The organism is Actinoplanes sp. NPDC048967 (genome assembly GCF_040649415.1).
GTDB lineage: Bacteria > Actinomycetota > Actinomycetes > Mycobacteriales > Micromonosporaceae > Actinoplanes.
The window spans coordinates 281,396-461,657 of sequence record NZ_JBEZFL010000005.1 but is presented as its reverse complement, the minus strand read 5'-3'; the positions used below and the strand labels follow the sequence as shown (position 1 = coordinate 461,657).

The 180,262-nt window shown below is 71.2% G+C and carries 163 protein-coding genes, 2 pseudogenes and 3 riboswitches (1 of these 168 only partly in view); of the genes and pseudogenes, 75 read left to right on the top strand and 90 right to left on the bottom strand.

The genetic code is table 11. From position 1 onward, the window contains the following. Positions 1 to 605: 605 nt before the first annotated feature. Positions 606 to 1,142, bottom strand: coding sequence for a peptide deformylase (def, locus tag AB0C12_RS23890; RefSeq protein WP_360551380.1), 537 nt, complete (start codon positions 1,140 to 1,142; stop codon positions 606 to 608). 78 nt (positions 1,143 to 1,220) lie between these two features. Beyond that, entirely contained in the window at positions 1,221 to 2,336 is a 1,116-nt protein-coding gene (locus AB0C12_RS23885) for a M48 family metallopeptidase (RefSeq protein ID WP_360551378.1), read from the bottom strand. Positions 2,337 to 2,564: 228 nt separating this feature from the next. On the opposite strand from AB0C12_RS23885, the gene AB0C12_RS23880 reads away from it, so the two are divergent. After that, positions 2,565 to 3,398: a TIM barrel protein gene (locus AB0C12_RS23880; RefSeq protein WP_360551376.1), complete on the top strand. Its 834-nt coding sequence runs from the start codon at positions 2,565 to 2,567 to the stop codon at positions 3,396 to 3,398. Here AB0C12_RS23880 and AB0C12_RS23875 read toward each other — a convergent pair. The 4 genes from AB0C12_RS23875 to AB0C12_RS23860 form a co-directional block, all read right to left on the bottom strand. Beyond that, a complete protein-coding gene (locus AB0C12_RS23875) occupies positions 3,378 to 3,896 on the bottom strand; it encodes a pyridoxamine 5'-phosphate oxidase family protein (RefSeq protein WP_360551374.1) in 519 nt (172 codons plus the stop codon). The two genes, AB0C12_RS23880 and AB0C12_RS23875, sit on opposite strands and share 21 nt — an antisense overlap. Then, positions 3,893 to 5,098, bottom strand: a complete 1,206-nt coding sequence (locus AB0C12_RS23870) for a sigma-70 family RNA polymerase sigma factor (protein WP_360551372.1) — start codon at positions 5,096 to 5,098, stop codon at positions 3,893 to 3,895. The genes AB0C12_RS23875 and AB0C12_RS23870 overlap by 4 nt, the downstream gene beginning before the upstream one ends. Beyond that, positions 5,099 to 5,434, bottom strand: coding sequence for a YciI family protein (locus AB0C12_RS23865; protein ID WP_360551370.1), 336 nt, complete (start codon positions 5,432 to 5,434; stop codon positions 5,099 to 5,101). An 81-nt stretch (positions 5,435 to 5,515) separates the two neighbouring features. Then, positions 5,516 to 6,553, bottom strand: coding sequence for a LacI family DNA-binding transcriptional regulator (locus tag AB0C12_RS23860; RefSeq protein ID WP_360551368.1), 1,038 nt, complete (start codon positions 6,551 to 6,553; stop codon positions 5,516 to 5,518). Between the two features lie 73 nt (positions 6,554 to 6,626). On the opposite strand from AB0C12_RS23860, the gene AB0C12_RS23855 reads away from it, so the two are divergent. The 3 genes from AB0C12_RS23855 to AB0C12_RS23845 all read left to right on the top strand — a co-directional run bounded on the left by AB0C12_RS23855 (position 6,627) and on the right by AB0C12_RS23845 (position 11,126). After that, positions 6,627 to 7,742, top strand: coding sequence for a phytanoyl-CoA dioxygenase family protein (locus AB0C12_RS23855; RefSeq protein ID WP_360551366.1), 1,116 nt, complete (start codon positions 6,627 to 6,629; stop codon positions 7,740 to 7,742). 177 nt (positions 7,743 to 7,919) lie between these two features. Beyond that, complete coding sequence (gene ahcY, locus AB0C12_RS23850) at positions 7,920 to 9,380, top strand: adenosylhomocysteinase (RefSeq protein ID WP_360551364.1); 1,461 nt, start codon at positions 7,920 to 7,922, stop codon at positions 9,378 to 9,380. An 84-nt stretch (positions 9,381 to 9,464) separates the two neighbouring features. Next, positions 9,465 to 11,126: a Na+/H+ antiporter gene (locus AB0C12_RS23845; RefSeq protein WP_360551362.1), complete on the top strand. Its 1,662-nt coding sequence runs from the start codon at positions 9,465 to 9,467 to the stop codon at positions 11,124 to 11,126. Between the two features lie 21 nt (positions 11,127 to 11,147). Here the strand turns inward: AB0C12_RS23845 and AB0C12_RS23840 are convergent, their stop codons facing one another. The 11 genes from AB0C12_RS23840 to AB0C12_RS23790 form a co-directional block, all read right to left on the bottom strand. Beyond that, on the bottom strand, positions 11,148 to 12,746 hold the full coding sequence (locus tag AB0C12_RS23840; protein ID WP_360551360.1) for an ABC transporter permease: 1,599 nt from the start codon (positions 12,744 to 12,746) through the stop codon (positions 11,148 to 11,150). Further along, positions 12,743 to 13,633 (bottom strand): ABC transporter ATP-binding protein, encoded by an 891-nt coding sequence (locus tag AB0C12_RS23835; RefSeq protein WP_360551358.1) that lies wholly within the window; start codon positions 13,631 to 13,633, stop codon positions 12,743 to 12,745. Before AB0C12_RS23835 ends, AB0C12_RS23840 begins: the two co-directional genes overlap by 4 nt. A 1-nt stretch (position 13,634) precedes the next feature. Further along, positions 13,635 to 14,255 (bottom strand): TetR family transcriptional regulator, encoded by a 621-nt coding sequence (locus AB0C12_RS23830; RefSeq protein WP_360551356.1) that lies wholly within the window; start codon positions 14,253 to 14,255, stop codon positions 13,635 to 13,637. Positions 14,256 to 14,309: 54 nt separating this feature from the next. Then, positions 14,310 to 15,176, bottom strand: a complete 867-nt coding sequence (locus AB0C12_RS23825) for an NAD(P)H-binding protein (protein ID WP_360551354.1) — start codon at positions 15,174 to 15,176, stop codon at positions 14,310 to 14,312. Between the two features lie 40 nt (positions 15,177 to 15,216). Then, positions 15,217 to 16,617 (bottom strand): L-fucose/L-arabinose isomerase family protein, encoded by a 1,401-nt coding sequence (locus AB0C12_RS23820; protein WP_360551352.1) that lies wholly within the window; start codon positions 16,615 to 16,617, stop codon positions 15,217 to 15,219. Continuing rightward, on the bottom strand, positions 16,614 to 17,207 hold the full coding sequence (locus AB0C12_RS23815; RefSeq protein ID WP_360551350.1) for a lactate utilization protein C: 594 nt from the start codon (positions 17,205 to 17,207) through the stop codon (positions 16,614 to 16,616). The genes AB0C12_RS23820 and AB0C12_RS23815 overlap by 4 nt, the downstream gene beginning before the upstream one ends. Then, on the bottom strand, positions 17,204 to 18,622 hold the full coding sequence (locus tag AB0C12_RS23810) for a lactate utilization protein B (protein WP_360551348.1): 1,419 nt from the start codon (positions 18,620 to 18,622) through the stop codon (positions 17,204 to 17,206). The genes AB0C12_RS23815 and AB0C12_RS23810 overlap by 4 nt, the downstream gene beginning before the upstream one ends. Then, positions 18,619 to 19,353, bottom strand: coding sequence for a (Fe-S)-binding protein (locus AB0C12_RS23805; RefSeq protein WP_360551346.1), 735 nt, complete (start codon positions 19,351 to 19,353; stop codon positions 18,619 to 18,621). The genes AB0C12_RS23810 and AB0C12_RS23805 overlap by 4 nt, the downstream gene beginning before the upstream one ends. 1 nt (position 19,354) lies before the next feature. Continuing rightward, positions 19,355 to 20,764: a rhamnulokinase family protein gene (locus AB0C12_RS23800; protein ID WP_360551344.1), complete on the bottom strand. Its 1,410-nt coding sequence runs from the start codon at positions 20,762 to 20,764 to the stop codon at positions 19,355 to 19,357. Next, complete coding sequence (locus tag AB0C12_RS23795; protein WP_360551342.1) at positions 20,761 to 22,791, bottom strand: bifunctional aldolase/short-chain dehydrogenase; 2,031 nt, start codon at positions 22,789 to 22,791, stop codon at positions 20,761 to 20,763. The genes AB0C12_RS23800 and AB0C12_RS23795 overlap by 4 nt, the downstream gene beginning before the upstream one ends. Before the next feature lie 114 nt (positions 22,792 to 22,905). Next, positions 22,906 to 23,970, bottom strand: a complete 1,065-nt coding sequence (locus AB0C12_RS23790; RefSeq protein ID WP_360551340.1) for a LacI family DNA-binding transcriptional regulator — start codon at positions 23,968 to 23,970, stop codon at positions 22,906 to 22,908. Between the two features lie 127 nt (positions 23,971 to 24,097). On the opposite strand from AB0C12_RS23790, the gene AB0C12_RS23785 reads away from it, so the two are divergent. The 7 genes from AB0C12_RS23785 (at position 24,098) to AB0C12_RS23755 (ending at position 30,946) form a co-directional block, all read left to right on the top strand. Next, positions 24,098 to 25,624, top strand: coding sequence for a sugar ABC transporter ATP-binding protein (locus AB0C12_RS23785; protein ID WP_360551338.1), 1,527 nt, complete (start codon positions 24,098 to 24,100; stop codon positions 25,622 to 25,624). Further along, positions 25,621 to 26,631, top strand: a complete 1,011-nt coding sequence (locus AB0C12_RS23780) for an ABC transporter permease (protein WP_360551336.1) — start codon at positions 25,621 to 25,623, stop codon at positions 26,629 to 26,631. The genes AB0C12_RS23785 and AB0C12_RS23780 overlap by 4 nt, the downstream gene beginning before the upstream one ends. Beyond that, complete coding sequence (locus AB0C12_RS23775; RefSeq protein WP_360551334.1) at positions 26,624 to 27,613, top strand: ABC transporter permease; 990 nt, start codon at positions 26,624 to 26,626, stop codon at positions 27,611 to 27,613. Before AB0C12_RS23780 ends, AB0C12_RS23775 begins: the two co-directional genes overlap by 8 nt. Before the next feature lie 25 nt (positions 27,614 to 27,638). Next, positions 27,639 to 28,712, top strand: coding sequence for a rhamnose ABC transporter substrate-binding protein (gene rhaS, locus AB0C12_RS23770; protein ID WP_360551332.1), 1,074 nt, complete (start codon positions 27,639 to 27,641; stop codon positions 28,710 to 28,712). A gap of 3 nt (positions 28,713 to 28,715) precedes the next feature. After that, complete coding sequence (locus AB0C12_RS23765; protein WP_360551330.1) at positions 28,716 to 29,042, top strand: L-rhamnose mutarotase; 327 nt, start codon at positions 28,716 to 28,718, stop codon at positions 29,040 to 29,042. Positions 29,043 to 29,047: 5 nt separating this feature from the next. Next, positions 29,048 to 30,214 (top strand): L-rhamnose isomerase, encoded by a 1,167-nt coding sequence (gene rhaI / locus AB0C12_RS23760; protein WP_360551328.1) that lies wholly within the window; start codon positions 29,048 to 29,050, stop codon positions 30,212 to 30,214. Between the two features lie 90 nt (positions 30,215 to 30,304). Then, positions 30,305 to 30,946 (top strand): GNAT family protein, encoded by a 642-nt coding sequence (locus AB0C12_RS23755; RefSeq protein WP_360551326.1) that lies wholly within the window; start codon positions 30,305 to 30,307, stop codon positions 30,944 to 30,946. Positions 30,947 to 31,004: 58 nt separating this feature from the next. Here the strand turns inward: AB0C12_RS23755 and AB0C12_RS23750 are convergent, their stop codons facing one another. From AB0C12_RS23750 to AB0C12_RS23735, 4 genes are all read right to left on the bottom strand, one after another. Continuing rightward, a complete protein-coding gene (locus tag AB0C12_RS23750; protein WP_360551324.1) occupies positions 31,005 to 31,544 on the bottom strand; it encodes a DM13 domain-containing protein in 540 nt (179 codons plus the stop codon). Between the two features lie 117 nt (positions 31,545 to 31,661). Next, positions 31,662 to 32,435, bottom strand: coding sequence for an ATP-binding cassette domain-containing protein (locus AB0C12_RS23745; protein ID WP_360551322.1), 774 nt, complete (start codon positions 32,433 to 32,435; stop codon positions 31,662 to 31,664). Then, complete coding sequence (locus tag AB0C12_RS23740; RefSeq protein ID WP_360551320.1) at positions 32,432 to 33,466, bottom strand: ABC transporter permease; 1,035 nt, start codon at positions 33,464 to 33,466, stop codon at positions 32,432 to 32,434. The genes AB0C12_RS23745 and AB0C12_RS23740 overlap by 4 nt, the downstream gene beginning before the upstream one ends. Before the next feature lie 2 nt (positions 33,467 to 33,468). Continuing rightward, positions 33,469 to 34,524, bottom strand: coding sequence for a sugar ABC transporter substrate-binding protein (locus AB0C12_RS23735; RefSeq protein ID WP_360551318.1), 1,056 nt, complete (start codon positions 34,522 to 34,524; stop codon positions 33,469 to 33,471). Between the two features lie 144 nt (positions 34,525 to 34,668). Between AB0C12_RS23735 and AB0C12_RS23730 the strand changes: the two genes are divergently transcribed. Beyond that, complete coding sequence (locus AB0C12_RS23730; protein ID WP_360551316.1) at positions 34,669 to 35,691, top strand: LacI family DNA-binding transcriptional regulator; 1,023 nt, start codon at positions 34,669 to 34,671, stop codon at positions 35,689 to 35,691. Here AB0C12_RS23730 and AB0C12_RS23725 read toward each other — a convergent pair. Further along, positions 35,675 to 37,894: a discoidin domain-containing protein gene (locus tag AB0C12_RS23725; protein ID WP_360551314.1), complete on the bottom strand. Its 2,220-nt coding sequence runs from the start codon at positions 37,892 to 37,894 to the stop codon at positions 35,675 to 35,677. The genes AB0C12_RS23730 and AB0C12_RS23725 overlap by 17 nt on opposite strands. Before the next feature lie 493 nt (positions 37,895 to 38,387). Between AB0C12_RS23725 and AB0C12_RS23720 the strand changes: the two genes are divergently transcribed. Next, on the top strand, positions 38,388 to 38,891 hold the full coding sequence (locus AB0C12_RS23720) for a YfcE family phosphodiesterase (protein WP_360551312.1): 504 nt from the start codon (positions 38,388 to 38,390) through the stop codon (positions 38,889 to 38,891). On the opposite strand, the gene AB0C12_RS23715 is transcribed toward AB0C12_RS23720, so the two are convergent. Beyond that, positions 38,878 to 39,972 carry an L-dopachrome tautomerase-related protein gene (locus AB0C12_RS23715; RefSeq protein WP_360551310.1) on the bottom strand — a complete coding sequence of 365 codons (1,095 nt, stop codon included), beginning with the start codon at positions 39,970 to 39,972 and terminating at the stop codon, positions 38,878 to 38,880. The two genes, AB0C12_RS23720 and AB0C12_RS23715, sit on opposite strands and share 14 nt — an antisense overlap. Positions 39,973 to 40,165: 193 nt before the next feature. Next, the gene (locus tag AB0C12_RS23710) at positions 40,166 to 41,587 is read right to left on the bottom strand and encodes a glycine hydroxymethyltransferase (protein WP_360551308.1); all 1,422 of its coding nucleotides are present in this window, start codon (positions 41,585 to 41,587) and stop codon (positions 40,166 to 40,168) included. Positions 41,588 to 41,606: 19 nt separating this feature from the next. Continuing rightward, a riboswitch (ZMP/ZTP riboswitch) is annotated at positions 41,607 to 41,713 on the bottom strand. 86 nt (positions 41,714 to 41,799) lie between these two features. Between AB0C12_RS23710 and AB0C12_RS23705 the strand changes: the two genes are divergently transcribed. Beyond that, positions 41,800 to 43,329: a sodium:proton antiporter gene (locus tag AB0C12_RS23705; protein ID WP_360551306.1), complete on the top strand. Its 1,530-nt coding sequence runs from the start codon at positions 41,800 to 41,802 to the stop codon at positions 43,327 to 43,329. Here AB0C12_RS23705 and AB0C12_RS23700 read toward each other — a convergent pair. Then, a complete protein-coding gene (locus AB0C12_RS23700) occupies positions 43,314 to 44,045 on the bottom strand; it encodes a class I SAM-dependent methyltransferase (RefSeq protein ID WP_360551304.1) in 732 nt (243 codons plus the stop codon). The genes AB0C12_RS23705 and AB0C12_RS23700 overlap by 16 nt on opposite strands. A 326-nt stretch (positions 44,046 to 44,371) precedes the next feature. Here AB0C12_RS23700 and erm point away from each other — a divergent pair, with 326 nt between their 5' ends. Then, positions 44,372 to 45,169, top strand: coding sequence for an ErmE/ErmH/ErmO/ErmR family 23S rRNA (adenine(2058)-N(6))-methyltransferase (gene erm / locus AB0C12_RS23695; RefSeq protein WP_360551302.1), 798 nt, complete (start codon positions 44,372 to 44,374; stop codon positions 45,167 to 45,169). Positions 45,170 to 45,232: 63 nt separating this feature from the next. Here erm and AB0C12_RS23690 read toward each other — a convergent pair whose 3' ends face one another. Both AB0C12_RS23690 and AB0C12_RS23685 read right to left on the bottom strand, forming a co-directional pair. Continuing rightward, complete coding sequence (locus AB0C12_RS23690) at positions 45,233 to 46,885, bottom strand: methyl-accepting chemotaxis protein (protein WP_360551300.1); 1,653 nt, start codon at positions 46,883 to 46,885, stop codon at positions 45,233 to 45,235. An 84-nt stretch (positions 46,886 to 46,969) separates the two neighbouring features. Beyond that, on the bottom strand, positions 46,970 to 49,930 hold the full coding sequence (locus AB0C12_RS23685; RefSeq protein WP_360551298.1) for a discoidin domain-containing protein: 2,961 nt from the start codon (positions 49,928 to 49,930) through the stop codon (positions 46,970 to 46,972). Between the two features lie 358 nt (positions 49,931 to 50,288). Here AB0C12_RS23685 and AB0C12_RS23680 point away from each other — a divergent pair, with 358 nt between their 5' ends. Beyond that, positions 50,289 to 51,122, top strand: a complete 834-nt coding sequence (locus tag AB0C12_RS23680) for a helix-turn-helix transcriptional regulator (protein ID WP_360551296.1) — start codon at positions 50,289 to 50,291, stop codon at positions 51,120 to 51,122. 39 nt (positions 51,123 to 51,161) lie between these two features. Here AB0C12_RS23680 and AB0C12_RS23675 read toward each other — a convergent pair whose 3' ends face one another. Further along, positions 51,162 to 51,965, bottom strand: coding sequence for an SDR family NAD(P)-dependent oxidoreductase (locus AB0C12_RS23675; protein ID WP_360551294.1), 804 nt, complete (start codon positions 51,963 to 51,965; stop codon positions 51,162 to 51,164). 120 nt (positions 51,966 to 52,085) lie between these two features. Between AB0C12_RS23675 and AB0C12_RS23670 the strand changes: the two genes are divergently transcribed. From AB0C12_RS23670 to AB0C12_RS23655, 4 genes are all read left to right on the top strand, one after another. Further along, complete coding sequence (locus AB0C12_RS23670; protein ID WP_360551292.1) at positions 52,086 to 53,270, top strand: zinc-dependent alcohol dehydrogenase; 1,185 nt, start codon at positions 52,086 to 52,088, stop codon at positions 53,268 to 53,270. Positions 53,271 to 53,331: 61 nt separating this feature from the next. Beyond that, positions 53,332 to 53,853, top strand: coding sequence for an LURP-one-related family protein (locus AB0C12_RS23665; protein ID WP_360551290.1), 522 nt, complete (start codon positions 53,332 to 53,334; stop codon positions 53,851 to 53,853). Positions 53,854 to 54,078: 225 nt separating this feature from the next. Then, the gene (locus tag AB0C12_RS23660; protein ID WP_360551288.1) at positions 54,079 to 54,888 is read left to right on the top strand and encodes an RNA polymerase sigma factor SigF; all 810 of its coding nucleotides are present in this window, start codon (positions 54,079 to 54,081) and stop codon (positions 54,886 to 54,888) included. Positions 54,889 to 54,960: 72 nt separating this feature from the next. Then, the gene (locus AB0C12_RS23655; RefSeq protein WP_360551286.1) at positions 54,961 to 56,274 is read left to right on the top strand and encodes an alpha-amylase family protein; all 1,314 of its coding nucleotides are present in this window, start codon (positions 54,961 to 54,963) and stop codon (positions 56,272 to 56,274) included. A gap of 46 nt (positions 56,275 to 56,320) precedes the next feature. Here the strand turns inward: AB0C12_RS23655 and AB0C12_RS23650 are convergent, their stop codons facing one another. Both AB0C12_RS23650 and AB0C12_RS23645 read right to left on the bottom strand, forming a co-directional pair. Then, a complete protein-coding gene (locus AB0C12_RS23650) occupies positions 56,321 to 56,476 on the bottom strand; it encodes a hypothetical protein (RefSeq protein ID WP_203777291.1) in 156 nt (51 codons plus the stop codon). 84 nt (positions 56,477 to 56,560) lie between these two features. Then, positions 56,561 to 58,348 carry a sulfatase-like hydrolase/transferase gene (locus AB0C12_RS23645; RefSeq protein ID WP_360551284.1) on the bottom strand — a complete coding sequence of 596 codons (1,788 nt, stop codon included), beginning with the start codon at positions 58,346 to 58,348 and terminating at the stop codon, positions 56,561 to 56,563. A gap of 176 nt (positions 58,349 to 58,524) precedes the next feature. On the opposite strand from AB0C12_RS23645, the gene AB0C12_RS23640 reads away from it, so the two are divergent. The 4 genes from AB0C12_RS23640 to AB0C12_RS23625 all read left to right on the top strand — a co-directional run bounded on the left by AB0C12_RS23640 (position 58,525) and on the right by AB0C12_RS23625 (position 63,343). Beyond that, a complete protein-coding gene (locus AB0C12_RS23640; RefSeq protein WP_360551282.1) occupies positions 58,525 to 58,896 on the top strand; it encodes a DNA polymerase ligase N-terminal domain-containing protein in 372 nt (123 codons plus the stop codon). Between the two features lie 147 nt (positions 58,897 to 59,043). Beyond that, positions 59,044 to 61,902 carry a GH92 family glycosyl hydrolase gene (locus tag AB0C12_RS23635; protein ID WP_360551280.1) on the top strand — a complete coding sequence of 953 codons (2,859 nt, stop codon included), beginning with the start codon at positions 59,044 to 59,046 and terminating at the stop codon, positions 61,900 to 61,902. A gap of 141 nt (positions 61,903 to 62,043) precedes the next feature. Next, complete coding sequence (locus AB0C12_RS23630; RefSeq protein ID WP_360551278.1) at positions 62,044 to 62,715, top strand: DedA family protein; 672 nt, start codon at positions 62,044 to 62,046, stop codon at positions 62,713 to 62,715. 43 nt (positions 62,716 to 62,758) lie between these two features. After that, a complete protein-coding gene (locus AB0C12_RS23625) occupies positions 62,759 to 63,343 on the top strand; it encodes a hypothetical protein (RefSeq protein WP_360551276.1) in 585 nt (194 codons plus the stop codon). Positions 63,344 to 63,347: 4 nt separating this feature from the next. On the opposite strand, the gene AB0C12_RS23620 is transcribed toward AB0C12_RS23625, so the two are convergent. After that, complete coding sequence (locus tag AB0C12_RS23620; protein WP_360551274.1) at positions 63,348 to 64,262, bottom strand: Dyp-type peroxidase; 915 nt, start codon at positions 64,260 to 64,262, stop codon at positions 63,348 to 63,350. An 83-nt stretch (positions 64,263 to 64,345) separates the two neighbouring features. Between AB0C12_RS23620 and AB0C12_RS23615 the strand changes: the two genes are divergently transcribed. From AB0C12_RS23615 to AB0C12_RS23600, 4 genes are read left to right on the top strand one after another with little or no spacing between them, the layout of a single operon-like run. Then, the gene (locus AB0C12_RS23615; protein ID WP_360551272.1) at positions 64,346 to 65,776 is read left to right on the top strand and encodes an NAD(P)/FAD-dependent oxidoreductase; all 1,431 of its coding nucleotides are present in this window, start codon (positions 64,346 to 64,348) and stop codon (positions 65,774 to 65,776) included. A gap of 2 nt (positions 65,777 to 65,778) precedes the next feature. After that, a complete protein-coding gene (locus tag AB0C12_RS23610) occupies positions 65,779 to 66,612 on the top strand; it encodes an SDR family NAD(P)-dependent oxidoreductase (RefSeq protein ID WP_360551270.1) in 834 nt (277 codons plus the stop codon). A 46-nt stretch (positions 66,613 to 66,658) separates the two neighbouring features. Continuing rightward, a complete protein-coding gene (locus tag AB0C12_RS23605; RefSeq protein WP_360551268.1) occupies positions 66,659 to 67,648 on the top strand; it encodes an ATP-binding cassette domain-containing protein in 990 nt (329 codons plus the stop codon). Beyond that, positions 67,645 to 68,475: an ABC transporter permease gene (locus AB0C12_RS23600; protein WP_360551266.1), complete on the top strand. Its 831-nt coding sequence runs from the start codon at positions 67,645 to 67,647 to the stop codon at positions 68,473 to 68,475. Before AB0C12_RS23605 ends, AB0C12_RS23600 begins: the two co-directional genes overlap by 4 nt. Here the strand turns inward: AB0C12_RS23600 and AB0C12_RS23595 are convergent. After that, entirely contained in the window at positions 68,472 to 71,606 is a 3,135-nt protein-coding gene (locus AB0C12_RS23595; RefSeq protein WP_360551264.1) for a BTAD domain-containing putative transcriptional regulator, read from the bottom strand. The genes AB0C12_RS23600 and AB0C12_RS23595 overlap by 4 nt on opposite strands. 215 nt (positions 71,607 to 71,821) lie before the next feature. Between AB0C12_RS23595 and AB0C12_RS23590 the strand changes: the two are divergent. From AB0C12_RS23590 to AB0C12_RS23580, 3 genes and pseudogenes are all read left to right on the top strand, one after another. Continuing rightward, positions 71,822 to 71,872 (top strand): annotated as a pseudogene (locus AB0C12_RS23590) (hypothetical protein); the annotation flags it as partial. A gap of 79 nt (positions 71,873 to 71,951) precedes the next feature. Beyond that, a complete protein-coding gene (locus AB0C12_RS23585; protein ID WP_360551262.1) occupies positions 71,952 to 72,092 on the top strand; it encodes a transposase in 141 nt (46 codons plus the stop codon). 166 nt (positions 72,093 to 72,258) lie between these two features. After that, the gene (locus AB0C12_RS23580; RefSeq protein WP_360551260.1) at positions 72,259 to 72,558 is read left to right on the top strand and encodes a hypothetical protein; all 300 of its coding nucleotides are present in this window, start codon (positions 72,259 to 72,261) and stop codon (positions 72,556 to 72,558) included. 36 nt (positions 72,559 to 72,594) lie between these two features. Here the strand turns inward: AB0C12_RS23580 and AB0C12_RS23575 are convergent, their stop codons facing one another. After that, positions 72,595 to 73,758 carry a hypothetical protein gene (locus AB0C12_RS23575; RefSeq protein WP_360551258.1) on the bottom strand — a complete coding sequence of 388 codons (1,164 nt, stop codon included), beginning with the start codon at positions 73,756 to 73,758 and terminating at the stop codon, positions 72,595 to 72,597. Positions 73,759 to 73,764: 6 nt separating this feature from the next. Further along, complete coding sequence (locus AB0C12_RS23570) at positions 73,765 to 75,906, bottom strand: alkaline phosphatase family protein (RefSeq protein ID WP_360551256.1); 2,142 nt, start codon at positions 75,904 to 75,906, stop codon at positions 73,765 to 73,767. 116 nt (positions 75,907 to 76,022) lie between these two features. Between AB0C12_RS23570 and AB0C12_RS23565 the strand changes: the two genes are divergently transcribed. After that, on the top strand, positions 76,023 to 76,511 hold the full coding sequence (locus tag AB0C12_RS23565) for a DUF6174 domain-containing protein (protein WP_360551254.1): 489 nt from the start codon (positions 76,023 to 76,025) through the stop codon (positions 76,509 to 76,511). A gap of 142 nt (positions 76,512 to 76,653) precedes the next feature. Then, positions 76,654 to 77,757, top strand: a pseudogene (locus tag AB0C12_RS23560) (glycosyl hydrolase family 18 protein); the annotation flags it as partial. Here the strand turns inward: AB0C12_RS23560 and AB0C12_RS23555 are convergent. From AB0C12_RS23555 to AB0C12_RS23545, 3 genes are all read right to left on the bottom strand, one after another. Then, on the bottom strand, positions 77,754 to 78,554 hold the full coding sequence (locus tag AB0C12_RS23555; protein ID WP_360551252.1) for a LamG-like jellyroll fold domain-containing protein: 801 nt from the start codon (positions 78,552 to 78,554) through the stop codon (positions 77,754 to 77,756). The pseudogene AB0C12_RS23560 and the gene AB0C12_RS23555 overlap by 4 nt on opposite strands. Positions 78,555 to 78,717: 163 nt before the next feature. After that, positions 78,718 to 80,226, bottom strand: coding sequence for an MFS transporter (locus AB0C12_RS23550; RefSeq protein ID WP_360551250.1), 1,509 nt, complete (start codon positions 80,224 to 80,226; stop codon positions 78,718 to 78,720). 130 nt (positions 80,227 to 80,356) lie between these two features. Next, positions 80,357 to 81,682 (bottom strand): NAD(P)/FAD-dependent oxidoreductase, encoded by a 1,326-nt coding sequence (locus AB0C12_RS23545; protein ID WP_360551248.1) that lies wholly within the window; start codon positions 81,680 to 81,682, stop codon positions 80,357 to 80,359. 84 nt (positions 81,683 to 81,766) lie between these two features. On the opposite strand from AB0C12_RS23545, the gene AB0C12_RS23540 reads away from it, so the two are divergent. Then, on the top strand, positions 81,767 to 83,569 hold the full coding sequence (locus AB0C12_RS23540) for a glycoside hydrolase family 15 protein (RefSeq protein ID WP_360551246.1): 1,803 nt from the start codon (positions 81,767 to 81,769) through the stop codon (positions 83,567 to 83,569). 2 nt (positions 83,570 to 83,571) lie between these two features. Here AB0C12_RS23540 and AB0C12_RS23535 read toward each other — a convergent pair whose 3' ends face one another. After that, on the bottom strand, positions 83,572 to 84,522 hold the full coding sequence (locus tag AB0C12_RS23535; protein WP_360551244.1) for a sporulation protein: 951 nt from the start codon (positions 84,520 to 84,522) through the stop codon (positions 83,572 to 83,574). A gap of 332 nt (positions 84,523 to 84,854) precedes the next feature. On the opposite strand from AB0C12_RS23535, the gene AB0C12_RS23530 reads away from it, so the two are divergent. The 3 genes from AB0C12_RS23530 to AB0C12_RS23520 are packed head-to-tail and all read left to right on the top strand — an operon-like array spanning position 84,855 to position 87,622. Further along, positions 84,855 to 85,385, top strand: a complete 531-nt coding sequence (locus tag AB0C12_RS23530) for a SigE family RNA polymerase sigma factor (protein WP_360551955.1) — start codon at positions 84,855 to 84,857, stop codon at positions 85,383 to 85,385. Then, positions 85,382 to 86,551 (top strand): hypothetical protein, encoded by a 1,170-nt coding sequence (locus tag AB0C12_RS23525; RefSeq protein ID WP_360551242.1) that lies wholly within the window; start codon positions 85,382 to 85,384, stop codon positions 86,549 to 86,551. Before AB0C12_RS23530 ends, AB0C12_RS23525 begins: the two co-directional genes overlap by 4 nt. 42 nt (positions 86,552 to 86,593) lie before the next feature. Next, complete coding sequence (locus tag AB0C12_RS23520; RefSeq protein ID WP_360551240.1) at positions 86,594 to 87,622, top strand: YbhN family protein; 1,029 nt, start codon at positions 86,594 to 86,596, stop codon at positions 87,620 to 87,622. Here the strand turns inward: AB0C12_RS23520 and AB0C12_RS23515 are convergent. From AB0C12_RS23515 to AB0C12_RS23500, 4 genes are read right to left on the bottom strand one after another with little or no spacing between them, the layout of a single operon-like run. Continuing rightward, positions 87,588 to 88,307 carry a tetratricopeptide repeat protein gene (locus tag AB0C12_RS23515; protein ID WP_360551238.1) on the bottom strand — a complete coding sequence of 240 codons (720 nt, stop codon included), beginning with the start codon at positions 88,305 to 88,307 and terminating at the stop codon, positions 87,588 to 87,590. The two genes, AB0C12_RS23520 and AB0C12_RS23515, sit on opposite strands and share 35 nt — an antisense overlap. Before the next feature lie 45 nt (positions 88,308 to 88,352). Further along, on the bottom strand, positions 88,353 to 89,012 hold the full coding sequence (locus AB0C12_RS23510; protein ID WP_360551236.1) for a tetratricopeptide repeat protein: 660 nt from the start codon (positions 89,010 to 89,012) through the stop codon (positions 88,353 to 88,355). Next, positions 88,988 to 89,938, bottom strand: coding sequence for a cyclase family protein (locus AB0C12_RS23505; RefSeq protein ID WP_360551234.1), 951 nt, complete (start codon positions 89,936 to 89,938; stop codon positions 88,988 to 88,990). Before AB0C12_RS23505 ends, AB0C12_RS23510 begins: the two co-directional genes overlap by 25 nt. 12 nt (positions 89,939 to 89,950) lie before the next feature. Then, the gene (locus tag AB0C12_RS23500) at positions 89,951 to 90,538 is read right to left on the bottom strand and encodes a TMEM165/GDT1 family protein (protein WP_360551232.1); all 588 of its coding nucleotides are present in this window, start codon (positions 90,536 to 90,538) and stop codon (positions 89,951 to 89,953) included. 273 nt (positions 90,539 to 90,811) lie between these two features. On the opposite strand from AB0C12_RS23500, the gene AB0C12_RS23495 reads away from it, so the two are divergent. Continuing rightward, the gene (locus AB0C12_RS23495) at positions 90,812 to 91,729 is read left to right on the top strand and encodes an NAD(+)/NADH kinase (protein ID WP_360551953.1); all 918 of its coding nucleotides are present in this window, start codon (positions 90,812 to 90,814) and stop codon (positions 91,727 to 91,729) included. On the opposite strand, the gene AB0C12_RS23490 is transcribed toward AB0C12_RS23495, so the two are convergent. Together AB0C12_RS23490 and AB0C12_RS23485 are read right to left on the bottom strand one after the other, a co-directional pair. Beyond that, a complete protein-coding gene (locus AB0C12_RS23490; RefSeq protein WP_360551230.1) occupies positions 91,726 to 93,327 on the bottom strand; it encodes an alpha/beta hydrolase in 1,602 nt (533 codons plus the stop codon). The two genes, AB0C12_RS23495 and AB0C12_RS23490, sit on opposite strands and share 4 nt — an antisense overlap. Before the next feature lie 97 nt (positions 93,328 to 93,424). Beyond that, positions 93,425 to 94,654 carry an MFS transporter gene (locus AB0C12_RS23485; protein WP_360551228.1) on the bottom strand — a complete coding sequence of 410 codons (1,230 nt, stop codon included), beginning with the start codon at positions 94,652 to 94,654 and terminating at the stop codon, positions 93,425 to 93,427. A gap of 80 nt (positions 94,655 to 94,734) precedes the next feature. Between AB0C12_RS23485 and AB0C12_RS23480 the strand changes: the two genes are divergently transcribed. Both AB0C12_RS23480 and AB0C12_RS23475 read left to right on the top strand, forming a co-directional pair. After that, entirely contained in the window at positions 94,735 to 95,325 is a 591-nt protein-coding gene (locus tag AB0C12_RS23480; RefSeq protein ID WP_360551226.1) for a TetR/AcrR family transcriptional regulator, read from the top strand. 87 nt (positions 95,326 to 95,412) lie between these two features. Continuing rightward, positions 95,413 to 95,916: a hypothetical protein gene (locus AB0C12_RS23475; protein WP_360551224.1), complete on the top strand. Its 504-nt coding sequence runs from the start codon at positions 95,413 to 95,415 to the stop codon at positions 95,914 to 95,916. Positions 95,917 to 95,969: 53 nt separating this feature from the next. On the opposite strand, the gene AB0C12_RS23470 is transcribed toward AB0C12_RS23475, so the two are convergent. The 5 genes from AB0C12_RS23470 to AB0C12_RS23450 form a co-directional block, all read right to left on the bottom strand. Next, complete coding sequence (locus AB0C12_RS23470) at positions 95,970 to 96,959, bottom strand: zinc-dependent alcohol dehydrogenase family protein (protein WP_360551222.1); 990 nt, start codon at positions 96,957 to 96,959, stop codon at positions 95,970 to 95,972. Beyond that, the gene (locus tag AB0C12_RS23465) at positions 96,956 to 97,789 is read right to left on the bottom strand and encodes a carbohydrate ABC transporter permease (protein ID WP_360551220.1); all 834 of its coding nucleotides are present in this window, start codon (positions 97,787 to 97,789) and stop codon (positions 96,956 to 96,958) included. Before AB0C12_RS23465 ends, AB0C12_RS23470 begins: the two co-directional genes overlap by 4 nt. Further along, the gene (locus AB0C12_RS23460) at positions 97,786 to 98,715 is read right to left on the bottom strand and encodes a sugar ABC transporter permease (protein ID WP_360551218.1); all 930 of its coding nucleotides are present in this window, start codon (positions 98,713 to 98,715) and stop codon (positions 97,786 to 97,788) included. The genes AB0C12_RS23465 and AB0C12_RS23460 overlap by 4 nt, the downstream gene beginning before the upstream one ends. Before the next feature lie 54 nt (positions 98,716 to 98,769). Beyond that, positions 98,770 to 100,131: a sugar ABC transporter substrate-binding protein gene (locus tag AB0C12_RS23455; protein WP_360551216.1), complete on the bottom strand. Its 1,362-nt coding sequence runs from the start codon at positions 100,129 to 100,131 to the stop codon at positions 98,770 to 98,772. 84 nt (positions 100,132 to 100,215) lie between these two features. Further along, positions 100,216 to 100,977 (bottom strand): DeoR/GlpR family DNA-binding transcription regulator, encoded by a 762-nt coding sequence (locus tag AB0C12_RS23450; RefSeq protein WP_360551214.1) that lies wholly within the window; start codon positions 100,975 to 100,977, stop codon positions 100,216 to 100,218. Between the two features lie 404 nt (positions 100,978 to 101,381). On the opposite strand from AB0C12_RS23450, the gene AB0C12_RS23445 reads away from it, so the two are divergent. Next, complete coding sequence (locus AB0C12_RS23445) at positions 101,382 to 103,640, top strand: EAL domain-containing protein (protein WP_360551212.1); 2,259 nt, start codon at positions 101,382 to 101,384, stop codon at positions 103,638 to 103,640. A 6-nt stretch (positions 103,641 to 103,646) separates the two neighbouring features. Here AB0C12_RS23445 and AB0C12_RS23440 read toward each other — a convergent pair whose 3' ends face one another. Together AB0C12_RS23440 and AB0C12_RS23435 are read right to left on the bottom strand one after the other, a co-directional pair. Beyond that, complete coding sequence (locus AB0C12_RS23440) at positions 103,647 to 104,732, bottom strand: DUF4190 domain-containing protein (protein ID WP_360551210.1); 1,086 nt, start codon at positions 104,730 to 104,732, stop codon at positions 103,647 to 103,649. Positions 104,733 to 104,857: 125 nt separating this feature from the next. Continuing rightward, positions 104,858 to 105,193 carry a hypothetical protein gene (locus AB0C12_RS23435; RefSeq protein WP_360551208.1) on the bottom strand — a complete coding sequence of 112 codons (336 nt, stop codon included), beginning with the start codon at positions 105,191 to 105,193 and terminating at the stop codon, positions 104,858 to 104,860. A 187-nt stretch (positions 105,194 to 105,380) separates the two neighbouring features. Between AB0C12_RS23435 and AB0C12_RS23430 the strand changes: the two genes are divergently transcribed. Then, complete coding sequence (locus tag AB0C12_RS23430) at positions 105,381 to 108,140, top strand: BTAD domain-containing putative transcriptional regulator (protein WP_360551206.1); 2,760 nt, start codon at positions 105,381 to 105,383, stop codon at positions 108,138 to 108,140. Between the two features lie 12 nt (positions 108,141 to 108,152). Here the strand turns inward: AB0C12_RS23430 and crcB are convergent, their stop codons facing one another. Then, entirely contained in the window at positions 108,153 to 108,512 is a 360-nt protein-coding gene (crcB, locus tag AB0C12_RS23425) for a fluoride efflux transporter CrcB (protein ID WP_360551204.1), read from the bottom strand. Beyond that, positions 108,509 to 108,907, bottom strand: coding sequence for a CrcB family protein (locus AB0C12_RS23420; RefSeq protein WP_360551202.1), 399 nt, complete (start codon positions 108,905 to 108,907; stop codon positions 108,509 to 108,511). Before AB0C12_RS23420 ends, crcB begins: the two co-directional genes overlap by 4 nt. A 234-nt stretch (positions 108,908 to 109,141) precedes the next feature. On the opposite strand from AB0C12_RS23420, the gene AB0C12_RS23415 reads away from it, so the two are divergent. Together AB0C12_RS23415 and AB0C12_RS23410 are read left to right on the top strand one after the other, a co-directional pair. Beyond that, positions 109,142 to 111,451 (top strand): EAL domain-containing protein, encoded by a 2,310-nt coding sequence (locus tag AB0C12_RS23415; RefSeq protein ID WP_360551200.1) that lies wholly within the window; start codon positions 109,142 to 109,144, stop codon positions 111,449 to 111,451. 83 nt (positions 111,452 to 111,534) lie between these two features. After that, positions 111,535 to 111,708: a CsbD family protein gene (locus AB0C12_RS23410; RefSeq protein ID WP_360551198.1), complete on the top strand. Its 174-nt coding sequence runs from the start codon at positions 111,535 to 111,537 to the stop codon at positions 111,706 to 111,708. Between the two features lie 146 nt (positions 111,709 to 111,854). Here AB0C12_RS23410 and AB0C12_RS23405 read toward each other — a convergent pair whose 3' ends face one another. The 4 genes from AB0C12_RS23405 to AB0C12_RS23390 all read right to left on the bottom strand — a co-directional run bounded on the left by AB0C12_RS23405 (position 111,855) and on the right by AB0C12_RS23390 (position 116,706). Continuing rightward, on the bottom strand, positions 111,855 to 114,050 hold the full coding sequence (locus AB0C12_RS23405; RefSeq protein WP_360551196.1) for an MMPL family transporter: 2,196 nt from the start codon (positions 114,048 to 114,050) through the stop codon (positions 111,855 to 111,857). Between the two features lie 78 nt (positions 114,051 to 114,128). Then, a complete protein-coding gene (locus AB0C12_RS23400) occupies positions 114,129 to 114,773 on the bottom strand; it encodes a response regulator transcription factor (protein ID WP_212991387.1) in 645 nt (214 codons plus the stop codon). A gap of 28 nt (positions 114,774 to 114,801) precedes the next feature. Continuing rightward, positions 114,802 to 116,109 carry a sensor histidine kinase gene (locus tag AB0C12_RS23395; RefSeq protein ID WP_360551194.1) on the bottom strand — a complete coding sequence of 436 codons (1,308 nt, stop codon included), beginning with the start codon at positions 116,107 to 116,109 and terminating at the stop codon, positions 114,802 to 114,804. Between the two features lie 105 nt (positions 116,110 to 116,214). After that, the gene (locus AB0C12_RS23390) at positions 116,215 to 116,706 is read right to left on the bottom strand and encodes a MarR family transcriptional regulator (protein ID WP_360551192.1); all 492 of its coding nucleotides are present in this window, start codon (positions 116,704 to 116,706) and stop codon (positions 116,215 to 116,217) included. Positions 116,707 to 116,831: 125 nt separating this feature from the next. On the opposite strand from AB0C12_RS23390, the gene AB0C12_RS23385 reads away from it, so the two are divergent. The 7 genes from AB0C12_RS23385 (at position 116,832) to AB0C12_RS23355 (ending at position 121,998) form a co-directional block, all read left to right on the top strand. Then, complete coding sequence (locus AB0C12_RS23385; RefSeq protein ID WP_360551190.1) at positions 116,832 to 117,269, top strand: helix-turn-helix domain-containing protein; 438 nt, start codon at positions 116,832 to 116,834, stop codon at positions 117,267 to 117,269. Continuing rightward, positions 117,266 to 117,649 (top strand): DUF4180 domain-containing protein, encoded by a 384-nt coding sequence (locus tag AB0C12_RS23380; protein WP_360551188.1) that lies wholly within the window; start codon positions 117,266 to 117,268, stop codon positions 117,647 to 117,649. Before AB0C12_RS23385 ends, AB0C12_RS23380 begins: the two co-directional genes overlap by 4 nt. A gap of 9 nt (positions 117,650 to 117,658) precedes the next feature. Continuing rightward, a complete protein-coding gene (locus AB0C12_RS23375) occupies positions 117,659 to 117,964 on the top strand; it encodes a MazG nucleotide pyrophosphohydrolase domain-containing protein (protein ID WP_360551186.1) in 306 nt (101 codons plus the stop codon). A gap of 110 nt (positions 117,965 to 118,074) precedes the next feature. Continuing rightward, positions 118,075 to 118,557, top strand: a complete 483-nt coding sequence (locus AB0C12_RS23370) for a response regulator (RefSeq protein WP_360551184.1) — start codon at positions 118,075 to 118,077, stop codon at positions 118,555 to 118,557. A gap of 72 nt (positions 118,558 to 118,629) precedes the next feature. Then, the gene (locus tag AB0C12_RS23365; RefSeq protein ID WP_360551182.1) at positions 118,630 to 119,400 is read left to right on the top strand and encodes an oxidoreductase; all 771 of its coding nucleotides are present in this window, start codon (positions 118,630 to 118,632) and stop codon (positions 119,398 to 119,400) included. Next, entirely contained in the window at positions 119,397 to 120,911 is a 1,515-nt protein-coding gene (locus AB0C12_RS23360) for a DHA2 family efflux MFS transporter permease subunit (RefSeq protein WP_360551180.1), read from the top strand. Before AB0C12_RS23365 ends, AB0C12_RS23360 begins: the two co-directional genes overlap by 4 nt. Before the next feature lie 43 nt (positions 120,912 to 120,954). Then, complete coding sequence (locus AB0C12_RS23355) at positions 120,955 to 121,998, top strand: S66 peptidase family protein (protein WP_360551178.1); 1,044 nt, start codon at positions 120,955 to 120,957, stop codon at positions 121,996 to 121,998. Here the strand turns inward: AB0C12_RS23355 and AB0C12_RS23350 are convergent. From AB0C12_RS23350 to AB0C12_RS23335, 4 genes are all read right to left on the bottom strand, one after another. Next, positions 121,982 to 122,611, bottom strand: coding sequence for a TetR/AcrR family transcriptional regulator (locus tag AB0C12_RS23350; RefSeq protein WP_360551176.1), 630 nt, complete (start codon positions 122,609 to 122,611; stop codon positions 121,982 to 121,984). The two genes, AB0C12_RS23355 and AB0C12_RS23350, sit on opposite strands and share 17 nt — an antisense overlap. Before the next feature lie 51 nt (positions 122,612 to 122,662). Further along, entirely contained in the window at positions 122,663 to 122,935 is a 273-nt protein-coding gene (locus tag AB0C12_RS23345; protein WP_360551174.1) for a DUF6582 domain-containing protein, read from the bottom strand. Between the two features lie 38 nt (positions 122,936 to 122,973). Next, positions 122,974 to 123,597 carry a response regulator transcription factor gene (locus AB0C12_RS23340; RefSeq protein ID WP_360551172.1) on the bottom strand — a complete coding sequence of 208 codons (624 nt, stop codon included), beginning with the start codon at positions 123,595 to 123,597 and terminating at the stop codon, positions 122,974 to 122,976. Positions 123,598 to 123,755: 158 nt separating this feature from the next. Continuing rightward, positions 123,756 to 124,088, bottom strand: a complete 333-nt coding sequence (locus AB0C12_RS23335; protein ID WP_360551170.1) for a hypothetical protein — start codon at positions 124,086 to 124,088, stop codon at positions 123,756 to 123,758. A gap of 421 nt (positions 124,089 to 124,509) precedes the next feature. Here AB0C12_RS23335 and AB0C12_RS23330 point away from each other — a divergent pair, with 421 nt between their 5' ends. The 8 genes from AB0C12_RS23330 (at position 124,510) to AB0C12_RS23295 (ending at position 138,467) form a co-directional block, all read left to right on the top strand. Continuing rightward, positions 124,510 to 126,858 carry a BTAD domain-containing putative transcriptional regulator gene (locus tag AB0C12_RS23330; protein ID WP_360551168.1) on the top strand — a complete coding sequence of 783 codons (2,349 nt, stop codon included), beginning with the start codon at positions 124,510 to 124,512 and terminating at the stop codon, positions 126,856 to 126,858. 56 nt (positions 126,859 to 126,914) lie between these two features. After that, positions 126,915 to 130,394 (top strand): BTAD domain-containing putative transcriptional regulator, encoded by a 3,480-nt coding sequence (locus tag AB0C12_RS23325; RefSeq protein ID WP_360551166.1) that lies wholly within the window; start codon positions 126,915 to 126,917, stop codon positions 130,392 to 130,394. A gap of 251 nt (positions 130,395 to 130,645) precedes the next feature. Then, positions 130,646 to 131,743 carry an ABC transporter substrate-binding protein gene (locus tag AB0C12_RS23320; protein ID WP_360551164.1) on the top strand — a complete coding sequence of 366 codons (1,098 nt, stop codon included), beginning with the start codon at positions 130,646 to 130,648 and terminating at the stop codon, positions 131,741 to 131,743. 27 nt (positions 131,744 to 131,770) lie between these two features. Then, complete coding sequence (locus AB0C12_RS23315; RefSeq protein WP_360551162.1) at positions 131,771 to 134,524, top strand: AbfB domain-containing protein; 2,754 nt, start codon at positions 131,771 to 131,773, stop codon at positions 134,522 to 134,524. 19 nt (positions 134,525 to 134,543) lie between these two features. After that, positions 134,544 to 136,079, top strand: a complete 1,536-nt coding sequence (locus AB0C12_RS23310; RefSeq protein WP_360551160.1) for a sugar ABC transporter ATP-binding protein — start codon at positions 134,544 to 134,546, stop codon at positions 136,077 to 136,079. Next, positions 136,069 to 137,037: an ABC transporter permease gene (locus AB0C12_RS23305; RefSeq protein WP_360551158.1), complete on the top strand. Its 969-nt coding sequence runs from the start codon at positions 136,069 to 136,071 to the stop codon at positions 137,035 to 137,037. The genes AB0C12_RS23310 and AB0C12_RS23305 overlap by 11 nt, the downstream gene beginning before the upstream one ends. Continuing rightward, positions 137,034 to 138,053 (top strand): ABC transporter permease, encoded by a 1,020-nt coding sequence (locus AB0C12_RS23300; RefSeq protein WP_360551156.1) that lies wholly within the window; start codon positions 137,034 to 137,036, stop codon positions 138,051 to 138,053. The genes AB0C12_RS23305 and AB0C12_RS23300 overlap by 4 nt, the downstream gene beginning before the upstream one ends. A 9-nt stretch (positions 138,054 to 138,062) precedes the next feature. After that, complete coding sequence (locus AB0C12_RS23295) at positions 138,063 to 138,467, top strand: DUF393 domain-containing protein (RefSeq protein ID WP_360551951.1); 405 nt, start codon at positions 138,063 to 138,065, stop codon at positions 138,465 to 138,467. Here AB0C12_RS23295 and AB0C12_RS23290 read toward each other — a convergent pair. From AB0C12_RS23290 to AB0C12_RS23270, 5 genes are all read right to left on the bottom strand, one after another. Beyond that, entirely contained in the window at positions 138,464 to 138,889 is a 426-nt protein-coding gene (locus AB0C12_RS23290) for a pyridoxamine 5'-phosphate oxidase family protein (protein WP_360551154.1), read from the bottom strand. The two genes, AB0C12_RS23295 and AB0C12_RS23290, sit on opposite strands and share 4 nt — an antisense overlap. A 20-nt stretch (positions 138,890 to 138,909) precedes the next feature. Then, on the bottom strand, positions 138,910 to 139,632 hold the full coding sequence (locus AB0C12_RS23285; RefSeq protein WP_360551152.1) for a zf-HC2 domain-containing protein: 723 nt from the start codon (positions 139,630 to 139,632) through the stop codon (positions 138,910 to 138,912). Continuing rightward, on the bottom strand, positions 139,629 to 140,150 hold the full coding sequence (locus AB0C12_RS23280; RefSeq protein WP_360551150.1) for a sigma-70 family RNA polymerase sigma factor: 522 nt from the start codon (positions 140,148 to 140,150) through the stop codon (positions 139,629 to 139,631). Before AB0C12_RS23280 ends, AB0C12_RS23285 begins: the two co-directional genes overlap by 4 nt. A gap of 126 nt (positions 140,151 to 140,276) precedes the next feature. Continuing rightward, positions 140,277 to 141,575, bottom strand: a complete 1,299-nt coding sequence (locus AB0C12_RS23275) for a neprosin family prolyl endopeptidase (protein ID WP_360551148.1) — start codon at positions 141,573 to 141,575, stop codon at positions 140,277 to 140,279. A 444-nt stretch (positions 141,576 to 142,019) separates the two neighbouring features. Further along, entirely contained in the window at positions 142,020 to 143,249 is a 1,230-nt protein-coding gene (locus AB0C12_RS23270; protein WP_360551146.1) for a glycosyltransferase family 4 protein, read from the bottom strand. Positions 143,250 to 143,320: 71 nt separating this feature from the next. Here AB0C12_RS23270 and AB0C12_RS23265 point away from each other — a divergent pair, with 71 nt between their 5' ends. The 4 genes from AB0C12_RS23265 (at position 143,321) to AB0C12_RS23250 (ending at position 146,349) form a co-directional block, all read left to right on the top strand. Continuing rightward, complete coding sequence (locus tag AB0C12_RS23265; RefSeq protein ID WP_360551144.1) at positions 143,321 to 144,772, top strand: serine/threonine-protein kinase; 1,452 nt, start codon at positions 143,321 to 143,323, stop codon at positions 144,770 to 144,772. Positions 144,773 to 145,156: 384 nt separating this feature from the next. Further along, a complete protein-coding gene (locus AB0C12_RS23260; RefSeq protein ID WP_360551142.1) occupies positions 145,157 to 145,630 on the top strand; it encodes a cysteine dioxygenase family protein in 474 nt (157 codons plus the stop codon). Next, on the top strand, positions 145,627 to 146,052 hold the full coding sequence (locus tag AB0C12_RS23255) for a rhodanese-like domain-containing protein (RefSeq protein WP_360551140.1): 426 nt from the start codon (positions 145,627 to 145,629) through the stop codon (positions 146,050 to 146,052). The genes AB0C12_RS23260 and AB0C12_RS23255 overlap by 4 nt, the downstream gene beginning before the upstream one ends. A 60-nt stretch (positions 146,053 to 146,112) precedes the next feature. Then, positions 146,113 to 146,349 carry a hypothetical protein gene (locus AB0C12_RS23250; protein WP_360551138.1) on the top strand — a complete coding sequence of 79 codons (237 nt, stop codon included), beginning with the start codon at positions 146,113 to 146,115 and terminating at the stop codon, positions 146,347 to 146,349. On the opposite strand, the gene AB0C12_RS23245 is transcribed toward AB0C12_RS23250, so the two are convergent. Then, a complete protein-coding gene (locus AB0C12_RS23245) occupies positions 146,343 to 147,992 on the bottom strand; it encodes an MFS transporter (RefSeq protein ID WP_360551136.1) in 1,650 nt (549 codons plus the stop codon). The genes AB0C12_RS23250 and AB0C12_RS23245 overlap by 7 nt on opposite strands. 83 nt (positions 147,993 to 148,075) lie before the next feature. Between AB0C12_RS23245 and AB0C12_RS23240 the strand changes: the two genes are divergently transcribed. Both AB0C12_RS23240 and AB0C12_RS23235 read left to right on the top strand, forming a co-directional pair. Beyond that, a complete protein-coding gene (locus AB0C12_RS23240; protein ID WP_360551134.1) occupies positions 148,076 to 148,807 on the top strand; it encodes a TetR/AcrR family transcriptional regulator in 732 nt (243 codons plus the stop codon). After that, the gene (locus AB0C12_RS23235; RefSeq protein ID WP_360551132.1) at positions 148,804 to 149,205 is read left to right on the top strand and encodes a PPOX class F420-dependent oxidoreductase; all 402 of its coding nucleotides are present in this window, start codon (positions 148,804 to 148,806) and stop codon (positions 149,203 to 149,205) included. The genes AB0C12_RS23240 and AB0C12_RS23235 overlap by 4 nt, the downstream gene beginning before the upstream one ends. A gap of 11 nt (positions 149,206 to 149,216) precedes the next feature. Here AB0C12_RS23235 and AB0C12_RS23230 read toward each other — a convergent pair whose 3' ends face one another. Together AB0C12_RS23230 and AB0C12_RS23225 are read right to left on the bottom strand one after the other, a co-directional pair. After that, a complete protein-coding gene (locus tag AB0C12_RS23230; RefSeq protein ID WP_360551130.1) occupies positions 149,217 to 149,921 on the bottom strand; it encodes a zf-HC2 domain-containing protein in 705 nt (234 codons plus the stop codon). Next, a complete protein-coding gene (locus tag AB0C12_RS23225) occupies positions 149,918 to 150,469 on the bottom strand; it encodes a sigma-70 family RNA polymerase sigma factor (protein WP_307857958.1) in 552 nt (183 codons plus the stop codon). Before AB0C12_RS23225 ends, AB0C12_RS23230 begins: the two co-directional genes overlap by 4 nt. Before the next feature lie 201 nt (positions 150,470 to 150,670). Here AB0C12_RS23225 and AB0C12_RS23220 point away from each other — a divergent pair, with 201 nt between their 5' ends. Then, the gene (locus AB0C12_RS23220; RefSeq protein WP_360551128.1) at positions 150,671 to 151,432 is read left to right on the top strand and encodes a hypothetical protein; all 762 of its coding nucleotides are present in this window, start codon (positions 150,671 to 150,673) and stop codon (positions 151,430 to 151,432) included. Here the strand turns inward: AB0C12_RS23220 and AB0C12_RS23215 are convergent. Beyond that, a complete protein-coding gene (locus AB0C12_RS23215) occupies positions 151,426 to 152,352 on the bottom strand; it encodes a DUF1996 domain-containing protein (RefSeq protein ID WP_360551126.1) in 927 nt (308 codons plus the stop codon). The genes AB0C12_RS23220 and AB0C12_RS23215 overlap by 7 nt on opposite strands. 153 nt (positions 152,353 to 152,505) lie before the next feature. On the opposite strand from AB0C12_RS23215, the gene AB0C12_RS23210 reads away from it, so the two are divergent. The 4 genes from AB0C12_RS23210 to AB0C12_RS23195 are packed head-to-tail and all read left to right on the top strand — an operon-like array spanning position 152,506 to position 155,333. Beyond that, entirely contained in the window at positions 152,506 to 154,065 is a 1,560-nt protein-coding gene (locus AB0C12_RS23210) for a GGDEF domain-containing protein (protein WP_360551124.1), read from the top strand. 39 nt (positions 154,066 to 154,104) lie between these two features. Continuing rightward, positions 154,105 to 154,467 (top strand): type II toxin-antitoxin system RelE/ParE family toxin, encoded by a 363-nt coding sequence (locus AB0C12_RS23205; RefSeq protein WP_360551122.1) that lies wholly within the window; start codon positions 154,105 to 154,107, stop codon positions 154,465 to 154,467. Next, positions 154,464 to 154,781, top strand: a complete 318-nt coding sequence (locus tag AB0C12_RS23200) for a helix-turn-helix transcriptional regulator (RefSeq protein WP_360551120.1) — start codon at positions 154,464 to 154,466, stop codon at positions 154,779 to 154,781. Before AB0C12_RS23205 ends, AB0C12_RS23200 begins: the two co-directional genes overlap by 4 nt. A 33-nt stretch (positions 154,782 to 154,814) precedes the next feature. Continuing rightward, on the top strand, positions 154,815 to 155,333 hold the full coding sequence (locus AB0C12_RS23195; protein ID WP_360551118.1) for a GNAT family N-acetyltransferase: 519 nt from the start codon (positions 154,815 to 154,817) through the stop codon (positions 155,331 to 155,333). Here the strand turns inward: AB0C12_RS23195 and ygiD are convergent. The 7 genes from ygiD to AB0C12_RS23160 all read right to left on the bottom strand — a co-directional run bounded on the left by ygiD (position 155,330) and on the right by AB0C12_RS23160 (position 160,636). Next, positions 155,330 to 156,184 (bottom strand): 4,5-DOPA dioxygenase extradiol, encoded by an 855-nt coding sequence (gene ygiD, locus AB0C12_RS23190; RefSeq protein WP_360551116.1) that lies wholly within the window; start codon positions 156,182 to 156,184, stop codon positions 155,330 to 155,332. The two genes, AB0C12_RS23195 and ygiD, sit on opposite strands and share 4 nt — an antisense overlap. A gap of 17 nt (positions 156,185 to 156,201) precedes the next feature. Next, positions 156,202 to 156,768: a hypothetical protein gene (locus AB0C12_RS23185; RefSeq protein ID WP_360551114.1), complete on the bottom strand. Its 567-nt coding sequence runs from the start codon at positions 156,766 to 156,768 to the stop codon at positions 156,202 to 156,204. A 20-nt stretch (positions 156,769 to 156,788) separates the two neighbouring features. Further along, positions 156,789 to 157,877 (bottom strand): AAA family ATPase, encoded by a 1,089-nt coding sequence (locus AB0C12_RS23180; protein ID WP_360551112.1) that lies wholly within the window; start codon positions 157,875 to 157,877, stop codon positions 156,789 to 156,791. After that, positions 157,874 to 158,497: a nicotinamide riboside transporter PnuC gene (pnuC, locus tag AB0C12_RS23175; protein ID WP_360551110.1), complete on the bottom strand. Its 624-nt coding sequence runs from the start codon at positions 158,495 to 158,497 to the stop codon at positions 157,874 to 157,876. Before pnuC ends, AB0C12_RS23180 begins: the two co-directional genes overlap by 4 nt. A gap of 31 nt (positions 158,498 to 158,528) precedes the next feature. Further along, positions 158,529 to 158,876 carry an Atu4866 domain-containing protein gene (locus tag AB0C12_RS23170; RefSeq protein WP_360551108.1) on the bottom strand — a complete coding sequence of 116 codons (348 nt, stop codon included), beginning with the start codon at positions 158,874 to 158,876 and terminating at the stop codon, positions 158,529 to 158,531. Positions 158,877 to 158,946: 70 nt separating this feature from the next. Beyond that, complete coding sequence (locus tag AB0C12_RS23165) at positions 158,947 to 159,927, bottom strand: glycerophosphodiester phosphodiesterase family protein (RefSeq protein ID WP_360551106.1); 981 nt, start codon at positions 159,925 to 159,927, stop codon at positions 158,947 to 158,949. A 64-nt stretch (positions 159,928 to 159,991) separates the two neighbouring features. After that, a complete protein-coding gene (locus tag AB0C12_RS23160; protein ID WP_360551104.1) occupies positions 159,992 to 160,636 on the bottom strand; it encodes a response regulator transcription factor in 645 nt (214 codons plus the stop codon). 21 nt (positions 160,637 to 160,657) lie between these two features. Here AB0C12_RS23160 and AB0C12_RS23155 point away from each other — a divergent pair, with 21 nt between their 5' ends. Next, positions 160,658 to 161,797 carry a histidine kinase gene (locus AB0C12_RS23155; RefSeq protein ID WP_360551102.1) on the top strand — a complete coding sequence of 380 codons (1,140 nt, stop codon included), beginning with the start codon at positions 160,658 to 160,660 and terminating at the stop codon, positions 161,795 to 161,797. Positions 161,798 to 161,800: 3 nt separating this feature from the next. On the opposite strand, the gene AB0C12_RS23150 is transcribed toward AB0C12_RS23155, so the two are convergent. After that, positions 161,801 to 162,409 (bottom strand): TetR/AcrR family transcriptional regulator, encoded by a 609-nt coding sequence (locus tag AB0C12_RS23150; RefSeq protein ID WP_360551100.1) that lies wholly within the window; start codon positions 162,407 to 162,409, stop codon positions 161,801 to 161,803. 169 nt (positions 162,410 to 162,578) lie between these two features. On the opposite strand from AB0C12_RS23150, the gene AB0C12_RS23145 reads away from it, so the two are divergent. Further along, positions 162,579 to 163,475: an ABC transporter permease gene (locus tag AB0C12_RS23145; protein ID WP_360551098.1), complete on the top strand. Its 897-nt coding sequence runs from the start codon at positions 162,579 to 162,581 to the stop codon at positions 163,473 to 163,475. A 4-nt stretch (positions 163,476 to 163,479) separates the two neighbouring features. Beyond that, entirely contained in the window at positions 163,480 to 164,256 is a 777-nt protein-coding gene (locus tag AB0C12_RS23140; RefSeq protein WP_360551949.1) for an ABC transporter ATP-binding protein, read from the top strand. Positions 164,257 to 164,273: 17 nt separating this feature from the next. Here AB0C12_RS23140 and AB0C12_RS23135 read toward each other — a convergent pair whose 3' ends face one another. Continuing rightward, on the bottom strand, positions 164,274 to 165,356 hold the full coding sequence (locus tag AB0C12_RS23135; protein WP_360551096.1) for a hypothetical protein: 1,083 nt from the start codon (positions 165,354 to 165,356) through the stop codon (positions 164,274 to 164,276). Beyond that, a riboswitch (cyclic di-AMP (ydaO/yuaA leader) is annotated at positions 165,354 to 165,503 on the bottom strand. Its footprint overlaps the gene before it by 3 nt. 278 nt (positions 165,504 to 165,781) lie before the next feature. Then, positions 165,782 to 165,919: riboswitch (cyclic di-AMP (ydaO/yuaA leader) on the top strand. A 3-nt stretch (positions 165,920 to 165,922) separates the two neighbouring features. Here AB0C12_RS23135 and AB0C12_RS23130 point away from each other — a divergent pair. Next, on the top strand, positions 165,923 to 166,942 hold the full coding sequence (locus AB0C12_RS23130; RefSeq protein WP_360551094.1) for a hypothetical protein: 1,020 nt from the start codon (positions 165,923 to 165,925) through the stop codon (positions 166,940 to 166,942). A 63-nt stretch (positions 166,943 to 167,005) separates the two neighbouring features. On the opposite strand, the gene AB0C12_RS23125 is transcribed toward AB0C12_RS23130, so the two are convergent. From AB0C12_RS23125 to AB0C12_RS23100, 6 genes are all read right to left on the bottom strand, one after another. Then, positions 167,006 to 169,372 (bottom strand): glycoside hydrolase family 65 protein, encoded by a 2,367-nt coding sequence (locus AB0C12_RS23125; protein WP_360551092.1) that lies wholly within the window; start codon positions 169,370 to 169,372, stop codon positions 167,006 to 167,008. A gap of 46 nt (positions 169,373 to 169,418) precedes the next feature. Continuing rightward, positions 169,419 to 170,156: a beta-phosphoglucomutase family hydrolase gene (locus AB0C12_RS23120; protein ID WP_360551090.1), complete on the bottom strand. Its 738-nt coding sequence runs from the start codon at positions 170,154 to 170,156 to the stop codon at positions 169,419 to 169,421. A gap of 78 nt (positions 170,157 to 170,234) precedes the next feature. Then, positions 170,235 to 170,753, bottom strand: a complete 519-nt coding sequence (locus tag AB0C12_RS23115; RefSeq protein WP_360551088.1) for an ATP-binding protein — start codon at positions 170,751 to 170,753, stop codon at positions 170,235 to 170,237. A 70-nt stretch (positions 170,754 to 170,823) separates the two neighbouring features. Further along, complete coding sequence (locus AB0C12_RS23110; protein ID WP_360551086.1) at positions 170,824 to 172,122, bottom strand: ABC transporter ATP-binding protein; 1,299 nt, start codon at positions 172,120 to 172,122, stop codon at positions 170,824 to 170,826. Positions 172,123 to 172,333: 211 nt separating this feature from the next. Next, positions 172,334 to 174,508 (bottom strand): CDP-glycerol glycerophosphotransferase family protein, encoded by a 2,175-nt coding sequence (locus tag AB0C12_RS23105; RefSeq protein WP_360551084.1) that lies wholly within the window; start codon positions 174,506 to 174,508, stop codon positions 172,334 to 172,336. Continuing rightward, the gene (locus tag AB0C12_RS23100; protein WP_360551082.1) at positions 174,505 to 176,526 is read right to left on the bottom strand and encodes a DUF5941 domain-containing protein; all 2,022 of its coding nucleotides are present in this window, start codon (positions 176,524 to 176,526) and stop codon (positions 174,505 to 174,507) included. Before AB0C12_RS23100 ends, AB0C12_RS23105 begins: the two co-directional genes overlap by 4 nt. Positions 176,527 to 176,744: 218 nt before the next feature. Here AB0C12_RS23100 and AB0C12_RS23095 point away from each other — a divergent pair, with 218 nt between their 5' ends. Next, a complete protein-coding gene (locus tag AB0C12_RS23095) occupies positions 176,745 to 176,927 on the top strand; it encodes a PspC domain-containing protein (RefSeq protein ID WP_360551080.1) in 183 nt (60 codons plus the stop codon). Positions 176,928 to 176,987: 60 nt separating this feature from the next. Here the strand turns inward: AB0C12_RS23095 and AB0C12_RS23090 are convergent, their stop codons facing one another. From AB0C12_RS23090 to AB0C12_RS23070, 5 genes are all read right to left on the bottom strand, one after another. Further along, positions 176,988 to 177,770 carry a DUF4230 domain-containing protein gene (locus tag AB0C12_RS23090; protein ID WP_360551078.1) on the bottom strand — a complete coding sequence of 261 codons (783 nt, stop codon included), beginning with the start codon at positions 177,768 to 177,770 and terminating at the stop codon, positions 176,988 to 176,990. A gap of 61 nt (positions 177,771 to 177,831) precedes the next feature. Next, on the bottom strand, positions 177,832 to 179,004 hold the full coding sequence (locus tag AB0C12_RS23085) for an acyl-CoA dehydrogenase family protein (protein ID WP_360551076.1): 1,173 nt from the start codon (positions 179,002 to 179,004) through the stop codon (positions 177,832 to 177,834). 18 nt (positions 179,005 to 179,022) lie between these two features. Next, positions 179,023 to 179,319, bottom strand: coding sequence for a type II toxin-antitoxin system VapB family antitoxin (locus AB0C12_RS23080; RefSeq protein WP_125807223.1), 297 nt, complete (start codon positions 179,317 to 179,319; stop codon positions 179,023 to 179,025). A 121-nt stretch (positions 179,320 to 179,440) separates the two neighbouring features. Next, the gene (locus AB0C12_RS23075) at positions 179,441 to 180,091 is read right to left on the bottom strand and encodes a nitroreductase family protein (RefSeq protein WP_360551074.1); all 651 of its coding nucleotides are present in this window, start codon (positions 180,089 to 180,091) and stop codon (positions 179,441 to 179,443) included. 2 nt (positions 180,092 to 180,093) lie between these two features. Next, positions 180,094 to 180,262, bottom strand: partial view of an aldose 1-epimerase family protein gene (locus AB0C12_RS23070; RefSeq protein ID WP_360551072.1) — the 3' end only. The gene runs 761 nt beyond the window's last position; only the last 169 of its 930 coding nucleotides appear in the window; the start codon falls outside the window, past its right edge; its stop codon occupies positions 180,094 to 180,096.

The window sequence follows — 180,262 nt, the reverse complement described above, 5'->3', positions numbered from 1 at the left end:
GAACCGGCAAGGCCAGGCCACCGAGCCGGGAAGACCCACCGGGCCAGCAACGGGCCGGAGGCCGGGATCAGCGACGGATGCTCGACTCACGCCGCGGAACGAGGAGCAGCTCGCAGCAGAGCAAGGACCGGCGAGGCCCGCCTCACCAGGCCGTGGAAACTCACCGGGCAGCAAGGCCGGGGACCGCAAGGCCGGGGACCGCAAGGCCGGGGACCGCAAGGCCGGGGACCGCAAGGCCGGGGGCCACAAGCCGGGAGGGGACCGAGAGCCGGAGGCCGGGAGAAGGCCGGGAAGAAAACCGACAGGGCCGGAAAATAAGAGCGCCGCTGCGAATTCCACGGGGGAAGAACTCGCAACGGCGTCGTAGGAAAGAGTATCGACCGTGGCGGTTATTGTCCATCCGTACCGTCGATCATCGCCGAATGGCCGAATCTCCGATGGCCCACTCTCCGGTCAGCAGGGCCGGCTCGGCGGAAGCGGCGGCCCGCCGGGCCGTCGCGACGGTCGCCGCCTCCGGTTGGCGGACGCCGCCCCGCCGCCCGGTCCGGACCTGCCCCGGCTCGGGTGAGTACCGGCATTGACGTGCGTAATTAGCCGACCCGCGATTATTCCGTGACGCCCACAGCCGGCGCCTCGGCGCTCTCCGCCAGCAGCCTCTTACGCTTCTTGGCCGGCAGCCGGTCGACGTAGAGCAGCCCGTCAAGGTGATCCGTCTCGTGCTGGAGGCAGCGGGCCAGCAACCCGGTCCCGTCGATGCGTACCGGCTGGCCGAACATGTCGACGCCCGTCACGTAGGCGGTCGCGGGCCGGCCGACCTCGGCGCGGACCCCCGGGACCGACAGGCAGCCTTCGCTGTCGACTTCCAGGTCTCGCGCGTCCGGCACGTGCAGGACCGGGTTCACCACGTGGGCCACGACGTTCGTCTGGGTTGCGTCGGGGCAGTCGACCACGAAGATCCGGGCGTCGACGCCGATCTGGTTCGCCGCCAGGCCCACTCCTTCCGCGGCGGCCATCGACGCGAACATGTCCGCGACGAGCTGTTGCAGCTCCTCGTCGAACACGGTCACGTCGGCGCATCGCCGATGCAGGACGGGGTTCCCGTAGCGGGTGATGGGTCGTGGGTTTCCGGCACGCGTCTGCACAGCCCAATTTTATGCCGAGCACGTGCTGGGGGACCGCCCGCGCCGGGGGTGGGGTACCGAAGGCGCGGGCGGTCCCGGTCAGACCGGCGGGGTGTCGTCGGCCGGCGGGTCGGCGGGCCGGCTCTCGCGGCGCGCCGCCCGGCCGGCCGCGTCCGCCGCCGTGCTGGCCCAGGCCCGGGCCTTGCCGGCCTGGGTGCCGGCCCAGTCGCCCAGGTCCGCCGCTCCGCCGGTCACCCGGCGGGCCAGCGTCACCAGCGGGTCCTGGGAGTTCTCGAACGACTCGCGGTAGTGGCTGGCCGCCGCCTTCACGTCGCCGGTCACCGAGGTGTTGCCGTCCGAGTCCCGGCGCGGGTAGTCGCCGCCGATGATGCGGCTGTACTCGCCGGAGTCGACCCAGCGGCGCAGTTCCGCCGCGCGGGCCACCGGGACCGGGTGGCTGCTCCACGCGGTCATGCTGATCTTGTGGATGCTGTCGCGCAGGTCGCCGCCGCCCTGGTACTCGGCCGCCTGCTCCAGGAACGCCGCCGTGTCGATCTGGGAGAGGTCGCCGCCGCCGGCCAGTTTCATCAGCAGGCGGGTCGACGCGGCCGGATCCTGGCCGGCGAGCAGGCCCGCGCGGTCGGCCGACAGTTCCGCCTTGCGCCACCACTCGTACATGGCGGCGATGATGGCGCGCAGGGCGATCGCGCCGATCGGGAGCCAGCTGACGTTGGTCGCCCACTTGGTCAGGATCATCATGATCGTCTTGTAGACGGCGTGGCCGCTGCGTACGTGGCCGATCTCGTGCCCCAGCAGGGCCCGCAGCTCGTCGTCGTCCAGCTTCTCCACGGCCGCGGTCGTGATCACGATGAACGGCTTGTCCATGCCGATCGCCTGGCCGTGGATCATCGGTGACTGGCTGACGAACAGTTCCGGCAGCTCGGCCACGTCGAGGGTGGTCGCCGCCTCGGTGAAACGCTGGTACACCCGGGGGTACTGGCGGTGGTCGACCCGGATCGAGCCGGCCAGGTACTGCAGGCGGAAACCGCGCTCGTTCCACATGCCGAAGAACGCCTTCACGACGTCGTCGAAGCCGCGCAGTTCACGTAGGGCGGTGAGGGCGCCGCGGTCGGCGGGGTGTTCCCACGCCCGGGAGCTGATGTCGGTCAGCGTGACCCGTTGCCGGGCCGGCCGATTCTCGTCGTCGATCGTCATGGTGGTCCTTCCGCGCCTCGTCTGGAGATCCGAGATGAGCTTGGCCAATGCGGCCACCCGGGCGCATCGGCTCCGAGCGGGACTTCACCGTGCGTGAATCAGACTTTCGGCCGACCCGGAGGTGCCCGCCGCTGAGGTGTTTTTGATGGGCCGGGCCGCTTGTGACCGGTTCGGAGGCCAGCCCATTCTCAGGAGGAGCGAAGTGAGGAGCGAAGTGAGGAGCGCAGCATGAAGATCGCTGGAGCGCCCATCTCCTGGGGTGTCTGTGAGGTGCCGGGCTGGGGACATCAGCTGAGCCCGGAACGGGTCCTGCGGGAGATGCGCGAGGTGGGCCTGACCGCGACGGAGTTCGGCCCGGACGGCTTCCTGCCCTCCGACGAGCTGCTGCGGGAGCTGGGTCTGCGCGCGGTCGGTGGCTTCGTACCGGTGGTCCTGCACGACCCGGCGCACGAGCCGGAGCTGGACCTCGACCGGTTCGTGGCCGCCGGGGCGGACACCGTGGTGCTGGCCGCCGCCACCGGCCAGGCGGGTTACGACGCCCGGCCGGAGCTGGACGCCGCGGGCTGGCAGCGGTTGCTCACCAACCTCGACAAGCTCGACGCCCAGGCCCGGGAGCGCGGCCTCACCGCGGTGCTGCACCCGCACGTCGGCACGATGGTCGAGCAGACCGCCGAGGTGCAGCGGGTCCTGGACGGCAGCGACATCGGGCTCTGCCTGGACACCGGGCACCTGCTGATCGGCGGCACCGATCCGGTGGCGCTGGCCCGGTCCGCCGGCGACCGGATCGCCCACGTGCACGCCAAGGACGTCGACGACAGCATCGCCGCGCAGGTCCGGTCCGGGCACCGCACCTACACCGACGCGGTGGACGCGGGCATGTACCGGCCGATCGGTGCCGGGGACGTGGACTTCGCCGCGGTCGCGGCGGCCCTGCGGCGCCACGACTACGACGGCTGGTGGGTGCTCGAGCAGGACACGATCCTGCGGGCGGAGCCGGGGGGCGAGGGCCCGGTCGCCGACGTACGCCGCAGCGCCGACCGGCTACGCGAGATTCTCGGCTGAGGGAAAGCGGTACCTGGTCTGCGTGTACGGCCCCTTGCCGAAGGAGAGCACCTTCGCCGGCCGGATCCCGTAGACCAGGCCGTTGCGCCCGGCCGGGTCCCGGAACGCGTCCTCGCCCACCTCGAAATCCCAGTCCAGTTCGGACTTCCACAGCGCCGCCAGCTCCCGCAGCCGGTCCGGCTCGGTGACGCGGACGGCGACGCCCTCGACCACCACGTCCAGCCCGCCGTGCAGCGCGCTGGTGCCGGTGGACAGCACGCAGGCCGGGTTGCGGGCCAGGTTCTTCGCCTTCTGCTCCTGGTCGCCGGTGCAGATGTGCAGCACACCGCGGTCCCAGATCGCCGGCAGCGGGGTGACGTGCGGGCGGCCGTCGGCGCGGACGGTCGACAGGAAGAACATCTCTGACGTCGTCAGCACCCGCTCGACGTCGGCCCACGGCACCGCCGGGGCGCCGGGCTCGCTGAAGTCACCGTTGAATTCGACGGTCGGTGTGGTCATGGTTCCTCGTCTCGGGAGAGTTCCTCGGCGCGGGTCAGCAGGGCCCGGCGCACGGGTCCGGCCGGGGCGGCCGCGGCGGCCTGCTCGAAGAGCGTCACGGCCCGGCCGGTGTCCCCGGCCCGGGCGGTCAGGTCGGCCTCCGCGGCCATGGCGTACGGGTACCCGTCCAGCGCCCCACCGACCCCCGCCTCGGCCAGCAGCCGCAGCCCGGCCGCCGGCTCGTACGCGTACCCGTGGGCCACCGCCCGGTTGAGTGCCACCACCGGTGTCGGCAGCAGCGAGAACAACTGGTCGTAGAGGGCGGCGACGGCCGGCCAGTCGGTCGGCGTCGTGACGTGGCAGGCGGCGATCCGGGCCTGCAGCGCGTACGGGCCGGTGGTCGCCGGCAACAGCGCGAGCGCCTCGGCGATGGCGGCGTGGTCCCAGAGTGACCGGTCCTGCTGGTCCAATGTGCGCAGGTTGCCGTCGTCATCGCGGCGCGCGGCCCGCCGGGAGTGCTGGAGCAGGCACAACGCCAGCAGCCCGGTGATCTCCGGCTCCCCCGGCATCAGCTCGGTGAGCAGCCGGGTCAGCCGGATCGCCTCCTGCGCGAACGCCGGCTCCCCGTCGGCGTCGTAACCCCGGGTGAACAGCAGATACAGCACGGCCAGGACGCCGGGCAGCCGCTCGGCCAGCGCCGCCCCGGCCGGCACCCGGTACGGGATACCGGCCGTGGCGATCTTGGCCTTGGCCCGGGTCAGCCGGCGCGTCATGGTCGATTCGGTGACCAGGAAGGCGCTCGCGATGTCCGCGGTCGGCACCCCGGCGATGGTCCGCAGGGTCAGCGCGACCCGGGCCTCCAGCGCCAGCGCGGGATGGCAACAGGTGAAGATCAGCCGCAGCCGGTCGTCCACGACTTCCTCCCCGTCCTCGTCCTCCCGCCCGGCGGGCTCGGTCAGCAGAGCCAGTTCCTGGAGCTTGCGGCGTTCGACGGTCGCGCGCCGCAGCACGTCCAGCGCACGGTTGCGCGCGACCGTCATCAGCCATCCGCCCGGGTTCGCCGGCACCCCGTCCTGCGGCCAGCGTTCGAGGGCCATCGCCAGCGCCTCCTGGGCGCAGTCCTCGGCCAGGGTCCAATCGCCGGTGATCCGGATCAACGCCGCGACGATCCGGGGGTACGAGTCCGCACCCGCGTCGGCGACTGTCTGCCCGAGGTCCGGCATTCAGCCGGCCAGGTCCACGAACGGCCGCAGCTCCAGCCGGCCGTGGTAGGCCATCGGGTGCTTGCGGGCGACCTCGATCGCCTCGTCCAGGTCGGCGCACTCCAGGATGTCGAAGCCCACGATGACCTCCTTGGTCTCGGCGAACGGGCCGTCGGAGACGAGCAGGTCACCGCCGCGTACCCGGACGGTCGTGGCCGCCGCGGGCGAGCCGAGCACGCTGCCCTCGACCCGCCGGCCGGCGGCGTCGTTCTCGGCCACCCAGGCCTCGATGTCGGGCACCAGCGACTCGTCGGTCTCGGGCTCGGTGTCGGTGCAGACGAACATCATGAACTTCATCTCGGGGCTCTCCTCTTCTTCGTGATCTCACCACGGTGACGAACGGGCACCACGGTTCCGGACAGCCGGACGAAGAAAACTTCAGAATTCCGCGGGCGGGGCGTTGTGCGGCGTGATCACCTGGATCGCCGACGGGTTCGAGCGCACCGGCCCGGGCAGCGCGCCCTGCGCCTGCATCACCACCTGGCAGGCCCGGCGCAGGTCCTGGCGCAGGTCGTGGTGCAGCACGGCGGAGAGCCGGCGCTCGCGCAGCAACGCCGTGTTCTCCCCGTCCAGGTCGTGCGCGACGAACACGTCGTAGGGACGTCGCTGCCGGTCGAAGGCGTCGACCACCGCGGCGTTGCCGCCGGCGCCGGCATAGAGCGAATAGACCGCGCGGACCGCCGGGTGCGCGGCGAGGACCTCCCGGGTGCCGACGTGTACGGCGTCAGCCCGGTCCTCCTCGTCCACGACCTCCAGCAGCCGGCGCCCCGCGTTTCGCGCGCGCATCTCGGCCCGGAAGCCCATCTCCCGTTCGTCCTCACCCCGGAACGAACCGTGCCCGCGTACCACCAGCACGTCCCCGGCCCGGTCCGCGAGCCACTGCTGCACCAGATAGGCAGCCGTCGCGCCGGCCGCGCGGTTGTCGATGCCGACGTACGCGGCCCGGGCGCTCGTCGGCAGGTCCGTCACCAGGGTCACGACCGGCGTGCCGCGCCCGGTCAGCCGGGTCACCGCGGCCACCACCTCGGGCACGTCCGGGGCCTTGAGGATGACGCCGTGCGAGCCCTTGCGGATCACCCGGTCCAGCACGCCGACGAGGTCCCCGACCGCCGGGCTGTCCAGGAAGTGGAAACGGGACCGGATGACGGCGGGACGCAGCGTGGGCAGCTCGGCCTCGAGGGCCGCGCGCACGGCGGTGCAGAACCGCTGCGGGGCCTGCACGACGACGTCGACCATGAACGTACGGCCGCCGAGGCGCAGCTGCGACTGCTGCCGGTCCAGGTCGGCGATGGCCTGCTCGACCTCGCGGATCGTGCTCGCCCGGACCCCGCCCCGGGAGTGCAGCACCCGGTCCACCGTGGCGGGGCTCAGCCCGGACTGAGCGGCGATCTCGCGGATCCGGTACGGGTGCTTCACCCCGTACACGATGAGGGTTTTTTGAGGTGTTATCAAGGGTTTCTGAGAGGGCCGGCGGGCCTAGCCTGCCGTTATGACTACCTGGTTCGCGGCGGCCGACTGCCGTCTCGCCGACTTCCGGGCCCTGGTCGAGCAGACGACCGACCGGGCCGACTACCCGCACGCCGCCCAGGTGCGGCAGAACGTGCTGATCTACGAGCCGGACGGGCACGCCGCCGACCGCCGCGAGGTGCAGTCCGAGCTGGCCCGCGCGCTGCTCGACGGCCCGGGCATCGTGGTCTTCCGGGGCGCGTTCGACCCGGCCGTGGTGGACAGCGCCTCCGGGGTCTTCACCGCGATGATCGAGGAGCAGAAGGCAGCCGGGGTGGTCGGTGGCGACCACTTCGCCAAGCCGGGCGCCAACGACCGGGTCTGGGGCGCGCTGGACAAGTTCGCCCTGCGGGATCCGGCGGCGTTCGCCGACTACTACGCCAACGACACCCTCGCACTGGTCTCTTCGGCCTGGCTGGGCCGCGGCTACCAGGTGACCTCGCAGATCAACGTGGTGAACCCGGGTGGTCAGGCCCAGGTGGCGCACCGCGACTACCACCTCGGCTTCATGAGCCAGGAGCAGGCCGAGAGCTATCCGGCGCACATTCATCAGCTGTCCCCCGCGCTGACGTTGCAGGGTGCGGTCGCGCACGTCGACATGCCGGTGGAGACCGGCCCGACGCTGTACCTGCCGCACTCGCAGAAGTACCCGCCCGGCTACGTCGCCTTCCACCTGGCCGAGTTCACCGCCTACTTCGAGGCCAACTACGTGCAGCTGCCGCTGGAGAAGGGCGACGCGGTGTTCTTCAACCCGGCGCTGTTCCACGGCGCGGGCACCAACCGCAGCGCGGACGTGCGCCGGATGGCGAACCTGCTGCAGGTGTCCTCGGCGTTCGGCCGGGCCATGGAGACCGTGGACCGGACCGCCATGTGCCGCGCGCTCTATCCGGTGCTGCGCGGCTTCACCGGGAACGTGGCGAACGTGGTCGCGGCGGCGGCCGAGGGCTACGCGTTTCCCACGAATCTGGACCGTGACCAGCCGATCGGCGGGCTGGCCCCGCAGACCCAGGCGGACCTGCTGCGGCAGGCCCTGACCGAAGAGTGGGACACGCCACAATTTGCCAAAGCCCTGCTTGACCAGCAGGAACGCCGGGTCTGAGGAATCCCGGCCCAGCAGCGATCTTGAGCCTCGGACGCTATGGTGGGACGAGCGCCCGAAAGCGGCGCGAGCCCCGGGTCGAGAGGCGCTGCGACGGAGTCCACGGACATCCGCCACGCTCGGCCCCTCGGGTCACAGACGCAAGGGCGCCTCCCGATGAGGGGGGTGCCCTTCTTCATGAACAATCGTCTCCAGCAGCGCAACGGCCTCGACTTCGCCGTTGCCGACCTGTCGCTGGCCGCCTTCGGCCGCCACCAGATGCGTCTGGCCGAGCACGAGATGCCGGGCCTGATGTCGATCCGCGCCGAGTACGCCGACACCAAGCCGCTGCGCGGCGCGCGCATCGCCGGCTCGCTGCACATGACCATCCAGACGGCCGTGCTGATCGAGACCCTCGTGGCTCTCGGCGCCGACGTCCGCTGGGTCTCCTGCAACATCTTCTCGACCCAGGACGAGGCCGCCGCGGCCGTCGTCGTGGGCCCCGAGGGCACGGTCGAGGCGCCCACCGGCACCCCGGTCTTCGCCTGGAAGGGCGAGACGCTGGAGGAGTACTGGTGGTGCACCGAGCAGCTGTTCACCTTCGGTGACGGCCTCGGCCCCAACATGATCCTCGACGACGGCGGCGACGCCACCCTGCTCGTGCACAAGGGCCGGGAGTTCGAGCTGGCCGGTGCCGTCCCGGCGACCACCGCCGAGGACAGCCACGAATACACGATCATCCTCGACACCCTGCGCCGCAGCCTGGCGTCGGACTCCCAGCGGTTCACCAAGATCGCCGAGGGCATCAAGGGCGTCACCGAGGAGACCACCACCGGCGTCGCCCGGCTCTACAAGTTCGCCAAGACCGGCGAGCTGCTCTTCCCGGCGATCAACGTCAACGACTCGGTCACCAAGAGCAAGTTCGACAACAAGTACGGCATCCGGCACTCGCTGGTCGACGGCCTGAACCGGGCCACCGACGTCATGCTCGGCGGCAAGCTCGCCGTCGTCTGCGGCTACGGCGACGTCGGCAAGGGCTCGGCCGAGACGCTGCGCGGCCAGGGCGCCCGCGTCGTCGTCACCGAGATCGACCCGATCTGCGCGCTGCAGGCGGCCATGGACGGCATGCAGGTCGCCCGGATCGAGGACGTCGTCGCCGAGGCCGACATCTTCATCACCACCACCGGTGGCCAGGACATCATCACGCCCGAGCACATGGCGCAGATGAAGCACAACGCGATCGTCGGCAACGTCGGTCACTTCGACGACGAGATCGACATGGCCGGCCTGGCCAAGGTCCCGGGCATCGAGAAGGTCGAGATCAAGCCGCAGGTCCACGAGTGGCGCTTCCCGGACGGTCACGCGGTGATCGTGCTCTCCGAGGGCCGCCTGATGAACCTGGGCAACGCCACCGGGCACCCGAGCTTCGTGATGTCGAACTCCTTCACCAACCAGGTGATGGCCCAGATCGAGCTCTGGACCAAGCCGGAGGCGTACGACAAGCAGGTCTACGTGCTGCCGAAGCACCTGGACGAGAAGGTCGCGCGGCTGCACCTGGACGCGCTCGGCGTCCGGCTCACCACGCTGACCAAGAAGCAGGCGGAGTACCTCGGCATCGACGTCGAGGGCCCGTACAAGCCGGACCACTACCGGTACTGACCGATCGACGGCCCGGGTCCCCGCTCGCCGGGAGACCCGGGCCACCGTCGATCATGAGCGCGCGATCGGCCGCCGTCCGGGAGAATGTGCCGGGTGAAAGTCGAGACGACGTTGCTGTTCATCCTGGCCGGTGTCGCCGTGGTGGTCGCGATGCGCTGGGTGGCCGGTAAGACCGGCCTGCCCGCCGCCGCCCTCCTGACAGTCACCGGAATCCTCTACGCCGTCCTGCCCGGTCCCAACATCGAGCTGGACCCCCACCTGGTCCTGACTCTCATCCTGCCGCCGCTGCTCTACAACGCGGCGCTGGACTCCTCACTGGTCGACATCCGGCGCAACCTGCGCACCGTGATCAGCCTCTCCGTGGTGCTGGTGTTGCTCACCGCCGTGCTCATCGGCTACGGCTTCAGCCTGTTCGTGGCCGGCGCCACGCTCGCCGCCGGGGTCGCGGTGGGCGCCGCGGTGGCGCCGCCCGATCCGGTGGCCGCGCTCGCGATCGGCAAACGGATCGGCCTGCCCCGCAACATCGTCACCCTGATCCAGGGTGAGGGCCTGCTCAACGACGCCACCGCGCTGACCCTGCTCAGCGTCGCGCTGGCCGCCGCCTCGAACGGCAGCTTCTCCATCACGTCCGCGGTGGGCGAGTTCGTCATCATGGCGGTCGGCGGGGTCATCGCCGGGACCCTGGTCGCCTACGCGGTCCGGGCCGCCCGCCGGCTCATGCAGGACCCGCTGATCGCCAACGCCATCTCGCTCGGCACGCCGTTCGTGGCGTACCTGCTGGCCGAGCGGGTGCACGTCTCCGGTGTGCTGGCCGTGGTGGTGGCCGGGCTGATCGTCGGGCACGACATGCCCAGGATGAGCTCGGGCGCGAGCCGGCTGCAGGTCAGCGCGGTCTGGCGGCTGGTCGACTTCCTGCTGGAGGGACTGGTGTTCCTGATGATCGGCCAGCAGCTGCCGGCCGTGGTCCGGGGCCTGTCGCAGTACGAGACCTCGACGATCGTCATCGCGGTGTCCATCTCCGTCGGCGTGGTGTTGCTGCTGCGCCCACTGTTCCTGGTGCTCACCCAAATGCTGCCGATCTCGCTGCACACCCGCCTCGGCGGCACCAGCGACGAGACCGAACAGCGCGGCAAGGAACGGGAACGCCGGCTCAACGGCAAGGAGATCACGGCGCTGAGCTGGGCCGGCACCCGCGGGGTCATCACCCTGGCGGCGATCTTCACCGTGCCGCTCACGCTGCGCGACGGCTCGCCGTTCCCGGACCGGGACCTGCTGCTGTTCTGCGCCTTCGTCGTGGTGCTGGTGACCCTGGTCGGCCAAGGCGTCACTTTCGCCCCGCTGGTGCGGCTGCTCGGGCTGCGCGCCAACGAGGCCGACAAGGTACGGCTGCGCAACGAGGCCCGCTCGGCGTCGGTGCAGGCGGCCCTGGACCGGCTCGACGAGATCGACCACGAGAAGCACGACGACATCGAGGACCACGCCATCGAGACGGTACGCAAGCAGCTCGGCCACCGGATGGAGCGCTACCGCCGCCGGCTGGACCTGCTCGACCAGTCGGACTCTGACGAGGTGCCGGTGTCCCCGCAGTACGAGGCCGGGCTGCGGGTGCGCCGGGCGGTGATCGACGCCCAGCGGGAGGAACTGCTGCGCTGGCGGGACGCGGACCGGCTCTCCGACGAGGGTCTGCGGGTGCTGGAACGCGAGCTCGACTTCGAGGAACGCCTGCTCCCCGACCGGCCCCGCTGACGGAGCCGGACGGAGAGTGGCTCAGGTGGTGGGCACGTCGCGGCGGCGGAAGCCGGCCAGGCCGGCGGCGCCCACCACCACCGCGATCAGCGTCAGCACCACGAAGGGCGTGGCGGTGGCGTGCCCGCCCGGCAGGTGCGGGATGTGGGTGAACGGCGAGAGATCCAGCACCCACTGCGAGAGCTGCAGGGCGGCACCGACGAGCAGCACGAGCAGGCACGCCGCGACCGCTCCCCAGGCGACCGGCGCGAATCTGGGCAGCAGGCCGAAGAGCCCGACCGCGACGGCGGCCAGCACCCAGACCGCGGGCACCTGGGCGAGCACCCCGCCCAGCACCACGGTGACCTCGCCGCCCACGTCACCGGACGCCAGCCCGTGCACCAGCCCGGCGACCGCGCCGCTCACCGCCAGGGCGAGGACCGGCCCCAGGAAGGCGAACACCAGGTGGGCGGCCAGCCAGCGCAGCCGGCTGGCACCGGTGGTCAGCACCAGCTCCGCGGACCCGGCACCTTCCTCGTCGCGCACCCGGAGCAGAGCCTGCACGGCGTAGGCCGCGGCGATCAGCCCCAGGATGCCGGTGACCCCGGCGAGGTAGCTGTCGACCGCGCCCGAGGCGCCGCCCAGCCGGGCGAAGACATCGGCCAGCTCGGGACTGTCCCCGACCAGGTCGGCGACGCTCTGCGCGACGGCGCCGAAGACGAGCCCGAGCAACGCGAAGCCGGTCACCCAGCCGATCAGCATGCCGCGGTGCAACCGCCAGGCCAGCGCCAGCGGGGAACGCAGCCCGGGGGCAGCGACCGCCGGGCCGGGGCGGTCGGGCAGCACACCGGCACCGACGTCGCGGTGCGCGGCCAGGAACGCGGCGGTCCCCACGAGTACGGCACCGAGCCCGACCGCCGGGACGATCGGCCACCACACGTCCGCCCCGTACGGGAACATGTGCTGGACCCAGCCGATCGGCGAGAGCCAGGACAGCCAGCCGGTCGCGCCGTCGCCGATGTCGCTCACGTCGCCGGCCAGGCGCAGCACGTACGCGATGCCCAGCGCGACCAGCGCGAGCGAGCGCGCCGACCGTGCGCCCCCGGCCAGCTGGGCGCAGACCGCGGCGACGGCGGCGAACATGCAGCCGGCCAGCGCGAATTCGAGCGCCATCAGCACCGAGCCGGTGACCGGCAGCCCCTGCGAGATCATCGCCGGCGCCTGGATCAGGGCCAGCACCGCGTTGGCACCGAAGGCCACGAGCAGCGCCGCGAAGAGGCCGGCGTGCCGCGAGACCGCGGCGGCCCCGATCAGCTCGGTGCGTCCGGCCTCCTCATCCGTACGGGTGTGCCGGATGACCGTGAGTGCGCTGAACAGCGCCACCAGCACCGGGATGAAGCCGCCCCGCCAGGCGACCAGCTCGCCGAGACCGGTGCCGTGCAGCGGACCGTAGAGCGCCACGAAACCGGCGTTGCCCGCGCTGACCCGGGCGTATCCGATGCGTTCGGCGTCGGTCGGGAACAACGCCTCGAAGGACGAGACGTAGAGGGCGGGGATCAGCGCCAGCGGCACCACCCAGAGCGGCAGCAGCACCCGGTCGCGGCGCAGGATCAGCCGGACGAGCCGTCCGGTGCCGGTCATCGCGCCGGCTCCCGGTACTGCCGGAGGAACAGCTCCTCCAGGGTCGGCGGCTGACTGACCAGGCTGCGTACGCCCACCCCGACCAGCTTGCGCAGCGCCGGGTCGAGCGCGTCGGCGTCCACGTCGAAGTGCACCCGGCCCGCCTCGGTGCGCAGGTCGTGCACGCCCGGCAGGGTGGCCAGCCCGTCGACCGGCCCGATCAGCTCCGCCTCGATCGAGGTACGGGTCAGGTGGCGCAGGTCGACCAGCGTGCCCGTCTCCACCGTGCGTCCCTCGCGGATGATGGTGATCCGGTCGCAGAGCGCCTCGACCTCGGACAGGATGTGGCTGGACAGCAGCACGGTCCGGTCGTTGCGGCGTTCGTCGCGGATGACGTCGCGGAACACCTCCTCCATCAGCGGGTCCAGCCCGGAGGTCGGCTCGTCCAGGATGAGCAGCTCCACATCGGAGGCCAGCGCGGCGACCAGGGCGACCTTCTGCCGGTTGCCCTTGGAGTAGGTGCGGCCCTTCTTGCGCGGGTCCAGCTCGAACCGCGTCAGCAGCTCGTCGCGGCGCCGCGGATCGAGACCACCGCGCAGCCGGCCCAGCAGGTCGATGACCTCGCCACCGGACAGGTTGGGCCAGAGCGTGACGTCGCCCGGCACGTACGCGAGCCGCTTGTGCAGGGCGGTCGCGTCGGCCCACGGGTCGCCGCCGAGCAACGAGGCGCTGCCACCGTCGGCGCGCATGAGCCCCAGCAGGATCCGGATGGTGGTGGTCTTGCCGGCGCCGTTGGGCCCGAGGAAGCCGTGCACCTCGCCGGTCCGCACGTGCAGGTCCAGGCCGTTCAGGGCCCGGGTGCGCCCGAAGCTCTTGGTGAGCCCCGCGACGCTGATCGCCTCGGTCATGTCATGACTCCTCAGGGACAGCGAGCCGGTCCAGGGCCGCGTACGCCGCATCGGCCCGTTCGGCATCGAGCAGGGGTTGCGCGAAGATCTCGACGGACGCCCGGAGCAGGCGGGCGTGGTGGGCGGGCTCGTCGACATCAACGCCGAGCACCCGGGAAAGCTGTTCCCGCATGAGGAACATGCCCATCTTCATGGCGACGAGCACGGCCGCGTACGCGCGCGGGTCCTTGCTCTTGATCGGCTGGTCGCCCAGCCACAGCTCGCCGGCCTCCACCATCCGCTCGAACATGACCTCGGCCGCGGGCGAGCCGTCCATCATGGAGCGCACGAGGTAGCGCTGCAGCAGCATCGACTCGGGATGCACCGAGCCGACGAAGGCGGCGTCACCGAAGCCGCCGCGCGCCAGCAGTTGCGCGCGCAGGGTGGCCATCCGCTCGGTCGCGAAGTCGTCGCAGGCGTCGCGCAGGCCCTCCTTGGAACCGAAGTGGTGGCGCAGCAGGCCGGAGGACACCGAGGCGGCCTGGGCGATGTCGCGGATCGTCGCCGGACCGATGCCCTTCTCGGCGAAGAGGCGGATGGCCGCGTCGCGGATGCGGGCTCGCGCCGTCAGATCACTACTCACGTGTGTAGGTTATTACACGTGTGTGTAGCCGCCTAGAGTGATGGCGCAAGATCTTTACGGCAGGCGCAGGTGCTGCGCCGCCCAGGCCGCCAGCGTGGTGGGAGTCGTGCTGACGAAGCTGCGCGACTGCTCCGGGACGAAGTCGTCACGCAGCCCGGCCGTCATGCCGACGATCCCCTCGACCACCCCCGGCGTCAGCCCGGCACCGTGCAGCGCACCCCGCAGCTCGTCATCGGTGATCACCTGCACCGAGAGCTTGCGGCCGAGCGCGGCGCCGACGATCTCGGCGACCTCGAGCCAGCTCAGGTCGGCCGGGCCGTGCACCGCCTGGACGAATGAGGACGACCACTGCTCACTCAGCAACCGGGCAGCCGCCACTTCCCCGACGTCCCGCGGATCGACCCACGGCATCGGCGCGTCCGCCGGCCTGGTGGTGGTGAGCGTGCCGGCCCGCAACTCCTCCAGGCTGCCGAGCAGATTGGTGAAGTAGTAGCCGCAGCGCAGCGTGCACACCGGCCCGGCGCCACCGAGCAGCTCCTCGGCGCGGGCCAGGCCGTCGATCATCCCGGCGCCGTGCCGTCGTTCCGCGCCGACGCTGCTGATCAGCACGGTGCGGCCGATGCCGTTGGCGGCGATCGCGGCGGCACCGTTGGCGGCGATCGCGGTCATCTCCGCGACCGGATCGTCGGCGGTGAAGGACTCGGGCACGACCCACAGCAACGCGTCGGCACCCTTGGTGGCCTCGGTGACGTAGGCGGCGTCGCGCAGGTCGCCCGGGAGCACGTCGACGCGGTCGCGGACCTCGGCGGGCAGCTTGGCGGGATCACGGATCAGCACGGTGGGGCGCACCCCGGCCTGGATCAGCACCTGCACGGCGCGGGAGCCGACATGACCGGTTGCGGCGGTGACAGCAATAGTCATCCCGGCACCATAAGCACCGGGTACGACAGTTTCGCCCCGCTCAGACCTGCCGGAAGTCGATGCCCAGCAGGCTCGCCGCCGCCTTGTAGTCCGCGGCCCGGTGCTCCAGCGACAGCGACCAGTGGTGGCCCACGCCGGACGCACTCCAGTCGTCCACCCATTCGCCCGGGTCCCGGCCGAAGTCGACCCGGCTGGTCGTGTTGCCGATCGCCAGCAGCGGACCCGGCACCACGGTCCCCTCGGCGGCGATGAACGACAGTGAGCCGTCCCGGTCCTGCCCCAGACCCAGCAGCGTGACCGGGCCGGGCCGGACGTCGAACTCCACGCTGACGCCCCAGCCGCGCTTGCCGTGATAGACGCCCAGTCCGCGCAGCAGCGGGTCGCGGGCGCTGACCGCCAGGTGCGCCGGGCCGTCGTGACCCATCTCCACCACGTTGTCCTCGAAATTCAGCGCCTGCAGTTCGCAGAAGGAGCCGCCGGCCCCGACCGCCTGGGTGGCCAGCTGGGCCACGGTCGTCCGCAGCTCGTACTCGCCGGTCGTCGGGATGCCGCGGGCGGTGAGCAGGGACGCGCCCAGGATCATGCCGGCGCCGAGGCGTTCGTGCTGCTCACCGTCGAGGCCGCGGTGGTAGTAGGCGATGCTGTCCAGCTCGAAGTCGTCGACGAGGCGGTCCAGCGCCACCGAGACGGTCGCGCCCCAGGCGAAGTCCTCCTCCCGGACCGTGTCGTCCAGGGTGAAGATCTCCCGGGCCAGGTCCATCCGCTGCTTGGTCTCGGCCTCGGTGACCTTCTCGACGCGCTGGCGCAGGTCGTCGAACTCCAGCACCTCGACGTGCGAGCCGAAGGTCACCGGCAGCAGCGTCAGGTCGGTCGAGACGTCGAGCATGCCGGGGTAGAGGTGGCCCATCAGGCCGTGCCGGGCGTGCCGCAGCGCCGCGCGGACGTGCGCGGCCCGGATCCACTGGCCGATCCGCCGCCAGGCCGACTCCTGCCGCAGCCAGCCGGAGACCGACCGGAACGGGATCCCGGCCCGGCGGAACGTGTTGCCCATCTCGGGCACCGGGCACTGCCCGCAGTACGCCAGCCAGGCCCCGGTGTCGAAGGACGCGTGGTCCATCTTCTCGGTCGGCTGCAGGTCGATGACCAGCACCGGGGTGTTGGCGCGCTGGGCGATCGGCAGCACCATCGAGGCGGTCAGGTACGTCGTCAGAAACAGCACGATCAGGTCGCAGTCAGCGCGGCGCAGCTTCTCCGCGGCAGCCGCCCCCTCCTGAGCGTCCGAGATGAACCCGACGTCGACGACCTCGGTCTCCATCTCCTGGAACCGCTGCGCGACATATCGGGCCGATTCCTGCAGCTGCGGCAACAGCCCCGGGAACTGCGGCCAGTACGTCCCCAGTCCGCCCGCCACCAGGCCGATCCTGGTCTGCCGTTGAGTCACGATGCCTCCAGAAGGATGACGTGCAGGCGGCGCGGGCCGTGGACGCCCTCGACGCGGTTGAGTTCGATGTCGCTGGTGGCCGACGGGCCGCTGATCCAGGTGAGCGGCCGGTGCGGGTCGAGCCGGGTCAGCGCCTCGGGCACCGACGCGACCACCTGGTCCGCGCGTACCACGCAGATGTGCAGGTCCGGCAGCAGGGAGATGATCCGGCGGCCCTGGTCGGGCGAGCCGTCGAGCACGATGGTCCCGGTCTCCGCGACGGCGACCGTGGCCGCGGTCAGCACGCCCCCGGCGACCGCCAGCGCGTCGGCGCTCAGCCCCTCGTCGCGCCGCACGTCGACGCCGTCGGGCAGCCACGCGGGGTCGATGCCGGGCGGCACGATCAGCGGCGCGGGGGCGAGAGCGGCCACGGTCCCGGCGATCGAGACACCGCGGTGCACGACCGCCTTGTAGTCCTCCAGCCGGTGCACCAGCAGGTCGAGGTCGGCGACCCGGTCACCGCGGCGGTAGTCGCGCGGGATCCCGGCCGGCGGCGCGGTGTCGCCGAGCGCGGCCCGGATCCGGCCCAGCATCAGCTCGCGGCTGCTCATCGCTTCGCCCACCAGTCGCGGAAGGTCTCCGGCGGCGGTTCCGGCAGATCCCGGCCGGCGGTCCAGCCGTTGAGGGGCGGCGGCAACCGCCGGCCGGCCAGCTTGCTGAGCTTGGCGGCATGCTGCGCGGCCGCGTAGAGCTTCGGGTGGTCCATCGTGTACGCCGCCGACGCCATCACCGCCCTCTCCGTACGCGGATGGGGCACCTCGTTGCGCAGGTGCACCAGGATCGAGGGAATGTCGATCTTCACCGGGCAGGCGTCGAAACAGGCGCCGCAGAGCGACGACGCGTACGGCAGCGAAGCGTTGTCCTCGACCCCGGTGAGCTGCGGCGACAGCACCGCCCCGATCGGCCCGGGATAGACCGACCCGTACGCGTGCCCGCCGGTCCGCTCGTACACCGGGCACACGTTGAGGCACGCCGAGCAGCGGATGCAGTGCAACGCCTGGCGGCCGACCTCGTCGGCCAGCACCGCGGTGCGCCCGTTGTCGAGCAGCACCAGGTGGAAGTTCTGCGGCCCGTCGCCGGGCGTCACCCCGGTCCACATCGACGTGTACGGGTTCATCCGCTCACCGGTCGACGCCCGTGGCAGCAGTTGCAGGAACACCTCGAGGTCCTGCCAGGTCGGTACGAGCTTCTCGATGCCCATGACCGTGATCAGGGTCTCCGGCAGGGTCAGGCACATCCGGCCGTTGCCCTCGGACTCCAGCACCGCCAGCGTCCCGGTCTCCGCGACGGCGAAGTTGGCCCCCGACACCGCGACCTTGGTGCGCAGGAAGGTCTCGCGCAGGTAGCGCCGGGCAGCTCCGGCCAGGATCACCGGCTCGTCGGTCAGCGCCGGATCGACGCCGGGCATCTCCCGCAGGAAGATCTCGCGGATCTCGGCGCGGTTGCGGTGGATCGCCGGCACCAGGATGTGGCTGGGTCTGTCGTGCCCGAGCTGAACGATGAGCTCGGCCAGGTCGGTCTCCACCGGCTCGATACCGGCCGCCTCCAGCGCCTCGTTGAGGCCGATCTCCTGGGTGGCCATCGACTTGACCTTGATGACCCGGTCCTGGCCGGTGGCCCGGACCAGCTCCGTGACGATCCGGTTGGCCTCGTTCGCATCGGCGGCCCAGTGCACGACGCCACCGGCCGCGGTGACTTTCTCCTCCAGCTGGAGCAGCAGCTCGGGGAGCCGGGCCATGGTGTCGGCCTTGAGTGCCGAGCCGGCCGTGCGCAGCTCCTGCCAGTCGGGCAGCTCGCCGATGACCGAGCCGGACTTGGCCCGGATCGTCGTGGTGGCGTGGCCCAGGTTGCGGCGCAGCTGGGCGTTGCCGAGCGCCTTGCGGGCGGCGGCCGGGAACGGCTCGTCGCCGCGCAGGTTTCCCACTCCGCGCGGGGCGGGCGTGGGCATACCCAGGAAAGTGGTCATGCGGCCTCCGTCGCGGCGAGGATCTCGGCGAGATGCACGGTCCGGACGCCCGCGTCGAGCCGGGACAGGCCGCCGCCGATGTGCATCAGGCAGGACGAGTCGCCGGCCGTGCAGACCTCTGCGCCGGTGTCGAGCACGTGGCGCATCTTGTCGGCCAGCATCGCGGTCGACGTGTCGGCGTTCTTCAGCGCGAAGGTGCCGCCGAAGCCGCAGCACTGGTCGGCCGCGGGCAGCTCGATCAGCTCCAGCCCGCGGACGTGGCGCAGCAGCCGCTGCGGCTTGTCGCCGACCCGGATCATCCGCAGCGAGTGGCAGGTCGGGTGGTACGTGACCCGGTGCGGGTAGTACGCACCGACGTCCTCCACGCCGAGCACGTCCAGCAGCAGCTCGGACAGCTCGTACGTCCGGCCGGCGACGTCCTCGGCCCGCGCGGCCAGCCCTTCGTCGCCCGCCGCCCGGGCCACCATCGCGTGCTGGTGCCGCACCGACCCGACACACGATCCGGAGGGCGCGACCACCACGTCGTACGGCGCGAACGTGCGCACGTGCCGGCGGACCAGCGGCAGCGCGTCCTTCTGGTAGCCGGTGTTGATGTGCATCTGACCGCAGCAGGTCTGCCCCGCGGGGAAGACCACCTCGTGGCCCAGCCGCTCCAGCAACTGCACGGTCGCCTTGGCCGCGGCCGGGAACATGGTGTCGGCCAGGCAGGTCACGAACAAGGCGATGCGCATGTCAGGCCTCCAGCCGGCGCTCGACCGCGTGCCACGCGGCTGCGTCGCCGCGCGGTTCGTAGCGCACGATCTGCTGAGTCTCCCGCAGCAGGGCCCGTAGTGCCGAGAGATCACCGCTGATCGTTCCCGCGGCCCGGGCCTGCACGAGCACATTGCCGAACGCGGTCGCCTCGACCGGGCCGGCCAGCACGGGCAGCCCGCAGGCGTCCGCGGTGAGCTGGCAGAGCAGCTCGTTGCGAGCACCACCGCCGACGATGTGCACCGCGTCGACGTGCCGCCCGGACAGCTCCTGGGCCTGGCGCACCGCACGACGGTGGGCGAGCGCCAGGCTGTCCAGGATGCACCGCACTGTTTCCGCCGGCCCCGGCAGCGAACACCCACTGGCCCGGCTCAGGCGGCCGACCATGTCGCCCGGCGCCAGGAACACGGAATCGTCCAGGTCGACGACGGCCTGGAAGGCGGGCACGGCGGCCGCCTCGCACAGCAGCACGGGTAGGTCGGGCGCACCCCACTCGCGCAGGCACTCCTGCAACGGCCAGAGCCCCATCACGTTGCGCAGATAGCGCACGGTGCCGTCGACGCCGCCCTCGTTGGTGAAGTTCGCCAGCCGGGACGCCTCGGTCAGCACCGGCGCGTCCAGTTCGACGCCGACCAGCGACCACGTCCCGCAGGAGATATAGGCGAAGTTGTCACCGGCGGCCGGGACGCCGACCACGGCCGAGGCGGTGTCGTGCGAGCCGACCGCGATGACGTCCGGGGTGCCCAGGCCCAGCTCGGGCCGCACCGGGCCGATCACCGTGCCGGGCGCGCGCAGCGGCGGGAAGAGAGTGGGCCGGATCCCGAGCGCGGACATCAGTTCTCCGGCCCACCCCCCTGAGCCTAGATCGAGAAGCTGGGTGGTGGAAGCGTTGGTAAATTCCGCTCCCGTTTCGCCGGTCAGCCAGTACGCCAGCAGGTCCGGGATCATGAGCAGCTGCCGGGCCGCGGCCAGCTGCGGGGTGGCGGCCGCGGCCACCAGCTGGTAGATCGTGTTGAACGGCAGCTTCTGCAGGCCGGTCAGCGCGTACAGCCTGTCCTCGCCGACCACCGCGGCGACCTTGGCGGCCGCGCCCTCCGTGCGGGAGTCCCGGTAGTGCACCGGGTTGCCGAGCAGCGTCCCGGTCGCGTCGAGCAGCCCGTAGTCCACCGCCCACGAGTCGATGCCGATGCCGTCGACCGGCCCGGCCAGGCGCAGCCCCTCCAGGACGCCTCGGTACAGCGCGAGGATGTCCCAGTACAGCGTCCCGCCGGCGCGCACCGGCTCGTTGGCGAAACGGTTGACGGCGTCCAGTGACAGCGACCCCGGGCCGACCCGGCCGACCATGACGCGCCCGCTGGAGGCGCCCAGGTCGACCGCCGCGAAGGTGTTCACCGCAGGAAGGCCGCCGCCACCCCGGCGTCCACCGGGATGTGCAGGCCGGTCGTGTGCGACAGCTCGCCGCCGGTCAGCACGAACACCGCGTTGGCCACGTGCTCCGGGAGCACTTCGCGTTTGAGCAGCGTGCGCTGGGCGTAGTAGGCGCCGAGTTCGGATTCCGGTACGCCGTACACGGCGGCCCGCTTGGCGCCCCAGCCGCCGGCGAAGATGCCGGAGCCGCGGACCACGCCGTCGGGGTTGATGCCGTTGACCCGGATGCCGTGCCCGCCCAGCTCGGCGGCGAGCAGCCGGACCTGGTGCGCCTGGTCGGCCTTGGCCGCGCCGTAGGCGACGTTGTTCGGGCCCGCGAACAGCGAGTTCTTGCTGGAGATGTAGACGATGTCGCCACCCAGGCCCTGCCCGATCATGACGCCGGCGGCGGCCTTGGCGACCAGGAACGAGCCCTTGGCCATGACGTCGTGCTGCAGGTCCCAGTCCGCCTCGGTGGTTTCCAGCAGCGGCTTGGAGATGGACAAACCGGCGTTGTTCACCACCAGATCCACCCCGCCGAAGGCCAGCACCGCGTCCCGCAGCGCGGTGCCGACCTGCGCCTCGGAGGTCACGTCGGCGGCCACCGCCACCGCGGCGTCCGGGCCGCCGATCTCGGTCGCCACTGCCGTCGCGGCATCGAAATCCCGGTCCGCCACGACGACGCACGCACCTTCGGCCGCGAGCCGCAGCGCGATGGCCTTGCCGATGCCCGAGCCGCCGCCGGTGACGAACGCGATCCGGGTGGCCAGCGGCTTGGGCTTCGGCATCCGCCGGAGCTTGGCTTCTTCCAGCGCCCAGTACTCGATCCGGAACTTCTCCGACTCGTCGATCGGCGCGTAGGTAGAGACCGACTCGGCGCCGTGCATCACGTTGATCGCGTTGACGTAGAACTCACCGGCCACCCGCGCGGTCTGCTTGTTGGCGCCGAAGCTGAACATGCCGACGCCGGGAACCAGCACGATCGCCGGGTCCGCGCCGCGCATGGCCGGGCTGTCCGGGCCGGCGTGCCGCTCGTAGTACGCGCGGTAGTCCTCGCGGTAGGCGGCGTGCAGCTCCTTGAGCCGGGCCTCGACCTCCTCCGGCGGGGCGTCCGGCGCGGTGTCCAGCACCAGCGGCTTGACCTTGGTACGCAGGAAGTGGTCCGGGCAGGAGGTGCCCAGCGCGGCCAGCTCGGGCATCCGCTCGCGGCGGACGAAGTCGAGCACGACCTCGCTGTCGGTGTAGTGGCCGACCTGCGGACGGTCGGTGGAGGCGAGACCGCGCACGATCGGGAACAGGGCGGCCGCGCGCTCACGGCGTACCTCATCGGGCAGGGGCTCGTGCACCAGCGGGCCGAAGGGCGCCTCGCGGCCGTGCGCGGCGATCCACGCCGCGGCGGTGTTGATGATCTCCAGCGAGTTGGCCTCGCACTCGGCGCTGGTGGCGCCCCACGCGGTGATCCCGTGCCCGCCGAGCACGACGCCGATGGCCTGCGGGTGGGCCCGCTGCACGGCGGCGATGTCGAGGCCGAGCTGGAAGCCGGGCCGGCGCCACGGCACCCACAGCACCCGGTCGCCGAAGATCTCCTTGGTCAGCGCCGGCCCGTCGGCCGCGGTCGCCAGCGCGATGCCGGCGTCCGGGTGCAGGTGATCGACGTGCGGCGCGTCCACCAGGCCGTGCATGGCCGTGTCGATCGACGGGGCGGCGCCACCACGGCCGTGCAGGCAGTAGTCGAACGCGGCCACCATCTCGTCCTCGCGGTCGACGCCGGGGAAGACGCCGGCCAGCGCGCGGAGCCGGTCGAGCCGCAGCACCGCGAGGCCGGACTCCTGCAGCGTGCCGAGGTCGCCGCCCGAGCCCTTGACCCAGACCAGCTCGGTCGGCGCGGCGGTGACGGGGTCGATCTCCGTCCCCTTGGCCGAGGTGTTGCCGCCGGCGTAGTTGGTGTTGCGCGGGTCGGCGCCGAGGCGGTTGCTGCGGGCCAGGAGGTCGCTGACTGCGGGGTTCGACATGAGCATCCTTCGCCGGCAGGGGCATGAAACGTTTCACAGATTGCCAGCAGGTTACGGCCCGGGCGCCGCCGTGGTCAATACCTCGCGCCGGATCCGCCGCCTGATGAATCGTTGTCAGTAGGCGCGGGAACGGACGACCGTGGAAGCACGGGCGACCAGCTCCGGGACGAACAACGGCTGCTGGTGCACGTGCTCGGGATTGGTCGCTTCGTCCAGCACCAGCTGGGCCGCGGCCCGGCCCAGCTCCTGGCGCGGCTGGCGCACCGAGGTCAGCGGCACCGCGGCCGCGGCGGCGAACTCGATGTCGTCGAAGCCCACGATGGCCAGCTCCTCCGGCACTCGCAGGCCCGCGCCGATGCTCTGCTGCAACAGGCCGAGCGCGAGCAGATCGTTGGCGCAGAACGCGGCGGTCGGCCGTCGTCGCGCCGGGATGCCGGCGAGCCGCTCACCGGCCGAGCGGCCCTCGGCGACGGTCAGCCCGGCCGTCGGCAGATAGGTCAGATCCTCCGGCGGCAGGCCGAGCTCGGACCAGATCTGCCGGGCCCCCTCGACGCGCTCGCGGACCTGACCGATCGACTCCGGCCCGCCGACCACGGCCACCCGGGTGTGCCCCTGCTCGGCCAGGTGCTCGACCGCGATCCGGCCGCCCAGCACGTCATCGACGGCGACCGAGCAGAAGAGACCACCCGCACCGACCCGGTCGACGATGACCACCGGAATGCCGCGGCGGCTGATCTCGGCCAGGTGCGGCGCGTCCGGATTGACCGGGGTGATCAGGATGCCCTGCACCCGCTGCTGCATGAGGCGGTCGAGGTGGACCTCCTCGCGCTCGGCCCGGCCGTTGCTGTTGCAGATGAACAGCGAGAGGTCGGCGTCCTCGGCGGCGAGCTCGATGCCCTGCGCGACGTCGTGGAAGAAGGGGTTGCTGCCGTCCAGCATCACGTAGGCCAGGGTGCGGCTGGTGCCGGCCCGCAGCTGCCGGGCCGACTCGTTGCGCACGAAGCCCAGCTCTGCCATGGCCCGCTCGACCCGCTCCCGGGTAGTCGGGCTGACCACCTCGGGGCGGTTCATCACGTTCGAAACCGTGCCCAGGGAGACCCCGGCTGAGCGGGCGACGTCCTTGACGGACGGTGTCCTGCCGTTGACCACGGCTCCCCCTTTGAAACGTTGAAGCGACATCGTACGGCACCGTGGCGCACCTTGTTTCCGCAACGTTTCAGCCAGATGCTTGACACGTGTGATCGGGGCCACCTACGTTCGTCACACGCCGTATGAAACATTTCAAACATCCCTGCGGAGGTGGCCCGTGGCGGCAACGCCCGACGAGTCGCGGCCCGGCCCGGCACTGCTCGAAGTGCGCGAGGTGACCAAGTCCTTCGGCGCCGTCGCGGCCGTGCAGGGCGTCAGCTTCCCCCTGTACGCGGGCGAGGCGCACGCCCTGGTCGGCGAGAACGGCGCGGGCAAGTCCACCATCGTCAAGATGCTCGCCGGCGTGCACCGGCCGGACACCGGCGCGCTGGCCGTCAACGGCACGGAGGTCGAGTTCGCCGGTCCCGGTGACGCCAAGGCGGCCGGCATCGCGGTGATCTACCAGGAGCCGACGCTCTTCCCCGACCTGTCCGTCGCCGAGAACATCGCGATGGGCAATCAGCCGCTGACCCGCCTCCGGCAGATCGACCGCCGGGCGATGCACGGCAACGCGGCCCGGCTCTTCACCCGCCTCGGCGTGCACATCGACCCGGACCGCCCGGCCCGCGGCCTCTCCATCGCCGACCAGCAGCTCGTCGAGATCGCCAAGGCGCTCTCCAGCGAGGCCCGCGTCCTGATCATGGACGAGCCGACCGCCGCGCTCAGCGGTGTCGAGGTCGACCGGCTCTTCGCGGTCACCCGGGCGCTGCGCGACGAGGGCGCCGCGATCATGTTCATCTCGCACCGCTTCGAGGAGATCACCGCGCTCTGCCAGCGGGTCACGATCATGCGCGACGGCAAGCACGTGTGCACCGAGCTGGTCGCCGACCTCAGCGTCGACGACATGATCCGGCGGATGGTCGGTCGCGACCTGAGCACGCTGTTCCCCAAGCAGGACACCGAGATCGGCGAGACCGTGCTCGAAGTGGACGGGCTCGGCCGCGAGGGGGTCTTCCGGGACATCAGCTTCACGGTCCGGGCCGGCGAGATCGTCGCGCTGGCCGGGTTGGTCGGTGCGGGCCGTTCCGAGGTCATGCAGGCGGTGTTCGGCGTCGACCGGTACGACACCGGGTCGGTCCGCTTCCTCGGCAAGCCGCTCAAGGCGGGTTCGCCGCGCGCGGCCATGGCAGCCGGCATGGCGCTGGTCCCCGAGGACCGCCGCCAGCAGGGGCTGATCATGGACCTGTCGGTCGAGCGCAACGTGACCCTGCCGCGCAGCCGCGCGCTGGCCAGGCTCGGCCTGCTCTTCGGCGCGGCCGAACGCCGCGAGGCGACGAGCTGGACGAGCCAGCTGCAGACCAAGCTGGGCCGGCTGTCCGACCCGGTGGGCACGCTGTCCGGTGGCAACCAGCAGAAGGTGGTGCTGGCCAAGTGGCTGGCCACCAACCCCAAGCTGCTGATCGTCGACGAGCCCACCCGCGGCATCGACGTCGGCACCAAGGCCGAGGTGCACCGGCTGATGTCGTCGCTGGCGGCCCGCGGGCTCGCCGTCGTCATGGTCTCGTCCGAACTGCCCGAGGTGCTGGGCATGGCGGACCGGATCATCGTCCTGCGCGAGGGGCACGTGGCCGCCCAGCTCACCCGCGCCGAAGCCACCGAGGAGAACGTCATGTACGCGGCAATGGGCCAGCAGGTGACGACATGACGGCGGCCGTGGCGGCGCCCCGCCGGCTTTTCTCCGGGCTGGTCAAGGTGCGGGAGCTGGGCATCATCCTGGCTCTGGTGGTGCTGGTCGGCTACACCGCCGCGAGCAACCCGCGGTTCCTGTCCGCCCAGAGCATCCGCGACATCCTGCTGAACACCGCGATCCTCGCGGTGATGGCCGCCGGCCAGGCTGTCGTGGTCATCACCCGCAACATCGATCTCTCGGTCGGGTCGGTGCTCGGCCTCAGCGCCTTCACCGTCGCCACCATGATGAGCGACAACCCCGGCCTGCCGATGGTCGTCGCGATCATCGTGGGCCTCGCCGTCGGCGGCGCAGCCGGCCTGCTCAACGGCGTGCTGGTCCGGTACGGCCGGGTGCCCGCACTGGTGGTCACGCTCGGCACGCTCTACATGTTCCGCGGCATCACCTACTCGTGGGCCGGCGGCCAGCAGGTCAACGCCGACGAACTGCCGCGGCACTTCCTGACCTTCGCCAACGACTCGATCCTGGGCATCCCGTGGCTGGTCCTGATCGCGCTGGTCGTCGTCGGCGGCGTCTCCCTGCTGATGCGCAACTACCGGGTGGGCCGCGAGCTGTACGCGATGGGCTCCAGCCCGCAGGCCGCCGAGCTGGCCGGCATCAAGGTGGCCCGCAACCTGCTCGGCGCGTTCATCCTGAGCGGCGCCCTCGCCGGGCTGGCCGGAGTGCTCTTCGCCGCCCGCTTCGGCACGGTCGACGCGGCCGCCGGCACCGGCCTGGAGCTCAACGTCGTCGCGGCCGTGGTCGTGGGCGGGGTGGCCGTCTTCGGCGGCAGCGGCACGGTCTGGGGCGCGGGCCTCGGCGCCCTGCTGCTGACCGTGATCGGCAGCGCCCTGACCGTGCTGGACATCAACCAGTTCTGGCAGCAGGCCATCGTCGGCGCCCTGATCATCCTGGCCATCTGCGCCGACCGCCTGGTCGCGGTGCGGATCGCCCGCTCGCTGCGGAAGAAGGACTCCCATGTCTGAGGTCAAGAGAAGACTGGCTTCCTGGGACAGCATCATCGTGCTGCTGACCGTCTTCGTGCTGGTCGTGGCGTCGTTCTCGGTGACCAACTTCGGCACCAGCCGCAACTTCACCTTCCTGATCCTGGACCTGCTGCCGATCATGCTGGTCGCGCTGCCGATGACCTTCATCATCGTCACCGGCGAGATCGACCTGTCGGTGGCCAGCACGCTCGGGCTGGCCAGCTCGATCATGGGTTACCTGTGGAACCAGGGACTGTCCATCGAGTCGATCATCCCGATCTGCATCATCGCCGGCGCGATCCTCGGGGCCGTCAACGGCTTCCTGGTCACCGGGCTGGGCCTGCCCTCGCTGGCCGTCACGATCGGCACACTCGCCCTCTACCGCGGGCTCGCGCTGGTGGTCCTGGGGGACGGCGCGGTCGCGGACTTCCCGTTCAGCTACACCGGCTGGGTCACCGGCACCATCGGGGACGGCCCGGTGCCCAACGTGCTCATCCTGATCGTGGTCCTGGCCGCGATCTTCGGAGTGATCCTGCACGCGACCCCGTTCGGCCGGTCGCTGTACGCGATCGGCGCGAACGCCCAGGCCGCCCATTTCTCCGGCATCCGGGTGGCTCGCACCAAGTTCTGGCTGTACGTGGTCAGCGGCGCGGTCGCCGGACTGGTCGGGGTGCTCTGGACGCTGCGCTACTCCAGCGCCCGGGCCGACAACGGCGCCGGAATCGAGCTGGCCGTGGTGGCCGCGGTCCTGCTCGGGGGCGTCTCCATCTTCGGCGGCAAGGGCAGCCTCCCCGGCGTCCTGGCCGGCGTGGTCCTGCTCGCCGCTCTGCAGAACGCCCTACGCCTGCAGGACGTGTCGGGCCAGGCGCTGAACATCGTCACCGGTGCCCTGCTCGTGCTCTCCGTGCTGCTGCCCAACATCGCGACCTCCATCCGCACCACCTGGCAAAGGCGGAAACTTCGCCGCGCCGCTGCTGTCTGACCCCTCGCCCTCCAAGGAGTACGCCATGCTTCGTTCCCACCGACGCCTACTCTCCGCAGGCGCCGCCTCACTTCTTGTCCTCGGCATCGCCGCCTGCGGTGGCACCACCAAGGACAGCGCCGACAACTCCGGCCCGGCCGCCGCCCAGTCCGGCGCGGCCGACCCGAACGCGAAGCTCAAGGAAGGCCTCAAGATCGCCTTCCTGCCGAAGCAGCTCAACAACCCGTACACCGACGTCGAGGTGGGCGGCGGCAAGGTCGCCGCAGGCGAGCTCAAGGGCGAGTACAAGCTGGTCGGCCCGAACGACGCCAGCGCCTCCTCGCAGGTCAGCTACATCAACACGCTGATCCAGCAGCAGCAGGACGTGATCGGCATCGCGGCCAACGACCCGAACGCGGTCTGCCCGTCGCTGAACCAGGCCCGCCAGGCCGGCATCAAGATCGTGGCCTTCGACTCGGACGCGTCCAAGGACTGCCGGGACGTCTTCATCAACCAGGCCACCACTCAGGGCATCGGCGAGAGCCTGGTCAAGATGGCCAGCGAGCTGGCCGGTGGCTCCGGTGAGATCGCGATCCTCTCGGCCACCCCGAACGCGACCAACCAGAACGCCTGGATCGAGGTCATGAAGACCGAGCTGGCCAAGCCTGAGAACGCCAAGCTCAAGCTGGTCAAGACCGCGTACGGCAACGACGACGACCAGAAGTCGTTCCAGGAGGCGCAGGGCCTGCTGCAGTCGTACCCGAACCTGAAGGTCATCGTCTCGCCGACCACCGTGGGCATCGCCGCGGCCTCGCGCTACGTCAGCTCCTCGAACTACAAGGGCAAGGTGGCGATCACCGGGCTGGGCCTGCCGAACCAGATGCGCGAGTACGTCAAGGACGGCACCGTGAAGAAGTTCGCGCTGTGGAACCCGGCCGACATCGGCTACCTGGCCGCGTACGCGGGTGCGGCGCTGGCCTCGAACCAGATCACCGGCAAGGAAGGCGAGAAGTTCAAGGCCGGCAAGCTCGGCGAGTACACCGTCGGCGCGGCCGGCGAGATCGTGCTCGGCCCGCCGACCGAGTTCACCGCCGAGAACATCGACCAGTTCAACTTCTGACCGATGCGCTACTGCTTCAACCTCCAGGTCCGCCCCGAGCGGATGGCGGAGTACGTGGAGCGGCACCAGGCCGTGTGGCCCGAGATGCAGGACGCATTGCGGGCCACCGGCTGGCGCAACTACTCCCTGTTCCTGCGTTCCGACGGGCTGCTGGTCGGCTACGTCGAGACCGACGACCTCGCGGCGGCCCAGGCGGCAATGGCGCGGACCGAGGTGAACGCCCGCTGGCAGGCGGAGATGGCCGAGTTCTTCACCGGCATCGACGGCCGCCCGCCGGACGAGAGCTTCGTGCTGCTGACCGAGGTCTTCCACCTATCAGAAGAGAAGTGATCCACATGGCTGATCTGGCCGCCGTCAAGCGGGCCCTCGCCGCCCAGCGGATCGAGACCCCGTCCTGGGCCTTCGGCAACTCCGGCACCCGGTTCAAGGTCTTCGCCCAGGCCGGCGTGCCCCGCAACCCGCGGGAGAAGATCGCCGACGCCGCCACCGTGCACAAGTTCACCGGGGTGGCGCCGACGGTCGCGCTGCACATCCCCTGGGACAAGGTGGACGACTACGCCGAGCTGCGTTCCTACGCCGAGTCGCTCGGGGTGGGGATCGGCGCCATCAACACCAACGTCTTCCAGGACGACGACTACAAGCTGGGCTCGGTCACCAACCCGGACGCCGGCGTACGCCGCAAAGCCACCGATCACCTGCTCGAGGCGATCGCCATCATGGACGCGACCGGATCGCGGGACCTGAAGCTGTGGTTTGCCGACGGCATCAACTACCCCGGCCAGGACGACCTGCGCAACCGCCAGGACCGGCTGGCGGCGGCGCTGCGCGAGACCTACGACCGGCTCGGCGACGACCAGCGCATCCTGCTGGAGTACAAGCTGTTCGAGCCGGCCTTCTACGCCACCGACGTCCCGGACTGGGGCACGTCGTACGCGCACTGCGTCGAGCTGGGCGAGAAAGCGACGGTGTGCATCGACACCGGCCACCACGCCCCGGGCACGAACATCGAGTTCATCGTGGCGTTCCTGCTGCGCCAGAACAAGCTGGGTGCCTTCGACTTCAACAGCCGCTTCTACGCCGACGACGACCTGATGGCCGGGGCGGCGGACCCGTTCCAGCTCTTCCGGATCATGTACGAGATCGTCCGCGGCGGCGCGCTGGACCCGGCCTACGGCATCAACTTCATGCTGGACCAGTGCCACAACATCGAGACGAAGATCCCGGCGATCATCCGCTCGGTGATGAACATCCAGGAAGCGACCGCGAAGGCCTTGCTGGTCGACCAGGACGCGCTGAGCAGGGCCCAGAACGACGGCGACGTGCTGGAGGCCAACGCGGCGCTGATGGACGCCTACAACACCGACGTGCGGCCGCTGCTGGCCGAGGTCCGCGCGGACGCGGGCCTGGACCCGAACCCGGTCGCGGCCTACCGGCGCAGCGGCTACCAGGAGCAGATCGTCCAGGACCGGGTCGGCGGCCGGCAGGCGGGCTGGGGCGCCTGATCCGACCGGATTATTCGGTCGTGCCGGGGAGGTGGCGAACGCCAGGATGGGGCGAGAGCGCCTCCCCCGCTGCCGAAGGAGCACCTCCCGATGGACTTTCCGATGCCGGCTCCGGTGCTGGCGGGCTCTCTGGTGCGGCTGGAACCGCTCGGCCTCCAGCACGCGGCCGATCTGGCGGTGGCGGCCGAGGAGGACCGCGGATCCTTCGGCTACACCTGGGTGCCGCGGGCGGACGAGGTGATCGGGTACGTCGCGGAGCAGCTGGCTCGGGCCCGGTCGGGACAGCTGGCGCCCTACGCGCAGGTCGCCCTGTCGTCCGGGCGTGCCGTCGGCGCCACTGCCTACTGGGATCCGCGGCTGTGGCCGGACGGCAACCGGGTGTGCGCGGTCGAGGTGGGGTTCACCTGGCTGGCCGCTTCGGCGCAGGGCACCGGCATCAACACCGAGGCGAAGTTGCTGCTGTTCGACCACGCCTTCACCACCGTGGGCGTCGCTCGGGTCGATCTGAAGACCGATGCCCGCAACGCCCGGTCGCGGGCGGCGATCGCCGGTGTCGGCGCGCACTTCGAGGGCGTGCTGCGGAACTGGTCCCGCTCCTGGGCGCCGGGCGAGGACGGGTGCCTGCGCGACTCGGCGATGTTCTCGATCATCGCGCCGGAGTGGCCGACCTGCCGGGCCCGGCTCGAGGCCCGGCTCAGGGCCCGCCTCGAGCCCGGCCCGGGGGCCGACTGATCAGCGGCCCGAAGCCGGCCGCCGACAGGCGCTGCTGACTGCAGCCCCTGGGGGCCCGTCACTGCAGGGCGGCGGCTCCGAACGAGACGGCGAAGCGCTTGCACCAGATGCTGATGCTGCGGTAGTCCTCGGGATCGACCTTGCCCGGGACCGGATAGACCTGGTCGCCGCGGTTGCCCTTGAGGCGGCCGAGCTCGGTCCACTTGCCGTCGTCGAAGACCCGCCAGCCCGCGGTGCCTTCGCGGACCGCCTGGTCGGTGAGCCAGACCCGCAGGTCCGGGCCGTCCGAGGTGTCCAGGCCGACCAGCTCGACCTGGTGGCTGCCGTCCGGGTTGCGGACCAGGCGGGCGGTGCCGGCCGTCGCGTGCTCGTGGGTGATGAAGGAACCCGTCCGCACCACGACCGGCCCGGCGGGCTGGGTCGTGGTCGGCACAGCGGCACTGCTCGGCACCTCCGCCACTGTGGACAGCGTCTCGTTGACGGTGGTGTCGGTGACCAGCCGCCAGGGCTGGAACCAGTAGAGGCCGGCGGCAGCCCCGGCCCCCAGCACCAACAGGGCCACCCAGGTCACGGGCTTGGTGAGCAAGCGTTTCAGCACAGTGCCGAGTCAACACGGCGGCCAGGACCACCGGAAGAATCCCGGGCATTACCGCTTCCTTACGGCTGCCGGACAGGACTCCGCCCCCGCTGAGACGCGCGGGGGCGGAGGGACCGGTCAGGCCGCCATCGGTGGTGGCTCCGCCGCGCCGGTCATGATGGCGACGGCCTCGGACATGGAGTGGCTCTTCGGGGTGATCACGGTCGCCCGGCGGCCCAGCCGCTGGATGTGGATGCGGTCCGCCACCTCGAAGACGTGCGGCATGTTGTGGCTGATCAGGATCACCGGCAGCCCCCGGTCGCGGACGTCGCGGATCAGTTGCAGCACCCGGTTGCCCTCCTTGACGCCCAGCGCCGCCGTGGGCTCGTCCAGGATCACGACCTTGCTGCCGAACGCGGCCGACCGGGCCACCGCCACCGCCTGGCGCTGGCCGCCGGACAGCGACTCCACCGCCTGGCCGATGTTCTGCAGCGTGGCCACGCCCAGCTCGTTCATGTGGCGCTTGGCCTCGGTCCTCATGTGCGCCTTGTCGAGCATCCGGAAGACCGAGCCCAGCACTCCCGGCTTGCGTTCCTCGCGGCCCAGGAACAGGTTGTCGGCGATGTCCAGCCCCGGCGCCACTGCCAGGGTCTGGTAGACCGTCTCGATCCCGGCCGCCCGCGCGTCCATCGGGTTGCGGAAGTTGACCCGCTGCCCGTCCAGGTAGATCTCGCCGCTGTCCGGCACCACCGCACCGGACAGCGCCTTGATCAGGCTCGACTTCCCGGCGCCGTTGTCCCCGATGACCGCCAGGATCTCGCCCGGGTAGAGCTCCAGGTCGCCGCTCTCGATCGCGGTGACCCGGCCGTACCGCTTGGTCAGGCCGCGCGCCTGGAGCACCGGCGTGGTCATGTCTTCACCTTCCTGATCCACTGGTCGAGAGAGACGGCCACCAGCACGAGCAGGCCGATGGCGAAGCCCTGCCAGACGACTTCCACGCCGGCCAGCTGCAGGCCGTTGCGGAAGACGCCGACGATGAGGGCGCCGATGAGGGTGCCGAGCACGCCACCGCGCCCGCCGAAGAGGCTGGTGCCGCCGAGCACGACAGCGGTGATCGAGTCGAGGTTGTAGTCGACGCCGACGTTGGGGCTGGCCGAGGCCAGGCGGCCGATCAGGATCCACGCGCCGATGGCGTACAGCAGGCCGGCGACGGTGTAGACGGAGAACAGCACGCGGTTGGTCCGGATGCCGGCCAACCGGGCTGACTCGATGTCGTCGCCGGTCGCGTAGACGTGCTTGCCCCAGGCGGTGGAGCTCAGCGCGTAGAAGAACACCCCGAACAACAGCAGCATGATGATCGATCCGTAGGTCAGCCGGAAGCCGCCGATCGGGATCGTGGTGCCGGTCCAGGTCATCAGGCCGGGCATGTCGGAGCCGCGGATCGTCTCGCTCTTGGACACCACCGAGTTCAGCGAGAAGAAGATGCTGAGCGTGCCGAGGGTGACGATGAACGGTGGCAGTTTGATCCGGGTGACCAGGAAGCCGTTGAGGGCTCCCATCGCCGTACCCGCGACCAGGCCGAGCAGCAGCGCCAGCAGGCCCGGCATGCCCATCTTGGTGGCGAAGGTGGCCATCAGGATCGACGAGAAGACGGCGATGGCGCCGACCGACAGGTCGATGCCGGCGGTCAGGATGATCAGGGTCTGGCCCAGCGCCAGCACCGCGATGACGGTGACCTGGGCCAGCACCAGCGACAGGTTGGGGGCGGAGAAGAACCGCTGGTTCGCGACGGAGAAGGCGAGGATCGCCACGATCAGCACGGCCAGCGGGCCGAGGGTCGGGTTACCGTGCAGCAGATGCTGCAGCCGCAGCCCGAGGGAGTCGTTGCGCCGGACGTCGAAGTCCTGCGGCGGCGAGGGTTCCTTGACGGCAGTGGTCGACATGATCAGCCCCAGCAGTTCTGTTTGCCCCAGGCCGAGTCCTTGGCCTCGATACCGGTCTGCGGCTGGTCGGTGATCAGGGTCGCGCCGGTGTCCACGAAGTCCTTGCCCGCGCTGGCCTGCGGCTTGGTGCCGTCCTTGGCGAAGGCCGAGATCGCTTCGATGCCGAGCGAGGCCATCTTGAGCGGGAACTGCATCGAGGTGGCCCCGATGACTCCGGCCTTGACGTTGTCGACGCCGGGGCAGCCACCGTCGATCGAGACGATGGTGACCGTCTTGTCCTTGCCGGCCGCCTTCAGCGCCTGGTACGCGCCGGCCGCGGCGGGCTCGTTGATCGTGTAGACCAGGTTGATCGACGGGTCTTTCTGCAGCAGGTTCTCCATCGCGGTCCGGCCGCCGTCCTCGGCGCCGTCGGTCACGTCGTGCCCGACGATGCGGGGGTCGGACTCGTCACCGATCTTGTTGGCGTCGCCCACCGGGATACCGAAGCCGTCCAGGAAGCCCTGGTCGCGCTTGACGTCCACGGAGACCTGGTTGGCGTTCAGGTCGAGCATGGCGATCTTCGCCTGCTTGCTCTCCTTGTCGAACTTCGCCTTGGCCCACTGCCCGATCAGCTTGCCGGCCTGGTAGTTGTCGGTGGCGAAGGTCGCGTCGACGGCGTCGGCCGGGTCGGTCGGGGTGTCCAGGGCAATGACCAGCATGCCCGCCTGCTTCGCCTTGTCGATCGCCGGGACGATCGCCTTGGAGTCGCTCGGGGTGATCAGGAAGCCCTTGGCACCGGCCGAGATCAGGCTCTCGATCGCCTGCACCTGCGCCTCGTTGTCCCCGTCCTGTTTGCCGGCGAAGCTCTGCAGCTTCACGCCGGCCTTGTCCGCCGCCTGTTGCGCACCCTCCTTCATCTTGACGAAGAAGGGGTTCGTGTCCGTCTTGGTGATCAGTCCGACGGTTGCCCCGTCCCCGGAGCCCGAGTCGCCACCGCAGGCGGCGGTGCCGAGCACCAGACCCACGGCGAGCAGAGCAGGCCCGAGGCGCCCGCGCTTGATCAGCGTTGATTGGCGCATGTCCCCTCCAAATCGATTTAGCAGAAATCGAGAGACAACGTTGTCTTGCAGTAGACGACTCGGCGCATCAGGTGTCAACAATCAGTTTCGACAATGTTGCGTAGCGTGATCAACATCGGCAGAAGTCGATCAATGGAGGGAACCATGACCCGCGGGCGACCCACCATGAACGACGTCGCCCGCACCGCCGGGGTCAGCCTCAAGACCGTCTCGCGGGTGGTCAACGGCGAGACCACGGTGGATCCCGCGCTGGTCGCCCGGGTCCGCGCGGCGGTGGACTCCCTGCACTACCGGCCGCATCTCGGGGCGAGCATGCTGCGCCGCAACGACCGGCGGACCGCGACCATCGGCCTGCTGCTGGAGGATGTGGGCAACCCGTTCTCGGCGGTCCTGCACCGCGCGGTGGAGGACGAGGCCCGGCCCCGCGGGGTGCACGTGCTCACCGGCAGCCTCGACGAGGACCCCGAGCGGGAACGCGAGTTGACCCGGGCCTTCGCGCGCCGGCACACCGACGGGTTGATCCTCGCGCCGGCCGGCTCCGACCAGGGGTACCTCGCCCTGGAGTTACCGCCGGACATCCCGGTCGTCTTCGTGGACCGGCCCGCCGCCGGCTTCGCCGCCGACACCGTGCTGGCCGGCAACGTGGCCGGGGCGGCGGAGGCGGTGCGGCACCTGATCGGATACGGGCACCGGCACATCGCGTTCCTCGGCGACCTGGCCGGGATCGCCACGGCCCGCCGCCGGTTGCGCGGCTATCTCACGGTGGTCGATGACACCGGGCTGGCGCCGACCGTGGTCGGTGGCCTGCACGACTCGGCGGCGGCCGAGGCGGCCACTCTGGACCTGCTGGACCGGGCCGAGCCGCCGACCGCGCTGTTCACCGGGCAGAATCTGATCACCATCGGCGCGGTCCGGGCGCTGCGCCGGCGCGGCCGGCAGCACACCGTGGCCCTGGTCGGCTTCGACGACTTCCCACTGGCCGATCTGCTCGAGCCGGGGGTCACCGTGATCGCCCAGGATCCGGCGGCCATGGGCCGGGCCGCGGCGCGGGCGCTCTTCGAGCGGATGGACGGGCTCACGGCCGAGCCGCGCGAGATCAGGATTCCGACGACCCTGATCCCGCGCGGCAGCGGTGAGATATCCGGCCGGCCTACGGGAAGTTGGTGACCGTACGCGGCACGACCTGATCGGCCGTGGCCGCCGCCCCGATGTTGTTGACGACGTGGTCGATGGTGCCCGAGGCGAGCGAGATGGTGAAGATGTTGTGCAGCTTCACTCCCCCGTTGACCGGCGCCTGGAAGCCGTTGGCCGAGTGCACCGCCGGGTTGTTCTGGAAGAAGGCGTAGCTGCCCATCGCCCAGGCCTCGTGGGTGGACACGCTGTCGGCCACCTTGTACGCCGGGTAGCCGACACCGTCACTGCGCCAGACGGCGTTCGACGGCGGGTCGTACGGCTGCTCGTTCTGCAGGAAGTACGTCCGGCCGCCGTTGCCGTTCCAGAGGATCTCGGTCTTCTGGTAGTGCTCGACGAACAGGCCGTACGCGGTCACGTTCTGACCGTTGACGATCAGGCCGCTGTCCGCGGTGTTGACCGTCCACCCGTAGGTGCCGGCGTTGCCGTGGTCGGCCCGCCACGCCCAGATGTGATCGATGATCGTGTTGTTGCTGTTGACCAGCAGGCTGTTGGTGGCCTTGCCGGCGATCGAGCCGCCGATCCGGAAGAACACGTCCTGCACGGTCGTCGGGTTCCCGGCGTGGTTGGCCGAGGAGCCGTTCGGGCCGATCACCAGCAGGTTCGCCGAGTTGGTGGTGCCCGCGTCGAAGAACAGGCCGGCCAGCTTGACCCCGTCGACGTCGGCCACCTGCATCGGGGTGACGCCGTTGTCCGGGATGATGGTCGCGTAGCCCAGGCCCATGACCACGGTGTTGGCCCGGGTCACGTTGATGGTCTGGTTGACGTGGTAGATGCCCGGCTGGAACATCAGGTTCAGGCCCTGCGCGAGCGCCTGGTTGATCGTCGCGGCGGAGTCTCCGGGCTTGGCCACGTAGAACTGGCTCAGCGGGATGCTGGTGCCCGCGGTGTTGCCGTTGGCCCAGGTCACGCCGGCCGCGTTGGTCTGCAGGTTGGGCACGAAGACGGCGTACTGGCCGTTGGTCTGGTAGAGGTACGGCTTCTCCCGGATCACCGGGGTCTGGCCGATCACCGTGTACGGCGGGTTGGGGTAGCTGGCCGCCGGTGCGCCCTGCACGCCGACGAACGTCTGGTTCCACACCGCGTTGGAGTTGGAGCCGATCGTGCTGTTACGGGTGAACCACTGCTGCTGCGAGTACTGACCCTCGGTGCCGCTGATCCGCGAGTCGGCGATGTAGCCGCCGGACGCCCAGCCGTAGCCGTTCGGGGCCAGGTTCAGGTCACCGTGGATGTCCATCCGGCGGAACGGCGCGGCCTGCGAGACGGCCCAGCGGTTGGCCCCGGAGACCGGGTAGACCGACATGTTCTCGACCGAGCGCCAGAAGTTCTGGGTCGCGTTGCCCTGGAACCAGCCGGCGTCGACGGTGATGTCACCGTTGATCCGTACGTCCTGCGGGTTCTGGCCGAGGCCGATCACCGAGGTGTTGAAGCCGACCTGGATGTTCAGGCCGTTGTAGGTGCCCGGCTTGAACGCGAGCAGGTTGCGCTGCAGGCCGAACTGGTTGGTCTCCTGCTGCTTGAAGATCGCGTCCGCGGTGCTCTGGATCGACGCCATCGACATGGTCGGGTCGAAGACCGTCACGTTGGCGCCGAGGCTGCCGCCGCCCGGGAGCGTCGGCCCGGTGGGCGGGGTGGTGGTCGGCGGCGTTCCCGTGGTGCCGCCGAAGACCTTGAACTCCCACAGCGAGTAGCCGTACTGGGTGGCGCGCTCGGTGCCGTACATCCGCACGTAGCGGGCGGTGGCGGAGACCGGCAGGCTCTGCACGCCGGCCGCGCCGGCGGTGGCCGCGGTGGCGTCGGCCCAGGTGGTGCCGTTCAGCGAGGTCTGGATCCGGAAGGTCCGGGCGTACGCGGCCTCCCAGTTCAGCTCGACGCGGGTGATGGCCGAGCTGGCGCCGAGGTCGACCTGCAGCCACTGCGGGTCGGCGAACGCGGACGCCCAGCGGGTGCCCGTGTTGCCGTCGACCGCGGCCGTGGCCGGGAAGGCGCCGGGGTTCTCCGAGGACGAGGCGGTCGCGGGCTTGCCCTGGGAGAGCAGCGTCTCGGCGGCTTCGGCACTCAGCGCGGTGACCGCGCCGAAGCCGGCGACGACGGTGGCGACCAGGGCGCCGGTGGCGGCGAGCCGCCATCGGCGGCGCGACCGCCCGGCGGGGGCGACGGAGGGAGCGGGGATGACCATTGCTTCTCCTAGACACAGCGGTACGGGCGCGGGGGTCACGCGTCCGAGGGGCGGGAGCCGGGGAAAGCACCCGATTGGGGATGACAGCCGAGCGATCCGAGGAAGCGCTCCACTGCCTCCTGGACGCTAAGTTCGTTACGGCAATGTGTCAAAGGATCGGCGGACCGGTTTCCTCGCGCGGTTTTGCGACCGGCAACCGTCCTAGCTGCATGAAAGCTCTCCCGCCGGGTCGGCCGGTCGCTTCGCCCGGGAGTTCCGGAACCGGTTCCGACGTGCGCCGATAGGGTCCGGACGTGACCCTGCGGCAGCGGGCTGGACACCCCCTCCCCGACGGGAAAATCGGCCCTGTATAACGCTTCTCCGACCCGGATCGACGCGCCCGAATGGGCCCGCTCTTGCAAGACGCGCGTAAGCCCCTTAATTCCCAAAAGGGACGCGATGGTGAATCTCGCGGGAAGCGCTTCCCGATCTGCCGGGGTTCTAGGGTGGCGTCATGCGGTTGGTACTCATGGCGGACACCCACCTGCCGAAGCGGGCCCGCGACCTCCCGGCCGAGCTGTGGGCGGCGGTCGACGCGGCCGACGTGGTCGTCCATGCCGGCGACTGGGTCGACGTCCCGCTGCTGGACGAGCTCACCGCCCGGTCGAAGCGGCTGATCGCCTGTTACGGCAACAACGACGGTCCCGCACTACGCGCCCGGCTCCCCGAGATCGCCCGGGCCGAGCTGGACGGGCTACGGCTGGCCGTGGTCCACGAGACCGGGCAGGCCACCGGCCGCGAGCAGCGCTGCGCGGCCCGGTTCCCGGACACGGACGTGCTGGTCTTCGGCCACTCCCACATCCCGTGGGACACCACGGCGGAGACCGGCCTGCGCCTGCTCAACCCGGGCTCCCCGACCGACCGGCGCCGCCAGCCGTACGCGACGTACCAGACGGCGACCGTGTCGGACGGGGTCCTCACCGGCGTCGAGCTGCACCGGATCGTCAGACGAGCCTGACCGGGCCGGCGTCGATCGGCACCCGGAACAGTGAGTACGGGTACTGCCGCCGGTCCGTACCGCCCTGGTACTTGGCCTGGCGGTGCAGCTGGTTGGCGGTCACGTAGAGGTGCCGGTCCGCGCCGACCGACATCGTGTCGGGCCAGAGCAGCCGCGGATCGTGCACCACCGTCTCCAGCGTGCCGTCCGGCAGCCGCCGCAGGACCGCGTTGTGCTCGCAGTTGGTGAGATAGAACCGGCCCTGGTCGTCGGTCTCCAGCCCGTCGGAGAGGCCGCCCTTGTCCCCCTCGTCCACCACCGTCGCGGCCACCTCGTCAGCACCGGCCGAGCGGTCCACCAGAGCGTCGGTCGACACGCTGTACCAGTGCCGGGAGGCGAGCGGGCAGTAGTAGAGCCGGCTGCCGTCCGCACTGATGGCGATGCCGTCCGAGCCCATCAGCACCGGCTTGGCCGGGCCGTCGGCCGGACGCTCCAGGAAGGGTGCGCCCTCGACCACGGGCAGGAAGGCCGGCGGCTGCTCAGCCTGGGTGGACGGATGATCATGCAGCTTCCGCCAGGCCGTACCGGAGGCCAGGTCGACCACGATGATGCCGTTGGGGCCCTGGTCGGCGGAGTCGGTGATGTACGCGACGTTGCGCCGCAGGTCGAACCGCACGTCGTTGAGATAGGTCGTGGGCAGCGCCACGTCGGGCTCGAAGACGATCGTCTGCACGACGGTGTCGGTGCTCAGATCGACACAGACCATCTTGGGGCCGCCGGGCTTGGTCGGCTGGAACAACGGACTCCCGGTGTCGAGCACCCACAGCCGATCGGCCGGGTCGACGACAATGCTCTGCACCGACACGAAAGCCTTCGCATCGTCATCCCCGGACGGGCTGTTCCACGCCTGGTCCGGATAGGGAACGGCGGTGCCGTCCCGCAGCTCGGCCACTGTGAACGGCACCTCGTCACCCCACTTCGGATAGTTGACGAAGATCCGTCCACGCGCGGAGACACTGACACCGGTAGGCATCGGCCCGCTGTCGAACGTGTGCACGGTCTCGAGCTCGCCGATCGTCTGATCGCTCGGTTGATCTGTCATCCACGCCGGATACCCGCCGGACAGCCGCAGTAACGGCTGCCCGACGGGCCGGGTGTCACCATGCGATCAGCTGGCAGGGTGAGGGTGGCCGCTCATGAGCCGCCAGGCGATTGGCCGCCCTCGCCCGGTCTCGGCGGGAGCGACGGTCAGCTATCTGCACTCAGGCACGACATGACCTTGATCTTGGCCTTGATCAGGAAATGTCAACCGTCGGGTAGAGGGGGAAGTCGGCCAGCAGTTCGGTGGCCTGCTTCGACACCCGGTCGGACACGGCCGCGTCCAGGTCGAACTTGGCCTTCGACGCTCCCGCCTTGGTGCTGCTCAGCACCGTGTGCATGAGCTCGGCGATCTGGTCCATCTCGGCCGTGCCCAGGCCGCGGGTGGTCAGCGCCGGGGTGCCGATCCGGATGCCGGACGTGTACCAGGCGCCGTTCGGGTCCTGCGGGATCGCGTTGCGGTTGGTGACGATGCCGGAGTCGAGCAGGGCCTGCTCCGCCTGGCGGCCGGTCAGGCCGTACTTGTCGACGTCGATGAGAACCAGGTGGTTGTCGGTGCCGCCGCTGACGACGGTGGCGCCGCGGCTGGTCAGGCCGGCCGCCAGGGCCTGCGAGTTGTCGACGATGCGCTGCGCGTAGTCGGCGAACTCGGGCCGGCGGGCCTCCGCGAAGGCGATCGCCTTGGCCGCCATGACATGGGCGAGCGGGCCGCCGAGGACCATCGGGCAGCCCCGGTCGACCTGGTCGGAGAGCTCGGGCTGGCAGAAGACCGCGCCGCCGCGCGGACCGCGCAGGCTCTTGTGCGTCGTGGTGGTGACGATGTGCGCGTTGGCGATCGGGTCGAAGTCGCCGGTGAAGACCTTGCCCGCGACCAGGCCGGCGAAGTGCGCCATGTCGACCATGAAGGTCGCGCCGACCTCATCGGCGATCTCCCGCATGATGCGGAAGTTCACCTTGCGCGGATACGCCGAGTAGCCGCCCACGATGACCAGCGGCTTGAACTCGCGGGCCGACTCGCGCAGCGCCGCATAGTCGATCTGGCCGGTGGCCGCGTCGACGCCGTAGCTGCGCTGGTCGAACATCTTGCCGGAGATGTTCGGCCGGAAGCCGTGGGTGAGGTGGCCGCCGGCGTCCAGGCTCATGCCGAGCATCCGCTGGTTGCCGAACGCGGCGCGCAGCTCGGCCCACTCGGCGTCGGTCATGTCGTTGACGTTGCGCTTCTGCACCTTGGCCAGCGCCGGCGCCTCGACCCGGTCGGCCAGGATCGCCCAGTACGCGACCAGGTTGGCGTCGATGCCGGAGTGCGGCTGGACGTACGCGTACGGCGCGTTGAACAGGGCCTTGGCGTGCTCGACGGCGACCGACTCGACGGTGTCGACGTTCTGGCAGCCGGCGTAGAAGCGGCGGCCGATGGTGCCCTCGGCGTACTTGTCGGAGAGCCAGTTGCCCATCGCGAGCAGCACGGCCGGGGACGCGTAGTTCTCGGAGGCGATGAGCTTGAGAGACTCACGCTGGTCGGTGAGCTCCTTGGCGATCGCGTCGGCGATGCGGGGCTCGACGGCGCGGACCGCTTCCAGGGCGGAGCGGAACGCGGTCGATTCGGCGTTCAGTGCAGACATCGGACCTCCCTATCACAGGTGAAGAGGCCCAGGCGCACGGCAGGTCGTCTCCGGAGAACGGTCGTCCGGCACGGGGCCGCTCCCCGATGGTTGGCCCATCCGAACGCGCCAGTCACGGCCCGCCGACCAGCATACCGGCGCCGCCTCGGCCACGCGATCGCTCATCCAGGGAGTACGTCACACCGGCGGGCCGGGCCACTAGCCTGGCGATCATGAACGGCGTACAGATCCTGCTCATCGTCGGGGCCGGTATCGCGGTGTCCGCCCTGGCCCACCGGCGCGGCGTCCAGCCCGGGCTGATCATCGTCGCGCTGGCCGCCGGGATCAGTTTTGTGCCCGGGGTGCCGCGGCTGGAGCTGGACAGTGAGCTGATCCTGGCGATCGTGGTGCCCCCGCTGCTCTACTCGGCCACCCGCAACGCCTCGGTCACGGCGTTCGGGCAGAACCTGCGGAGCATCATCGACCTCGGGGTGCTGCTGGTGGTCCTGACCGCGGGCGCGCTCGGGGTGCTGACCTCGTGGCTGCTGCCGTCGATCGGGCTGGCCGCCGCGTTCGTGCTCGGTACGGTGCTGGCCCCACCGGACACCATCACGACCGTGTCGCACGGCAAGGAGCTGGGCCTGCCCCGCCGGGTCACCTCGATCCTCACCGGGGAGAGCCTGGTCAACGACGCCACCGCGCTCACTCTGTTCAGCATCGCGGTGGGCGCGGTCGCCGGGGAACACACCAGCTGGGGCGCTGGGGCCCTGGAGCTGCTGCGCAACGCGGCGCTCGGTGCGGCCATCGGCGGTCTGCTGACGGCGGCCACCTTGCTGCTGCGCAAGCGGCTGGGCGATCCGACCCTGGAGACCACGCTGGTGCTGCTGGTGCCGTTCACCGCGTTCCTGCTGGCCGAGCAGGTCGAGGCCTCCGGCATCATCGCGGTCGTCACCGCGGCCTTCCTGATCAGCGTGAACACGTCCCTGGACCCGCGGCACCAGTATCCGGGCGCCTACCGGACCCGGTTGCAGGAGGACGCCTTCTGGCCGGTCGCCGACTTCCTGCTGGAGACGTTCGTCTTCGCGTACATCGGGTTGCAGCTGAGCTTCGTGCTGGACGACCTGGCCGCCGAGCCCGAGCCGGGGCTCAACCGCACGCTCATCGCGGCGGGGGTGCTGCTGCTCGCCGCCATCCTGCTGCGGCTCGTCGGCGTGTTCCTGCTGTTCGGGCGGTGGCGGATGGGCGATCGCCTCGCTCAGGCGCGGCTCGCCCGGGACCCCGGCCGGGCCGCCCGGGTCGCGCAGCGCCGGTCCCGAGGTCGCCGCCAGGCCGGCGACCGCGACAACCGCCTGGCGGCTCCCGGCGTACGGGAGAGCGTGGTGGTGGGCTGGACCGGCATGCGGGGCATCCTCACCCTGGCCGCGGCGGCCGCGGTCCCGGAGTCCGTCCCGGGCCGCGATGCCATCCAGGCCATCGCGCTGTTCGTCACCCTGGGCACCCTGCTGCTGCAGGGGACCACGATCCGCCTGCTGGTCCGGTGGCTGCGGCTGGACGTCAGCGGCGAGGACGAGCAGGCCCGGATGATGCTGGCCCGGGGCGTGGAGATCGCCACGGCGGCCGGCGACGGCTACGACCAGCAGCGGCTGGCGGTCAGCGAGGCCATGATGCGGCGGGAGCTGGACGAGGAGACCGCTCGCCGGCTGATCGGCGACATCGACCTGCGGCAGGCCGGTGGGAGCACGCTCGGTCAGGGCCGGGCGTAGATCGAGATGTGACTCCCGCTGGTGGCGCGGAACGGCGTACGGTCCCAGTCGGCCCACCGTTCCCGCAGGTGCAGACCAGCGAGCTGGGCCATCAGGTCGAGCTCGGCCGGCCAGCAGTAGCGGTGGGCGGTGGGCAGGAGCCGGACGCCCTTGCCGTCCACCGTCACGTGCTGCATCTGGATCCGCTGGGCGATCCGGTCGTGCACGGTGAGGGTGAAGCCGACCGAGTCCTCCCGTACGTCGTCGGTGCTGAACTGCCGGTCGTAGGCCGCGGGGTCGGGCACGTAGCACTCGAGCACGAACGCCCCGCCGGGCTCGAGCACCCGCGCCACGTTGCGGAACGTGTCCACCTGACGCTGCTGGCTGGTGAGGTTGAACAGGCTGTTCCAGACGACGTACACCAGCGGGAACGGCCCGGCGCTGGGCACATCCGCCATGTCCGCGGTGAGCACGGGCAGGTCCTGGCCGCCCGGCACGGTGCGGAGCTTGTCCACGACGGCCTGGGACGCCTCGATGCCCTCGACCGCGAAGCCCCGGCGGGCCAGCGGGATCGCCACCCGGCCGCCGCCGATGGCCAGTTCGAGGATCCGGGCCCCGGACGGGACCATCCCGGCCAGGAAGTCCACGGCCGCCGCCGGGTCCGGCCCCTGGCTCAGATCGTCGTAGCGACCCGCCCAGCGGTCGCCGAAGAACGCGGGATCATCGAAGTCGGTCATCCCCGGCACGCAACCAGAGCCGCGGCCGGGCCGCCACCGCTTTTCCCCGCGGCGCACCGGGCGAAAACCACGTGACCGGCCCCGGCGGCCGCGGTTAGGGTCACCGGATGCCTACGACGCATGCTCTCCTCGGCCGGGCTCTGATGCCCGTGGCGCGGGGACCGCTGCACTCGTCCCGCCTGCGCTTCCGGCGTCGCGCCCTGCGCCGCCGCACCGCCTAGAGCCGCTTGCTGCGCCAGGGCCCTCCGCGTCCTCTTCCACCGGACGGGCCACGATGACGCCTGTCCGCGTTCGCCGCCGAGAAGGCGGCAGACAGGACCACGGCCATGGCACTACCCCCTTCGAAACCGGCCGGCCGCGAGCACGCCCGCGCGCGCCGGGCGTTCGGCCAGAACTTCCTTTCCGATCCGCGCGCGGTGCGTCAAATGGTCGCCGCGGCCGGCATCCGGCCCGGTGACCTGGTGTACGAGGTGGGCGCCGGCCGCGGCGTCCTCACCGGCGAGCTGGCCCGGCACACCCGCGACCTGGTCAGCTACGAAGTGGACCCGCAGGTGGCGGCCGGGCTGCCGGTGCTGCCCGGCGTCACCGTACGGGTGGCGGACTTCCTGCGGGCCACGCCGCCGGACCGGCCGTTCGCGGTGGTGGGCAACATCCCGTACGCGCTGACGTCGGCGGTTGTGGAGTGGTGCCTGCACGCCGGCACCCTGTCCGCGGCCACCCTGCTCACCCAGCTGGAGTACGCCCGCAAACGGACCGGCGACTACGGGCGGTGGACCCGGCTCACGATCAGCACCTGGCCGCAGGTGAGCTGGACGCTTGCCGGCCGGATCCCCCGATCGGCGTTCCGCCCGGTGCCGCGGGTCGACGGCGGCATCCTGCGCCTGGAGCGGCGGCCGGTGCCGCTGGTCGAACCGGCGGCTCTGCCCGCCTACCGGCGGTTCGTCGAGGTGGGCTTCACCGGCGTCGGCGGGTCGCTGCACGGTTCACTGTCCCGGCGGTACGGCGACCGGCGCGTCTCCGCGGCGTTCCGGGCGGCCCGGCTGGCCACCGGCGTACCCGTGGGTCTGGTCTGGCCGGAGCAGTGGCTGACGCTGTTCCGGCTGGTCGAGGCCCCGCGGCGCTGACCGCGCGAGGGCCTGCCGGCTGCGGCCGGCAGGCCCTCGTCCGTTCCGGTCCGGTCCGGGTGCTCAGACCCGGAAGCGTTCCGCCACCACGCGCAGTTCCTCGGCCACCCCGTTGAGCTGGCTCACCGCGGCGTCCGCCTCCACCAGCGTGCTGCTGGTCTGCTCGGCCGAGTGCGCCACGCCGTTGATGTTGGTCGCGATGGTCGAGCTGCCGCCGGCCGCCTCGCTGATGCTGCGGCTCATCTCGGCCGTGGTCGCCGTCTGCTCCTCGACCGCCGAGGCGATGGTGACCTGGTAGTCGTTGATCCGCTGGATGATCTGCGAGATCTCGCCGATCGCCTCGACCGCGCTGGACGTGTCGGCCTGGATCGTCTCGACCCGCCGGGAGATGTCCTCGGTGGCCCGTGCGGTCTCCTGGGCCAGGTCCTTGACCTCGCTGGCCACCACCGCGAAACCCTTGCCGGCGTCACCGGCCCGGGCCGCCTCGATGGTCGCGTTCAGCGCCAGCAGGTTGGTCTGCTCGGCGATCGCGGTGATCACCTTGACCACGTCGCCGATCTCGGCGGACGAGGTGCCCAGCTTGGCGACGGTGTCGTTGGTGCTCTGGGCGACGCCGACGGCGCTGGAGGCGACCTGCGCGGCGTCGTTGGCGTTCTGGGCGATCTCGCGGATCGAGGCGCCCATCTCGTCGCTGCCGGCCGCGACCGACTGCACCGAGCCGGAGACGTCACCGGCGGCTGCGGCGACCAGACCGGCCTGGGCCGCGGCCTCGCGGGCACTCTCGCCGATCCGGGCCGTCACACCGGTGAGCTGCTGGGTGCTGGCGCCCAGGTTGTGGGCGCCGGTGGTCAGCGAGCCGACCGTGGCGCGCAGCCCGTCGCGGGCCCGGTTGACGGCCATGGCCATCCGGCCCAGCTCGTCGCGGGAGCGCACCTCGGCGGCGATGGTGAGGTCGTTGTCGGCCACCGCGCCCAGTGCTGTCGCCACGGTCGCGAGCTGCTGCCTGATCAGCCGGACGACCAGCATGGCGATGGCGGCGGCCAGCAGGATCCCGACGATCAGGGCGGCGATCATGATGGTGCGGGCCGAGCGGAACTCCTCACCGGCGTCCTGGGCCAGGGCGTCGGCCTCGGTGTCCTCCAGTTTCTGCAGGTCGGCCACCGACGTGTTCATGGCGCCCTCGACGCTGTTGAACTCGTTGACGATCTGGTCCGGGGCCGGCAGCGTGTATCCGCCCGAGATGGGCTCCGCGAAGAGGACGGTGTCGCGCAGCGCCCGATAGTGCTTGAGGGCCTCGGTGAAGGTGGCCAGGCTCTTCTCGCGGGCCTGGGAGTCGGCCGCGATCCCGGAGTAGGCGCCGAGGGCGGAGTCGATCTTGGCGTCCGCGGCGCTGACGGCGTCCCGGCCCTGCTTCTTGCCGGCAGCGTCCGCGCCGAGCTGATAGAGCAGCATGCCGCGGAACATCTCGGCGATGCCCCCGCGCAGCTCGGCCACCTGCTGGAGGCTGTCGACGTGCTCGGCCTTCATCTGGGTGAGGTCGTCGCTCATCTCCGAGATCCGGGAGATGCCGAGCCCGCCGACGACCACGGCGACGATCGCCATCGCGGCCACCGCGACCACGTTCTTCACCGCCAGGCTGCGGTCGGCCAGCAGACCCGCGATCGGGCCGCGTTTCACCGTGACCTGCTGGGCGTCGTTCAGCACTGCATTCGGCATACCCGTCACCTTCCGCTCGCGATGAATCATCGCTCCAGGAGCGGAGAAAGTGGGGCAAAACGCGAAAGCTGATCAAACAGCGGTTCACCGGACGGTGAGATGCACCAGCTCCGCGTCGCCCGGCCGCCAGTCCTCGACCGCGACTGCCACATAACGGGCCGTCCCGCTGAGCGCCGCGTACGTGACGCCGTCCCGCGAGGCCTCGACCCGCACCGGCCGGCGGCGGCCCTTCGACCAGGTCAGCTGCACGTCGGCGACCGCCGTCACGGCACCCAGGTCGACAACCATCCGGCCGGACGGGCCCGGACGCCAGGCCGTGCGCGGATCGCCGTCCACTGCCCGGGCGGGTGGGCTCATGCCGGCCGGCAGCGGCGAGGTGGGGAACGTGGTGCGGCCCCGGGCCAGGTCGGCGGTCGGGGTGACCGGCGCTCCCGGCACCGTGACGCTGCGCGACCGCCCGGCGGACACCCGGATCGTCGACGACCAGGATCCGGCCCGGACGGTGACCACCACCTTGTGCTTGGCGGGCGCGGTGACGGTCAGGTGGTGGGAGTCGGCCACCTCGAATCTCGTGCCGTCGGGCACCCCGTCCTCGACCGTGAAGCGGGGTGGCTCGACCAGAGCGGTGCCACCGGCCAGGCTGACCGTCCAGTCCAGGCCCCGGCGGCGAGCCACCTGGGTGCCGCGATAGAGCCGGCGGGCGGAGGGCACGCGCACCACGGCCCCGGTCACCGGCCGGGCCGCGAGGTTGAAGACGCTGAGATAGCCGTCGGCGTCGCTGATCAGCAGGCCACGAGCGGTGGGCAGCGGGCGGGCGGCGAGCTTGGCCAGGTCGGTGCGGCGGCCCGGATACCCCTCGATGATCGGGGCCGGCGCGACCACCTCGGCCGGGCTCACCACGATCTTGCGCTTGGTGCCGTGGGTGACGAGGCCGGCCCGGCCGTCGATGCCGACCCAGCCCGCGGCCGACCGGGTCTGCGGCACGGCGACCGCGTCGGTCCAGGTCAGGCCGTCGGTCGAGGTCTGGATGACGAACCTCTTGCCGTACGCGGCCTCCCACGCGATCCGCACCCCGGCCACCCGGACGGCGGAACCCAGGTCCACGGCGAGCCAGCTGTCGGCGCGTCCGCGCTCCTCGCGGGCCACGGCCCAGCGGGTGTCCGGGTTGCCGTCGGTGGCGTTGCGGGCCGGGTTCCAGATGTCCTCGGAGGACGCGGTCGGCATCGCGCCCTGGGCCAGGTCGGCACCGCTGGTGTCCAGCACGGCGAAGGTGAAGATCGAGTAGCCGTACTCGGTGCCGGGCTCGCGGCCCAGCATCCGCACCCAGCGGGCGTCCCGCGGGGCGAACGTGATGTCGCCGTCGCCCGGGTCACTGAGCAGCGCCGAGCCGGTGGGCGTGGTGAACAGCCGGCTGCCGGTCAACCCCGGCACACCCGGCATGTACAGATTGAACAGGGAGAGACGACCTTCGCCGGGGAGCCCGGTGCTCGCGTAGACCACCGTGCCGGTCGGCAGCGTGGCGAAGCCGGCCCGGCCGCCGGCGACGGCCAGCACGGTGGCGGTGGCGTCCACCCCGTCGCGGACCTCGCTCCACGCCTTCGTCCACCGGGCGGTCGGCGCGGTGTCCCGGGGCAGGAAGGCCGGCTCCCGGGTGTCGATCAGCCAGTTGTCGTGTCCCGGCTGCCAGAGGAAGTTGACGAAGCCGGGCTTGGTCACGGCGGCCGCGAACGCCTGCTCCGACTGGTGGGCGGTGAGGCCGACGTCGCGGCCGAAGTCCCGGGTGCCGCTCGCCCGGCGGAAGAACTCGGCCGGGCCGACCGGCTGGACCGGGCGGTCGCGCAGGCGGTGGAAGAGGTACGAGATGGCCAGCTCGGCGCGGGCCTCGGGCTCGTACTTGTCCTCGCCGCTGAACTTGGTGAGCTGGTACTTCGGCTCGTACCGCAGGTAGGGCACCAGGCGCTCGGCCAGGTCGGCCTCGGCGCGCGCGGCATCCCGGTCACCCTGGACCTGGGCCAGGAACGCCAGCGGCAGTACGTCGCGGCCGTACAGGTGGTAGCGGTCGGCGACCATCGGCATGACCGGCTCACCGGCGTCGCTGGCCAGCAGGCGCAACGTGGCCCAGAGCTGGGCGCCGTTGGGCTGGTGGGTGAGCACCTCGGGCAGCGGGCGGCCGGCCACCAGGAAGTGGATCGCCGCGCGGCCGGCCGTACGCCAGAGCTCGGCCTGGTAGTGCGGGCTGGCCGACTCGTGGTTCTCCACGATGAAGGTGTCGTGCAGGTTGTGCGCGGTGGCCCGCTGGTCGATCCGTTCCCCGTCCACGACGGCGGGGTTGGCCAGGTCGGCGGCGGGCAGGCCGCTCGCGTTCGTGGCCCAGAGCAGGAAACGCTCCCGCCAGCCCTCGGCGGCCTCGTCGTCGCCGGCCCAGGCGAGGCCGGGCGCGATGGCCTGGGCGTAGACGCCCATCTCCTCGAGCTTGGTGTCGCCGAGCCAGCCGCCGGCCGTGCCGTTGGGTGACCAGTCACCGCTGAGCGGGTCGTCGTCGGAGCCCAGCCCGTACGCGTACGAGGCCTGGCCCACGGCGATCTGCTGCACGTTGCGCCGGGTCTGGGTGTCCAGATCGGCCCAGAGCAGCCGGGCGGCGAGCACGAAGTACAGCTCGAATGTGGAGTCCCAGAAGAGCTGCCGGCCCCACTCGGTGCCGCCGGCGAACCGGTTGGTGGCGGCGAACCGCTGGATCGTGGCGACGGTCTTGGCCTTCAGCGTGCCAGCGTCGACGTCGGCCAGGCGGGCGTCGTAGTCGTCCAGGCCGAGCAGGACGGCATTGCCGAGCACCGCGGTGAAGCGGAAGTCCGCCGCGCGGTAGGCACCGATCTTGGTGTCCCACTGCTCCTCCACCCACCGGGTGTGCATGTGTAACAACTGCCGGTAGATATCGGCGACCGGGTCCGGCGCGGCGGCCGACGCGGGCGCAGGCAGGCTCAGGGCACCACTCATGCCACTGACGCCGGCCAGGGCCAGCAGCCGGCGGCGGGACAGTGCGAACAAGGAACCTCCACGGCGGAACGGGATGCCCTGGACAGCCTTCGCGTCCGCCCCAAAGACTGTCAAATCACCTTTCGGCCACGAGGATGCTCGATGCGAACCGAGCGTCAAGCATGCCCGACCTCAGCGGCCGAAACCCGTACGGGGAGATCCACCTCACCGCGATCACGGTTCCGGAACTCAGATTACTTGCGTGTTAACTAATGCATCGATGAAACTGGCTGGACCGTCCCCACGGAACGTCCCCCGGATCGATGGCGCCGGCTCCACCCGAGGCCGGCGCCTCGGCTTGTCCAGGGACCGGGGATCCGTGGACAGGCAGTTCCTGCCTCCGGTGCCGCCGCGCAGGGACACTGAGCGGGTGGACCGTGCCCAGCTTGCCGACTTCCTCCGTACCCGGCGCGAAGCGTTGCAGCCCGAGGACGTGGGGCTGCCCCGAGGGCCACGCCGGCGCACCGGTGGCCTGCGCCGCGAGGAGGTCGCCGCGCTCTGCGGCATGTCGGCCGACTACTACAGCCGCATCGAGCAGCAGCGCGGCCCGCACCCGTCCGAGCAGATGCTCGCCGCCATCGCCCGCGGCCTGCGGCTGAGCCTGGACGAACGCGACCATCTGTTCCGCATCGCCGGGCACGCCGCACCGCGGCGGGTGCATCGCGCCGACCACATCAACCCGGGAATCATGCGCATCCTGGACCGGCTGGCCGACACCCCGGCCCAGGTCATGGGCAGTCTGGGCGAGACACTGCGGCAGACGCCGCCGGCAGTCGCGCTGCTCGGTGACGACTCCCGCTGGATCGGCCCGGCGCGCAGCGCGGTCTACCGCTGGTACACCGATCCGGAATCACGACGGATCTACCCCGAAGAAGATCACGAGCTGCACGGGCGGATCTACACCGCCCAGCTGCGGCTGGCCTACACCCGCGCGGGCCGCGGCTCGCGCGCGGCGGCTCTGGTCGACGCGCTGCTGGCGGCCAGTCCGGACTTCGCGGCGGCCTGGGGCACGCACGACATCAGCGCCGTGTTCCAGGATCAGAAACGCCTTCTTCATCCCGAGCTGGGGCTGCTGGAGCTGCACTGCCAGACCCTGGTCGACCCGGACCAGTCCCAGACCCTGCTGGTCTTCACCGCCGTACCGGGCTCGGCCAGCTATGAGAAGCTCCAGCTGCTCTCGGTCATCGGCGACCAGCGCCTGTAGGCCCCGGGTGGCGGGGCGCCGCCCCGCCACCCGTCCCGCTCACTCGCCCGAGCCCGGCTCGGCCATCTTGCGGTGCATCTGGGCCTTGGCGCTGTCCGGCATGGCCTTGGACGCCGCGGCCTGCACCTTGGTCTTCACCGACCCGGCCACCACCTTCTCGTCGCCCTTCATCAGGGCCTTGAAGCCCTGCTCGGCCACCACGGCCGGGTCGTCCTTGGCACTGGAGCCGACCCGGGTGTCGTCCATCTCGGCGCGGTGGAAGAAGTTGGTGTCCGTGGGGCCGGGCATCAGGGCGGTGACCGTGACCCCGGTGTCCTTCAGCTCGTTGCGCAGCGCCTCGGCGAAGGACTGCACGAACGACTTCGACGCGTTGTAGACCGCCTGGTACGTGCCCGGCATCATCGACGCGATCGACGACGTGAACAGCACCCGGCCGGCCCCGCGGGCCACCAGGTCCGGCAGCACCCGCTTGGCCAGGTGCACAGTCGACGTGACGTTGACGTCGATGACGTTCAGTTCCTCGCGCAGGTCGGTCTGACTGACGAAGTCGCCGCCGATGCCCCGGCCGGCATTGATGGCGATCGCGTCCACCGGGCGGCCGGACGAGAGGATCGCGGCGTAGAGCTCCTCCACGCCGTCGAAGGTGGCCAGGTCGGCGCGTACGGCGATCACCTCGTGCTGCCCGTCGCGCCGCAGGTCGGCCGCGGCCTGCTCGATGGCGTCGTCCTCGGCGGTCATCAGCACGTCGTAGCCGTTCTCCACGAACTGTTTCGCCAGCTCGTAGCCGATGCCGCTGGACGCACCCGTGACCACCGCGAACTCCCGGCCCGTCGGTCCCGTCATGGTTGTTCCTCTCCTCGTCGGTCTGGATGCGATGCCCGGCCACGAGGCGGCTAATCGTGGAATATCCCGAACTCCAGTGGGCACCTCTTGACGTGACGACACCCATCGGAGGCGCACGGTATGCGAGCACTCACCTGGCAGGGCACGTCCAAGGTTTCGGTGGAGACCGTGCCCGACCCCAAGATCCAAGAACCGACGGACGCGATCGTCCGGATGACCTCGACCGCCATCTGCGGGTCCGACCTGCACCTGTACGACGTCCTGGGCATGTACTTGGACCCGGGCGACGTCCTCGGCCACGAGCCCATGGGCATCGTGGAGGAGGTCGGTCCCGAGGTCACCCACATCAGGCCCGGCGACCGGGTGGTCATCCCGTTCAACATCTCCTGCGGCTCCTGCTGGATGTGCAGCCGGGGCTTCTTCGCGCAGTGCGAGACGACCCAGGTCAAGGAGCACGGCAAGGGCGCGTCGCTGTTCGGCTACACCAAGCTCTACGGCCAGGTGCCGGGCGGCCAGGCGGAGTACCTGCGGGTCCCGCAGGCGCACTTCGGGCCGATCAAGGTGCCGGAGGGCCACCCCGACGAGCGTTACCTGTTCCTGTCCGACGTGCTGACCACGTCCTGGCAGGCGGCGCAGTGGGCCGACATCACCCCCGGCGGCACGGTCTTCGTGACCGGTCTCGGGCCGATCGGCCAGATGACCGCCCGGATCGCCCGGCACCTCGGCGCGGGCCGGGTCATCGCCACCGACAACGTGCCCGAGCGGCTGGCCATGGCCGCCCGGCACGGCATCGAGACGATCAACTTCGACGAGGTCGACGACGTGCCGGCCGCGGTGCTGGAGCTGACCTCGGGACGCGGCGCGGACAGTGTCGTGGAGGCGGTCGGCATGGAGGCCCACGGGACGCCGTTCCAGGAGTTCGCGCAGAAGGCCGCGGGAGTGCTGCCCGACGCGGTCGCCCGCAAAGCGATCGACAAGGCCGGGGTGGACCGGATGGGCGCGCTGCGCACAGCGTTCGCCGCGGTCCGCCGGGCCGGCACGGTGTCGATCATCGGTGTGTACGGCGGCCAGGCCGACCCGTTCCCGATGTTCGACCTCTTCGACAAGGGCGTGACCCTGCGGATGGGCCAGGCGCACGTGAAGCAGTGGGTGGACGACATCCTGCCGCTGCTGACCGGTGACGACGACCCGCTGGGCGTCGACGACCTGACCACGCACCGGGTGCCGCTGGAGCAGGCGCCGCAGGCCTACGACATGTTCAAGAAGAAGGAGGACGGCTGCATCAAGGTCGTCCTGAAGCCGTGAGCCGCGGTGGCACCGGCTCAACGGTGAGCCGGTGCCGCCGCCACGGGGCACAATCGGGCCCATGTATGTGATCAGAGAGAAGTTCTTCTCCATCGGCGACGACTTCGACGTCCTCGACGAGCACGGCACCAAGCTCTTCCACGTCGATGCCAAGGTGCTCAGCGCCCGCGACCGGGTGGTCATCGAGGACACGTCCGGGACCGAGGTGGCCAGCGTGCACCGGCATCTGGTGTCGCTGCGCCCGACCTACGAGATCCGGATCGGCGGGGAGAAGGCTGCCGAGGTCCGCAAGAAGCTCTTCACGCCGTTCCGGGACAAGTTCACCATCGACGTCCCCGGGCCCGAGGATCTGACCATGAAGGGCGACCTGCTCGATCACGAGTACGTGATCGAACGCGACGGCCGAGATGTGGCCGCGGTGTCCAAGCGCTGGCTGACGATCCGCGACACCTACGCCGTGCAGGTGGAGGCGGGCGAGGACCCGCTGTTGATCATCGCCTCGGTCCTGGCTCTCGACCTGGCGCTGACCAGGGACGAGAAGAAGGCCGAGGAAAAGGAGAAGAAGCGCAAAGACGACGAATGATCACCGCGGTCTACTGTGATCATTCGACTACATAAAGTGACTCATACTTTCGGCTAGTCATCTATGGCCCTCTCGGCTAAGGTCGTCATAACCGAACGGCCAAGTGTGCGCGGGCGACGGTGATCATCGATCGCCGTCGGCCACGAACGAATAGCGATACCTTGCCCGACCGGGCCTGGTGCAAACCGGGCCGGCTCTCCGGACAGGTGCCAAGGAAGGACCGAGATGACTGCCACCCAGACAGTTGAGGCTGCGGAGACGAAGCCTGCGATCAGCGAGGCGCCGGCCGACAGTGCCGCCGATCTGCTGAACGCGATGGCTGCCATGCCCGTCGGCCACCCCTCCCGCGTGTCCCTGCGTGACCGGGCCATCGAGGCCTGGCTGCCGCTGGCCCGCCACCTCGCCCACCGCTACTCCGGCCGCGGCGAACCCACCGACGACCTGGTCCAGACCGCCACCGTCGGCCTGATCAAAGCCGTCGACAAGTTCGACCCCGAACGCGGCGTCGACTTCGCCGGCTACGCCATCCCCACCATCATCGGTGAGATCAAGCGCCACTTCCGCGACCGCACCTGGTCGGTCCGCGTGCCCCGCCGCCTGCAGGAACTGCGCCTGGCCATCACCGAGGCCAACGCCACCCTGACCCACACCCTCGGCCGCTCCCCGCAGGTCAGCGACATCGCGGTGCACCTCGGCGTCACCGAGGAAGAAGTCCTGGAAGGCCTCGAAGGCGCCCGCGCCTACAACGCCACCAGCCTGTCCACCCCGATCAGCGCCGACGGCACCACCGAGCTCGGCGACACCCTCGGCGGCGAGGACCACGAGTTCGAACTCGCCGAGACCCGCGTCGCCCTCGGCCCCGCCCTGGCCATGCTCGACGAGCGCGAGCAGAAGATCCTCACCCTGCGCTTCTACGGCAACCTGACCCAGTCGCAGATCGCCGACCAGGTGGGCATCTCCCAGATGCACGTCAGCCGCCTGCTCACCAAGGCCCTGACGAAGCTGCGCACGCAGCTCGCCAGCGAGACCATCTGAGCAACGCAGACTGAACGCCGGCCCGGTTCGGGCCGGCGTTTCTGCGTATCCTCGACCCGAGGGAGTGACGTCGTGAGTGAGCCGGACTGGGTTGAACACGCGGTGTGGTGGCAGGTCTACCCGCTGGGCTTTGTCGGCGCCTATCCCGAGGGCCGCGAGAACGGCCGGCTGGAACGGCTCACCGCCTGGCTGGACTACGCGGTCGAGCTGGGCGCCTCCGGCCTGCTGCTCGGGCCGATCTTCGCCGCCGAGACCCACGGTTACGACACCCTCGACCACTTCCGGATCGACCCGCGCCTCGGCACCGACGCCGACTTCGACGCGCTGATCGCTGCCGCGCACGACCGCGGGCTGCGGGTGCTGCTCGACGGTGTGTTCAACCACGTCGGGCGCGGGCATGCCGCCTTCCAGGCCGTGCTCGCGCAGGGCCGGGAAGCACCGACCGCCTCGTGGTTCCGGCTCACCTGGCCGGCCGGCGGCGGCGAGCCCGGCTACGACAACTTCGAGGGCCACGACGCGCTCGTCGCCCTCAACCACGCCGAACCGGCCGTGGCCGACTACGTGACCGACGTCATGACCCACTGGCTGCGGCGTGGTGCCGACGGCTGGCGGCTCGACGTGGCGTACGGGGTGCCGGCCGACTTCTGGGCCACGGTGCTGCCCCGGGTGCGCGCCGAGTTCCCGGCCGCGTACGTGGTCGGCGAGGTCATCCACGGTGATTACGCGGAGTTCGTCGAGCAGTCCACCATGGACTCGGTAACCCAGTACGAGCTGTGGAAAGCGATCTGGAGCGCGCTGAACGCGGCCAACTTCTTCGAGCTGAGCTGGGCCCTGGAAAGGCACAACACGTTCCTGGACAGCTTCGTGCCGCAGACCTTCGTCGGCAACCACGACGTGACCCGGCTGGCCAGCAAACTCACCGACGAGCGGCACGTGCCGCTCGCCCTGGCCCTGCTGTGCACCGTGGGCGGCACGCCGTCGATCTACGCCGGCGACGAGCAGGGCTTCCGGGGCGTCAAGGAGGACCGCGAGCACGGCGACGACGCGGTCCGGCCCGCCTTCCCCGCCAAGCCGGCCGACCTGGCGCCGTACGGCTGGACGCTCCATCACCTGCACCAGGAGCTGATCGGGTTGCGCCGGCGGCACCCCTGGCTGCATCGCGCCCGGACCACGACGGTGCACCTGACCAACGAGCAGTTCGCCTACGAGGCCTCCGACGGGAGCCGGAAAGTCATCGTGGCCCTGAGTGTCGGTGCTGCTTCTGCCGAGCTGCCCGTGCCGTACGGGAAATCGGTTCTGAATGGCACCGCGGAATTGCGGGGGGCCGGCTCGGCCGACGCCGCGGTGGTCCTGCCGGCCAACGGCTGGGCCGTGCTCGAGGCATGAAAAAGCGCCCGCCGGACGGCGGGCGCTTTCTCCACGATTCAGGCGATCAGAACCATACCTTGCGCCCGCCGACCGGCCGGCCGACGGCGCCCAGGATCCACAGGACGGCGCCCACGACCAGCAGAACAGCACCGATCGTGTAGAGGATCGAGACGTTCAGGAAGATGCCCAGCAGGAGCAGGATGAGACCGAGGATCAACATGGGGGGACTCCGTTCGTCGGCGGCGTTTCCGCCGACCCCCAGATACCCAACGCCCTCGATTTCCAATCACGTGCCAAAACCGGTTCAGCGCTTCGGTGGGGCAAGCACCCGGTTGACGTCACCGGAAGGGCCGAAGGTGGTCAGGAACCGGTCCCGGAATTCGTCCATCGGCCAGACCGGGGCCCCGGGGTCCGGCTTGATCCCGTCGGTCCAGCCCCAGCTCGAGGTCTTGGCCATGACGGCGCGGTCCTTGGCCAGGATCGTGATCGGCACGTCCCGGCTGGCGCCGTCGCCGACGACCATGGCGGACGGCTGGTGGTCGCCGAGGAAGACCATCACGGTGTTCTTGTCGCCGTAGAGCTCGAGCCAGGAGACCAGGGTGGTGAGGGTGTACTGGATCGACCGGGCGTATTCGTGCCGCAGCTTCACCGGGTCCCGCCAGACCTGCTTGACCTTCTTGCCGTCCTGCTGGATCTGCTTGTAGACCGAGCCGTCGCCGACGTCGTCCCAGTCGATGAACTGCGGCAGCGGCGCCCACGGGGTGTGGCTGGAGACCAGCGGCATCTCGACGAACAGCGGATCGTGGGCCGGGCCGTGCACGTTCTTCTCGAACCACGACAGGGTGTACTGGTCCGGCTGCGGCGCCCAGCTGAAGGCCGGCCCCTGGTAGCCGGTGTTCCGGGAGTCGTAGACCCTGTTGTAGCCGTAGAAGTTGCCCTCGGGCCAGGCCCGGGTGGCGCCCGGCATGACGCTCATGGTGTCGAAGCCGGCCTTCTTGAAAGCGCTGGTCAGGGTGAGCCGGTTGCTCGACGTGAGGTTGCGGTAGCGGTTCTGCTTGTCGATCCACAGCCCGGACAGCAGGGTGGAGTGCGCCAGCCAGCTGCCGCCGCCGGCCGTGGGCGAGCCGAGCCAGCCGCTCTTGCTGACGTAGCCGGCCTTCTTCAAGGTCTCGGTGCTCTCGGCCAGCAGCTCCGTCGTGCCCGGGTTGAGCACCGGGTCCTCGATGGCCGAGCGGCCGTAGCTCTCCACGAAGAAGATCATGACGTCCTTGCCGCGCAGGCCGGTGAGGAGCTGGTCACCGGTCTTGCCGGCGAACGCGTCGGTAGCGGCGAGCCGCTCGAACTCCTGCCCGCTGCGGAGGCCGCCCTTGACCATGTGGGCGCGGTCCCAGACGTACATCGCCGAGCTGCGGGCGGCGATCGGCATGTTGTCGAAGGTCTGCACGCCGAGCACGAGCAGGACCACCCAGACGGCCGTACCGGTCAGGGCGGTGCCGGTGGTGGCCCGGCGGTGCCGGGCGGCGACCCGGGTGACGCGCATCGCGGCCAGGCTCATCAGGGCGACGATGGTGATGATCAGCACGATCACGCCGATCAGCGCGCCGGTGGCGCCGGCCTTGCCGGCCGAGTCCTCGAGGAACGCCTGGGCGTCGTCCAGGAGCACCCAGTCGAGCACCGGGTCGAAGGGCCGGGACAGGGTCGCGTAGAAACCCATGTCGGTGATCTTCTCGATGGTGAGCACGGCGAGGCCCGCGCCCAGGACGCCCGCGGCGATCCGCTTCCACCGGCCGGGCAGCAGGATGACCAGGCCGACGGCGATGAAGCCCTCGATGGGCAGGCGCAGGTAGGTACCGGGCCGCTCGAACCGGCTGATGATGTTCGGCATGATCAGCGCGCCGAAGATCAGGACAGTGGCCGAACCGGTCAGGACGTGGCCGGCGATCGTGCGAACCCGGCCACGCTGCGTGGCGGTCGGCGTCTCGCCGCCGGTTTCCGCAGTGGCCACGGGTTCCGCGGCCACCTCGGGATCCGGGGATGCCTCGGGTTCCGCGGTCACCTCGGGTTCCGCGGTCACCTCGGGTTCCGTGGTCACCTGGGGTTCCGTGGTCACTTCGGGTGCCGCGGGTGCCGCGGCCTCGGGTTCCCGCGCCGTGCGACCAAAACGGGAAGCGAGCGCTTCGCGTACCGAACCAGACAAGACTTGGCCCTCCTCCGGGACATCCCGAAGAGGGGAACGGATCTCGGCGCGATGGAGTTCAATCGGAGGGGATGAACAACCCCCCGGCCGTGACCGAACCGGCCTTCGTCCTGCACGACCACCGCAAGCCGCGGCCCCATTTCGACCTGCGCCTGGAGCAGGACGGGGTGCTGCGTTCCTGGGCGTTGCCGCGCGGGCTGCCCACCGATCCGGCGCGCAACCGGCTGGCCATCGCCGTGCCGGATCACGCCCTGGATCACCTCACCTACACCGACGAGCACAAGTTCATCGCGGACATCGGATGGTGGCAGCAGGAGGACAGCAACGACCGCCGGCTGCTGTTCACGCTGCACGGCCGCGGTCCGGCCCGGCGGTACGCACTGATCCACACCGACGGCACGAGCTGGCTGGCCCACCTGACCAAGGACCAGCCGGCGACCTGACCCACCGGACCGGCTCGCACGGTCCGGGCGCTGTCCACACGTTGTCCACAGGGCGGCGACCGACGGCCACGGGTTGACACATCGGACTCGATCAATAGAGGCTGAACCCTGACATGGCCTGACATCGATGTCATCAGGGGGCAGTGGATGTTCGGATCCCGTACCGTCGCCGTGCTCGCGGGGGTGGTCCTCACCGTGCCGATCGGTGCGGCGGCCCAGGCAGCACCCCTGCCGCCGCTGGTCGCCGATCCCGCGGCGTCCGTGAACCCGTTCATCGGCTCCACGAACCTCGGCAACACCTACCCGGGCGCCGTCACCCCGTTCGGGATGCTCGCCTGGAGCCCGCAGACCTCGCGCGGCAATCAGCTCTCGACCCCGGCGCCCGGCGGCTACCAGTACACCGCCACCCGGATCCGCGGATTGAGCCTGACCCACCTCAGCGGGGTCGGCTGCTCCGGCGCGAACGGCGACATCCCGATCATGCCGCACGTCGGGGAGATCACGAGCTCGCCGACCGCGGACGCCACCGACGCGGTCTTCGCCAGCACGTTCTCGCACGCGAACGAGTCCGCCGAGCCGGGCTGGTACCGGGTCGGCCTGGACAGCGGCGCGGGTGCGGAGCTGACGGTGACGCCGCGGACCGGCTTCGGCAAGTTCACGTTCCCGGCCGACAAGCCGGCCGGCCTGCTGTTCCGCACGTCGCTGTCGGAGACCGGCAGCGAGGCGGCGACGGTGCACATCGATCCCGCCACGCGGACGGTCAGTGGTTCGGTGAGCGCCGGCAACTTCTGCGGACCGCAGAGCACCAACAACTCACACGCCTACTACACCCTGCACTTCACCGCGAAGCTCGATCAGCCGTTCGCCGCCACCGGCACCTGGACCGACACGACGTTGCAGCCGGGCAGCACCGACGCCACCGGCGGCAGCGGTTACAGCAGCGCCGGACGGCCCAACCCCGGCCGGGGCTCCGGCGGCTACGTGAGCTTCGCCCCCGGCACGACCAGCGTGGGGATGCGGGTCGCGATCTCGTACGTGAGCCGGGCCGGCGCCGAGGCGAACCTGGCCGCGGAGTCACCCGAGCGCCTCGGCTTCGCGGCGATCCGGGCCGGTGCCCGCAGCGCGTGGACACGACGGCTCAAGAAGATCGGCATCGGCGGCGGCACCGCGGACCAGCGCACCACCTTCTACACCGCGCTCTACCACGCCATGCTGGAACCCACTCTGACCAGCGACGTTGACGGCCGCTACCAGGGCGCCGACGACGCCGTCCACAAGTTGTCCACAGGCCAGAAGGCCCAGTACGGCACCTTCTCCGGCTGGGACGTCTACCGCGCCCAGGTGCAGTTGCTGGCCCTGTTGGATCCGAAGATGGCCAGTGACTACGCGCAGTCGCTCTACAGCTACGCCACCCAGCGCAACGGCGAATGGGACCGCTGGCTGCTGCAACACGGTAAGACCGCGGTGATGTCCGGCGATCCCGCCGCGGCGGCGGTGGCCGGCATGTACGCCTTCGGTGCGCGCGACTTCGACGTGCGGGGCGCGTACGACTCGCTCGTACGGGCGGCGACCGTACCGACCGAGAACGACTCCAGCGACGCCGGCTGCAACGTCGAGTGCGTCGGGCAGCGGCCGTCCCTCGACAAGTACCTGGCCCTGGGTTACGTGCCCGCCGACGACTGCCACTGCTGGGGCGGGGCGGCCGAGACGCTGGAGGACGCCGCCGCCGACTACGGCATCGCCGAGCTGGCCAAGGCGCTGGGCGACACCGACCGGCACCGGGAGTTCCTGGACCGCTCGCACAACTGGCGCAACGTCTTCGACCCGGCCGCGCGGGCCGACCCGGGTCTGGCCCACAACATCCGCGAACGGATCACCGAGATCGCCGCCAGTGCCGACAACCCGCCCGGCGAGGCCAAGGCCCAGGTCTTCGACGGTGACAAGGGCACCAAGTGGCTGACCTTCGCCACGACCGGCTGGGTGCAGGCCCGCACAGCGACCCCGCTGACCGTCGGCACGTACGCGCTGACCTCGGCCAACGACGTCCCCGCACGGGACCCGAAGGACTGGCGGCTGCAGGGCTCGGCCGACGGCGCGACGTGGACGACCCTCGACACGCAGACCGGGCAGAGCTTCTCCGCCCGCGGCCAGACGCGCGAGTTCACCGTCGCGGACCCGCAGCCGTACAGCTACTACCGGCTCCAGGTGGACGCCAACGGTGGCGCCCCGATCGTGCAGCTCGCCGAGCTCGAACTGGCCGACCCGGCCGTGCCCACCCCGGTCCCGGCCGACGGCGCCTTCGTGGGCTGGATGCGCGACCGCTACGCCGACGGCCACTGGGCCGAGGGCTTCAGCCCGTCGACCGGCGCCGGTTTCGTCGAGGGCAGCAGCGCGCAGTACACCTGGATGGTCTACTCCGACGTGGTCGGCCTGGCCGCGGCGATGGGCGGCACCGAGGTGGCGACCGAGCGGCTGGACGCGTTCTTCCGCAACCCGGACGGCACGTTCGACCTGAGCGCTACCAAGGGCACGAAGTTCGACGCCACCAACGAGCCCGACATCCAGACGCCGTACCTCTACAACTACTTCGGGGCCGCGTACAAGACCCAGGAGACCGTCCGGGCGATCATCGACGGCAAATGGAGCAACGGTACGGGTGGCATCCCCGGCAACGACGATGCCGGCACGATGAGCGCCTGGTACGTGTTCTCCGCGCTCGGCCTCTACCCGACGGTTCCGACCCGGGCCGAACTCGCTCTCACCAGCCCGCTCTTCCCGCGCGCGGTGATCCACCTGCCGAACGGGCGCGACCTGACCATCAAGGCCCCGCGCACGGATGACAAGTCGGTCTACGTACACGATCTGACGGTCAACGGGAAAACGACCACCAGGGGATGGTTGTCCGCGTCCGCCCTCGTCCGGGGCGCGACGCTGACCTACACCCTCGCCCCGACACCCAGTCTGACCTGGGGAAGTAAGCCTGGAGACGGCCCACCGCAGAACTAGCCCCGGTGCCGGCGGGAACCCGGCGAGGGTGCCCGGGCGAGGGATCGTCCGGGCACCGGAAGGTTTGTGATCCGCGCGGGTGGATACGGTTGGGGCCGGGGGCGCGAACCCCGACACCGACGACGGGAGACCGCTCAACCCATGCCCCCCGCCGACGATCTGCCCAGCTTCCTGCACAGCGTGGCCCCCATCCTCGACCGATGGGGCTATCTGGCCGTGGCCGGCGTGATCGGTGTCGAGAGCTTCGGGGTCCCCGCGCCGGGGCAGACGATCATGGTCGCCGCGGCGATCTACTCCAGCTGGGGCCGGCTGGACATCTTCGCCGTCGCCGCCATCTCGTTCATCGCCGCCGTGCTGGGCGACAACGTCGGCTACTGGATCGGTGTCCGCGGCGGGCGCAAGGCCGTGCACCGCTTCGGCAAGTACATCTTCATCACGCCGGCCCGCCTGGAACGCGCGGAGAAGTTCTTCGCCCGCCGCGGCAACCGGGTCGTGGTGGTGGCCCGCTTCATCGACGGCCTGCGCCAGCTCAACGGCGTCATCGCGGGCATCACGGCGATGCCCTGGCGCACCTTCCTGATCTACAACGCGATCGGCGCCGCGCTCTGGGTGGGCTGGTGGTGCACGATCTCGTACCTGCTGGGCACCCACCTGGTGGAGATCATCGACCATCTGCACAAATACATGTTCTGGGCGATCGGGGTGGGCGTGATCGCCGTCGGCACGTACATCTGGCTGCACATGCGGCACGTCCGCCGGCGCCGCGCCCGCGAGGCCGCCGAGCCGGTCACCGCCGAAGACGCCCCGGCCTGACGGTTGCCGGACACCCGTCCGGGTAGAACCAGGGTGAGACCGGATGGGAGTGATGGACGTGACCACGACCGCCCGACCGCTGGACCGTCGCCGCGACAAGGCCGGCACCGCGAGTGCCGCGGCCGACGCCGCCGACGCCGCGGTGACCGACATCGACCGGCAGCTCGAGACCCTCACGAGCCTGACCGAGCAGCAGCAACAGGCGCTGCGGCGTGCCGCCGAGGAAGGCGAACGGCTCAAGCGGAGCCTCAAGGCCGCGGGCAGACGCCGCGCCGAGCTGGCCAAGGAACGCAAGAAGGCCGTCGCCAAGGCGGAACGGGCCCGGGCCAAGGCCGACCTCGCCGAGGCGAAGTACGACAAGGAAGTGCTGGCCGAGCTGGTCCGCCGGGAGAAGGAGAAGGACCGGGCCGCAGCCGCACCGGTTGCCCCCAAGGAGCTCGAGGCCGCGCCGGAACGTGCTCCCGCCGTAGCGTCGTCGTCCCGCCCGGCCGCGGACGCCCCGCCGGTCCGGTCACAGCGGCGTGGGGCGGCCGCGGACCCGCCGCCGGAGAAGCCCGATGAGGCCACGCAGACCGCGCGGCGCACGGCCGCCCGCAAGACCGCGAAAGCGGCCCGGCTGATCCGCTGACGCGTCAGCCCCGGTCCGGGGCGGGCGGCAGGTCGTCGAGGAAGTCGCCGGTCGGGGCGAAGAACAACGAGCCGGTACGGGCCGTCGAGAAGTCCAGGATGCGGTCGTGGCTGCCGTACGGGTCGCCGAGGAACATCCGGCGCAGCATCAGCTCGGGCACGTCCGGGGTGGCCGCGTACGCGATGTAGTAGGTGCCGAACTCACCGGCCGCGACCGAACCGAACGGCATGTTGTCCCGCAGGATCTTCAGCTCGGTGCCGTCCGGCGCCTCGACGGTGTTGAGCGCGACGTGCGAGTTCGCCGGCTTGTCGGCGAGCTCGATGTTGTCGAGCTTGGTCCGCCCGATCACCGCCTCCTGCTGCTCGACCGTCAGCGCGTTCCATGCCGTCATGTCGTGCACGTACTTCTGCACCATGACGTAGCTGCCGCCGGCGAACGCCGAATCCTCGTCGCCGACCAGCACCGCGGCGGACGCGGCCGGACCGACCGGATTCTCCGTGCCGTCCACGAACCCGAGCAGGTCCCGCTCGTCGAAATACTTGAACCCGTGCGTCTCGTCGACGATGTCAGCGGCGCCGCGCAGCCGCTCGCCGATCTTGGCAGCCAGCTCGAAACAGACGTCGACCTGCCCGGCCCGCAGATGGAAGAGCAGGTCACCGGGGGTGGCCGGCGCGGTGTGCCGGGCGCCCTTCCACTGCCGGAACGGATGCAGCTGCGCGGGCCGCGGCCCGGCGAAAAGCCGGTCCCACAGCTGCGAGCCGATCCCGGCGACACACGAGAGCTGGGCCGCGGGCACCCGGAAGCCGACCGACCGCTGCAGGCCGCTGAGATCTTCGAGCAGGTCACGCACGACGGATTCGCCGCCCTCGCGCACGGTCGCGACGAGGAAGATCGCGGCATCGGTCAGCGGGCTGAGCACCGCCTGATGGTTGACGGTCGGACCAACTGATCGAGGCGCAGTCACAGAGCGCAGCCTAGGGCCTGCGCGCCGATAATCGACAGATGAGTGAGCACAGGGAGGTCCTCGTCATAGGCGCGGGGCTGTCCGGCATCGGCGCGGCCTACCGGCTGCAGACCGAGTGCCCGGGCCGCAGCTACGCGATCCTCGAGGCCCGGGAGGCCAGCGGCGGGACGTGGGATCTGTTCCGCTATCCGGGGGTACGGTCGGACTCCGACATGTTCACCCTGGGCTACCCGTTCCGGCCCTGGCGGCAGCCGAAGGCCATCGCGGCCGGCGGCACCATCCTGGAGTACCTGCGCGACACCGCCGCCGAGTACGGCATCGACAAGCACATCCACTACGGCCGCCGGGTCGTCGCCGCGTCCTGGTCGACCGCCGATGCCCGCTGGACCGTCCGGACCGGCTCCGGCGAGGAATGGACCTGTTCCTTCCTGTACGTCTGCACCGGTTACTACCGTTACGAGGCCGGCTACGAGGCCGACTTCCCCGGCCGGGACAGTTTCACCGGCGCGGTCGTGCACCCGCAGCACTGGCCCGAGGATCTGGACTACGCCGGCAAACGGGTGGTGATCATCGGCAGCGGGGCGACCGCGGTGACGCTGGTGCCGGCGATGGCGGAGCAGGCCGCGCACGTGACGATGGTGCAGCGCTCCCCCAGTTATCTGCTCTCCCTGCCGGCCAAGGAGGGCGGCGCGCGGCTGGTGGGCCCGCAGGTGGTCCGCGCCCGCAACGTCCTGCTGACCTGGGCGCTGTTCCAGGCGTCGCGGCGCTGGCCCGCCCGGGTGGCGAAGTCGTTGCGGGCGGGTGTGGCCAGGCAGCTGCCGGCGGACGTACCGGTGGATCCGCATTTTGCCCCTCGCTATGACCCGTGGGATCAGCGGCTCTGCGTCGTGCCGGACGGCGATCTGTTCGCGGCGATGCGGGCCGGGCGGGCCTCGGTGGTGACCGCGACGATCGACTCCTTCACCCCGGACGGGATCCGGCTGACCGGCGGTGAGCACCTGGCGGCCGACGTGATCGTCACCGCCACCGGGCTGACCATGGTCGCGTTCGGCGAGATCGCGCTGAGTGTCGACGGCCGGCCGGTCGACGCCCACGAGCTGCACGTCTACAAGGCGATGATGTTCGACGGCGTACCGAATCTCGCCTGGTGTGTCGGCTACACCAACGCCTCCTGGACGCTGCGGGCCGACCTGACCTCCCGGTACGTCTGCCGCCTGCTCAACTACCTGGACCGGCACCGGATCGACATCGCCACCCCGCGGCTGCCCGCCGGCGCCCACGACACCGGCGAGCCACTGATGAACCTCTCCTCCGGCTACGTCCGGCGCGCCGCCGCTGTGCTGCCGCGGCAGAGCGACCGCCGGGCCTGGCGGATGCTCAACAACTATCTGCTCGATATGCCGCGCATGCGACTGAGCCGGATCGACGACGGTGACATGATGTTCGCCCGGACCAGGACGGGAGAATGACCGTGGAACGCTTCGCATTCGCCGGGCGCACGTGTGTCATCACGGGCGCGGCCAGCGGCATCGGCGCCGCGCTCACCCTCGACCTGGCCCGGCGCCGGGCTGAGCTGGCCCTGGTCGACCGGGACGCCGAAGGGCTGGAGCGGGTCGCCGCGCTGGCCCGCGAGCTGGGCGCACCGGAGGTCAGCACCCACGTGGTGGACCTGTCCGACGGCGGCGACCGCCTCGACCTGGCCGCCACGGTCGCCGAGCGCCACGGCGGCGCCGACCTGCTGGTCAACAACGCCGGGGTGGCTCTGAGCGGCACGTTCGAGCAGGTCAGCATGAAGGACTTCGACTGGTTGATGGAGATCAACCTGCACGCCGTGGTCCGCACGACCAAGGCGTTCCTGCCGCAGCTGCTCAGCCGCCCGGGCGCCCACGTGGTCAACATCTCCAGCCTGTTCGGCCTCATCGCACCCCCGACCCAGGTCGCCTACGTGACCAGCAAGTACGGCGTACGCGGGTTCTCCGAGGCGCTGCGGCACGAGCTGGCCGGCCAGGTCGGCGTCACGGTGGTGCACCCCGGCGGCATCAGGACCAACATCGCCACCAGCGCCCGGCTCAGCGGCCCGGACGTGGACGGCAAGCAGGCCGCGCAGGCCGCCGAGTTCACCCGCAGGGCGCTGACGCTGCCGCCCGAGGAGGCGGCCAAGCTGATCGTGGCGGCCGTCCAGGCCCGCAAGCCGCGCCTGGTGATCACGCGGGCGGCCAAGCTGGCCGACGTGCTGGCCCGGGTCGCGCCCGGCCGCTACTGGAACGTCATCCAGCGCCAGCTCGACAAGCGGAACCTCATGTAGGCGCCGTGTCGGTGCCGTGTCAGCGGGCCCGCGCACCCTGGAGAGCATGACAGCTGATCTCGTGATCGAGGCCGAGGGTCTCGTCAAGCACTTCGGGTCGACGAAAGCCCTGCAGGGCGTCGACCTCGCCGTGCCCCGGGGGACCGTGCTCGGCGTCCTGGGGCCCAACGGCGCGGGCAAGACCACCGCCGTCCGCATCCTCTCCACCCTGCTCACGCCCGATGCCGGCCGCGCCCGGATCAGCGGCTTCGACGTCGTCCGCGACGCCGAGCGGGTCCGTCAGGTGATCGGCCTGACCGGCCAGTACGCCTCGGTCGACGAGGACCTGACCGGCCGGCAGAACCTCGAGCTCTTCGGCACGCTGCTCGACCTGGGCCGGGCCGGTGCCCGCCGGCGGGCCGCCGAGCTGCTCGACTGGTTCGACCTGACCGACGCGGCCGGCCGCCAGGCCAAGACCTACTCCGGTGGCATGCGGCGGCGCCTCGACCTGGCCGCGAGCCTGGTCGGCTCCCCCGACGTGATCTTCCTGGACGAGCCCACCACCGGCCTGGACCCGGCCAAGCGCGAGGACATGTGGGACGTGGTCCGCTCGCTGGTGGCAGCGGGTTCCACAGTGCTGCTCACCACGCAGTACCTGGAGGAGGCGGACGCACTGGCCGACGCGATCACGGTGATCGACCACGGCCGGGTCATCGCGCACGACACCCCCGAGGGACTCAAGCGGGTGGTCGGCGGCCAGACCCTGGAGGTACGCCCGTCCGACGCGACGCAACTCGACCTGACCGCCGCGATCCTGTCCGAGGTGTCCTCGGGAGCGCCGGCCGACGAGATCCGCAAGGGCATGCTCGCCGTACCGGTCACCGACGACAGCGCGCTGACCGAAGCGGTGGCCCGGCTCGCCGCCGCGGGCGTCGCGGTCACCGAGCTCTCGCTGCACCTGCCCAGCCTCGACGAGGTCTTCTTCACCCTCACCGGGCGCACCGCCTCTGACGACGACACCACGACCACCACGATCAAGGAAGAGGTGGCGGCATGACCACGACCCTCAACGCACCCCGGACCAGCCGGCCGGTCATGCCCGCGGCCGTGCAGCCGCATCCACGACCGTTCCGGCTCGCGCGGCACTCCTTCGCGCTCGCCAAACGCAGCCTGATCAAGACGGCCCGGACGCCCGAGGCGCTCATCGACGTGACGTTGCAGCCGGTGCTGTTCCTGATCATCTTCGTGTACGTCTTCGGCGGCGCGGTCGCCGGTTCCACCCACGACTACCTGCAGTTCCTGCTGCCCGGCATCCTGGCCCAGACGATCGCGACCGGCTGCATCGCGATCGGCGTCAACCTCAACACCGACATCGCCAAGGGCATCTTCGACCGCTTCCGGTCACTGCCGGTGCCCCGCTCGGCGCCGCTGCTGGGCGCGGTCCTCGGCGACATCGTCCGGTACGTGATCGTCACGCTCTCCACGCTGGCGATCGGTTACGTGATGGGCTTCCGGATCACCACCGACCCGCTGAGCGCCGTCGCGGGTTGCGCGCTGGCCGTGCTCTTCGCGCTGTGCCTGAGCTGGCTGCCGGTGTTCGTGTCGATGAAGGTCCGTACCCCGGGTGCGGTCCAGGGCCTGATGTTCGCGCTGATCATGCCGCTGAGCTTCGCGTCCAACGTGTTCGTCGGGACCAGTACGCTGCCGGGCTGGATGCAGAGCTTCGTCGACGTGAACCCGCTGACCCACCTGGTCGGCGCGGTCCGGGGCCTGTTCCTCGGTTCGCCGATCGGCAACCACGTGTGGTGGACCCTCGCCTGGTGCGCCGGCTTCGTGGTGGTGTTCATGCCGCTGGCGCTGCGGGCGTACCGGAAGAAGGTTTAGAGCAGGTCGGCCATGAGCTCGCGGATTCTCGAGCTCATGGCCGTCGCCGCTCGCGGCGCGAGCGCGGCCAGCAGCTTCCGGCGGTCGTCCTCGCCGCCGAGGACGGCGTCCAGGCGACCGTCCTCCCCCGGCGGGAACAGGCTCCCGACGTTGGCGCCGATCCGCATCCCGAGGGTCCACAGATCACGCGCGGTCGCGTCGGCGCCGCGGAAGGCCGCGAGCTCGGCCCCGCCCAGCGCCCATATCCCGAGCAGCGGATTGTCGTGGGCGGGCAGGGCCTCGTCCCGGGCGAGCCGCAACAGTGCCACCGCTCCGGCGTCGGCGTCCGGGTCCGGCTGGGCCTGCGCCACCCGCAGGCGCAGCACCGCCACCGCGACGCGGCAGACGACCCGGGTCTGCGGCGACCGGTCGGCAGAGGCCTCGACGGTACGGCTGACCGCGTCGCCGTAGGCCAGTGCCTCGTCGTAGCGGCCCCGCCGGCAGGCCAGGTGGGCCAGACCCAGGTACGCCTGGGCGGCGTCGTTGTCGTCGGCCTGGCCGGAGGTCGCCAGCACCCGCAGGCGGTGCGCGGCGTCCGGGTCACCGGCCAGCGCCTGCTGCACGTCCAGCAGCACCCGGATCGACCGGGCGTCCTGCGTCGCGCCCACCAGTTCCATGTGCCGCACGCTGCGGCTCAGCCACCCGGCGGCGCGCTCTTCGCCGCGGGAGCTGATCCAGTGACCGGCGGCCTGGGAGGCCATCGCCATCCCCCAGTGGTCGCCGGCCACCTCGAACCGCTGGTACGCCAGTTCGGCGTCCTCGGCCGAGGCCTCGGCCATGCCGCCGTTCTCCCGCATCGCCGCCCGGATGAAGAACCCCAGTCCCTGCACGTACGGGTCGGGATGGTCGATCAGCTCGACGGCCCCCAGCATGGTGCGTTCCGGGTCGTAGGAGTCGAAGGCTGGGAGCGCCGACGCCAGTGCCCGCTCCCGGGAGGACACCTCGCCGGGCCGTTCGGCCAGCAGTTGCTTGAGGACGCGGCGGGCCAGCGCGATGAGCCGGGGCGGACCGGTGATGCCGGCGTTGAGCCCGGCGATCAGGCACATCCAGGCCAGCCGGTCGGCGTCGGGCAGCGGCAGACCGGCGGACCGGCCGTGCAGCAGCGCCGAACGACGGCGGGCCACCGGGTCGTCCAGTTGCAGCAGGTCGCCGGCCCAGGTGCTGACCTCGACGTGCAGCCCGCGGACGGTCCACACGTGGAAGAGCGCGGTGGCGATGTCGACGGCCGCCGGCTGATCGTCGTGAGCCAGGGCGAAGCGCAGACCGGCCAGCAGGTTCTCCTGCTCGGCGGCGCACTCGGCGAAGGCGTCGAGCTGCCCGGGACCGAGATAACGCGAGGTCAGGCCGACCGCCTGGGCCCGGGCCCACCGGGTCAGCCCGGCCGAGGCGGCCGGTGCGCCGGCGCCGAGCCGGGCCTCGCCGTACTCGCGGACCGTCTCGAGCATCCGGTAGCGCGGGCCGCTGCTCTCCGCGTCCAGGCTCACCAGCGACTGCTCGACGAGATCGGCCAGCGTCCGCCGGACATCCGGTCGCCCGGCCACCGCGGCGGCGAGCTCGGCGGTGAACGCGGCCGGGATGACCGCGAGGCGTTGCAGCAGTTCACGGGCGTCGGGATCGAGCAGCTCCCGGCTCCAGTCGACCATCGCCCACAGGCTCGCGTGCCGCTCCGGCAGGCCGCGCAGGGCGTCGTCGAGCAGCGCGAACCGGTCACTTAGCCCGGCGAGGACGTCGTCGATGGGCATGTGCCGCAGTCGGGCCGCCGCCAGCTCCAGGGCCAGCGGCAGGTTGTCCAGGTGGTGGCAGAGGGCGAGCGCGCGATCCCGGTCCCAGGCCGGTACGGCCCCGGCCGCCCGCGCCCGGGTCTCCAGCAGCCGCAGCGCCTCCTGGTCCGGCAACGCCGCCAGCCGGTGCACCACCTCACCCACGAGCGCGAGCGGCGCCCGGCTCGTGGCCAGCACCGCGACCTCCGGCCCGGTGGCCGCGAGCAGATCGGCGACGACTGCCGCCGCGGCGTCCAGCACGTGCTCGCAGTTGTCCAGCACGATCAGCCCGTCGAGATCCGCGGCGACGGCGCGCAGGCGGTCCTGCGGGCTCAGCACCCGCCGCTCCAGCGTGATGCCGGGCGCGGCCGTGGTGTCCGCCCCGCCGAGCACGGCCAGCACGGCCGGCAGCACCTCGTCCGGGGCGCGCAGGCCGGCCAGTTCGACCACCCGGACCGGCCCGGCCGAGCGCCGGGCGACCTCGGCGGCGAGCCTGGTCTTGCCCGCCCCGCCGGTCGCCACGATCGTGACCAGCGGCGCCTCGGCCAGCGCGGCGGTCACCGTCAGCACATCGGACTCCCGCCCGACCAGCGCGGTCGCCGAACGCCGCCAGCCCCGCGGCAGCACGCTCACCGGCCGGTGTGGCGTCCCGGGCGGCTTCAGCTCACCGCGCAACAGAGCGAGATGGGCCTCGGCGAGCACCGGGGACGGGTCCGCGCCGTACCGGTCGGCCAGCTCCGCGCGAAGCCGCTCGAACACCTCCAGTGCCTCGGCGTCCCGGCCCTGAGCGGCGAGCACCCTGATCAGCAGGGCGGCGGCCGGTTCGTCGGGCGGGGTGTGTGCGGCCAACCGGCGCAGATCCGCCTCGTCGAACGCACCGGCGCCGGCCAGCGCGGCCTCGGCCCGCACCGCGGCCAGCTCGGCGAAAAGCCGCAGGTCCGCGGCCGGGGCCAGCTCGGGAACCTCGGGAAACCGCGCCCGGGCCTCGTCGGCCGCGGCCCGCGCGACCGTCGGATCGGTCGCGGCGCGTGCTTTGTCGATCAGCATCCGTACGGCGACCGCATCGACCTCGACCCGGTCCGCCGGCACCCGATAACCACCCGCGACCGCGTCAACGGGCACCCCGAGCCGCCGCACCCGGGAGATCAGGGCCTGCAACGCTCCGGCCGCATCGTCGGGCGGATCGCCCTGCCAGACCGCCTCGGCCAGCGCCACAGTGGAGACAATCCGCCCGCGGGCGCCGATAAGCTCCCGGAGCAGCGCAGCAAGCCGCTCACCCCGCACCGGCCGCCCGTCAACAGCCAGCGTCCCCAGCGTCGTGATCGCCAGCACACCTACCCCAGCCCCGGATTGCGCCGTCGTTGTCGAGGGCGCCAAAACAGACTAGGGGGTGTCTCGTAGATCATGGCGTCGCCGAGGCGAGGTTCAGGTCCCGCACCGCGAGGCGGAGGCTGGGCCCGCCGCAGGCCGTCATGATCTACGAGACACGTGTCGTTGGGTGAAGCCCGTGGGACGTGACACCGGTGCGTCGGCGGCTGGCCGAACGCATGAGTGGGGCGTTGCCGGGCCCGGCGTGGGCGATCGATGACACTGGCCTGCTCGAATACGGCACAGCGTCGCCGTGCGTGGCCCGCCGATACACCGGCACCGCCGCCCGGCTGGGGCTTGCGTCCGAGCGTGTTGGTGGCCGACGCGGGTTACGGCGACGCCGGCGAATTCCGGCAGTGCCTCGCCGCGCGCGGCATCGGCTACGCCGTGCAGGTCGCGCACACGGTCACCGCCTACCCGCTGAGCGCCGGACGCACGACGGTGCCTTGATGCGGCGATGGCCCTTACCCGAGGAAGATCTACCGGTCGCCCGCCGGCCCGGTCCGCGACCTGCTCTTGGCGGCCGGGCCCGGCGCGGCCCGGCGGGTGACCTGCAACGCCTGGACCCGAAATCCCTGCGCCCGGACCATGACAACGCCCAGCTAGGGGGTGAACCATGCCGGACCGACCGGAGATCGTCTGCATCTGTGGCTCCGTTCGATTTGCGGAGGAGATGCGTACGGCGAACCTTGAGCTGACCCTCGCCGGTGTCATCGTCGTCGCGCCGGGCGAAGCGGGCGAGTCGATCACCAACGAGCAGAAGAAGGCGCTGGACGCCCTTCACCTGCGCAAGATCGACCTGGCTGACCGGGTTCTGGTCGTCAATCCCGGCGGGTACATCGGCGAGTCCACGAGCCGGGAGATCGCCTACGCCCGCGCCATCGGCAAGCCGGTCTCGTTCACCGATACCGTCTGAAAGAAACTTCGCCTGCCCGCCCAGAAGCCCACCCGCCTAGAAGAACGTGAGGCGTTTGCGGTTCTGGCCGTTGATCGTCGTGAAGTCGCCGCCGGCGGCGATTCTGCTCTGGGGGCGGTCCACCGCCAGCGCGCGGACGCCGATCACCCCGTTCGCCTGCGGGGCCCACGGGGTCAGACCGCCCCGGCTGTCGATCGCCGCGAGTTTGACCCGGCTCACCGCGCCGTCGGTGCAGGCGCCCTGGTTGCCGTTGCGGTTGGTGAGGCAGGCCCGGTCGAAGTGGCCGCCCACGTAGACGATGCCGCCCAGCGTCGCGATCGCCACGGTGTCGCCGTCGAAGGTACGGGTCCAGCGGACCGTGCCGCCGGCCGAGTACGCGAGCACCTTCCCGCCCTGCCCGCCGGTGGCCGCGTAGACGCCGTTCGCGTCGGTGGCCAGCGCGTTGACCTGGGCCGGCGCGTTGGGCCGGAAGGCGCTGAACACGCCGCCGCTGGTGGCCGAGAGCGCGGCGATCCGCAGCGTCCCGCTCACTCCGTTGATCTTGTGGAAGGCGCCGCCGGCGTAGAGCCGGGAGCCGGCCAGGGTCAGGGTGTGGACGGAGTCGTCGGCGCCGGCCCGCCAGCCGCGGTCGAGGCCGCCGCCGGTCAGCGAGAACGCCGCCAGGTTGGACCGGGTGACGCCGTCGATCGAGGTGAAGCTGCCGCCGACGTACAGCCGGCCGTTGCCGGCCGCGAGGGCGTACGGCGCCCCGGCCACCGAGTGCGAGAACGTGCCCACGTCGCCCGAGGTCGCGTCGATCCGGGCCAGTGCGTCGCGCCGCCAGCCGGAGACCCGGTGGAAGTCGCCGCCGGCGTACACCGAGGTGCCGATGACCGCCAGGGCCCGGACGGTGGCGTCGGCGGCCGGTGACCAGTTCAGCAACGCGCCGGAGGACGCGTCGAACGCGGCCAGCCGTTGCCGGTCGTAGGTGCGTCCGCCCCAGCCGACGCTGGTGAAGGAGCCGCCGACGTAGACGGTGCTGCCGCGGTACGCGACCGCGTACACGGAGCCGTTGAACAGCGGGGCCTTGCCGGGGCTGGCGCTGACCGCTCGCACCGGGGCCGCCCCGGAGGCGATGACGACGGCGGTAGCCGCGCCGACGGTCAGCAGACGACGGGAGGTGGTACGCAGCGAACTACGTACGAACTGGAAGAAACGCACACAGGCTTAACCGTCGCGGCTGGGCGAAAGTCGCGCCGCCGCGCCGTCATGCTGCGCGCCACGCGGGGCCAGGTCGGCCAGCTGGAGCTTTTCGCCGGTGACGAGCTCGTCCTGGGCCGCCGGCAGGGTGCGCAGTCCGAGCATCGCCAGCCACTCGACGAGCTGCCGGTGCAGGGCGTCGGGGCCGGTCAGGTCGCCCTGGGTGATCGGCCACTCGGCCGGGTGCACCAGCATCGCCTCGGTCTGCCAGCCGCCCAGCCCGCCGTGCGAGCCGACGAGCTCCTCGAAGGCCGCCACCTCGTCGGTGACGGGGTCGACCGAGCTGATCAGCACCAGGTCACCGATGTGCTCGGCCTTCTGGTGCCGCAGCAGATCGGCCCGGGCATGCGGCCCGTACGGCAGCAGCGGGTCGACGCCCTCCACCGTCCCGTCGGCGAGCCGGTGGCTGCCGGCAGCCCCGACGGCCACCGGCCCGCCGTCGTCCACGATCACCAGGCCGACCCCGGGATGCCCGGTCAGCCCGGGAATGAGCTGCGGATACTCCCGGTCGATGGTGGCCCGGTCGACCCGCCGCGGGAACCGGGTCAGGTAGATCAGCGCCAGGTTGCCGGACGAGACGACGAGCAGCGGCGCGATCGGCGACGGCGGGAAGCCGGGCTCCGCGGTGGCCTCGGACTCCGCCGGGGTCGAGGGGGCGTCGGCCGGGCACGCGGAGAAGCGTTCGACCGCCTGCTCCAGCGTCTCCCCGTGCCGCTGGCGGAAGGTGGCGCCCTGGCTCTGGCCGTGGTCGGAGAGCACGACGATCTGATACTTGCGGGCCGCCTCGGGCTCCAGGCGTTCGATCACGCCGAGCATCCGGTCCAGGCTCTCCAGCTGCCGCATCGACTCGGGGCGGGCCGGGCCGGCGTGGTGGGCCACCTCGTCGTAGTCGACCAGGTCGCAGTAGACGGCCGGGGCGCCGCGGGCCATCTGCTCGGCGATCAGCGACACGTTGACGTCGCGCAGCAGCATCGAGGCAGGCCGCAGCGCCAGGAACGCGCCGGAGCGGCTCACCCGGGGCTGCAGATTGCGGCGGCGCTGGAGGCGGGCCTGGTGCAGCTCGGTGAAGACCTCACCGACGCCGAGCACCAGGGCCCGGGTGAAGCCGAACGGGCTGGCCATGAACGCGGCCCAGCCCCGGGCCGAGCGGCCGGGCAGGGCGGCGTGGCTGACGGTGAGCAGGCTGATCGCGGCGTCGCCGGAGAACGCGTTGCCGATGCTGACGCCGCCGTCGCGGAGCAGCCCCCGGCCGTCGGAGAGCCGCGGTTCGATCATCGCCGCGTCGCGGGGGCGGTTGGACACCATCAGCCGGCCGGTCGCCTTCTCGTACCAGCGGAAGGCCGGGATCTGCCGGGAGGCGCCGTGCAGGATGCCGGCCTGCGCGGCGGGCGTGGTCGACGGCAGGCCGGTGTGCCAGCCGCGCATGGCGTGGGTGCCGCTGCGCAGCCAGCGCCCGATGGTGGGCAGGTTGCCGGCGCGTACGGCCCAGCGCAGCACCGGCTCGCTCACCCCGTCGAGCTGCACCATCAGCAGGCCGGGCTCGGTGCCCGGCTGCGGCCGGCGCAGGGTGAGCAGCCGGCCGCCGCCCTGCCGGGCCTGGCGCCGCCGGATGCCGCGCATGAGCCGGCGGGCCTCCTTGACGAACGTGTCCTCGGTGCCGCTGTCGGCCATCCAGTCCAGGATCGCCGCGCAGACCACCGCCAGCAGCGCCGCGACCCCCACCGTGGGCCAGCCGCTGAGCCGCTTGGACGGGTCCAGCTCCAGGGCCACCGCCATCACGATGACCTGGGCGGTGACGCCGAGCAGCATGGCTCCCCAGCCGCCCAGCGCGACGACGCCGGCGAGCAGCAGCGGGCGCAGCACCGCACCGACCGCGGCGACCAGCAGCACCAGGCCGAGGGTGTCGACCACGTCCGTGCTGCGGACCCCGGGCATCAGCCACAGAGTGAAGGTGAGCACGACGAAGGTGGTGAGCGCGCTGCGGAAGACGGCCCGGGCCCGGTTGACGACCCGGGGCCAGGCGAACAGGGCACGCAGTTCCGCCCGGCGGTTCCGGGCACCGGGAACCGGCACGGGATCCCGCGGGCTGCCCCCTGTGCTTACGGCCACCCGAAAACGATCGCACAAGGCGTGCGGCTGCGGTTCCCCGCGTAGCGAACGCCACTCGCAGGGCGGGCGGAACCGGTCACCCGGCCGGCCCGTCGTACCGGACAGCGTCGACTTCCGTGGAGGACTCTGTGCGCGTCAAGACGGTTCTGCCCACCCTGCTGCTGCTCACCCTCGCCGGCGGTTGCGCCGGTCAGCAGGCCGGCGGCGCGCCGGAGCCGGCCGCCGCCACCTGGACCCCGCCGGCCAAGTACGGCTTCGTCCTCGACTCCCAGTGCGGCGAGCGGGCGCTCATCGGCCGGTTCCGGGTGACCGTGCAGGACGACAAGGTGGTCCGCACCGAGGGCCTCGACGACAGCGCGCGGCGGGCGCTCATGCTGCGCCTCGCCGATCTGGTCCCGACGCTGCGGCAGCTGGAGGAAGAGGCGGAGACCGCGCGGCGGGACGGCGCCGACGTGGTGGAGGTCGAGCGGGACAGCACTGATGCCCATCCCACCCGGATCAAGATCGACCCGTCGCGTGACGCCGTGGACGACGAGGCCTGCTACACGATCGAGGAGTACACGATCGGGTTAATGAGCGGCCCGTCGCCGTCGCCGTCGCGATAGGTTCGGGGCTCGGCGAGGGACTGGGGAGGCCCGCATGCGGGTCGGACCCGTCGTCCTGGCGGCAGCACTGCTGCTGACCGGCGCCTGCGACTCATCTGCGCCGGAGCAGCCGGCGCCCGCGCCGGCTGCTCCGGCCGGGCAGCGCGTCGTCGGCTACTTCACCGACTGGGGCGTCTACGGCCGCAACTTCCAGGTGCGCAACGTCGAGGCCAGCGGTGCGGCCGCCGGGCTCACCCATCTGGTGTACGCGTTCGGCAAAGTCACCGACGGCGGTTGCCGCACCAGCGACAAGTGGGCCGACTACGAGAAGCCGATCGCCGCGCCGGACAGCGTCGACGGGGTGGCCGACACCCCGGGCCAGGGTCTGCGCGGCAACTTCGGTCAGCTCCGCAAGCTCAAGGCCCGCCATCCCGGGCTCCGGGTGATCTGGTCGTTCGGCGGCTGGACCGGCTCGAAGGGTTTCACCGCGGCGGCCGGTGATCCCCGCGCGTTCGCCGGGTCCTGCCGTGCGCTGCTGAGGGACTCCCGCTGGGCGGATGTCTTCGACGGGATCGACATCGACTGGGAATACCCGAACGCCTGCGGACTGGTCTGCGACAAGAGCGGGCCGGGAGCGCTGGCCGGGCTGATCGGGGCCCTACGCGCCGAGCTGGGCCCGAAGGCGCTGGTCACCGCGGCGGTGCCGGGTGACCCGGGCAAGCTGGCGGCCGCCGATTACGCCACCGCGGCGCGCGATGCCGACTGGCTCAGCGCCATGACCTACGACTTCTTCGGCACCGGTGGCGGGCCGGGACCGACGGCGCCGCATTCGCCGCTCACCGCGTACCCGGGCATCCCACGCGCCACCGCGACCACCGACGCCGCGATCAGCAAGCTGATCTCGATGGGTATCCCGGCGCCGAAGGTGCTGCTGGGCGTGGGTTTCTACGGCCGCGGGTGGGCCGGGGTCAGCGCCGCGGCGCCGGGCGGCCGGGCGACCGGGCCGGCGCCGGGCAGCACCGAGAAGGGCATCGAGGACTACGCGGTGCTGCGCCGGACGTGCCCGCCGACCGGCACGGCCGGCGGGACGGCCTACGCACTGTGCCGTGGCCAGTGGTGGAGCTACGACACCCCGGAGACCATCAGGACCAAGATGGCGTACGCCCGCAGCCGCGGTCTCGGTGGCGCGTTCGCCTGGGAGCTCTCCGGCGACACCACGGACGCCCAGCTGGTCGGCGCGATGGCCGCCGGCCTGCGGGACAGCTAGCCGATCCGCACCCAGACGTCGTCCAGGGTGCCCTGGAACTGGTCGTTGTCGGAGTAGGCGCCCTTGCCGCCGATGCTGAGCGGGCGGTCGTTGGCCACCGACAGGCCGGCCGCGATGGCCCGGTTGCCCCGCACCGCACCGTCCACGAGCACGGTCAGAGCGGTCGCCGTACGCCGGCACTCCACCGCGTGCCAGGTGCCGTCGGCAACCGAAACCGTGCTGGTGACGAGCTTGATGCCGGGGCGGGCGCCGACCAGCACACAGCTCGCCCGGCCGGCGGCCCCGTCCACCTGCAACTTGTACTGGCTGCTGGTGGCCGAGTAGCCCTTCTGCACGACGTTCTGGCCCTTGCTGGTCTGGCTGCGCGACAGCAGCACCCTGGCGCCGTACGAGATCGCTCTGGTGCCCGGGTTGAGGTTCGCCGCGCTGGGGCTCTGCAGTGCGGCGTGCGGGCACCGCTTCTTGCCGGTGCACTTGCCCGGGAAGCGCAGCGCGTGGCCCTGGCCGCGCCGGACCATGCTCACGGTGCCACCGTTGCCGGTGATCAACCGGAGCGTGTGGCCGTTGCCGGATTCGTCGGTGATCGAGGTGGCCCGGCCGCCGTCGAAGCCGTACCGCGCGACCAGGGTCCCCCCGGTGGCCGCCCTGCTCACCTGCGCGGCGTCCGCCGCGGTACGGGTCGCCGTCACCGTGGCGGAGGGCGTGCCGACCTGCTCATGGGCCGAGGCCGCGTCCGGCACGGAGCCGGCGAGCAGGCCGGCGAGAACCGCGGGGACGACAAGAGAACGAGATCGCATGTCCGAATTATTACTTGTGAACCATTTGGTAGGTCAGTCAACCGCCTACGACGGTCGGCCGATCATGGTGACTTTTCGGACTAATTACCGCCCGTAACCACGAACGCGCCCCGGCCGCGATCGGCCGGGGCGCGTCCTGGGCCGGGATCCGGCCGAACGGTCCTCAGCCGACGTGGACCGCGGCCTCGCCGGTCGGCAGGTCTTCCTTGCCGACCTTGATGAACACCGCGGTGATGATGCCGGCGAGCAGGATCAGCCCGGCCGCCCAGGTGAACGCGTCGGCGTAACCGTCGACCTGCGCCTCCAGCTGCACCCGCGGCGAGGGCGGCTGGCCGGCGGTGAGGTGACTCGCGATGTACGCCGTGATGGCACTGGTGGCGATCGTGTTCAGCAGGGCGGTGCCGAGCGAGCCGCCGACCTGCTGGGTGGCGTTCAGCGCCGCGCTGGCCGCACCGGCGTCGTGATCGGGCACGCCGACCAGGGCCAGGCTGGACAGCGGCACGAACGTGAAGCCCAGGCCCAGGCCGAGCAGCAGCTGCGCCGGCATCAGGTGGGCCCAGAAGGAGGTGTCCAGGTCGATGAAGCGCAGCGAGATCATGCCGGCCGCGGCGAGCACCGGGCCGATCAGCATCAGGATCTTCGGGCCGATCCGGGGCAGCAGGTTCGACGCCACGGTGGCCGAGATCAGCACGCCGACCGTGGTCGGCAGCGAGGCGAAGCCGGCCTCCAGCGGGGTGTAGCCGAGCACGTTCTGCAGGAACAGCGTCAGGAACAGGAACGCGCCGAACAGGCCCGCGCCGACCAGCATCGAGGTCAGATAGGCGCCACCGCGGTTGCGGTCGAGCACGATCCGCAGCGGGAGCAGCGGGTTCCGGCTGGACCGCTCGATCAGCACGAAGATCACCAGCAGCAGCAGACCGGCACCGAGGAAGGCCCACGTGGTGCCCGAGTCCCAGCCCTTGTCCGGCTTGGCCGCCTGGGTGAAGCCGTAGACCAGCGAGGTCAGGCCCAGCGTGACGACGATCGCGCCGGGCACGTCGTACGAGGTGTCACCGTCGGACCTGCTCTCCGGCACCAGCGGGATCGCCAGGAACAGGGCCAGCAGGGCGATCGGGATGTTGACCAGCAGGCACCAGCGCCAGCTCGCGTACTCGGTCAGCACGCCACCGAGCAGCAGGCCGACCGCCGAGCCACCGCCGGCGATGGCGCCGTAGACCGCGAAGGCCTTGGCCCGCTCCCGGGCCTCGGTGAACAGCACGGTGAGCAGCGCCAGCGAGGCCGGGGCGAGCAGCGCGCCGAAAGCGCCTTGCAGGGCCCGGGCGCCGAACAGCAGTGGTCCCGTGGTGGCGAGACCGCCGATCGCGGACGCGACCGCGAAGCCGACGGCACCGACCATGAACGTGCGCTTACGCCCCCAGTAGTCGGCGATCCGGCCACCGAGCAGCAACAACCCGCCGAAGGCCAGCGTGTACGCCGTGATGACCCACTGCTGGTCGGCCACGGTGATGCCCAGGTCGAGCCGGGCGCTGGGCAGGGCGATGTTCACGATGGTGGCGTCGAGCACAACCATGAGCTGGGAGATGGCGATCACGCCGAGGGCGGCCCAGCGCCGGGGGTGCAGCTGGGGAGCGTGCTCCGGCCGCACTTCTGACGCTTCTGCGGCAGCGGACATCAGTCGTTCCTCTCGATATGCGGAGCCGGCCAGGACACCGTCCCGGACCGGCCCGCGCACCGAAGACTACTGAGATCCACTCCCGTAACCGGCCGCTGAGCTGGGAAATGAGACGCGGCTCGCACCTGGCTCAGGAGGGTGTCGGCTCCGCGGTGACCCCCGTGTCCGGCATCGCCTGCGGGAACGCACTGTCCAGGGGGACCGCTCCGGCCGCCACGAGTCCGAGCTGGACACCCTGCTTGGGCAGCACCGCGTCGAGCAGCCAGTCCGCGGCCACGCGCACCCTGTTCCCCGGCATCGACAGGAGGTGATAACCCCGGGTGACGACCTTGGCCGGGAAACCGGACAGCGGCACGCCGAGCGGGTTGGCCGCCGAGTCCAGCCCGCCGAGGTCCACCACGAAGCCGAGGTCGTGGTGCTTGTACGCGCGCCGCCGGCCCCGCCCGTACGAGGCGGCGATGTTCTTCGCGACCATGGTGCCCTGCCGGGTGGCGTGCTGGGCGGTCATCCCGGTGATCTCCCCCGGCCGGGTCAGGTCGGGCACCGCCGCCGCGTCCCCGCAGGCGTACACCTCCGGATGCCCCGGCACGTTGAGGAACTCGTCGACCACCAGCCGGCCGTGCGCGGTCGGCAGGCCGATGTCGGCGACCAGCGGGTCCGGGCGTACGCCGACACACCAGATCAGCGAGCGGGTCGGAACGAACGAGCCGTCGCTGAGCCGTACGCCGTGCTCGGTCGCCTGCTGGACCGAGCTCTTGAGCAGTACCTCGACGCCCCGCTCGCGCAGCACCCGGTCGGCGGCGGTGGCCAGGCGGGTGTCGAGGCTGGGCAGCACCCGCTCGGCCGTGTCGATCAACAGCCAGCGCGGCCGGCCCCGGAGGCTGTCGCGGTGCCTGGTCAGCGCCTCGGTGAACAGCACACCCTGGGCCGCCACCTCCGTACCGGTGTAGCCGGCGCCGACCACGACGAAGGTGGACCGGGCCGCGCGCTCGGCCTCGTCGGTGCTGGTGTCGGCCATCTCGATCTGCCGGGTGATGTGGTCGCGCAGGTACAGCGCCTCCGGGATGCCGCGGAAACCGTGCGCGTATTCGGTGACGCCGGGCACCGGGAGCAGCTTGTTGACGCTGCCGGCGGCGATGACCAGGCGGTGGTAGCCGAGACTGCCCTTGCCGCCCTCGGGGTCGGCGTAGGAGACCGTGCGCGCGTCGAAGTCGAAGCCGTCGACCTCGCCGAGGACGACCTTGACCCCGGGCAGGGTGGCGGCCAGCGAGACGGAGACCCGCCGCGGCTCCAGGATCCCGGCGGCCACCTCGGGCAGCAGCGGCAGGTAGAGGAAGTAGTCGGTGGGGTTGACGATGACGATCTCAGCCGCGCCGCGGGAGAGCCTGGACAGCGTGCGGGCGGCCTGGAAACCGGCGAAGCCGGCTCCCACGATGACGATCCGGGGGCGAGCCATTACGAGTCCTTCCGTCGTGACCGGTGCCCGGTCCACGCTACTTCCGCTGGGTAGAGACGCTGTCACTTCGGGTAAGAGCACCCCATGGCCCTGCCGATCGAGGACTACGCGATCATCGCCGACACCCAGACCGCCGCGCTGGTCGGCCGCAACGGCTCGATCGACTGGCTGTGCGTGCCCCGGTTCGACTCCGGGGCCATCTTCGCCGCGCTGCTGGGCAACGACGAGAACGGGCACTGGACGATCGCCCCGGCCGGCGAGATCCGTTCGGTGCGGCGCCGCTACCGCAGCGAGACGCTGGTGCTGGAGACCGAGTTCGAGACCGACGAGGGTGTGGTCCGGCTCGTCGACTTCATGCCGCCGCGCGGCGAGGCGCCGGACGTCATCCGCATCGTCGAGGGAGTCCGCGGGCGGGTCCCGATGACCATGCAGTTGCGGCTGCGCTTCGACTACGGGCACGTGGTGCCCTGGGTCTACCGGGAACAGGGTGACCTGGTCGCGGTGGCCGGGCCGGACGCGGTCTGGCTGCGGACGCCGGTCGAGACCCACGGTGAGAACCTGGCCACCCGCGCCGACTTCACCGTGGCGGCCGGTGACCGTACCCCGTTCGTGCTGACCTGGCGGCCCTCGCACCTGCCGCCGCCCGACCCGGTCGATCCGGTCGAGGAGCTCGGCGCCACCGAGGGTTACTGGCGCGGCTGGATCTCCGCCTGCACCTACGAGGGCGAGTGGCGCGACGCGGTGGTCCGCTCCCTGCTCACCCTCAAGGCACTGACCTACGCGCCGACCGGTGGCATCGTCGCCGCCGCGACCACCTCGCTGCCCGAGAAGCTCGGCGGCGTCCGCAACTGGGACTACCGCTTCTGCTGGCTGCGCGACGCGACCATCACCCTGCAGTCGCTGCTCTACTCCGGCTTCCAGAGCGAGGCCAAGGCCTGGCGCAAATGGCTGCTGCGGGCGATCGCGGGCGATCCGGCCGAGCTCCAGATCATGTACGGCGTGGCCGGCGAGCGCCGCCTCGACGAGTACCGCGCGGACTGGCTGACCGGCTACGACGGCAACCCGGTGCGAATCGGCAACGCGGCCGCCGAGCAGTTCCAGCTCGACGTGTACGGCGAGGTCATGGACGCGCTGCACCAGGGCCGGCGGGCCGGGCTCAAGGCCGACGACCCGGCCTGGGGACTCCAGGTCAAGCTGATGGATTTCGTACGGCGGCACTGGACCGAGCCGGACGAGGGCATCTGGGAGGTACGCGGCGGCCCCAAGCAGTTCGTGCACTCCAAGCTGATGGCCTGGGTGGCCGCCGACCGGGCGGTGAAGGCGGTCGAGGAGTTCGACCTGGACGGCCCGGTGCGGGAGTGGACCGAGCTGCGCGACGCCATCCGCGCTGACATCCTGGAGAAGGGCTACGACCGCGAGCGCCGCACGTTCACGCAGTTCTACGGCTCCGAGGAGCTGGACGCCGCCCTGCTCATGGTCCCGTTGGTCGGTTTCCTGCCGTCGGACGACGAGCGGGTCACCGGCACAGTCGCGGCGATCGAGGAGCACCTGCTCAAGGACGGTTTCGTGCAGCGGTACACCCAGCACCCGGACACCGATGTGGACGGCCTGCCGCCGGGCGAGGGCGCGTTCCTGGCCTGCACGTTCTGGCTCGCCGACAACTACGCACTGATGGGCCGGCACGACGAGGCGCGCGCGGTCTTCGAGCGGTTGCTGGCCCTGCGCAACGACGTCGGGCTGCTCTCCGAGGAGTACGACACCGAGGCCGGGCGGCTGGTCGGCAACTTCCCGCAGGCGTTCAGCCACGTGCCGCTGATCGACACCGCACGGACCCTCACGGACGCGGTCGCGGCCACCGAGGCCCGCGCCCGCGAGGGCCGCCGGTAGGACTACTCCTCGCCGCCGCCGTCGTCCTCGAAGACCTCGTCGATGACCTCGCCGGCCAGGTAGCCCGCGGCCATGCCACCCGCGACGCCGGCCACCATGCCGCCCATCCCGGAGCCGTGACCGCGGCCGTGGCCGCCGTGACCGTGGCCGCCGCCGTACGCGGGAACGCCGTAGCTCTGGTGCTGAGTGACGGCCTCGCGGACCCAGCCGTCGACGACCTGCACCCAGTCGGCGGTGTCCGCGTCGGAGTGCGGGACGGTGTAACGGCCGTACGCGTCGTGCCCGCCGCTGAACATGCCGCCGCGCTTGTCGAACTCCAGCACCACCTCGACGGTGTGCGGGTTGGTCACGAAGGTGAGCTCGACCTCGTTGACGCCGTGCGCGTACTGGGCCGGCGGGTAGTACTCGATCTCCTGGTAGAACGGCAGGCTCTGCTGCACGCCGGCGATCCGGCCGTACTCCAGGTCGGCGTGCTTGAACTGGAAGCCGAGCCGGGCGAACGCGTCCAGGATGCGTTCCTGCAGCGGCAGCGGGTGCACGGCGATCGGGTCCAGGTCGCCCTTGTCGACGGCCCGGGCGATGGCCACCTCGGTGCGTACGCCCATCGTCATGCCGCGCAGGTGCTGACCGTAGACGGCGGTGATCGGCGTCTCCCACGGCAGCACGAGCTGGAACGGCAGCGACAGTTCCTGCTTCTCGGCCAGGCGCAGCGGCCCGCTCACCCCGAGGCGGTGGAACTCGCCGGTGGCGCCGTACTCGCCCTGGCCGCCCTCGACCTCGACCCGGGTGACCAACCCCAGGGTGATGTGTTCGATCTCGACGTCATGGCTGCCACCGACCAGGTTGACCGTTCCGGTGAGCGTGCCGCCGGGACGCCCGGACGGCTCGGCCAGCACGGTGTCGACACTCGGCCCGCCCACACCGAAGGCACCCAGCATCTTCTTGAAGCCCACGAACACCCCTTAACCACCGACGACAGGTCGGGCAGAAGCTAACAACTCCGGCTGAATGCTTCCTGAGAAGGCGATACCACCGGAACTCGCTGACCGTTCGTACCAGAACGAATCGGCCGAACGTACTGTCACCCGTAGATCCACATCCGCGCGTCTTCCTGGCGTACGCGCGTGAGCCGGTGCTGGGTGGTAACGGGGGGCATCGGCTGGCGCGACCATCGAGGCACAGCGCGAGAAACCGGGTTCGGAGACGAGAAGTGAGCACTGACGCGGCGATTGACCGCCCGCTGTACGCTCACGACTCCTTCCGGACGCCGATCGGACAGCTGGGGATGGACGACGCTCGCGACTGTGCCTATGCGGATTTCGTTCGTGAGCGTTCCCATGCCCTGCTGCGCTCGGCCTTCCTGTTGACCGGCGACCAGCACCTCGCCGAGGACCTCGTGCAGGAGGCGCTGGCCCGCACCCACCGCGCCTGGTCCCGGCTGGAGAAGCCCAGCAACGCCGAGGCGTACGCCCGCAAGGTCATGTATCACGCCCAGGTCTCCCTCTGGCGGCGGCCGAAGGTCGCCGAGTCCCTGCCCGGCGACGACCTGGAACGCCACGGCGGCAGCACCGACGACCCCGCCGAGGCCGCCGTCCGCCGGGTCACCCTGCACCGGGCGCTGCTCTCGTTGAGCCCGAAACAGCGCGCGGTGATCGTGCTGCGCTACTTCGAGGACCACACCGAGGTCGAGGCGGCGCAGATGCTCGGCGTCTCGGTCAGCACGGTCAAGACCCAGTGCGGCCGCGCGCTGGACAAGCTCCGCACGCTGGTGCCCGATCTGCGGGTCCTGGCCGACGTGCACGAGGCCGGCCGATGACCGGGCCCGATCCGTTGCGCGACGAGCTGCGCGAGCTGGCCGACAACGTCGCGCCCGCCGACCTGTACGAGCGCTCGCTGGCCCGCTCGCGCCGGCTGGGCCGCCGCGAGGCCGCGGTGGGCACGACGGCCGCCGTGGTCGCCCTGGCGTTGCTGGGCAGTGGCCTGTGGCAGCTGCCCCGCTCCGGTCCGCGGCCGGCGGCGCCGGTGGCCGGTCCACCCCTCGCCCCCTCGGCCTCGGCCCCGGTCGCCACTGAGGACCGGAGCACCGCAACGGGCAGCCAGGCGGCGGCACCTCCGCGCAAGAGCCGGTCCGACCGGCCGCGGCCGGCCGCCACCACGAGCAGCCCGCGCTCGACGTCCATCGCGGACCTGCCGGGCCACATCTTCTACGCGGACCGCGGCGACGAGGGCCGCCTGGTCCGACTGACTCCGGGGGACCAGCTGGAGACGGTGCTCTCGAAGCCGTACGCGACGGTCGGCGTCTCCCCCGACGGAGCCCGGGTCGCCTACGTGGCCGACGGCAGTCTCATGGTGGTGGACACCGGCGGCGGCGAGCCCCAGCAGGCGTACGCGGGGACGACATCGGCGAGCCAGGCCCCGGCATGGTCCCCGGACGGTGCCCAGCTGCTCATCGACACCACCGAGCCGGCCGTGCTGGACGTGGCCTCGGGCGCCCTGACCCCGCTGCCCAGCGGCCTCGACGGCCAGCATTTCCGCTGGTCCGGTGACGGCTCCACGCTGGTCTACGGCACCGCCGGCTGCGGGCTGAAGGTCGCGGAGACGAACGCGCAGTCCGGCACGCCCGTGCCCGAGAGCGGCGACACAGGCGGGCGCGCCGCCTGCCGCCCGGTCAGCGTCGACGCCACCGGTGACCTCGTGACCGTGCACCTCGAGCAGAACACCGCGGACCCGGCCGGGACGGCGGACCCGGCCGCGGCGCCCGCCGACGCGGTGCTGGACACGGTGACCGGCGACATCGTCGACCTGCCGGTCTCCGGCCGCGTCATCGGCGCCGTCTTCGACCCGGACGGCAACCTGCTGGTCCGGACGTACCAGGACGGCAAGCGCAAGCTGTCCCTGTTCGCCCCGGACTTCACCCTGCTCCTGCGGGCCCGCGAGCCGGCCTATCTGCGGAGCCTGGCGCTGGTGGCCTACACCCGCTGAACGCCCTGCCGACCGGCGCGGATGGTGCGACGATGAGCGGCGATGGCCGTTTCGCAGGAGACCGTACCGCCGGCCTGGTGGCGCCGCACGCCGGCCGTCGTGGGCGTCATCGTGCTCATTCTCGGCACCGAACTGGTGATCGGGTGGTCGTCGCTGGCCGAGGCGGTGCATCAGCTGCGGACCCCGGCCTGGAACTGGGTCGCCGGCGCGGTCGTGGCCGAGATCGCCTCGATGGGCACCTACGCCCGGATGCAGCAGGCCCTGCTGCGCGGCGCCGGCACCAGCGTCCCGGTACGCCGGCACGTGGCGCTGGCGTACGCGGCCCACTCGCTGAGCGCGACCCTGCCCGGCGGCCCGGTCTTCTCCACCGCCTTCAACTTCCGCACCCTGCGCCGCTACGGTGCCTCCTCCGCGGTCGCCTCCTGGTGCATAGCGCTCAGCGGGGTGCTGTCGGCGGGCGCCCTGGTCGTGATCGGGGCGGTCTTCGGCATCCTGACCCGCAGCACCGGCAGCTGGCGGACGTTGCTCTGCTACATGGGCGGCGCGCTGGCCGTCGCGTTCCTGGTGCGCCTGGTCGCCCAGCACCCGGAGTGGCTGATCGGCCCGGCCCGGCGGCTGCTCAGCGGCGTCAACAAGGTGCGCCGCCGGCCCGGGGACTCCGGGCAGGCGCGGCTGGTGAACTTCGTCGACCAGCTGCGCTCGGTGCGGGTCCGCCCGGCCGATTTCACCCTCGCGGTGGTGCTGGCCGTGGCTAACTGGCTGCTGGACGCGCTGTGCCTGTGGATGTGCTGCATCGCGGTCGGCGCCACCGGCATCCATCCGGCCCAGCTGGTGATCGCGTATTGCGCCGGGATGGCCGCGGCCAGCGTGCCGATCGTGCCCGGCGGGCTCGGCGTGGTCGACGGCGCGCTGGTGCTGGGTCTGGTGGCGGGCGGGCTGACCAGCGCTTCCGCGGTGGCCGCGGTGGTGCTCTACCGGCTGATCAGCTTCGGCTTCATCATCGGTACGGGCTGGCTGGTCTGGCTGATCATGCGGGCTAGGGCAGGTACTCCTCGGGGCGTACCGGCATAGCCGCCCCACCCCCGCGCTTGCCGAAGAGCTTCCAGCCCCGCTTCTTCTTCTCCGGCGCCCGGACGTTCTCGCCGTTGAGCACCGCGAGCCGGTGCTGGGCGACCGGGTTCTCCGGCTCCAGCTTCAGCGAGATCAGGAACGCCTGGCGGGCCTGGTCGGCGTGCCCGAGCGCGTCCAGCGTCACGCCGTGGGTGAAGTAGTAGTGCGCCTCGTCGGGAGCCAGCCCGATGGCCGTGCGGGCGGCCTGCTCGGCGTCGGCGTACTGCCGATCGGCGGCCAGCAGCGACCAGGCGACCCGGTCGTGCCACAGCGGGTTCTTCGGCTCGACGATGACGGCCCGGTAGGCCATCGTCACCGCCTCCTCGTGCCGGCCCAGCAGCGTGAGCGCGCGGCTGGCGATGGCCAGCGGCCGGGGATCCTCCGGAACCAGCGCGATCGCCCGGTTCGCCGCGTCCAGGGCCTTGTCCACCTCGTCCAGCACGAGCCGGATGCGGGCCAGCAGGATCCAGCCGGGGGCGGACTGCGGGTCGGCGGCCAGCACCGGCTCGAGATGCGCCGCCGCGGCCGCCGGGTCCACCCGCTCGAAGAGGGCGGCGGCCCGCGCGACCCCGATCTCCGTGGGCGTGCTCAGCCCGGGCGCGCCGGGCTGCTGCACCCGCGCCCGCGCCGCGTCCAGGTCGGTCATCGCCTTGCTCCGGAGTTAAAGCTCACACCGCCATCATCGGCACCGTCAGGGCTGTTCTGAGCGGTTTCCGGGAAACCCACCCAGCAGGAGCACTGCCGCCAGCACCAGGCAGGCCACCGCGGCCGCGGTCGCCTGACGCACCAGCAGCACGGTTCCGACCAGCACCATAACCAGCGCGGGGACCAGCATGGCGCGGTTGCCGGATCTGGCCCGGGCTTTTCGCGGGGCCGGCGCCTCCAGTCCGGCGAGCTGTTTCTTCGCCGCCGCGTGCCGCGGATCCAGCTCCAGCACCGCGAGCAGCGTGCGCCGCGCCTGGTGGCGGTGGCCGAGCCCGGCCTGCGCGGCGGCGAGGATGAGCAGCCGGTCCGGGCTGCCCGGCTCGAGTGTGGCGGCGGTCCGGACGGCCTCCTCGGCGTCCGCGAACCGCCCGGCGCCGAGCAGCACGCGGGCCAGCCGGTCGTAGCCGGCGGCTCGGCGCGGATCGGCGTGCACGGCCCGCCCGGCGAGACGTATCGCCTCGTCGTGCCGGCCGGCCGCGGTGAGATCGGCACAGAGGGCGTCGGCCGCGGTGGCGTCCGCGGGGAGGACGTCGGCCGCGGTGGCGTCCGCGGGGCGGTCGGCGCAGCGGGCGTCGGGGGCGGTGTCGTCGTGCGCGCCGAGCGGGGCGTCCGGGTCGGGGGTCACCCGCCTGACGTCGGCAGCCACCCTCCGGACCTGAGGTGGTCGTGCGGCTCGATGGCCGGCACCGACGCGTACGCCCGGACCGGGAACGTGCCGAACGCAGACACCCGGGGTGGTGCGGCCGTGAACCGGGCACCGGTCGGCGGCAGGTCCCCGAGCCCGGTGAGGTGCTCGACGATCGGGATGCCGGCGGCCAGCAGCAGCGTGTGCGCGGGTCGTTCGCCACTCGGGGTCATGGCGTCGATGTTCGCCGCGTCGATGCCGACCAGCGCCGCGCCGTGGTCGACCAGCCACTGCGCCCCGGCCTCGCCGAGGTGGGGCGCGTCGATGACGTACTCCGGGGTGGCCCAGTGGGCGTCGCCGCCGGTGTGCAGCAGCACCGCCCGGCCCGCGACCTCCAGGCCCTCCAGCGCTTCGACGCCGACCGTGCGGACCCCGCTGCCCGCGGTGCGCACGACGACCGCCGGCAGGTCGGCCAGCCGTTCCAGGGGCAGCCCGGCCAGGTCGGTGCCGTCCGGGTAGCGGTGGAACGGGCTGTCCAGGTACGTGCCCGTGTTGCCGACCATGGTGATCAGGTCGATGGCGAACTCGGTGCCCGGCGCGTACACGTCGCGGGAGGCCTCGCGGGTCAGGTGCGGGGTGAACGTCGGGGCCGGCAGGCCGGGCAGGGTGACCAGGCCCTCGGCGATGACGTGGCTCAGCTCGACCCAGCGCCGGGCCGGGTCCGCCGGGCCGGCCGGGGTGCCCAGGTGCGGCTCGGCGAAGATCCGGACATTGCGCAGCTCGACCCGTTCCACGTCGCGCAGCCGGCACGCCGCCACGAAGAGCGCGCCGATCTGCGCCTCGGTGGCGTCGGCGTGCGGCACGTCGACCTTGAAACTCTGCGCGTGCAGGCCCCCGCCGGTGCTGAACATGACGGTGGCGTCGAACTCGGCCCGGTACTGCAGCACGGCGTCCCCTTGCTAGTTGAGCTCGATGAGGGCTTCCACGAGCAGCCAGATGCCGAAGATAGCGAAGAGCGCCGCGGCGCCGTACTTGATGACCTTCTCTGGCAGGTGCCGGCCGAGCAGCCGGCCGACCAGGATGGCCAGCGCGTCGGCGGCGACCATGCCCAGCGTGGAGCCGAGCCAGGTGCCGAACCAGCCGTGCTGGGTGGCCAGCGTGATGGTGGCGAGCATCGTCTTGTCGCCCAGTTCGGCCAGGAAGAACGCGCCGCCGACGGCCAGGATCGCCGAGCCGGTCGAGCGCTCGGCCTTGGTCTTCTCCTCGTCGGTGAGCTTGTCGCCGCGCAGCGTCCACGCGCCGAACGCGAGGAAGGCGATGCCCGCGACCAGGGAGATCCAGCCGGTCGGCAGGGTGGCGCCGAGGCCGTAGCCGATGCCGACGGAGACGGCGTGCACCACGGCGGTGGCCACGGTGATGCCGATCAGCACCGGCACGGGTTTGAAGCGGGTGGCGAACGTGAGCGCCATGAGCTGCGATTTGTCGCCCAGCTCGGCGACGAAGATGACCGCGAAGCTGAGCGCGGTGGCGACGAGGAACCCGTCCATGAGAACTCCCGGTGGGTAGCGGACCGGGGTTCGGGCGCAGGGCGACCTCGACCCGGCCGTGAAGAAACGCGGCCAAGTCGAAGGTCTCGCTCGCCTCACGGATCCGGAACTGCAGATCCGAGGGTGTGAATCCGAGGCTGTGTGGCCGGGCTCTCGAACCGCAGAGCCAGTATGTCGACCACGACATTGGGAGCTACTCCCCTTCGCGCCCCGAAGCCTACCGGGCGTGGCGGTGGATCTGACTAGGGTTGGCCTGTGAGCCTGGAAACAGCGGTGGACACGGTCGGTCTGGTCCTGCACCCCACCAAGCCGGTCGCCGATTCGGTGGCCACGCTGGCGGCCTGGGCGCGTACCCATCGGGGCCGGGTGCTGGCCCGTACGGCCGACGCGGGCCGGGTGCCCGCGGACGTCGAGACCGTTCCGGAGCAGGAGTTCCTCCAGCGGGTCGGTGGCCTGGTGGCGCTGGGCGGCGACGGCACGATGCTGGGCGCGATGCGGCTGGTGGCCGAACGGCCGGTGCCCGTGCTCGGGGTCAACCACGGCAACCTGGGTTTCCTGGTCGAGGTGACCCCGGCGACGCTGGGCGAGGCGTTGGAGCAGCTGCACCGCGGGGACTTCACGGTCGAGTCGCACGGCTGCCTGGTGGCCGACGCCGGCCCGGTCCCCCTGACCAACCGCTACGGCTTCAACGACGTGGTGCTGGCCCGGCTCGGTCGCACCGGCGCGGTCTCGGTGGACCTGACGGTCAACGGCCGGCAGTACGGCTACTACCGGTGCGACGGCGTGGTCATCTCGACGCCGAACGGCTCGACGGCGTACAACTACGCGGCCGGCGGCCCGGTGCTGTCCCCCTCGGCCGCCGCCGTGGTGATCACCCCGGTCGCGCCGATGGCGGGCATCGGCCGGTCGGTGGTGCTGGGCGCGGGTGACCGGGTGGCGCTGACCGTGGCCGCCGACAGTGCGCCGGTCGCGGTGGACGTCGACGGTACGGCGGCCGGCGAGCTCACCGGCGGCGACGTCCTGGCGGCCGGGTTGCGGGAGAAGGCCGCCGAGGTGGTCCGCCTGTCCCCCGACCGGCACCAGAACCGCAGCCAGGTCAAGCTGAGCCTGCTGGACCTGCCGTTGCGCCGGGACCAGCTGCTGGAGCTGATCCCGGCCGAGCTGCGGCACAAGGTCGTGCCGGAGGACTAACGGATGAGCTTCTGCAGTTCCAGCCGGGTCCGCACAGCCGCGCTCTCGGTGCGCTCCGTCGTGGTCGTGGCCGCTGCCGGTGTCGGGTCCGGCGGCGCGATGGGCTTGCACTGCTTGTCCGACCGGTCCGCCTTGACCCGCCGGGGCAGGGCGCCCGTCGCGAGGTAGTCGGCGACCGCGTGGTCCACGCACCGATTGCCGAAGAGTGAGCCCGCGTGGGTCGTGCCGCCGACGCCCTCGATCAGCGCCGAGCGCGGGAAGCGCTTGCGGACCTCGAGGCTGCCCGAGAACGGGGTGGCCGCGTCCAGCGTCTCGCTGATCAGCAGGAGCGGCGGGGCCTTGCTCCCGTCGACCGCGACCGGCTGGCCGGGCTCGCCGGCCCAGTCCCGGCAGGGCGCGTTGTACCAGGCATTGCCCCAGGTCTCGAAGGGCGCGCGCCGGTGCACCCGCCAGTTGTCGGTCTGCCAGCGCTGCCAGGACGCCAGCCACCGGGCGTCGGTGCACTGCACCCCGAGGTAGATCGCGTAGCCGTTGTCGGAGCCGGGCTCCTGGGTGTTGTTGTCGTCGTAGAGCTTGCGCAGCTCCGCCGGATCGTCGTCGTTGACCCAGCTCGCGAACGCCGACGCGACCGTCTCCCAGCCGAAGACGTAGTACCCGGCCTGGAGGAAGACATCGGTCAGCTCGTCCGGGCCGAGCACCCCACCGGCCGGCTTGCGGGCCAGCTTCGCCTGCTCGGCGTAGAACAGCTTCTCGACCTTCCGGGCGCTCCGACCGAGGTGGTAGACGTCGTCGTGGTCGGCCAGCCAGCGGAAGTAGATCTTTATGTTGCGGTCGAACGCGAGGTCCTGGTCGAGGTTGGCGTCGTACCAGACCCGGCCGGGGTCGACGTTGCCGTCGAGCACCATCCGGCGGACCCGGTCGGGGTGGCGGGTGGCGTACACCTGACCGAGGTATGTGCCGTACGAGAAGCCGTAGAAATTGATCTGCTCCACGCCCAGCGCGATCCGCAGCCGTTCCAGGTCCCGCACGGTGTCGGTGGTCCTCAGGTGGTCGAGCAACGCGCCACCGTTCCGGGCACAGGCCGCGGCGTAGCCCTTGGCCCGGGCCAGCCAGGCCTTCTCGATCGCGCGGGTGCTGGGCACGTACGGCGGCCGGTTGTAGCCGGCGTACTTCGGATCGCAGGTCAGCGCCGGCTTGCTGGCCCCGACGCCGCGCGGGTCGAAACCGATCCAGTCGTACGCTGCGCCGGCCTGGTCCGGCACCAGGTCACCGAGCACCGGCAGCGGCAGTCCGGAGCCGCCGGGACCACCGGGGTTCACCAGCATGACGCCCTGGTAGTCGCGGTCCGGGACCGAGTGCTTGATCCGGGAGACGGCGAGCTGAATCTTGCGGCCGGCGGGCGCCGCGTGGTCCAGCGGGACGGCCAGGAAGCCGCACTCCGCCTTGCGCGTCTTGAGGGCGGCGTTCTCGCACTCGCCCCAGGTGATCGTGGGGTACCCGGGAGCGCCACGCGGCGGCTCCGCGTGCGCGCCGGACGCGACGGCCGCGCCGCCCAGTGCCAGCGCGAACGTGGCGGCAGTCGCCAGAAGTCTTGTCATGCCCAGCCCTTCGTGTGGTTTCGCCCCATATGCTCCGGCGCGAACGACTGTTCAACAGCCGTCCACGCCGGGGGGTTACCACGAAAGAGCCGGTCGCTCAGGCCCGCCGCACCCGCTGAGCAGCCAGCGCGGCCAGCCCCAGCGCGACCACCACCAGCCCGTAGACCACCGTGGTGGGGTGCAGGCCGGCGGAGGTGGCGGCGAGCCCGGCGATCACCGCCGGCAGGCTGAAGGCGACGTACGCGATGGTCAGCGCGACCGCGAACAGCTCGCCGCGCTCGTGCGGAGCGGCCAGCAGGGCGAGGGTGCCGAAGCTCGCCAGCGCGGAGGCGCCGAAGCCGATCCCGGCCAGCGCCGTGCCGACCGCGCCGAACACCACGTTGCCGGTCTGCACGCCGACCAGGGTCACCGCGGTGCCCACGGTGAGCAGGGCTCCGGCGATGGTGAGCACCCGCGGCGTCGGCCAGGTCCGCAGCGCGAACGCGGTCACCGCGCCGGTGCCGCAGAGCAGGGTCACGACCAGGCCGCCGATCAGGTGGTTGGCCAGCCCGAAGACGCCGACCGCGACGGACGGGCCGAGCGAGAGGTAGAGACCACCCAGGGCCCAGCTCGCCACGATGATCGGCACGAGAGCGAACACCGCGCCGCGCAGCCGGGCCGGCACGCCGAGCCGGGGGATCAGGGACGCGACACCACCGGGACGCCGGCCGGAGGTCTCCGGCATCACCAGCACGACCAGAGCGGCGACGGCCATCCCGGCGAGCAGCAGGGCGTAGACGAAGTGGGTGGGGCCGGGAGCGAACTGCACCAGCGCGCCGGTGCCGAGGGAGCCGATCGCCAGGCCGGCCGGCGGCACCACGCTGTTGACCAGCCCGGCCCGGCCGGGCGCGTGCGGCGGATTGAGATCGACCAGGGCGGCGCCGAGGGTGGTGAGGGCGGCGCCGGTCGCGATGCCCTGCAGGAAGCGGGCGGCGAGCAGCACCGGGACGTCACCGGCGGCGAGGAAGAGAACGAGGGCGACGATCTCCAGGCCGATCGCGGCGGCGAGCACCGGCGGGCGGCCGACGTGGTCGGACAGGGCGCCGAGCACCAGCAGGGCGCCGATCAGGCCGACGACGTAGACGGCGAAGACGACGGTCAGCGTGACCGCCGAGAAGCCCCACAGCTGCTGGTAGACCACGTAGAGCGGCGACGGCGCGCTGGACGCGGCCGTGAAGGTCACGAAGATCGCCGCGATCGCGGCGAAGGCCACCGGACGGGACAGGCGTTTGCGGCGGACGGCCGGATCACCGGTACGGGCGGTCGTGCGGTTAGCGGTGGTGGTCATGGCACTTCCTCGCCTTCCGAACAGACAGGTCTGTCTGACGTTCCCGACACTAGACAGATCTGTCTGCTATCGTCAATCGCATGTCCGCTGCGTCACCCCCGAACCCCGTCGCCCCCCGGCCGTCCGCCCGTGACCGGCTCCTCGCCGCCGCCGACGAGCTCTTCTACGCGCAGGGCGTGCACACGGTCGGCATCGACCGGGTCATCGAGCATGCCGGCGTCGCCAAGGCCACGCTGTACAGCGCGTTCGGCAGTAAGGACGGGCTGATCCGGGCCTACCTGGAGGACCGGCACCGGCGCCGCAGGGCACGCATCCTGACTGCGTTGGAACGCTTCGACACCCCGCGCGACCGTCTGCTGGGCGTCTTCGACGTCCTGGCCGAGCTGGCCGCCTCGCCGTCGTTCCGCGGGTGCCCCTTCTACAACGCCAGCGCGGAGTCGCCGCCGGACGGGGTGGTCCAGCAGGTGTGCGACGAGAACCGCGCCTGGACCCGTGGGCTGTTCACCGACCTGGCCCGCGAGGCCGGCGCCCGGGACCCCGAGGCGCTGGCCGCACAGCTGGTCGTCCTCTACGACGGCACCTCGGTCGGCGCCCGGATGGACCGCTCGGCCGCGGCGGCCACCGCGGCCCGCGCGGTGGCGGCCGCTCTGCTGGACGCCGCCACGGCCTGACGAGCCACCCGTACGCGCGGGGCCGGAATGCACCGTGCACTATGACCGGAATGTAACGATGCGGTGATGGACTGGCTCCATCCCCTCATGGGGACCACCACCGTGGACGGCCGGGCACCACAGGCGTACATGGTCGCGTTGCAGCACGTCGTGATGACTCTCGACGGCGACCCGGCCTGGCAACGCTGGTGGGACGCGGCGGGCGTACCGGAGTGCGAGCTCGGGATCGTCGCCGAGGGCCCACTCGACCACCTGCGGCCCAGCGCCGACATCTGCAAGGTCAGCGGCAAGCTGCGGGCCAACTTCACCTGTGCCGCTCCGGCGCCCGGCAGCCGGCGTCCGGCGGAACTGTTCCCGCTGGCGGTGCACGAGGTGACCGGCATGTTCGAGGTGATCCGCGAGGCGATGGGCCTGGGTGCGCTGCCGCCGGTGCCGCCGCTGCCCGACCTGCCGGAGCACGCCCGCGAGCTGGAGGTCACCTGCCGGGCCGTGGTGCCGGAGACCGGCGAGGTGGACGCGCAGGGCTATCTGACCCTCACCCAGATCCGGGAGTTCTTCGGCGACGAGGATCCACAGTCCGTCAGCCGGTGAGCTGCTCGCTGCTCACCGGCGGCCGGTGGGCGCGGTGGGGGCACCGCCTCTCGTCAGGGTTCGATGAGGATCTTCCGTCCCACCCCGGCCCGGAACTGGTCGAGCGCCTGCGCATAGCTGTCCAGCGGGAACCGGTGACTGACGAAGATCTCCGGCGCCAGCACCCCGGCCGCCATCAGCTCCCCGGCCCGGTCGAAGCTGTGCAGCACTGCCATCGAGCCGGTGATGGTGATCTCGCGCCGGTAGATCTCGTACGGCTCGATCTCCACCCGGGCGTCGTAGCCGGACACCCCGAACTGCAGGAACGTGCCGCCCCGGCCGACCCGGGCCAGCCCGTCGCGGATCGCCGGCGCCGCACCGGTGCAGTCGATCACGACGTCCCAGCCGCGCGGCGCGTCGAGCTCGTCGGCGCTGGTCACGGCCGCGCTGCAGCCGAGCCGCCGGGCCGTCTCCAGGCGCTCGGGATTGAGATCCACCATGGACACCGTGGCCGCGCCGGCCCGCTTGGCCAGCTCCAGCATCATCAGCCCCATCGTGCCGGAGCCGTAGATCAGGAACGTGTCGGCCATCCGGCGGGGCAGCACGTCGAAGCCGCGGACCGCGCAGGACAGCGGTTCGATCAGCGCGGCGTCCCGGGCGGCCAGGTGCGCCGGCAGCTTGAACAGGTTGGCCATCGGGGCGGCCACGAACTCGGCCGCACCACCGCTGCGGGTCACCCCGATCGCGTTCCAGTTCTCGCACTGGTTGCCCCGCGCCCGCTTGCAGTAGTAGCAGTAACCGCAGTACAGCGACGGGTCGACCGCGACCTGGTCGCCGACCGAGTACCCGGTGACCTGCGCGCCGAGCTCCACGATCTCGCCGGCGAACTCGTGACCCGGCACGATCGGGAAGGCCGGCGCGAACTCGCCGTCCATGATGTGCAGGTCGGTGCCGCAGATGCCGACCGCGGCCGGCCGGACCACCACGTCGTACGGGCCCGGGGTGGGATCCGGCACGGTCTGCACCGCGATCGTGCCGGGGGTGACGACGACGGCTGCCTTCACTTGACCGCTCCCATCGAGAGTCCACGGACCAGCTTGTTCTGCGCGACCCAGCCGGCCAGCAGCACCGGCAGCGAGAGCAGGACGGCGGCGGCGGACAGGTCGGCCAGGAACGGGCCCCGGCCGGAGATGAAGCCGAGCAGGAAGATCGGCGCCGTGCTGGCGTTCGTGTCGGTCAGGTTCACCGCCAGGAAGAACTCGTTCCAGGTGAAGATGAAGCAGATCAGCGCCGTGGCGGCCAGGCCGGGCGACACCATCGGCAGGATGATCCGCCGGATCGAGGTGATCAGGCCCGCGCCGTCGACCTCGCCGGCCTCCAGCACCTCCCGCGGCACCTCGAGCAGGAACGACCGCATCATCCAGATGGCCAGCGGCAGGTTCATCGAGGTGTAGAGAATGACCATCGTCCAGATGTTGTCCTTCATGCCGATCTTCACCGTCAGCAGGTACACCGGCAGTACGGCGGCGACCACCGGCATCATCTTGGTGGAGATGAAGAAGAACAACGCGTCGCTCCACTTGGCCACCGGGCGCAGGGACAACGCGTACGCCGCCGGGGTCGCCAGCATCACCACGATCAGCGTGGAGAACACGCTGGCCATCAGCGAGTTCAGCAGGAACGGCGTGATGTTGCTGTCGAACACGTTCGAGAAGTGCTCGAAGGTCGGCGTGAAGAACCACACGGGTGGGTTGGTGGTGACGTCCTTGGACTGCTTGAGGCTGGTCAGCAGCATCCAGATGACCGGGAAGACGAAGATGATCCCGGCGACCCAGGCCACCACGCCCCAGGCCGCGTTCTGGACCCGGCGCCCACCGGCGGTAGTGGTGCTCATCGGCCCTCCTCCACCTTGAACAGACCCGAGATGACCCGCAGCGCGAACGTCGCCACGATGATCGTCAGGATGACCACGACGACGCCGGCCGCGGAGGCCTCGCCGTACTCGAACTTGCTGAAGATGGTCTGGTAGATCTCGTACGGCAGGTTGGTGGTCGCCGTGCCGGGACCGCCCTGGGTGATCGTGTAGATCGCGTCGAACGTGTTCACCAGGTAGATCGAGCCCAGCAGCGCGCCCAGCTCCAGGTACTGGCGCAGGTGCGGCAGGGTCATCCGGGTGAAGATGCGCCAGGCGCCGGCGCCGTCCATCCGGGCCGCCTCCAGCACGTCGTTGCTCTGCGACTGCAGACCGGCCAGCAGGATCAGCATCATGAAGGGCGTCCACTGCCACACCAGCGTGGTGATGATGGCGGTCTTGGGATACGACGTCGCCCAGGCGGTGCTGCCCCCGAAGATGCCGTTGATCAGGCCGTAGTCCGGGTTGTAGATGCCGTGCTTCCACAGCAGCGCGGCCGCCACCGGCATGATCAGGAACGGCGTGATGAGCATGGTCCGCACGATGGACCGGCCGAAGAACTTACGGTCGAGCAGGATGGCCAGGGCCAGGCCCAGGATCATCGAGAAGATCACCGCACCGGCGGTCAGCACCACCGTGTTGAGCAGCGCGGAGCGCAACCGGTTGTCGGTGAGCACGGTGACGTAGTTGTCGATGCCGACGAACTTCTTCGAACCCGGGCGCAGCGCGTTCCAGCTGAGCGTGGAGAAGTAGATCGTGACCAGGAACGGGACCTGGGTCACGATGATGGCGAAGATCAGTGCGGGCAGCAGGGGCGCCCGCCGTACCCAGCGCTCCTTGGCGCCTCCGCGGGAGACGGGCGGCGGGGCCTCGGTCTGCGCGTCCGCCCGGGTGATGACGTCGGTCATTGCTAACCTTCCGGTCGGTGCGGGGGTGCCGTCACGACGGCACCCCCGCGGGCACTACTTGTAGTTCTTCGCCACTTCTTCGGCGAGTTTCTGTCCGTCGTTCAGTGCCGCGTCGACCGTCTTGCTCCCGGCCAGGGAGGCGCTGAGCTCCTGCGAGAGCTTGGTGCCGAGGTCCGCGAACTCGGGGATGCCGACGAACTGCACACCCAGCGCGGGCCGGGGCTGCAGACCCGGGTTGGTCGGGTTGGCGTTCTCGATCGAACCGAGCGTGATGTCCGCGAAGGCCTTGGCCGACTCCTTGTACTCCGGGATCGAGTACGTCGAGGTGCGCTTGCCGGACGGCACCCGCGACCAGCCGAGCTTCTCGCCGACCAGCTTCTCGTAGTCCTTGCTGGTCGCCCACGAGATGAACTTCCAGGCGTTGTCGGCCTTCTTGGTGGTCTTGGGCATCGCGAACGCCCAGGTCCACAGCCAGCCGGAGTACTCGGTCTTGTTGACCGGGGCGTACGCGTAACCGACCTTGCCGGCCACCTTGGACGAGTTCGGGTCCTCGAGCGTGCCGGCCGCGGACGTGGCGTCGTACCACATGGCTGCCTTGCCCTGACCGAACGTGTTCAGGCACTCGGTGAAGCCGGCCTGCGGTGCGCCGGCCTCGCCGTGCTGCTTGACCAGGTTGACGTAGAAGTTGGCGGCTTCCTTGAACTCGGGGGCGTTGACCTTCGGCGTCCAGTCCTTCTCGAACCAGGTGCCGCCGTACGTGTTGACGACCGTGGTCAGCGGGGCGAACATCTCGCCCCAGCCGGGCAGGCCGCGCAGGCAGATGCCGGCCACGCCCTTGCCCTTGTCGTCCAGCTTGGCGGCGAAGTCGGCGACCTGCGCCCAGGTCGGCTTCTCCGGCATCTTGAGGCCCTTGGCCTCGAACATGTCCTTGTTGTACATGAGGAACGACGACTCGCCGTAGAACGGCGCCGCGTACATCTTGCCGTCGTCGCCGGTCAGCGACTGCACCATCGGCTTGATCAGGTCGGCCTGGTCGTACGCCGAGTCGGCCGCCGCCTGCGTGGAGACCTCGTGCAGCCAGCCGTTCTTGGCCCAGATCGGCACCTCGTACGCGCCGACCGTCACGGCGTCGTACTGCCCGCCCTGGTTGGCGACGTCCTGGGTGACCTTGTCGCGCAGTTCGTTCTCGGGAAGGATCGTGAACTTCACCGTGACGCCGGACTGCTTGGTGAAGTTGTCGGCGGTCAGCTTCTGGATGTCCTCCATCTGCGGGTTGCCGACCATGAGCACGGTGATGGTGTTGTCGGCGGTGTCGCCACCGCCGGTGGAGCCGGCGCCGGAACACCCGGAGAGCACGAGGGCGCCCGCGGTCGCCCCCGCGATCAGCAGAGAGAGCTTCTTACCTGGTTTCTGCACAGCAGATCCTCCGTTTGCAGACATGCGCGAACCGTGCCGGCGATCGAAAAATGGCCGGCAGTCAAGTGCGAAAATGTTTTCCGGTCAGACCCGGATGACCTGGGGCCCGAGCCGGGAATAGCGGTGCGCCTCGGACGCCGGCAGCCCGGTGTCCGTGACCAGTGATTCGAAATCCGATATCTCGGCGAAGCGGCAGAACGTCCGCACACCGAACTTTGTGTGAATGCCGGCGAATATCCGTCGGCGGGCGGCCCGGACGGCGTGCGCCTTGACGTCGGCGACGGCCGGGTCCGGGGTGGTGAGACCCACCTCGCGGGAGATGCCGTTGGCGCCGACGAAGGCGAGATCGATGACGAAGCCGGCCAGCATGCCGCTGGCCCAGTGGTCGACCGTGGCCAGCGTGCGGCCCCGGACCCGGCCGCCGAGCAGCAGAACGGTCGCCGGGCTGGAGGTGGACAGCCAGGCCGCTGTGTTCAGCGAGGCGGTGACGACGGTGAGCGGCCGGTCGGTCGGCAGGGCCTCGGCGATGAGCTGCGGGGTGAACCCCTCGTCGATGAAGATGGTCTCCGCGTCCCCGAGCAGGCCGACCGCCGCGGCGGCGATCCGCCGCTTCTCGGGCACGCCCCGGGTGGTGCGCATGGCCAGATCGGTCTCGAATTTCGCGGTCTCCACCGGATACGCACCGCCATGCGTACGCCGCAGCAGTCCGTGCTTTTCGAGCAGGCGCAGATCGCGCCGAATGGTCTCGGCGGAAACTGTCAGTTCGGCAGCCAGTTTGGCGACGTCCACCTCACCCTGCCGGCGGGCCAGGGCGACGATCTGATGCTGTCTTTCTTCCGCGTTCACATTCCCACCTCCGGCCGCCCACCCAGGCATTCGCTCATCCGCGGCTGCCGTGGACCATTTGTAACACCGGGGAAACGTGTGGCCCCCATCACAGACCAGGCTGATTCGGTGTGTCTCTGCCCGCTTCGGTACTGCGGCTACCCGGTGGATATCATCCCATTCGCCAGCGAAAGCGGACGAAGGTCATGCCCGAATGATCGAAAATTCTGCCCGGTCGCTGCCCGGTGGTGTGAACTCGGTAGACCGGAACGGGCCCGAGCGGGCGTACGGGCACCGCGAAGCCCGCCGACGGGTTGTTACCGGAGCTTTATCAAGGTCGCTGTGTGGGAACGGCAACGCGCGCGGCCGAAAACGGTCACGCTGAAGACCTCAGCTCCACGTCCGGCGAACCGACAGACTGGGTCATGGGCATGCTTGCAACTCAGCAGCTGACGGAGTTCCTCTCCGTGGTCGCTGACCGGCCGGACGGACCGGCGGCGCAGTACGCGGCCGTCGAATGCGCGGTGCGCGCCCTCGACGCCGAGGTTGCTGTGCTGGTCATCGAGGGACGCGTGGCCGCCACCATCGGCGTACCGGCCGATCAGGTGCGGCCGGCCGTGCTCACCGAGGTGGCCGCCGGACGTCGCAGCGTACTGAATCTCGGTGGCACCGCGTACGCGGTCACCGGCGCGGCCCTGGCCGGCCAGGCACCCGGCGCGCTGGTCGTCGGCCGCACCGGCCCGGATTTCACCGACGAGGACGTCTGCCTGCTCCGCGGCATGGCCCTGGTCCTCGAGCTGAGCCTGCAGGCCCTGCACGTCATCGAGTCGGAACGCCGGCAGGCCCGGGAGAACGGCCGGCTGGCCGACTCGCTGCAGGAACGCCAGCGCCTGTTCGAGCACCTGACCCGGATCCAGCGGCTGATCGCCCGCCGGGCCCCGCTGCAGCAGATCCTGGACGCGATCACCGCGGGCGCCGCCGAGCTGCTCGACCTGGAGATGGCCTCGCTCAACCTGCTGGAGAAGGACGATCCGTCGGTCGGCTCGATGGTCTCCAGCATCGGCTTCGCCCCCGAAGTGCTGGCCAAGATGAAGCGCATCCCGCTGCCGTCGGCGGGCGTCGCCGGCCTGGCCGTGCTGGGCGACGAGCTGATCATGGTGGAGGACTACGCCAACTCGCCGATCGCCATCCCCGAGGTGGTGCGCTCCAGCCTCAAGGCCGTGATGGCCATCCCCGTGCACGAGAACGGCGCGGTGGTCGGCTGCCTGACCGTCGGCACGTACACCGGCCCCCGGGAATGGGACAAGCCCGCGCAGGAAATACTGCGTGCGTTCGCCGAGCACGTCAGCCTGGCGCTGACCGACGCCCGCACCCTCGAGGCGATGAACGAGGCGTTCCACGACTCGCTGACCGGACTGGCCAGCCGGGCGCTGTTCCAGGCCCGGATGGACCGCGCGTTCGCCACGGCCGAGCAGGAGAACGCCGGCGTCGCCATGCTCTTCGTCGACCTGGACCGCTTCAAGGTCGTCAACGACTCGCTCGGGCACGCGGCCGGCGACCAGCTCCTCGTCCTGGCCGCCGAACGGATCAAGAAGTGCCTGCGGTCGGCCGACATGGCGGCACGCCTCGGCGGCGACGAGTTCGCGGTGCTGTTGCCGCTGGTGCATGGCCTGGACGAGGCCGTACCGGTGGCGCGGCGCATCCTCGAAGCCATGCGTGAGCCGTTCGAGCTCAACGGCAAGGAGACCTTCGTCAGCTGCAGCGTCGGCGTGGCGTACAGCGTGGCCGGCGGGCACGACGGCCAGGAGCTGATGGTCAGCGCGGACCTGGCCATGTACCAGGCCAAGAAGCAGGGCAAGGACCGCTACGAGATCTTCGAGCCGGCCATGCAGGCGGTGTTCCAGGCCGGCCTGCAGATGGAGGCGGACCTGCGCCGGGCCGTGGTGCGGCACGAGTTCGAGCTGCGCTACCAGCCGATCGTGCACCTGAAGACCGGGGAGATCACCGGGCTGGAGGCGCTGGTCCGCTGGCAGCACCCGGAGCGCGGGATCATCCCGCCGCTGGACTTCATCCCGCTCGCCGAGGAGACCGGGATGATCGTCCCGATCGGCGAATGGGTGCTGCGCGAAGCGTGCCGGCAGGCGGCCCGGTGGAACGAGCGCCGTGTGGGCAAGCGCCCGCTGAGCGTCAGCGTCAACATGTCGGCGGTCCAGCTGGAGCAGGCGGACCTGCCGGAGGTGGTGGCGTCGGCGCTGAGCAACAGCGGCCTGCCGGCCACCAGCCTGGTGATCGAACTGACCGAGTCACTGCTGGTCGACCACCGCCCGTCGACCCTGCGCCAGCTCGAGCAGATCAAGAGCCTGGGGGTACGGCTGGCCATCGACGACTTCGGCACCGGGTATTCGAGCCTGGCGTACCTGCGCCGGTTCCCGATCGACATCATCAAGATCGACAAGTCGTTCGTCGACGACGTCGGTGACGTGCCGGCCGCGGCGGCGCTGACGCTGGGCATCATCCAGCTGGGCCAGGCGCTGCACCTGTCCACGATCGCGGAGGGCATCGAGGACGCGGGGCAGCTGAGCGAGCTGACCGACGGCAACTGCGAGCTGGGGCAGGGCTACTACTTCGCCGAGCCGCTCAACGACGAGGACATGGGCGAGCTGCTGTTTCCCCCCTCGTCCTGAAAAGAATCAGTCGCGTACCGAGCCGGTGGTCGTGCCGCGTTCGTCGGTGGCCACGCAGGTCACGCCCCGGTCCCGGGACCAGGACTGCTGCAACGGGTGCAGGTAGAGCACCTCGACGGTCTCGGCCGGGCTGGCCGCGTACGCCTTGAGCTCGGCCTCGCAGAGCTTCTCGGCCTGCTTCTGCACCTCGGCGTCACCCGGCCACGGGCCGGCCGGCAGGTTGAAGTTGGCGTAGACCTCACCCTCGTGCGGCAGGGCGCAGGAGATGACGGGAAGGTCCTCGACGCTGCCGACGGTCTGGATGCCGTTGATGCAGTCACCCGGCTTCAGCTGGGTGACCGAGACGGAGCCGCTGTTGGCCCCACCGGCGGTGCTGCTCGACGAGTTGCCGGAGTCGCTGAGGATGGCGGCCGTCACGCCGATGATGATCAGCAGCACCCAGCAGCCCGAGAGGGTGAGGCCGGCGATGGCCATACCTCGGCCCGTCTGCCCGCGCTTACGGATCTGCACGAGCGCGACGATGCCGAAGATGACGCTGAGCAGGATGCCGCCGAGGATGCCGAAGATCAGGGAGGCGATGGCGAAACCGCTGGTGCCGCCGCTGCCGGGCGGCGGGTAGGGGGATGCGCCGGGGGCCGGGAAGCCGGGGTAGCCGTCGGGCTGCGGGGCGCCATAGGGCGCTCCGGGCTGGCCGCCGTAAGGCGCACCCGGCTGGGCGCCGTAAGGCGCTCCGGACTGGCCGCCGTAAGGCGCGCCCTGCTGATTACCGTCGAAGCCGCCCGGCTGAGCGCCGTAGGGAGTGCCGGGCTGAGCGCCAGGAGGCTGGCCGCCTTCGAAGCCGCCCGGCTGAGCGCCGTACGGCGCGGGCGGGGCCGCACCCCAGCCCTGCTCGGCCGGCCATTCCGTGTTGCCCGGCTGGGTCACCGGCGGCTGGACCGCGGTGGGCTCCGGCATGGTGGGGGCAGGCTGGGCCGCGGTCGGGTCCCAGGCCGCGGGAGCCGGGGCGGCGGGGGCCGGAGCCGGAGCCGCGGTGGGATCGGCCGCCGGGTTCGGTGCGGCCGGCGAGGTGGGGCGCGAGGGCTGGTCGTTCACCTGTCGGACGCTAACAACATGCAAGATCGTCTGCTGTCCCGAAACAGTTTCAACTCCGTATCGGCGAAAGGTCTCCGGCCGGGCGGCACGGCCTCCGCCCGGGGACGGGGGCCGTGCGCCGGGCGTTACTGGACGCGGACGGTGTCGCCGCAGCCTTCCTGGTTCTCGCAGACGTAGAAGCTGGCGATCGCGCCCGTGGTGCGGAAACCGGTGTTCCCGCTGCACCCGTCCGGGTCACTGACGCTCGTGCTGCCGCCCCCGCTGAGGTTCACGACCGCGAAAACGCCGTGGTTGTCGCATTCTTTGTCCTGCACCGTGATCGATCGGTGGTCGCTGGAGATCCACGCCTTGTCCAGGCCCTGATAGCCGGTCATGACGTGAGCCTGCGCGGGTGCTCCCCACGCGCCCAGGGCCAGTACGAATACTCCGGCCGCCACCAGCGACCTGCTCGAGAAGCGCATCGATCCTCCTGTGTTCTGCCGTGCGGACCCTTGCCGGGACTTGACCTCCATGAAGCTAGGCACCGCCCCTTGAGAAGTCCTCAGCGCGAACCTTGAACGAGGGCCGCCACCAGCGACGACGGGGCCACCGGCGGCACCATGACACTGATACCGTTCGATGGTGGATGCGCTCCACGGGGGAAGCGTCATGGAGTTCCGGCTGCTCGGACCGGTCGAGCTGTGGCACCGCGGCGAGCGGGTCGAGCTCGGGCCCGCGCGGCAGCGCTGCGTGCTCGTCGCGCTGTTGCTGGACGGGCAGCGCCCGGTGCCGACCGCCACCCTCATCAGCCGGGTCTGGGGCGACGATCCGCCCGCCCGCGCCCGCGATGTCCTCTACACCTACGTGGCGCGCCTGCGGTCGACGTTGCGGGGCGTCGGGGTGCAGCTGCACCACCGGGCCGGCGCCTACACCGTCGAGGTGCCCGCCGACGCGATCGACGTGCTCCGCTTCACCGCCACGGTCGAGCAGGCCCGTCAGGCGCCGGCGCTTTCCACCCGGCTCGACCTGTTACGGGAGGCGCTGTGCCTGTGGCGCGGCGTGGCGTTCGACGGGTTGTCGAGCGGCTGGATCGAGCGCTGCCGCGAGCGGCTCGAACGACGGTGGCTCGGTGCGCTCGTCGACCGCTTCGAGCTCGAGCTGGCGCTCGGCCGTCACGCGGCCGTCATCGACGAGCTGTCCGAGCTGGTGTCGCGTCAGCCCACCGCGGAGCCGCTGGCCGGTCAGCTCATGCTGGCCCTGCACCGGGCCGGTCGCAAGACCGAGGCGCTGGAGGTGTTCCGGACGGCCCGGGCCCGGCTGATCGCCGATTTCGGCCTGGAGCCGGGTGCCGACCTTCAGCACCTCGAGCAGGCGATCCTCCGCGACGATCCCGCCGTCGCCGCGCCGGCCCGGCCGCCGCCGTCGGCTCCGGTCCGGCTCCGGGCGGTTGCGGCTCGCCCGGTGCCGAAGCAGTTGCCGGCCGCCCCGAAGGACTTCGTCGGCCGCGACGACGAGCTGCGGGCGTTGGAGCGGTCCTGGCGTACCGACGCCGCCGCGGCGTCTCCCGTCATCATCACCGGCCCCGCGGGCGTGGGCAAGACGGCCTTGGCCCTGCGCTGGTGCTGGTCCGTGCAGGACCAGTTCCCGGACGGCCACATCTATGTCGACCTGCACGGGTTCGGCGACGAGCCGCCGATGACGGTGACCGCGGTGATCGACCGCGTCCTGCGGGCCCTGGATGTGCCGGCCGCGCAGGCCGCCCACGACCCGGAGGAGGCGGCCGCCGACCTCCGGTCCCAGCTGGCCGGCCGCAAGGTTCTGCTGCTGTTCGACAACGCGGCCACCGCGCAGCAGATCCGCCCGCTCATGCCGGGAGGCGGCAGCTGCATGGTGGTCGTCACGAGCCGCAGCCGGCTCGACGGGCTGGTGGCCGTGCAGCACGCCTTCCGGCTCGTGCTGGCGCCCCTGGATCATCGCGACGCGAAGGCGCTCGTCGAGTCGATCAGCGGGCCCGTGGCGGCCGACCGGGCCACGCTCGATCGGCTCGTCGACCTGTGCGATCGCCTTCCCCTGGCCCTGCGGGTCGTCGCCGCCCGGCTGGGTGACGCCATCGGGGCGGACGCTCTCGTCCGTGAGCTCGAGGACGAGGAGGTTCGTCTCGGTGTCCTCGCGATCGACGACGTGTCCATCCGCCGGGCGCTCGCCGCCTCGATCCGTTCCCTGGACGCCCCCACCGGCCGCATGCTGGCGCTGCTCGGTGTTCATCCCGGACGCCTCCCGGCCGTCGACTCGTGCGCGGCGCTGGCGGATCTGAGTGCCGCCGAGGTGCGGGCCTCGCTCGACGGTCTGACGGCGGTGCACCTGGTGCACCGCACCGAGGAGGGCCGCTACCGCATGCACGACCTGGTTCGCCTGGTGGCGCGTGACCTGGCCACGCGCCTGCCGGAGGCGCCGGAGGCGGCGATGCGGCGCCTGCTCCGCTGGTACCGGGACATGGCGAATGCCGCCGACCGCGTCCTGCGTCCGGCCGAGCGTCCCAATTTCGTGTCGCCGCCCGAGCCGGTCCGGTTCGCCGACGCCGACACCGCGATGGAGTGGCTCGACGGCGAGGCGGACAACCTCCTGGCCGCGGCCGAGCGGGCCTGTGCGGCGCAGCCGGATCTCGGCTGGCAGATCGCCGCGGCGCTGTACGGCTGGCTGGTCCGGCGCCGGCACGTGCGACGCTGGATCACGCTCTACACAGCGGCGGCGCGGGCGGCGTCGCGAGCCGGCGACCGGCCCGGCGAGGCGATGATCACCAGCCGGCTGGCCATTCCGTTCAGCCTGCTCGATCAGCACGACGACGCGGCTGCCTGCTGTCGCCGCGCGTACGAGCTGCGCCTCGACCTCGGTGACCGGCTGGGAGCCGCGACAGCGCTGGTCAATCTCGGCGCGGTGCACAACAACGCGGGACGACCCGCGGACGCGATCGGGCCGCTCGGGGAAGCGGGCCAGCTGGCCGAGTCCCTGCCGGCGGCCAACCATCTGCGCGCCCTGATCCAGAGCAATCTCGGCGAGGCTCAGGAGCTCGCCGGTCGCTACGAAGCCGCCGTCGAGCACTACCGCCGCGCCCTGGCCATCGCCCGGGACCACTGCGCCGCTCGGGACGTCGCCGAGATCCTGCTCCGGCTCGCCGGGGCACACCGGTCCGGCAACCGGCCCGCGGAGGCGCTCGGACCGGCCGAGGACGCCGTCGCGACGGCTGAGCAGGCCCGCGACGACCTGCTGGAGATCGAGGCGCTGGGGGCGTCGGCCTGGGCCCGTACCGCTCTCGGTGACCTCGAGGCGGCGGCCGGGCACCTGCGCCGGCAGCTGGCCCTCTGCGACGCGGTGGATCATCAAGGCACCGATCAGGTACGGGAGGCCCTCGCCGCCCTCGACGCCAGGTGAGCCGTGGTCGGGTCAGCTCGCCGCTTGGGCCAGCAGTAATCCGACATAAGCCGCACCCAGCCCGGCGAGCACACTGCCGATCGCGTACGCCCCAGCCAGCACCCGGTCCCCCTCCCGCACCAACCGCAACGTCTCGAAGCTGAACGTCGAGTACGTGGTCAGCGCCCCACAGAACCCCGTCCCCAGCAGGGCCGACAGCCAAGCCGCCACCGGCAGACCGATCAGGTAGCCCAGCAGCAGCGATCCCGCCACGTTGACCGTGAACGTGCCCCACGGGAACGTCGACGGGTGCCGGGCCTGGACCGCCCGGTCCGTGAGGTACCGCAGCGGCGCCCCGATCGCCGCGCCCAGGGCCACCAGCAGCACTGTCATCGCCGCAGCACCGCTTCCGTCGCTGCGGTGCCGGCCCAGACCGCGAGCAGGGCGCCGATCAGCGTCAGGCCCAGGTAGATCAGCCCGGTGCCCGGCGCCGCGCGCAGCACGTCGACGCTCGCCGTGGAGAAAGTCGTGTAACCGCCGAGCACCCCCACGCCCCAGAACGGGCGGATCAGGCGTTGTTGCGGGCGCAGGCCGGCGATCAGCACCATCAGGACCCCGATCAGCAGGCAGCCGGTCACGTTGACGATCCAGGTGGACCAGGGGAAGCCGCGCGGGTCGGGTGGCCAGGCCACGCTGATGCCGTACCGGGACACCGCGCCCAGCACGCCGCCCGCTGAGATCGCTGCGAGGACCGGGAGCGGCGGTCTCGGGTCAGGGTCCTGCGCCACGCGTTCACGCTAGTCCAGACGTCCGGGAGGCCGGGAGCGGACGTGGCGGCGTCCACCCCCGGCCTCGTTCCGGGGAGAGCGACACGCTCCCACGCGAGTTCTCGGGCTTCCAGTGATCCACTGTAGGCGATGATCTTGAAGGCGGAAACCTGGGGCGTCCGGGCCCCAATCGCTCACGAACCTGCTGGGACTACCGATCAGGACGATAGGCGGACGAGGTGAGGGAGCTGACGGATGGGCGGTTCTGAGGTGGCAGCCACGCCTCGTGACCGGCTGGTGCCGGCCTCGGGCGCCATCGCCGCCCTGGCCGTTCTCGGCGTGCTGGCCGACTACCTGCACCCGTTCGAGCCCAAGGCCGTGCTGTGGCTTCCGTCCGTTCTCGGCCCGATCGTCACGTTTCTGGCCTTCCTGCGCACCGCCCGCACCACGACGCTGCCCGAGCCGACCCGGCGCTTCTGGCGACACCTCTCCGTCGCACTCGCCCTGGTCGGCATCGGCATCACCGTTCAGGCCTTCGAGGTGCTGACCAGCGACGACCCGGCCGACAACCACACCGGGCCGGTCATGCTGGCGTTCTGCACCGCCGGCGTCGGCGCCATCATGTACGCCCTCTTCCGGCTCCCGCTGGGCCGCCAGTCGCGGGGCGAGTTGCTGCGGGTCTTCCTGGACGCGGGCACCGTCATGATCGCCGCCGCGGTGTTCATCTGGCACTACGCCACCCGCGACGCCCTGGGTGACAGCGACCGCACCGCCGTCTACACCTCGCTGTTCGTCACCGTGATCGCGCTGCTCGCGGTGTTCGCCGTGGCCAAGTTCGTGCTCTCCAGCCACCTCTACGTCAACAACGGTGCGCTGCGGCTGATTGCCGCCGCCATGTTGATCGGGGCCGTGGGACCGCTGTTCCGGGGACCGTTCGAAGCCGCGGACCCGTACCTGTTCCCGGACATGGCCTGCACACCGATCGTCTACTTCTTCGCCACCATGGCCGCGATGCGGCAGCGGGCCGCCGGGCTCGGCGCGCGCCGCGACATCGTCGCCCCGCCGCGGCGCTCGTTCAGTCTGCTGCCGTACCTGGCGGTCGCCGCGGTCGACGGTCTGCTGCTGGCGGTCACCCTGCGCCGGGACGCCGACGAGCTGGCCGTGGTCGTCGCCGCCGTACTGACCACGGCGCTGGTGGTCCTGCGTCAGCTCATCGCGTTCCGGGACAACAACCGGCTGCTGAGCGAGCTGGACCACGGCGCCACCCACGACGCGCTCACCCAGCTGCCGAACCGGGCGCTCTTCCACACCCGGCTGCAGCAGGCGCTGACCGGCGCGACCGACCGCCCGGTGGCGGTGGCCCTGATCGACCTGGACGATTTCAAGGAGGTCAACGACACCCTCGGGCACGAGGTCGGTGACCTGCTGCTGGTCGGCGTGGCCCGGCGGCTCGCGGACTGCGTACGGGCCGGCGACACCGTGGCCCGCCTGGGCGGCGACGAGTTCGTGGTGGTCCTGGACGACGCCGATCCCGCGGCCGCCGACCTGGCCGCCGAGCGGATGATGAACGCGCTGCGCCAGCCGGTCTACGCCGACGGTCACGAGCTGCCGATCCGGGCCAGCATCGGCATCGCCGACGGGCGTACCGGCGACGAGCCGTCGGTGCTGCTGCGGCACGCGGACATCGCCATGTACGCGGCCAAGAAGCTGGCCGGCACGGCGTACCTGCACTACGAGCCGAGCATGGCGGCGCACGGCACCGAGCACGCCCACCTCGGCGCCGAGCTGCGTGCGGCGATCACCGGTGGTCAGCTCTTCCTGCTCTACCAGCCGATCGTCTCGCTCGACGACGGCCGGGTGCTGGGCTGCGAGGCGCTGGTCCGGTGGGCCCATCCGGCCCGCGGCACGCTGGCCCCGGACGCGTTCATCCCGGTCGCCGAGCGCACCGGCCTGATCGTGCCGCTCGGGCGCTGGGTCATGCGCACGGCGTTCGCCCAGCTCGCGGAGTGGATCGCCGCCTACGGCGAGCCGGCCCCGGGCGTGCTGAACGTCAACGTGTCGGCCCGGGACCTGCGCGAACCCGGCTTCGCCGACGAGGTGGGGGCGCTGTTGCGCGGGTACGGCCTGGCCCCTGACCGGATCGTGCTGGAGATCACCGAGACCATGGCCCTGGAACCGGGCCAGCCGGTCACCAACCTGCACCGGCTGCGGGCGCTCGGCGTACGGGTGTCGCTGGACGACTTCGGCACCGGCCATTCGACGCTGACGCTGCTGCACGACTGCCCGATCGACGAGATCAAACTGGACCGCTCCTTCACCCAGGCGCAGGTCGACGGCCGTCCGCCGGTCGCCGCGGCGGTCATCCACCTGGCCCAGGCGCTGGGTCTGCACGCGGTGGCCGAGGGGGTCGAGACGGCCGAGCAGGCGGAGCAGCTGCTGGCGCTGGGCTACACCGCGGCGCAGGGCTACTACTTCGCCCGCCCGATGCCGGCGGAGAAGTTCGGCGAGCTGCTGCGCGAGCCGACGTCACTGACGCCGGTCCCGCAGTGGCAGATGACCGGCTGACCGCCTTTTCCTCCGGGGATGAGGATTGCGAACCGGACGTCCGGGTACCTGAGTGTGCGTAGGCCACACACCTGGAGGTCACCATGGCTGCCGACGACAAGATTGACAACAAGTCCGAAGAACTGGGCGGCAAGGTCAAGGAGGGCCTCGGCAAGGCGACTGACGACAAGTCCCTCGAGGCCGAGGGCAAGGCCGACCAGTCCAGCTCGAAGCTCAAGCAGGCCGGCGAGAACATCAAGGACGCTTTCAAATCCTGACATTTCCGCTACGCGTGCCGGAGAACGTCCCGTGACACCGGCCCGATGAGGCTGCGGTCCGCGGCCGTTGCGGGTGCGCCGGGCTGAAGATCTCGCACAAACAGCAAGGGCGAGCGCCGTTCGGCGCTCGCCCTTGCTGCCGTCCGTCAGAAGGCCGGGGTCAGCTCCCGCTCCTCGCGAGGTCGCGAAGCCGGGGCCGGAGCCGGGGGCAGGTCGTGGGCCACCGCCGGGAGCCAGTTCAGCCAGCGGGGCAGCCACCAGTTCTTGTCGCCCAGCAGGGCCATCACCGCGGGCAGCAGGACCGCCCGGATGATCGTGGCGTCCAGCAGGACCGCGGCGGCCAGGCCCACGCCCAGCTCCTTGGTCGAGATCAGCGGCAGGGTGGCGAAGAGGGCGAAGACCGCCACCATCACCATCGCCGCGCTCGTGATCACGCCGGCCGTACGGCCGATGCCCTCGCTGACCGCCTGCTTGGTCGGCAGGCCACGGTCGTGACCCTCGCGGATCCGGCTCAGCACGAAGACGTGGTAGTCCATCGACAGGCCGAACAGGATGATGAACAGGAAAAGCGGCATCCAGTTGGTGATCCCGCCGCCGGACCTGAAGTCGAGCACCGACTCGAAGTGGCCGTACTGGAAGACGAACACCAGCATGCCGTAGGCGGCGGCGACCGACAGCAGGTTGAGCACCACGCCGGTGACCGCGACGACCACGGACCGGAACGAGACCAGCAGCAGCAGGAACGCCAGGCCCAGGACGAAGCCGAACACCCAGGGCAGCGAGTCGGTCAGCCGCTGGTTGAAGTCCATTCCCTCGGCGGTGTCACCCGTGACCGCCACCGTCGCTCCGGCCAGCTGGCCGAAGGCACCCGGGGCCACGGTCGTCCGCAGGGTCTCGACGGCCCGTTCCGACGTACGGTCGCTGCCGTTGCCGGCCAGGCCGACCGAGACGACCGCGACCGTCCCGGCCGGATTGACCCGCACGTCGATGGGCTCGCGTAGCTGCCCGCTCGCCGCCGCGGCGCGGCGGAAGTCGGCCAGCGCGGCCTCGAACCCTGGTCCCTTGACGGTCTGCGCCTTGACCACGACTTCGGCCGGCACGACCTCGGCGGGGAACGCCCGGCTGATCGCCGTCATGGTCTGCACGATCGGCTGCTTCGGCGAGAAGTCCTCGATGCTCTCGCCCTTGGTGCGCAGGTCCAGCGCCGGCGCGGCCAGCGCGGCGAGCACGCCGACCGCGACGATGGTCGAGATCAGCGGCTTGGCCAGCACCACCCGCAGCACCCAGCGCCAGACCCGGCCCTCGGTGCGCCGCCGGTACAGGCCGGGGATCTTGATCGCGTCGACCCGGTCGCCCAGCGCCGAGAGCAGCGCTGGGAGCACGGTCAGCGAGCCGAGGACGGCGGTCGCGACGACCAGGATGGTGGCCATCCCGAAGCTGGTGAACGTGGCGTCCATGGTGAAGAACATCCCGGCCATGGCCACGATGACGGTGAGACCGGAGATCCAGATGGAGCGCCCGGAGGTCTGCGCGGCGATCAGCAGGGCCCGGTGCGGATCGGCCCCGTTGCGGCGCTCGTCGCGTTCCCGGCGGATGTAGAAGAGGCAGTAGTCGACGCCGACGGCGAGGCCGACGAGCAGCATGACGTGCGTGGTGGTGTCGACGGTCGGGGCGAGCCGGCTCGCCCCCGCGAGCAAGCCGATCGCGGCGAGGATGGCCGTGAGGGCCAGGCCGACGGGCAGCAGCGCGGCGACGACCGCGCCGAAGGCCACCAGCAGGATGCCGAGGGTGACCGGGATGGACAGCATCGACAGCCGGCTCAGCCCCTCGTCGAGCGAGTCCCCGATGAGCTTGTCGCCGCTGGCGTCGCCGGCCTGGGCCACGTGGACGTCCGGGTGCCGGCTCTGCACCCCGGCGACGACGTCGAGCAGCGGCTCCACCCGCTCCTTGGCGGTGTCCGGGTCCCCGGTCATGGTGAAGGTGACGAGCGTGGCCTGCCCGTTCGGCGACGTGAGCGGCTCGGCGACCGCTGCGACCTCGGGCCGCCCGGTCAGCGACCGCGTGACGTCGGCCACGGCCGCGTCCCGGTCGGCCCCCTGGACGAGGACCATCTCCCCCGCCGGCTGGACCGGGAAGCCGGCCTGCTCGACGATGAGCGACGCCCGGCCGGACTCGCCGTGACCCTGGTCGGAGTCGGTCGCCTCACGGGTGCCGAGCTGTCCGCTGAGGACGGTGACGCCGACGACGAAGGCGATCCAGCCGATGATGGCGAGAGTGCGGTGCCGGGCACTCCACATCGCGGCCCGGGCCGCGAATCCGGTGACATTCTCCCTGTGCTTCATGGCTGTTGACGCTAGGGAGCACGGCCCGGCCGATCGATCCGGTGAGCAGGCCGGTCGGTGGTAGGGCTAGCCCTACGGTCAGGACTGGAGGTAGGTCAGCACGGCCAGGACCCGGCGGTGTTGTTCCTCGTCCGGCGGCAGGTCGAGCTTCGTGAAGATGTTGCGTACGTGCTTCTCCACCGCGCCCTCGGTCACCACCATCTTGCGGGCGATGGCTGTGTTCGAGCGGCCCTCGGCCATCAGGCCCAGCACCTCGCGCTCGCGGGGGGTGAGGTTGCGCAGCGGGTCGTCCCGGCGGCGGCGCACCAGCAGCTGGCCGACCACCTCGGGGTCCAGCACGGTGCCGCCGCCGGCCACCCGGCGCAGCGCGTCGAGGAACTCGGCGACCTCGGAGACGCGGTCCTTGAGCAGGTAGCCGATCGCCCCGGTGCGATCGGCCAGCAGGTCGTCGGCGTACTCGACCTCGACGTACTGGGACAGCACCAGCACCGGGCTGCCCGGCACCTTCTTGCGGGCCTCGACCGCCGCGCGCAGCCCCTCGTCGGTGTGCGACGGTGGCATCCGTACGTCCACGATGGACACCTCGGGCCGGTGCTCGACGATCGCCTCGACCAGCGACGGACCGTCGCCGACCGCCGCGACGACGGTGTGCCCGTTCTCCTCCACCAGCCGGACCAGACCCTCGCGCAACAGCACGGCGTCGTCGGCAATCACCACCCGCATGCCGACGAGCCTATGCGCTGCGCCCCGGTCAGAGGGGGAGGGCGACTGTCAAGGTCGTGCCACCACCGGCCGGGCTCTGCAGGCTCATCACGCCGCCGGCCGCCTCGACCCGGTCCGACAGACCGGCCAGACCGTGCCCCTTGGCCAGGCTCGCTCCCCCGACGCCGTCGTCCGCGACCGTGATCAGCAGCCCGGTCGACGCCCGCCGGACGCTCACCTGGACCTCGCCGGCGTAGCTGTGCTTGGCGACGTTGGTGAGCGCCTCCGCGACCACGAAGTACGCCGTCGTCTCCAGCGCCGCATCGAGCCGGGCGATCGGGGGTGCGTCCAGGTCGACCGGGATGGTGCTGCGGCCGGCCAGCGCGGTCAGGGCCGCCTGCAGGCCCCGGTCGACCAGGATCGGCGGGGCGATGCCGCGGGAGAGCGCCCGCAGCTCATCCAGGGTCTCCCGGGTCTGGGTCAGCGCCTCGGCCACGGTGGCCTTGGCGGCCTCCGGATCGGTGCTGAACTGCTGCTGGGCCCGGCCCAGATCCATGGCCAGCCGGACCAGCCGCTGCTGGGGGCCGTCGTGGATGTCGCGTTCGAGCCGGCGCAGCGCGGTCGCCTCGGCGGAGACGGCTGCCGCCTTCTGCGCCTGCGCGGTGTCCCGGGCCGCCTCGGCCGAGGCCACCTGCTCGCGCAGCTCGTTGACCCCGCTGAGCAGGCCCCGGGCGAAACCGGCCTCCAGCATGGCCAGGCCGCGGATCACCGGCAGCAGGGTGCCGGCGAAGAAGAAGCCGAGCGCCATGTGGAAGACGATCCGGGTGGAGTAGTGGCTGCCGAGGCCGAGCAGCTCCGGCAGATCCTGGTTGTCCGGGCCGCGGGGGATGGACCAGTCCCACAGCGGGAAGGTCAGACCGCCGAGCGCGCCGGCCCACCAGACGATCGCGACGACGAAGGCGATGGTGCTGGGGATGAACCGGAACATGCCGTGCACCAGGTCTAGCCACGACTGCCCGTCGCTGAGCGGGGTCAGGGCCCGGCCGGCGATGCTGGCGTCGGGTGCGGCCCGCTTGTAGGCCGGGTGGGGCAGCCGGCGGCCGAGGATCGGGACCATCCGGGCGCGTTCCAGGGTGGCGAAGCCGCGGGCCATCATGATCGTGCCGACCAGGGCGGGCACGCCGACCCAGATGATCGCCGCCCCGACGCCGAAGAAGAAGCCGACCATGCACAGGACCAGCGTGACGAGGCCGAGCGGGAACCCGACCAGGATGTAGAGGGTGTCCTGGCCGAGCCGGCGCAGGAGGCGCTGGGCCAGACCCGGGGCGTACTCGGCGGGGGCGGAGGTGGTGGTCATACCGTTGACGCTAGGCACTCGATGCCTCCCGTCCGATCCCGCTGACCGCCCAGTCGACAGTAGGGTTAACCCGACCCTCTCTCAACCCTTTTGCCCGGCAGCCGGTCAGGCTCTGCGGCGAGGGGCGGCCGACCGGGGTGGTGCCGTACGCATCCGGTCGCGCACCCGGCCCAGGATCTCGGTGATCGCGGTGATGTCCGCGCGGTCCAGCGAGGTGAGCAGCAGCCGCTGGACCACCTCGATGTGGCCGGGCATGACCTGGCCCAGCCGTTCGCGTCCGGCCGCGGTCAGCGTCACCATGACGCTGCGCTCGTCGTCCTCGGCCGGTGAGCGGCTGATCAGTCCGGCCTTCTCCAGTTGTCCGGCCTGGTAGGTCAGTCCGCTGCGGCTGTAGACCATGCCGTCCGCCACGTCGGTCATCCGCAGCCGGCCGCCCGGGGCGTCGTTGAGCCGGGCCAGGATCCCGAACTGCGGGCCGGTGAGCCCGCCGTCCACCCGCAGCTGCTGCTCGACGGCGTGGTCGAGCAGGCTGCTGACCTCCTTGAGCGTCAGGTACGCCCGGAGCTGTTCCGCGTCCAGCGAGGTCGCATCGGTCACTCCGTCATCATAACGATTGCTTCGAATTCGAAGCGTGCCACGGCAGAGCCGAAGGCCGCCGATCGAAGGATCGTCACTATCGCTTGATACCGTATCCTTCCCTTTGACAGCGATGATGGGGCGTAATGGGGAACGATATGTACTCGGTCGAGCAGGTGGCCGAGTTGCTGGGACTGCACGTGCGCACCGTCCGCAACTACATCCGCGACGGCCGGCTCAAGGCTGTCAAGATCGGCAAGCAGTACCGGATCGCCGGCGCGGACCTCGACACCCTGATCGGCGAGCCGGCCCCGGCCGGACATGTCGAGGTGTCCAGCATCGTGCAGATCGACGGCCTGGCGCCGGGAGCGGCCGACCGGCTCAGCACCCTGCTCACGGCCGGCGCCCAGGCACCCCATGGCTCCGCCGAGCCGCTGCGCCTGCAGACCATCTACGACAGGGGACGATCCCGGATGAAAATCGTGATCCTCGGCGGTCCGGCCGAGACCGCCGACATCCTCCAGCTGCTCGACGGGCTGCTCGGGGCGGACAACGGCCTGTTCGCGCCGGGAGCCGGGCGATGACCGACCGGCTGGAGCAGCGCAACGGCGTACCGGTGCTGGTCTGCGCCGCGGACGGTCCGGCGGTGGCCACCGAGCAGGACGCCCTCGATCTGATCGGCGCGGCCTACGCCGGCGCCGACGTGGTCGCGCTGCCGGCCGGCCGGCTGCCGGAGCGGTTCTTCACGCTCGGCACCGGGCTGGCCGGCGCCATCATGCAGAAGTTCGTCAACTACCGGGTCCGGCTGGCCGTCGTCGGCGACATCTCGGCCCACCTGGCGGCCAGCTCGGCGCTGCGGGCCCTGGTTCACGAGTCGAACCGGGGCGGGCAGATCTGGTTCGTCGCCGACCTCGACGAGCTCGACGCACATCTGTCGCCGGCCGGCGGCCCGCCCGGCCAGTAGGTTGGCCGGATGGATCTGCGCCGGCTGTCCGACGACCTCGAGACGGTCTCCCAGCGGTACGCCGAGATGTTCGGCATCCGCCGGGACGCCACCTGGTTCCTGCTCAAACTGCAGGAGGAGGTCGGCGAGCTCACCCAGGCGTACCTCATGCACACCGGCCAGGCCCGCACCAAGGATCTGAGCCCGCCGGAGCTGGCGGCGAACTTCCGCGCCGAGCTCGCCGACGTGCTCTGCCAGGTGGTGCTGCTGGCCCGGCACCACGAGGTCGACCTGGCCGACGAGATCGACCGCAAATGGCTCTCCCGGCTGCGCTGATCCCCCGCGGGCTGAACGCGGGCCGGGCCAAATTCGCGGAACGCCTCAGTGACCGGAACGGGTGTGCCGAACAGTCCTGCAGATTCTCTTGAATGGCAGGAGGTGCCGCCGTGCCGACAGTGCTCATCGTCGATGATGACGCCGACCACCGTGAGCTCATCTCGCTCGCCCTGGCCCGGCTCGGTCACGAGGTCGTGGAGGCCGTCGACGCCTTGTCCGCGTGGCAGGTGCTGGACGCCGGCGGGATCGACGCCGTGCTGCTGGACGTACGGATGCCCGGCTCCTCCGGCATCGAGCTGTGCCGCCGGCTGCGCTCCGAGCCGGCGACCGCCCACCTGCCGATCATGCTGATCAGCGCCGACGTCAACAATCACCGCATCCTGGCCGCGATGGACGCGGGCGCCGACGACTACCTGACCAAGCCGTACCTGCGGGCCGAGCTGCTCAGCCGGGTGGAGCTGCTGCTGGCCCGGCGTGGCACGACGGCGACCAAGCCGTCGACCGCGGCCACCGCGGCGCTGCTCGCGGCCCGGGCGGCGGTGCCCCGCGGCGTGCAGATCCCGCTGCCCCGGCCGGTCCGCCGCACGGCCTGACCGGCAATGTTCACCGGCCCACCGTCGCTTGACTGATGCTGCCCGCCGCCGGCCGAGCGTAGGGTCCGGGACATGGATCTCGGGCTGGCAGGCAGGACGGCGGTCGTCACGGGCGGCAGCAAAGGCATCGGGCGCGCTGTCGTGGCCGCGCTGGTCGCGGAGGGCGTACGGGTGACAGCCGGCGCGCGCAGCTTCCCCGATCCGCCGGCCGAGGGGGTCCGGACGTTCCCGGTCGACCTGGGCACGGCGGACGGCCCGGCCCGGCTGATCGAGGACGCGGCCGACGCGTACGGCGGCCTGGACCTGCTGGTCAACAACGTCGGCGCGGCGCACACCCGGACCGGCGGGTTCCTGTCGATCACCGATGACGACTGGCTCGCCACCCTGACCCTCGACCTGCTCGCGACCGTACGGGCGACCCGCGCCGCCCTCCCGCACCTGCTGCGCAGCCGGGGTTCGATCGTGACCGTCGCCTCGGTGAACGCCGTGCTGCCCGATCCGCTGGTGATGGACTACAGCGCGGCCAAGGCGGCGCTCGCCAGCTTCAGCAAGAGCCTCTCCAAGGAGGTCGGCCCGCAGGGAGTCCGGGTCAACACGGTCAGCCCCGGCCCGGTGGCCACCGACCTGTGGCTCGGCAAGGACGGCGTCGCGGCCACCGTCGGCTCGTCGGCCGGGCTCGCCCCGGAGGCCGTCGCGAAGCAGGCTGCCGCCGGCTCGGTCACCGGCCGGTTCACCACCCCGGAGGAGGTCGCCGCGTTGGTCGTGATGGTCGCGAGCGACCGCGCCGGCAACGTGACCGGCGCCGACTTCACCATCGACGGTGGCCTGGTCAGCACGCTGTGACCGAGCCGCTCATCACTTATCGCAGCGCCGCCGGCCGGTGGGTGCTGCTGGCCACCGTGCTCGGCTCGAGCCTGGCCTTCATCGACGCCACGGTCGTCAACATCGCGCTCCCGGCGATCGGCGACGATCTCGGCGGCGGCGCGGCCGGGCTGCAGTGGACGGTCAACGGGTACGCCCTGAGCCTCGCGTCCCTGATCCTGCTGGGCGGCTCCCTCGGCGACCGTTTCGGGCGCAAACGGGTGTTCCTGATCGGGGTCGGCTGGTTCGCGCTGGCGTCGCTGCTGTGCGGGCTGGCGCAGAGCATGGAGATGCTCATCGCCGCCCGGGTGCTGCAGGGCATCGGCGGCGCGCTGCTGACCCCGGGTGCGCTGGCCATCTTGGAGGCGTCGTTCGTCCGCGCGGACCGGGCCAAGGCGATCGGCGCCTGGTCCGGGCTGGGCGGCATCGGCGGCGCGCTCGGCCCGTTCCTCGGCGGCTGGCTCGTCGAGCTGGGCAACTGGCGGCTCATCTTCCTGATCAACGTGCCGGTCGCGGCGCTGGTCATGCTGGTCGCGGCCCGGCACGTGCCCGAGTCACGCAACCCGGCCGCGCCCCGCGAGCTGGACATCGCCGGGGTGCTGACCGGTGCCGCGGGACTCGGCGGGCTCACGTACGGCTTCACGGCCTGGCCCGCCCACGGCCCGGGCAGCCCGCAGGTGCTGGTCGCGTTGTTGATCGGGGTGGCCGGCCTGGCCACGTTCGTGGTGGTCGAACGCCGCTCGCGGCACCCGATGCTGCCCCTGGGCATCTTCGGCGCCCGCGCCTTCACCGGCGCCAACCTGGTGACCTTCCTGGTGTACGCGGCCAACGGCGGCGTCTTCTTCCTGGTGGTGCTCAACCTGCAGGTGGTGGCCGGGTTCAGCCCGCTGGCCGGTGGCCTGGCGCTGCTGCCGGTGACCGTGCTGATGCTGCTGCTGTCGGCCCGCGCGGGTGCCCTGGGCCAGCGCGTCGGTCCCCGCATCCCGATGACGGTGGGCCCGCTGGTCTCGGCGGCGGGCCTGCTGTGGATGAGCCGCATCGGCCCGGGCGCGTCGTACTGGACGGACGTCCTGCCGCCGGTGATCGTCTTCGGCCTGGGGCTGTGCCTGCTGGTGGCCCCGCTGACCGCGACGGCGCTGGGTGCCCTGGACGACATGTACGCCGGCGTCGCCAGCGGCGTTAACAACGCGGTCGCCCGGGCCGCCGGTCTGCTGTCCGTGGCGGTCCTGCCGCTGGCGGCGGGCATCGGCCAGGGCGACCTGACCGACGCGGCGGACCTGCACCCGACCTACCGCAACTCCCTGATGATCTGCGCCGTCCTGATGCTGGCCGGCGCGGCCGTGGCCGCGGTGCTCATCCCGACCCGGCTCTCCGCCCACACCCCGGCCCCGGCGGCTGGGCCAGGACAGGTCCACGCGGAGGCGGCAGCCACGCCGATCCGCTCGTACTGCGACGTGGCCGCCCCACCGGTCCATCCCCGCCGCGACGAGTAACGGCTGCACCGAACTCGATTGCCCGGCGTACTTGAATGGTCGTATGCGTCCTGAGTTCAGCATTGCGCCCAAGCTCTCGCCCGGCGACCGGGTCGCCGTCGTCTCGCCCGCGCACGCCGCGCCCGCCCTCTTCCCCGCCGTTCATGAGCAGGGACTGCGGCGCCTGCGGGAGGTGTTCGGCGTGGAGCCGGTCGAATATCCGACGACCCGCCGCGCCGCGCCGGCCGAGGAACGGGCCGCGGACCTGATGGCGGCCTACGCCGATCCGCGGATCCGGGCGGTCTTCGCCACGATCGGCGGCGACGACCAGATCACCGTGCTGCGGCATCTCGATCCGGCGCCGTTCCAGGCCGATCCCAAACCCTTCTTCGGCTTCTCGGACAACACCAACCTGTTGAACTGGCTCTGGTTCCACGGCGTGGCCGGCTGCCACGGGATGTCCACCATGATCCAGCTCGGCCGGGGCGGTGGCGTGCAGCCGGCCACCGTGGAGTCCGTGCGGGCGGCGCTGTTCACCGGTGGTGACCTCGAGATCAGCCCGGTCGAGACGTTCACCGACGAGGAGGTGCCGTGGACCGCGGCTGCCGCGCCGACCGAGTCGCCGGTCCCCTACCCGAGCCCGGGCCGGGTGTGGCACCGGGCCGACCGGGTGGTGAGCGCACCGACCTGGGGCGGCAATCTGGAGATTCTGCACTGGACGCTGGCCGCCGGCCGCTGGGTGCGCCCGGTCGAGGACTACGCCGGGTGTGTGCTGCTGCTCGAGACCTCCGAGGAGATGCCGCCGGACATCGAGGTGTTCCGGATGCTGCGCAACTTCGGTGAGCGCGGCCTGCTGGAGCAGTTCCCGGCGATCATCGTGGGCACCGCCAAGGGCACCGTGTTCACCGACCCGCGGCCGGTGGCCGAGCGCACCCGGTATCGCGAGGCGCAGCGGGCAGCGGTGCTGCGGGCGGTCGAGACCTACAACCCGGAGGCGATGGTGGTCTTCGGGGTGGACTTCGGGCACACCGACCCGCAGTGGGTGCTGCCGTACGGCGGGCGGCTCACCGTCGACGGGCCGGCCCAGCGGATCATCGCGCACTTCTGAGGGCTTCGACCTCGGCCGCGAAGACGTGGTCGGGGTCGAGCCCCAGCGCCCGGAAGTTGTCCTCGATCTCCAGGCTCACGAAGCCGTGCAGCCGGCTCCAGGCGGTGACCGCGCGCAGCGCCACCGTGGGGTCGATGTCGTGCGCGCCGCGTCTGCTCGCCCAGCCGAGCAGGTCGTCGGCGAGCTGCGGCTCCGGCGCGGGGCCCGGTCCGGCCCCGGCGAGCAGCACGTCCATCGCCCGCTGAGCCGCGTCGGCCAGCCGCTCGTCGTGCGCGTCGTAACCGGGCAGCGGCGCCCCGAACAACAGCCGGTAGCGGTGCGGGTGGGCGAGCGCCCAGCTCCGGTAGGCCGCCGCGAGCTCCGGCAACCGGTGGCCGGCGGCGGCGAGCGCCGCGGTCAGATCCGCGTACGCGTCCAGGATCAGCTCGGTGAGCAGCGCTTCCCGGCCGGTGAAGTATCTGTACAGCGCCGGACCGGAAACGCCGAGCTCTTTGGCGATCGCGTTGATGGACAGCGCGCCCGGGCCGCCCTCCGCGAGCTGGCGCAGGGCCGCCTCCTTGACCTCCAGGCGCATCTGCGCCCGGAACCGGTCCCTGATCCCGCCCGCGGCCATGCGGCAACGTTACAACCGCGGTCCAAGGTGAGAACCCCTAACGCGGGCCGTTCAGCGGCCGAACTCGCGCCAGCTCTTCTCGGTCATCTCGATGTCGTAGTGCGCGGCGGCGGCCTTGATGTTCTCGAAGGCCTGATCGCGCTCGGCGTCCGTGACGTCCTTGGTCTGGTTGAACCGAGCCATCGCGTTGCGCACGTGGTCGGCGTCGGTCAGCGGCTCCTTGCGCTTGTCCGGGAAGGCGTAGGCGCTGTCGGGGAGTTCCTTGCGGTCCGCCGCGGACAGGGTGCCGTGCTCGTCCACGGGCTTCCAGGTCTTCTTGGCCATGCCGGTGCAATACCCCGCCGGCCCGGCCGGGAAAACGATCAGATCATTCCGCTGCGCAGCGCGTACGCGACAGCGTGCGACCGGTTGCGCAGCTTCAGCCGGTGGGTCAACCCGTAGATCACGTTCTTCACCGTGCGCTCCGAGTAGCACAGCTCGCCGGCGATCTCGCTGGTGTCGAAGCCGTCGGCCATCAGGCGCAGGACGTCGATCTCGCGGGGGGTCAGACCGGAGGCGTTCAGGCCGTGCGGGGTCAGCACGTCGCGCTGCAGACGCTCGATGTGCTTGAGCAGCTCGCCGACCAGGTTGGGGGGCATCACGCCACCGCCGGAGGCCGCCGCCAGCACGCTGTGGGCGAGACGCTCGGCCGTGACCGCCGCCCGGGGCAGCACCGCCACCACCCGGCACTCGACCGCGGTGAGCAGTTCCGTCTCGTTGATCTCGTTGGTGACCAGCACCACCGGTACCCCGGTCTCGGCCGCCGAGCGCCGCAGCATGGCGATCACGTCGGTGCTGAGCCGGTCGGTCGACACGACCAGCACCGTGGCGTCGGCCCGGTCGGCGGCGCGAAGCAGGGTGAGCTCCGGCCGGGACTGAAGAAAACTGGCGAGCCCCGCGTGGCTGAGCGGGTCCATCGCCTGCAGGGCGACCCGAACCTGGTCCACTGCTACCTCCGGTTGATCGGTACGGCCGGGGGCAAGTCTCCGGAAGGGGTCTTCAGAAAATCTTCACGCGACCTTCATGGCCGCCGATCCGCCGTGAAGATGGTCAGATCGACGCAGCTCATTGCCGATCTCTTAACCAGGCTCTCGATCCGAACCGGTTAATCCCGCGGGGCGCTCGCCCGCCGCAGCGCCTCGATGTAGATGGGCAACTCGATTGCCGCACGCTCTAATTGACCGGGCGCCAATTGGTCGGCGAATACCGCGTCGACGACATCCTGCACCAGTTCCTCGGGCAGTTCGTCCACCCGCTGGGCGGGCAGTTGCTGCCAGATCCGGATGACCCGCAGGCGCGCGCGGATCTGGGCCAGGGTGCATTCCAGGCCGGCGATGGCCGCATCCGCGCGGACCGCGTCCAGGACCAGCCGGCCCTCGGCGGCGAGGTGCAGAAACAGCTCCCCGGCGAACGGCAGGGGAGGTGGGGTCCCGCTCATCTGGCCTCCTCGCCCGGGTTGCCGGCCGGCTCGCGGACAGTGCCGCCGGCCCGCACATCGCAGCGAGTCCATCAGCAGCGCGCTCCCGGCGGAACCTCACGCACCTGGAAGTGCCCTGACCCACCAGTAACATTGCCCAGCCGCCCGTCACCGATTACGGACCGTCAACAACCGGACGCGGAGCAGCCGGAATGCGTAATGCTTTCGTCACGCAAAGAAGGCAAGTAGCGAATATCACTTGCGGAGATATGCTGCCCCTGCGCGCGGCGGATCTGCACTCTTGCGCGCATTCGCTAGGAATGGTGGCACAGCAGCGGTATCAGGACCCCGATGAGGGACATCGGTTTGCGGTGAACGAAAGCTTGCATGTTCAACTGACGACCTGTTGGCAGCGATCCCACGACGACGAGGTTGGGCAGCCATGACGGCAGAGCACGAAGGTCTGGACCTTCGCCTGCTGGGACCCGTACGCGCGTGGCGGGACGAGACGGAGCTCCCGCTGGGCTCGGCGCGCCGTGCCGCGGTGCTGGCCGTGCTGGCTCTGCACGCCGGTCACGCGGTCTCCCGCCAGCAGCTCATCACCGCACTGTGGGGTGAGGAGCCCCCCGCGAGCGCGGTCGGCAACGTCTACACGTACGTCTCGACGCTGCGCCAGGTGCTCGAGCCGGGACGCGACCGCTGGGCCGCCGGGCAGTTGCTCACCTCCGGCGGCGGCACGTACTGCCTGCACGTCCGCAAGCAGGACGTGGACGTGTTCCGCTTCGAGGCGCTGCGCGAGGAGAGCCGGCGCCACCGGGCCGCCGGTGACCGCTTCGCCGAGCTGGCGGCCCTGGAGGCGGCCATGCGGCTGTGGCAGGGCGAGGCGCTGTCCGGCGTGCCCGGCCCGTACGCCGCCGCCCAGCGCCTGCGCCTGACCGAGTTGCGGCTGGCCAGCGCCGAACGCCACGCCGCCCTGCTGCTGGATCTGGGACGGCACGAGGAGGCCATCGCCGCGCTGCGGTTGCTCGTACAGGCGTACCCGTTGCAGGAAGCCCTGCACGGGATGCTGATGACCGCCCTGCACGCCGGTGGTCGCCGGGCCGAGGCGTTGCAGGTGCACGACCATCTGAGCCGGGTGCTGCTGGAGGAGACAGGCACCGAGCCCAGCGCCGCGTTGCGGGCCATGCGGCTGCGCATCCTCACCGGCACCAACGAGTTGTCCACACCGGCTCGCAGCGCCGGGCCGCCGACCGCGCCCGCCGAGGCGGCGACACTGGTCGGCCGGGACGCCGAGATCCGCCTGCTGCGCCGGGCCGGCACCGACGCGGCCGCCGGCCGGGGCCGCAGCATCCGGATCGAGGGCACCCCCGGCATGGGCAAGTCGGCGCTGCTCGGCGCGGCCCTGCGCACCGGGCTGCCGGCCGGTTGCCGCATCGGCTGGGGCATCGGTGACGAGCTGGCCCAGCGGATGCCGCTCGGGGTGCTGCTCGAGTGCGTCGAGTCCGCGATGTCCGGCGACGCCACCCGCGACCTGGTACGGCAGCTGTTCACGGTCGCCGCCGACGCGCTCGACGGGCCGCGGCCGCAGACCGTGGAGCGGGCGGTGACCCTGGTCCGGCAGGCGGCTGCCGAGGCTCCGCTGATCCTGGTGGCCGACGATCTGCAGCGGGCGGACACCACCACGTTGCAGGTCTGGGCGGCCCTGCACGAGCTGACCCGGGAGCTGCCGCTGCTGCTCGTCGCCTCGGCCCGGCCCGGCGCGGCGGGGCTCGACGAGGTGCCCGCCGACGAAATCCTCACCCTCGAGCCGCTGACCGCCGACGAGGCCACCGCGCTGGTCCGCGCGGTCGCGCCCGAGCCGTTCGACCCGCGCACGCTGCGCCGGCTGCTGAGCGACGCCGGCGGCAACCCGTACTACCTGCGCCACCTCGCCGCGACCCGGCGCGACGACGCCGCCTACCGGGGCGCGCCGCCGGCCGAGCTGGTGGCCGCGGTGGACGCGCACCTGGCCACGCTCGGCGAGGAGACCCGGCACCTGCTGCGGGCGGCCGCGTTCCTGGGTGACCACTGCACCGTGGCCGAGGCCGCCGCCGTCACCGACCACCCGCCCGCGGAGCTCCAGCGGGTGCTGCGGCCGGCCCGGGCCGCGGGTGTGCTCACCGACGACCCCGACACCCTGGTCTTCCGGCACCGGATCGTGGCCCGGGTGCTGCACGAGAGCACCCCGGCGGCGTTGCGGATCATGCTGCACCGGTCCTTCGCCGAGAAGATCGCCCAGGTCGGCGGGGCTCCGGAGCGGGTCGTCAGCCAGCTGCTGGCCGGCCCGGTGCCGCTGGACAGCAGCGCCAGCCGGTGGCTGGCCGAGCACATCGAGCAGCTCTCGGCGCGGGCCCCGCAGGTGGCGATCAGCATGCTCAAGCGCGTACGCACGGAGTACGCCCTGGACGAGGAGACCCGGCTCGGCCTGACCGCCTGGCTGGCCCGCCTGCTCGACCGCCAGCGCGAGAACGCGGTCGCCGAGGCCGGCTGGGTCGCCGCGCGCACCACGGATGTGCGGCTCGAGGCCGAGATGCAGTGGATCATGGCGTGCAGTCACGACCGGCAGGGTGAGCACGTCGCCGCGGCCGACGTGGCCCGGGCCGTGCTGAGTGCGCGCCGGCTGCCGGACCCGTGGCTGCACCGGTTCCGCTCGCTCATCGACCGGCTCCGGCCGCACCTGCCGGGCGAGCCGACCGCGCCGCATCTCAGCCGGACGGCCCTGCTGGGTGACAGAGTTTCTGTTATCCGTTGAGCAGCCCGTGGTCTCCTCGGAGTGAGGCACGCTCCCGCGGCGGAAACGGAGGAGAGATGCCGGATCCTGCGTACGAGCAGCTCCGCGTCTCCGTCCTGGGCCCGCTGCGCGCCTGGTACGGCGACCAGGAGCTCACCCTCGGCCCGGCCCGCCAGCGAGCGCTGTTCGCGGTGCTGGTCGCGGACGCCAACCGCCTGGTCAGCCGGGACGAGATCATCGAGGCGGTGTGGGGAGCCGCCGCGCCCGCCACGGCACCCGGCAGCGTCTACACCTACATCTCCGGCCTGCGCCGGGTGCTCGCCGGTGGCCCGGAGCGCCCGCCGGCAGCCGAGGTCCTGACCTCCGGCCCGGCCGGCTACTCGCTGCGTATCCCGGCCGGGCACCTGGACAGCGACCGGTTCGCCGAGCTCTGCACCCGGGCCGAGGAGTTGCAGGCGGGCGGCGACCCGGGGGCCGCGGCGTGCGTGCTCGACGAGGCCCTGGAGCTGTGGCACGGCGACGCGTACGCGGGCATCTCCGGCGACCGCATCGAGCTGGAGCGGACCCGCCTGGCCGAGCAGCGCCTGGCGGCCGTGGAGCGGCGGGCCCGCATCGCGATGGAGCTGGGCGACGACGGCCTGATCGCCGAGCTCGCCGGGCTGGTCCGTGCCCATCCCCTGCACGAGCCGCTGCACGAGTTGCTGATCCAGGCGCTGTATCGGGCCGGCCGCGGCGCCGAGGCGCTGGAGGCGTTCCAGGCCGCTCGCCGGGTGCTGGTGGCCGAGCTGGGCGTCGAGCCGGGCCCCGCGCTGCGCGAGCTGCAACGCCGGGTGCTGGACGGCTCGATGGCCGCGACCGAGCCGCCCGCGTTGCCGGCGGCGGTGGTGCCCATCCAGATCGCGCGGGCGATCCGCGACGGGCTGACCGACCGGCCGCTGGTGGGCCGCGGCGACGAGGTCGAGCTGCTGCGCGGCCTGGTCCGGGCGGCGGCGCAGGGCACCGGAGCGGCGGTGTGGATCGAGGGTGAGCCGGGCATCGGCAAGACCGAGGTGCTGACCCGCGCCCTCTCCGACGCCGACGAGGCCGGCTGCGGCCTCTTCTGGGGTGTGGCCGGCGAGCTCGACCGGCACACGCCGCTGCAGGTCGTCACGCGCGCGTTGGGTCTCGCTCCGACGTCGGAGGATCCCCGGCGCGCCACCATCGCCACCGAGCTGCACGCGCCCGGCAGCGGTGAGAACGACGATGCCGGGCCGGCCATCGCGGCCGAACGGGTGCTCGCCTACCTGCGGGCCGCCTGCGCGATCACGCCGATCGTGCTGGTCGTGGACGACATGCAGTGGGCCGACGAGGCCAGCGTGCTGCTCTGGGACCGGCTGGTCGCGGCGACCCGGCACATGCCGCTGCTGCTGGTCGCGGCGGCCCGGCCGGAGCCCAACGGGCGCGAGCTGGCCCAGTTGCGCCGCGGCGTGCGGCTGCGCGAGGGGCACGTGCTGAGCCTGGGGCCGCTGCCCGCCGAGGCGACCGAGGAGCTCGTCGCCGCGGTGGTCGGCGCCCCGGTCGGCCCGCACCTGCGCGCGGTGGCCGGCCGTTCGGGGGGCAACCCGCTCTTCGCCCGGGAGACGGCGGTGGCGCTGATCCGCCGGGGCGCGGTACGGATCGTGGACGGCCGGGCCGACATCGACGGGTCGGTGCCGGTGGAGGTGCCGGGATCGCTGCTCGCCGTGGTGCGGTCCACGCTGGACTTCCTCACCGACGACACGCAGGAGGTGCTGCGGCTGGCGGCCCTGCTGGGCACCGAGTTCGCCGTCGACGACGTCATCGCGGTGACCGGGCGGCCGCCGTTCAGCCTGATGGCGAACCTCGAGGAGGCGCTGGCCGCCACGGTCGTGGTGGACGCGGGTACCGAGCTGGCGTTCCGGCACCCGTTCCTGCGCGAGGCGCTGTACGCGAGCATTCCGCACGCCACCCGCTCCCAGCTGCACCGCCAGACCGCCGAGGTGCTGGCCCGCGGGGGCAGCCCGGTGACCAGGGTCGCCGAGCAGCTCGCGGCGGAGACGCCGGTGCTCGACGCGTGGGTGGTCGGCTGGCTCACCGAGCACCACGCCGAGGTGGTCAAGCGGGTGCCGCGGACGGCCCGGGAGCTGATCAGGCAGGTGCTCGCCACCGGCCTGCCCGGCGCCCAGCAGCGGGAGACCCTGCTCGTCGCCCTGGTGAAGCTCGAGTTCCGGGAGGGCAGCTACCCGCTCGCCGAGGCCCGCGAGGCGCTGGCGACCGTGACCGACCCGGGCGACCGGGCCGAGATGCGGCAGCTGCTGGCGGCCATGCGGTTCCGCCAGGGTGCCCCTGGCGAGGCGATCGACCTGCTCACCGGCGCGGTCGACGACCCGGCCACCCCGGACATCTGGCGGACCCGGCATCGGGTGCTGCTGGCCAACTTCCACCGCGGCCCGCTGGACGACCTGGACCGGGCGGACCGGACAGCCCGGCAGGTGCACGACGAGGCGGTGGCGGCGGGACAGCCGTACGAGGCCGCCTTCGCCCTGCAGACGACGTGGCTGACCAACTCGATCCGCCGCGACCATGAACGCGCGCTGGAGTACGTCGACCGCGCGCTGGAGATCATGCGGGACCATCCGACGTTCGCCGGCATGTACTTCGACCTGCTGGACAACCGGATGTTCACGCTGCAGAACCTGGACCGGCTGGACGAGGCGGAGCGGACCCTGCGCGAGGCCGCCCTGTTCGCCATCCGGCACCGGCTGCCGGCCACCCTCCAGGTCGCCTCCGCGGTGCAGTACTACTGGCTGGGCCGGTGGGACGACGCGACGGCCGAGGTCGGCGCGGTCACCGACGACGCACCCGGGATCACCTTCCTGGGCATGCGGGAGCCGGGCGCGGTGGGGATGCTCCTGCACGGCGTCGCGGCGCTGATCGCCGGTCACCGGGAGGACCGGAGTCTGGCCACCGCGCACCTGGACGCGGCCAACGCGCTGCCCGTGACCGACGCCGAGCGGGAGAGCTGCGATTTCCTGCTGGTGGCCCGGGCCCTGGTGGCGGAGCAGCAGGACCGGCCCGCCGACGCCCTGCGAGAGCTCGCGCCCCTGCTGACCCCCGAGTACGCCCCGATGATGCTGCGCCACCAGTGGCTGCCCGACGCACTGCGCCTGGCTCTGAGCGTCGGACGCCGGGACATCGCCGAGCAGGCCGCCGCGATCTGCGCCGCCGAGGCGGCCAAGGAGGTACGCCCGGCGCGTGCGTTCGCGGCGTCCGCTCGTTGCCGCGCGTTGCTGGCCGAGGATCCGGAGCCGGCGCTGGCAGCGGCCGAGCACTACCGGTCGGTGGGGCGGGTGCCGGAGCTGGCCGCCGCTCTGGAGGACGCGGCGGTGCTGCTGGCCGCGAACCGCCGCCCGCACGAGGCCGCTGCCACCGGCGGTGAGGCGGCCGAGTTCTACACCGTGCTGGGCGCGCGCTGGGACCTGCGCCGCACCCGGGCCCGGCTGTTGGAATACGGCGTGGAACCGGCCCGCGGCACGTCGCGCACGGCCACTGTCCGCTGAGGATCCCGCGCATCGGCCCATCGCCGAGCGCCAATGTCCAAATGTGAGCGGTAACAAATCCGCCATAGCGCGCTACGCAAGGTAGCAGTAGGCGTCTGAGCTGCACTTTAGCGGATCTCCGGGCCAATCTCGACGGTGTGCTGCGTTCGGTTCTGGGGGTTTGTGGCCATGACCTTGACAGGAAAAGTTTGATAGTGCGTGAATGTGTTTCCAGATAGTAAATCCTCGATGCCACCCTTGAAGGAGTTCCCATGACCGGTATGTCCGGACACTGGAGACCCGCGCTTCTTTCCCTCAGCACCGCCCTGGTCGTGCTCGCCGGCGCGGGCGCGTGCGCGAAGTCCGAGGACGGCGACACACCCGCCGCCGGTGGTGCCGCCAACTCCGCCGGCGCCCAGGTCGCGCAGTCCGCCGCGGCCGGCGTACCGACGTGCACGCTGGAGCAGTTCGGCGGCACCAAGGTGGACCTGAAGACGGCCAAGATCGGCTTCTCGCAGTCGGAGAAGGAGGCCAACCCGTTCCGGATCGCCGAGACCCAGTCCATCCGGGACGAGGCGGCCAAGCTCGGCATCCCCAAGACCAACCTGCAGACCACCAACGCCAACTCGCAGTTCAACAAGCAGATCAGCGACGTCGAGCAGATGATCGACTCGGGGGTGCAGCTGCTGATCATCGCCCCGCTGAACTCCGACGGCTGGGACTCGGTCTTCGCCAAGGCCTCGGCCAAGAAGATCCCGATCATCACCATCGACCGCAAGATCAACGCCACGCCCTGCAAGGACTACCTGACGTTCATCGGGTCGAACTTCGAGGAGCAGGGCAAGCGCGCCGCCGACAAGATGGCCGCCGCGCTGGGCAACAAGGGCCAGGTGGCGATCCTGCTCGGCGCGCCCGGCAACAACGTGACCACGCTGCGCACCAAGGGTTTCAAGGACCAGATCGCCAAGGTCGCCCCCGACATCAAGCTGGTGTTCGAACAGACCGGCCAGTTCTCCCGCGAGGAGGGCCAGAAGGTCGCCGAGCAGCTGCTGCAGTCCAAGTCGGACATCAACGGCATCTACGCGGAGAACGACGAGATGGGCCTCGGCGCCGAGATCGCGCTCAAGGGCGCCGGCAAGAAGCCCGGCGACGTCAAGATCGTCTCCATCGACGGCACCAAGGGCGCGGTCCAGGGCATCGCCGACGGCTGGTTCTCCGCCGTCATCGAGTCCAACCCGCGCTTCGGCCCGCTGGCCTTCGAGACCGCCACCAAGTTCTTCAACGGCGAGCCGATTCCCGCGGACATCATCATCTCCGACCGCGAGTACGACGAGAGCAACGCCAAGACGGACCTCGCCAGCGCCTACTGAGTCACCCTCTCCCCCAGGAGTGCTCACATGACCGTTCCCCGCCCCCGGACCTGGCGACGCCTCGTCGCCATGACCACCGCCACCCTGACCGCTTCCGCCGGCGCACTGATCGCCACCACCGCTCCGGCCGCGGCCTTCGTCCCCAAGACACCCCCGCTGACGACCCCGTGGACCAACCAGGTCTCGACCACCAACCCGCTGCCGGAATACCCCCGCCCGCAGCTGACCCGGCCCGACTGGCAGAGCCTGAACGGCATCTGGCAGTTCGCCGGGGCATCCAACATCAACACGCCACCGGTGAACACGACACTGGGCGAAGAGGTGCTTGTTCCGTACCCCATCGAGAGCGCTCTCTCGGGGATCATGCGCCACGAGAACTACATGTACTACCGCAGAACGTTCACCGTTCCGGCCGGCTGGTCCGGCCGGAACGTGAACCTCAACTTCGGTGCCGTGGACTGGCAGTCCAAGGTCTGGGTGAACGGCACGCTGCTCGGCACCCACGAGGGCGGCTACGACAAGTTCTCCTACGACGTCACCAGCGCGCTGCGGTCCGGCGCCAACGAGGTCATCGTCGGCGTCTACGACCCGACCGACGGCCAGGACATTCCGGTCGGCAAGCAGCGCACCAACCGCGGTGGCATCTGGTACACGCCGTCGTCGGGGATCTGGCAGACCGTCTGGCTCGAGCCGACCAACCCGGCCCGGATCACCCGGCTCGACACCACCCCGAACGTCTCCGCCGGCGCGCTCGACCTGGTGGTGCAGGCGGCCAACGCGAGCGGCCAGGCGGTCACCGCGCAGGTGCTCACCGGCGGCACGGTGGTCGGCACGGCCACCGGTACGGTCGGCGCGTCCCTGCGGATCCCGGTTCCCAACGCCCACTTGTGGACCCCGGACGACCCGTTCCTGTACGACCTGCGGGTCACCCTCGCGTCCGGTGACGTGGTCGGCGGCTACTTCGGCATGCGCTCACTGGGCAAGGCCATGCTCGGCGGCACCCTGCGCCCGACGCTGAACGGCAAGTTCGTCTTCCAGCTCGGCACCCTGGACCAGGGCTACTGGCCGGACGGGCTCTACACCGCACCCACCGACGCCGCGCTGCGCTTCGACCTCGAACAACAGAAGTCGCTCGGGTTCAACATGGTCCGCAAGCACATCAAGGTGGAGAACGACCGCTGGTTCTACCACGCGGACCGGCTCGGCCTGATGGTCTGGCAGGACATGCCGGCGCTGGCCAGCGGCCGGGAGCCCTCGACGGCCGGGCGCACCCGGTACGAGAAGGAACTCAAGGAGATGATCGACGAGCACAAGGGCATCACGTCGATCGTCCAGTGGGTGCCGTTCAACGAGGGCTGGGGCGAGTACGACGCCGGCCGCATCGCCGACCTGGTCAAGAGCTGGGACTCCACCCGGCTGGTGAACCACAACTCCGGCTCCAACTGCTGCGACTCCGACCCGGACCCGGGCAACGGGGACGTGATCGACGACCACATGTACGTCGGCCCGGGCATCACCCGGCCCCCGACAGCCACCCGGATCGCGGTCAACGGCGAGTACGGCGGCCTCGGCCTGCGCGTGCCCAACCACGAGTGGCCGACCGCGGGCAAGTTCGCGTACGAGTGGCTGCCCGACACCAACGCCCTGACCAATCGGTACGTGCAGATCACCGGCAAGCTGGCCGACCTGATCTCCACCAACGGCCTGTCGGGGTCCGTCTACACCGAACCGACCGACGTCGAGGAGGAGCTCAACGGCTTCTTCACCTACGACCGGCAGATCCAGAAGATGAACTTCGCCGCGGTCCGGGCGGTTCATCAGCGGGTGCTCGGCGCGGCGACCGGCACCACCCTGCCGACCGGCCGGCTCGCGTCGCTGCGGGTCACCACTCCGGGCTTCACCGACCGCTACCTGCGGCACGCGGGCGGCGCCGCCGTCACCTCGGTGATCGGCGCGGGCAGTTCCACCGGGGACAAGCAGGACGCGACGTTCTGGGTCCGCCCCGGGCTCTCCAACAGCGCCTGCTACTCGTTCGAGTCCCGCAACTTCCCGGGCCAGTACCTGCGGCACCGGGGATACCGGGTCTACCGGGAGGCGAGCAACGGCGGCACGTTCAACGCGGACGCCACGTTCTGTGCCCGGCCCGGCCTGTCCGGCGGCGGCACATCGCTGGAGTCGGCCAACATGGCCGGCTACTTCATGCGGCACCGCAACTCCGAGGTGTGGATGGACCAGAACACCGGTGGCTCCTTCACCAACGACGCGACCTGGACCGTGAGCAACCCGCTGTGGCGCAGTGGCGCGGACCTGGCCGTCGGGCAGAACCGGTCGTTCCGGGTCACCACCGCCGGCTACGACAACCGCTACCTGCGGCACCGGGACTCGCTGGCGCGTACCGACGTGATCAGCGCGAGCAGTGCGCTCGTCGACCGGCAGGACGCCACCTTCACCGTGCGCGCCGGGCTGGCCGACAGCACCTGCTACACGTTCGAGTCGGTCAACTTCCCGGGCCGCTACCTGCGGCACGCCAACTACCGGGTGCAGACGGCGGCGAACGACAACACGACCACGTTCGCGCAGGACGCCACCTTCTGCGCCCAGCCGGGCCTGGCGGGGGGCAGCGGGAACGTGTCGCTGGAGTCGTACAACTACGTCGGCTACCACTGGCGGCACTACGCGGAGGCCGTCTACATCGCCACCAACGGCGGCGGCAACACCTGGGACAACCCGGGCAGCTACGCCGCCGACGCCACCTGGAACAACGCCGCCCCGCTGGGGTAGCGCGAAAGTGAGTGGATCCATGGCACTGCTGGAAGTCGTCGATGTCGCCAAGGAGTTCCCGGGCGTACGCGCCCTGGACGGGGTCTCCTTCGCTCTCCGGCCGGGCGAGGTGCACGCCCTGGTCGGGGAGAACGGCGCCGGTAAGTCCACCTTGATCAAGGTGCTGACCGGCGTCTACCAACCGGACGGGGGCGAGCTGCGCTACCGCGACGAGCCGGCCCGGTTCGGTACACCGATGGACGCCCAGCGGGCCGGGATCTCCACGATCTACCAGGAGGTCAACCTCATCCCGTTGATGAGCGTGGCCCACAACCTCTTCCTCGGCCGCGAGCCGCGCACCCGGCTCGGGCTGCTGGACGAGGCACGGATGTATCGCGAGGCCGGCGAGATCCTGCACCGGTACGGCGTCACCACCGACGTCCGCCGCCAGCTCGGCACCCTCGCCCTGGGCGCGCAGCAGATGGTCGCCCTGGCCCGGGCCGTGATGATCGACGCCAAGGTCGTCATCATGGACGAACCCACCTCGTCGCTGGAACCCCGCGAGGTGGAGACCCTGTTCGGGGTCATCCGGGAGCTGCACGCCCAGGGCATCGGGATCGTCTACGTCAGCCACCGCCTCGACGAGCTGTACCGGATCTGTGACACCGTGACGATCCTGCGCGACGGCCGGGTGGTGCACACCGGCAAGCTCGCCGAGCTGGAACGCATCCGGCTGGTCTCGCTCATGCTGGGCCGGGACATGTCCGCCGTCCGCCGCGAGGGTTTCACCGGGTTCGCCGGCGAGCACGCCACCGCGGCGGACGCGGCCCCGGTGCTGGAGGTCGCCGGCCTGACCAGCCGGCGCAAACTGCACGACATCAGCTTCGCCGTCCGGCCCGGCGAGGTGGTCGGGCTGGGCGGCCTGCTGGGCGCCGGGCGCAGCGAGACGATCAAGGCGATCGGCGGGGCGTACCCGGTGGACAGCGGCCGCGTCACGGTCGGCGGCCAGGAGCTGAAGCGGCCGACCACCGTACGGGCGGTACGGGCCGGCATCGCGACGCAGCCCGAGGACCGCAAGGCGGAGGGCATCGTGGCCGGGCTGTCCGTCCGGGAGAACATCGCGCTCGCGGTGCTGCCCCGGCTGAGCGCGTTCGGCCTGGTCTCGGACCGCAAGATCGACGAGGTCGTCCGCACCTACATGGACCGGTTGCGGATCAAGGCGTCCAGCCCGGACCAGCGGGTCGGCGACCTGTCCGGCGGCAACCAGCAGAAGGTGCTGCTCGCCCGGCTCCTGGCCACCCGGCCACGGGTGCTGCTGCTGGACGAGCCGACCCGCGGCATCGACGTCGGCGCCAAGGCCGAGGTCCAGTCGCTCATCGACGAGCTGGCCGGTGAGGGCCTCGGCGTGGTGCTGGTCTCCTCCGACGCGGAGGAGCTGATCGAGGGCGCCGACCGGGTGGTGGTGCTGCGTGACGGCGCGGTCGTCGGCGAGCTGCGCGACGCGGACGTCACCACCGAGGCGCTGCTGGAGACGATCGCCGCCGCGGCGGTAGTGGAGGCCTCCGATGACGAGTGAGTCAGTGGCCACCCGGCCCGGAATCGACCTCGCCCGGATCCGGGCCTGGCTGCCGGCGTACGGCGTCTACGCGGCGATCGTGCTGCTGGTGCTCTACAACGTGGCGTTCACACCGAACTTCCTGGCCTGGAGCAACCTGCGCATCCAGCTGATCCAGGTCGCCCCGGTGGTCATCGTGGCGCTCGGCATGGCGCTGGTCATCGGCACCGAGGGCATCGACCTGTCGGTCGGCTCGGTGATGGCGCTGGCCGCCGCGCTCATCCCGCTCTACCTCGGTTACGGCGTGGTCGCGGCGATCCTGATCTCGCTGATCGCCGGTGTCCTGGTCGGGCTGGTCAACGGCACGCTGGTCGCCCGGGTCGGACTGCAACCGATCGTGGCCACCCTCGCCCTGTTCGTCGGCGGCCGGGGGCTGGCCCTGGTCATCTCCGGCGGCCAGCTCAAGGACATCCGCAACGACGACCTGATCTTCCTCGGCTCGGGCGACTTCCTCGGCCTGCCGATGCTGGTCTGGATCGCCGCGCTGCTGGTGCTGGTCGTCGCGTTCATCGTGCGGCGCACGGTCTTCGGCCGGCGGCTGCTGGCCATCGGCGGCAACCGGCCGGCCACCGAGCTGGCCGGCGTGCCGGTCAAGCGGGTGCTGATCACCGTGTACGTGATCTGCTCGGTGCTCGCCTCGATCGCCGGTCTGCTCGCGGTCGCCCGTATCCAGTCCAGCGACGCCTCCGCGGTCGGCCTGCTCATCGAGCTCTCCGCGATCACCGCCGTGGTCGTCGGCGGCACCCCGCTGACCGGCGGCCGGGTCCGGGTCCTGGGCACCGTGGCCGGCGCGCTGCTCATGCAGCTGGTGGTGGCCACGATGATCAAGCACAACCTGCCGTCGTCCAGCACCGAGATGGTGCAGGCGGCCATCATCCTCATCGCCGTGTACGCCGCCCGAGAGAGGAAGGCCCGGTGACTCCCATCGTGTCGGACCCCGAGGCCCCCGCGGCCGCCGTCGCCGCCGACGTCCGCCGGGCCGAACGCACCGACCGCATCGTCAGCCTGGTCCAGCGCCAGGGCGCTCTGGCCGTGCTGGTCGTGGTCGTGCTGGTCGCCGCGGCCTCGTTCCCGAACTTCCGCAGCTTCGACAACGCCGCCACCGTGCTGGTGGCGGCCGCCCCGCTCGCGCTGATCGCGCTCGGCATGACGTTCGTGATCATCACCGGGGGCATCGACCTGTCGGTCGGCTCGCTGTACGTGCTGGGCGGGGTCGTCTCGGCGTACGCGTCACAGTGGGGTCTGCTGCCGGCGTTCCTGGCCCCGTTGGTCGTCTGCGGGCTGGTCGGCGTGCTGAACGGGATCCTGATCGCCTACACCAGGATGGCGCCGTTCATCGTCACGCTCGCGGCCCTGCTCGGCGCGCGCGGGCTGATGCGGGCGATCAGCGACGAGGGCTCCACGACGTACCTGGTCAAGAGCGACGCCGTCCGCAGCTTCGGCACCGGCTCGTTCCTCGGCATCGGCTACCCGGTCTGGCTGGTCGTGGTGGTCTTCGCGCTCGGCATGATCCTGCTGGCCCGTACCCGCTTCGGCCACGCGGTCTACGCGGTCGGCGGCAGCGAGGACGCGGCCGCGCTGATGGGCATCGCGGTACGCCGCACCAAGGTCTGGGTCTACGTCATGTCCGGACTGCTCGCCGGTCTGGCCGGGGCGATCAACGCGGCCAAGCTGGGCTCCGGCGTCACGGTGCTGGGCATCGGCCTGGAGCTGGACGCGATCGCCGCCGTGGTCATCGGCGGCACCCTGCTGACCGGCGGCGCGGGCACCATCACCGGCACCATCGCGGGCGTGCTGCTGCTCGGCGTGATCCAGAACATGATCAACCAGGTCGGCAACGTCCCGAGCAGCTACCAGCAGCTCATCAGCGGCGCGTTCCTCGCGGTGGTGGTGGTCGCCCAGACCTACCTGGCCAGGTTGCGCCGGGTGACCTGAGACAATGGGATCATGAAGCCCACCTTCGTGTACGACGGCGACTGCTCGTTCTGCACCAGCTGCGCGCAGTTCATCGAACGCCGCATTCCGTCGCACGCCACCGTGGTGCCGTGGCAGTTCGCCGACCTCGATCAGCTGGGCCTGACGCTCGAGCAGGTCGAGGAGGCGGTGCAGTGGGTCGGCCCCGACGGCACGATCGCCTCGGGCCCGGACGCGATCGCCCTGCTGCTGCGCGACGCGGGCCGCCTGTGGGAGGTCCCGGGACGCGCGCTGCAGTTGAAGCCGGTCGGCCTGCTGGCGTGGCCGGCGTACCGCTGGGTCGCGGGCCATCGCCACCTGCTGCCCGGCGGCACCGCGGCCTGCTCACTCCCCCAGGCCCAGCGCGACAAGCTCTACGGCACGGCCCTCGGCTAGTAGGCGTAGCGGCGGACCGACTCCGGGTGGATGACGACGCGCAGCTGGTCACCGGACAGCAGCGCGGCCAGGTCGGCGGCCCGGGTCGGGTCGTCCAGGTCCCAGTAGCGGGCAGCGAGGCGGGAGGCCAGGTCGTGCGCGCCGTCGGTCTCCACCGTGGTGCGGCCGGCGACGGACACCCAGCGCTCGCGCTCGCCGACCGGGGCGGCGACGACGATCGAGGCGCGCGGGTCGCGGCGCAGGCGGCGCACCTTCAGCGACTCCGGCTCGGTGAAGAACTGGACCGTCCCGTCCGCGGTGGCCTCGAACCACACCGGCCGGGGCTCCGGTGGCACGTTTCCGGCGGCCACGGTCAGGAAGCCGTGCAGCGGGCGGGCGAGGAACTCGAGGTCCTCGGCGGTCAGGCTCGATGAAGTGCTCATGAGGCGATTCAACCGCATCCTCAGTTGAGGTGGGCGGTGCCCAGCACGTGTCCATCGTGGTCGGCCACCGCGACCGCGCTCACGTTGCGCAGCTGGATCGAGCTGGCCCCGGTGACCTTCGCCCGGCCGCTGGGGGTCGGACCCCAGATCGCGGCCTGCTCGACCGTGCCGTCGGCCCGGCTCACCCGGCACACGAACGGGCCCTGGCCGCGCAACTGCTCCACGGTCAGGTCGATCGAGACTCCCCAGGTCTTGCCGGTGAGCACCGCCTGACCGGCGAGGCCACTGCCGTCCTCCGCCTCGAAGACAGCGGTGACCGCGGGCTGGCCCGGGCCCCGGCTCTGGCTCGGCGCGGCGATCGGCGGCCCGGCCGGCGGGTCCTGGTCCCGGGTGGCGATCACCCCGACGCCCACGGCCACAACCAGCACGGCCGCGGCCACAGCGGCCAGCCGCCGGCCGGTGGCCCGCCGGCGTTCGCGGGCCCGCTCGGCCCGCATCCGGGCCAGCAGGCTCTCGACCCGCGCGGGGCTCGGCCGGCTGCCCGCCGGCACCGTGACCGGCAGCGCGTTCTCCAGGGACCGGAGCAGTTCCGGTACGCGCGCCAGCCGATCCAGCTCGGCCCGGCACTCGTCGCAGCGCAACAGGTGCGCGTCGAGCCGGTCGGTGTCGGCGTCGTCGAGCCCGCCCAGCAGGTAACCGCCGAGCAACCGCCGCAGCTCATCGTGTTCCTGGTCGGGGTTCATCGCAGCACCCCCATCTCCTCGAACGCCTGCCGCAACGCCCGCACCGCGTAGTAGGCGCGCGACTTGACCGTGCCCTCGGGCACCGACAGCTGCCGGGCGGCGTCGGCCACGGTCTGTCCCTCGTAGTACATGGCCTGGACCACCGCACGGTGGTCGGCGGAGAGCCGTTCCAGCGCCTCGGCGACCAGCCAGCCCTCGACGAGCTGGTCGACGTTGTCGGCCGACGGCACCGACGCGACCGCGGCGTCGTCGGCGACCAGGTGCGGGCGGCGCTGCTCGGCCCGCCAGGCGTTGGTGACCACGTTGCGGGCGATGGTGAGCAGGTAGGAGCGGGTCCGGCCGGGGTCCGGGTCGAGGTGGTCGATGTGCCGCCAGGCCCGCAGCAGCGTCTCCTGGACCAGGTCCTCCGCCTTGTGCCGGTCGCGCACGTACCGCGAGATGAAGCTGAGCAGCACCGCGTAGTGCTCGGTGTAGAGCGCGGTCATCAGCTCCTCGTCGGGACTCACCCGTCGCCTCATCCGCTGCCCCCTCGTCGGCCCACCACCCCGTTGTACCCCGGGCCCGGGTGGCCGGTTCGATCAGCACCGACAAAAGCGCCCGGCCCTCCCACAGTGGGGAGGACCGGGCGCCTAGGCGCTACGGTGTCAGCACTTCACGAGCGGCTGGGGCGGGGCGTCGGGGTCCTTCGGGTCCTTCACCAGCGGGTATTCCGGGCCGCCGTAACGGAACGTCGTCGGGGTGCGCAGGCTCCCGGTCCACGGGGTCCAGTACGGCTCGTCGGGCTTCTCGATCTGCACGGGCGGCAGCGTGATCTCGGGTTCTGTCTTGTACTTGGGCCGCATGTCCAGATCGAACCCGACCGTCGGGCCCTTGGTCATGCTGATGCTGCCGATCCGCGCCGCGTCGCCGTCGCTGGCCGGCTTGCCGTTGCCCATCTGGGTGCACGGAGTGAGGCTGGGCGACGCCACCTCACCGAACCACTGGGCCAGACCGGCCCGGGTGAACCGGCCCTCCCAGTTTTTGTCATGGAAGTAGCCGATGTACTCCGAGTTGTAGGCGATCCACCAGGCGTTGCCGTCGTGCATGATGCCGAACCGCTTCGAGGTGCCGACCGGCAGGGTGTCACCGGGCTTGACCGTCTTGTGGATCTGGGTCCACTCGCAGGCGTTGTAGCACCTGGCAACTCCGTCCTTCCAGTAGAAGACGAAGAGGTGCGGGTCGTCGTCGCCGTTGACCGAGCGGTCCACGGTCCAGCCGACCTCGACGGTCTGCTTGCTGTCGGCGGAGCGCACCGCCAGCTCGGCCAGCGTGTGGTAGTCACCGTCGACCAGCTTGGGCTTCTCGATGGTCAGGTTGGCCCAGGTGCCGTCGGTCTCGCCGGTCTGGGCGCCGACCGCGTAGTGGAAGTTGACCACGCGGTCCGCGGCGGCCGCGGCCTTGACCGTGCCCACGGTCGGCGGGGTGGGCGGCACGACGGTGGTGCGCGCCGACTTCAGGAAGGCGCCGTTCGGGCCTTGGCCGCCCTTGGGGGCGTACTCACGCGTCGGGGTCACCGCACCGCTCGTGTCCGCGGGGGCCGCGTCCGCACCGGCGGCCGCGACGGCTTTGCTGCTGGCGCCGGCCTTGGCCTGCTTGAGCCGCTTGGGCTTGGCGCCCCAGGGCAGCAGCTTCGGCGGCGTGAGGATGGCCTCGCCCGCCGCGGGGGCCTCCGGCGCGGCCTCAGTGGTCGCCGGCGCAGTCTCGGCGGTCACCGGCGCTGCTTCGGGCGCGGTCTCGGCGGGCTCCGGCGCGGTCTCGGTGGTCGCCGGTGCGACGGCGGCCGCGGGCGCCTCGGCCTCGGTCGTCTCCTCAGCACTGGCGTTCAGGGTCCAGACCGTACCCATCGTGCCGACAACGGCTACGGCTAGGCCGGCGGCGAGCAAACCGCGGCGTGAGTTCGACACGTGTCCGTCCTCGTTGTTCGGGGGGCTCGGAGGCGGTGGGCGAAGAACCTCCGGCACCGGCTCTCAGCGGCGGAGCTGACCATATAACGTTCTGAATACCCGCCGCCCCCGTCGAACGGCTTTCCGCCTGAACGGCTGAGTCCGATCGCCGATCCGGTGAAACATCGGCCGAGTTCATCCACGGTGTGTGTTCGCGCCGTTGCTCAGGGGCAGGTTTCTGGCAACCGTTCTGAAAGAAGCAAAGCACCGCGAGGCTCTTTCGGGTATCGCGCCACCGAGCGCCGTTCCCGCAGCACCCGAAACCGAACGGCGAAATACACCCTCTGTCCTGAGTCACGGTCGGTAAACGTGAATACCGATTTCAAGATCGCTTTTCCCGGTGCCGGAGAATGACTCTAACCACCGCCCCGGATATAGGGCATGAATACCATCTGCCCGGTTTTGCTACTGGTGCTGGCGATCATGTCCAATTTGCTGGGCGGCCGGGCCGGGCACCGCCGCGCCGCGGCTCGCCGCCAGCTCGGCGAAGAGCCCCTCCCAGACCCCACGCACGGTGCTCATCGAATACCGGCTGCTGTCCGCGCGGGCGGCGGCGCCCATGGCCCGGCGCCCGGCCGGGTCCTCGATCAGCCGCATCATGCCCTCGGCCAGCGCGTCGATGTCCTCCGGCGGCACCAGCAGCCCGTTGCGGCCGTGATCGATGATCTCGCGCGGACCGGTCGGGCAGTCGAAGGCGACGGCCGGCACGCCGGCGGTGGCCGCCTCCAGCAGCACCATCGGCAGCCCCTCGAAGCGGGAACTGAGCACGTACCCCGACGCGGCCGCGAGCTCCTCGTCGAGGCGCCGGCTGGGCCCTTCGAGCCGTACCCGGCCGGTCAGGCCCAGCTCCTCGATCTGCGCGGCGAGCTGTTCCCGCTTGGCGCCGTAGCCGAAGATCCGCAGCTGCCAGTCCGGGTGCCGGGCCGCGACCGGGGCGTACGCCGGGATCAGCAGGTCGAAACCCTTCTGCCGGACCAGCCGGCCGGCCGCGACCAGCACCTTGCTCTCCAACGCCGCCGGCGGCAGCGGCCACGGCGGGATGCCGTTGGGGATCCGCACCACCCGCACCGCGCTGTCGCCCAGCGCCGCCCGGTAGGTGTCGCGGTCGTGCTCGGTCAGCACCGCCACGGCGTCGAGCCGCGGATAGGCCCGCAGGATCGCCGCTCGCAGCCGCGGCTTGTAGGTCTCCAGGTTCATGTGGTCCTGGGCGATCCGGATGAGCCGGCGCGGCCCGAACCAGGCCGACAGCAGATTGTGCGCGGGACGCGTGGTGATCAGCACACCGTCCCGGGAGGACCGGAAGTACCGGACGATCGTCAGGTCGACCTGCGGGTCCCAGCGGCGGTAGCGGGAGTCGTGCCGGTGCGGCAACGGGTTCTTGAAGCGCCGGGCCTTGTTGAACAGGCGGCTCTTCTGCCCAGGCCGGTCACTGCGGCGGTCGCCGGACTCGCGCAACTCGGTCAGGGGCACCAGCCGGACCCGGGGGTCCAGGGCGAAGACGGTTTTTTCCCCCGTGCGGTACACGCTGGCGATCTCGACCTCGTGCGTCTCGCACAGCGCGTTGGCCTGATTGAAGACGCTACGGATCGTGCCGCCGCCGCCATAGGCGTTGTGCAGCAGGTACCGGATTTTCACGTCAGCAACGTAGCAACGATCGCAAAATGTTTCGGACCCGTCCGCGGACCGTCCCGCACCGAATCACCGCCATGGACGTTGCGCGGGAGCTGATCGCCGGCCGCTACCGGCTGCTGGAGATCATCGGCGCCGGCGGCATGGGCCGCGTGTGGCTCGCCGACGACGAGCTGCTGCGCCGCCGGGTCGCCGTCAAGGAGATCGCCACGCCGGCCGACGTGAGCACCGCGCAGATGCTCGACGCCCAGCTCACCACGATGCGCGAGGCCCGGGCGGCGGCCCGGCTGGAGCATCCCGGCGTGGTCGGCGTCTACGACTTGGTGTGGCGCCCGGACCGCTCGTGGATCGTCATGGAGTACGTCGAGTCGCGATCGCTGGACGCCGTGCTGCGCGAGGGCCCGCTGCCGCACCGCGAGGCTGCCCGGATCGGCCTGGGCGTGCTCGCCGCGCTGCGGGCCGCGCACGCGTCCGGTGTGCTGCACCGCGACGTCAAGCCGCACAACGTCCTGCTCGCCACCGACGGCCGGGTGGTGCTCACCGACTTCGGTCTGGCCAAGATCAGGGGTGCCGAGCAGGGCGCCGAGCCGTTGCTGGGCTCGCCGTACTTCGTCGCGCCCGAGCGGCTGCGCGGCGACGACGCCGGCGAAGCAGCCGACCTGTGGTCGCTGGGCGCCACGCTCTACGCCGCGGTGGAGGGTCAGGCGCCGTTCCAGCGCTCGACCACGACCGCCTCGCTGACCGCGCTGCTGACCGAGCCACCCGACCCCGCCCGCTTCCCCGGCCCGTTGACCCCGATCATCGACCGGTTGCTGCACAAGGATCCGGCTCAGCGGTTGCCGGCGGCCGACGCCCAGGCCCGGCTCCAGCGGGTGGCCGACCGCGCGGTCGGCGTCTTCCCGATGCGGGTCCCGCGGCAGCGCACGCCGGCTCCGCCCGGGACGTCCGCGCTGGGCATGGCGATGATCCTCGATCGGATGAGCCCGGACCGGCCGGTCCGCGACCGCGTCGCCCGCAGCACCAAGGTCGCCCTCGTCGCGGCCGCCGTGCTGCTGGTCGGCACCACCGGCACAGCGCTGGCCCTCGACCACCGGCCCGGCACCGCCCCGGTCGCCGATGCGGGCACCGGCACGACGGCCGGACCGCTCGCGATCTGCGCGCCCGGCGGGCCGGCGGTCACCGGCAGTTCCCTGGCCCGGGGGTACGCGGTCCCGGCCGGCTGGCTCTGGCACGCGGACCCGAGCGGCTTCGACGTGGCGGTGCCCCGGGACTGGACCCGTTCCCAGGACGGCACCGCCGCCTGTTTCCGCGATCCTGGGGGCAGCCGCGCGTTACGGGTGGACGCCACAGCCCGGCTGACCGGCCCACCCCTGACCCACTGGCAGAGCCAGGAGCGGGAGGCGCTCGCCGCCGGGACTTCTGCCGGGTTATCAGCGCGTGGCGGTGAACGCGGCGTGGGAGTTCACCTGGCAGCCCGACGGCGAACCGGTACGCCGGCACGAGCGCCGCGTACTGCTGTCGATGAGTAACGGGCGCGCGTACCTGGTGGAGTGGACGACCCCCGAGGGCGACTGGGCGGGCAGTGAGCCGTACCTGCGGCTGGTCCTCGCCAGCCTCTCCTGACCTCGGTTCCCGCATGGTGGTACAGGTTTGATTTGTGTCCGGGTGGCCGACCACGATGGGCGCATGCAGCGGCAGGGCATTCCCCTCACGGCCCGCCGGGTGATCGACCTGGCGCGGTGCGCCAGCGCGCGCTGTCCCCGCTGATCTGCGCTTTTCGCGCCCCCTGAGCGACACCTTTCCGGCCTGAGGGCCAGTTTCCAGGTTCTTCCCGCGCGTCGTCCACTCCCGGCCGTACTGTGGCGGTAAACCTATAGAACTGATAGGCAATATATGCAAAGCGAGGAGCTGCAGTGACCGTCGTCGACATCCGCCTCGACCATCTCGCCACCGCCACCCGGTACGCCGCCGACCCGGACTCCTGGCCCGTCGCGCCCCGCTTCAACGCGGTCGACCGGTGGTACCACCGGCTGGCCCAGGAACCGGACCACGAGGTGTGGCTGCTGACCTGGCTACCCGGGCAGGGCACGGACCTGCACGACCACGGTGGCTCGGCCGGCGCGTTCTACGTCTGCTCCGGGTTCCTCACCGAGGACACCGTCGCCACGGGCGCGGACGGCTCGCCCCGGATCAGCGCCCGCGAGCTGGGCGAGGGCGCCGGCCGCCGGTTCGGCACCCGGCACATCCACCGGATCACCAACCGCTCCAACCGGCCCGCGATCAGCATCCACGCGTACGGCCCGGCCCTGACCACCATGACGCGCTACCGGATCGGTGCCGCCGGGCTGGACGTCGTCACCGTCGAGCGAGCCGGAGCCCAGTGGTGAGCACTCCCCTGCTGCGCAGCGCACCCGCCTTCGCCCCTGCCCCCGAGGGCGCCCGGAGCATCGACGAGCTGCTGGCCGGCGCCCGGGCCCGACTGGTCCGGCTCGGCCCGCACGAGACGTACCGGGCCGTGGGCCGGGGCGCCGTACTGGTGGACATCCGCCCGGCTGCCCAGCGGGCTGAGCACGGCGAGATCCCCGGCGCGGTCATCATCGAGCGCAACGTGCTGGAATGGCGCCTCGACCCCCGCAGCGACGCCCGGCTGTCCTTCACCCGCTACGACCTCGAGGTCATCGTGACCTGCCAGGAGGGCTACACGAGCAGCCTGGCCGCGGCGGCACTGCAGGATCTCGGCCTGCTGCGGGCGACCGATCTCGACGGCGGCTTCAAGGCCTGGCAGGCGGCCGGGCTCCCGACGATCTGAGCCCCAGAGGTACGGCTAGCACGGTGTCCCGGCGCCACCGGCGCTCCTAGCGTCGAGGACATGAAGCGAATCGGCGTCGTCCTCCTGTGGATCATCGGACTCTTCTTCGTGGCGCGGGCGGTGGCGGAACCGTTCGTCATCGACCTGACGGACCCGGCGACGTACCACCTGGACTGGGGCGGCCCGCATCTGGCCGGGGTGCTCGCCGTCCACTGCGGCCCGGGCATCGTGGCGGCGGCGCTGATGGTGCGGTCACTCATCAGGCGTCGCCGCCCGGCCGTGGCCGCCCGTCAGTGACCGTCCTCCGGTCGCGCGTGCCGGGGTAGCAGGAACGACAGCCCGAACGCGAGCATCAGCAGCGCCAGCGCCACCAGCAGGCTGCGCTCGGTGGTGTCCTGGAAGCCGGCGTGCACCGCCTGTTCGGCGTACCCTCCGATCTCCGGCGCGACCGCCCCCGGCGCCGCGCGGCACGACGCGGGCTGCACCGCCGGATCCTCCTCGGCCGCCCGGTCGCGCAGGCAGGCGCGGATGCCGGTGACGGCCGCCGGCTGAGCCTCGGCCGGCACGGCCGCCGCGGTCAGCGCCGGCCGCAGTCCCGCCGCGTCGACGTGGTCAGCGACCGCGCCGGGCAGCAGTCCGAAGAAGACAGTGCCGAGCACCGCGATGCCGAACGCGCCGCCGAGCTGCTGCACCGAGGTGAGCGCACCGGACGCCGAGCCGGTCTCCTCGTCGTCGACCCCGGCCAGCACGATGTTGAAGAACGGCGCCATCGCCAGGCCCATGCCCGCGCCCAGCGGGATCAGCGCGGGGATCAGCAGCCAGGGAGTGATCTCAGCGCCCGCCAGCCGCACGGTGACCGCCACCGCGACCGTGCCGAGCGCCATGATCACGGTCCCGATCAGCAGCAGCTTGCGGCCGAGCCGTTCGCTGAGTCCCGCACCGGCCACGATGAATCCGGCGACCGTGCCGAGCGCCTGCGGCAGCGTGGTGAGGCCGGCCTTGAGCGGCGAGTAGCCGAGCCCGATCTGCAGATAGAGCGTGAAGATCAGTCCGGTGCCGATCAAAGCGGCGAAGAAGACCAGACCCAGCAGCAGGCCGCTGGTGAACGCCCGCTTGCGGAACAGCGTCGGGGTCACCAGCGCGTCCAGGCCGCGGCGTTCGCGACGGGACTCGTAGACGCCGAACAGGCCGAACAGGGCGACACCCAGCGCCAGCATGACGAAGATCCAGACCGGCCAGTCCAGCTCGCGCCCCTGCACCAGCGGATAGAGCAGCAGGAACGCCGCGACCGCGGCGAGCAGCACACCGGCCACGTCCAGCCGGGGACGGCGCTCGCTGCGGAACTCGGGCAGGAACTTGACCGCGCCGAGCACGGCGAAGACGCCGAGCGGCAGGTTGATCAGGAAGATCATCCGCCAGCCGGTGCCGAAGTAGTCCGCGTCGACCAGCCAGCCGGCCAGGATCGGGCCGCCGACCGCGCCCAGGCCCATCACCGGGCCGAACGCGCCGAACGCCTTGGCCTGCTCCGCCGGGGCGAACATCTGTTTGATCATGCCCAGGCCCTGCGGCAGCATGACCGCCCCGAACAAGCCCTGGACCGCACGGGCCCCGATCAGCACGCCGGGCGAGAAGGCGAGTGCGCAGACCAGCGAGGCGAGCGTGAAGCCGACGGCGCCGATGACGAACATCCGGCGCCGGCCGTAGATGTCACCGAGCCGGCCGCCGGTGAGCAGCCCGATGGCCATGGACAGGGTGTACGCCGCACCGAGCCACTGGATCAAACTGAGCGAGCCGCCCAGCTCGGCCCGGATCACCGGCCCGGCGATCGTGGTGACCAGCGAGTCGAGCAGGTCCATCACCTCGACGGCGAGGATCACGAACAACGCGACCCAGCGCCATCGGTACGGAGTCTCAGCGGCTTTCTCCAGCACAGCTTGCACGGCGTCCCCCCGGAACGGTGTTCGTTTTTGTCGAACACCGTTCTACCGACGAACACTGTTCGCGTCAAGTACGCTGTACGCCGATGAGCGAACTTCCCCTGCCCCCGTGGCGGCGTACCGTCCCCAAGCGCCCCCGCCCCGCCAAGGCCCCACTGAGCCAGAACGAGATCGTCGACGCCGGACTCCGGATCGTCCTGGAAGAGGGCATCGAGGCGGTGAGCATGCGCCGCCTGGCCGCGGTCTTCGATACCGGCGCCTCCAGCCTGTACGCCCACGTGGCGAACAAGGAGGAGCTGCTGCACCTGATGTTCGACCGGATCTGCGGTCAGGTGGAGGTCCTCACGCCCGACCCGGAGCACTGGCAGGAGCAGATCAAGGAGATGTGCCGGCGGGGTCACGCCCTGATGGCGAAATACAACGACATCGCCCGGGCAGCGCTGGCCACCGTGCCCAGCGGGCCGAACGCGCTACGGATGTCCGAGGCGATGCTGGCCATCATGCTCGCCGGCGGCGTCCCGCCGCAGGTGGCGGCCTGGTCACTGGACCGGCTGTTCCTCTACATCGTCGCCGACGCCTACGAGAACTCCCTGCACCAGCAGAACCTGACCGACGGCCAGAGCACCCGCGAGTACTTCGACACCTTCGTCGGCCAGCTGACCGACTACTACACCAACCTGCCGGCCGACCGGTTCCCCAACATCCGGGCACACGCCGCGGTGCTGACCGCCGGCTCGGGCGACGAGCGCTTCGAGTTCGGCCTCGACATGCTCATCGACGGGCTGTCCCGATACACCGGCCGTACTGTTGATCCATGACCTCCCTGCCCGCCGGGCTGCTCGACCTGCTCGGCAAGCCCAGCCCGTGCTTCATCGCCACCACCATGCCGGACGGCTCACCACAGCTCACCCAGACCTGGGTCGGCACGGACGGCGAGCACATCGTGATCAACACCGTCGAGGGCTATCAGAAGGTCAGGAACGTCGAGCGTGATCCCCGGGTCGCGGTGACCGTGGCCGACCCGGACGACGTGTCGAACTACTACTCCGTCCGCGGCCGGGTCGTCGACATCTCACCCAAGGGCGGCGCCGAGCACATCGAGGAGCTGGCCCAGAAGTACGTCGGCGGGCCGTACCCGTGGTTCGGCGGCCGGGACCAGGTGCGGGTGATCCTCACCATCGAGGTGGAGAAGATCGTCCACGCGCCCTGGGGCTGACGTCCGCCAGCTCAGACAGTGGCACTCGTGTACTGCTTGCCCTTCTCCGTCACCACCCGGACCGAGGCCACGTCGGCCGGGGCGACCAGTGCACTGCCGTCCAGCGTGGTGCCCTCTTCCGCGCCCTTCTGGGAGACCACCCAGCTCCCCGCCAGCACCACCGCGCCGTTGCGGGCGACCACCTCGAGCCGGCACCGCTCGCCCGCCGGGATCCCGGCGACCGCGGCCTTGATCCGCACCCAGCCCGGCGCCGGGGCCACCGCCACGGTGATCCGCGCGCCGGTGCCGGCGTCCACCGCGGTCGCGGTCTTCGTGCCGGGAATGGTGGTCTGCTCCACCTGCGACGGAGTCGGCAACGCGATCGGCGCGCCCGGATCAGCGGTGCCCCGGCCCACCACCACCCCGGAGGCGATCGCGGCGGCGACGACCACGGCCGCGGCGGCACTCACCAGCGCCGTCCGCCGATGCCGCCTCCCGGCCGACTCGTCCCGGATCTGCCGCAGCGTGCGCTGCAGCAACAGGTCACCGCCCTCGGGCGGCCCGTCCAGCAGCATCGCCTCGGGCACGGCCTCGAGTGCCATCGTCCACTCCCGCAGTGATTCCACCTCGGCGCGGCACTCGGCGCAGCCGGCGAGATGCTCCTCGACCAGGCGTACCTGCTCCGCGTCCAGCGACTTCGTCAGATAGCCGGCGAGGTCCACGTGATTCGTCTTCATGAGGCAGACCGTTCCGTTCCGGCTGCGCTCAGCGACCGGAGCTCGCGTAGTGCCCGCAGGGCATAAAAGGAACGCGACTTGACGGTGCCGGGCGGAATGCCCAGCGCCTTCGCCGCCTCCGCGACCGTGCTGCCGAGCAGATAGACCTGCTCCAGCACTTCACGGTGCTCGGCCGAGAGCCGGCTGAGCGCGTCGATCACCACCACCGAGTTGACCACCTGCTCCGCGTGGTCGCCGGAGACCGCAACCTCGACCGGCGACTCGCGCACCTCGGGGGCGCGGGCGTTACGGGCGCGGATCTGATCGGTGACGATGTTGCGGACCACGGTGAGCAGCCAGCCGCGTACCGAGCCCTTGCCGTTGACCAGGCTGTCCGGATGTCGCCAGGCGCGGACCAGGGCCTCCTGGACCACGTCCTCGGCGGCGGCCCGGTCCCGGGTCAGCTGCGTCGCGTACGCGAGCATCGCCGCCCCGTGTTCCGAGAACAACGATCTGACCAGCGCCTCATCGGCCACCTCCCGGCGACGTTGGAGCCTCAACCCCGGCATTTCTTCCCCCCGGTTACGGCGGTCACCACGCCGAGGCCGGCCGGACGGAGCGCGTGCCCGGCCACCCTCGACCCCCGTTTCGTCGGTCTGACTCCCCCCACACGTGCCGGTGGGCCGGATCGGTTCAGAACAATTTCCCGCTGAACCGGATCCGGCCCGCGGTCGTGTGGATGGCGTACCGGCTCACCCACAGGGGGAATCATGAAGCGCAGCCGCATCACCATCGCCGTCCTGGCGTTGACCAGCGCGTTCGGCCTCGCCGCCTGCGCACCGGCCGGCACCACCCCGACCGAGGTGCGATTCGTGGCCGCGGAGGGCGAGACGCCGGCCGCGCCGGCGGTGCCGCCCGAGCCGAGCACGGCACCCGAGCAGGCCGAACTGGCCGCCGAGACCCCGGACCGGTCATCCGAGCCGATCCCGGAGCCGACCGTCGCCAAGACCCAGAAGTGGGTCAAGATCTTCAGCGGTGCGTCCGACCAGGACATCACCCCGCCCAAGAGCATCCGCAAGGGCAGCAAGACGGTCGAGCTCAACACCGCCGAGAACCCGGTCATCGGCACCTACGTCACCGACGGCGCCGGGCGCACGCTCTACCGCTTCGACGAGGACAGCAACAAGCCGCCGAAGGCGACCTGCAACGGCGACTGCGCCAAGGCCTGGCCGCCACTGCTGATCAAGTCGCCCGGCAAGATCTTCCCGAAGGGCATCAACCCCAAGATCCTGGGGTACGTCGAGCGCGCCGACGGGACCTGCCAGGTGACCATCAACGGCTGGCCGGTGTACTACTTCGCCAAGGACGCCAAGCCGGGCGACATCCTGGGCCAGGGTGTCAAGGGCACCTGGTTCGCGGTCGACCCGAAGGGTGCCCGGACCGGGGCGCTGCCCGAGTCCGCCGGCGGGACCGGTGGCACCGCGAACTCCGGTGACGCCGGTGGCGACGCGCCCGCCGACCCCGGTTACTGACAGCTGCGAGCGGCGTTCAGGCACCGTACGACCTCGTTCATCAGGGCATCCGGCATCAGATTGACGAAGAACGCGTGATCGGTCAGCGCACTGTGCCGCTGCGCGTCGAACGAGTCGATCCGGTACCGGGTGCCCGGCGCGATGGCGTAGGCGACGACGATCCGCAGCCGCGGCACCGCGAAGGTCGAGATCGGACAGCCGCCGCCGGGGAAAGCGAAGACGAGCTGCTGGCGGTGGTCGTTGCTGTCCACCCGCCGGCCGTCCCAGCAGCTCGGGAAGTCGAAGACCCGCAGCACCTGCTGACCGCGGGGACAGACGACGTATCGCAGGCTGCGGCGCTCGGGACTGCCCGAACAACTCCAGACCGCGGCGGCCCGGGCGCCACCGTTCGTCACCGCGTACGCGTCCCCCACCGCTCCCCGCAGCAGCCGGGGCATCGCCAGGACCGGCCCCCGCGGGTTGCCGTGGAAAGCGAAGCTGACCCGGACCGGGACCTGCACCGCCCCGCCGTGCGGACCGTCCCGCGGGCCGAAGGTACGCAGCACCGGCCAGTAGTAGCTTGATTCGTCGCCGTTGGCGCAGGTGGTGCCGCCCCCGGCGAGCGTCTTCACCGTGCTGCCGACATCGACGGACAGGTTGCCGAAGAAGTCGTGCAGATGGTGCACCGGCCCGGCCTTGCCCGGCGTCACGACGATGTTGCTGCTGTTGCGATGGCCGTTCTCGTTGCGCCCGCAATCCCACGTGTACGACCCGGTGGCCGCCTCCACCGGCCGGGCGGCGACCTCGTCGATGTCGACATAGTCCGCACCCAGCGACGGCTGGCGCAGCGTGCCCGCGGTGATCGCGCCGGCGGCGAGCAGCAACTCGACGGCCAGGGCCCAGACGGCAGCCCTGCGCCGACCTGTCGCGGCGTACGCCATACCGTCACCTTACGCAGACATTCGGCACCCGACGGTGGCACAAACAGGACAGTGCAGGCAAAGTGATCGACTTCGGCGGCCATCGGCGTAGCCGAATGCAGGCCTATCGGTCCGGTGGATTTACTAACGCCCGGAACGGCTGATACTGGGCAGATGGCGGACTGGATCTCGGGGGACCGACGGTTGCCGGTGCCGGTGACCGTGTACGGGCCGCTCCACCTCCTCGCCCTGCAGGTGCACCGGATGGCGAACGACGGGCAGGCGTACGAAGCTGTCGCGGCGGCCGACGCCTTCCTGACGATCGCCCGCACGGTCCGCGACGACCGGACGGCCCGGTTCCTGATCCAGGGAAAGATGTACGCCCTGCTGGCCATGGGTCAGCTCGGGGAGGGCTCCGCGCTCGGCGAGGAACTGCTGCGCACCGCCGGTTCCCTGCTCAGCGAGGCCAAGGCCCGCTGCGACCTGGCCCAGCTGCACCTGCTCCGCGGCCACTACGTCGACTGCATGCAACACCTGGCCCGGGCCGGCGCCCTGCTGAACGCGGGCCCGGCGGGCACGGACCGGCACCGCTCGGCGATGTGCTCGTTCGCCGAGGCCGCCACCGCCGCGGAGATGTACGAGACGGCGGCGACGGCGTACGACCAGCTGTGCGCCTCGGACTCGCCGAACCGCTCGACGTCGTTCGACCTCGTGCACGCGGTGACCCTGCTCTACTGGGGACTGCGGCTGTCGCACGTCGGCCGGGCCGAAGAGGCCCGCAGCAAGCTGCGCCGCAGCGCCGAGATCACCCGGCACCGCCTGGACTCCCAGCCCGACGTGCACGCGACCGCCGTGCACGCCCTGGCTCTGGCCAAGCTGGGCGAGACCACAGTGGCCGAGAAGCTGGCCCGCGAGGTGATCATGCCGCTGCGCGGCGGCGGGACTCACCAGTACGCCCGGATGGCGCACCTGGCCCTGGGCATCAGCCTGCGGGCACACGGCTTCCCGCACGAGGCCCGCCGCGAGTTCATCGCCGCCCGCGAGCTCAGCGAACACGGCTCCCGCCCCGACGAACGACCGATCATCCGCTTCGAACTGGCCCTGACCGCCCTGGAGATCGAGGACTGCCAGTCCAGCCGCGACCTGTTCGAGACGGTCGAGGGCCAGATGCGCGAGCTGTGGCGGCTGCGGCTGCAACGGCTGGCGATGCTGCGACAGGCCGGCCAGCGCGAAGAGGCCGAGGCCGCCCGGGCCCGAGCGGAACGCGAGATCCTGCTCGACCCGCTGACCGGGCTGGGCAACCGGCGCCGCTTCGACCTGCTGATCGAGGACGTGGACCGGGCCTCGGGGGCGCGGCCGCTGACGGTGCTGCTCATCGACCTGGACCACTTCAAGGCGGTGAACGACGCGTACTCGCACAGCGCGGGCGACCGCGCCCTGCGCGAGGTGGCGACGATCCTGCGCGCCCACTGCCGCACCGGCGACGAGGCGGTCCGGTACGCGGGCGACGAGTTCGTGGTCTTCCTCCAGGGCGACGGCACGACGGGTCGCGAGGTGGCGGAACGCATCCGCACCGCGGTGGCCGCGGCGACGATCCTGCCGGAGGTCCGCCTGACGGTGAGCGTGGGCGTGGCAACGTGGTCCCCGGGCATGACGGGCGACGCCCTGTTCCGAGCAGCCGATGACCGCCTGTACGCCGCCAAATGGAGCGGCCGCAACACCACCGCCGCCTGACCGACCCACTTGAGGTATAGCATACGCTATACTTCTCGGGTGGCGGACGATGAGTGGGACGTCTATGTCGTCGACGAGGTACGCGAGTGGATCGAGTCTCTCGATCCTCAGTCGTTCGCTCGCGTGGTCCAGACGATCGACCTGCTCGCCGCAGCCGGTCCGGGCCTCGGCCGGCCGCTCGTTGATTCGATCCGCGGATCGTCGGTCGCGAATCTGAAGGAACTCAGACCGGGATCGATGCGGATCCTCTTCGCTTTCGACCCCTGGCGTTGCACCATCCTGTTGGTGGCGGGTGACAAGGCCGGGCAGTGGAACGCGTGGTACAAGACAGCAATACCGTTGGCCGAGCAGCGTTACGAGGTCTACCTGAAGGAACGCGCCGACGAGGGGGGTACGCCATGAGTGGATATGCACGGTGGCAGGACATCCGCGCCGAGTACGTCGAGCGGGCCGGCGGGGAAGATGCCGTCGAGGCCGGGAAGCAGGAGCTGCTCTCTGTCGTCCTCGGGCATCGGCTGGCCGAGGTGCGCCGCGCCCGCGGGCTCACGCAGCAGCAGGTGGCCGAGCGGATGGGCGTGACCAAGGGCCGCGTCTCGCAGATCGAGCAGGGCAAGATCTCCGGGCAGGACGTGCTGGCCCGGTTCGCGGAGGCGCTCGGCGGCCGGCTTCACCAGGCGATCTACTTCGAGGACGGGGACATCGCGGCCATCGTGTGACAGGGACGCCCCGGCGCAGGGCAGGATCTTCCCGTGGAGACCACTGGACAGCAGGTACGGATCGTTCATCTCTCGGGGCCGGTTTTTGCCGCGCTGGCCGCCGGTGATCTCGCTGCGGCGCAGGCCGTCAGCCCTGTGCCGCTCTCGGAGTATCTGGCCGGGCCGGACAACCGTGGCGTCTGGGAGCGGCGCCGCGGCCAGGTCGAGCGGGATCCCGCCGAGGCCGGGTGGGTCACCGGCGTCATCTGGGACGAGCGGCGGCAGCTGGCCGTCGGGCGGGCCGGTTTCCATTCCCGGCCCGATGCCGCCGGCCTGGTCGAGATCGGTTACGCCGTTGATCCCGCGCACCGGCGGCAGGGTTATGCCCGGGCCGCGTTCGAGGCGTTGCTGGCCCGGGCCGCCGCCAACCCGGAGGTCCGGACCGTGCGGGTGACGATCAGCCCGGACAACGTCGCCTCGCTGGGGCTCGTCGCGCAGTACGGCTTCACCGAGGTCGGCGAGCAGTGGGACGACGAGGACGGCCTGGAGACCATCTACGAGAAGCCCGCCTAGATGTTGACGCCGTCGGCGGGCAGGCCGGCCGGGATCGCCGCTGCCGCGGTGGTGTCCGTCGACGGGGTCGCGGCCGGCAGGCCCAGCGTGTACGCCGTCATCGACAGGCTGCCGTACGCGTACCCGTCGACCAGCACGTCCGTGCCCTCGCCGCTCGCGCCGGCCAGGCCGGCCAGATAGAGCAGCGGGAGGAAGTGGTCCGGGGTCGGTACCGCGTGCCGGAAGTCGCGGTGGGCGTCCAGCCGGGCCGCGTTCAGCGGGTCGTCCAGCATCGTCTCCTTGGCGTCGGAGTCGAAGCGTTGCGCCCAGTCGAAGCCCGCGTCCGGCATGTCGCGGTTCACCCCGCCGAGGTTGTGCACGACGTTGCCGCTGCCCAGGATCAGCACGCCGGATTCGCGCAGCGGGGCCAGCTTCGCTCCCAGCTCCAGGTGGTAGTCGAAGCCGCGGTCGGCGTTGATCGAGAGCTGGGTGACCGGGATGTCGGCGTCCGGGAAGGCGTGCACGAGCACCGACCAGGTGCCGTGGTCGATGCCCCAGGAGTCGATGTCGGCGCCGACCCAGGTCGGCTTGACGATGTCGCTGACCTCCTCGGCCAGGGCGGGCAGGCCCGGCGCCGGGTAGTCGACGTCGAAGAGCTGCTGCGGGAAGCCGAAGAAGTCGTGGATCGTGCGGGGCCGCGGCATCGCGGTGACCGCGGTCGCGTTGATGTACCAGTGCGCCGACACCACCAGGATCGCCCGGGGCCGCGGCACCGATGCGCCGAAGGCCCGCCACGCCTGGGTGTAGCGGTTGGTCTCGAGCGCGTTCATCGGGTTGCCGTGGCCGATGAACGCGGCCGGCATCGTGGTCATCGTTGCAGCTTAAACCTTCACCGCGGGTAGACGACCCCGGAGCGGCCGCTGTACGGGTGCCGGGTGCCGTCCAGCTCGTGCCCGGTGTTGGGCGCGTCCAGCCAGACGATGTAGGGCACGCCCTTCTTGAGCCCGGTGATCGTGGCCGTGACGGTGCAGCCGGTGCCCGCGGGCACGTTCTGCCAGGTGTAGGCCGGTTGGTTGCCGGACACCAGCGGCTGCTTGACCGCGGTGATCCGGTAGTCGGAGTCGTACTGGCGGGGCCAGGTCACGGTCAGCCGGCCGGCCCCGGGCACGACCTCGATCGGGATCAGCGGCGGGTTGACGGTCCAGTCCTTGGCACAGCCCGGCTGGACCGGCAGGAACGTCACCGGCGGCAGGACCGGCGGCCGCGAGGCAGCCGGCGACGCCACCGGGCTGGGCGTGGCGCTGCCGGTGGCCACCACCAGCCAGTCGCCACCGCCGGCGATCGGGGTGGCGCTCGCGGCCGCGCCGGGGGTGCCCGCCGACGAGCCGAGCATGCCGCAGCCGCCCAGGGCGATCGGCAGGGCCAGCAGCGGGAGCAGGAGTTTTCTGAGCCGCATGCACCTTGCTTCGGCCCCGATCAGGAATGGCTTAGCGGAGGAGCAAAAGACCACCCGGACGCCAGCAGGTCGTCGCAGGCGGCCACCGCGGCCCGCAGCCGGGCCGCATAACACCCGGTCAACACCCGTGACGGTACGCCGCGAGCAGCCAGTTCACGCTCGAAGCAGGCAGTCATCCACGCCCGTACGCCCTCGCCGTCGCGCAGCCCGTCGTCGACGAACGGCACACCCTCGTGGTGGGTCAGCAGGTACAGATCAGGTGCCCGTACGCGTTCCGCGACGCCCGGCGAGGTCGTCCAGGCGCCGCCCTCGCCCAGGTAGCGCTCTTCCCAGATCGTGGTGGCCAGGGCGTCGGTGTCGCCGAAGAGGATCGGCGCGCCGTCGCGGGCGGCGCTGTCCTCGGCCGCGTTCTGCTCGGCGGCGACCGTCACGAAGTCGTCCCGCCCCCACGTCACGTCCTCGACGACCGCTTCGGGCCGGGTCGCACGCAGGCTGTCGAGCTTGCGCGCGGTCAGCTCGCGGCCGAACTCGGGCACCCAGCGGGTCCGCGCCCACACCCCGCCCCGCGTGCGGTAGTGCCGGGCCAGGGCCCGGGCCATCGTGGTGGTCCCGGTGGACTCGGCCCCCACGACGATCACCCGGCGGGTCAGCCAGGCGCGCGCCCCCGGGCCGAGCAGATCCCAGTACGCGACCGGGTCGGCCCGGACCGCCGTTCCGGACACCGGAGTCCTGATCCGCTCCAGGTCGACGGTGACGGCCTGCGCGCCGAACCGCCGGGCCAGCTCCTCGCCGTACGCCTCGGAGGAGAAGACCGCATCCACCCGGTCCGGGCCGGCGGCCGCCCGGAACACGGCCGTGTGCAGCTCCCAGGCTCTGGGGTCGGCGTAGTCGACCGGGTGATCGTCGTGCACGCCGACGAAGCGGACGTGCGCCGGGTGGGCCTCGCGCAACCAGGCGAGACGCAGCTCCAGCGGTACGGACTCCCGCGAGCTGGGCGCCACCACGACGGTGACCCGGTCGCAGGCGGCGGCCGCGGCGTCGATCAGCTCGTGGTGCCCGGCGTGCGGCGGATAGAACTTGCCCACGATGAGGCCGTGCCCCCACCTCATACGGCCACCGGGTGCTGGGTGCGCAGCGCCGCCCGCCACGCGCGCAGGCCCAGGACGCAGAGCACCAGGAACGCCACGTAGAGCAGGGCGGTGAGCCAGAGGTCCTTGTAGCCGTACAACGGGATGTAGATCAGGTCGGCCGCGATCCAGAGCCACCAGCTCTCCACCAGCTTGCGGGTCTGGCCGTAGGTGGCCAGCAGCGACAACGCCGTGGTGAGCGCGTCGGCCAGCGGCACGGTGGAGCTGGTCAGGCGATCGAGGAAGAGCCAGAGACCCCCGGTGAGCAGCACGCCGGCGACCGCCAGGCCCAGCCATTCGGCCCTGGTGGTGGTGCGCACGGTCAGCGGGGTGCGGCTGGCACCGCCGTAGAGCCAGGCCCACCAGCCGTACGCGCCGAGCACCACGTAGACGATCTGCAGGCTCGCGTCGGCGTAGAGGCCGGCGGACCAGAAGACCAGCATGAGCAGCAGCACGTTGAGGATGCCGACCGGCCAGTTGAGGATGTGCCGGCGCACCAGCAGTCCCACGTTCACCAGGCCGGTGCCGAAACCGAGCACCTCGGCCCACGTGGTGCCGGCCCCGAAGGCGGTGAACGCGACGCCGGAGAGCCAATCGATCATCGGATCAGCATCGCACCCGGTCGCGGCGGTGTCAGGCCCGGAACAGGTGGTGCCCGGCCATCTCCAGGACGTCGTCGGCGATCGTCACCGGCGTACGCAGACCCGTGTCGTCGCGCAGCACCAGCCCCGTACCCTCCGGCCGGTAGGTCCCCTTCGCCGCCCGGTGCCGGCCCGCGACCCGGCCCAGGTACGACCAGTCGGCGTCGAGCCGCAGCCGTACCGTCTTGTCGGCGCTGAGCCACAGCCCGGCGACCGCCTCCGCGTCCTCGGACGCGACCGGCGCAGGCACGGTGATCTGCTCGGGGGCGACGCCGCCGAGCGCGAGCGTCAGCAGCGACGTCGCACCGAAGATGGTCGTGTCTACGCGGGAAGTTCGCATGGGGTGCTCCGGGGGGACGGCGCGGGGTGGGCCCCTACCTTCGGCACGACCCGCGTCCCGGTTGAGCACTTCAGGGCGTGATCGCGTCCACCCGGTTGCTCCACAGCCAGCCGGACCAGCCCGCGGGCACCTGGGTCAGATCGGCCGGCCGGTCGAAGCCCGCCGACCAGGGTCCGTCCCCGGCCACCAGCACCACCCGGGTGTCGGCGGCGCGCATCCGGTCGACGAAGAGGTTGGGCCAGCCCCACAGCAGGCGGCCGTAGCGTTGCGGCAGGTGCAGCTCGGTGTGCCGGCAGGCGTCCGGGACGTGCCCGGTCCAGCCGGTGCCGAGGTAGCGCACCAGGCAGTCCTTCATGATCTTCTTCGAGGTGGCGCGGAGCCGGGGCAGCCGGTCCGCGACCGCCGCGACCGAGGCGTCCCCGCCGTACACGCTGATCGTGGTCAGCCGCTCGGCGGGCAGGGTGGCCAGGTAGCCGGCCAGCCGTTCACCCTCGGCCGGGTCGTCGTTCTTGAGGTCGACGAGCAGCTGCCGGCCCGGGAACGCGGTGACGACCTGGTCCAGCGTGGGCAGCAGCCCGGCACCGGTGCCGCGTAACGGGTGGGTGGCGCCGGCGTCGGCCGTGTAGCCGAACCCGAGGTCGAGCCGGCGCAGCTCGGCGAGCGTGTGTTCACGCACCGTGCCGGTGCCGTCGGTGCGGCACTCGAGCGTCGAGTCGTGGAACACGGCGAGCTGGTCGTCGGCGGTGACCTGGACGTCGACCTCCAGCATGTCGGCCCCCGCGGCGAACGCCGCTCGCATGGACGGCAGCGTGTTCTCGATGTAGCTGTGGTCCGGCGGGTGAATGCGGCCTGCGGTGCAGGTGTCGTTCTCCACCCCGTCCAAGGGGAAGGTCTGGGCGATCCCGCGGTGGGCCAGCAACAGCGGGCGGCCGTCGCCGCCACCCCACAGCGCCGAGCTGTTGCCCACCCAGAGCCCGGCGGTGATCAGCAGGACGGCACCGAGGGTGAGCCAGAGCCGGCGGAACCGGCGCGCACGTTTGTCGGAGGACATCCGGGCAGCCTGGCAGCGGGCGGCGGGCGCCGGAACCGGCGAAGGACGTAGCCGGGCTACGTCCTTAGGACAGGTCCCGGGCGAGCAGGGCGGCCTGGGTGCGGCTGGTCACCGAGAGCTTGGCCAGCAGGTTGCTCACGTGGGCCTTGACGGTGCGTTCGGCCAGCGCCAGGTCGCGGGCGATGTCCTGGTTGGTCAGGCCCCGCCCGAGCAGGGTGAGCACCTCGCGTTCGCGGCCGGTCAGGGTGTCCAGCCGGGCCGCGGTGTCCGCCCGGGGCGCGGCGGTGGCCGAGGGCCAGAGCAGCTCGGCCGCCGAGGCACTCAGCGCGGTGACCCCGGCGTGCGCGCCACGGACCGCCGCGGCGAGCTCGCTGCCGCCGGCGTCCTTGAGCACGAAGCCGTCGGCGCCGGCGGCCAGCGCCCGCTGGATGTCCGAGGCCCGGCCGACCGTGGTCAGCATCAGCACCTTCGCCGGCACCTCGGGCATCCGGGCACGCAACTGACCCAGCACCCGCACCCCGTCCGCGCCGGGCAGATAGAGGTCCAGCAGGATGACGTCGGCGGCGAGCGGGTCGCCGGCCAGCAGCTCCAGCAGGGCGGGGCCGTCCGGCAGCTCCGCGACCACCTCGAGATCCGGCTGGGCCCCCAGGATCAGGCTCAGCCCTTCCCGGACCAGCGCCTGGTCGTCGACGACGGCAAGCCGGATCATCGGGCCATGGTAAGCAGTCGCATGGCGTACCGGATCACGGCCGACCGGCTGCGCGGGCATTGGCAGCCGCTGGTGGATCTCGCCCTGGGTGCCGCGACCGCCCTGCTCTTCGTGCTGTCCGGCACGGTCGTCTCGGCGCCGCTCGCGGTGGCTCAGTTGCTGCCGCTGGTCTGGCGGCGGCGTTTCCCGGCCGCGGTGCTGATCGTCGTGGGCTGCGCGACCGCCGCGCACACCACGCTCGGCATGGCCCGCGCGGTCGGCTTCTTCCCCGCCACGATCGCGCTCTACACCGCGGCCACCCACCGCTCACCGGTGATCCGGTGGGTGCTGTGCCCGGCGGTCGGGCTGGTCATGGCGGCCGCCAGCGCGGTCCGGCACGGTCCGGTCGAGGGTCTGCTGATGGCCGTCGTCACGGTCACGGTGGCGTGGCTGGCCGGGGTGGAACGCAGCGAGCACCTGCGCCAGCGGGCCGAGGCGGACCGGCAGCGGGCGGAGGCCGAGCACCTGCGGCTGGAACGCCGGATCGCCGATCAGGCGACCGCGGCCGCCGAGGACAGGGAACGGCTGGCCCGCCGGGTGCACGACACGCTCGCGCACACGGTGACCGTGATGCTGCTCCAGACCGAGGCACTCAAGGCCACCACGCCGCTCGGCGACGCCGCCCGAGACCGCCTGGACGTGGTTCTGCGAGCCGGCCGGGACGCGTTGACCGAGGTCCGGGCCGCGCTGGCCGACGCCGACGAACCGGACCCGGCGACCCGGCTGGCGGCGTTGCTGAAGACCCTGGGCGCGGCGGGGCTGCGCCTGGCGGCTCACCCGCCGGACCTGCGGGACGTGCTGGCGCCGCCGGTCCTCGCGGTGGCCGACCGGCTGCTCGGCGAGGCGGCCACGAACGCCTTGCGCCACGACGGACCCGGCACCCTGCTCAGGATCAGCACCGAGCACGGCGCGGAGAGGCTGATCCTGCGGATCACCAGCGAGCCTCCGAGCCCGCCGCGACCTCGGGCCGGGCGGGTGACCGGCGGCTTCGGCCTGCTCAGTCTGGCCGAGGACCTCACCCGGTACGGCGGAACCCTGGTCCACGGTCCACGCGCCCCGGCCGGCTGGCAGATCGAGGCGTCGTTCCCGCTGCGGGTGGGAAACGCCGTCGCGGGCCGATGACCGTCAGTGCGCGGGGCGGGTCTCCTGCAGCGCGCGCAGGACGGCGTTGCTGAGGTTCTCGAGGTAATCGTCGTCGATCGGGGTGCGCGAGACGGCCAGCCGCCAGTACAGCGGGCCCAGCATCATGTCGACGGCAAGGTCGGCGTTTGTGCCCGGGGGCAGCTCGCCGCGCTCGACGGCCTGTCCCACGATCTTCTCGCCGACGGCCTGCTGGTGGGTGCGCAGCGCCCGTTGCAGCGTCTCGGCGATCTTGGGGTTGCGGGCCGCCTCGGCCATCAGGTCCGGGATGATCTGGGACGCGATCCGGTGCTGCAGGGCCCTGCTCACGATGAACAGGAGCAGTTGCAGATCGCCGGCGAAGCTTCCGGTGTCGGGCATGGGCACGCTACGCTCCGCCACGGCGGAGACGATCTCGAGGACCATCTCCAGCTTGTTGCTCCACCGGCGGTAGATCGCGGTCTTACCGACGCCGGCCCGGCGCGCCACCGCCTCGATGGACAGGCGCCCGTAGCCGACCTCGGCCAGCTCGTTCATGACCGCGTTGCGGATGGCCGCGGTGATGTCCCCGCGGAGCACCGCCGCTCCGGCGGGTGCACGTTTCGCTGTAACCACGAGTGCACTATACGCCAGGACGCAACGGTTGCGTTCCGGCGCTCGTTCGGCTACTTTCGGGGCTGACGTCGATACGACGCCGTTCCATCGCGGCACACTGTTTAGTGTGTTCCCGCGCAAGTCATCCAGGTCCCCCATCCCCAGCGGACCGACCAGATCGGAGCGCCCCATGCCTCAGACGGCGGTCGCCGATTCCGAGACCGGCCTGACGCTCAAGGAGCTGGCCCGTAGACACGGGCTCAGCGCCGCCGGGAAGCTGCCTTCCCTGCCTGAGTACACACGTCAGCTCTGGGCGTACCGGCACTTCATCGCGTCGTACGCCAACGCCAAGGTCGCCTCGTCGCTCGGCAAGACCCGGCTCGGCGTCTTCTGGCAGGTGCTGACGCCGCTGATCAACGCGGCTGTCTACTACTTGATCTTCGGCGTCATCCTGAACACGAAGAGCGGCGTCGACAACTTCGTCGCGTACCTGTGCACCGGCGTGTTCATCTTCGGCTTCACCCAGTCCACGGTGTCGGCCGGCATCCAGGCGATCACCGGCAACCTCGGGCTGATCCGGGCCCTGCACTTCCCGAGAGGCAGCCTGCCCCTGGCCATCACCATGGTCGAGGTCCGCAACACGCTCGCCTCGCTGGCCGTGCTGATGGTCATCGTGGTCGGGTTCGGCGAGCCGATCACCCTGGAGTGGCTGCTCATCGTGCCGATCTTCCTGCTCCAGGCCGTGTTCAACGCCGGCCTGGCCCTGGCCGGGGCCCGGCTGGGCAGCAAGATCCCGGACGTCCGGAATCTCATCCCGTTCGTCATGCGGATGTGGCTCTACCTGTCGGCCGTGCTCTACCCGGTCACCCGCTTCACCGACCACCTCAGCGGCTGGAAGCTGACCCTGGTGGAGGCGAACCCGATGCTGGTGTTCATCGACCTCATGCGGCACGCGCTGATGGAGGACGTGCCGCTCGCGGCGAGTCCCACGGTGATGTGGCTGGAGGCGCTCGCCTGGACGTTCGTGGTGGGTCTCGGGGGTTACGTCTACTTCTGGCGCGGAGAGAAGGGCTACGGCCGTGGCTGACAACATGACCGGCAGCGACCGGCGCGATCCGACGGTCATCGTCGACGACGCTCACGTGGTCTATCGGATCCAGCAGTCGGCGACCCCGGGCACCGGCAGCCCGCTCGCCAGCTTCAAGCGGCTCGTCACCGGCACCAAGCCGGCGACCATGCGCGAGGTGCACGCCATCAAGGGTGTGAGCTTCGTCGCGTACAAGGGTGAGGCCGTCGGCCTGATCGGCACCAACGGCTCGGGCAAGTCCACGCTGCTGCGGGCGATCGCCGGGCTGCTGCCGGTCGAGCGCGGGGCGATCTACGCGGCCGGCCAGCCGTCCCTGCTCGGCGTCAGCGCCGCCCTGATGAACGACCTGCCGGGTGAGCGCAACGTGGTCCTGGGCTGCCTGGCCATGGGCATGTCGCCGGCCGAGGTCAAGAGCAAGACCAAGGACATCATCGACTTCTCCGGCATCAACGAGCGCGGTGACTTCAGCTCGCTGCCGATGCGGACGTACTCGTCCGGCATGGGAGCCCGGCTGCGGTTCGCCATCGCGGCCGCCAAGCAGCACGACGTGTTGCTCATCGACGAGGCGCTGGCCACCGGCGACGCGAAGTTCCGCCGGCGCAGTGAGCAGCGGGTCCGGGACCTGCGCGCGCAGGCCGGCACCGTCTTCCTGGTGAGCCACAGCGAGCAGTCGATCCGCGACACCTGCGAGCGGGCCATCTGGCTGGAATCGGGCCTGATCCGCGCCGACGGCCCGACCGACGACGTGCTGAAGGAGTACGAGGCCTACGTCAAGCGGTAGGCCCCGCACCCCCGCGGTCAGCGCATCGACATGTGCACGTGGTTGGTGTGGTCGCTCGACGGGTCACCGCCGGCCCCGGAGTAAGACTTCCAGCCGCTGCTGGGCAGCCAGATCCGCCGGTACCAGATGACGTAGAGGATCCCGAGCCGGCTCGCGTTCTTGATGAAGTAGTTCGCCAGCCGGTTGCCGTAGTCCTTGCTGGCCCCGGTCGCGTCGCCGCCGAAGCCGCCCTTGTCGGCGGCCCAGTCGCAGGCCCGGCCCTTCGGGTGCTCACCGCTGTTCTGGTGGCGGAAGCAGGCGATGAAGTGGTTGAAACCGTCCTTCTTCGCCTCCTGCATCGCGTGCAGGGTGCGCGGCGTGATGCAGCCCGAGGTGGTCGGGTCGTTGACGCTGCACGACTCGCTCGGCAGGGAGCCGTCCGAGTTGCGCGGCGCGGGCGCGGCCAGGGCGCTGCTGCCGCCGTCGCTGGAGGTACCGCCGCCGGACGACGAACTCGAGGATCCGCCGCTGGCGGCGTTGGCGACCTTCAACGCGTCCTCGGCCTGCTTCTTGCGCTTGGCCATGACGGTGAGCTGGCGCTGCTGTTCGCGGACAGCGGTGTCGATCGCCGTCTTGGCCTGCGCCTGCTGGTCCCGGCTGTCCTTCAGGTCGCGCACCGCGCGGTCCTGCTTGACGGCGATGGTCTCCAGCGTCTGCGCCCGGTCCAGCATGCTGCCGGTGGAGTCGGCGGTGATCATCGCCGACATCGGCCCGAGCCGCCCGGTGCGGTACGCCCGCTGGACGATCTCGTCCAGCGCCGCCTGCTTGGGGCCGAGCTGGGTGTCGAGCTCCTTGAGCTTGGCGGTCAGCTCCCGCTGGCGCTTCTTGGAGCGGTCCAGCGCCTCCTGGGCCTCGACGAAGCCCTTGGACGCCGCCTCGAGCTGCTTGATGAGGGACTTCGAGCCGCCCTCGCCGTCGTCTCCCGAGTCGCCCGGCGCGGCCAAGGGGCGGGGTGCGGCGGAGGCGGAGGTCGGGGCGGCGAGCGCCAGCCCCGAGGTGGCGACGAGGACCGCGAGCACGGTCGCTAATCGCCGGCGGACAGGGTTGAGCCTCACGAACATTCCTTCCGTCGGCCGCCGACCGAGTTAGCTGACGGGTTCGGGACGGAAGCGATCCCTACCGATCGCGCGGGGGTGCGCGGATCGGATTCACCCCATTACTCGAGTGGTTCCCCGGCTCGCCGTGCGGCGATTAGGCGGCGGTCTGCGCTGAGACCGTGACGAACACTACCCATCAATGCTAAGAATCGACAGTCGTCACACCGTACGCAATCGATCGTGCACTGATGGTGAGCAATCGACGGAAAGAATGCAACGACTCACATTAATGTGCCGTTACGGGCTATGACCTGCGTCATTCCATCGAGCGGTGACGGAAAGTCGTTGTCCGGTAACCGTTTTGCCGTCCGCGGCAGCACTGCCGGTTCGGCCGTTGTCAGGTAAGCTGGCCGCCGGTCACTGCCAGAAGGCGCTGCCCCCAAGGCGCCGGCAGCCCACCATCTAATCGTCGCAAGATGAGCCGGGGAACCACAGAACTACCGGGGTGAATCCACGAGTCAGTGGTAGGGATTGCTTCCGTCCCGAACCCGTCAGCTAACCCGGCCGGTGGTCACGCGGAAGGATTCTGAATGACGGCAAGACCCCGCCGGTGGCTGATCCTCGCCCTGGCACCGCTCGCCGCGGTCACGATGATGCTCGCGCCCGCATCCCCGGCGAACGCCGATCCGGACGACACCAAGTCGGCCACCGCCGACGACGGCGACGACAACCCGCTGCTGAACGACGTGCTGGACTCCACGGGCCGGCGCTATCTGACGGCGAAGGCGGCGGTCGCCAAGTCGACCAAGACCCAGCTCGGCCTCGCCCTCAAGGTCAAGAACGCCGAGGCGAAGCGCGACCTGCTGCTGCCCGAGGTCGGCGCGGTCGCCGCTCAGCAGTACCGCACCGGCGGCATCTCGACCATGGGCTTCCTGCTCAACACCACCAGCCCGGACGGCTTCCTCAAGAAGGCGGTCTCCCTCGAGGAGATCAACGCCCTCAACGACGGCAAGCTGCGCGAGCTGGACCAGGCCATCGACGAGGTGACCGCCAGCAAGACGCGCCTGGACCAGGAGGTCAAGGCGCAGAAGCAGAACCTCGCGCTGATGGAGAAGCAGAAGGAGTCGGCCGAGAAGGCGCTGGCCCAGGTCGGCGGCAAGTCGGTCACCGGCGGCTTCGTGGACGTCAAGTCCAAGATCGCCGCACCCGCACCGCGCAACTCCGACGGCGAGTTCGGACCGGAGTCCTGCAACGTCGACGACCCGACCACCGGTGGCTGCATCACGGCGCGCACCTTCCACATGTACAAGGAAGTGAAGAAGGCCAAGTTCAACCGGTTCGTCGGTTGTCACCGCAACGGCGGCCCGTTCGAGCATCCCAAGGGCCGCGCCTGCGACTGGTCCCTGCAGAAGAGCGGCTTCTCACCGTGGCACAACCAGGACACCCGGGAGTACGGCAACAACCTGATGGCCTTCCTGGTGCGTAACGCCGACCGGCTCGGCATCCTCTACGTCATCTGGAACAAACAGATCTGGTTCCCGGCCACCGGCTGGAAGTCGTACCACGGTCCCAGTGATCACACGGACCACGTACACGTCTCGATGCTTTAGCGCGGCGAGCGCAGAGAAGCCCCCGTCCTCCTCACGGAGGACGGGGGCTTCTTCGTTGCGGAATCAGACGCCGGTGTTCCGGCGCACCGGGGCGCGACCGGCCGGCTGGCTGGGCGCGGGGCCCGTCGGCGGCGCCGGCGGGATCGGCAGCACGACCGGCTTCACCTGGGTGATGGTGACCTCCTTGCCGTGGTGCAGCAGGTCCAGACGCGCCGACCCACCGCCGTTGCGCAGCGAGTAGGTCACCTCGTCGGCCGTGACCTGCACCCGCAGCCGCAGGCCGCGCCAGAGCAGCGAGAACTCCAGCGCGTTGATCCGGCTCGGCAGCCGGGGCGCGAAGGAGAGCTGCCCGTTGGAGTCACGCATGCCGCCCAGGCCCGCCACCAGGGCGATCCAGGAACCGGCCAGGGACGCCACGTGCACGCCGTCCCGGGCGTTCTGGTGCAGGTCGTGCAGGTCCATCAGGGCGGCCTCGCCCAGGTAGTCGTGGGCCAGCTCCACGAAACCCACCTCGGCGGCCATGACGGCCTGGATGCAGGCCGACAGCGACGAGTCCCGCACGGTACGGGCGTCGTAGTACGCGAAGTTGCGGGCCTTCTCCTCGGGGGTGAAGGCGTCACCCCGCAGGTACATGGCCATGACCAGGTCGGCCTGCTTGACCACCTGCTTGCGGTACAGGTCGAAGTACGGGTAGTTCAGCAGCAGCGGGTACGCCTCCGGCGGGGTGTTCTCGAAGTCCCACTCCGCCAGCCGGGTGAAGCCCTCCGACTGCTGGTGCACGCCGAGCTCCCGGTCGTACGGGATGTGCACCGAAGCCGCCGCGTCCCGCCACGACGCCGACTCCTCGTCGTCCACGCCCAGCTTGCGGGCGAGCTCCGGGTGCCGCTTGGCCGCGTCCGCCGCAGCGAACATGTTCTGCTGCGCCATCAGGTTGGTGTAGACGTTGTCGTCGACCACGGCCGTGTACTCGTCCGGGCCGGTGACGCCGTCGATGTGGAAGCGGCCGTGCCGGTCGTGGTGCCCGAGCGAGCGCCACAGCCGGGCAGTCTCGACGAGCAGCTCCAGGCCGTAGTCGCGCTCGAAGTCGAAGTCGCCGGTCGCCGAGACGTACCGCCGCACGGCGTCGGCGATGTCGGCTCCGATGTGGAACCCGGCGGTGCCGGCCGGCCAGTACGCCGAGCACTCCTGCCCGCGGATCGTGCGCCACGGGAAGGCCGCGCCCTGCAGGCCGAGGGTCTGCGCGCGCTCCCGGGCAAGATCCAGAGTGGAGTGCCGCCAGCGCAGCACGTCCGCCGCCGCGGAAGGCTGCGTGTAGGTCAGGGCGGGCAGCACGAAGGTCTCGGCGTCCCAGAACGTGTGGCCGTCGTAGCCGGGGCCGCTGAGGCCCTTGGAGCCGATCGGCCGCTGCTCGGCGCGGGCACCGGCCTGCAGCGTGTGGAACAGACCGAAGCGGACGGCCTGTTGCACCTCCGGGTCGCCCTCGACCTTGACGTCGGAGTGGTCCCAGAACGCGTCCAGGTATTCCCGCTGCGCCTCGACCAGCCCTTCCCAGCCGTCCAGCCGGGCGCTGGCCAGGGCCGCGCCGACCTGGTCGCGCACCGCGGGCAGCGAGCGGTTGCTCGACCAGCCGTAGGCGGCGATCTTCACGACCCGCAGCTTCTGTCCCGGCTCGAGCTTGCAGGCCACCGTGGTGCGCAGCCAGTCCGGGTGGCCCTCGGTGGTCACCGCGTGCTTGCCCGGCGTCTCCACCACGTGCTCCATCGCCGCGGCCATCCGCAGGTCGCTGGCCTTGGTGCGGTGCACGAGCAGGCCACCGGTGCGCTGCTCCAGCATCTCCTCGGCCTGCAGGGGGTGGTCCAGCACCGCCGCCACCCGGGGGTCCTTGCTGGTCGCCGGGAGCTGCTCGTTGGCCACCAGCTCGGACTGCAGGATCAGCCGGGCGGAGGCGTCGAGCGGCTCCACCTCGTACAGGAAGGCGACGATGGCGCGGTGGGTGAACGACACCATGCGTACGGTCCGCACGCGGATCGCCTGACCGGAGGGTGAGACCCACTCCACGATCCGCTCGAGCGTGCCCGCGCGCAGGTCCAGCGAGCGCTCGTGGGAGCGCAGCTCGCCGTAGCGCACGTCGAACGGCTCGTCGTCGACGAGCAGCCGCATGAGCTTGGCGTTGGTGACGTTGACCATCGTCTGGCCCGACTCGGGGAACCCGTAGCCCGCCTCGGCGTACGGCAGCGGCCGCAGCTCGTAGAACGAGTTGAGGTAGGTGCCGGGCAGGCCGTGCGGCTCGCCCTCGTCCAGGTTTCCCCGGATGCCGATGTGGCCGTTGGCCAGGGCGAAGACCGACTCGGACTGAGCCAGTACATCCAGGTCCAGCCGGGTCTCCCTGATGTGCCAGGGATCGACGGGGTAGGCCCGTTCACGGATCACGGTGGTGCCTCTCGCAACTGAGAAAGGAGAAAGTCTGTAAGGGGGATTACTTGAGGAGCTCGGCGAGATCCTGCACGACGATGTCGGCGCCGTGCTCGCGCAGGGCGTCGGCCTGGCCGACCCGGTCCACGCCGATCACGATGCCGAAGCCGCCGGCCTGGCCGGCGGCCACGCCGGCCAGAGCGTCCTCGAACACCGCGCACTGCTCCGGCTGCACACCGAGCAGTTTCGCTCCGTACAGGAAGGTGTCCGGGGCAGGCTTGCCGGGCAAGTGTTGCTCACGGGCGGTGACACCGTCCACGCGCACCTCCAGGAGCTCCGCGATGCCGGCTGCGCGCAGCACGTCGGCGCAGTTGGCGCTGGCCGAGACGACAGCCCGGCGCAGCCCGGCGGCCTTGGCGGCGTTCAGGTAGTCCACCGAGCCGGCGTAGACCTGCACGGCGCCCTCCTGGATCTTCTGCAGGACGAGCTCGTTCTTGCGGTTGCCGATGCCGTTGACGGTCTCCGCGTCAGGACCGTCGTCGGGCGTGCCTTCGGGCAGGGTGATGCCCCGCGAGGCGAGGAACGTGCGTACGCCGTCCGCGCGCGGCCGGCCGTCGACGTACTGGTGGTAGTCGGCGCCCGAGTCGAACGGTACGAACGGCTGTCCGTGGTGCTCGGACCACGTCCGGAGGAACGCGTCGAAGGTCTGTTTCCACGCCGCGTTATGCACCAGGGCGGTCTGCGTGAGCACGCCGTCGAGGTCGAAGAGGCACGCCGTCACATGAGGAGGTAGTCCAAGCACTGGCCCAATGTAGTCGCCCCGGATGGCCGACACGCCTCAATGCCCTCGATCACATTTCCACGGCGTTTCATTCTTCGTTCAGCTGGCGGTCGCGCCCTCGTTGACCAGGCCAGACATGGTATCGCGGCCGGGCAGGTGTACGCACAGTTCGATAGTCGTGCCAATTGGGCCGGTCGCCATCGTCACCTCGTCGCACAGTTGGTGCGCCAGCCAGATGCCCCGGCCGCCCACCTCGAACGCCTCGGGCACGTTCGGCGGCCGGCGGAACTGCTCCGGGATGCCCGGCCCCGAGTCGGTGACCGTGCAGCACACCGTCGCCGCCGTGACCGACAGCACGATGCGACCCTGGCCACCGGCGTGCAGCACGGCGTTGGTGATCACTTCGTTGATCGCGAGGACGAAGCCGTGCAGCCGGTCGGCGAGCAACCCGGTGTCCAGTCGCGCGGTGACCTCGTGGCGGACCACGGTGATCTCGTCGCGGCCGAACTTGCGGTCCAGCAGGGTCGACCCACCGGCCGGAGAGTGCACGGAGGTGGCGTCCGGCGACTCCCTGTCCGGAGCCGGACGCAGCATGTGCTGGTCGACAGTCTCTTCCACCGCCGGTCAGCCTACGCTGCGTACCGCCTCCGTGGCAGCCGAGGAACGGGTACAGATCAGAACAGTGCCCTCAGCGCCATCCGACGTCGATGCGGTCGCCGCGCTCGTCGAAGAAGTGCAGGGCGTCCATCCGTACGTTGATCGCCAGCGGATGTCCCGGGGAGACAGCCGGGTACGGCGCCAGCCGCACAGCCAGCTCCGCGGGCCGCCGGTGGTGCCGGCCCGGGTCGCTGAGCACCGAGGCCTTCTCGGCCTCCTCCCGCTCCAGCACGGCCTTGTCCGTACGCCCGGTGAGCCGCTGCAACGCGCCCCCGATCCGCCGCACCACGCCGGTCTCGGAGTCGGTCTCGGTGACCGCCTTGCCGAGCTCGTCGACGACCACCGCGGTCGCGCCGATGTCCAGGAAGGCCAGCGACTCGTGCCCGTGGTGCTCGAGGTAGCGGATGCGTCCCTGCAGCACGTCGCCCGGGGTGTCCGGGGCGACCGGGGTGAGCGCCTCGGCCCGCATGCCGACCACGATGCGCTCACCGTGGTAGTGCGAGATCGCCCGCGCCCGGATGTCGTTCCAGGGCAGGTACAGGGCCTGCTCGCCGAGGTTCAGCGCGATGTAGCGGTCCAGGTGCACGTAGACCGAGGCTTCGAGCAGGTTCATCCGGGGTGCGCCCAGGAAGGCGGCGACGTAGAGGGTGGCCGGGCGGCCGTACACCTCGGTCGGGGTGCCCAGGTCCTGCAGCACGCCCTTGCGCATGATCGCCACCCGGTCGGCCATGGTCAGCGCCTCGGCCTGGTCGTGGGTGACGTACATGGTGGTGACGCCCAGCTCGCGGGTCAGGCTGGTGATCTCGGCCCGCAGCTCCGCGCGCAGGCCGCTGTCGAGGTTGGACAGCGGCTCGTCCATCAGGAACAGCCCTGGGCGGCGCACGATGGCCCGGCCCATCGCGACCCGCTGGCGCTGGCCGCCGGAGAGCTGGCCGGGCTTGCGGGCGAGCACGTCGCCGATGCCCAGCGCGCTGGCCACGTCGCCGATCCGCTCGCCCCGCGGTCCGGGCTCGATGCCGGAGAGCTTGAGCGGGAAGCCGATGTTGTCGCCGACGGTCATGTGCGGATAGAGCGCGAAGTCCTGGAAGACCATGGCGATCCGCCGGTCGCGCGGGGCCAGGTCCATGACCGGTTCGCCGTTGAGCAGGATGGCGCCGGCCGAGGGGTCCTCGAGGCCGGCGATCATGCGCAGGACGGTGGACTTGCCGCACCCGGACGGCCCGAGCAGGACCATGAACTCACCGTCCTCGACGTCGAGGCTGACGCGGTCGACCGCGACCGTACCGTCCGGCCAGACCTTGGTGACGTCCTTGAGCGCGACGGTGGACACCGTCAACCTCCTGCGTTTGAGCTGCGACGATGGCTTAGCGTGACTACAGCCATCGATGCCTGCCATCGGGTGAACGTGCCATTTGCCGACAGTCACCGGATCGTCACCCGTTTGCGGGCTTCGCAAGATCGACTAATTGCATCGTCTGTGCAGGTCGCAGTACTCAAGACCCCCTCGCGAGGGGCAGGGCCGGGTGTTCCGGACCGGAAATTTACTTACCGGTACCGGCCAGTAACACCCGGCGCACGACCCGTTCGGCCGCTCCGCCGTCGTCAAGGGAACAGAACCGCTCCCGGAACCGGGCCCGCCGCCCGGCCGCGCCGGCGTCCTCGTAGGCACCGCCGCGGAAGACCTCGACCAGTTCGGCGAAGGTCGTCGCCACCGCACCCGGCGGAAGTTCCATCAGGTCGAAGTACGTGCCGCGCAGCTCACGGTAGGCCGGCCAGTCGGGCGCGAAGATCACCAGCGGCCGGTCGAGCACGGCGAAGTCGAACATCGCCGACGAGTAGTCGGTGATCAGCACGTCGGCGGCCAGATAGAGGTCCTCGACCACCGGGTACGCGGACACGTCCAGGATCCGCCCCCGCCGCGCCCCGGTCCGCTGAGCCGCGGTCACGTGGAAGTAGTGCGCCCGAACGAGCAGCACCGTGTCCGGTCCCAGGCGGTCGGCGAACGCGTCGATGTCCAGCACCTGCTGACCGGGCGGCAGCCACTCCCGGTGCGTCGGCGTGTAGAGCACGACCCGCTCGCCGGGTGCGATCCCGAGCTTCTCCCGCATGGCGGCCGTCTCTGCCGGCGTCGCGAGAGCCAGCCGGTCGTTGCGCGGGTAGCCGACCTCGAGGGTCTCGTACCGGCAGGGGTACGCCCGCTCCCAGGCGACCGTCGTGTGCGCGTTCGCCGTGATGCTGAAGTCCCAGCGGTCCGCCCGGCCCATCTGCGCCCGGAAGTCCTGGTCCTTGGCCGCGGCCGGGTGATCGGCCTGGTCCATGCCCATCATCTTCAGCGGCGTGCCGTGGTGGGTCATCACGTGCGTGGTGCCGGGCCGCTTGACCACCCAGTTCGGCCAGTTGACGTTGTTGACCAGCCAGCGCGCCCGGGCCAGCAGGCGGTAGTACTCCCGCGAGCCGGCGACCACGTGAGCGGTGCCCGGCGGCACGGACTTGAGCCGGGACCGGCCGACCACCCACACGTTGCGCACGTCCGGGGCCAGCTCCGCCGCCTTGGCCGCGATCGCCGCGGGGTTGCAGCTCACCCCGCGATACCAGTACGCGGCGTACAGCGCGAGCTTGTCGTCCACCGGCCGCCGCAGTTGGAGCTTGTAGTAGCCCTGGTACACGGCTTCCCGGGCCTTGCGGGCGAGCTTGCGGGCCCGGCGGATCGAGACCCGCTTGAACCGCCGCACTTTCTTGGCCTTGCGGGCTGCGCCCTCCGCGACCCGGAACGGCAGGAACGCCTCCTTCTCCACGAGCCGGTACGGCAGCCCTTCCGGCCCGTCCGGGATCTCGTAGCCGGCGGCGGGCCGGTACTTGCGGGCGTGCTCGACGATCCGCTCGAAGAAGCGCCGGCGCGAACCCCGCCGCACCCGCTCGGCGTTGCGCAGCACGCTGAGGTAGTGCCAGAGCATCCGCTTGTAGAGCGCCGGCCGCAGCACCTCGGGCTGCGCCGAGAAGGCGTCGACCATGGTGAACGCGTGCTCCCAGTGGTCGAAGATCTCGAAGTGCCGGTCCCCCAGGGTCCGGGTGATCGCCCCGGTCCGGCGCTGCCGGTAGTGCACGCAGGTGCGCGGCAGACCACTGATCCGCTGGGCCGCGGCCAGCACCGGGTACGTGAACGAGACGTCCTCGTACCAGCCCTGCTCGAAGCGGAAGTCGAGCTTGACCAGCAGGTCCCGGCGGACGACCTTGTTCCAGGCGACGTGCAGCACGTTGAGCACCCGCGGCCACTCCGCCACGGTGAACGTCTCCGGCGCCTCGGCCAGCACCTTCGCGGCGCCGGCGACCACCACCCGGCCGTCCCAGTGCACCCGGTCGAAACCGAAGATCAGCACGTCGGGGCCGGTGTCGGCGAGCCGGTCGGCGATCGCGGTGAGCGCGCCCCGGGCCAGCCAGTCGTCGCTGTCCAGGAACCAGACGTAGTCGCCGGTCGCGTGGTCGAGGCCGAGGTTGCGGGCCCGGCCCAGGCCCACGTTCTCCGGCGCGGTGACGACCTTGACCCGGGAGTCACGCGCGGCGTACTCGGCCAGGATGGCGCCGCTGTGGTCCGGCGAGCAGTCGTCGACGGCCACCACCTCGATGTCGGTGAACGGCTGCTCGAGCAGGGAGTCCAGGCACTGCCGCAGGTAGCCCTGCACCTTGTACACGGGCAGGACCACGCTGAGCAGGGTCATCTCTTACCTCCGGAGCGCCAGTCACGAACCGCACCCGCGAGGAACGATCCGCCCACGACGACGGCGAGCAGCAGCTCCCCGACCGTGGCCACCCCGGCCAGCGCACTCAGCACCAGCACGACGACCCGGCCGTCCCAGCCGAGCCATGCCCTCGCCGCAGTGGCGTCGGGCGCACCCTTCTCCATCCGGGCGGTCAGGTCGTAGTGATCCAGTGCCAGGACGAACAACAGCAGGTAAACAACGGGCGTCGGCACAGCACAGATCAGGCCGACCGCGACGACCATGAGGTATTCGGCCGCGCGCAGCCCGGCCGGGATCAGCCAGTCCAGCGGGCCGCCGTGCCGCGCGCGGGCGGCGAGCCCGGCGCCGAGCACCAGCAGCGTGACCACGATCAGCCAGACCGAGGCGTCGCCGGCCCGGACCAGGTCCACCCTGAGGTCGCCGGAGGTCCAGAAGCCCCACTCGCTGCCGCCCGGCACGACGCCGGTCAGCAACCCGATCACCAGCCCCAGGGCCGCCAGGGCGGCCACGACGGTGCAGACCAGCGGGGCCTTGACCTTCGCCGCGCTCAGCACCGCGCGGACGAGCAGGCCGTCGTCGCGGTGCCGCGACGTGTCGACCGTGTCCAGCACGCCGACGCGCATCGAGATCGAGCGCAAAGACCGCAGACCCAAGGTGTACGCGGCAGCGAGCAGTCCCCAGCCCACCACAGCGGCCAGAGCGATCCGTCCGTTGCTCACCGCGGCGAGCACGGCGATCAGCGCCCAGCGCTCCCCGATCGGGAAGACCACGATCCGCTTGAGCCAGTACGCCGCCGACCCGGTGTCCGCCTGGACCCGGTTCGAGGCCCGGCTCAGCCGCGCTCCCACGCCACCGCCGGCGTCACTGTTGCCCGCAGTGCCGACGGACTGCCGGGCGGCGGCTTCGTCGTGCAGGGCGCCGTACCAGGTGTCGGTCATGTGGCGGACCGTCTGCAACACGATGGCGGTGATCGCGAGCGGCCACGCGTACGGCAGGCCGGCCCGTTCCGCACCGGCGGCGAGACCGGCGTAGACCGCGTACTCCTTGGCCCGGTCGGCCATGGTGTCGAGCCAGCCGCCGAACGCGCCGAACGTGCGGGTGTAGCGGGCCAGTTGTCCGTCCACACAGTCCAGGACGAAGCCGAGGTAGAGCAGGACGGCCCCGGCGATCAGCGCGGGCCGCGAACCCTCCCAGAAGGCGAGGGCGGCGGCCACGGCGAAGACGACGGACACCGCGGTGACGCCGCTCGGGGTCAGGCCGAGGCGGGCGCACAGCTTGGTGACGATCGGAGACCAGGTGCTCACCGCGTACGTGGTGAAGAAGTCGTCCTTCTCCTTGACGGCCAGCCGCAGCAACGCTGCGTCCTCGTCCACCGCGGCGACAGCGGCCCGGGCGGTGACGAGACCGGCCTCGGTGTGCACCCGCTCGGCGTGCAGCAGCCGCACCCGGGTGGCGATGGGCACCAGCCCCGCCTCCAGCAGAGCGCGCAGCAGCAGGTCGATGGCGTCGCGCTGAGCGGTCGCGGTGGCCGCGCCCTCGCCGGCGTCACGCGCGGGCGACGGCTGAACCGAGTGGCCGGCCGCCTGCGACGCGGCGGCCGCCAGGATCGGCAGGTCGGCCGGGGCGATGCTGATCGCGCCCAGGAAGCGCGTCGTCCCGTCACTGGCGAACACCAGGCGGCCGCGCTCCTCGCGCAGGTCACCACCGTCCTCGGCGACCACCAGCGCGGTGCTGCGGCCGGCCGGCTCGGTGGCCAGGGTGCGCAGCAGGCTCGGATGCGCGACCAGGTTGTCGGCGCAGAGCAGCAGCGGCTCGTCGGCGCCGGCGGCGATCCGGGCGACCTCGCGCAGCTGACCCGCGACGTCGAGACCATCCACCGGAACGACCGTCGTGGACCCCGCGGCGGCCAGCGCCGCGGTCAGCTCGTCGGCGAGCCGGCGGGCGGCACCCGGACCGAGATCGTTGCCGGTGCTCCCGCACAGGACGGCGAGCGTCACCGAGACATCCCTCCCACCTTCGACGCCCGTGCACGCGGTGTGTGGGGGCGAGATTGCCCAGATGTTAACAGCGGCCTCACACCGGGTACGGGTAGCCCTTACGGGAATGTGAGCGCCCTTCTCCACCTCGCGACCGAGGGCGAAGTGGCGGCTCGTCCATACCGTTGACAGTGGTTGCGGCGCTCGGCTGCGACCACCACCGATGAGGAGTGAGTGACGTGACCCGCCGACTTGCCCGGCCCCGCGACGACCGATGGATCGCCGGCGTGTGTTCCGCCCTGGCCCGCCGGTTCGGGGTCTCCTCTTCAGTGATGCGGCTGATCTTCGTCGTGTCCTGCCTGCTGCCCGGACCGCAGTTCCTGATCTACCTGATCCTCTGGGTCCTGCTCCCCAACGAGTGACCTCAGTCGTAGCGCGGCGCCCCTTCCCACGGTCGGGAAGGGGCGCCGCCTCTCTTTGTGTCAGGGAGCGGCGAAGGTGACCGTCACCGACGTGTAGCCCAGGCTGGCGAGCAGACCGGTGAGCATCTTCTCGGTGTTGTCGCGGGCCCGCTGATCGAGCCCGCTGCTGCGCGCCGCCTCGGTGATCCGCTGCTGGGCGAGCTGATAGACGCGCTGCTGCTGGTTCGGATCGTTGCTGAACGCGCCGCCGATGCGGTTGAGCAGGCCGCGTTCCTCCGCGACGACGTAGCTGCGCTCCATGTCGAGGGCGGCCTGGCCCTGCTGCGGCGCGGGCAGCTCGATCTGCACCGACTTGTCGGCGTTGTTGACCTTGAGTGCGCCCTCGGTGAGCGTGCCGAAGTCGACGTACTCCTCGACCGTGCCCGAGCCCACGAACAGCGTGCGCTTGTTGACCAGGAACTCGGGGATGTTGTCCTTGTTCTCCTGGAGGTCGACGATGACCTGGAAGGTGCCGTCGGCCGCGACGTAGCGGCTCAGGTCCCGCATCGACTGCAGCAGCACCGGCTGGCTGCGGTCGGTGGTCTTGTCGGAGAACGGGTTGTCGAAGCTGGGCAGGACGTTGATCGCGCGCAGCCCGAGGCACATGGCCACGATCAGCGCGAAGACCACTCCGGTGAAGATGACGACACGGGCGAACCCGCCCAGACCCGGCTTGCGGTCCCCGGCCGGGGCCGGATCCTGGCCGGCCGGGTCGTCCACGGATGGTGCGGGGCGGGTCGCTACCTGGTCGTCGACCTCGGGATACTCCCGGGTCGGCTCGTCGACGTCACGCGAACTTGCCATCGGTGCTCACCCCCTCCTTCTGTGCTCAACGGTACGGAAGGGGTACGACACTCGCACCCGGTCAGCCGGCGAAGGCGCTCAACCCCGTCAATTTCTGCCCGATGACCAGCTGGTGGATCTCCGAGGTTCCCTCGTAGGTGAGCACACTTTCGAGGTTGTTGGCGTGCCGGAGCACCGGATACTCGCCGCTGATGCCATTGGCGCCGAGGATCGTGCGGCACTGCCGGGCGATCTTGATGGCCTCCCGGACGTTGTTGAGCTTTCCCACGCTGACCTGCTCGGGGCGCAACCCGACGGCGTCGTGCCGGCGGCCCAGGTGCAGCGCCAGCAGATAACCCTTCTGCAGCTCGAGGGTCATGTCGGCCAGCTTCGCCTGGGTCAGCTGGAAACCCGCGATCGGGCGGCCGAACTGCTCGCGGGTGCCGGCGTACGCGATCGCGGTCTCCAGGCAGTCGCGGGCCGCACCCAGCGCACCCCAGACGATGCCGAACCGGGCCTCGGTGAGGCAGGACAGCGGTGCCTTGAGGCCGCGCGCGGTGGGCAGCCGGGCGGAGTCGGGCACCCGGACATCGTCAAGGGTGATCTCACCGGTGGCCGAGGCCCGTAGCGACAGCTTGAGCTTGACCTCGCGGGCGGTGAAACCCTCGGTCGAGGTGGGCACGGCGAACCCGGCCACGCCCTCCTCGGTGCGGGCCCAGATCACCGCCACGTCGGCGACCGGGGCGTTGGTGATCCACATCTTGCCGCCGGTCAGCACCCAGTCGTCGCCGTCGCGCCGGGCCCGGGTCGCCATGTTCGCCGGGTCGGAGCCGTGGTCCGGCTCGGTCAGCCCGAAGCAGCCGATCAGCTCCCCCGCGGCCATGCCGGGCAGCCAGCGCTGCTTCTGCTCCTCGCTGCCGTACTTCCAGATGGCGTACATCGCGAGCGAGCCCTGCACGGAGACGAGCGAGCGCACACCCGAGTCGGCGGCCTCCAGCTCCAGGCAGGCCAGCCCGTACGCCACGGCGGACGCGCCGGCGCAGCCGTAGCCGGTCAGGTGCATGCCGAGCAGGCCCAGCTTGCCGAACTCGAGGGACAGGTCGCGGACGGGGACCTCGCCGCGCTCGTACCAGTCGGCGACGTAGGGGCGGACCCGATCGTCGACGACCCGGCGGGCGAGCGCGCGGACATCGCGCTCCTCGTCGGTCAGCAGAGCGTCCAGGTCGAGGAGATCGAGCGGGGAGACGACGGCCATAGGAATAAACTAGCGGTGTTAGTTGTCGATGACGAGCACTCTCGCGTGGATCTGGTTGCGCTGCTGCAGCGCCGCCCGCAACGCGCGGTGCAGGCCGTCCTCCAGATAGAGGCCGCCGTGCCACTCGACGACGTGCGGGAACAGGTCGCCGTAGAAGGTCGAGTCCTCGGCCAGCAGCTTGTCGAGGGCCAGCTCACGCTTGGTGGTGATCAGATCGGCCAGCCGGATGGGTCGGGGCGGGATCTCGGCCCATCTCTTGAGTGTCGTGTGATGGTCGGGGTACGGCGCTCCGTCCCGTACCGCTTTGAAGATCACGACGGCACGCTCCCCTCCGGTCCTCACGCACGTCCAGCCCGCCCGGCGGACAGCTCTGCCTGCCAGCCTAGCGAGCCGCCAGCCTAGCGGCCGGTCCGCGTCCCGGCGTCGTCACCCGTTGTCAGGTTTCCCTCGCGGACGGCCCACCGGCCGCGGTCCACCGGCCATGATGCACCACCTCGTCCACCGGGCGGTGCCCGCGGCGTAGTGACGGTGACCTCTTGTCGGGGGCCGGGTAGCCGATGGTCAGGGCACCCACCGGCACGAATTCGTCGGGAATGCCGAATGCGTCCCGGAATGGACTGACCCGATCGGCCGGCACCCCGAAGAACAGCGAACCCAGCTCCTCGTTCACCGCGGTCAGGTGGATGAGCAGGGCGGCGAAGCCGGTGTCGATGTCCCAGTACGGCACCGGCCAGCGGCTCTCGTCCCGGTCGGTCCAGCCCTTGTCGGCCTGGGCGTAACGCTCCAGGTAGACCGACTTGTTGGAGAGCGCCACGATGATCAGCGGCGCCGAGCGCATCCGGTCGAGCCACGAGCCGGCCGCGGCCTGTTCCGCCGCGGTGTCACCGCGCGGCGCGGTCACCGACCAGTAGAGCTCGCGGTCAGCCGGCTCGCTCAGCACCAGGAAACCCCAGCCCTGGGAGAAGCCGGCCGAGGGCGCCCGCAACGCGTGCCGGATCAGCTTGTCGACGATCTCCGGCGGCACCGGCCGGTCCCTGTCGTACGTGCGGACCATCCGGCGCCGGCGCAGGACCTCGTCGAACTCCATGCTCAGGCCGCCGCGGGCCGCACACCCCAGCTGGCCCGCCAGGTCTGCCCGGGCGCCAGCACGATCAGGTCGCGGCCGGAGCGGAACGCGTCCGGCGGGCAGGTCATCGGCTCGATGGCCAGGGACCGGCGGAACCGCTCACCGGTCAGCGTGTCGCCGGTGAAGACCTGC

Excerpts from the sequence above, each read along its gene's own strand:
- AB0C12_RS23090 (WP_360551078.1), bottom strand. The coding sequence starts at position 177,770 with ATGGCAAGTTCGCGTGACGTCGACGAGCCGACCCGGGAGTATCCCGAG.
- AB0C12_RS23235 (WP_360551132.1), top strand. The coding sequence starts at position 148,804 with ATGACCTCCCTGCCCGCCGGGCTGCTCGACCTGCTCGGCAAGCCCAGC.
- AB0C12_RS23285 (WP_360551152.1), bottom strand. The coding sequence starts at position 139,632 with ATGAACCCCGACCAGGAACACGATGAGCTGCGGCGGTTGCTCGGCGGT.
- AB0C12_RS23520 (WP_360551240.1), top strand. The coding sequence starts at position 86,594 with ATGGCCGTTTCGCAGGAGACCGTACCGCCGGCCTGGTGGCGCCGCACG.
- AB0C12_RS23345 (WP_360551174.1), bottom strand. The coding sequence starts at position 122,935 with ATGGCCAAGAAGACCTGGAAGCCCGTGGACGAGCACGGCACCCTGTCC.
- AB0C12_RS23210 (WP_360551124.1), top strand. The coding sequence starts at position 152,506 with ATGGCGGACTGGATCTCGGGGGACCGACGGTTGCCGGTGCCGGTGACC.
- AB0C12_RS23735 (WP_360551318.1), bottom strand. The coding sequence starts at position 34,524 with ATGCGCCAATCAACGCTGATCAAGCGCGGGCGCCTCGGGCCTGCTCTG.
- AB0C12_RS23180 (WP_360551112.1), bottom strand. The coding sequence starts at position 157,877 with ATGAGGTGGGGGCACGGCCTCATCGTGGGCAAGTTCTATCCGCCGCAC.
- erm (WP_360551302.1), top strand. The coding sequence starts at position 44,372 with ATGGCACTACCCCCTTCGAAACCGGCCGGCCGCGAGCACGCCCGCGCG.
- AB0C12_RS23550 (WP_360551250.1), bottom strand. The coding sequence starts at position 80,226 with ATGTCCGCTGCCGCAGAAGCGTCAGAAGTGCGGCCGGAGCACGCTCCC.
- ygiD (WP_360551116.1), bottom strand. The coding sequence starts at position 156,184 with ATGACCACGATGCCGGCCGCGTTCATCGGCCACGGCAACCCGATGAAC.
- AB0C12_RS23790 (WP_360551340.1), bottom strand. The coding sequence starts at position 23,970 with ATGTCGCTTCAACGTTTCAAAGGGGGAGCCGTGGTCAACGGCAGGACA.
- AB0C12_RS23485 (WP_360551228.1), bottom strand. The coding sequence starts at position 94,654 with ATGACCACCACCGCTAACCGCACGACCGCCCGTACCGGTGATCCGGCC.
- AB0C12_RS23815 (WP_360551350.1), bottom strand. The coding sequence starts at position 17,207 with ATGAGCAGCCGCGAGCTGATGCTGGGCCGGATCCGGGCCGCGCTCGGC.
- AB0C12_RS23075 (WP_360551074.1), bottom strand. The coding sequence starts at position 180,091 with ATGGAGTTCGACGAGGTCCTGCGCCGGCGCCGGATGGTCCGCACGTAC.
- AB0C12_RS23350 (WP_360551176.1), bottom strand. The coding sequence starts at position 122,611 with ATGGCCGCGGGCGGGATCAGGGACCGGTTCCGGGCGCAGATGCGCCTG.
- pnuC (WP_360551110.1), bottom strand. The coding sequence starts at position 158,497 with ATGATCGATTGGCTCTCCGGCGTCGCGTTCACCGCCTTCGGGGCCGGC.
- AB0C12_RS23865 (WP_360551370.1), bottom strand. The coding sequence starts at position 5,434 with ATGAAGTTCATGATGTTCGTCTGCACCGACACCGAGCCCGAGACCGAC.
- AB0C12_RS23840 (WP_360551360.1), bottom strand. The coding sequence starts at position 12,746 with ATGACCGGCACCGGACGGCTCGTCCGGCTGATCCTGCGCCGCGACCGG.
- AB0C12_RS23435 (WP_360551208.1), bottom strand. The coding sequence starts at position 105,193 with ATGCGCTTCTCGAGCAGGTCGCTGGTGGCGGCCGGAGTATTCGTACTG.
- AB0C12_RS23305 (WP_360551158.1), top strand. The coding sequence starts at position 136,069 with ATGACGAGTGAGTCAGTGGCCACCCGGCCCGGAATCGACCTCGCCCGG.
- AB0C12_RS23650 (WP_203777291.1), bottom strand. The coding sequence starts at position 56,476 with ATGTTGATCCTCGGTCTCATCCTGCTCCTGCTGGGCATCTTCCTGAAC.
- rhaS (WP_360551332.1), top strand. The coding sequence starts at position 27,639 with ATGCTTCGTTCCCACCGACGCCTACTCTCCGCAGGCGCCGCCTCACTT.
- AB0C12_RS23515 (WP_360551238.1), bottom strand. The coding sequence starts at position 88,307 with ATGACCGACCTGGACGCGGCGCGGGCGCGGGTGCAGCAGCCCGGCGCG.
- AB0C12_RS23475 (WP_360551224.1), top strand. The coding sequence starts at position 95,413 with ATGGGGACCACCACCGTGGACGGCCGGGCACCACAGGCGTACATGGTC.
- AB0C12_RS23780 (WP_360551336.1), top strand. The coding sequence starts at position 25,621 with ATGACGGCGGCCGTGGCGGCGCCCCGCCGGCTTTTCTCCGGGCTGGTC.
- AB0C12_RS23545 (WP_360551248.1), bottom strand. The coding sequence starts at position 81,682 with ATGGCTCGCCCCCGGATCGTCATCGTGGGAGCCGGCTTCGCCGGTTTC.
- AB0C12_RS23765 (WP_360551330.1), top strand. The coding sequence starts at position 28,716 with ATGCGCTACTGCTTCAACCTCCAGGTCCGCCCCGAGCGGATGGCGGAG.
- AB0C12_RS23710 (WP_360551308.1), bottom strand. The coding sequence starts at position 41,587 with ATGTCTGCACTGAACGCCGAATCGACCGCGTTCCGCTCCGCCCTGGAA.
- AB0C12_RS23220 (WP_360551128.1), top strand. The coding sequence starts at position 150,671 with ATGAAGCGCAGCCGCATCACCATCGCCGTCCTGGCGTTGACCAGCGCG.
- AB0C12_RS23280 (WP_360551150.1), bottom strand. The coding sequence starts at position 140,150 with ATGAGGCGACGGGTGAGTCCCGACGAGGAGCTGATGACCGCGCTCTAC.
- AB0C12_RS23395 (WP_360551194.1), bottom strand. The coding sequence starts at position 116,109 with ATGACCACCACCTCCGCCCCCGCCGAGTACGCCCCGGGTCTGGCCCAG.
- ahcY (WP_360551364.1), top strand. The coding sequence starts at position 7,920 with ATGAACAATCGTCTCCAGCAGCGCAACGGCCTCGACTTCGCCGTTGCC.
- AB0C12_RS23805 (WP_360551346.1), bottom strand. The coding sequence starts at position 19,353 with ATGCGCATCGCCTTGTTCGTGACCTGCCTGGCCGACACCATGTTCCCG.
- AB0C12_RS23880 (WP_360551376.1), top strand. The coding sequence starts at position 2,565 with ATGAAGATCGCTGGAGCGCCCATCTCCTGGGGTGTCTGTGAGGTGCCG.
- AB0C12_RS23795 (WP_360551342.1), bottom strand. The coding sequence starts at position 22,791 with ATGTCGAACCCCGCAGTCAGCGACCTCCTGGCCCGCAGCAACCGCCTC.
- AB0C12_RS23410 (WP_360551198.1), top strand. The coding sequence starts at position 111,535 with ATGGCTGCCGACGACAAGATTGACAACAAGTCCGAAGAACTGGGCGGC.
- AB0C12_RS23755 (WP_360551326.1), top strand. The coding sequence starts at position 30,305 with ATGGACTTTCCGATGCCGGCTCCGGTGCTGGCGGGCTCTCTGGTGCGG.
- AB0C12_RS23875 (WP_360551374.1), bottom strand. The coding sequence starts at position 3,896 with ATGACCACACCGACCGTCGAATTCAACGGTGACTTCAGCGAGCCCGGC.
- AB0C12_RS23675 (WP_360551294.1), bottom strand. The coding sequence starts at position 51,965 with ATGACGGGACCGACGGGCCGGGAGTTCGCGGTGGTCACGGGTGCGTCC.
- AB0C12_RS23635 (WP_360551280.1), top strand. The coding sequence starts at position 59,044 with ATGTTCGGATCCCGTACCGTCGCCGTGCTCGCGGGGGTGGTCCTCACC.
- AB0C12_RS23540 (WP_360551246.1), top strand. The coding sequence starts at position 81,767 with ATGGCCCTGCCGATCGAGGACTACGCGATCATCGCCGACACCCAGACC.
- AB0C12_RS23315 (WP_360551162.1), top strand. The coding sequence starts at position 131,771 with ATGACCGTTCCCCGCCCCCGGACCTGGCGACGCCTCGTCGCCATGACC.
- AB0C12_RS23265 (WP_360551144.1), top strand. The coding sequence starts at position 143,321 with ATGGACGTTGCGCGGGAGCTGATCGCCGGCCGCTACCGGCTGCTGGAG.
- AB0C12_RS23170 (WP_360551108.1), bottom strand. The coding sequence starts at position 158,876 with ATGCGAACTTCCCGCGTAGACACGACCATCTTCGGTGCGACGTCGCTG.
- AB0C12_RS23630 (WP_360551278.1), top strand. The coding sequence starts at position 62,044 with ATGCCCCCCGCCGACGATCTGCCCAGCTTCCTGCACAGCGTGGCCCCC.
- AB0C12_RS23870 (WP_360551372.1), bottom strand. The coding sequence starts at position 5,098 with ATGCCGGACCTCGGGCAGACAGTCGCCGACGCGGGTGCGGACTCGTAC.
- AB0C12_RS23660 (WP_360551288.1), top strand. The coding sequence starts at position 54,079 with ATGACTGCCACCCAGACAGTTGAGGCTGCGGAGACGAAGCCTGCGATC.
- AB0C12_RS23725 (WP_360551314.1), bottom strand. The coding sequence starts at position 37,894 with ATGGTCATCCCCGCTCCCTCCGTCGCCCCCGCCGGGCGGTCGCGCCGC.
- AB0C12_RS23135 (WP_360551096.1), bottom strand. The coding sequence starts at position 165,356 with ATGTTCGTGAGGCTCAACCCTGTCCGCCGGCGATTAGCGACCGTGCTC.
- AB0C12_RS23810 (WP_360551348.1), bottom strand. The coding sequence starts at position 18,622 with ATGACCACTTTCCTGGGTATGCCCACGCCCGCCCCGCGCGGAGTGGGA.
- crcB (WP_360551204.1), bottom strand. The coding sequence starts at position 108,512 with ATGACAGTGCTGCTGGTGGCCCTGGGCGCGGCGATCGGGGCGCCGCTG.
- AB0C12_RS23380 (WP_360551188.1), top strand. The coding sequence starts at position 117,266 with ATGACCGACCGGCTGGAGCAGCGCAACGGCGTACCGGTGCTGGTCTGC.
- AB0C12_RS23625 (WP_360551276.1), top strand. The coding sequence starts at position 62,759 with ATGGGAGTGATGGACGTGACCACGACCGCCCGACCGCTGGACCGTCGC.
- AB0C12_RS23775 (WP_360551334.1), top strand. The coding sequence starts at position 26,624 with ATGTCTGAGGTCAAGAGAAGACTGGCTTCCTGGGACAGCATCATCGTG.
- AB0C12_RS23580 (WP_360551260.1), top strand. The coding sequence starts at position 72,259 with ATGCCGGACCGACCGGAGATCGTCTGCATCTGTGGCTCCGTTCGATTT.
- AB0C12_RS23365 (WP_360551182.1), top strand. The coding sequence starts at position 118,630 with ATGGATCTCGGGCTGGCAGGCAGGACGGCGGTCGTCACGGGCGGCAGC.
- AB0C12_RS23445 (WP_360551212.1), top strand. The coding sequence starts at position 101,382 with ATGGGCATGCTTGCAACTCAGCAGCTGACGGAGTTCCTCTCCGTGGTC.
- AB0C12_RS23215 (WP_360551126.1), bottom strand. The coding sequence starts at position 152,352 with ATGGCGTACGCCGCGACAGGTCGGCGCAGGGCTGCCGTCTGGGCCCTG.
- AB0C12_RS23430 (WP_360551206.1), top strand. The coding sequence starts at position 105,381 with ATGGAGTTCCGGCTGCTCGGACCGGTCGAGCTGTGGCACCGCGGCGAG.
- AB0C12_RS23140 (WP_360551949.1), top strand. The coding sequence starts at position 163,480 with ATGACCGGCAGCGACCGGCGCGATCCGACGGTCATCGTCGACGACGCT.
- AB0C12_RS23460 (WP_360551218.1), bottom strand. The coding sequence starts at position 98,715 with ATGACCGACGTCATCACCCGGGCGGACGCGCAGACCGAGGCCCCGCCG.
- AB0C12_RS23690 (WP_360551300.1), bottom strand. The coding sequence starts at position 46,885 with ATGCCGAATGCAGTGCTGAACGACGCCCAGCAGGTCACGGTGAAACGC.
- AB0C12_RS23670 (WP_360551292.1), top strand. The coding sequence starts at position 52,086 with ATGCGAGCACTCACCTGGCAGGGCACGTCCAAGGTTTCGGTGGAGACC.
- AB0C12_RS23130 (WP_360551094.1), top strand. The coding sequence starts at position 165,923 with ATGACGGCAAGACCCCGCCGGTGGCTGATCCTCGCCCTGGCACCGCTC.
- AB0C12_RS23530 (WP_360551955.1), top strand. The coding sequence starts at position 84,855 with ATGGACGACGCTCGCGACTGTGCCTATGCGGATTTCGTTCGTGAGCGT.
- AB0C12_RS23085 (WP_360551076.1), bottom strand. The coding sequence starts at position 179,004 with ATGGCCGTCGTCTCCCCGCTCGATCTCCTCGACCTGGACGCTCTGCTG.
- AB0C12_RS23700 (WP_360551304.1), bottom strand. The coding sequence starts at position 44,045 with ATGACCGACTTCGATGATCCCGCGTTCTTCGGCGACCGCTGGGCGGGT.
- AB0C12_RS23500 (WP_360551232.1), bottom strand. The coding sequence starts at position 90,538 with ATGGACGGGTTCCTCGTCGCCACCGCGCTCAGCTTCGCGGTCATCTTC.
- AB0C12_RS23330 (WP_360551168.1), top strand. The coding sequence starts at position 124,510 with ATGACGGCAGAGCACGAAGGTCTGGACCTTCGCCTGCTGGGACCCGTA.
- AB0C12_RS23615 (WP_360551272.1), top strand. The coding sequence starts at position 64,346 with ATGAGTGAGCACAGGGAGGTCCTCGTCATAGGCGCGGGGCTGTCCGGC.
- AB0C12_RS23165 (WP_360551106.1), bottom strand. The coding sequence starts at position 159,927 with ATGTCCTCCGACAAACGTGCGCGCCGGTTCCGCCGGCTCTGGCTCACC.
- AB0C12_RS23105 (WP_360551084.1), bottom strand. The coding sequence starts at position 174,508 with ATGACCCTGCTCAGCGTGGTCCTGCCCGTGTACAAGGTGCAGGGCTAC.
- AB0C12_RS23600 (WP_360551266.1), top strand. The coding sequence starts at position 67,645 with ATGACCACGACCCTCAACGCACCCCGGACCAGCCGGCCGGTCATGCCC.
- AB0C12_RS23145 (WP_360551098.1), top strand. The coding sequence starts at position 162,579 with ATGCCTCAGACGGCGGTCGCCGATTCCGAGACCGGCCTGACGCTCAAG.
- AB0C12_RS23605 (WP_360551268.1), top strand. The coding sequence starts at position 66,659 with ATGACAGCTGATCTCGTGATCGAGGCCGAGGGTCTCGTCAAGCACTTC.
- AB0C12_RS23640 (WP_360551282.1), top strand. The coding sequence starts at position 58,525 with ATGAACAACCCCCCGGCCGTGACCGAACCGGCCTTCGTCCTGCACGAC.
- AB0C12_RS23525 (WP_360551242.1), top strand. The coding sequence starts at position 85,382 with ATGACCGGGCCCGATCCGTTGCGCGACGAGCTGCGCGAGCTGGCCGAC.
- AB0C12_RS23240 (WP_360551134.1), top strand. The coding sequence starts at position 148,076 with ATGAGCGAACTTCCCCTGCCCCCGTGGCGGCGTACCGTCCCCAAGCGC.
- AB0C12_RS23320 (WP_360551164.1), top strand. The coding sequence starts at position 130,646 with ATGACCGGTATGTCCGGACACTGGAGACCCGCGCTTCTTTCCCTCAGC.
- AB0C12_RS23155 (WP_360551102.1), top strand. The coding sequence starts at position 160,658 with ATGGCGTACCGGATCACGGCCGACCGGCTGCGCGGGCATTGGCAGCCG.
- AB0C12_RS23355 (WP_360551178.1), top strand. The coding sequence starts at position 120,955 with ATGCGTCCTGAGTTCAGCATTGCGCCCAAGCTCTCGCCCGGCGACCGG.
- AB0C12_RS23160 (WP_360551104.1), bottom strand. The coding sequence starts at position 160,636 with ATGATCCGGCTTGCCGTCGTCGACGACCAGGCGCTGGTCCGGGAAGGG.
- AB0C12_RS23465 (WP_360551220.1), bottom strand. The coding sequence starts at position 97,789 with ATGAGCACCACTACCGCCGGTGGGCGCCGGGTCCAGAACGCGGCCTGG.
- AB0C12_RS23715 (WP_360551310.1), bottom strand. The coding sequence starts at position 39,972 with ATGACAGATCAACCGAGCGATCAGACGATCGGCGAGCTCGAGACCGTG.
- AB0C12_RS23400 (WP_212991387.1), bottom strand. The coding sequence starts at position 114,773 with ATGCGGGTGGTGATTGCCGACGACGCCGTGCTGTTGCGCGAGGGTCTG.
- AB0C12_RS23230 (WP_360551130.1), bottom strand. The coding sequence starts at position 149,921 with ATGAAGACGAATCACGTGGACCTCGCCGGCTATCTGACGAAGTCGCTG.
- AB0C12_RS23405 (WP_360551196.1), bottom strand. The coding sequence starts at position 114,050 with ATGAAGCACAGGGAGAATGTCACCGGATTCGCGGCCCGGGCCGCGATG.
- AB0C12_RS23480 (WP_360551226.1), top strand. The coding sequence starts at position 94,735 with ATGTCCGCTGCGTCACCCCCGAACCCCGTCGCCCCCCGGCCGTCCGCC.
- rhaI (WP_360551328.1), top strand. The coding sequence starts at position 29,048 with ATGGCTGATCTGGCCGCCGTCAAGCGGGCCCTCGCCGCCCAGCGGATC.
- AB0C12_RS23225 (WP_307857958.1), bottom strand. The coding sequence starts at position 150,469 with ATGCCGGGGTTGAGGCTCCAACGTCGCCGGGAGGTGGCCGATGAGGCG.
- AB0C12_RS23740 (WP_360551320.1), bottom strand. The coding sequence starts at position 33,466 with ATGTCGACCACTGCCGTCAAGGAACCCTCGCCGCCGCAGGACTTCGAC.
- AB0C12_RS23855 (WP_360551366.1), top strand. The coding sequence starts at position 6,627 with ATGACTACCTGGTTCGCGGCGGCCGACTGCCGTCTCGCCGACTTCCGG.
- AB0C12_RS23185 (WP_360551114.1), bottom strand. The coding sequence starts at position 156,768 with ATGCGGCTCAGAAAACTCCTGCTCCCGCTGCTGGCCCTGCCGATCGCC.
- AB0C12_RS23250 (WP_360551138.1), top strand. The coding sequence starts at position 146,113 with ATGAAGCGAATCGGCGTCGTCCTCCTGTGGATCATCGGACTCTTCTTC.
- AB0C12_RS23335 (WP_360551170.1), bottom strand. The coding sequence starts at position 124,088 with ATGAGCGGGACCCCACCTCCCCTGCCGTTCGCCGGGGAGCTGTTTCTG.
- AB0C12_RS23290 (WP_360551154.1), bottom strand. The coding sequence starts at position 138,889 with ATGAGCACTTCATCGAGCCTGACCGCCGAGGACCTCGAGTTCCTCGCC.
- AB0C12_RS23490 (WP_360551230.1), bottom strand. The coding sequence starts at position 93,327 with ATGACAAGACTTCTGGCGACTGCCGCCACGTTCGCGCTGGCACTGGGC.
- AB0C12_RS23200 (WP_360551120.1), top strand. The coding sequence starts at position 154,464 with ATGAGTGGATATGCACGGTGGCAGGACATCCGCGCCGAGTACGTCGAG.
- AB0C12_RS23555 (WP_360551252.1), bottom strand. The coding sequence starts at position 78,554 with ATGCGATCTCGTTCTCTTGTCGTCCCCGCGGTTCTCGCCGGCCTGCTC.
- AB0C12_RS23310 (WP_360551160.1), top strand. The coding sequence starts at position 134,544 with ATGGCACTGCTGGAAGTCGTCGATGTCGCCAAGGAGTTCCCGGGCGTA.
- AB0C12_RS23375 (WP_360551186.1), top strand. The coding sequence starts at position 117,659 with ATGGATCTGCGCCGGCTGTCCGACGACCTCGAGACGGTCTCCCAGCGG.
- AB0C12_RS23415 (WP_360551200.1), top strand. The coding sequence starts at position 109,142 with ATGGGCGGTTCTGAGGTGGCAGCCACGCCTCGTGACCGGCTGGTGCCG.
- AB0C12_RS23665 (WP_360551290.1), top strand. The coding sequence starts at position 53,332 with ATGTATGTGATCAGAGAGAAGTTCTTCTCCATCGGCGACGACTTCGAC.
- AB0C12_RS23325 (WP_360551166.1), top strand. The coding sequence starts at position 126,915 with ATGCCGGATCCTGCGTACGAGCAGCTCCGCGTCTCCGTCCTGGGCCCG.
- AB0C12_RS23720 (WP_360551312.1), top strand. The coding sequence starts at position 38,388 with ATGCGGTTGGTACTCATGGCGGACACCCACCTGCCGAAGCGGGCCCGC.
- AB0C12_RS23745 (WP_360551322.1), bottom strand. The coding sequence starts at position 32,435 with ATGACCACGCCGGTGCTCCAGGCGCGCGGCCTGACCAAGCGGTACGGC.
- AB0C12_RS23885 (WP_360551378.1), bottom strand. The coding sequence starts at position 2,336 with ATGACGATCGACGACGAGAATCGGCCGGCCCGGCAACGGGTCACGCTG.
- AB0C12_RS23705 (WP_360551306.1), top strand. The coding sequence starts at position 41,800 with ATGAACGGCGTACAGATCCTGCTCATCGTCGGGGCCGGTATCGCGGTG.
- AB0C12_RS23845 (WP_360551362.1), top strand. The coding sequence starts at position 9,465 with ATGTGCCGGGTGAAAGTCGAGACGACGTTGCTGTTCATCCTGGCCGGT.
- AB0C12_RS23835 (WP_360551358.1), bottom strand. The coding sequence starts at position 13,633 with ATGACCGAGGCGATCAGCGTCGCGGGGCTCACCAAGAGCTTCGGGCGC.
- AB0C12_RS23385 (WP_360551190.1), top strand. The coding sequence starts at position 116,832 with ATGGGGAACGATATGTACTCGGTCGAGCAGGTGGCCGAGTTGCTGGGA.
- AB0C12_RS23730 (WP_360551316.1), top strand. The coding sequence starts at position 34,669 with ATGACCCGCGGGCGACCCACCATGAACGACGTCGCCCGCACCGCCGGG.
- AB0C12_RS23825 (WP_360551354.1), bottom strand. The coding sequence starts at position 15,176 with ATGACTATTGCTGTCACCGCCGCAACCGGTCATGTCGGCTCCCGCGCC.